The following is a 230,686-nucleotide window of genomic DNA, read 5'->3' as shown; positions in this document are numbered from 1 at the left end:
CCTTTAAGTGCTTCCTTAACCGCATCAATGTCTTGCTCTCTGGAACGGGACAAGCCAATTACAGTCACATTTTTGACCGCATTTGCTACTGCATTGACAGCTGCCAGATCACCTGGAGATGCCGCCGGGAAACCCGCTTCCATCCGGTCAATGCCAAGCCGCTCGAGCTGATGGGCAATTTCCACCTTTTCACGAGTGTTCAGATTGACTCCCGGGGATTGCTCTCCATCACGCAGCGTTGTGTCAAATACATAGATTTTACGCACGCTTCGCACCTCCTGTACTTGTTGTTATATGTTTCTCTGAACCAGCAATAGCGGCTCACGCATAAGCACGGCCGCTATTCCCAGTTAAAGCTCTAAGTTTACTTGAATACCTTTAAGTGCATGTTCTAGAAGTTAATTCTTATTTCTTGATCCAGTGCATCATCTCACGCAATTGTCCGCCAACCACTTCGATTGGGTGTTCAGCTTCGTTGCGACGAGTTGCTGTCAAGAATGCACGTCCGGATTGGTTTTCCAGAATGAAGTCACGTGCGAATTTACCTTGTTGGATATCCGTCAGCACTTCTTTCATTGCTTTCTTCGTATCTTCAGTTACAACGCGAGGTCCAGTTACATAGTCACCGTACTCAGCTGTGTTACTGATGGAATCACGCATGCTTGAAAGTCCGCCTTCATACATCATGTCAACGATCAGCTTCAGTTCGTGCAGACATTCGAAGTATGCCATTTCAGGAGCGTAACCCGCTTCTGTCAATGTTTCGAATCCAGCTTTTACCAATGCACTCACGCCACCACACAGAACAGCTTGCTCACCGAACAGATCTGTTTCTGTTTCTTCACGGAAGGAAGTTTCGATAACCCCTGCGCGTGTACAACCGATACCTTTAGCATAAGCCAAACCGATTTCTTTAGCTTTACCCGTTGCATCTTGCTCAATCGCGATCAGGCCTGGTACACCAAAACCTTCCACATAAGTACGACGTACCATGTGACCAGGGGACTTAGGAGCTACCAGCAATACATCGCTGTTTTTTGGAGCAACGATTTGACCGAAATGAACGTTGAAACCGTGTGAGAAGAGCAATGCAGCGCCTTCTTTCAGGTTTGGTTCGATTTCGTTTTTGTATACAGAAGCTTGAGTTTCGTCTGGCAGCAAGATTTGAACTACATCTGCGCGGCTTGTTGCTTCAGCCGGGGACAGAACTTCAAATCCGTCATTTTTTGCAGTGTCGAAGGATTTACCTTCACGAAGTCCGATGACTACGTTCAATCCACTATCACGAAGGTTTTGAGCTTGGGCGTGGCCCTGGCTACCATAACCGATTACCGCGATCGTTTTTCCTTTCAATACGTTAAGCTCTGCATCCTGTTCATAATAAGTAGTTACTGGCATGTTTATAAGTCCTCCTTTGTATTGTAAAGAACCCTTCATTAATGAGCGGGTGTCTCAAGGGACCGCCTCGCTTGGAGTGTCAAAAGCATCTCTGGTCTGATCCGATCCGTTCAGACACCCGCCCATTAATGCGGGAATGTAGCTATATTTTCAAGCGTTACATCACTAAAATGTTAAATTACAACTGTTAAGGGACTGACACTCACATAAGATCAACTGTATATGTTAGCTAACCGTCGTCCCTCTTCATTCATTATAACTTTATACGTTGCCGCGTACCAATGCAGTTATGCCTGTACGGGACAATTCGCGAATGCCATATGGCTTGAGCAATTCAATCATAGCATCAATTTTGTCCGTATCTCCAACTACCTGCACAATCAGGCTGCTCGGACCAACATCTACAACGGATGCGCGGAATGTTTCTACCACACCCAGAATTTCAGGACGCTCGGAAGGCTCTGCTTTCACTTTAATCAAAGCGAGTTCACGGGCTACCATCGGTTTCAGGCTGAAATCAACCACTTTAATAACATCGATGATTTTGTACAATTGTTTCTCAATCTGCTCCAGCGTTTTATCGTCACCAATGGTGACAATAACCATCCGGGAGAGTCCAGGTTCTTCCGATTGACCTACGGTAATACTCTCAATGTTAAATCCGCGTCGACCGAACAACCCTGATACACGCTGAAGGACGCCTGGCTGATCGTTTACCAATATTGAAATCGTATGTCTAATCATTCGTCAGCATCCCCCATCAGCATTTGATCAATTGTTGCTCCCTGCGGAACCATTGGATACACATTTTCATCCTTGCGTACTACGAATTCTACAACGACTGGTCCTGGTGTATCCAAAGCTTCCTGCCAAGCACGCTCTGCTTCTTCTTTATTCGTTGCACGCAATCCTTTCACGCCATATGCTTCAGCCAGTTTTACAAAATCCGGGCTTCCTGCCAGATCAATGTGGCTGTAACGGTTCTCATAGATGAGTTCCTGCCATTGGCGAACCATTCCAAGTACCTGATTGTTAATGATCACAATTTTTACCGGTATATTGTTAATAGCACAGATTGCGAGTTCTTGGGAACACATCTGCATTCCGCCGTCACCGTTAATGGAGATAACGAGTCTGTCCGGATTGGCCATCTGAGCACCAATTGCAGAAGGGAATCCGAAGCCCATCGTTCCGAGACCACCCGAAGTTACCCATGAACGTGGTTGATTAAACTTGTAATATTGTGCCGCCCACATCTGATGTTGTCCCACATCCGTAGTCACAATCGCTTCACCTTTGGTTGTATCATTCAACATTTCAACAACCCACTGCGGTTTCAGCACTTCGTCTGAATCCGTATAGCTGTATGGCTTCTCTTGTTTCCACTGTTTGATCTGGTCTCTCCATGCATCTGCACGCTCTGCACGTCCAACTTCTTTGTTCGCTATTTCAAGTACGGTCTTCACATCACCAACGATTGGAATATCGGTTGCAATGTTTTTACCAATCTCAGCCGGATCAATATCGATATGAACGATTTTGGCATGTGGAGCGAATCCGTCCAGCTTACCTGTTACCCGATCATCGAATCGTGCGCCGATATTAATCAGCAGATCCGACTGTTGGATGGCCAGGTTGGATGTGTATGTTCCGTGCATTCCTGGCATCCCTGTCCATAGTTCATGCCCACTTGGGAATGCACCAAGCCCCAGAAGGGTTGTCGTAATCGGAATGCCTGTCTTCTCAACAAACTCGAACAGTTCTTCATGTCCTCCCGAGTATACCACACCGCCACCGGCCAGAATCATTGGACGTTCTGCTTCCTGAATGGCCTGAGCCAAACGGTCAACCTGTAGTTTGTTTGGTACTGTCCGTGGATTGTACCCTCTTAATGTAACAGGTTCAGTACTCGGTTCAAACAAGGTTTTGTTGGCTGAGACATCTTTCGGAATGTCGATCAGTACAGGACCTTTACGGCCGGTGTTGGCAATATGGAACGCCTCATGAATGATACTCGACAAATCCTTAACATCTTTTACCAGATAGCTGTGTTTGGTGATCGGCATTGTAATCCCGGTAATATCCGCTTCCTGGAAAGCATCCGAGCCGATCAGGCTGGAATTAACATTTCCCGTAATGACAACCAGCGGCACTGAATCCATATATGCCGTGGCTATTCCAGTAACCAGATTGGTTGCTCCCGGCCCGGAGGTAGCGATACAAACACCAACTTTGCCGCTTGCACGTGCATATCCGTCAGCTGCATGAATTGCACCTTGTTCGTGACGGGTTAAGACGTGTTTGAAATCCTCGAAACCATACATTGCATCGTAAATGTACAACACTGCGCCACCCGGGTAACCAAATACGCAATCCACACCTTCAAGCAACAAGCTTCTCAGCAGAATCTCGGAACCGCTAATGACCTCCGGCTTCATCCATTTTTCACGTAATTCATCTGTCGATCGTACTTCTGGAATTTGAGCTCCCATTAGTCATCCTCCTCTCGGAATTTACACCATTCTGACATTTAAAGTTACAAAAAAAACCTTCCATCCCCTGCAAACAGTTCATGCTTGCGAGGGACGAAAGGTTATCGCTTCCGTGGTACCACCCAACTTTGCCCGAAATTTCGCAATAACGGACCTTACCAGGTACAACAAAACGAATAGCTCAAACGAACATAGTCGTTTCCCATACCTGTTGTCTGTAACGCAGACATACGATTTTCCCTAATACGCGAAAGGAGTGACATCCAGTGCTTTTCAGGAAAACAGCTCCGAGGTGAGCTCGTATATAAGGGATAATGGTGGTGGTTTCAGCAATTCCAGCCACTCTCTGAGCAAAAGAGCCCTTAAAACTTCGTCCTCTTCATAGCCGATGAAATATTCTCGTTAAATGTTAGGAACATTATATGATTCCTCCAACCGATAAGTCAATACCTGTTTTGCATAAAAATTCAGAGAACCTTCCTTCCTCCCTCTTCAGCCTATAAGGTTGCCCTAATCCCAGCGCTTCATTCAGTCACCTTTTATCTTGCTTCGGGCATAGGATATACGAGCAGCACGACTGGTCCTGAAAGGAGGCTCCGCATGGTGATTCGGCAACGCACATCCAAGCTGGATGATGGCGCCATCATGAAGCTGATTGACACTCAACTTGTTCCTTTATCCCATATGAGCGAAAAGGAAATTAATAAAATCCGCAAAGAAATACCCCTGCGAATGAACAGGGGCATGACCTTTGTTGTCTCGCCGGAGCCAGACAAAGCTGCTGTGGCATTCATCCATTTTCTCATGCATGGGGAATTGCTCTATGTCGATATGATGGCCGTTAGTCCGAAAGAACAACGCAAACGTTACGGGCAAACTTTGTTGCTCAAAGCAGAGAGCTTTGCGGTATCTCGGGGTTGTCGAAGATCTAAAGTGATGGTGGATGAGGGCAATACCAAAGGACTTCAGTTTTATCAAAAAAATGGATACAGTGCGATTCGATACATCATGATAAGCCGCTGCTACGAATTGGAAAAAACATTATAGAATGTCCTAGAAAAATCCTGGTGGGCGTGGACCTGGACCATAAGGGCCGAATCCAGGACCAGGTCCATATCCGCCACCAGGTCCTCCAGGTCCATACCCCGGTCCGTAGCCTGGACCATATCCAGGGCCTGGTTTTGGTCCAGGTCCATATCCGGAACCAAAGCCGGGACCACCTCCATAAGCATAAGGCAGTGTAGCAATAGCAAGCAGATCAAACAATACCAGTGGCAGAATCGCTTTTGTACGTACTTTTTTGCCATTCAAACGCTTGAGTACCAGTTTGTTGCCCGATACTTTCAACAGCTTTCCCGTAACCCGAGTGCCGTCTTTTTTTATTGCAACAATATTTTTGCCTATTAATTTCATCGCTTCATCACGCGTAACTTGTTGTTTCATACTTTCCCCTCCTCCTCGGATCGTTCAAAACAGTGTATTCGTCCATCACTGAATTCGCCTGTTTCTTTGTCCCTACCTGAAAATATGGGTATCTGCACGAGAACCAAGTTAAGCATGTAAAAGTCGATGGGCGTTCAAGAAAACAAAAAAAGGCCCGCACAAGGCGGACCCTTTATCAGAACTCTGAATAGCTAAGCTGATATGGAAAAGGTTGTTACCTTTTACCCGGATCATATGCTTCACCGAGTGCAGACGGAGCCGAAGAACGTCCAACCGCTGCAACGAGAACGATGATGGTAAGCAGGTAAGGTAGCATAAAAATAATTTCCTGGGGAATATTTTGTGACCATTCAAACAACTGTACATAGTTTCGGATCGCTTGTGAGAATCCAAAGAAGACAGCCGCCCCAAAGGCACCAATCGGATTCCACTTACCAAAGATCATAGCTGCAATGGCAATATAACCTTGGCCGGAAACCGTATTGTGTGAGAATGTACCCGTAGTCGTCAACGTAATCGCAGCTCCACCAATAGCCGCAAGCGCACCACTGATCATAACGCCAATATAGCGATAACGAAGCACTTTAACACCAACCGTGTCAGCCGCACTTGGATGTTCACCTACAGAACGAAGGCGCAGACCAAATGGCGTTTTGAACATGATGTAATACGTCAGGAATACGAACAGAATGGCCAGATATGTCGTTGGATATACGTTCTTAAAGAAGGCTTCTCCAAGCAAAGGAATGTCTTTCAACAATGGCACATCAAACTTGCTGAAGCCTTGAACCAACGGTGAATCACCAGAACCTTCAAACAACAGTTTAACCAAGTACAACGTACTTCCTGCTGCCAAAAAGTTAATGACGATACCACTGATAATCTGGTCTGCCTTAAATGTGATAGACGCAACGGCATGAATCAGAGATACCATTACGCCCAATACAATCGCGAGCAAAACCCCCATCCAGGCCGATGTCGTTCCGCCCATGCCCGCTTCTTGAGCATAATGCGCCCCGATTCCAGCTGCAAAGGCACCAAAGACCATAAAACCTTCAAGTCCAAGGTTGGTTACACCTGATTTTTCCGAAAAAATTCCGCCGAGTGATGCAAAAATCAATGCCGTAGCAAAGACAAGCGTCGTATTGATAATTTGCCCAATTGTCAACAAGTCCATCTACAACACCTTCTCTTTCTTACGCTTCGAATAGAACGGTTTAAGTATCCAGCGCACGATGCCTTGTGCCGCAATGAAGAAGATAATCGAACCGATCACAATCCGAATAATCTCAGGCGGAACATCCGCAGCAAAACTCATACCTGCAGATCCGTACGTGAGGGTACCAAACAACACTGCCCCCAATAACACCCCAAACGGATGATTCAAACCAATCAGGGCAACCGCAATTCCGTCAAAGCCTGTTCCCGGTGAACCCGACATTACGGTTTGGTATTGGAACACACCAAGAACCTGGAATGCACCACCAAGACCTGCAAGCATACCACTGATGAACATCGCTTTTACGATATTCCGGTTAACATGCATACCTGCATATTCAGCCGCATTAGGGTTGTAACCTACTGCACGGATTTCATAACCCTGTTTTGTTTTCCACATATAGATATAAAAGAGCACAGCCATCACAATGGCAATCAATGTCCCCATGTGTACACGGGAGTTGCCCATCAGTTCAGAGAGCCATGTCAAACTAATCGAAGCCGATTCGCTGATATCCACGGAACGATTCTCGCCCTTCAACAGCAAGAATTGGCGAACGATAAGGTTGGCCAGATACAGACCAATCCAGTTCAACATGATACTACTGATAACTTCATTAACCCCACGTGCCGCCTTCAGATAACCAGCAATCGCGGCCCACAGACCACCAAACAATGCACCCGCAATCAAAGCCAGTGGCGCATGAAGGTAGATCGGCAAACCTGCAAACTTAACACCAACAAATGTTGCAGCGGTCATACCAACGAGAAATTGACCTTCTCCCCCGATATTAAACAACCCTGCACGTGATGCAAATGCAAATGCGAGTCCAGTCATGATTAGTGGTGTCATTTCCCGTACTGCTTCACCAAAGTTGTACATGTCGCCAAATACCTTGGTGAACAATGCACCATAGGCTTCAATTGGATTGTAGCCACCAATCAGCATGACAACTCCACCGAGAATAAGACCCATAATAATAGCTACTACAGGTAAAATAAATGAATCTCGGGTAAACCATTTCAATACGTTATTCATGCGCAGTACCTCTCTTTTGGGTGCTGCCCGCCATCATCAAGCCGAGCTCCCTGTCATTGGTTTCTTCCGGCAGCACCTCGCCAACGATCTGGCCTTCATAAATAACAGCAATTCGGTCAGATACATTGATAATCTCATCAAGCTCAAATGAAATCAGCAGAACAGCCTTCCCTTGATCGCGCTGTGCAATCAGTTGCTTTTGCACGAACTCAATAGCCCCTACATCCAAACCACGTGTTGGTTGCGCAGCGATAAGCAGTTCAGGGTTTTTATCTACCTCACGGGCGATAATGACCTTTTGCTGGTTTCCTCCGGACAAGGACCGAGCTTTGGTCTCGATGCTTGGTGTACGCACGTCAAATGCCTCAACAAGCCGCTTCGCCTGCTGTTTGATGGCATCGAAGTTAAGGAACCCTTTACGGGTGTATGGTGCTTTATAATACGATTCCAGAACGATATTTTCACTCACTGAAAAATCAAGTACAAGTCCGTGTTTATGGCGATCTTCCGGAATGTGGGCTACACCCGACTCCGAGATATGGCGCGGAGAATGATTGGACAGCTCCTTGCCCTCCAAAAGAATCGAACCACTCTCTACTTTACGAAGTCCGGTAAGAGCTTCAATCAGTTCACTTTGACCATTACCATCCACACCTGCGATTCCGACAATCTCTCCTGCACGTACGTTCAGGTTAAGTTGGTTCAGAACCGAAATACCTTCTTTATTCTTCGCCGTTAATTTACTGACTTCGAGCACATTGGCTCCAGGTGTAGCCGGTTTTTTGTCCACTTTGAATGTGACATTCCGCCCCACCATTTTCTCTGCCAGCTCATTCGGATTCGTTTCCGAAGTTTTGACCGAATCAATCACTTTACCCCGACGAATAATCGTTACCGTATCGGAGATTTCCATGATTTCTTTCAGTTTGTGCGTGATCAAAATAATGGACTTTCCTTCAGCTACAAGCTTCTTCATGATGATCATCAGTTCTTTGATCTCTTGAGGAGTCAATACGGCTGTAGGCTCGTCAAAAATAAGAATGTCTGCACCGCGATACAACGTTTTAACAATCTCTACACGTTGCTGCATTCCGACAGAAATATCATGAATTTTGGCATGAGGATTCACCTTAAGTCCATACTGTTCGGAAAGACGCTGAACTTCAGCGGCTGCTTTTTTATAGTTAATATTGAGACCCTTCGTTGGTTCAGATCCCAAAATAATGTTCTCTGTTACCGTGAACGGCTGTACAAGTTTAAAATGCTGATGCACCATGCCTATGCCAAGATCGATCGCTCGGTTAGGGCTGTCGATGATGACAGGCTTGCCATTCACTTCAATGGAACCTTCATCTGGCTGATAGAGACCAAATACAATATTCATCAACGTTGACTTACCAGCGCCGTTTTCGCCCAGTAGCGCATGGATCTCGCCTTTACGAAGCTGAAGGCTGATGGCGTCGTTGGCAACAATGCCTGGGAAACGCTTCGTAATTTGTTTTAACTCAACGACGGGGGTTGCTGCACCCATGTAATCACCCTTATACCTGATATAGTGTGGTTCCGCAAACGTAAAAAAAAACGTCTATCGACGTACTTTCAAAAAAGACAGACCGCGCTTAGCTGAAGTTTTTCTTGCGATAATCGAATGGTTCAGCTCATTAAGAACATATCAATTCCATTATCTTAAGAAAAGCTCCTACCGGAGCGTTGGTGCACAGTGACCTTGTACAATTGTTATGATGACTTGATCAAATGTTCCTGTTCTTGCAATCATAAGGCCGGTCAAGACCGGCCCCAATGATTATTCATTTGCGACTAAGATCAAAATTACTCCGTAGGAACTTTGATTTCGCCGCTGATGATTTTTTCTTTGTACTCTTCCACTTTTGCAAGTGTATCAGCAGATACATTGGCAGTAGAAGTATCAGCAATACCTACGCCGTTTTCTTTCAAAGTGAGGTTCTCGGAACCACCAGCGAATGTACCATCAACTACTTCTTTGTTAACGCGCTTAACTGCTTCGTCAACTTTTTTGATCATAGAAGTCAAAGTGATCTCATCACCAAACTCAAGAGATTGGTCTTTGTCAACACCGATAACCCATACATCTTGACCTTGTTTCTTACGAGCACTTGCTTCGTTAAACACACCGTTACCTGTTGCGCCAGAAGCGTGGAAGATAATATCTACGCCTTCATTGTAAAGTGTTGCTGCTGCTGCTTTACCCAAGTCAGGTTTATCAAATGCACCTGTGTAGTTAGAAATGAATTGAGCATCAGGGTTAACTGCTTTAACGCCTTCTCTGAATCCTACTTCAAACTTTTTGATCAGTGGGCTTTCCATACCGCCTACAAAACCAATTTTGTTGGATTTTGTTGTCAGACCAGCCACAACACCAACTAGGTAAGATCCTTCTTCTTCAGCAAATGTTACAGATTTAACGTTAGGAGCATCAACAACACTGTCGATGATCGCGAGTTTAGCATCAGGGTTTTGCTCAGCTACAGTTTTGATTGCATCAGCCAATTGGAAACCGATACCCCAAGTCAGATCATATCCGCCTTTAACAAATTCGTTTAGGTTAGGAATGTACTCTTCATCGGATTTACTTTGCAGGTATTTAACAGCAGTACCTGTTTCTGTTTCAGTCGCTTGCAGAGCTTCCCAAGCGGATTGGTTAAAGGATTTGTCATTAACTCCACCTACGTCAGTAACCATACCGATTTTGAGATCGGATTTCTCTTCAGTGGGTGTGCCACCTTTATCTCCTCCGGCATTTGTTTCTTCTTTCGGTTTGCTACCGCAACCTGCGAGCATAACCGATACCGCCAGCAACATTACCAATGACAAGCTGAGCATCTTTTTCATTTCTCTTTTTCCCCCTTAATGATATATCCCTCATTCCAATCCAGCCTACAATTGAACGGTTAACAGATAGCAGGAATGACTTTTATGCAGAATGTATGGTTTCTTCGACATTAAAAGCGCATTCTCACCCTTGTAACATCCTATCATCTGTCGAAAAACCGAACATTATGACATGGAGAGAAAAATCTAGGACTAGCCTACTAGAGGTGATTATACAATCAACCAGTGTTAAAATCCAGATGTTTCATCACCAAATATCACATATTTTTGTTCTTTTTTTATTGAAAACGCTTAATAATTTAGCGTTTTAACACACTAACGTTACAACGATGTGATGTTATATAACAAAAACATATCGCGAACTTTAGTGATGAGAGGGATTTACCTGTTTTTATTTGTATTATTTCACCGTTCGTATTTTATGTATTCCCATGGAACGTTATTCACCAGTTATCTGGTTTCATTGTTCCCTTCCAGACTACAGCCTATTCGCTCTACTCATTCAGAGATTCATCCTCGAATTTCTTCCCAAGCCGTAAAAAAAGCCGCCATATAGGTACGGCGGCTTGTATCATACATTTTAAGCGTTGATTTTGCCTTTAGCTACAGTAGCCAAAGAGTTGAACGCATTGATGTCGTTAACGGCCAGATCAGCCAACATTTTGCGGTTCATGTCTACTCCAGCAAGTTTCAAACCATGGATCAGTTTGTTGTAAGACAAACCATTCATACGTGCTGCAGCATTGATACGAACGATCCACAGTCTGCGGAAGTTACGTTTCGTGTTGCGACGGTCACGGTATGCGTATACCAGGGATTTCATTACTTGCTCGTTAGCTGTTTTAAAAATACGGTGTTTGGAACCGAAATAACCTCTTGCCAGTTTCAAAACCTTTTTATGACGACGACGTACTACAAAACCGCCTTTTACTCTTGCCATATTAAAGAACCTCCCAAATAAATATAAATGTATCCGTGGTATGTGTACGGCCGTAGCCGATCCCCCATACGGAATGTACTAATTAAAATTAGCCTTTCAAGTTAGCCAAGCCTTGTTTCAAACGTCTAACATCCCCGGCAGCCATAACTGGGTTACCGTTCAGAACGCGCTTAGCACGTTTGGATTTGTGGGAAAGCAAGTGGTTTTTGTGAGCTTTGTAACGAAGGACCTTACCGGAACCGGTAATTTTGAAGCGTCCTTTCAAACTGCTGTGTGTTTTCATTTTAGGCATTTTGTGTTTCCTCCTCCAATGTTATCAGGCTTTAGGAGCCAAAATCATGATCATACTGCGGCCTTCCAATTTCGGTTGACGTTCAACAGTACAAAGTTCTGCAACTTCTACCTTAACGCGCTCCAAAATCCGTTGACCAATCGCGGCATGTGCAATTTCACGTCCGCGATAACGAACAGAACATTTCACTTTGTCGCCTTCGTTCAAAAACTTAACTACATTACGAAGCTTCGTTTGATAATCGTGCTCCTCAATATTGGAACGGAACCATACTTCTTTAATATCAACAATTTTCTGGTTCTTACGGGCTTCTTTATCTTTCTTTTGTTGCTCATAGCGGAATTTGCCATAGTCCATAATACGACACACCGGCGGTTTAGCCTGTGGTGCCACATTGACCAGATCCAAATTCAGGTCAATCGCCATTTGCAGTGCTTCGCGAATGGGCGTAATCCCAATTTGTTCTCCTTCAGCTCCGACAAGGCGTACTTCCTTCGCCCGAATCTCATCATTAATCATGTGATCTTTACTAATAATCGTCCACCTCCAGGTCATTTTGAATATCCAGTTACACAAAAATAAAAGGGATGCCGGTCAAGCTACCGACATCCCTGTAATCAACACAATTCTTCATGAGTATACACTTCATAAATTATTGGGATCGTTGACCAGCCAACATGTTCGTTGATCAGGTGAGAAGTCGGACTTCTGCTTGTGATTCCATTGCTATTCGCTTTAAGGCACTTGAATACTATATCACCCATGAAATACATTGTCAACATTCTCACAACTTTTTTTTCGTGAATTACACATTTGTGATATCAGATGTAAACAAAGTATCAAATGTAGGTTCCTTACCCTTGTTTGCTTTGCACCTCATCCAACCGTACAACACGTGTATGTTGAGTGTGGCTCCACTGTTTGTTGTTCTGCGTAAAGAAAGCGTAGAACGTAATTGGGTACCAAGACAGCAGGTAGATCGGGAACAAAATCAGATATAGATAAACTTTGGCAAAGGTAACCTTCTCCAGCGCCATGGACAACAGGAACGTCAGAATGTTCAAACCAATAGCCACGAACCCAACCCATAACGGGAAGTATCCATAAATATTAGCAATGTGCGGACCACTGAATATCGCCATGTCTACCCACATCACAGCCGTCATCAGGAACGTAAGCAACACCACATAGACATTGGCTCCATAGATAGCAAGGTCGAATTTCACCAAGCTTCTTTCCTTAATGGACTGCCATAGCAGCGGGAAGAAGTATCTACGCGCAACTGTAAAGTGACCTTGCATCCAGCGCAGACGTTGTCTCGCGGAAGCTTTGAATGTTAATGGCTTCTCATCAAATACTTTGGCGTCATAGTTGAAAACAGGATACACATTACGTTGCACACTGCGCATCGTAAACTCCAGATCCTCAACCAGACTTGTTGCACCCCAACCAATTTCCTTCAACAGGTTGGTCTCAAAGCACATTCCGGTTCCTCCGAGGAAATTCGCCATATTCAAGTTATGACGAGACAACTGCCACAAACGGTTGATGTACCAGTAAGATACACCGTAAGCTGCAGTAATCCAGGAATCCTCCGGATTTTTCGTATCAATGTATCCTTGGATAACACGCGAACCATTGTTCAAGTCATCATTCATCTCAAGCAAGAAGTTGCGGTCAACCAGGTTATCCGCGTCAAACATAACAACTGCGTCATACTGACGTGGCAATTTCCACAGGTACTTAAGCATCCATTCGATGGCGTACCCTTTACCTCTTAAATCGGCATTGGTACGTACACAGGCGTTTAATCCATGCTCTCTGACAATTTGAGCCGTTCCATCCGTACAGTTGTCACAGATGACAAACACATCGTACAGATCTTCCGGATAATCAAGTTGTTTCAAGTTCTCCATCAAGGCACCAATGACTTGTTCCTCATTGTGTGCTGCGACGAGTACAGCGAATGATTTTGTCGCCGGATAATGTTTCTTTTTCTTTTTCTTAATCAGACCGAACAGCGAAAACGTGAATTGGTACACGGCTAGCAGTGCCAGAATGACCTGCATCGTGACGAATATAGCGTCCAACATCGTTCTCTGTTACCCCCTTTTTTTCAAAACCCAGTTTACTCAAGCATTTCTCTTCCTGATTCTGCAATTTATTTTTTTTTGATCTGCAGAATATGACCCTGTTCTTTTGTGTACTACGTGAATATATCAGGCAATGTTTCAAAGCTTGGTTGCTATCAGTTGGCTGCTTTATCGATTCTGTATCCTTTTCAGTCATTTGTCAAAACCCCAATTCCACTTTTTGAAGCAGAAATGTGATCTTTAAACGCTGAATAGACACTTCGTGATACCACAACCTCGCATTCATGCCTGTTATATCTTATTTTCAGCCGTTTACTTGATTTTTATTTCTAAAGTCCCTGCTTTTTTCATCAGCATGTTATTCTTCGTCAGAGGCTCTATAACAAATAACGCAAACAGACCTCAAAAAGTTTGAAACAGAACTCACATTTTTTTACCTCATTTCAGCCATGTTGAATCATTGTATCTTTTTTGGCTGACCCAAGTCAAAAAGTTAAGATGGGTATATATCCACTCTTTAACATGAATTTCACGTTCTTTACATGGGTTCTCCTTGAAAAGGACAACATTTAAAAATATGATAAACATATACCTGAAATAACCTCAAGTTCATGAAAAACGGTTATATACTAATCAGGACGAAACCGGATGCAGAAAATCACCGGAAATAATGCCGCCATTACGGGCGGCCTGACTGGCAGGAGGCCAATATGAGCCGTTTATTCTTAAAGTTTCAAGATTATGATCGAAATGTTTTTATGTGGATCAACGGCCGACTTCATAATCGTTTTATGAATTTTTGGCTGTATTATTTCACCCATCTGGGTGGAGCAACTTCATCTATTGCAATATCGTTGTTAATCTGGCTGCTTGCTCCAGCTCCATGGAGCACAACAGGACTCCAGGCATGTATCGCCCTTGCGGTCAGCCACATCCCTGTAGCCATCGCGAAAAAATTGTATCCCCGCATTCGACCTTATCTGGCCTTGCCGGATACAATTACGTTCCGTAATCCACTGACGGATCACTCGTTTCCTTCAGGGCACACAACTGCCATTTTTTCGGTCACAGTTCCCTTTATGACCACTGATCCGATCTTATTGCTAATCTTGTTGCCTGTGGCCCTTATTGTCGGATTCTCTCGAATTTATCTGGGGTTACACTATCCTTCCGATGTTCTGGCGGGTGCCACAATAGGTACTTTAGTCGCACTTGTAACAGTTGCATTCTGGTCTTAAAGCCGATATGTTAGACTCAGAAAAACCTAGCAGGAACAGGTGAAGTAAGCGTGGAGAAAAAAAGAGTATTACTATTATCTGAAGGCTTTGGTACGGGTCATACTCAAGCCGCCTATGCACTGTCCAGCAATTTGCGAAAGCTCTCGCCAGACGTGCAGACAAAAGTGCTTGAACTGGGAAGTTTCTTAAATCCAAAGGTTGCACCTCTGATTATAACAGCATACAAAAAAACGGTTACCAACCAACCCAAACTTTTCGGATACGTATACAGACACCAATATAAAAAATCATTGAACAGGCTGACAACACTGGCGTTGCATAAACTGTTCTATACACACACACGTAGCGTTGTGCGCCAGTTACGTCCCGATGCGATCGTCTGTACACATCCGATTCCAAGTGCTGTCATATCCAGACTGAAGCGTCTGGGTGTACAGGTTCCGCTATGCACAGTCATCACCGACTATGATGCACATGGGACGTGGATTAACCGTGAAGTAGACCTTTATCTGGTTTCTTCAGATGAGGTTAAGTCCAAACTAATGCTACGAGGCGTACCTACAGAAAACATTCGAGTCACGGGCATTCCGGTGCATCCAAATTTCTGGGAACATCCCGGGCGAGAAGAGATCCGAAGCAGATTTAACCTCAAGAACATGCCTACTGTACTGGTGATGGGCGGCGGTTGGGGAATGCTCAGCGACAAGCTGGTCCATCCGCTGCTGACACGCTGGCATGAAGATATTCAAATCATTTTTTGTCTCGGTCGCAACGATAAAACACGGATCAGCATGGAACAGAACCCCATGTATCGCAAAGAAAACATTCACATTATGGGATACACCAACGAAGTGGACAAATTAATGGAAGTATCCGACCTTCTGATTACCAAACCTGGGGGAATGACATGCAGTGAAGGCTTGGCCAAAGGAATTCCCATGTTGTTCCACAATCCTATACCTGGTCAGGAAGAAGAAAACGTCCATTATTTTACGGCAAGAGGGTTGGGAGAACCCATAACTTCGCCCGACGTAGTGGTTAAATGGATGAACAAGCTGTTGCATCACTACCCGGATGTTGTACGTAAACGCAAACGTCATCTGGCTGAAATCGCCAAGGTTCATCCAATGCAGAGCGCTCAAAGTATTATCGATCTGCTGGAGGACGTTCGTCCTTCATCCGCAGAAGAGGCCCGTTTATGAATTTATCCCATTAGGATGTCGCTTCCCGTATTCTTCGTCCAATCATGCCTCTAACCAACGGCTTCAAACAAGCCTGCAACCACATTGAAAAGGTGCCTTCGAATCAGAAGGCACCTTTTCTTTATGAAGGAAAGTACAAACTATTGTATGCCTGTAGACTTCAAATACTCCTGCCACTGCTTGGTGTATTCTGCCTGAATTTTTTCCAATCCTGCTTGTTTAGCCTTCTCCATAAATGTGTTCAATCCAGCCTCTACGTCTGCCACCAAACCTACATTAAGCGGATACAGATATTGTTTTTCCACTTGTTCCAATGCAGCCTTCTCGGCTTGATACGGTGTCCAGTCTTCAGCAAATCCGGTATAAATATCCGGCTTCTTGATTTTGTCGAGATCTTCAAACATGGTCAGGACATCATCAAAGGTTTTATCATAGAGCATGAATTCCGGATTACGCCAAGCCCAGCCATTCATGCCTTCACGCGGGAAGCCGTTGGTTTGTGCATCTCCGACCATTTTGTAGTATCCATTATCTACCTCGAAGTTTTTGCCTTCAACGCCGTATTCAGTCAACCAGTTATATCGTTTGTCTGTCACAAGTTTCTCATAAAATGCCAATGCTTTTTCCGGATTTTTACTGCTACGCGGAATCGCAAAACCATTGTGGATCGGGTGAACCGGTTGTGCAAACCCTTTCGCATTCGGGTACGGGAAATAAGCCAGTTTCCAATCTGGATGAGTAGACTGCACCTTGATGACATCTGCATTAAATTTGTTCGGGTTCTCCCCGGACAGAACAACAGCCGCTTTTCCATTTTGCAACAATGAGTTGGATGTATCTTTTACATTCAGTACGTTTTTCGGGAAAAAGCCTTTATCCATCCAGCGTTTGTATGTTTTCAGGTCTTCCAGGTGTTGCTCCGATCCCCAGTAGGACGTCACGGTCGATGGTGTGTCATACATAATATCCAGTCCATATGGAAGTTGACCTGCTGTATTAACCAGCTTGGATGTCAATTGACGAATACCATGGGTATGGTTGGCATTACTATCCGCAATCGGAATCATATTGGGTTCGTTGGCTTTGATGCCCTCCAGATACGCTTCGAGCGTCTCCAAGGATTCCGGTTTCGGAAGATTGTACTTCTCGCGCAAGTCCTCACGGTACGCAATTCCCTCGGTTACATACTCAATCCAAGTGGAAGGAACAGTATAGATTTTGTCATTGATCTTGACAGCATTCCACATGTCATCAGGTACATGAGCTTTCAGTGCTGGCGCTGCTGTAGGCAGCATTTCATCCAGTGGCAGGAACGCACCCTTCTTGGCATAGGACTGGTAGAATGTCCAATCCGCTGTGAAGATCAGATCGATCGGCTGTCCGGAAGACAGCAGCAGTTTATATTTTTGATCCCAGTCGGTCCATGAGGTGTAGTTGAATTTCACATTGACGTTCAGATCAGCCTCCGCCAGCTTATTGATCTCGGATTCAATAACAGGTAGATCTTTCGGAGCATCTCCAAGCATGTAAAATTGGAGCGTGACTTTCTCTCCTTTGTTCCCGGATGTTCCTCCCTGCTCACTTCCTTGCGTCGATCCCCCCGAACCGTTATTACATGCGGCAAGTACCCCGGCGAACAACATCAGGGCAAGTACCAGAGACAGGTGCCGAATTGTTTTGTTACGCATACGCATCCTCCCTTTTTGTGGTGAACCTTTATATGTTAGCGCAGACTCGCCATTTGTCAGACCGGAGATGATCTCAATGGCCTGACACCCACAGCGTGTTCACATTCTAACCTTTCACTGCACCAATGGTGAGTCCTTTCACAAAATAACGTTGTACAAACGGATACAGGAACAAAATCGGTCCCGTTACAACGATCGCCATTGCCATCTTGGTTGATTCGGTAGGCACATCCTGACTGAGCGTGATCCCTGTGCCAATCGCCATCTGGTCAATGAATGTAATCGTGTTCATCGTGTTGTAGAGATAAAATTGCAGTTGGTACATATCCGGGTTGTTAATGAAGAGGGATGAGGTAAACCAGTCATTCCAGTACCCTAGTGCCAGAAACAGACCTACGGTTGCGATACCAGGCATCGCCAGTTTCAACACAATGCTGAAATAGATGCGGAAGTCATTCGCTCCATCAATTTTGGCGGACTCAATCAATTCATCCGGCACTGCCGAGCGAATGAAGTTTTTCATCAGGATAATGAGGAATGGCGTCATCAACCCCGGGAAAATCAGTACGGTGTACGTATCTGTGAGATTGAAGTAGTTCGCCAGCATAATGTACCAAGGTACAAGTCCCCCACCAAACAGGGTTGTGAAGTAGATAAAAAACGAGAACGTGTTCCGATATTTAAAATCCTTACGCTGGAGCACAAATCCAGCCATCGTGATGAGGAACAGCCCTAGCGTAGTCCCCACCACCGTTGTAAAGACCGTTACCCCATAAGCCTTGAGTACCTGAGTCGGGAATTTGAACACCATTTTGTAACCTTCCAGGGAAAAGTCCGTTGGAAAAAGGTGATAACCATCCCTCACAATGGACTCGTTGCTGCTGAATGAACCGGATAAAATCAGCAGAAACGGTAGCAAGCACATGATTGATAAAATGATGATGAAGCTGTAGGAAATCAGTTGAAACATGAAAGTGAATTCCGAATCTCTGAGACGCGTATTCGTACGAGTGTGAGTATTCATTGGCGTGTTCATGATCGTTCTCCCTCCTGCCCTACGGGCGTTCTAGAACAAGGCGTAGTCCTCATTTACTTTGCGGATAATATAGTTGACGGTCATGATCAAAATGAATCCAAACAAGGACTGATACAGACCAGCAGCCGTTGCCATCCCGATATCAAACGTTACTTTCAGTGAACGGTACACATACGTATCAATAATATCTGTTGCGTTGTACAACACCCCGTTGTTGCCGATCAGTTGATAAAACAGATCAAACTGCCCCTTCATAATGCTGCCAAGCGAGAACAGGAGCAGGATGACAAAGGTTGGCTTCAGCATGGGTACCGTAATGTACCAGATCCGCTGAAATATATTGGCCCCGTCGATTCGGGCGGCTTCATAATACTCGTCACTGATACCCGTTATGGCGGCCAGATAAATGACCATGCTGTATCCGAGATTTTTCCACAGATAAAAGATGATGATCAGGAACACCCAGATCCAGGGTGTGTTATAAATGTCGACCGGGCCGGCCTCAAAACGTTTGAGCACCGTGTTCACAAAACCCGACTCGTAGTTAAACATGTTGTAAGCGATTACACTTAATAGTACAAATGAGATGAAATACGGCAAAAACATGACGGATTGCGTGATTTTTTTGAATAACCTGCCCCGGATCTCGCTAAGCATGATCGCGCAGAAGATCGCCAGACCGTTTCCTAATATAATGAAGGCGAGATTGTAACCCACAGTGTTGGTTGTGAGCTTCAGCAGCATTCCGGATTGCCACAGGAACTTAAAGTTCTCCAGGCCGACAAATGGACTGCCAAATAATCCGCCTTCAAAATCATACCGGGTGAACGCATAATAGATGCCGACCATCGGAAAATAGGAGTTAATCAGAAAAAAGATCAGCGTGGGCAACAGCATCAGAAACATGATTTTGTTTTTGTTCAATTCTTTGAGCATGGCTCGATCCCTCCCGAATTTCTTGCGGTGCTGCGTGGTGGAGCTCTCTTTTTATTGTAGATGCTCTCTTCACTCACGGATACTGAAGCTTCCCTTCAGAAAATGAACGATTCTGCGAAATGAACTATGAACAACATGAACGAACTATGAAATGAACAGACATCCACACACATCCGTTCACAAATGTTGATATCGTGCATAGGCTACACCTAGTGAACAATCCAGCGAAAGTTGAACTTTATGTAGAGAAAACAGGCAAAATGGCCTGTCCAGCATTGATGTAAACGCATACATAATATATAATTCAAGTTACTCTTGCTCTTCTGTACATCGATATATGAAGCCTCACATATGTATATGAAATTCTATGTTGTTCACCCAAAATAGGAGGTCTGAGGGGGAAACAGAATGCGTAAACGTTCAGAGGACAGTCAGAAGGTCTTCACACGGATTCTGATCGGCATTATTATCAGTACCGTCGCTACCTTACTTGTGGCTTCTACTATTTTGTACGTCAACTATAATCGGATTGCTCTTCGCCAGGTGTATCGTACAGATATGAACAGTCTTACACAAACCAGCCGTGAAGTGGCGAAAATGACCGAGACTGCAAAATCATTGTCATATCAGATCTATCAGGACTACACCATCTCTTCATTACTGCTTTATTCCAAACCAAATATCTATGAGATCACATCGGCGATGGAGCAGCTAGACAACTACCGTATGTCCCTTCCCTTTATCGAATCCATCTATGTATATAACTCCAAAAGCAATGAATTCTTTATCAGTTCCGACGTGCGCAATGGGCAGCAGTCCATCTCGGAGATCGACGATCAGGGGATTAAAAGTATCCTCCAGAACTTCCATGACTATAAACCTTTTGTTCCCATCCCGCGTACATATCAGGTCGGTTCTACCGAAGCGACAGAGGTTAACAGCTACACCTATCTCTGTTATGACACGATCAATGACAATGCCAAACTAAACTACGCTGTCATCGTTAATATCAAGGATGATTGGCTCAGTCCAAATATGAATGCTGTGGATCAACCAGGCAAGACCTTTATCGTGAATGAGAAGGGAGACCTTTTATCTGACTTTGGCGACCGTGCATTGATGAAAAATCTCTCCAGCGAAGCTTTTATGAAGCCAATTATGCAGGATACGGAGCAATCAGCTTACTTTACCGAGAAGGTCGACGGAGAAAAATCGCTCATCACCTATACCGCTCCCGATGATCTGGGTTGGCGTTATGTGAGAATAACACCTTATGATCTGATTACCTCAGATATACGGAGTATGCGCACACATACCGTTCTGTTTTGTGTTGGACTTCTCTTCGCAGGGTTACTGCTCTCTTACCTTGTGTCCCGAAAACTATATCACCCTATTGATAAGGTACTTGTTCGTTTACGTGTGATGGAAGCAGAGCGACGTGGCAGTCTTCATTTGTTACGGCAGGATTTTCTACGAGGGGCCCTGCAAGGCCGCGAAACAGTAACTGGAGGGATGCTGGAAGAACGGATGAAGTTCTATGGTTCCTCCATTGATGTTCAGCGTGCATCCAGACTGGTATTGCTGCGTATTGACCATTTTACCGAATTTAGCGAAACGTATCGTGATGAGACCCAGCTTGTAAAATACGCCATGATGAACATATGCACCGAGACAGCCGATCTCCACTACAATGCGGAAGCTGTGGACATGGGCGGTGATCTGATCACACTCATCTTCAATGAAAAAGAGGAAAGCGATGAACTTGGGCAACCTGCCCCTAATCGAATCGAAGAGCTGCTGCGCATGATGCAGGCTGCTGTAATGACCCATTTGAAATGCTCCATCTCCTGTACGATCGGCACGGAAGAAGATTCATTGGAAGACAGTATTGCATCCTACACCAGATCAGCCGAAGCCTCACTGCATCGTTTGTTCATGGGACCAGGCTGTCTGATCTATACCTCTGACATCATGGCTTATCACGCCAAGGAGTACGCATTCCCAGCAGGTAAGGAAAGACAACTTGTCGATCATCTAATGACAGGTAAGACGCAAGAAGCAAAACAAGTCTATGCAGATATCGTGGGCGAAACAGCTGCATATCCATTTACCGTCTTCCAGCTAGCCTTATCCCATCTGACGATGACACTGAACCATGTACGAAATACCCTCAAGAAGAATAATCAACTCACGCTTAATTCAGTCTCGGATGGTCTAATGTTGCCTGTCAAAGACGCGGAAGACATCAGTGAAGTACATGAACACTTCTATCGGATGTTTGATGAGCTTGGTTCCAAAGTGGAGGAGAAACGTACGCTGAAGCACGAAGAGTTGATTCGTAAAATCAATGGCATTATTGAGCGGGACTATGCGGACCCCAATCTATGTCTAACTTCTATCGCAGATGAGTTGGGCATGTCGCCCATCTATGTAAGCAGGCTCTACAAACAGCTTACCCTGAAAGGGCTCACGGACGTGATTAACGAAACCCGCATAGCCAAGGCACAGCATCTGCTGGTAGAGACCGAGAACTCCGTTGCCGACATTGCCGAGAGAACCGGGTTCACCAACAGTTCATACTTCTATCGCATGTTCAAAAAGTTTAACGGGGTTACACCAAACGATTATCGCCGCAAAGAATTTCATTCAGAAAACTTCTGAAATCATCCCAGACTTGAGTTTATGGAGTAATGCACATCGATTGTTAATGCAAAAAAAGAGCGACTTATGAGAATGAATCATTCACCTCATGTGTCGCTCTACTTAATTGAGTTTAAATTAGATTTCGATTTATTCCTGTTCCTGATCTTCGCCAGACTCATCCGAAGCTTCACGAACTTTATACTTGTCCAGACGTGTCTGCTGATACTCACGCAAGGCCTCTTCACCCACAATCACTTCAACCCGGTGAATGTTCATACCTTTACCCATGAATTTCTGCTCGTACTCCGTCATCACATGTTCTTCATTCAAACCATCACGATGCAGATTCAAAGAAATATTGGTCATTTGCAGGCCGAAGTCGGCAATGGCGTTGAGTGAGAAATCAAACAGCGTCTCCGAATCGGTTTTGAAATGAATCTCACCTTTGGGATTAAGCAATTCCGTGTATTTCTTCAGGAAGCGCGGGTGCGTCAAACGACGACGTGCATGCTTTGCTTTTGGCCAAGGATCACTGAAGTTCAAATAAATGCGTTCCAGTTCTTCCGGTTCAAAAACTTCTTCGATCTGTTCAATATTCGCCAGCGCAAGCTTCAGGTTCGGAGGTGTCTCCACATCAGCCTGACTCCACGCATTACGAGCTTTCTCACTGGCACGACGCACCAGTTCATCATACATATCAATACCGATGAAATTAAATTCCGGATATTTATAACTCATTTGGCTGATAAATTGACCTTTACCCATACCAAATTCCACGAAGATCGGGTGATCATTGCCAAACAGTTCAGACCATTTTCCTTTATGTTGCTTGGGGTCCAGTACAACAAGATCAACTTGCTGCTCCAGATTTTCTCTTATCCCTTTTCTGCCACGTAAACGCATTTTATTCCTCCGTTTGTCCCATACTTGTCTCAGACTTATTTTGCCGAAGAACTGGCAAATTGTAAAGAGCAATGAAAAGGGAATCTTCGGATCTGCCACTTTGGGCAAATCTCAAAGATTCCCTCTTCGATTTATTTGGAATTGGGGTCCAACTACTTTAGTAGTTCATAGTCTACCTTATCTTGGTGTGAAAAATCAAATGTCTTTTCGAAAGCATCGCGAACTTTTTGTCTTGCAGCCGCTTTCACTTTCGGATTTCCATTAAAACGAACACCTGTTAAAGCCAGTGCTTCTTCTGCCGTCAATTCAACAGACACATGATTCAATTCATTGTTTTTAACTTGGGAATTCATTCATATCACCTCACGGTATAGTATGGTCCATGACGTCAACGTTGATTCAAATGCTATGATGAATAATACCCATTAGATGGTGTCTGACGCTGATTCAAATATAACATAAGGTGTAAACTATAGCAAGGGAAAAACCTTGATTTTACGGCCTATTTTTGCGTTTCGATTCCCTTTTTTTTTAGTTTTTTGATACAATGATAAAAGTTCATGAAGACACCTATAATCGCTATCCATCGTCTATGACGGAAATCGCATAGCGCTTCTTCTTTTGTTCACGTATGATTACGGTAATTCGACAGCCAAAGGAGTACCCTGAAGATGAATGCACCTGCATTACAGTCCCCTCTCCTGTGGGGAGATAAACGATTCCATACCTGGAATTATGAGATGCGAGATCAATTTAACAATAAGGTTTTCAAAGTAATGCTGGATGCTGGATTCACCTGTCCCAACCGCGACGGTTCCATTGCCAAAGGTGGTTGCACCTTCTGCAGTGCGCGTGGATCAGGCGATTTTGCTGGCAGCAGACGTGAAGATCTGGTCACCCAGTTTAATACAATTCGAGATAAACAGCACCTCAAGTGGCCTAAAGCCCATTATATTGGCTACTTCCAAGCCTATACGAATACGTATGCTCCGGTTGAGGAGCTGCGCGAGTATTTTGAAGAAATTCTTGAGCAACCCGGTGTCGTTGGTTTGTCCATCGCCACTCGCCCGGATTGTTTGCCAGATGACGTTGTTGATTATTTGGCTGAACTGAACGAGCGCACCTACCTGTGGGTTGAGATGGGGCTTCAAACCATCCATGATTCCACATCAACATTGATTAATCGCGCGCACGACACGAAGTGTTATGAAGAAGCGGTTGAGAAACTGCGCAAACGGAATATACGTGTGTGCACACATATCATATATGGTCTGCCTCAAGAGACACATGAGATGATGCTGGACACTGGGCGGGCAGTTGCCAATATGGATGTACAGGGAATCAAGATTCACCTGCTGCATCTGATGCGCAAAACACCAATGGTGAAGCAATACGAAGCTGGTCTTTTACGTTTTTTGGATCAGGACGAGTATATCAAGCTGATCGTAGATACACTGGAGATGCTTCCACCGGAAATGATCGTACACCGTCTTACAGGCGACGCACCGCGTGATCTGTTGATTGGACCGATGTGGTCCATGAACAAATGGGAAGTGTTGAACTCCATTGATCGTGAGCTGCGAGAGCGGGATTCATGGCAAGGTAAGTATTGGAGGCGAGCATAGATGGGCTTTCTTTCAGTTCTCAGCTGTGCACATCAGTGGATTGCTTCCCGTCTGCAGCCAGGTGATCTGGCCATAGATGCAACGGTTGGCACAGGAGCAGACACACTATTTTTGGCACAACAAGTAGGCCGGCGTGGTCAAGTCATTGGATTCGATATTCAAAGTGAAGCCCTCACGCTGGCACAGGCCCGGATTCGAAAACAAAATGATGAAGCCAAGCTTGGCTCCATCTCCATGCTTCAACTAAGCCATGATCGAATGGCAGAAGCAGTTCCTGAGTCATGGCTTGGTACGGTTGGTGCAGTTATGTTCAATCTGGGGTACCTGCCTTCAGAAAGTGCAGATTCCTCCATCATCACCGAGACAGACAGCACAATCGCTGCACTCGAAGCCGCACTCGCTTTATTACGTCCTCGCGGAATTATTACGGTTGTGCTCTACCCCGGTCATGACGGAGGGGCACAGGAAGCAGAAGCTGTATTGGACTGGTCCTCTGCCCTTCCGGTGGAACAGGCACAGGTTGTGATCTATCGCCAATTGCAGCGAGAAACTTCTCCTTTTCTGATCGGAATCGAGAAAAAATAATTTCCTTTGTTCACCAAATACAATAAACTAGACACAATCGCAAGGCGAGCTATTAACGGCTTTTTCTTACTGCGATCTGTGTTCTACATCTACATATGCAAACGTATTCACTTGTTTGCTCATGGCGACTACATGCCCATGACTGATTAAAGCGATCCACCATTTCATATACTAGAGGAGAGATTACTGATGTCTACGCCATACCCATTACAATTCCAACCTGAGTTCAAAGAACGTGTGTGGGGCGGTCGTGCGCTGGAGCAATTCGGCCTTACGCCCCCTGAAGGACATATCGGAGAAGGATGGATGATTGCGGATCATCCCAACGGTACAACCAAGGTATTAAATGGAGCACTGGCTGGCAAAGGTCTGGATGAAGTTCGTGAACAACTGGGCACCGAATGGCTTGGAACCAAAGGTGTCTCTGAAAAAGGCGGCCGTTTCCCCCTTCTGATTAAGTTGCTTGACTGCAACGATGACCTGTCCGTTCAGGTTCATCCAACTGACGAGTATGAGGCACTTCCTCCTGGCGAGCTTGGCAAAACAGAAATGTGGTATGTACTCGACGCAAAACCGGGCGCACACATCATCTATGGCTTGAACGAAGGCGTTGATCGGGCAACATTAAAAGAAGCATTGGAAAACGGCACGGTGATGGATACCCTTCGTCAGGTACCTGTAGAAGCTGGTGATACGTTCTTTATCCCTGCCGGAACAGTGCATGCGCTCTGTGCAGGTGTCGTTGTCGCTGAGATTCAGCAAAACTCGGATACGACGTACCGGATATACGATTACAATCGTCCAGGACTGGATGGCAAACCACGCGAGTTGCATGTTGAAGACTCATTAAATGTCACCGCCTATGAGGGCGCAGGTGCCTCAACGATGAAAACAAATAACGCTACTCCTGGTGAATGGCTCAAGCTTGCGGAATGCCCTTATTTTGTAGTTGAAAAAGGTATTGTGAACAAACGTTGGGAACTCTCCACCAATCCTGACAGCTTCACGATTCTCGTTGTCTGTGAAGGAGAAGGAACTTTGGAGTGGGCACATGCTGAATCAGACAGCATTGAATTGAAAGCTGGACAATGTTATCTCTTGCCAGCCAATCTGGGTTCTTATACATTGAACGGGAATACCACTGTTCTTCGCTCTTATCTGCCCTAAATCAAGCTTATATGTAACCTGTGAAGGAGGAATTACACGAGATGCAGGAATCTACCTTTGCCTTGGTCGCTAGTGAAGGTACCCGTATTCATGTGTACCGCTGGCTTCCCGATCCGGAATGCAACGTTAAAGGTGTAGTGCAAATTGCACACGGCATGGGCGAGACAGCAGCCCGATACGCCGAATTTGCTGACATCCTTACCCAAAATGGCTATGCGGTTTATGCAAATGACCATCGGGGTCATGGCAAAACTGTGGAGAATGCCAAGTTGCTTGGTAATGCTGGTATCGATGCCTTCCGCTGGATGGCGAGTGATATGATCAATCTGGGCGAAGTAGCCGCCAAGGAGAATCCTGGGGTGCCCCTATTTCTAATGGGACACAGCATGGGCTCATTCTTGGTACAACATCTCATGTACGCTGGTCATGAGCAGTACCATGCCTTTATTTTATCCGGGACAAACGGCAGACGCGGTCTGCTCCGATTTGGAGAGAAGCTGGCCTTCTTGCAGTGCGGCATTCAGGGGGCTACCCATCCCAGCATGCTGCTCAACGCGATTGTATTTGGTGGATTTAACCGCTCTTTCCGTCCTGCAACGACACCGTTTGATTGGTTGTCCCGGGACTCACAAGAGGTTCAGCGATTCATTGATGACCCCCTGTGCGGAGCCGTCTGTACAGCAGGCTTTTTCCGCGACTTCTTCAAATTGCTGCTTGAAGTCCATCTTCCACACAATATGGAGCGCATACCCAAACACAAACCCGTATACCTGTTCTCAGGTGAGAAGGACCCTGTCGGACTTCATGGCAAAGGCGTTCTTAATCTGGTCTCGCAGTATAAGAAACTTCACCTGGAGAATATTGAGTATCACCTTTATCCGGATGGACGCCATGAAATGCTGCATGAGATTAACCGAACAGAAGTGGCCCAGCACGTTGTGAACTGGGTAAAGCGGAATACCCCTGACTCGAATACACCCCCTAGTCCGTTGAACCTGACTGAGACGGCTGACTCTATATAATAGAGTCGGAGACAACATACCAAGAGCCAAAAGAAACCCCTGAATCGGATGTACAGCTCACGCTGCGCTCCAGTTCAGGGGTTTTCTTGTTAAGCGATATGAATGATAGCTATAATCAAACGTTATGGATTAACCTTCAATTAACAGGGATTCCGGGTCTTCAAGCAGTTCTTTCACGGTCACGAGGAAACGAACAGCTTCACTACCGTCGATAATCCGATGATCGTAGGACAACGCGATGTACATCATTGGACGGTTCTCCATCCGTTCTGCATCAATCGCCACTGGACGAAGCTGGATCTTATGCATCCCCAGAATACCCACTTGAGGTGTATTCAGAATTGGCGTAGACAACAAGGAACCAAATGTTCCACCATTGGTGATGGTGAACGTTCCACCTTGCAGATCAGATAACGCCAGCGTGTTGGAACGAGCTTTGGATGCCAGGTCCGCAATGCTCTTCTCGATCTCGGCAAAGCCCAGACGATCTGCATCACGCACAACCGGTACAACCAGTCCTTCCTTCGCAGATACGGCGATGCCGATATCATAATACTTTTTGAGTACAACATCTTCGCCATCAATCTCTGCGTTAATTGTAGGGAATTTTTTCAGAGCCCCCACAACCGCTTTGGTGAAGAAGGACATGAAGCCCAGGTTAATTTCATGTTTCTCTTTGAACTTGTCCTTACGGCGTTTACGTACATCCATGATCGCAGTCATATCAACTTCATTAAACGTAGTCAACATGGCTGCTGTCTGCTGAGCCTCTACCAGACGTTTCGCAATGGTTGCACGACGGCGAGACATCCGCTGACGCTCCACTGGTTTGGTATAGGTTGAATTTCCAGCTGCCGGAGCACTTGGTGCTGCTGGAGCTTTACTCGCAGGTGGAGCAGCAGGAGCAGGCGCCTGATTGTTATGACTCTTCACATCATCCTGGTATACCCGTCCAATCGGATCTTTGCTCTGAACCTGATCCAGTTCGATACCACGTTCACGTGCAAGCTTACGGGCAGACGGTGAAGCCGTCTTGGCACTATCGGATGACTCCGGTGCTGCCGCAACAGGTGCTGGTGGTGGTGTTGGAGCTTCAGGTGCAGGAGTAACGGCCTTTTTCTCTTCAGCTGCTGGTTCGGAAGCGGGTGCACCGCTTCCTCCTCCAGAACCAGCTGAGAGTGTACCGATCGTTTCACCGATCACTACCGTCTCTCCTTCCTGACGAATGATCTTCTCCAGCACGCCACTTTCTTCTGCGCTGATCTCAATATTTACTTTATCCGTTTCCAGTTCAAGAAGCACATCACCCTGATTAACGGTATCCCCTTCTTTAACCATCCATCTGGATACAGTTCCCTCAGTTATTGACTCACCCATTGCAGGTACTTTAATTTCACTCACAGCTGTTACCTCCCCAGTGGAATATTATTCTTCGTCGTTTGTTTCAACGCAGATGTAATAATCTGTTGCTGTTCCATACTATGCACAAGCTGATAACCGCTGGAAGGACTTGCGTGTTCCGGGCGACCTTCGTATCTAACGGTTGTGCCTTCCGGGGCAACTTCACGAAGACGAGGCTCCATGTATGTCCAGGCACCCATGTTTTTGTTTTCTTCCTGTACCCATACCAGTTCTTTTACATTGCTGAAACGTGCGAGTATGCGTTTAATCTCTTCTGCCGGGAACGGATATAGCTGTTCCACTCGAATGATGTGAAGCCATGACCAATCAGCTTTATCTTTTTCAAAAGCATCTTCCAAGTCAATGGCAATCTTGCCACTGCACAAAATAATGCGCTCTACGCGATCCGGCTGTGTACCCAGTCCGGCTTGCTCCAGCACAAGCTCAAACTTGCCTTCACTGAATTCGACTGCCGGTGAAGCAACACGCGGATTCCGAATGAGACTTTTCGGTGACATCATCACAAGTGGACGAGCATCTTCCGTTTCAGTCAAGGAAGCTTGACGACGCAACAAGTGGAAGTACTGAGAAGCACTCGACAAGTTGGCAACCGTCATGTTGTCTTCTGCACAAAGCTGAAGGAAGCGTTCAAGACGAGCACTTGTATGCTCAGGTCCCTGACCCTCATTCGCATGTGGAAGCAACATGACCAGACTGGATTTCTGAGACCACTTGGCACGACCCGCTGATACAAACTGATCAAAGATAACCTGTGCACAGTTGGCAAAGTCACCGAATTGAGCTTCCCAGATGACCAGTGTATCGGGTGAATATACGTTATATCCGTATTCGAATCCAACAACGGATTCTTCAGACAACGGACTGTTATAGATTGCAAAGGATGCTCTTGCCTGTGGCAAGTGATGTAATGGGCAGAACTTTGCTCCATTCTCCGAATCATGCAACACCAGATTCCGATGAGCGAATGTAGCACGCTCGGCATCCTGTCCACTAATCCGAATTGGCTTGCCATCTGCCAGAATGGTTGCAAATGCGAGTGTCTCCGCAAGGCTCCAATCCACTTTTTCCCCTTCGTTCAGGGAAGTGCTCCGGCGTTGCAAAATTCGCTGTAACTTCGGATACACATTGAAGTTCTCAGGCCATTTCAGCAGATCGGCATTAATGCTGCGAAGATTCTCAAGCGGTACCGCAGTCGGAGTAATCGTAACAGCCTCCGGCTCACTGATTTTCCGCTGATAATATTCATGCACTTCATTTTTCTTCATCTGGTCATAAGCTTCTTTTAATTTGTTCGTTACTCCATCGCGAATGCTCGTAATGGATGCATCATCGATAATCGATTCCTCTTTCAACTGATCCTGATACAAGTGGCTTACCGTTGGATGGTTTTTCACCTTGTCATAAACGATAGGTTGAGTTGTTTCGGGATCATCGGTTTCGTTATGGCCGTAGCGACGATAACCGATCAAGTCGATCAGGAAATCCTTTTTGAAGCGATTGCGATACTCGGCTGCCATACGAATGGCTGCAATACAAGCATCCGGATTGTCCGCATTCACGTGTACAATCGGAATTTCGTACCCTTTAGCAAGGTCACTTGCGTAGTACGTTGAACGGGAATCATTGCTATCTGTAGTGAAACCCAGACGATTGTTGACGATAATATGGATGGTTCCGCCATTCTGATATCCTGGCAGAGCTTTGAAGTTAAGCGTCTCTGCAACGATCCCTTCTCCAGGGAATGCTGCATCACCGTGCATCAAAATGGTAGCTGCCTTCGTCACGTCTTGCTTCGGATATCCAGGGTCACGACGGTCATCCTGAGCCGCACGAGCAAACCCTTGTACAACCGGATTAACGTATTCCAGATGGCTCGGGTTATTCGCCAGAGTAAGGCGTGCCTGCACAGTTTCCCCGTCTTTCACAAAACGGTTGGCACCCATATGATATTTGACATCCCCCGTCCAACCGTAGTTGATCCCAGTCGAACCTTCCGATGGAACCAAATCTTTGTTCGGAGCATGATGAAATTCAGAGAAAATCTTGCTGTACGGTTTGCCCAAAACATGAGCCAGTACATTTAACCGTCCACGGTGGGCCATACCCATCAGAATGTGGCTTGATCCGGCTTCTGCCATGATGCGAACAGCTTCATCCAGCATCGGCACAAGCACATCGTTACCTTCGATGGAGAAACGTTTCTGCCCAACAAATGTTTTGTGAAGATAATCTTCAAATTGCTCGACTTCAACCAAACGTTCCAGCAAAGCCTTACGTTCTTTCGGCGTAAGTGGAGCCGGTGATGTCCGAGATTCCGCACGACGATTCAGCCACTCACGCTCTTGAACTTCGTGCACATGACTGAATTCGTAGGCCATGGGTCCAGTGTATATCTGACGCAAACGTTGGATTGCATCCCATCCGGTTGCTGTCTGCCCATCTGCACCTTCCCAGATCAGGGAAGCAGGCAAAGCTTTCAGATCTTCTTCGTTTAATTCAAAATGCTGAGGTTCCAGCAAAGATGTGTCTGTATCTTCACTGATTCCAAGCGGATCTATATCTGCAGCAAGATGACCATAGGTGCGGATGTTCCATACCAGTTTACCCGCTGTAACCGCTTTCTGTAATAGTTGAATGTCTACGCTTCCGGAAGCCGATTGGGCGTTGCCGGAATTCAAGGTTGTGCGTGCATCCCTGCCAGACATCGGCGGTGCACCCCATTGTTCAAATAGTTCACGATAAGCCGGTGTAACCGAACCAGGGTCTTGAGTGAATAATTCATATTGTTCCTGTACGTATCCCATATTGGGGCCATAGTAACTTTCCCAGGGCTTCTTGTTGCCTTCCACGATCGTCATCGACGTTCCCTCCGTCTTGATTTAGTCATAAGTTTTTGACGGAAATCATTGACTAAGCCGTAATTTGCGTTCGTTCAACATTTTAAGCGAAATTTTTCATGAAGTCCAATAATCGTGCTGTTGGTGGTAGTAACGTTAGTCCGACGCTCCCGTCAAGGTTTGTCTGCGTTTTCAAAATCAAAGTAAAACAATGATTGTATATACCGTCGCACAGATGTCGAATACTGTCCTGATCCGTTCGAAGGTTACACTTTCTCCACTTCTTCAAGTGAAGTCCATGTTCTACTATCTATTCTATAAACTTTTACGCTCAGGAGCATTTCCTATTTTTAGTTCAATTGATGCATAAATTAGATGAATCGAATAAATCGATCAATTTGGGTAGAACAACGAACGCTTAATTACAACAAAATAGGCATACGATCTCCCATTTTACCTCCTTAATTGAATTGTGGTCCATTATGTGCAAAAACAAACCGTCAAGTTAAACATTAACCATTTGACGTCACATTCAACAAATAATTGGGGTTTTCTTCAGGAGACCCACAGCAAAAAGCTGGCCCAGACATAAATTATCCGAGCAGCTTCTTTGGATTCATCAAATTTAAGTTAACAATAAAGTTGAGGATGCACATCAAGATGTACTTTTGCTAATCATATACTCTGCAAACGGCGTTAGGGAAAGATCTCTAACTTGCTCCAGTGTAAACCAGTCCGCGCCCAACGAATCTTCACCATCGGGTTCTTTTTTGATATGATCCGGCTGACTGGCTGCGGTCAAAACAACATCATACAACATCCCGATATGGTGCAACTCTTCCGGCTCACCTTGATACACCCATTCCAGTACCGTAGACTCCGCAGAACGAATCATCACTTGTAGATGGGTCAGGCCCGTCTCCTCTTCAATCTCACGATGAAGAGCAGTCTCTGGCTGCTCGCCAAATTCCAGCCTTCCGCCTGGTAAATCCCATTGCCCCTGATATGCTCCGCGAGCCTTATGAATCAACAGGAATTGGCCCTCCCAAGCTACCAAGCCATATACCCCAATATGTGTATGCCGATTCACTTAAGGACTCTTCCTTTCGTTTTCATCCTCTGTAACAGCATCCAGATCTATGGCCATACGGATCATATCCACACAGCGGATACCATCCTCTATAATCTCTTCCTCATAATGCCTCACAAAGAAGTCACGATCAACCCCGATAATGCGGAAACCGCAACGTTGGTATAACTTCAATTGATGAAAGCTGGAGTTGCCCGTCCCAATCTCGAGAATTCGGCATCCCAATCTACGTGCAGCTTCCATCGCTTCCTTAATCATGTGTTTGCCTACACCTTGTCCCTGCAGTTCTTCCTGTACGGCAATATTAACAATCTCCGCAGTCTCTGGACGAGTCTTCAACAATACGAACTCCCCAACCATCTCTCCTTCGTACTCGGCAATAAAACAAACACCCCGACTCAGGTATTCATCCACAATTGCTTTTGAAGGATCAGCCATCAACAAAAGTTCGTAGGGTCTCTCTTCTTCCCAGTCCAAAATCCGGAACGACAATTTCATGCCAATCTCCACCTTTTCATCGTACAATATTCATTTACGTTCTGTTTGCAGAAGCCTATGTATGGCAAATCTACAAATATATCATTCTTCATTTCAACAAACTAGTTTACTCAAGCTATTAATCACACACTATTACCCACAGACTAGTCATCTCCTATAAAAATAGTAAACTTCATTATATCATAATATTTGGATATAAATATATAGATATGGATGATACATTATGAGGCATTATTTTATATCCTAACCCAAGCTTAAATGCTCATGGATTAATTTCCATTCCCCATCAAGCGTCGCCGCAATGTATCCTTGCAGGGCATGCTGGTATCCCATGATTTTTCCTCCTTCTGACGGTTTAACTTATCGGGTCCTACTCTGTTCAAGTACGGAATCGCTATACACCATAAATGTTTCTTGCAACGTACGTCCGGACGACTTCTCCCAGATCACACTCCGCTCAAAAGTGCCTTTTTGGAAAAAACGTGGGAAACGTTCAGCGAACCAATCCTGCATAGGCAGCTCAAAAACCCGCTTCATCGGCACCCATAACAGCTCGCCTTCGGGCGGATCTTGCAATAACCGACCCTCGAATGAAGTCGCCAAATAGTTAAATACCATGTACCGCAATCCTTGTTCGGGATCACAGAACTCATCAAGCCCTTTATACGTAATTTCATTAACTATTAGCCCCGTCTCCTCCAGAACCTCCCGCACGGCACCATCCACGATACTCTCCGGAAAATCTACCTTCCCCCCAGGAGCGATGTATCCCGGAAATCCTTTGCGGTCCGGCCGATTCATTAGCAACACTTGATCATTCATTTTGTCCCATACCATACACATCGTTAATATTTCTATTCTAGTATCCATATTCGTCCTCCTGCTAACATGCGCTTCTCTGCTGTACACTAACATTTCTGGGAATAACCTGTGTTTTCCTTCTTTATTTCCACTCTGATTCATTCGTATTTTCACCGGTCTCACAGTATAGTCTATGATGATATATGCATACGAAAGGCGGACGCCCTGTACACCTGTACATCAGAAGCCCGCCTGTTTTGTTATATTCTATGCTGCTATTTCCTCAAGCCTGGAGTTTCCAGTTCTCAGTTCAATTCCGTAATTAACACCCGGCGTTCCTTCCATTCAGCCCGGCGATAAGCCTGTTGCATACCAAATTTGCGGATACTTGCCTTTGGCACCGATTTATAAGGCAAAACGATCGTAAAGTCCTCATCAAACGGGAAAAAAGACAGGCCTACTTTTTCATTGGATAACCACTCTGCCTGAATCGGTTGTCTGGAACAGGCATCAAATGTACAACTGAGCCCTTCTGCAAAAAAATCATAACGTGCAGCAGGTGTTCCAGGTTCCTCCATACAGAGAAACAGACTGAGCTGATCACAGAAAAGCATAATCTCCACATCACTTTGCAGCCTCTGTTTCAGTGCTTCAGCATCACCACCAAGCTGTTTCTCCCAATCCAGCTGACGTTCGTGTTCTTGCTCCAGATAATCTCGGATGTCATCATCATCCTGAGCATTGGCCCCCAGATTTTTCTGAAATAGCTCCGTGTACATCAAGCTACACAATAATCCGGCGTAGAGGTTTTTCTGACGAACTTCTTCAATCCCTTTATGGTAGAATACAAAACGCGGACGCAATGGAAAGTCACGAAACGAATACGGCGATTGACTGTAATCATTCCAGAACGGAGATGAATCCAGTTCAATCCAACCACGGTCATGTTCCTTGGCCGCTAGAATCAATTCATCCCGATGCGCAGCATCGGCTAGTAATTCATTTTTCCAGTGGGAAGCCATCTCTCCGGCTACTAATCCATGCTCATGCTGTGCGGTCAAAACAAAATCATGCTCTCTCTCATATACGATCATGTGCTGTCACCCTTCCGCATGGTATACGTTGACTTTAACATAAATTGGGTTAAACTTTCCTAGTAAGTTGTTTTTCGCTCCATTTTGACGAAAGGCATTATGAAAGGCACAATGTAAAGGTGTTGTCAGTTTCCTGAAATTTGATACACTAAAGGTTGTGTCCACAATTATATTACATACAGAAAGCGGGATCTCATGAATTTATACTCTCCTTACATCGAGTTTAACCGCAAGGAATGGGCTGAACTTAAAGAACATCAGACCACTCTTCCACTGACGGAAGCCGAATTAGAACAGTTAAAGGGATTGAATGAAGAGGTATCGATTCAAGAAGTCGAAGATATATATTTGCCTCTTACCCACTTTATTGACCTATATGCAAGAGTTTCACGAGAGCTGAATCAACTGACGGCCTCCTTTATGAAAAAAGAAGCCCTCCCCACCCCCTACATCATTGGAATCGGGGGTAGTGTTGCCGTGGGCAAAAGTACAGCGGCCCGCTTGCTACAGGCACTGCTCGCCAGAGGTAAGAATAGCCCGAAGGTTGACCTTGTCACAACCGACGGTTTCTTATATCCCAATGCGGTGCTACAAGAGAAGGGCATCATGAACCGCAAGGGATTCCCGGAAAGTTATGATATCAAATCCCTGATTCAGTTCATGGGTGATGTGAAATCTGGCAAACCCGAAGTGAAAGCACCCGTCTACTCTCACCTCGCCTACGATGTCATTCAAGGAGAAGAGAAGCAGATCTGTCAACCGGATATTCTCATTATTGAAGGTATCAATGTACTTCAGATCAAAAAGGAAACGCCTTTGCTGGTTAGTGATTTCTTCGATTTTTCCATCTACATTGATGCGGAAGAAGAACATATAAGGCACTGGTACGTTGAGCGTTTCAAGCTACTCCGCAATACAGCGTTCCAGAACACAGATTCCTTTTTCCATCAACGATTCGCCAATATCGATGAAGAAGAAACCGTGCGTACGGCCAACCAGATCTGGCAAGATATCAATGCCAAAAACCTGCATGAAAACATTTTGCCAACCAAAGGACGTGCCAGACTGATTCTGAAAAAGGAAGCCGATCACTCCATTGGGCAGATTCAATTGCGCAAACTGTAGACAACACTCGTGCAGTAAACTTTGATGTTATATCTAATTACCCTTAAAAGGAGAGAAAAACACATTGCAAACCCTGATTATACTCGGCAGTATTATGATGTTCCTGGCTGTTGCATTGGGTGCTTTTGGCGCACACGCGCTCAAGCGCAAATTATCCGCTGACATGATCAAAATCTATGAAACCGGTGTTCAATATCACCTCATCCACGGACTTGGCATCATCCTGATCGGACTGCTGGCAGACCGTCTTGAATCCTCTTCACTCGTCATGCTTGCCGGATGGCTGATGTTCGCCGGGATTATCCTGTTCTCTGGCAGCCTGTACGTTTTAAGTGTGACGGGTGTTCGCAAATTGGGAGCCGTTACCCCACTTGGCGGAGTCGCATTTTTGGCTGGATGGGTTATGATCATGATTGCTGCATTGTAATATGCCCCGTGGATAAACGAAAAGAGTGTTCTGGCTGATATAATATCGCTGGAGCACTCTTTTGCTGTTTAATCTGTCCAGATTCTTCGAATGGTGGACAGCCCTGCATCCGGTCGTTGTCTCTCCAGCACATACACATCCGGGTTAGACAGTTTGGTCCACTCTTCATAACCAAAGGATGGTTCATACTCACGAATAAGCAGTGATAACAAGTTTCCATGTGTAACCACGGCCGCGTGCTGTTCCGGTCTGCTCCACAACTCTTCCAGTAGTGCCAGCCCCCTTGCAGCCGCGTTTCTCGAAGATTCCCCGCCTTCTTCCATCCAATCCACATCATCGTATGCACGTTTCAGTACATCCATCCAGTTAGGCAGATCAAGAGAGCTAAGTACCCTCTCCTGAAGACGTTCATCCGTATGTATATGTTGCATCGTTGCTATGCCCAGTGGCATAGCCGTCTGAACGGCCCTTTTCCATGGACTGGAGACAATATACGTTATGGAATGATGAGCCAAGATATCTGCAAGTTTTTCAGCCTGCCTGATCCCTTCATCAGTAAGCTCTGCATGGGGTTCCTGCCCTGTGGCCTTGGCGTGACGGATAAGATAAATGGACTGCATAGCTATCACCTCCTATGGTGTAACTTACTTGGAGTTCATCTCAAGATATTGAAGTGCACTGTACATCTTCTCCTGCTCTTCCGGTCGGCCTGATGAACTGAGGAAAGTGACCTGTTCCCCTGTTCTGTCTCCATGTTGAGCCACCAGTCCAAGCCGCTGCTTCAGATGGTTCACTGTGCCTTTACTGCCATCAATGATCTGTATATGATCGGGCAGAACCGTGCGCAGAATGGACGTATAGAATGGATAATGCGTGCAACCAAGCACCACTGTGCCATACCCATGAACATCAACATCTGCCAGCTTGAACCGGAAATAATCAGCGATTTTGCCCGGATCAAAATCCAGCTGTTCACACCACTCCACAAGTTCCGGCAACGCAATGGAATCCACACTGTGGTGATCATCAACACGTGATACCAGTTCGTTATACTTGGTTTGGCTCAAGGTGAGGGCCGTAGCAAATACAAGCACCCTCTTCCCACTGTTGCGATTCATCTCCACGGCTGGTTTCACTGCAGGCTCCATGCCAATGATCGGGATATCATACTTGGCGCGCAGATCCTTCACAGCCAGACTTGTTGCTGTATTACAAGCAATCACGATGGCTTGAACATCCTCCTGAACGATGGCTTCCACACAATCAAAAATATGTCCTCTAACCTCATCCGCAGACTTCGTTCCATAGGGGACATGCAAGGTATCTGCGTAATACAGAAATTTTTCTTCCGGAAACTGTTGTAATGCCTTATGCAAAACGGTTAAACCACCGATGCCTGAATCAAAAAAAGCAATTTTCTTTTTCAAGGATTTCACCTCTATAATGTATTCTTTCGGGTTCCAAGAACCTCTCAATGCTGCTCATGCTGACTGGAGGTGAGGTTTGTACTTCCGGCTCATCACACACTACAGTGCTTGACGGCTTGCGGGAACCATTCCGGTTACGGATCGTTCTTCTGATCGGAGACAAAGGCGAACGCTATCGCTTCTTCAGAATCGATTCCGCCCCCTCCATTACTTCCGCTAAGTCAGGTACTATAGAGAAGATGAGCCATTATTCTACGCTCATTTTATACTGTCTGAGCCAGTCCTTGCCACTATGCCACGCCTCTACAGGGTTAAGCTCTCCGAGCATTTCAGTACTTGCCTGAGCCATGATCCATTCCTTGAGACCATTATCCGGACTGGATTCGAGCTGCTGTAGCAGGAAAGGCAGTCCTGCCTCCCCCGTATTCAAGATGTCGTCGTAAGCCTCCCGGTTACCAGCAATATAATCATTCGGATTGCTGCTGGTCAGGAGGACAGGGTCGCTAACCATCTGCTGCAGGTTGCTTTCAATCGATGCTGTTAATGCTTGGTCTTCTGTCCGAATCGAACATGCTGCTACCGTCAATGCTGTGCATACGGATAACAAACCCAGAATCAGTCTTCTCCGATTCACTGTACCACTCCTTTCAACAACGAGAGTTATAGAACAAGTTCCCATTGTTCTTCGGTAAGCTCCTGACCTGACAACATCTGCTTGCGAACTTCCTTCACTTCAAAGCCCACAGATTGATATAATCTACGCGCGCCATGGGTGATAAATTCAGCAAAGCTATGATCATAATTATACTCGTTTCGATAGATTCGGATATGCGCTTCAATTACATACTGCAGATCCTTTTGTACGAAAGTGCGGATCACTCAGATATCACAGTCCTTCCTCAAATCCACAGTTGTGATACTGAAATCCACACCAAACTGAATTAAACCGAGTTTACGGGCAACTTGCTGTGAAGCGAGATTATCCCAAGATGTACTGTAGATTGGCATGCGTCCACGCTCCTTGACATAATACTGCCAGCACTTTACTGTCTCCGCTGCATATCCATGTCCTCTATAACCGGGGGCCGTATACAGACTCGCTTCCGCCCCATGATCGGAGAGCCTTGCGGAGCAGCACACTGCCACAGCAGAATCCCCAATAACATAAGCGGCAACAGGGCTTTTTTCATATAAGTGATCTGTTAATTCAGGAAAATGCTCTGCCAGCAAATAACGCTGCTCCTGACCAATCAACTGAACCTTCTGATTCCACTCGTAAGATATCTCAGGAAAAGCATAGGCGGGTCCCATCCACACACGGTTAACTAGCTCAAAGGTTTCCACCTTGCGAATTAGTTTCGGAATATCCAACGGAAGCTCGCAATCCTTCCCCAACTCATCCATTAGATCCGGCGGTAACTGCTCATGATAATAGATCAGTGAACTGGCAGAAGTCATACCGATAAAAATGGCTGGAGCCTGCCCACCACCCGGCTCGTTGATGCTTAATAGACGCTGCTGCTCGTTGATCGTATATAAAGTACTCACCTGTATTTTCAACATTTCCATAGACGACAGGTTCGATTTTGGAACCATAACTAAGAAGTTAACCTTTGCAATAATCGTTTGCCTACACTGCCTTTACCAGCTTCCTGTTGCTCCAGAAATTCGGATAATTGACGTAATTCTGCAGGACGATATCCAGCCCCGCACCCGCAATTATGATAGGTATAACCATGACGGTACAGCATCATCACTTTGGTCCATTGTTTGGTATCATTTTGCTTGGGCGCCTGGAAATCGTGTCCCATGCTAACCATAGATGTGGCACATTGCGGGCATTTATATTCAAGTTGTGCCACCACCTCAGGGCTCAGGTCATGTCTGGAAACTTGTTTAAATGATTTGCGACAAATGAAACATGCATAGATGTCTTTATATGGTCCTGACAAGGCATATCTGCACATCATCTGCACCCCCTTAATAATTTCCATTATACGGGATTTCACACACGTATACGAATGGATTTTGCACATTTGCGAAAATTCCACCACTCACTCATTGACCTTAAATCGTAGCTTGTTTCCAGGCCTCACCAAGTTCCGCAATCGATGCGTACCGCTCGGACCGATCATCGCTCACTGCACGTATCACAACCTGATACAATGCTTCTCCGGCATCCCATCTGTCATAAGAACGATCTTTCTCCCCACCAAGCAACCCAAACGCCATTGCCCCCATGTTGAATACATTGGTAACCGCATCTATGGGTGCACCCAACTCAAATTCCTCAGGGGACATAAAGCGGGAAGATCCCCACATGCGCCCCATGGTATTGGTAAAAGAGCCCTTCCGATACAAGTCGATATCACAAATTTTCATAAAGTTTCTGTCAAAATCATAGATCAGACTGCCATCATACAAATCAACAGCCACATAACCTCTTCGTTCCACCTCGATATGAAAATTCAGAATCTGCTCCATTGCCCGAATGCGTGTCTCAACAGGAAGCTGTCTGAACCGATAGTAGGGCGAACGCGGATCTTCATATTTGGCCGGAGGCGGAAAATACCAGTGGGAATGCAAACACTCCCCATCCACCCAATCGAATACACAGGCATACCCCTCATCCGTTGCAAAATGATCCGTTAGTCGAATCAACGTGTCATGCGCCAAATCTTCGTAAACGGAAACAGATGATTTCAGATTACGAATGGCTTCCGGGGGACTTCCCGTATGATTCGCATGAATTGTATGTGCTCCCGCATATTTAACGAACAATCGCTTTCCATCCTTTTGCACAATACCAAAAGAGAGATTCCCTGAATCCTGCTGATCGAATACGCGAAAGACCGTACCCAAGGGCTGTAACCAGTCGAAAGAATGAGACTCTTTTAAGACAAAGGAAACACCGTCGATCTCAAGTTCAAATTGATCTGTCATCGGACTCCTCCTGTGCTGGTATCTTCATTCAATGTTGAATGCTCCGTGTAAAAGTAATTCATATGCGCCTCATCATATCCCTGACCGTTGACTTCCAATGCGTTACGCTCGATGCCGAAAACTTCAAATCCATATCGCTCGTATAAACGTCGGGCTGATTCATTCGTTGTCACTACACTCAGATTAATCTGCTTGATGCCTTCCAGATGTCTTCCACGATCCAGCACCTCGCGGAGCAAGAGCGAAGCCAGCCCACTTCCCCGATATGGCGGAGCAACATAGACGCCCCAGATCATGCCTTTGTGCCTGAGCTTTAGGCCATATTCTCTTTTGAAACCCATCATTCCCGCCAAGGTTCCTTCTTCTGTGTATGCTCCCAGAATATAATCATCCGGTTCATTATGTATGCGCTCCTGCACTTCACTCATGGGGAGTTGAATGGACAACTCGAACGAAGCCCCGAAGGCTTCAGGATGTGTTTTCAGTGCTTCCAGTCGCAAAGGCCAGTAGATGTCTGCTTCATCCCGCTGAATATTGCGAATGATATAAGTCTCTTGCTTGCGATCTGCATTCATTCTTCGACCACTCCCTGCATCTCATAAGGATAATCGATCTGAAGTTTTACATTCGCTGCCGCTTCCTGTCCTGCAAGCAACCCAACAACATAAATCCCAAGGTCAATGGACGTGGCCACACCACCGGCAGTAATTACATTTCCATCTTTTACAATCCGCTTCTGAATCACCTCGGTGACATACGGCTCAAGCAAATTATATGCACGGGGATGTGTTGTTGCTTTTTTGCCGGATAAAAAACCAGCCGCACCCAGCAGCAGAGAGCCTGTGCACACCGAAACCTTCAAAGGCACAGACTCAGCCTGTTTCAGCCAACCTACAAAGGCCTCGTCATATCGAAGCTTGCGCGTTCCCATGCCTCCGGGGATAAACACGAGATCATATTCCGATAGGTCAGGCTTCACTCGATCCACCTTCAACGTTAGACCAGACTCATCCGTGACCTGATCTGTCATGGCACAGGTTTCCCACGTCGTTCCTTTGGTAGGTTCAAAGAAATTCAACCGATTGATCACATCATAAAACCCTGCAAAATCAAGGAAAGTCAGTCCATCAAACAAAACGAATGCCATTTTCATTGGTAACCTCCGCGTTTTAATTTGGAGCATCCTGATTATGTTTCTGATTCCGATCCCGTTCCATTGCTTCCTTCACCCAGTCACGCGCTGGCAGCTTACTATTGATATGAAAGAGCAGACCCACAATCGCAAGAGGTAAAATAATGACGATAAATTCAAATATGGCTAACCCCTCCCATTCGGAAATTACGCAATCGTGACTCGTACCTTATCTCTATTTTAATCCACGGGCGATGATCCACTCCAGCCACTTCCAGGGTAGCAGTACTTTACCTATGATGAGCACACGCGAACCTTTTCCCAAAGCATATCGAAGTCTTGGTGCACGCATCCGTGCAATTCGGCCAATCAGATCAGCTACCTCCTGTGGATCAGGTGCCGTCTCGCTCGCATGTTTGGAATAACGAAGAACCGCGTCCAGCTTATGCTTATACGGAGAGTCCTCGCTCTGGTGAATCTCACCCAAACCTTTATTCCAGATTGGCGTGCGATAAGAGCCTGGCTCAACCAATACCACCCGAACACCAAACGAAGACATCTCATGGCGCAGACTTTCCGTGAATCCTTCCACAGCGAATTTGGAGGCAGCATAAGGCGCATACCCTGGAAAACCGGACAAACCACTGACACTGGACAAGTTAACAATTAACCCCTGCTTCTGTTCACGCATCACAGGCAGGACCGCACGTGTCACGGCGATTAATCCAAATAGATTCGTTTCCATCTGGCGCCGCCAATCCTCCATCGATACTTCCTCAATGAACCCGCCCACCGCAAATCCTGCATTGTTCACCAGCATGTCGATTCGGCCATTATTATGAAGTACGGACCGCACAGCTTTCTGCACGGATTCAGCATCGGTCACGTCCAGTTGCACATATTGCAAACGATCAGCTAACCCCGCCTGTTCAGCCAGTTTCACCAATTCTTCTCTTCGACTCAGATCACGCATTGTAGCAACAACAAGGTATCCCTGCTTGGCAAGGGTGATCGCGGTAAGCATACCAAAACCACTGGAGGTACCCGTAATTAAGGCCACCGGAGCGTTAGTTCCTTCCTTCGTCTTTTTCACTACATCAGAACCTGCATTAATCCGTCCCTGTCCGGCTTCTGTTAAGTTTCCCTCTACTGTCACGGTGTGTCCTTCTTTCCTCGGTAAATTACTTACTTCCCGTTCCTACCTATACCGCACGGCCCCTGCTGCTTAATCCGCCACTCCATTATGCCGTCTCTCCACCCTGCGCAGCTTCGTAAGTCCCGGTTCAAACGTATACGGTACAAATCTGATCTCAGGTAAGGTGCATTCAAGCCGCTCTCCCAGCTTCATCAGTTCCAGCAGTACATTGGTCTCAACCTGAGCCATCACTGCGTTCCCGCCAAGTCGAAGGGATACCTCCATTGTTCCGTCCCCTTGCTGCACCACACGATAATGTTCAATATCCGGCGAAGCCGCAATGACCGAACGGGTAACGAAATCCGGAAAGACCGGTACCGCCTCACCCGTATGCATGTTTGAAAAATAAAGCGTGTCATCACAGCGGCCTTCAATCCGCTCAATGGCAGTAAACGGGGAACCACAGGCACATGGCAGCGCCGCCTCGGTCAGAATATCATTCAACCGATATCGGATGATCGGCTGTGATGTTCTGGAGAAGTCCGTAATAATGGGCACGAACCGTCGGGTGGCGGGATCAATGAACTCTTTTTCAATATGCACGATATCTTCATTCAAATGCAGTGTGCCATAACGACAGGTTGCACCCAGGAACCCTTCTGTGCACTGATAGACTTGATGAACGGTCTGTCCGAAGACCCGCTCCAACACCTTGCGATCCAGGGGGTCCAGCACCTCGGCAACAGAGATGATTTTATCCGGTACAGCAGTCAGATATCCTACCACATACGCATCCGCCAACAGACGCAGCATGGATGGAGGAGCCACCCACACGGTAGGTTGGTAGGTTTCCAGCCGCTTAACCAAGGTCTCCACACGTTCCAGCAGATCAAAGTACTGAAACTGCAATTTGCCACGTTGCACCGATTCATACAGATTACTGTTGGCCCGCAGGAAAAACGCAATCTTCGCAGGTTTCCACAGTCCACCAGGCAACAACTTGGCCAGCACCGTACCCGTCCACGCATCCTGCTCCCGATCACTCACCAGAAATATCCCCCGGTTCCCTGACGTGCCCGAAGACAGTCCAACCGTCACGCCTTGAATGGAAGGTTTGAAATCACGTGTTTCTTCACTTTCACCTGCAAGAGCCAGAGCTTTGTCCTTGGTAATACCCACCGTGTTCAGTGTATCAAAATGTTCCATCATGGTTGATTTGTCAATCAACGGAAAGCTTCTCCAGTCGGTTGCGTCCACGCCACCCCACCACTTCCGGTAAAACGGAGATCGGGCACGGATCTGATGAACATGCCGAATAATCCGGCGCTCTTGCCAGCGCTCAAGTTGTTCTCGTGTTTTCCATGTTCGCAGCCCACGTGCGAGTGCATAATGAACCACAATACGAAAGGTATTACTCATCGTTTCGGCCCTCCTGTACCCCAAGCGTCCAGTACATCTCGACAATGACTCGGCACAATCCGAATGTGGGGAAATTGCTGATGCAGCTGAACCAGCTTGTCAAAGTTACGATTGTATTCCTGTCGATTCGACATGATGATTCCAGCAAGAATATTCGGTCTGCGCTGTTCACGAAAAGCCCGACTCGACCATACCGCGTCCGCACAGAGAAAATAGTCATGTTCTTCTGTACGCAACAGGAGTCCCATCATGCCTTCCGCATGACCGGATACATCCACCCCAAGCAGACTGCCATCACCAAAGATGTCGTAGACCTCATCAAAAGGGAAAGCTTCCCCCGCTCTTATCCATCGCTCAGGCTCACACGTAACTGGCAATGATCTGACTATAAAATCCTCGGGCAACAGCCCCGCAAGAAAACCTGCTTTTACAGCCGCAATCGGACCAAGTGAGCGCACAGCATCATAGGCTCTTGGCAGATAGATGAATTGTGCCTCCGGGAAATCTCGTACACCCGCGATATGATCGCCGTGAAAATGCGAGAGGATGATATACCGAATATCCGAAGCTTTCAGTCCAATTCGAGCCAAAAAATGAACGGCACTATCCTCTTCACGATAGACCACAGGTGTAATATGACGATACAGTGCGTTAGGCAAATGAGCCGTTTCCTCGAAAAAGCGGGAACTATATCCCGTATCCAGCAGGATCGGTCCATGTACGGGATGAATGATGCAGGCAAATCCTGCCGGGAAAGGTACTGGGCTCAATCGACCACCACGCAGCGTCAGAAACTCTGGATGTGTACAATAACCCGCCGCACCCAAATATAGTTCCACAGGAATTGTTGTCAGCATGATTCAGCCCTCCACCAGTCTGCAAATTGTTGTAATCCCTCTTCAATGGACACCCGAGGGACATACCCCAATTGCTCCCTTGCATCCGTAATATCCAATGTCTGTGGAATAGATAAGGAGCCGACTGTATACCGTGTCAATGCAGGTTCACCCATCGCAGGGATAAAGCCATGAACTCGCTCTAGCAACGCTGCCACACCATATGCCATCCGATAAGGAATGTTTCGACGACGCAAGGGCATATCCAGCATGCCAAACAGGCTGCTCACCAACTCACTGAACGCCCTTGGATCGCCATTCGAGATATTGTAGGCTCTGCCGAGCGCTTCGTCAGAGGCATCGCGACACAATAATAGGGCATCCACCACATTATCCACACATGTCAGATCGATTAACGCCTGTCCACCACCGATCATGGGCACGCCTGATTTTGCGTTTGCTACGACAATTCTGGGAAATAACGTCTGATCATACGGACCAAAAATGGCTCGCGGTCGAATCATGATCGATGGAAGTCCCTTCGCATGCCCCTCCATTACAACCTGCTCAGCGAGAAGCTTCGTGGCTGCATAATGATTGGCTGGTTTGGATGGCAACGGATCATTCTCATGTACGTTATACCGCGGGTTGTAGTTAAAATATATACTCGGAGTTGAGACATGTATGAATCGCTGCACCTCATTATGCAGGCAGCCATCAATGAGGTTTTGTGTGCCTTCTACATTACTGCTATAAAAGTCACGATATCGGCCCCATGGCGAGGATAGAGCTGCACAGTGAAACACCACATCCTGTCCCGTACACGCTTTGTTCACTGCAGCCTCATCCCGTATATCTCCATTCAGGAATCGGATTCCTGCCAACTCAAGTTCTGCACCAACCTTTGGCTGTCGGCCCATGCCAGTGACTTCCCATCCCTCTTTAGCAAGTCGTATCGCGAGATGCCTGCCCAGACATCCCGTAGCTCCTGTAACCAATGCTCTATTCATTGTTGTTCACCGTTCCATTCTATGTCATGAGTCAAAGCTTCAGTCAGCGAGCACTTCTGCGATCTTGCCAGACGCCATGCAGCTAGCACCACTTCGAATTGTTCAAATACAGGCTGGATATCCTGCCCTACATAGACCACATCCCTGGCTCCACGCCACGCAGCTATCCATGCACGGAGCTTCCTTTTGCCTAAGATCTGCTGCAACCCGCTTCCCAGCATGGGAAGCATGAGCATGGCTTTGGTGCCACGTGCGGGCGTGATCATTTTTCTTTCTTTTACCAACGTCTCCGGTTCAGTTAGTGCACGCACCAAGTCATCTCCGGGGTGAAACAGATGAATCCCGCTCGTTGCCCTCGGATTACACTCAATCGCGTACACTCGCCTATCCTGACCTTCTATAAAATCAAACCCAATCTGTCCGCTAAACCCCGTTGCCTCAACAAATTGTCTCACCCACGCAAGGGCACCTTCATGTTCCACCTGTTCAAAAAAAACACTGGCTCCCACGCTTCCTGTACGATAGCGACTGTCGTAAGTGGCATGTGCAACCAGTTGCCCTTCATGCGCTATGCTGTATGTACACAACATCTGACCAGGAATGTAGGCCTGTGCAACCCAAGGTGAAATAGATGATAGTGCTACCTCGTCCGGAGGGTCGTTACGGAAATGTCGACGTTTCTTTTCACTTACGTTTCCTTCCTGATCCGTCCCTGCCCTAGCCTCATCGTTCATGAGTGTTGGCATGCGAACTTTGGCTGCAAAGCGGGAATACACCGGTTTCCATACCCAATCTCCTACTTTTCCCAGAACAGACTGAGCTTCCATCCATTCCTGCCGACTGTGGATCAGACGTGTATCCGGAACCGAAAGACCGAGTGACCCTGCAAGCTGGATAAAATCATATTTATGGTGCAGCTCATGCAGCTGCTCCAGAGTTGTAACCAGAACACGGCAATATGCACGCAATCTGTCTGCCCCTTGGGCAACATAGAAGACTTCTTCACACATCGGAATCAACAGGTCGATCTGCCAATCCTGTGCCAACCGTTCCAGCTCTGCCAGATACGCACGTGTGTCATGACGTGGCGACGGGACCACAGCGCACTGTTCCACTGCACGAGATAATCTGGTCAGATGCCGTACGGCACTCTCCGCGACATAGACCCGATGGCCTGCCCGATGAAGCATGCGTGCCAGATCCAGCGTTACGGGAGCCCTTCCTCCTGTAAGCAGCACACGGAGAGAAGCAACTGTACGATGTCTGGTTTCCCCAGATCTAGTAGTCAAAAATGAGTCCTCCCAATGATAATCCGGCAGCCGTGCCAATCATCAACACCCGATCACCACGCTGAATACGCTGTTGTCTAATCGCTTCATGCAGACCCATCGGGATCGATGCCGCAATCGTATTGCCGTGATTTCGTGTGATGTCCATAAACCGATCTTCAGCAATGCCAAGCTTCTTGCGAATCAGTCTCATCGCCATGGCACTTCCCTGATGGGGAATGACCAATTGGAAATCCTCCATTCGATTCCCGGTCGCCTGCAGCATATCACCAATGAAGCCAGGCAAAAGTCTGGATGCCATGCGGAAGATCGCCTGTCCATCCATATGAAAAAGGTAGGGTTCAGGCTGATCCGCCTTATAATTCGAAGCATGCAGCCATGTACCTCCACCTGCAATCTCCGAGAAGCGAGCACCTCGGCTGTAGGTTTGAAGGGAAGCATGTACAATCTGAGAGGATGACCCTTCAGGCGAACGCTCAATAATAACAGCGGCCGCTCCATCTCCGAACAGGGCCGCACTTTCTTTATCCGACCAATTCAGTCCGGCTGAGGCAATCTCAGTGGCTACGAGCAGTACTCGCTGGTAACGTCCAGCATCTACCATATAGGAAATCACATCCAGTCCGTTCAGGAAACTTAGGCAGGTTGCATCCATATCAAAGGCAGGTACGCCCGAATCTTGCTGCCCCATGGCCTGCTGGATAAATACCGCCGTACTTGGCAACGGTTGTTCCTTCGTGCCACTGGTACACACCAGACAGTCGATATCACTAAATTGTAATCCTGCATCCGCCAGTGCAGCTTCCGCAGCCCGTGCGCCCATGAAAGAGGAGGTTTCTTCACCCGAAGCATAATGACGTACACCTACGCCTGTAGCTTTGCTAACCCAGCCCGCAGGCACGTCCAAGCGGCGATCCAGTTCCTCATCGGTGACTTCCTGTTCAGGCAGGTACTTCCCTGTTCCCGCGATCCTTACTCTTCTAAGTTGCATTTCCCCAACCTCTTTCTGTTCATCTGACTGATATATAAGTTCGTATTCAAAAAGACCGGTTTTCAGTACCGAGAAGATGGGATGAAGCTAGAAATGGAGTAGCGGAGCGTAGGAAAACTACGTGAGCAACGGACATTTCGGCTGAATTCCATATTCGATGCTGATGATGCCGATAGGCATCCTTCGTAATCAAAAGCGGACTTTTTGAAAAACCTCTATAAGTTCAGCTAATTAGTATTTACACAGACACTGCGATGACAGAACAACTTTCCAATCGCTGTTATCCCCAGATTTTTTTGATTCCCTTCTTAAAAAGGGAAAATCCGGGGATAAGCATATGCTTCCGATGCAGCTTTCTTTCAGAAAGCTTTTAGGCGACCGCTTCGCTTCTTCAAGTTATTTCTATCCTCTCCGTTATCGTGTAAATGTTTAGTTGAACATATATAACAAAAGGGCAGATGCCTCTGCCCTTCCTGTTGTGTTTTCTTTTGTTATGAAATGTTATTTCTTCTTATTCAAAATCTCGGCAAGAGCGGTATCTAGTGTACCGTATGTGAACGTGAAGCCTTCCCTCTCCAATCGCTCGGGAATCACCCAACGGCTTTTGAGAACCAGTTCCGTCTCGGTCTGAATAAAACGTGCGCCCACTTCAAGCATCCAGCGAGGAGAAGGTAGTCCGATCCGAACACCCATCTGTTCTCTCAGACGCGCCATTAGCTCCCGATTCGTCACCGGATGCGGAGAGGACGCATTGAACACACCATTCAAGTGTGGATGCTCTTGCAGATAAATTACCATGCGGAAGAGATCCTCGATATGAATCCAGCTGAACTGCTGTGTTCCTGCGCCTTGAGATCCTCCCAGTCCAAAACGGACGAGGTTCGTCATGGGCACCATAACGCCGCCCTCGCCCAGCACAATCGCAATCCGCAGTGCAATCTGACGCGTAGACGGCAGACTGAATTCAAAGAAGGCCTGTTCCCATGCCTTGGCAACGTCGACCGAGAATCCGGAGCCAATCTCGCCCTCTTTTTCCGTCATGGGACGATCTTCAGCATGTCTGTATATGGTCGCTGTACTCGAATTAATCCATAGTTCAGGAGGATGATTACAAGCCAGGACGGCTTCGCCGAGAATGCGCGTTGTCCGGGTTCTGGATTCCAGAATGACTTTGCGATTCTCATCCGTATAACGGCAGTTCACCGATTTACCTGCCAGGTTAATCAACATTTCTGCTTCTTCCAGTGCCCCTATAATTCCTGCACGATCCTCCCAGGCAATATGACCGGGCTGACGCGAGATAATTAACACCTCATAACCTAGTTTCTTAAATCTTTGGGCAAAATCCTGTCCGACAAATCCCGTTCCACCAGCTAATACAACCTTCTTCACGGTATCCCCTCATTTCCCATACTGGGTAAAGAATTCGCAAGGTATAGATTGGAATGCTTATATACATGCAAAATGCAGATATTAGATTAACACCGCCGGTGACCCGTTGGTTTGATTTAATTCGCACCCAGGGCTGCGTACAAGCGATCCCGCTCTTCGATAGCCCATGCGTTTGCAGGGTTTTGTTCCAGCTGATATCGGAGTTCATCATAAAAATCATGGATCATGAATCCGTCCGGCAAGTTCCCTAGCATCGCTGTAAAGTTGTACTCTGGCAGTGTTCTCTTTCCTTCACTGATCTGCTTCAGCCAGTCCATCCACTTTGCAAGAGTAAGCACTTCCTCCTGCCATAACTCAGCCTGTAACCCAAGCGCATCCTGAAGTTGCTCGTACGCCAATGGATCAGCGAAGGCGCGGCAGGCCTGAACAGCCAGTTCGTACAACTCGGTCACTGCACGGCGTACCTCATGCTCAAGTTCGACCTCCAAGCCTCCCATGTAATCCTGAACCTGGATGCCCTGTCCATCATCATATAATAGTGGTGCCTGCGCCAACAGGCGTACAATCTCTTCCATCGCTTGCATTGAAATTCGCTTCTGCTCATAGAGAGCAGGTAATTGATATGCTGTAATGATCATTCACTCCTACATCGTTCTTCTATTAATGACCTATATTATAACATGGTTTGGCAATCATCTATCAGGATAACTTGACTATCCACTACAAGTTGTAGTAGTTTATACGTACTACGTAGTGTAGTAATACGATCGTTATGGACGCATAACGATGTTAAGGAGTGTTCACTGTGAACCAGATTCAAAAATTATCCGAAACAGAAATGGAGTTAATGGTTGTTATATGGTCATGCGCCCCACCGGTCACCTCCACAGAACTATTAGACATATTTGCTGAGAAGGGGAAAGCGTGGAAAGCGCAGACCATGTCTACCTTTCTGTCACGGTTGGTGGATAAAGGCGCTCTTACCGTCACGAGACGTGGACGGACCAATGATTATGAGCCTCTTCTGAAACCCGAAGATTACAAACTACAGGAAACGCAGCATGTTCTTGATGGACTGTATCAAGGTTCAGTCAAGAATTTGGTTTCGGCCATGTATGACGGTGACAAGCTTTCAGACGATGACATTTCAGAACTGAAAAAATGGCTTTCGGAAAAGTAGGTGCAGATGATGAATATCTTTTTTGAGATTCTGTGCAGCCTGACCGTGGCGGGAAGTATCGTTTCTGTTTGTATTTTGGCACTACGACTTATACCCGTATCTGTCTTTCCGACCAAGTGGCTCTACAGACTCGGTAAACTGGCTATCTTGTTTTATCTGTTCCCGGTATCTCTTGGCCTTTCATGGCTTTTGGATATTGCATTCCAAACGACATCAACTATACCAGGTACGGAGAATGCAGCAGCTTCGGATGTACTTGCAGGAACGTTTATCCCGGAACAAACCATCTCGGTAACCACAGCCTGGTTCTTGTTATGCGTCTGGGGCATTGGAGTCATTGGTTTTTCTGCATGGCAGGTGTACTGTTATCGAAGATTTCTGAATGAATTATCTCGTACACGTACCCCAGTCCTCTGTCATAGTGAAGCAGCTGTACAGCTACCATTAATCAAAGAAGCTTTGGGTCTCAAACGTAATATCACGCTTGCTCACAGCACGCTAGTACGAAGCCCTATACTGGTTGGCTTGTTTAAACCCACGATATATCTGCCACCCGAAAATACGGTGAAAATGGACATCAGTATGGTAATTCATCATGAGTTGGTACATCTAAAACATAAAGATCTGTGGGTCAAAGCTTTGACCTTGGGGGTTAGTGCCCTGCACTGGTTCAATCCCCTGATTCATATGATTCGCAGGGACATTCATACCTGGAGCGAGTTGGCCTGTGACGAAGATGTGGTGAAAGAGATGTCCCACGAAGAACGCAGACGATATGGTGAGACAATTTTAAATGTGATGGCGGGAACCAAGAAAATGCCTGCTCAATTTTGTTCGTCCCTATCGGGTGAAGGCAAACAATTAAAAAGGAGATTGATGATTATGTTTAATGTAAAGAAACTGAAAAAGAAACATTGGATGTTAAGTATGGGAGCCCTCCTGCTTATTACAGGTGTAAGTACGTCCACCGCCGTATGGGCATCAAACCACACGGTTAAAGTGGAGGCTGAGGCTTCTGAAGCTGTGACTGTTCCTTCTACGGGTGGATCTTCTGAAATCGTAGCTTCTCCCAACAAGGTTGGAATTTCCGAAGCTGTAACTGCTCCTTCTACTTCCGAAACTCCTGAGATCGTGGCTCTCCCTGAGGATGAAGTTTCCGAAGCTGTGCCAGTTCCGTCTGCTACTGTACCTTCTACTACTGTTCCATCTACTACTGAACCTTCTGAGGCTAAAGTTGTAGAATCAGCCACTGTTCCTTTTACTGGTGAATCTCCTGAAATGGTAGCTCTCCCTGGGGATAAGGTTTCAGTAACTGTACCTGCTCCTTCAGAAAAATAACCTATCGTTAAGGAGCAATAGCCATCCTTATATGCAACAGGACGAAGCATAGATCATAGATCTCCGCTTCGTCCTGTTTGCTTTTTTCTGTCATGTGCATTAGATAAATGTTTTGATCGTAGCAAAATATTCACGGATCATGTTGACGGGTTTCAGATAACCCGGTGACGGGGCCGATATGCCGTATTCTGCTGCATAACCGTTCTTGGCAGCGATGTATTTGGAACGGAACATATGATAGTCACTGGTGACAATCATGATCTCAGGGTGCTCTAACCCGGATTCAAGAATGATTCTTTTGGAAAAGGCCAAATTCTCCTGTGTACTTGTGGAGCGATCTTCCATAATGACTTGGACGGGGTTAATCCCCTGTTCAATTAGATAGTTTTTCATGGCGAGCGCTTCAGGAATGGATTCTCCAGGTCCCTGCCCACCCGATACAATGACGGGTGTCTGAGGGTGGCTGCGAATGTAGTCCAAACTTGCATCCAACCTTTGCTTCAGGGTCAATGACAATTCCGTTCCTCTGATGCCTGAACCCAGAATAATGACATAGTCCGCTTCTTCCGGATCATTCGCACCAAGCTGTGTGAATACAAGTGCTTCAATAATGACAAAAGAGACGGCAACCACGCCAAATCCGGTAAGGATAATCCGTTTCAGAATAACATGCTTCTGATAGTCAATCCGTCTTAGAACGATAAAAGCCACCGTGATCATTCCGAAAAACATGACTGGGAATCTTTGGCCCCAGAAGGCCAGGAACGCCACAAAACATGCCAACAGGACAAGATCAATGATCAGTCCATTTTTGTGTAAGAACTTTTTTATCAAATCCGTAGACACTCCTTCTTGTACCCATTATTCCGCAAATCACTTATTATTCAATAATTACGAATATATCCTGCAGCTATGTAACTTTGAGGCAAATGGAGACTACGAACTCTCCGCAGGTCATGCATTAATTGCTCGTGTTGGATGATCGTCTGAATGAATGGGGCCTCATATAACATATCTGCCTCCTGCGGTTTACCTCGTTGTCCTCTTATAGATGTTAACCTTCATTCCAATATATCATGTTTACCTGGCTGCAATAAAATGAACAACGCTTGAACATCCTCTGTACAACTTCGAATCTCTGATTAATCACAACCAAATAACCCATAAACAGCTTCGGTTATCCGAATGTTTATGGGCTACAATGATCGAGTTTGAAACGGTTAAAATTTATTTAATCGGTATCCAGATTTGTGGCGGTTGATTGGGCCCCGGGTATACTTCCAGCTCCGGCATATATGCGTGCTCATACGGGTTGGATGGAAACCATTCCGAAATAATCCGTTTCCACAGAAGCTGCATACTCTCCGGCATCGGGCCTTCTACTTCAAATACACTCCATTTGGAAGCAGGCATGGTGAAGCTTGATAATCCTTCCGGTACTTCACCATCGTAAGTCGTAGCAATCCAATATTGCATCTGTTTCTCCTGGATTTCGCTCTGATCCACAACGACACCGAGTAAACCTGGAATATCCCCATTGTTCAGTTCAAATAAACGCTCCTCTGTACCGCTCGTCCACGCTTCCTGCCACATCTTCCCGATGCCTTGCAGATGTTCTCCATCTGCATATGAGAAAGTTTGCTCTACTCCGACCAACGTAAATTCGGGATGTTCAACGATTTTATATTTCATCGGCTCTGCTCCTTTTAGACTCACATGAATCACCAGACGATTATACGATTGGACAGCGTTACTATTCTTTCGAGCCTCACTGGGTGCGATCCCATGTTGTCTACGAAATGCTTTGGAGAAAGATTCCGGTGTGTCGTAACCGTATTTAAATGCCAGATCAATGATTTTGTGATCACTTTGAAGCAGCTCATGTGCCGCCAGTGTCAATCGTCTGCGTTTTATGTACTCGGCTACAGTAACATCAGTTAATAAGGCAAAGGTACGCTGAAAATGAAAAGGAGAGATATGTGCCTGCGCTGCAATCTGCTCCATCGTCATATTTTCGAGTAAGTGGTCTTCCATATATTGAATAGCGACCTGTAATGCGTTGATCCAGTTCATGTAATAATCACTCCTTGATGTCTAATATAACGGATAAACCACCCAAAAACCTGTCATGTTGTGCTCTCATATGTCCGGTTAATGTGCAACGACGTTGTTCATATAACGCCCTGCCCAGGCTTTGAACTAACCAAAGACAAGAGGAGTCACAACATTTGACAATGTAAAAGATATATTATAGCCTACAAGTATAATGATCGTTCTATCTTATTTTGAAGGGAGAGTATTACTGATCATGAGCAGCAAAAAGGAAATGCTTTTGAACGTGGCTGAAGAATTATTCTACCTCCACGGCTTCCATTCTATCGGCTTGAAGCGGATTATCACGGATGCCGGGATTGCCATCATGACGTTATATAATCATTTTGAGTCCAAGGATGATCTCATTGTCCAGGTACTCTTGCGACGCGAACAGCGTTATTTAGAACAGCTCAGGCAATATGCAGACAATAAAGCACAACCCATGTTCCTCAATCTCGCTGAAGGACATGCAACCTGGTTGAAGGAACACGAATCAAGAGGTTGCTTATTTTTACGCGCCAAAGAAGAATTCGGAGGTCATACAGACCATATCATCGTCCAGACAGTAAATGCGCACAAAAGACATATGCGAACTTTAATCCAAACATTGGCGCCTGCTGCAAGTGATCGAGATCTATTACGATTCTCCCTGCTGCTGGAGGGTTCCACGGCACTTGCTGAGACAGAAAATGTAAATGACGTCTGCCTTGAACTGATCCATATGACGCAGACCAGTTTCAAATAAAGCTATTCCGGGTGAGTTAATATTTCAACTCACTTTTTTATTTAATAAGAAATATAATGATCGTTCTATCTAAAAGGCGGTGGATTTAATGAAAAAAATTATCTTTCCAGGCATTGCACTTATCGCTGTATGTTATGCATTCGGGCGATTCAGTTATGGATTGTTTATGCCGGAAATTTCGGAAGCCTTACAATTAAATGATGCAGCCTCTGGCGCGATTAACTCAGGAACGCATATTGCCTACTGTCTGTCCCTTCTAACTGCACCACTGTTGATTAATCGCAAGGGACATCATTATGTCATTCAATTGGCAGGGATCAGCGCAGTGCTCGGATTAACCGGCATCGCCTTGGCTCAGAATGCATGGGTTCTTACATTTAGTATATTTCTAGCAGGTTTGAGTACAGGCTGGGCCTCTCCAGCCCTCGGTAACACGGTTAATGCCGAGCTTGCTCCCGAGCTACAAGCAAGAGGCAACAGCTGGATTAACACAGGGACCAGCTTCGGAATTGTAATATCAGGTCCACTCTACTGGCTGTTCACGGATTACTGGCGTCTAACCTACATCCTGTTTGCTGTAATCGGTGTTGTGGTTCTTTTGTGGAACAGACGTGTTATTCCGGCAACCAAGACACTGCCTTGTACCAAGTCTCTCTGGACATGTATGAAACCTACCAGACCAGGGTCTGCTCTGCTCATGGCTTGTCTGTTGACAGGTTTCAGTTCTGCAATCTACTGGACCTTTGCCCGGAACTTCCTCACAGACGAGAAAGGGGCCTCCGATTCGGAAGCCGTGTTGTTCTGGATTGTGATGGGGGTTATGGGGATACTCGGTGGATGCGCTGGTCGCATTATTGAACGGTTCGAGATTGGGTGGTCCTACCGAATAGGCATACTGTTATTGGATATTTCGCTCGGGGTTATCCTTCTGCCTTCAATGACTGCCAGTCTCATCTCTGCGATCATATTTGGCAGCACGTATATTTTCCTGACCAGTGTATTTATCGTTTGGGCGACGAGACTATTCAGTCCAAATGTGTCCATCGGAATTAGCCTTGCCTTTCTCGCGCTGGGTGTTGGGCAATTTCTTGGCTCATCCATGGCAGGGTATACGATCGAAGTGTTTTCCAATACAACGGCATTTCTGGCCTTTGCTATACTCGGTCTGTTCGGAATGTTAATTCGGGTGAAATAAATGACAAAACAACCTTCTGATCCCTGTTATTTTACCCGGCGAACACTTCCGGTCACTCCATGTTGAAGCTGTACGTCTGTAAAAGTAACCGTGGTCCCTTGCCCAATGGGGGATTGGGCCACAATGCCAACTTTGATCTCTTCCGCGCAGTCGAGTCCGAAATAACGAACCAGCTTCCACTTCTCTCCATCCTGAGAATAATGGAAAGCAAAGCTGCTGCCTGCCCGGGCTACACGTAAATAAGGCTTATTAACGTCTACAGGTGCGGATACACAATCATCCGAGTTACCACGAGTAACAACACTAAGAATGGACGGCTGTTCCTCAAAATACTCAAAGCAGACTTTAGCCCAATTCGTATCGTCCACCCTCACCATCAGGCAGCCGGAGTCATACTGTTCTTTCATATCCACCTGTACTTGAGTCGTAATGCTGAAATCTCCCTTGACTATTGTATGTAAAAATGGCGCTGAAGCTTTCACCGGCTCACCTCCCGGATCAATGAAAAAGTCACTGATTGGCGAAACGGTTATCGTTACTTTGCCGTCTTCAATGGACCAATCTGCTGGCTCGTTCAGCCATCTCAGGTTGGCAGATAATGTTTGACCTGAACAATGTTCGAATAGATTCGTCATGTGGCACACCCTTTGTGTTGGAGTTGGAGTTTAAGTTTTCTAACTTCTCTATTGGTATTCGGTATGTGTCATGGTTAATCCTGTAGGTTTTACATCAAGTTCCCATCCCTGATATCAGTTGATAGAAATCGTCACTCTTTATTATTAATAAGGTAATTTTATCCAAAATATGATAAACTGGACATACGAGATTACTTCAATAATTTGAATCACAACAGGAGGTCATCCTATGTTTGGTGTTAACGTGAAAAAAGTAGAAGATCAACTGGTCATCCGGTGGCAGTTTTCCAAAATTGAAATTCCCATCACACATATCACATCGGTCACCCTGGATGATACGTACGGTGGAAGCGAACCATCCGCCATTCGGATCGGTCCAGTCAATGGCACAAGCGAGAGGATTCTGATCCGCACAGTGAATCAATCGTATATTTTATTCACTTCCAGCGTGACTTTACATACCAATATCCAAGCTATGTTACACCCGTCAAACTAAATGGTTGTTCAACTTCTAATGTTTCAGGGGTGATGGGTTCCATTAACAAATGTGCGCTACCAACAAATGAAGCATTAGTATTCGCATGAATTCTTACAGCGAATACTAACGCTTCTCTGATTCCAATTCAAGTTGGACGTGGGATTCTTATAACCAACTCCACTTCGGTAACTGATCGAGCGTAATGACCTCTTTGCTATGGTACAATTCCTTCAAAAACGTTAGTTCATTATGCGTCCCGTCTCTCAGGAATCCACCTGTCCAGGTACAGAACCAACTCCAGTGTACATCCTGTTCCTTCATCTGCTTAGGATCAGGGATGGAGCCGTTCTCGGCCAGTGCGATGATTTTACTATCCTTCACAAGCTCTCGCAGGTTGGTGTAACGTGCCGCCAGCGGGCTGTGATCTCCCGCTTCCGGGTATACATCTACACTCACAATATCCACGATATCATCCCCTGGATACCATTCCGGTTTTTCCGAGTTCCAGACCCAGATAAGATTGTGCAGCTGATGTTCTTGAACCAATCGATCATACAACAAACGATACAACTGTTTGGCAGGTTCGGGGCCTTTCGCTCCCCACCAGAACCAGCCACCCTCCGCTTCATGAAGTGGTCGAAATAATACAGGCACACCAGTATCCTTCAACTCTTGCAAATGTGTAGCAATAACATCGATATCCCGAATCAATAACTGATATGCTTCCGATTCAGGATGCGCCAGCGCTGAACCCAGATCATAGGTGGTAGCATCCGTATAGAACCCCCGCCACCACTCTTTACCCGGTTCATCGATCAGATCCGTCGGTGCGTTCCAGTGCCAGCATAGCGTCACGATCCCGCCTTGTTTGTGCCAGTCTGCCGCATCCCGAATCTCCTGGGAGACCGCACCGCGCTCTGTTCTTGATGGCGAATATTCCATGAGATCAAAGCCAATCACAACTGGTTTCCGTCCTGTATTTTCATTAATCCAGTTTAGATTGCTATAATCCTGCTGGCCTGACAACATCCCTTTTTGATAACGCTCTACCAGGAACGCCATCAGTTCTTTTGCTTCGGGAGTCGCTGCTTTATTCACCGGAACTCTGCTGATCTCACGCACTGTCATCTCTACACCTCCAATTGGATTTAACATGTTAACCCACTACACCAGAACGTTCAATACTCTCCACGAAATAACGTTGCACAAACAGATACAAAATAATCAGGGGTGCAATAGCCAGCAAAATGCCTGTATCCACAATCATCGCCACATAGTTTGGATCGGCCTTGATGCCCGAGTTCGAGCCAAAGCCCATCAGCTGCGGAATCAACTGGTTCGCCTGAGCAGGTAAGGAAGCCACTTTCAGCGAGATCAGTGGACTTTCACTCATGAATAATGCCGAATAAAAGGTATCGTTATACTGCCATACAAACGAGAACAGAATAACCGTAATCAACGGCGAGATTGCATTGGGCAGCATGATTCGAGCAAACGTTTTGAATCCACCTGCGCCGTCAATCAATGCAGCCTCCTCGATTTCCTTTGGCATGCCCTTGAAGAACTGACGGAAAATATAGATGAACAGCCCCGCCTTCAGCCCTCCCGCTGTAGCAGCCGTGATCATGGAAGGCCAATACGTATTCAGCAGATTGATGCCATTTTTTCCAGAGAACAACTGGATGATGCCCATAAAGTCAAAGCTGCGGAAATGCAGATACATTGGCACCATAAGTGTGCTTGTCGGCACCAGAATCGTCAGAATCACCAGCACAAAGAGCACATTACTACCCGGAAACGAAAACCGGGCAAAGCCATATCCGGCAAGTGCACAGGATATCGCTGTCAGAAGCGTTGTGATGGTAACAAACAATAACGTGTTCGCCAACAGAGGCAGGTAATCCATCACTTGCACCGCTAGCCGGATATTATCCAATGTAAAGTGCTGGGGAATCATATAGATCGTTGGATTGTAGATATCCTGTTTATCCTTGAACGCAACTGACACTTTGAGAAATAACGGGTACAAAATAATAAATGAAATGCCGATGACCAGTGCATATCTGAATATGGAATAGAGAAGGTCCGATGTTTTGTTTCGCACCCGATGCATGTGATAATTCTGCTTCGGAACTACCACCATGCGATCTGTCCCTGATGCAGCCATAATCTGAAGCCTCCCTTAATGTTAACCGTCAGTTGTAGTGAACCCGCCGTGACAAGACCCATCCCACTACGATCAATACAAGACCAATCACCAGTGTGTACAGCCAGGACATCGCCGAGCTTAAGCCAAAGTTCTGGGTTTTGAATGCGGTTTGGTAGATGGCCTGTGTGACTGGACTCCCGGCAAATGAATCAATGATCGTATAGATGACATTTGTCAGGATCAACGGACTGACCATGGGAAATGTAATTTTCCAGAATGATTCATAAGCTGTCGCCCCTTCGATCTTCGCAACCTCATACATCGATCCCGGTACCGATTGTAGCGCGGCGAGGAAGATCAGAATCTGAACACCTGAGCTGCTAATAATCTCATAGATCCGCATGATGGCTTCTACAATGTAATCCACATAGGCCATCGGCAATCCCACATCCGCCAGCATCCGCACAATGGATACTACGTTGAACGAAGCACCGCCATCGGCTGATGCATCCACCGCACTTGCATCCCCCATTAGATTGATTAATCCCGCAGACTCAGCTGCTGCGACTGCACTCGAAGCCAGAATAACCGGCAGGAAAAAGATTGCACGTGCCATCGTTCTGCCTCTGAACTTCTGGTTAAGCAGTGTGGCCGTAAACAGACTGAAGAACAAAATCATCGGCACATTCAGTAGCATCGCTCCAACCGAGTCGACCAGAATCCGGTTGAACGTCGCGTCAACCAGAAGCGCATCCTTGAAGTTTTTAAATCCAACGTATTCCAGAACGTATCCGCCCGGAGCAACAGACAGATTACTCAGACTGAATCGAATCGATTGCAGGAGCGGTGTGGCAAAGAGGAAGATGAATCCGACCAGCCACGGGGAAATAAATGCAAGTCCAAGCAGCGCTCTCCGTGACTTCAGCGATAATCGAATGGTTCTCATCGGTTCGCTCCTCCCACCACATAGTCCGTCCCGCCAACCGTTGTTCCATCCACGGTAACTGCATCCGCATTGTAATTCACAAGGATGGATGTACCCCCAGTATAGGTGATGCGGACCACGCCATCCTGAATGCGTTCATGCTTGAGGATCTGCTCATTCCCCAGTTCTCCCAGTACTTCATTGGCCTGCTTATACAAGGCAACAGCGTCATCCACCCAATATGCATACTCCGTTGCGTAAGCCGAATCATAATTCGTCAGCTTCAGCCGGGAAGATGGTTCATAGGTCCATTGAAAATACGGAGCGGCCCCAAGCTCCAGACTGCGCAGCAACTGTTTGTGGAGATCCTGATCCCCCGACGTGTTCATGGGAGATGCTGCGTAGTTCATGTACCCATGAATGACCATCGCATAAAAAGGAACTTCTTCATCGGTAATATTGAATCGACTCGACCCTGCGGGTACATTTACAACATGTTGTGCACTTCCCCAAGCGTAGCTATTAGCGGCAGATACCATCAAGTTCGGATAGGACTGTTCCAGCTTGCCCAGCTGCTCTTTCACAATGTTCTTCGCCGTCTCTCGATGAATCACCCGACTATCCCGATAATCTGAAGTCAGGACCTGCCCAAGATCACGAAGGGATAGTCCACCAAGGTCCAGTTGATTGAATTTGTCAGCAAACTCACTCACTACATAAGGAAGCTTGGCCGCTGAGAGCAAATAATAGCTGTCCCTACTCTGATCCATGCGATTAAGTGCAGGATTGTACGGATACAATTCTGCTGTCTCCTTTGTTACAAACCGCGCTGCATCCGAGGAAGGAGCAAAGCGCATATCATCGTGATAAATGTGCTGGAAAGCCACATCCGGGAACAGTGCTCCACCCGACTGCTCCAGCTTGGTGGACAACGCCTGCAGTTCGGAACGACTGCCCACTTCACTGTCCAACTTCACCTGGGTTGGCGTATGATGACTGATGCCACCGCCAAACCATCCTTGATACCGCATTTGTACACGTTCAACACCATCCTGCTGTAACTTTGCTGCCATTTCTGTAGCCTGTTCGTACGTGGTCATGGCTAAAGTGGTCCGATAGGGTACACTCAGGAACGAAGCCTTTTTATCCACTGCACCAAGCACATCAACATAAAACGGCATCTCCGTCTGTTCTGGGAGCGGCTTCAGTACATCCTGCTCGATCAACTGCTGCTGATACAGGCGGGCCATACCCGAGTAACTGGCATCTTCTCCATGAAGGAAATGATAACGGACCTGAATATCTCCACGGTAAGGCTCTTCGCTAAGCAGCTGAATCTCCTGCATTTTCTGCGAGGTGTACATTTCCAATTCATCCTCCCCCCGCAGGGAGAAGGTCGCATGCACGTGGTTGTAGCTATTCTGTCTGCCTCCAATATCCGCGGAGATACTGGCAATACCGTCCCCTTTTTCAATGACTGCAAACCAGGAATTTTCCCCGTTCTTCAGACCAAACACAGGCATATACGCGGATTCACTCACCTGAGGACGACTGAGCGAATTATCATTTGGGTCTGCGCCGTATACACGCTGTACATATTGCTCTTCCTGGGTTTTCCCGTTGTTCAGATGGATCAGGCTGCCGGAACCGTCAGGTACGAGCATATAACCCTCGCCCTTTGTATCCGCAGCACCAAAATAAGCGAGCAAATCAATATTCCGAATGCGGTATTGCCCACTTTCTTCTATTTGGCTTAGAGGTACAGTCACAACAAGCGCCCCTTGATCCAATCGGTATTCCACAGAAATGACAAAGCTGGGCTTATCCGATACACCTCCGCCTTCGACTCCATTCTCCTGATTGTCAAAAGCCAGATCGTCCGCAGTGTACCCCGCCGTCTCAAAGGCACCCAGCATCTTGTTCAGCACAAGTTGCTTCGAGATCTGTCCATCCAGCCGCTCCAGAATATCCGGATTGTTCTTGGTTGGATAATATCGGGCAGATGTGTATCTTGCGACAGTAGCATCCAGCTTGGAAAGAACCTTCTCCTCCAGTCGCTGTTTGCTAATCAACTTCGGCAGCGCATCAATGCCAAGTGATGTATCCCCAAGGGTATAATTCACCCGAATCCCCTGGTCAATCTGGCCCACTGTGAATTGTTTGTTGCTAATACTCGAACTGAAATTCGGAAAGTTCTCCAGTGTACCCATCGAATCCCGGAAAGACACATTCAGCTGGGAGGACAGCACCTCTTTTTCATACGCGGAAGCAAGACCGTCCTCAGCCCGTTCTTTCGGGTTGCTGTACCAGATCTCTCCGCTTTTCCCGTCACGTACTGCAATTTCCGTGGTCTCCTCGTTATAGTACAGGGCGAGTCCCTGATCTTCAGCGACCAGTTGCATACCAGGCACACCCTGCGAGGAGTCGCTAAGGAACTGCAACGGGTCCTCCGTGACGGGCATGGCTTTGGTTGTCGTATCCAGATAAGCCGCGGCTTCTACGGCAGGAACTCCCCTGTTGTTTATATACAGCAGCCCGGCTGCAATCATGATTACAGCTGTACCACCAGCCAGCACCGTATATAATCGTTGCCTTTTGTTCACGGATGCCGCCTCCTTTAGGTCCGAAAAATCAACTCGCGGTAAATGTTATAACCGAATTCGTACAGCTGTTGCAGCATGCTAAAGACCAGTGCTCCAAGGAATACAATAATGCCCATCACAATGAGTGTCAGCACCATCGTAATGATTGTTCTAATCACCGTGTACTGGTGTACCGTCATCATGCCAATGAACAGAAGCAGTACAAACCAGAAGAACGCGATACTATTGAACAGATAATAAAAAGCAGTCTCCTCCTGCACCATAAAACGGCTGATCACGATCATTGGGGCATAGATCAGAATAACCGGAATGAGCGAGTAACCTGTCGCCAGAACGATTTCCTTGAACTTGCCTTCCCCTTCCATCAAAGTTGTTACCGCCCAGTTGGCCATGCACCATAGAAAGAAAGGTACTGCAACCGTGGCGATTTCGATGATGCTATTAATCGTACGAGGATCGATGTAATTAACGAGAAATCCTGCGTACTGCTTTTGCAAAACCATCATAACAATGGTAAGCGCCAATGCTGCAAAAGCAACAAACAGCCGTCCCCGGTTATCCGACTTGAGGTCCCAGAATGCATCAATGGGGTGAAAAATGAGATGCAGCGGAAACTTAATGAAATCCTGCTTCACGATCAACCTGCCTCCTCCGTCTCCATTTAACCGCTACCCGGGTCAGGATCAGAATGACAATCAGCGCGATTGCAACGGTCAGGAATGTACCAAAATGTTCTTTCATCATCTCCCGCCGATGCCTCTTGAACGCGACAGAATAACTCTTGCGGTCCATTCCAAGTTCGAAGTAACCTAGCGCTTCCTCGTTTTTCTTCTCCATTAATAAGGACTTGCCGATACCGATATAAGCGATGTCATAGTTGGCATTCAGCTTCAGCACTTCTCTCCATATATTCACGGCCTCCGTGTCCTCGCCCCGATAGTGGAGTACCACCGCTTCATTCACACGGGCACCAAAACGGGTCGGCTCATAGACAACAAGGTTATTCTTGCCCCGATCCAGAACCAAGTGGTGCTCACCCGATTGTTCAATCGCGACAGGTGTTTTGAGCGTGCCCACCTGATTTCCTTTACCACCGTATATGTAGAGCAGATGACCTTCATCGTCGTACGTGAACACCCGATTCTGTGTCGCATCCAATACACTGTACATGCCGTCGCCCAGCACTTTCACATCGATCAGTTTGGATGGACCCGGATTGTTGCGGAACCGGATATCGCCTTTGACGTCGTAATAACCAAACCGCTTCAGTACATCTTCACCAGACGGATTCAGCCTTTTGATCGGTTCATTTGAGCCGGGATCAATATTCGTTGCATACACAAATCCTTTGTGGTCAATATCCGCATTGGAGAACTCCGTTGGAACAAAGAGAACCATCTGTGCGCGCTGGGCTTTGGTGGATAACATGCGCCAGATATATTCGCCGTAGTCCCGCTCCACTTTGTTGGTACCGACATATCCGATAAATTTCCCACTCTCGTCAAACTGCATAATCCCTTCGTAGACCCCCTGCGCCACAACATACACTCGGCCTACATGGTCCACCGTCAGCTTCAAAGGCTGGAACTGGAATTGGGTCGACAGGATATCCGACTCGGGCTTCGTGATGGTTTGAATCAGTGTCCCTTCTCCATCCAGGACAACCACACGACCGTTGCCAGTATCAGCGACGTATATGCGTTCTTGCTCATCCACGAACAATCCGCCCGGAAGGTTGAAGGTCTCCTTGCTGCCATCCATCATGAATCCATCGATGACGCGCAACAGCTTAAAGTCTGGGGCCAATACAACAATTCGGCTGTTGCCGCTATCCAAAATGTAGATCAACCCGGAGGGAGAAACGTTCACATCACCGGGGTCTTTGAACTCACTAATGCCGAGGTCACGACCTGATAGAGTACGCTCGGGCAGATAGGCATCTGGTGAAGGTACAGCCTCTTTCCAGTAGTTGTAGTTATAACTCTCATACGGCGCCGGGGAGGCCGCCGCAGGCACGGCATTCACCAGCAGCAGAGATACTGCCGCCAGGAGAACAAGCCATCTTTTCACTGTGCGTGCCATATCGTTCCCCCTTAATCCTTCATGCCCGAGCTCGCCATCGTCTCAATGATTCGGCTCTGAGAGAAAATAAATAGCGTGATCGGCACACTCATCAAAATCAGTGCTACCGCAGCACCCGCTCCTGCCCGGGATATTCCGCCCTGAATAATCTGACCTGCTGCATAATGCAGGGTCTTGAGCTGCTCGCTGTAGATGTACCCATTGCCATCACTGCCCCATAACATCTGAAACAGTAGAATGATCAATGTAAGCCAGGCTGGCTTCACATTGGGCATGACAATGGACCAGAAGATCCGGTATTCACTGGCGCCATCAATCTTGGCTGCTTCCAGCAGTGCATCCGGGATCTGCTCCATGAACTGTTTCATCAGATACAACCCGAGTGAATAGGCAAATGCCGGAATAATGACGGCCCAGTACGTGTCGATCCATCCGAGCCATGACATGATCATATAGTTCGGAATTGCCGTTACCGCAGGTGTGAACATCAGTGACAGTACGACCACTTGGAACATGAATACTTTGCCCGGAAACTTGTGTTTGGCAAGTGGGTACGCCGCTGCGGAAGCTAGCAGCACATGGCCTACGATACCGATGCCTGTTATAAACACCGTGTTGAATATATAACGTGAGAACGGCACCCACGAGTCACTCAGCAGATTCAGCAGATCTGTAAAGTTGCTGAACGTGGGATTTTTGACAAACAGCGTTGGTGGAAAGGTGAAAATCTCATCCAATGGTTTAAATGCATTGTTGATCGCATAGATCAACGGTAGCACCATGAAGGCACCAAAAACGAGCAGAAGAGCAAACAGGGAGAGGCTTCCCGATAGCGAGCGATTCACCCGCTTTTTGCCTGTCGCAATTGCAGCCATAGCTATTCTCCCACCCTTCGAAGCAGTTTCTGGACCAGCAAGTTGGTGCCCACCATAATCATGAACAGCACGGTGGCAATTGCTGATGCATACCCCATCTCAAACCGCGTAGTACCAAAGTCGATCAAATGGGTCACCACAGTCTCTGCTGCATAGTTCACACTTGGGAACCCGGCCAGCGCGATCGACACATCGGCCACGGCAAACGAGGTTGTCAGCTGAATGACTGCGCCGAACATCAACTGTGGACGCATCGAAGGCAGGGTAATGTACCATAGTTCCTGCCAGCGATTCTTGATCCCATCCACCGCTCCCGCTTCGTACAATGTCCGGTCCACCGTCTGCAAACCAGCGATAAAAGCCAGAAATCCCGTTCCGAGACTCAGCCATAGCTGCACGAGAATGAGAATAGGCATAATGTAGGCTTCCGTCTTCAGCCACTGGATTGGCTCCAGCAGAAAACCCCATTTGATCAACAGCCCATTGGCAATACCATAACGATCTCCCGAGAAAATCATCAGCCAGATAAAATACACATTGCCCGAGATGGAGGGCGCGTAGAAGATCAGCGTCATGAACGCTCTCCATTTCGGTGTTAACTCATTAATGATCCACGCGAAGACAAAACAGGCAATATAACTGATCGGCCCGGTAATGATGGCAAACAGCAACGTATTCTTGATTGCAATCAGGAATACATCATCCTCCAGAAACAGGCGAGTGTAGTTCTGCCAGCCAATAAAACGCGGGAATTCCAGCATGTTAAAGTAGGTGAAGCTGAGTATGATCGAGATGACAACCGGAATCACGGTAAACATGAGGAACAGGAGCATATAAGGTGCAAGCAGAACATAGGAATGTTTGCTGGCCTTCATTTCCTGGATCTTCCAGCTCCACCACGATTTCATGCCCATCCTTGACGCTTTCTCAGGAGGACTGTTTTGTCCGTCTCGGAGTGATATTTGTGGCACGATTAACCCTCCCTCTGCTTACGGAAGACCAAATTCATTACGTTTGACTCGAATCTCGTCCTGAATATATTGGGTATAATCCATGATGGATTCCCTGGCTTCCACTTGGCCAACAACGGTTTTGTAAAATGCATTGAACAGATGGCGGCCTGTAAAATAACCACCGGGTACTTCAGGAATGCCCTTCACCGTTTCGAATTGTGCCTTGAGATTGGCGTAATCCTCCGCAGGCCACGGCAGGGAATCCAGCGCCTTGATGTTGGCCGTTGGATAACGGGCAGCGGCACCCATCAGTCCTTCCATCTCCCGTCCGAATTCCGCCTGAATCGGTGTGCTGGTCCACCACTTCATGAACTCCCACGCCGCATCCTGATCCTTGGCATCCTCCAGCATCATGACTGCGCTGCCTCCACCCGGTACGTCCCGATTCAAGGTACCATCTGCTTGAACGGTTCCCGGGACAGGAACGAATCCCCATAGTCCGCGAATCTCCGGTGCAAATACGGACAATTGGTTGTACATGGTGTAATCCGTTAGTCCGATAGGCATCTGTCCTGTCCGGAAACGGTTGGCAAAATCATATTCCCGCTCTAACTTGTAATCGGTATAAAACTCCGTCCACTGCTTGAACGTCTCAATTCCGATCCTTGAATCCAGATCCGACTCCTTGTCATCGTTACGATAGAAGGCGCCGCCGTTCTGAAGCAGCATCGTGGCATACTGAGAGTTCGGCGGAATATTGACACCCTGCATATTCGCTTGGGTCACAATCGGCATACCAAATTCCATATGATTTTTGCTCAGAATCGCGAGCAGAGCTTCGACATCTTCCCAGTTCTGAGGCACTTCAAGTCCGAGTTCTTCGAGCACGTCTTTACGATAAAACAGCATGTTAAAAGTTTGCGTTTCCGGCAGGGCATATACGCCTGAATCATAGGCATACGGCACGATTGCACTTTCCCTGAACTCCTGTTCCACGGTGCTATAATCACTGAATTGCGTCAGATCTACAGCCGAGTTCCGCATCGCAAAGTTCACCGGCAGATCATTGCCGATCTGCATCGCTACATCCGGTCCTTCACCGGACAAAGTCGCTGGCAGCAAGGTTCCCATATTCACCAGCTTCAGATTGACATTGATACCACTGTCTGGTGTGAAGGTCTTGTCAATCATCGCTTTCATCGTATTCGCCTGATCACGTCCGCTACCAATCCAGACTGTTACCGTACGCTGATCTTCAGATGTAGCTACATTACCAATCTGGTTATAATCAATGAAGAACGAATGATAGAATATCTTCGCTTCATGACCAAGCTTGGCAAGTGGCCCCATACCTGTTCCAGGAATATCGCGGTCAATCGAAGTGACGTACAGTGCATCGATTTCAAGGGGTTGCTCTCGTGCCTGCTGCACCCATGTGCCGAGACCGCCTGTATTGGTTTTATAAGCCGCAAGCCGTCTTGGAATGGTATCTGGCTTGTCAATCATCTCGTCCAGTTGCAGCGCCATCGTCTTAATCAGTGCTTCCTGATCGCTGGACTGTCCTGACAGAAGACGAAGCTGTGCGGCCACGTCCTTGAGACGTTTACTTTCTCCGCTGAATACTTCCAGCAGGTTCGGAATCTGTTTTTCCACCCGGTAATCACGGAATTCATCAGGCTTGGTGCCTGTAATCATCAGAATACGTCGGTACATGGAGTTCAAGTTGTACAGACTGTCCTCCACATTGCGGATAAGCGGTGCGAAGTCCCCGAGGCTGTTCTCCAGCCGCAGCACATGTTTTCCTTTTTCCATGTGAAACTTGTATGCTTCCTTGCCGCCCATCACGTCAATACGATAGTCACTTTGATAACGGAAAGGTGCTTTCGCCATCTCTGCAAACGGAACTTCACCATCGATGGTCAGTTTGCGTGTAGAATAGATGCCTTTGACAAAATTCTGCTGAGCGGTAAAACCGATATGATACAGTCCACTTTCCGGCACATCCACTTCCCATTCAATCCATTGTCCTGGCAGACGCCAGTTAAAGCCGCCAATCGTATTGATGCGTACCTGGGAAGCGCTATAAGGAGATACAGCAGAACTTGACCTTTCGCTGGTCGGGTATAACGTAGGTGAAGATTTGGCAATCGCGGCTTCTCCTTCAATGCGAATCAGTACATCCTTCGGCTGTCCAGAAGAATCCGATTGTTGTGCACCCGCAGTCTCCGCGTAAGGAACAGCTGTCTTCTCATTGAAAAGACGAATGGACCGAATCACCATGGGTTCACGCGATGATTTTAGCGTTAGCGTGTGTTCCCCTTTTTCCAAATAAAACTTGAATGGAGTCTGTTCGTACCCGTCGGAGTCCTGAAACGTTTCTTCCAGCCAGCGTGGTTGCTCCACTTGTCTCGGGCGAAGGTCATTGCCTTGGTTATCCTGTTCAACGACATCTTTCTCATTCGCCCATACCCGGTCAAACTGCAAATAGGCGGCTTCCGCAAAAGGAAGTTCACCATCAATGTACAATGCACGCTCAATGGCCGAACTCTTGCCTTCTACGGGAAAATAGATTGCGGACAGGTTATACAGCCCGGTCTCCGGCACATTAATCGTCCAATCGACTTGTCCGGTCTCTCCGGTATGGAGGGATACACCATCCATTCCTTCATAATTAGTCAGTTTGCGGACGTCTTCACCTTCGGCTTTTATGTAATCTCCTGCTTCAATGGTGATGTCCACATTCGGCTGTGTAGCCTGATCCGTTCCGGATCGATACTGTTCGTATCCCTTTTTCTGCCGGGTCTGCTGCAAGACTGCATCCACTTCAATGGCAGGCAGACTGCCAGGTGGAATGTTTGCACTCTTTCCATCAGCGCCGGAAGTTATATATAGAATGATGCAGGCTGCCGCCACGATGATTACTGTGGACAATATCCATGTCTTACGTTGTAGAATTCCAGCCATCCTACGAGTCCTCCTCATCAAGGCTGATGCCAGCAATGCCGATTTGGTGGTTCAGGAAAAGGGGCTCCGTGCAACATTGCCGACACGAGCCCCCTGCCTGAATCGTTTGCTGGTGATAAGTGTTGTTATTGTTTGCCGAGTTTATCAATGGCGGCTTGTGCCTGTGCTTTGTATTTCTCGGCTGTTGCTGTCACGGAAGCATTGTTTTTGATGATATCGTTCACATAATCCCCGAATGGGTATCCCGTGTAGGCATCATCCAGCAAAATACGGCCCGTTCCGGCGATGTGCTCGCGAATGATCGCAATATCCTTCTCGTCGGTATAACGACTCTCCAGATAATCTTGACCTGGATACTCTTCAATCTGCGGGATGTCGAAGGTCTCTTCATAGATTTGGTAGACGATCTTTGGATCTTCCACACCTTTAGGAATGAACTTCGCTGATGCTGCGTTGTTTGCATACGTTACCTCTTTGCTACCCTGTGGCCCGTTCGGAATCGGCACAACACCAACCGCAAAGGTGAGATCGCCCAACTGCCATTCAGCAGCAGTGAAAAGAGCTACATCTCCATCTTTGAACGTATTGCTTTCCTCCCAATTGGTTTTGTCGCCGGTTTTGACCTTCACGACATTTTCCACGTTATACAGGCGTTTAACAAATTCGGCAGCTTCAATCGTTTTCGGATCAGACAATCCTTCTTTGCTATTGGTATCATCCACGATTGTTCCACCATTGGCTGCGGTAAAATGACGAACGACATCAAGCGCCCAGCCAGAAAATCCGTATACGTCAGTTTTGCCGTCGTTATTGGTATCTTTGGTTGCCTGTTTGGCAAGTTCCATGAATTTATCCCAATCCCATTTACCTTGGTTATAAAGTTCTTGAGGATCAGGCAAAGATAATTTTTTGAACAAGTCACGGTTATAGTGAAGTCCCAGACCAATGCTGGTTGGAGATTCGAAGGCGTATTCGTTGCCTGCAATGGCAGGAAATTTTGCAATCAGGTTAGCCTCTTGGTTGATGTTATTCTCAGGTGTAGTGAATTCGGAGATGGGCAATAGTTGCCCTTTGAGGATGGCGGGTAGTGCGGATTTGTACTCCATCTGAACGATGTCGGCGAACGGTTCGCCAGCCAGTGCAGACGTTGTGAATTTGTTCATGTATTCTTCAAAAGGTACGTTAACAAACTCCAGTTTCACGTTGTATTTCTTCTCGACCTCTGCAATTTTATCAAGTCTGGCCTTATCGGAGGCCGTCTCTCCCGCCGGTTTCAAGTCCCACCAGGCCGCGACCTTGATGACACGTCCACCCAGATCAGGAACATCAACCACCGCTTCTTCCACTGCGCCTTCTTTTTCTGTCTCAGCGACTTCGGTGCTGTTACCTGAGTTCGTTGTTCCCTCTGCTTCGGTCCCCGTCTGCGCTGTCCCCCCACCACTGCAAGCGGATACAAAAAGCATCACGGCCAATAACATCAGAGGCAGAACATTCCATCTTCTCATCATGATTTTAACAACCTCCCCGAATGTGTATACCAATCATGGTTTACCCTAAATCATTAACCCCATTCATCAACCAATCGAAAATAAAAAATCACCACCATTTGTTATTTCTTTGTTTGCTTTTGACAAACAAAATTTAACACAGCAAAATGTAAGCGTCAACATTTTTGTTGTTAACATTTTCTAATTTCTCTGATAAAATGCTGATTAAGCTCAAATTATCCTGTATTTTATCTTATTCATGAGTACGTCCACTAAGTACATGCTTATTAAGCTATGATTATAACTTTGTTTATTTTGTTATTTTTATAAAATAACAAAATAATAATTAAGCAGACAAAATTCGTCATTCTATCTGAAAATATGCTTACCGTCACGTTGAACGTTCATCCTAAAATACTGTGTATTACTAACATTTTGAATTCTCTGTCCGTTATTAGATTAAGAGAAATACATCATGCTATACTAGAATCGTTGGATATCGCTCCAAATAAGGAATACGGCAGAACTACGAGTGTAAGGATGGTATGATGAAGACAAAGGTAACAATTCAGGAGATTGCACATTTTACGGGTTTGTCGAAATTCGCGGTGTCACGAGCTTTGTCTGGAAAATCGGGAGTTAGCGATCAAACGAGGGATGTCATTCTCAAGGCCGCTGGCAAACTTGGATATTTCAAAGATAACAGCATGTTGTCTGGTGAACTGTATAACAGCCATGAACTTCAGGAACCAAAGAACACACGTTCAAGCGGAACGATCTTGATTTTGTTCCCCAATGTTCGGTACCAAAATCAAGACTCCGTATACTGGGGCCCCGTCTTTAACGGGATCTCTTCCAAGCTGAACCAAAAAGGGATTAATATTCTGACCTTAACGGAACCCTCAGCAGACCAGCTATTTACCCTGCTCAACCCGGATGCCATTCGTGGAATCATTACCGTTGGCTCTATCTCGACCCCGATTCTGCTTGAAATCAAACGTCTCAGTATTCCGGTTGTGATGGTCGATCATCTGGACCCTGTTTTTCACAGTGACAGCATATTCACCGATAACTTTGCATCCATGCGTGAGATCATGCTCTATTTGCTCCGCAAGGGTTTCAAAACATTCCAGTTTGTTGGCAATATCGGTGATGCTCATAGCTTCTATGAACGCTGGATTGCATACACTTCTGTGCTTATGGGCCATGGGATGGAAATACATCAGATTCCCGAGCTGAGTAATCAGGCATTGGATGAGTTCCGCCAGACGTTCACTTCGGTGATCAGTGAGGATAATTTACCTGAAGTGTTTGTATGTGCGAATGATTTCTATGGGCTATACACCATAGAAGCCCTTGAGAGTATGGGTATTCGTGTACCCGATCAGTGTGTTGTCACGGGATTTGATAATCTATACGACAATATCCCATTACTGGCTACAGTTAATGTGAACAAGGAGTTGCTCGGTGCGCGTGCAGTGGATCAGATGTTATGGCGCATTGCGAATCCAGAGAGCAACGTCGAGAAAAAGTTGATTCTTGCTGATGTCATTATTCGTGAACAGTTTGGCAGACATAGTGGGTAAAAGTATAATACATGTTGGTGAATATGTGTGGACATAAGCATATATGGAATAATGCTTATGTCCACACAGAACAGCACACCAAATACCCCTTTAACCGTATTCGTGCGGCTATAGGGGTATTTGTATTGTTGTATGTTGTGTAATGTTTATTGTTTATTTACAATAGGCCGTCACATCATCCCGTTCTACGTATCTGTACGCACATCATCCCACGCCAGATCCAGATAACAGATCAGCCAGTTCAATGCACGGTGACGTTCATAAGCCACTCCACCATTCAGGCCAGCTGGAGGTGTTTTGTCATTCACACGACTATCCACGCATACCCAGTTATAACGGTAGATCAGATCTGCTTCATCCAGAATCTCGCTTTTGTTACGCAGAGATGCATCGGAGAGAAAGTCGGTAAAACTATCCTTCTGCTGCAAATAACCGACATCCTTCCCTACGTTACATAACTCCGTTGGTGCACCTAGTTCCTTCACATAACCAAGCGCCCACAACATTACGTGGTACGCTTCATATCCCCAGGAGAAGGAAATAATCTCCTGCTGCTCTGCTCCGTGCTGGTCGATAAACCTCTTCTCTACGGGTGAGAAAAAGGAGTCAGCCTCATACTTGTCGATCACTTCCTGAACCAACGCTGCGGTATCATCCGCACTTTCGCCTGCTCCCAGACACTCACCTTTAAGCGCGGCAAGACATAGGGCAACCGCACGGCGCGCGACTTCCTCTTTACTCCGAATCGTGGTGTGCTCATCTCCGGCCCTTGCGGGCAAGTTCGCATTATACGGAATGCCTTGTTCAGTCAACAATTGCTCTGAACGTGCTTTACGTTGAATGCCAGACTCCGACTGCGGTCTGTTACCGTCAAGGAAACTGGTGTGCGCTGTCACCGTGTAATCCTCCACCTCAGATTCTCCATTCACATCCAGCAATAGCTGACCTTGTGCATTCAGCAGAGATCCACCTCCCCAGAAGATAACGGCATCCAGCGCATCAGCCAACCGCAATAACTCGCCGAAGAATTCCTCCGAGATATCCTCTTCCGTCTCAATACCAACCACCATGTTCAATGTGGAACATTTGATCAATACCTTTTCCTGGAGCGAAGCATTGCGCCCCTCAATCTGACTCAAAAATCCAAGCATCCCCTGAATCATTGTCGTAAATTCCTCAGGATGTGTCTGGCTGGTCATGATATTAAAGCCTTTGGTTTTCTTACTGAGCCATTTTTTCTGAGTCACTTGAATATGGGTCTTGTCTTCCCGGCGTTCAATCGTACCCTCAGGATAAATGGATTGAATCAATTCAAACAGCTGATCCAGGTCAAACTGAGAGCTATATATCGCACAATTCCTCATGAAGTTCACCCTCTTTTCTAACTAATCCTTGTATGGATCGAATTCATTACCTCCGGCCATGGCGACACCAACGGGACGCAGCACATGGTTGATCTTCAACGTATTCGCATGTGCGTTCAGTACGTCTTGCAGTTTCTTGTACACAAACGGACTTTCGTCTGTGCCCGCTCCCCGCAGCTCAACACCATAGGCACGAATCGCCTCATGCATCTGTGCTTCGCTAATCTCGCCACCCATACGTGTGCGCAGCTTGTAATTCATTTTGCCAGCCGCCTGGGTTCGGCTCATCGTTCGCCCTGCCCCATGTACGGTGCTGCGGAATGACTCGGTATTCTCCCCGCTGTGGATCCCCTCCACAATTACCGAGATATCACCCATACTGCCTCCGACAAAACCGAGTTGCCCGGGTGCAAGTGGCGTTGCACCTTTGCGGACCACAACTACCTCTTCACCCATGTGTTGTTCCTTCCAGGCAAAGTTGTGATGGTTATGTACGGCGTATTCAGCACTTGCCCCCAGAATACCGAGTACCTGTTCAATAACATAGTCGCGTCCTGCATAGGCGTATCGGCCCGCCAAAGTCATTCCATCCCAATACATATCACCCATTTCGCTGTTCAGGTCAAACAACGTAGGCGGTTGATCCATCGATTCGCCAGGAGCTTTGCCACTGAACTGACGTCCTGCAGCAAGGTTAAGGAATCCACTCGCCACTTTATGACCGAACCCGCGGCTGCCAAAATGATTGGCGATCCACACCTTCCCCGTTGCTTCTTCTACAAAAATATCCACGAAATGATTGCCACTGCCTACGGTTCCAAGTTGGTTGCGTGCAAGTGTTATCAGCTTATGTTGTAATCCCGGTTCAATGGTATCAAACAGCTTCCAGCTCGCGTCGTCGAACAGCTCATGATCCACGGGTGTTGGATTGTTACGACCCACGCCGAAAGATATGGTCGAATTGATGTCATCCATAATCGTTACAATCCGATCCCGAATATCTTCCCACATCAGATTTGTACGCACAGCCTTATTGCCACAGGCAATATCATATCCGACACCTGACGGGCTGATCATATTCCGATAAGCGACAACACCACCGATGGGTTGCGAGTAACCTTTGTGATGGTCGGCCATCAGAGCCACACCCAATACATCTCCATATTGCGAGCAAGTCACCGCCTGACTTACGGCGTTCTCCAGCGGCTCCCCCCAGACTTTAATGTTATCTACGATACGCATAATTGTGTTAACCTCCTATGTACTTTTTTTGAAAATACATCTTTTATTTCAATACTGTTGTTCTTATTAGTTTAACAAAGATCAGCGTGGCTCGAAATGCTCTCTTTCTTTAGATCACCAATTATCTACGCATTAAAAAAAGAGAGCTAGGCTCCCTTTTCTCACGGTTGGTTCCTATTCACTTCTTGCTAATCTTAAACTTGAACGCCCAAGTCGCTGTGTTACCAGAATATCGGCCTCTGTTCTCGGTCACCACCACGGAAAGTGTCTTGTTGGTTGATTTGGAGAACGAAGATAGTTTGACGTTGGTGCTTTTATCCCCGTAATCGGGAATTTTGTCCTGTTCTTCGGCGATGGCCTCCAGTTTCAATGTACCCGTGGATTTCAGGTTTAAAGTGACTGACGAACCCTCCTCCAGATCTTTGCCGTTCACACTTGCTCCGATGGCCCACTCATTACCGACAGAGTTATTCTCGACAAGCTCTGCGCTCACCAGCGTAACGGTTACCTTAACCGTTTTGGCGGCAGCATAGGAGGTTGGGGAACATACGGCGAATACCAGGCTCAGAACCATGAAAACATTAGCCCATTTTTTGAACACGAGAGTGCCTCCCTCTTATTTGTTTCTTTTGTTAAGACTATGCCTTATTCGCCGTGTTCCTTAAGTAATCCTTCAACTTGTGCAAGAAAATTTTCTCTTAAAGTACCTGTTAAAGGTGCTTCCGGTAACCCTGAACCTTCTCATCCTTGAAACCTAACTTCTCATAAAATATATGTGCTTCCTTACGCTGATCGCCAGACACCAGAATCATGTAACCACAACCCATATCTTTTGCAATCCGTTCAATCTGGAGCATTAACCTCTGCCCAATGCCCTGCCTGCGTACCTGATCCGATACAATCACATTCTCCACAACCATGAACGGTTTGCATGCCCCTACCAGATCCATACACTCAATCCCCATAACGGACCCGACCAGCCTGCCATTGTAAAATGCCCCAAGCACATGATAATGGCCATTCTGCTGTATGTAATGAAACATCTTTTTCATCTGCTGTTCATTGGTAGGCATTCCCATCAACTCATTGTATAGCTGGCTTAGTGCCGGTAAATCTTCAAGTTCGATTCCTTTAATGGTAACCATGATAACCCTCCTGATTTTGTCCTATTTCGCACGCTTTGTCTTACATGAGGTCCTTTTTAAAATAATAATGACTGTGTCCAGTCGGTGCATTCTCGATCGTTGTGATCAATTGGTAGCCATGTTTCTTGTGAAATTCAGGTGCTTGATAGGAGAAGGTGTTCAACATGACAAAATCACAAGATTTCTCTCGCGCAATTCGCTCAACTTCAAGCAACAACTGGGAACCATATCCCCGATCCCGTTGTTCAGAATCCACCCAAAGAATATCAACCTCCAGCCAGTTCCAGCAAAGTGTACTAAGCACACCTGCAACAATCTCACCAGTCTCATTTTTAATATTGAAATTCAATTCTTCGTAACGATGCCTTAATTCCTCGCTCACATGGGTCGCATTATATTCGATAAGTTGCTGGCGAACATACTCTGAATCCTCTGAAGTACTTGGATTGATATTTATTTCGGACATCTCCTAATTACTCCTTTTATCTCAACAGTTTATAATTTACGATAATGTAATTCATTCCGGATAAGAGAGTAACGCCTGTTGCAACCCATAGTAATGCCACATCCACTCTGATATCAGTCAACAAACTAAACGGAACATTATTCAACAAAATGGCAATGATCGCTGCCACCTGAAGCACCATTTTGATTTTTCCATACTGGTCGGCTGCAAGAGCAATGCCCTGTTCTGTGGCTACCATTCGTAATGCAGTAATGACAATTTCACGTCCTATAATGATTACAGCAATCCATGAACTGATCATATTCTCCTGCACCATCATGATCAGCGCAACCGCAATCAACAGTTTATCCGCCAGTGGATCAAGCAACTTTCCCAGATTCGTGATCTGATTATATTTTCTCGCCACATATCCATCCAATTTATCCGTACCAGCTGCTACTGCAAAAATAATTAGTGCAATCATCACGCTTTGCTGATTGAGAAAACAGATCATAAACAATGGAATCAACGCGATTCTAGCCAACGTGATTTTATTTGCCAGATTCATTAGACACCCATTCTCCCCTCATCCATGTTGGCTAAGTGACCTTTTTTCCATTTACGTAATCGGGTCCGAAAGGATTTAAAAGGAGCTACCGAATTAATCTGGATCCATTTCACCATAGCCCACCTGGGCTTTGTTCCCGTCCACTGTCTCATCCCTTGTACAAATAAGTCCTCTTCACTAAGGGAGTCAATCCAGTTCTGCCATTGTTGTTCTGTCTCCCGAAACAATGAGCGTAACTCCTCCAGCGTACAACCTGAATACTTTTCGTAAAATGATTCATTTAATGACCCTAGTTGGTTCCATTTATACCCTGGTGCAGGCATATGACATTCATGTCCCAACTGTTCATTTCTCTCCCACTCCATCACCAGGTTCATCCATCCTAACTGGTAGGCGATCATCTGGGCAGGCGTCTTGTCCACACCTTCAACCCACTTATCTTTGTCGCTGTTATGGATGTCATTGAATTCACCCTCAAACAATTCATAGGTGCGTCGAATCGTCTCACTTAACTCTTTCTTCGAGGCATATAGAACTCCAGGCACGCTACTCCACTCCTCTCGTTTCACCGTTATACATGAATCAGAAGCATGGACTCTATCATCATTTCGACTCAATTCCATAATCATCCTTTTTTTCATAAAGCTATATTTATTTCTGCAAGAAAAAAGGGCAGTCTGTAAACAATACAGCTGCCCTTTACTCAACCTATTTTGCTATTTCAGCATACTCGTGATCCCAATTCTACAAAGCTTCCTTAATCACCCGTTTATAGTACCACACAGACAACAGACCAAAGATCGAATATAACAATGTATAGACTATCATGACAATGACCGTAGGTGTCGCCAGCTCCGTACCAAAGAAAAACCAACCTGATTTCACGGCAAAGTAACTATGACTCAACCCCACCATAAGCGGAATACCAAAGTTAAACAACTGCTTGATCTGAATTCCACGCAACAGATTGCCTTGCGTAAATCCGAGTTTTCGCAGAATGGTATAATTGTCCTTCTCCTCTTCACTCTCGTTCATTTGTTTAAAGTACAGGATACATCCCGATGTAATCAAGAACGTCAAACCAAGGAAACCAACAATGAACATAATTAAGCCCATATTATTACGTTGGTTATTTCTGAACTCAATCTGGGAGAAGCTCGGTGCTTCCAACTGTAGCTCCTTATATACGGCATATGCCTCTTCAGCCTGCCCCTCATTCAGAATACGTACACCATAGTAATCCGCCCACTCGGATTTTTGCAGCTCGGGATCGAGATCCTGCCGCAACTGCTGGTATACCATTTCATCTACTACCGCTACAGGCGTGCCCCCAGAATAGTATCCAGGAAGAACACCCTTTTGGGTGGTTCCGATCAGTTGTTGGTCTAGCGTTCGCTTCAATCCTTGCAAGACAATTGGACCTGTCTCCTGAATGGAAATCAACTGCTGAACGGCATTTCCGTATCCCATGAAGACCGCTTCGCCTGGTTGCAGATCAATGTTATCTACCATCTTGTCACTCAACACACTACTGAATAGGTACTTTTCCGTCATGGACTCATCCATCACTTTATGAGCATCAATTTCAATATAAATGGGCTGTCTATGCTTCTCTTCATATGGTATCTGTTTGTGTTTCAACTCGGCTACAAAGCGATCTTTCACATTTACCTGAGCAAAAGAGAAATCCTCTGGCAAGCTTTCCTTCGCCTGAGCCTCTGCCGAATAATACGAAATGTAACTGAGTGACAGCATGCCAATAGCAAGTGCCGATACGGTTGTAATAATCGTGAGCAGCAATGCATTGGATTTCATGCGGAACATGATTGAAGATAACGATAACACCTCATGAATGGATAGGTATCCGTTTTTACTTTTGCGAATCAGATTAAAGATGAAACTTACCGAACCCTTATAGAACAGGTATGTCCCCAGTATGACCGAGAAGAGAATCAGGATCATCGTATACATCAACTGTTGCATATCCATTGCTTCACCGCTGAACAGCCGTGCAGACATGAAGTATCCATACACAATCAGAGCAATGCCCAAGACGCCAACAATCATCTGTCCAAACGACATCTTCTGCACCTGCTGCTCCGAAGTGGCAGACACCCGAAAGAGTGAGAGAATACTCTGTCTCTTGATAAAAGTGTAGTTCATCAGCATGATGAGCAGATACATGATCGTAAAGACAATCACCGTTTGCATCAGTGCCATCGGAGAGAAGTACAGTTTCGTAATCGCATCCACACCGAGAATTTTGAACAATATCATCAATACCAGCTTGGACGCAAGAAACCCAATTAACACACCGATAGCCATGGAGCCAAAATAAAGAATACTATTCTCCGCACTCAAAATACCAAAAATTCTGCCTTTTGTCAGTCCGATCAATTGAAATAATCCAATCTCTTTGCTACGCTGCTTGATAAAGATCGTATTGGCATAGAGCAAAAAGATACCAACAATGACGATCAACAGTACCGAAGATGCGCCTATAGCCGCCGCACCTTTTGTTGAAGCAGCTACCTCATCCATGGAAGGATCATACTGTAACGTCACAAAGGAAAAATACAATGCCACACTGAACACAAGCGCAAATACATAGAGATAATAATTCTTCAGATTTTTTCTGAGATTGCGGAAGATAATATAATTCAAGCTCATTGCTGCACACCACCCAATACGCCCTGGGTTTTGATAATATCGTTGAAGAACGATTGCCGTGACTCGTCTCCTTTATTCAACTGGGTGTAGATCTGACCATCTCGAATAAAGATCACTCTGCTGCAATAACTTGCGGCAACCGGATCATGGGTAACCATAATAATAGTCGCTTTTCGTGCGCTGTTCATATCACTTAACTTGCCGAGCAGATCCGAAGCGGACTTGGAATCCAGCGCTCCTGTCGGCTCATCCGCAAAAATGATACTCGGCTCGTGGACAAATGCTCGTGCTGCCGAAGTCCGCTGCTTCTGACCCCCTGAAATCTCAGATGGATACTTGTCTTTCAACTCGTAGATTCCCAGTTCACGTGCGATCTGTTCAAACTTGTGGTGTGCCTCCTGTTTTGGAATGCTCGTAATCGAGAGCGGTAATAATACATTTTCCTTCACCGTAAGGGTATCCAGAAGATTGTATTCCTGAAAAATAAAGCCCAGATGATGTTTGCGGAACTCAGCCAGCTGTTTCTCCTTCATTCCGGTGAATTCCTTGCCCTCAATATCAATCGTGCCCTGGCTCACCCGATCAATGGAGGAAAGTACATTAAGCAGCGTTGTTTTACCCGAACCCGAAGGCCCCATAATACCAACAAACTCTCCCTTGCTTACCCCAAGATCAATCCCCTTCAGCACTTCCTGTTTATTTAATTTATTACCATAGACTTTATGAATTTTTTTGGCTTCCAGTATCCACATATCCCACTCACTCCTCTTAGATCTTCTGCAAAATGCTCATGTCTATATCATAGGCGGAATGTGCAGTGTTATCGTGTGATTCACCAAACAAAACCAAAAAGCATGTGACATTGTTGTCACACGCCTGCAAGATGCACCATGTCGTTTTTTCGCGGAAAAGTAAGTGTGACGGTTGTGCCCTCGCCAAGAGAAGATTCTACATGAATGTTCACATGAAGCGTCTGGACCACCTGACGAACCAGGTACAGCCCCATCCCGGTAGCCGCCCCATCCATTCTGCCTCGGGTGGACGTGAATCCTTTATCAAATATACGCGGCAGATCTTGAGTCTCAATCCCTCGCCCGTGATCCTGAATCATGAGTATGATGTGTCCATCCTGTTCCCAACTTTCAATGAGGATGTCCGATGAATCGCTATATTTCACCGCATTGCTCAACAACTGCCGGAGGATGAAGCCTAACCATTTGCTGTCTGTGAGCACGCGCGATACCATTAAAGACACATCAAAGCCAATGCCTTTGGAAATGCACCACGATTTCAGTGCTCGTATCTCGCTATTCAATACCGGTTCAAGTTCCGTCTCTTCGATGAACAGATCATTATGCATAAACGGAATACGCTTCTGGTGAAGCTGCTGATCCAGCAACTGATGAATTCGTAACCATTCATATGTCATTTGGCTCTGTAACTTGTCATCTGGTAAGCGCTCGATCATCAGTTGCAACGCTGTCAGTGGGGTCTTCACCTCATGAATCCAGGACAACATCTCGTCCTTCTCCTGTTCCAGAGCGATAAAATGATGTGACGACTCCTTACGATACCGCTGTGTCTGGGAACTGACGGCCTCATGTACAATCCGCTCATATGGACTTTCGGCGATATCAAGTTCTCCCAGATCATAGGTATGTTCCCAGATGCTCAACTTTTTATAGAAACGGGTCTCTTTCAGGTATCTCGCCCAGATAAAAACAAGGCATACCACTACATTCAGTCCTACGATATACACCACAGATTGGAATGGAATGGACGAGTCCAGGTAGGCCACCAATAAAATAATAAGTTGCATGCTTACCAGTAGCCATAACCAACTAGCCCTTTCTCGTATGTACTTTCCGATCATGCTTCTGCCTCTTCCGTTGCCATGTACCCCTGACCTACTTTGGTTTCAATGTACCGCTCCAAGCCGATGGGTTCAAGCTTCTTCCGTAACCGATTAACGTTAACTGTTAGCGTATTGTCACTCACGAAATGCTCATGATCCCACAAGCTCCGGATGAGATCCTCACGGGTAACAATCTGATTTTTGTGCTCGACCAGCACTTTAAGGATGAACATTTCGTTTTTGGTCAACAGGACAGATTCATCCCCGCAGGTCAGTGTATTTTTCACATATTCAATAGCCGCACCGCGCCAAGTTCGGAGTTCAATATGCTCTGTATTATAGTTATACACCCTCCGCAAAGTCGCTTGGATCTTGGCAATCAATACATCGAAGTGAAAAGGCTTCTGGATAAAATCGTCTGCACCCAAATGCATGGACATGACCATATCCGCAGGATGATCCCGTGAGGACAAAAAGATAATCGGCACATTGGAGTGCGAACGAATGATCCGGCACCAATGGAACCCGTCATATTGGGGTAATTGAATATCAATAATGACCAGTTGCGGCTGAATTACGCTGTACTCCTGCAATACCTTTCCAAAATCCTGCACACCATACACATCATACGACCATTGGGACAAACGTTCCTTGATTTCACTGAATAACGATTCGTCGTCTTCAATGAGCATAATTTTAAACAAGAGATTCACCACATTTCTGATCTTCTAAGGTTGAATAAGGTAAATAGACTCCGTTGTTGCAGGATCACCTTTACCGTTACGAATCGTTCTTCCGATCGCTGATTCCAGTGTACAGGGAAGTTGGGCTTATATCAAAAGGTATCCATACTTCGTAAGAAAACGAGCTGAAATACGTATATCCTATTAGCTCTCAATAGTGTGTATAACATGGCTTGCATCACTGTTTTCGTCCAACCGCTCGATCAACTGCATCGCTACGTCTCGTGGCGATCTTAATTGTCCTGCTTCATATACTTGATTGAACATACCCGCAAGGGCGAACTCCTCTGCACTTTTGCCTCGTGCAACAGCCTGCAATTCCGTATCGACCATCCCCGGATCAAAAGCAATAATCTCAACAGGGTTCTGTTGGCCCGTTTGTTCCAAAGATACGCATTGGGTGAACATGTTCATCCCTGCCTTCGATGTACAGTACACTGCCATTGAAGGCGCGGGATAACTTCCCGAACCCGATGAGAGATTGACAATTTTACGTCTGGCGGACAGATGATTTGTTTGTTGAATAAAAGAGGAACTTAATATCATTGGTGCTGCGAGGCTGATGTTAAGACTCTGACTTATCTCTGCCGCACTGCATTGATTGATAGGTTTTAGAGGCTCCAGCATCGCTGCATTATTAATGAGTCCAATGAATTCAGCTTCTTGAGAAGGTATTTGGTCCAATATGCGTGTAATCAAATCATCGATCCCATTCAGGTCGGCAAGATCATACTGAACATGGCGGTAACGCCCGCTCCATTCCTCGCTTGATTCTGACAGATCCGAACCCCCGCGTGAAATACCGTAAACGTAATCCCCCTTAGCCAATAATAACTCTGCAAGTTGTAAACCGATCCCTTTGGATGTGCCTGTAATGATAAAGTGTCTTTTTCCTGTTTCTGTTCCCATTCCGATACCACTCCTCCTCTATTTTCAATGCATGTTTATTTCACTATTCTTACGAGTTTTTCTTTCTCCACAACGTGGCCCAGAGAAAAGGTACACCAAAATACGGTTCATGTTGCTCCAGCGACTTCATTGCACGGAACTCCACACATTCAAAGCCATCTTCCAGCATGTAGCGAAGCTTCTCCTCCGTGAACGCAAGACCACCGCGCATCGACTTCTCTTGATACACCTGCCAATCATTCATAACGATCTCAGGCCCACCAATATCGCCAAAACCAGGAGCAAAACAAGTCATTCCAAAGTATCCTTCAGGCCGGAGTGCATTGTGGATCATCTCTATGTAGGGAATGCGCTGATGTGGCAACAGATGGTGCAGACAACCCGAGTCGTAGACAAGATCATATTCTTGCTCTGGGGACAATTCGAACACAGATCGGCATTCAAAATGCACGTCCAGTTGCTCCTCTGCCGCCCTCTCTTTAGCCCAAGCAATAGCTGTCTCCGAAAGATCATAAGCATCTACCTGATATCCTTGGCGGGTTAAATACAACGCATTTCTGCCCGGGCCACACCCCAGTTCCAGTGCCTTGCCGCCGCTCAGTACACCTTCGCTCACATGCGCTACCAGATTCTCATCCGGTTTGTTTGGGAAAAAGGGGATTGGTCTGTTCCGATCCTCATAGAAAGGTTCCCAAAACTGCTTGGCAGATCTGAAATCCGCATCGAGCATATCATATAGATCCTGTACACTTTTAATCGTCTTTTCCACAACCACATTCCTCCTTAACTGCTCCATTCAAACCTTCATTTCCGACTTCATTCCTCATCATTTTCAATAAATCAGCCACACTCTATTATAACATTTTTACCCAGTAGTTCTCTATTTTTCTTGTGTTTTTCTACTCCAAAACAGAAGCTTTTTCCCAACAAAAAAACGACCGACATGAATGTCGATCGCTTACAATCGTTGGGGTTTTGTGTTGTAACTTACTTCGCCCGTTCCAAAACTGCAAAGTAATTTCCTTCGTTATCAGCAAAGTTGAAGACACGCCCCGTTGGCATCTCGACAATCTCTCCAACCGTTACATGTTTACCAGCCAAGTCGGCATATAACTGATCCAGATTTTCGGTGAAGAACATTAACGAAGGTGTGCCCAGATTTACACCCGCCGACATCCGCTCCACAAACTCCTTGTCATGAAGAATAATGCTCGTCTGCGAGTCTGCGGTAGGCGCAATCTCAATCCATCTCATACCCTCGTCAAGGTTTACTTCATCCACAATGTGGAACCCCGCAACTTCCGTCCAAAATGCCAGTGATTCATCTTGATTGTTGACATACAACATAATCTGGCCGACTTTGCTAAACATGCATCATTCACTCCTCTGATCATCTAATCTCTCAACATCCTGCTTATCATTCCTCAAATTCCAATAGAGTATAACATGCAGGACAGCTTTTTGATCATCTTTCTTTGCAAGTACTAACTACACATTAGACTTATTGCGTGGCTTTTAACTTCTTCGTAAGATAAAGTACAACATCGTCGTCCATAATCGTTTCTTCACCCGGCTGAATGTAATGATCATGTTTGTGTACACCGTGACCGTCTGGTATGTAACCGCGATGGGCATATAGAACTTGCGCTTTGCCATAATCGGAAAACACACCTACACCAATGCCTGCTAAATCCGTTCGTTCCAGAATAACTTCCTCTGCTCGGTCCATCAACCGTGAACCAATACCTTGGCGCTGGAACTTCATTAGTACATTAAAATCGTTAATTTCGGGAATGCCTTGTTCCCTGAAAGACGGGTAGCTGGAATTCCACAATACATTCACGTATCCGGCAAATTCTCCATTCAACTCGGCTACCAAGGTTACGCGTTCCCCATTCTGTTGTTCAGCCAAGTAATGAAGATACTGCTCAGGGGATCTCCCCCAACCCTGCTCCTGAAACGCCTTTGATATGATTACAGGATCGTTCTCATTTAATAGTCTGATATGTACACTCATTGATGAATCCTCCTTAAAAGATATTTCTAATAGCTATATTCCCAATCTATCCCGAAGCGATGTGATGTGAGCAACATGGTGTTTGCCATGCCAAGCATACATGCCCAGATTGTAATCCAGTCTTGTCGTTTCTTCCGATGAGGGATGATAAAATTGTTTGGCATAATCTGCATCTGTCAGCGCGTTTAACAGAAACACCCAACGACGATGGAGGGCATCCAGAATCTGAAGCGAGAATTCGACATCCAGGTCTCTTGAATCACTCAGTTCAGCCCAGCGCTCTTCATAATAAGGCCGAATCGTTGGTGTATCCTCTGTCAGCGCCAACTTGAAACGAATCATACTGTTCATATGGCTATCTGCCATGTGGTGAATAACCTGTTTGAGCATCCATCCACCTTCTCGATACGGTAGACTTAATTGCTCTTCACTCAATCCCTTTACCGCTTCTCGTGCGCGTTCAGGCAACTCAGCAATGTCCTGAATCCACTTCTCCCGTTGTGCCAAAGTAACTTCACCCGTGTGTACAAATGGTCCTATCGGAAATCTTTCATCCATCCATTATTCCTCCTTGTTTATATGATTCAAATAACTTTAAACAGGATCTACAGGGCATATTCCATAAGCCAACAGTCTCGCATCTGTCCTTCATGCTGCTCATGTTTCTCCAACAGCTTAATCTTTTGGAAACCACATTTCTCGTAACAGGATATCGCTCTTAAGTTCCAGGATTGAGGGTCCATAACCACTTTACGGGCTTGTTTTTCATTAATCAGATAAGCCAGCATGGACTGCATCAACTGTGTACCAATGCCTTTATTCCAGTATTCTACCTCACCAATAAACTGATCCGTTCCATAGATGATCTCATCCGTGTCTCCATAACCATACTCCGTTCGTTCTTCTTCCTCAAGCTCATAGAACTGAATGTATCCAATCGGATGTCCTCCATACTCAACGATACAACGAGTAGCATCATCTTTTTGATTGTAAAAATGCTCTCTCACCTGTTCCAGGTCATGCGGCCGATCACGCCCTTCATAGTATTGAAGAACTTCCGGGTCTGACAGCCACTTCACCAGATGTTGTTCATCTTCTGTGTCCAAGAAACGTACAGTGATTTCATTCGATTCATATACATTCATCATTCTGATTACTCCTTATTGATCTCCAGATTCTCACTCGTAACCCAACTCAGATCCTTCCCTAACAAATGCTCGTTGTGAACATAATACACCACGGGATTCTCAAGCGGCTGAGTCGTTCCATCCAAAGATCTGAGCGTTAACCGCAACTTGTAGCTCCCTATCTCATCAGGTATCGCAAATCCTATCAGATTATCAGCTGATTTCATGGTCTTCCCCTGCGCCTTTAGATACTTTTCCAAAATGACTTGATCAAGATAGGAGCTGCCAACAGACGAAGGCATGTACCACGCTTCATCTTGTTCTTCAGTGAATGTGACCCCTTCCCATCCAGGGACAACGGGATACACCATATGTTGATCCTTGTCTTCTCTTTTTCGCGTTATCTCTAACTCTACCTCAACTACATCCGTATCAATCTGCCTGATTGTGCCTGCCATCACAACATCCTGGGCACTCACACTTGGAATAACATAGCTGTATATGAGCAGAGTCACCAAGAGAATTATCGCTATTCCCGTAATCCAAAATATTGTACTTTTACGCATCTGTCTGATCCTCCCCTCTGGTTAATCATACTTCTGGAGTAGCTTCTTCTCAGTTAAAGATTGAGTTAACCTATCCAACTCAGGGGATGCCGTCCAATCACTGGATGTATTCAATCCATGCTTGATGGTATGTATCGCGCTATGTGCAGACATGTATATATTATGGTGGATTCCAGGTTGGACAATGATGTGCTCTCCTGCACGCATCACTCGAATCGAAAACATCTGACCGTCTCCATAACTGGCATACGCAATCCATCCGGTTTGCACCACATAAAACTCCGTTAGATTGATATGTACATGACTGTTTTGCCATGCTCCGTGGGAAGAAGCAACGGTTCTACAATAATAACTGCCATCTTCTGCTATCATTTTATATTTTTGTTCCCCGTTCGCCATCTGCTCGAAGCTGGTTTTGACACCCGATTCACCATATTTCTGTTCTGAAAATTCTGTGTTCAATCGGCTTCACCTCCTTATGGCCTGCCAAATATACTTGCATTCTCTTACAGCAATTCTACCATCAACCTGGTTCTCCTTCAGCTTAACTTCCAGCTGTTCCCGGTACTCAGGCTGTGTATAATCCGGGTTTCCGGGGATATCGGAGAGAAAGATGGCAAACTCTTTTTCATCTGAGAAAATCATAAGTGCCTCGTTATATTCCTCAATCTTGATCTCCTTAAAAGCATTTCTTTCCAAACGCTCACGTACCTTTGTTATATCCGTATGAATACCAATCATAACTCCACCCTTTTGTAGCAATCTCCCATGCTCAATAATGGAAGTTGGACCTCTGCGATCATAGATCAGACCAAATTGCTTATCTTCAAATGGCATCTTTTCTTTTGTGCTTACACAGACAAATTTCACATTTGTTTTCGTGCTTGAATGAAGACTGTTTTGGGCTATCTTTATCATCTCTTCCGAATTATCAAACCCTATAATGTGATCGGTATATTCCGACATTTTCAACGTAAACTCCCCATGTCCACAGCCTGCATCGAGCACGGATGTATACTGAGGCAGAAGCTTAATCAACCGCTCTTCAAAAATATCTTCAGCAGAGTTACCTTCCAACGTATACAAAGCTCTACCCTTGTATCCCCCATTACGTTGTGCAATCATATCGTACCATTCCATGCTCATAGAGTTCCTCCTGACAAAAAATCCCTTTATTTAAACATTCGACATAGGTAAGTCGATTCTCCTGTTTGGATATACGATATATCTTTGCTAAAATATGAAACGCTTCTCTTCCAGCTTCCGTATTAAGGTCGAAGCCGTATGTATCCCATATAATAAACCATCTGATCTGGAGGTAGAGCGCATGTCATTTTTCAAGAAAATGTTAGCCAGTGTAGGTGTTGGAGCAGCCAAAGTAAATACGGAATTGCATACACCAGAGGTCACGCCTGGAGGAATCATCTCGGGGGTTGTGTACATTGAAGGTGGAGATGTGGAACAGAACGTAGATCGAATCTATCTTTCAATCAAAACCCATTACATACGGGAGCACGATGATCGTAAAGTAAAAGAAACAGCCGTTATAGCCAAATATCTGCTCACCGAAGGTTTCACCTTACAGCCTGGAGCCAAATTGGAGAAAGACTTTTCATTTGACCTCCCAGAAAATCTGCCAATTACACTGCATCGTGCAGAGGTATGGGTGGAGACGGGCCTCGATATTTCAAGTGCTGTAGACCCCTCAGACCGGGACAGACTGCATGTTGTTCCTAGCAAAGACATGAACACCGTGCTCGATGCAATTGATATCCTTGGTTTCAAACTGCGTGAAGTGACCAATGACTATGCACCAAAGCTGGGTGGCAATCTGCCATTTGTGCAGGAATTTGAATTTGTACCAACAAACAAATTCCGTGGGCATCTGGATGAGTTGGAAGTGCTGTTCTATCCGATGGGCGATTCGCTGGAGCTGCTATTACAGATCGACCGCCGCGCTCGTGGACTCAGTGGAATATTCTCCGAAGCGATGGGAACGGATGAGAGCTTCGTCCGCCTGCATCTGTATGAAAGACATCTGGAGCGGGGTGCGCATTCTGTCGCTCAAGGACTGGAAGAAGTCATATCCAAACATATTTAATCAATAGTTTGTGTAAACGAATAAAAACCGTCCTTTATCAGACAAATCTGATGAAGGACGGTTTTTCCCTTTCGAAAAGGGGATCAGAAAAATCTGGGGTTAACAGCGATCGGAAGGTTATTCTGTCATCGGAGTGTCAGTCGAATTATCCTTAGTGAACTTATATATTAATACGCTTCGGTACTTTTTAGACTCAACGTTTCGCATACAAGTTGGGCAAAGGCATCGAAGCTGCCGCAGGATCGCAGGCTTTCCAGCTGCTCCTCCTGTCGGATCAACTCTACAAACAGATCATAGATCCCCATCGCCTGTTCGTAATCCTCTTTGCAGATGGATAACATAAATACAGCATGTACTTCATTCTCCTCATCCCACGGAATCGGCTTCTCGAGCAGACATACCGATACGGTTGTACGAGTTGAACTCAGCTCCATGGGGTGCGGAATCGCCATACCTCTTCCAAGCGCCGTTGAAGCCATCTTTTCCCGTTCCTGCACAGCGGGCCAGAACTGCTCCGTCACAACTCCCTTTTCCAACAGTGCTCCGCTCATCTCAGCCATAAGTGTCATTTTGTCAGGCTGATCGGACCGAAACATGAACAACGCTGGATCAAAGTAACGTAGCAGCGTCATTTCCTCCTGCTCATCACTGGTTCGCACCAGATGAGTGATCGTTGCCATGTCGCGTTCCGATGGAATCGCAGCAATGACAGCCGACGGTTTGCCTTTGGACTCGCGTAACCGGATCGTGGAAATGACCAAATCTTCAGGCACACTCCTCATCTCCTCGTACTCTCTTAGCGAAACTACACGAGAGACCTCCAGCTCGGCAAATAAAGAGCGCAATCTGGATTCAAGAATACGAGCTGTGCCGTATCCTGACCCACAAACCAGCAATACGGATTTCCGTTTGCGATGAGGAATCTGGTATTTACGTTCCAAAGCTGCACCAATGTGAAGAGCCAAGTAACCGATCTCGCTGTCATTGATTTCATGAGGTACATATGTCTGTAGCTGTTTCACTGCACTTATCGTAATCTCATAGGCGAGTGGATAATATTTACGTATATGTCCCAGCAGTGGATTCCGCATATTCATGCCATGTTCCAATCTAGTAATCATGGGCTTCAGATGGGCATAGAGATCATTCGGCAAGCGTTCATCATCACGCAGATCATAGGTGTACCGATCATAGATATGATCCAGCATCTGCTGTACAGCAACATATAACGGGTCACTTCGAAGTCCATTCCAATCGGTAGCGGTCATTTTTTTGCTAACAATGTGCAGCAGCAGATAATCTCGCTCTCCAACTGGACAATGAATGGAATATAACAACTCCAGATCCTGAATAATCTGCTGCGCAAGTTGCTGATCCTGAACATTCGCCTCCACTTTCTCGAATTGCTCTAGTTCATGTCCCTGCTTAATACGTAATACCATAACAGCCAGATGCGTAATCAGATCTTTCAGTGCCACATCTGCAATACGAACATCCTGTTGGCCTACATGGCGAATGACGATTTCGCGGATGTGTGCGGGTTCGATTGGGTACAACAAACGTTCCTGTGCAGCAGTCACGCCTTCCGGCCCCAGTTCTTCATCTCGCGCATCAGCGTATTCGGCAAGGCAATAACGGAACCTTTGCTCGTCTCCGACAACCTTTACCCCATGTCCTGGCTTGATCTGAAGCTGAAGCTGGTAGTTCTCCAAAATCTGACGAATGATTTTCAGATCATTGTTCATCGTTGCACGGCTTATATACAGCTGATCAGCGAGGTCTTCCATCTTGATATGACCCGGTTCACCAAGCAGCTTGAACAATTCATACCGGATACGCTCATCAGGCGATCCAGGTACTGGCGCACCTTTTTGCCGATCATCCTTCCGTTCCTCCAACAGCTCAGTATACCGCTTCGCATCACGCACACGAATGGAATAACCCCGCCCACGCTTGGATTCCAGGCTCCCACCATGCCCAGCAAGGATATGATCCAACTTTTTCAGATCATCCCTAATGGTACGCACCGTAACCTCTAGTCTGTCTGCAAGTGCTTGGCTCGTCCAAGCCTGTTCCTGCCCTTCACCATGAATGAGGTGGAACAGCTTTTTCAACCGTTTAGTTGGAAAAATCATACCGATATCCGACCTCCCTTCTGATCAGGATTGTGTCAAACTAAAGTTCAGCTTATATGGATACAAGTACCGTCATTAATTTGCAATGTTCGAGTTCCGGCAAACGAACGACCTTTTCTCCATCGGTTAACCTCTGCTGAGGCTCCAGGGGTTGTTCACCAAGAGATACACGCTCTGCATGTACAGGTTGATTAAAGTGTATGTTCACGTTTGCAGACTGCGCCAAATATGGATTGAAGACACGTACAATGTAACCCTCACTCTGCTCTGCTTTCTTAAAACTGCTTAACACCACGTTGGAATCGTCGCTGAACGACATCAGGCTGTAGTCTGTATCAAGAACACGTTCCTCATCGCGGAAAGCAAAGATCAGACGTCCATTCAAAAAGTCGCATAGCTGATAACTGCTGATGGGTGTCAAATATTCACGCGCAGCACGGGCCACATTCGCTTCGTCGAATCCAGAAGTCTGGATATGCAGGCCAAAGGTAAAGGAGAGCTCGCCGAGCAATTGCGCGTCAGGTGTTGTCACAATTTTCTCACCGGAGGCCCGTCCGGGACGATACAAGAGATTTTCCTTACCCATGAAACCGAATGTGCGGAACAAGGTCAGGGCAATGGTATCCATTTGCTCGCCAACAATCTCGTACTCACGTACACCTTCCGTCATCACAGCCATACCATGCGAACCATTGTTCAATCCGGCATAACTCTGCATCGCTTCAATAGTGATCGGTTTCTCCTGCCATTGTTCGCGCTCCCATACGTCCACTTCTGGCAATGAGGTTGGACGAGCAATGACTCCAAACGGTTGATCTGCAATGGATAGGGATGAAGCAATTCCTGTATCAAAAAGGACACGCAGACGGTGGCTAAACACCTCATTCTGCACCTGAACCTGGAAACGGATCAGATTCTCTCCTTTGCGAAGAGATATCTCCACTTGCATTGGCAATGCTCCCGACGTGATGCCTGCGGCGCGCTCTTCCAAATCGTAGGGGACATCCAGCGTGAAACGCAGGGATAGTGTCTGAGATACAGACGTTTGGGTGGTCGTTGCACTCATCTGGCTACCTGCCGAAGAAACAATCAGATCCCGCTCGGGAGGAGAATAATTGTAGGAATCTCCGTCATCCCCGTTATCTTCGAAGACCATTTGATCCGCATACACTTGGCCAGATCGCTTATCTGTAATTTGCAAGGTGCCGTTTGCTTGTAGCGCAATGCTGAAATGTTCATTTTCAATCGTGTCTCCGTTACGCCGCTCAATAACAGGTGCAGCGCCCTGACTGAAATCAAAAACAATCTGGGTGTAACCCATCGCCGGGACCTCTTGCAGTTCCACCAGCAATTTGGCGCGATATACGCGTTCTGGCAGATGCACTTTGCGACTTGGATTCAGGTCAATGTGTTGTCCAAGCACATAATCGGTCTGATCTGCTTTTTCTACAATGGTGTAGGCCAGCTCGCGTCCCTTCGTATCCCGAATCACAAAGGATTCTTCCGGAATATAAGCTTCGATCTCGGTAACCCCACCTCGCACATACGGTAGCGTGTTGAACAGGGTGAACGCACATGTCTCCTTCTGCTGTATCGTTGAAGCAATCATCCGCATATGCAGGTCGAGCAGATTGAGTGCGATATCATAGGCCTGTTTGTAACGGAACGCAACGTCCTGATTGGTTGTATCACTGTTACAACCACCGATGCTGTCATGTGCCGCATTCTCAAACAACAGCTTCCAGATATCCTCCACAATACGGTGCGGGTAGTCATGTCCGAGAGAATGGCTAATCGCAAGTACAGGTTCTAGCGTGTTAGCAATCAGATTCTCAATTCGGTTATTCTGTTGCTTGAGATCCGCACGGGTGGAAAAAATGGACTTGTGAATCCGCATGTGCTTGGCTTCCATTAATTCACCCCGAAGTACAGGCAGATCCTGACTATCAGCTTCGATCTCCGCCAGAAAACGTTCCGGTTCATTCATCACATATTCGCGTTCTGTATCCAGTGCATTGAACCGTTTAATCAACTCCGGCAGATTCAATCGCACAGGCGCCTGATCAAACCCATTGGGGAAATAGATATGTTTGGTGGAGGCTTTGCGTTCCAGCGCACCAATCTGTTTCTCCAAATAAGGGATCAGATCTTCTTCATTTTCCGGAATGTTACCACCGTAGTAATACCCGAATGGCATCTGTACAGCAAATACACGGCTGCCGTCCGATCCTTCCCACGTAAACTCGGTATGTGGATTCGTATTATCTGATACGCCTCTCCAGAACAGGAAACGTTCAATGCCAAACTCGCGATAGATCTGCGGCATCTGTGCTGATTGTCCAAACGCATCCGGGACATAACCAACCTTCATCGCATGTCCGTACTTTTGTGCTGTTTTCATACCATAATACAGGTTTCGGACCATGGATTCACTGGAAATAACCAATTGATCCGTCTGTGTATACCAAGGTCCAGTCATCAGTCGTTTGGCTGAAACCAGTTGGCGGATCCGTTCCTCATCTTCGGGACACCAGCGGATGTAATCATCCAGCAGAGAGCCTTGTGCATCCAGCAGGTAATAATGGAATCCATCGATATTCTCCAGTGCATCCAATACTTCCTTGACGTGTTTGACGAGATACACTTTGGAACGGGAGGTCGTAAAATACCATTCCCGATCCCAGTGTGTATGTGGAATCACATGTACTTTGGTACGCTTGCTCTCACTCATATCTCTATATCCCTCCAGGTGCTTTTTAAAGGTTGTTCAAGATACTGAAAACCGATCTTTTTGAACATGTACTTTTAGTCAAAAACGAGTTCGATTTCTTCCCCGTTTTTCTTCACTGAAGCTTCCTGAGTCTTGGCAGGCTGTTTCTCTTCTTCATCGCGGAAGTTCACCAACATGGTGCCACCCGCCACGATCAGTGCGCCGACAATGCCTCCGGCAAGGTACGCGATTGGGGTACCTACTGACACAGCTCCATATAAGCCGCCAATTGGTGGCATGATGATATGTGCTCCCAGCAGTGCAGTCAAGGCAGCGCCCGTTGCACAGGCAAACATGTTGACCAGAATCATTTTGGCAGGGTTACGCAGTGTGAACGGAATTGCACCCTCCGTGATGCCGATCACACCCATAATCACTGCACCTTTTCCCGCTTCCTGATAGGTTTTGGAAAAACGTTTCTTCATCAGTAATGTCGCCAAACCATAACCGAGCGGTGGGATGCAGATCGCAATGTTGATAAATACATTCGGCAGATACACACCGGACAGGAACAGGGCATTGCCTGCCATCCATGCCGCTTTGTTTACAGGTCCACCGAGATCGAACCCGATCATCGCTCCCAGAATAATCGCAAGTAGAACGGTATTCGTTCCGCTCTGGCTCATGTTTTGAACCCAAGCAATGAGATACTCATTCAGCGCGCCCAGCGGGCCACCCAGAATGACTGCCATCAGAAATCCGGTTAAACCGACGGTAATCAGCGGTAAAATGATTAACGGTACCGAGCCAGCGGCTGGACCTGTAATCTTGACTTTGTTTTTGACCCACAAGGTGATGTATCCGGCAAAGAAGCCTGAGATTAATGCGCCCAAGAAACCGGCGTTGGTCTGCTGTGCCAGCACCCCGCCGATCAGACCTGCGGCCAGGGCAGGTTTGTCGGCAATCGAGTAGGCAATGTAACCGGACAGGACAATCGTCAATAGTCCGATGCCGCTCCATCCTACATTTTGCACGAGATATAAAATATGCAAGAATCCGCTTCCATCCTTGTACGGATCAAGATCGGTAATGCCCATCGATAGTGCGATAATTTTACAGATGGCAACGACCAGGGAACCCGCGATAATGACCGGCAGCAGATAGGAGATACCTGTCATTAGATGTGTTTTTGCTTCACCAAACCATTTTCTCATCGTACTCTCTCCTCATGTGGAAGGTGGGGTTAAGCTTGTGCGTTCACAGCCTCGACGGCTTTGGTTAATACCGCTTCTGCCTGACTTACGGCATGACCAATTTTGACACGTACGACTTTTTTGTCACCAAACCGATCCATGTCCTTCACCGTTTGATCCGCTGCAATCAGTACAAAATTCGCTGCAGCAATATCTTCTTCCGTCAGCTTATTGACTTGTCCCATGGCTCCCTGCTGTTCCACTTTGATCTCATAACCCAGTTGCTGAGCTGCTTTCTCCAATGCTTTGGCCGCCATCGGGGTATGGGCGAGACCTGCGATACATGACGTTACACCTACGATTTTCATTATGACACCAGTCCTTCCGTATATTGATGAAGCAACGCATATACATCTTCCGGCTGCACCGCTTCCGCGATGGCCTCTTTGAATGAATCTTCCAGCAATAAGGTGGCAAGTGAAGAGATAATTTGTAGATGGGATACGTCTACATGACCTTTAGGCACAAGGATGGCAAAAATATATTTTACCGGCTTGCCGTCATGAGATTCCCAATCAATGGGCTCACGCAATCGAATGACCATCACTGCCGGACGTGTTACAACTTCACTCTGGGTATGGGGAATTGCAAAGTGATCCTGAAGTCCGGTGGAGTAGACACGTTCGCGTTCCCACAGATCAGCCGCAAGTTGTACACGGTTTGTAGTGATGCTGTAACGCTCTGCCTCCGCAGATATAAAATCAAATACATCCTCTTTGCTATGCAATGTCTGATCGAGATAAATCTGATTGGTTGTAATCATGATCTCTGTCTCTCCTCCTCTCTCTATCCAAAACGATAAGCGCTTACAAGATCATTGTAACGGATTCTTCCTTGACCTTGGATCTAGAAAATTTCCCCTTCGAAGCGGAAAAACATTAGCCATAGCAAAAACCCTGAGTCTAATGGACTCAGGGCAATTGCAAATGAATTTCAATGGTGCGCTGCAAAGGCAGCTTAAGTAAGTACAGAACCTGGACTCTAAGCGGATAAAACATCAGGAACGCTGTGTCCAACGCTGCATTCCTGATCGAAGACCGTAATATGCTGCAGCGAGCAAAACGAATCCGGCAACAGCCATGATCATGGATGTTGTATCCCACTGAACCATAGTTCCAAAAGCAACCTTGGATTGCAATAGAGTACCCGAAGAAGCGGTGTTCATGAGATCAGGTACATAATTCATGGTCATGATCATGCCTTGAACGACATTCCAAGCTACAAAACCGATGATGAATAACAAGGTAACCAAAAAGGATTCCAGCGCTAATCGTTTGTTCATGATTGTCATTTTGCCTCCTCTTCCCACTCAATTAGACAAAACGTGTTGCATCTCCTGTTTCAAACGTTCTTTATTTTCGTCCACATATTGATACAGCAGGTCAAAGCTTTCTTCGTTATCCGATTGCATGCTCAAATTCGCGGCTTCCAGTTCAATCTGCTGTAATACCTCATGAATCTGTTCCCCGTGTGTTTGCAGGCTTGTCGTGATGTCATCTTCGGACAGGCCATTCACATTATCTCGTAATTGCCCGTGCGTTACACCGCTTTCGGACAACATCTGCTCTATCTTCTTCAGGATCACGGCATCTGCATCATTGCCGATCCGCTCCATAGCTGTTATCGTCTCACCGAGATACTGTCCGCTGGAATTCTCAAGGAAACCGGTCATCCCGTTCATGGACAGCTCGGTATCCAGATCAATGATTAGAATGATATCTCGCAATACTTGCGGAAGTTCCGACCCACTCTCTCGAATCGTCGAAAATTCAGCCCGATAAAGGTCCATGGCAACACTCCCCACCACTTCTTCACCTGACATCTCTTCAAGCTGATCAAGTGGTAACAACTCCTGCAATTCTTCTTGTAACTTGTTCATCTTTCTCTGCCTCCTGTATCTCTCTTTCTATATATACGCCGACACGTTATTACATCATATCAGAATACGCTATATAAGTTGAACTTATGGAAGTTTACATGTTCGTGCCGAAGTCATTTTACAGGGAATATCGTCAAGTTAACATGCACTTGACCTCTGGAAAATGTTCCGCTGTTATGATCTTGGCATCACAAGTCTTGGGAGGGGTAATGATGCGCCTGGCCTTGTTCACAGACACCTATCTTCCGGAAACCAATGGTGTTGCTGGCACGCTCCACCGCTTGAGTAACCATCTGAACCGCAGAAGAATTGAACATCTGCTGTTTACTCCGAACTCCGTCATTGAAGGAAGCCATGAGACTCAAGTCCGATCGGTTGCCAACATCCCTTTTTTTCTGTATCCCGAATGCCGCATTGCTCTACCCAACAGAGCAGACACGCACAAGCAGCTACAAACCTTTCAACCCGATCTGCTGCATATCGCCACACCTTTTAATATGGGGTTGCTTGGTCTGAGGTATGCCCTCAAACACCATCTTCCCCATGTTGTCTCCTACCATACCCACTTCGATCGTTATCTCGAATACTACCGGTTGAAAAGTATGATTCCTCTCTACTGGAAGTATATCCAGTGGTTCCACCGTGCCTGTGATGCAACCCTAACTCCATCGCAGGAAACGTTAAACACCCTGCAAACCCAAGGCATTCAGCGTCTGAAACTTTGGTCTCGCGGGATTGATTGCAACCTGTACTCCCCTGATAAACGCAGCTCGGATATCCGTGAACGATACCACATCACCGCTCCCCTTATTCTACTCTACGTTGGACGCATTGCCCCGGAAAAAGATATCGCTACTCTCACGACTACCATGCAGCAGTTGCCCCAGGAAATGCAGTCCCGTGTACACTGGATCATCGTTGGCGACGGCCCATCTCTCCCGAAAATGCGTCTGCAATCCCCACCCAATGTCACCTTTACAGGTTATATGCATGGCGAAGAACTTGCTGTTATGTATGCTTCGGCAGATCTGTTTGTGTTTCCTTCCTCTACGGAGACATTTGGCAATGTGGTACTGGAAGCGATGGCTTCAGGACTCCCTGTGGTGGCGGCCAATGCTGGAGGTGTAAAGGATCTGGTATCCCACCATCGCAATGGTGTGTTATTCGAGCCAGGTCAGGCTGATGCACTGATTCGGGAGATATGTCTCTGGGGAAATCACGTGAACCAATTGAGGATGATGGGACTGGAAGGCAGAAAGCTGGCTGAGCAGCGGTCGTGGGAGCATATTTTTGATACACTGATCGGGGATTATGAGGAAGCGATAGAACATCGGAACAGACAAACGAAAGATCGAATTATTACAGCGTAGTTTTATGAAATCATCTTCTTCCAAAAACCCATAACTACCACCTCTGCCCTATGCAAAATTAAACCGGTTCGCTCGTTCAGGCTGCCATAGTATTTACACTCTGCTACGGTCAGCCTGAAACATGTTTCCAATATGCTTCATAACAAACCCTGCATCTTGGATCGGGTTGAGCTATTTACACGGTATGTAGAAACATAGAAGCCGAAGTTATTGAAATTATTTAGAGTATTTTGAATGATTGTATATATAGAAAAAGACATGACCTCATTGAACTGGATCATGCCTTTTATTGCAAACAATCTATTGGTTGAATTTACTGAACGGGACTTTGATATCTACAAACCCTTTAGCGTAGGGTGCAACCTCATAAGGGTGGAATCGGATGACGATACCTTTGTCATATAAAAAGAATTCAGATGTTTGATCAAGCTGAAAATCATAAATATTTTCTTCAAAAATAGAAACTCCTGCATTATACATGGCTAATAGACTGTTGGAGATTGATTTCTCTACCTTCTCCATCTGAGTATCGTCTTTAACATACTCGCTTAGCTTCAGTTCTTTCCCCGTTCTTATGTCATAGTTATATGATTTTGTTGCATCCATTCCATGTGCTCCGCCAGTGTACACATGATCTTCATATACCACAGATAACTTTTCTTTTGCATTGTATTTTACACTGGCCATGGTGATGTAGAAATATTTTTTGTTTGATTTCTTTTCTTCTTTGTCCAGGCGAGCTGCTTTCACTGCGTGGAGTTTAAATGTCTTGTTCAGTTTATCCGTCACAGATTTATTTCCACCTGTTAGATGTATGTATGGCTGTCCTTTATAATATTGGACCTTCGTTTTCACTGTAATCGTGCTGCCTGCCTCTACATGACTACTCGGAAGAATGATAGCAATCAGTACAGTGATCAACAGGTAATTTATCCATCTCAATTTTTTTCTTTCCATTCTATATTTCAACATTATCGATTAACCCCCTTTGGCTCAAATGATATCGTTTCCTGCATTCTGTTCCATATTACCTGTGGAGTGTTCTTTAGGTCTGTTCCCCTCTGAACGTTTCCAATCCAGATGTCCTCTGCTCCTGGGTGTTGTAAATAGTGCCTAAGCGTTGCTTTGATCAGAATAGACGAATGTAAGTCCAACACCTCATCCAGTGGTATCCAGAATAACTCGCCTTCATCCGAGGGCACAAAATGTCGATGCGTGGTCTCTCCGAAATATACAAACTGCTGCCAAATCTCACCACCGTTAACTTCCAACAGAATATATCGAAGCCGAAAGTGTTCGACATCCTCTTGCTTGAACCCGGTCTCTTCTTCAATCTCCCGATAGCTGGCGCTCATGGGTACGTTCAGTTCCCCTTGTTCCAGATGTCCGCCAATGCCACCCCAGAATTCAAACTCAAACAATCTGCTACCCGCCTTCTTCATCATCAGCATCTCTGAGCCATTGCTCAAAAACGCTGTAGCCATCTGTCTAATCTCCATATGTTCCTCGCTTTCCAAACTTTGTTTATAGTAATCTTTATCTATATAAACTTAACTAAAGAATATTTACACTAGCCACTCCGATGACAGAACAACCTTCCGATCGCTGTTATCCCCAGATTTTTTGATTCCTTTCCTAAAGGGTAAATCCGGGGATAAAGGCGACCGCTCCGCTTCTTCAGGTTATTTCTGTCCTCTACGTTTTGTGTAAATGTTATATTCAATTTATATAACCGTCTTCTAAAGCAATTTCTTCAGCTCACTTAGATGCTCAATCGTATGTAAAGGACTAGTCGTAATCCTGTCCTGCCACGGCTGGTTGACCTTCATCCAGATGGTGCTCATGCCTACGCTTGCCGCTCCCTCAATATCGTTCACCGGATGATCGCCAATGTAGATGCATTGCTCTGGGCTTAGACCGAAATGATCGAGCGCAAGCTGAAATATGCGTGGATCGGGCTTTTTGACTCCCGCCTCTTCTGAAACAATAATATGGTCGTAATCATCCCGGATACCGAGTTGATCGATCTTCCCATACTGAATATCGGTCTGCCCATTGGTAATTAACCCGGTTTGGTATTTCCCCCGAAGATGCTGAACGACTTCTCGCGCCTGTTCCATCAGAACTGAACTTCGCACATACTCTCTGCCATAGAACTCCATCAGTTCTGCATGTGGCGGATGCTCTGCCCAGGGCAGTTCATGCAACAACTCGTTGAACAGAAAGGGTTTGTCCTTATAACCATCCTGGTCGAGTTCAATAATTCGTTTGCTTATATCTTCGGTTGACTCAAGGTGACCAAAATAGGTTTTAATCAAACTCTGCGTGAAGCCGTCAAAGGTCATCGTTCTGTTCAGAATTGTATTGTCCAAATCAAAAATAACCGCTTTAATATGATCCATCACTCTTCTCCCCCAATTCCAATACATGAGTTATCTTCTCCATACTCGTCACTTCTCTAAATCCCAAGTTGTGATAAAAAGATCCAGCAACCGGTTGATCTGTGTACAGAACCAGTCGAGCGTAATGTTTTTCCGCTTTATGAATAATCGCATCCATCAGCCTGCGCCCAACCCCATGTCTTCGAAATTCTCTCATCACATAAAGCCTGCGAATTCTTCCGGTATCAGTCACTTCAGAATAAGGATCTCTGTTCAGACCGCAGATCCCAACCACCTTATCGTGCACTCTGCATTCAAAAAGCGCTTCATCTTCTTGCTCGAATGTATTGATTCCTGTCTCATATTCATGGATTAATCGCTCGATATGTCTAAACCCCTCACTGGAGCTTTCGACCAGCATCGCCACTAAATCGTCATGATTCCATACCGATATCTCCTGTATCTGCATGGTGTAACCGCCTCCATCATTTTAAATCAATGGTACACATGCAAACCCAACCATACATTGAACGATGGCCAGGTTTATCTTGTACAGCTCATTCTCATTTTTTCTTTTTGTGATAGTGATAACCCGTGCACAGACCCTTTTGTTTGGATTTGGCTGAACAGTTATGTCCACCGTTCTTATCCAGTCTGCCTGGATGAGCATAAGCGGAAGAGGATACACCAACAAGTACGACAAGAGACAGGATTACGATAACAACCTTTTTCATAAGTCACCCTTCGATCAACACCCTATGCTTTAGGGCTTAATACGTGCTATATCATTCTACATGAAAATCCACAATTTGGATATCCTTCATCTTTTTAGCCGATCCATTCTCATAAAACCTTAAATTGCTTCAATGCATGGAAGACCCCATCTTCACTTGCCCGCAGGGTGACATAATCAGCGCTTTGTTTAATCCGTTCTCCGCCATTTCCCATCGCAATTCCGATTCCCGCATACACTAGCAGATCCACGTCATTCTCCCCATCGCCAAAGGCCATTGTTTCCTCTCTGGATATCTTCAGGTAGTCGAGAACTTTCTCTGCGGCTATAGATTTGCTGACTTCGCTCGCTTCCAGCACATTCACTACATACGGATGGAATCTCACGAATCGTAAGGAAGGAAATCTGGACTGGAATTTCTCCGTCTCCGCTTCATCCGCATATAAGCAAATGCAATATACGTCCTGTTCCAACGTGCTGATTTTCTGTGGGGAATCCATAAGTCCAAGCGTATCTCTTAAAGCGTCAGTAACACGACCATCTGTTGTACACAACCCGTTCGTCTCAAATGACTCTGTAAAATATGAAATACTGTGCCCATGCAACTCGGCAAACTCACTAAATGCTCTAACCATCTGTGCTGAAAGTACAGACTTATGTATCACTTCATCACCTGCTTTGATCAATGCCCCATTAGCCGAAATGATTGTATCGATTCCGAGATTTCTGAATTCTTCGCATAAATTATAGGGCCTGCCTGTGACGAGTACGACTTGAACGCCTTTACGAATCAATTCCCGGATCGACTCAGCAGTACGCGGTGATAAACTCCGATCTATTTCGCTCAGCAATGTACCGTCCACATCAAAGAACACAGCTTTAATCAAAATGTACTTCCTCCTCTGTCTTCAATTAAAAAGAGCAAGCACAGAATAACCTTGTTTGGTCTTCCTGCACTTGCTCTTGTGATTAACGGGTCTGAACATCTTGGGTACGTCCCATGTACCATGATTGAAATGATTTCGCCGTATCCAGGGAAATGTCATGTGCCCGATGATGCAGTACTGGTTTGGCGCGGTTTACCGTATGAATGGAAGCCACACCGAACCAACGCTGTAACACATTACGGGTGATCTGCACTTCGATGACTTTCTCACGTTTGGAGATGAAGAGGGTTGACGTGAGCGCACCGGTTCGAAGTTGAATGAAATTCTGATGCAGAATGTATCGGGTATGGAAAAAGTCCATCACTCTGCATGTTGCAATCCACACGAGCAGAATCGCGGAAATCATCCACCAGGCATGTTTCTGCCCAAACACCAATGGTTTGAAATACCACAATAAACCCGTAATTATGATCCACCCCCAGCTTGGTTTGAGCAGGCGCAGCCATAGTGATATTCGTGGAAGTTTTTCCATCTCCTGCGTAACCCGATAGGATGGCAGGATCTCCTCAATCAGGGTATAGGCTTGCTTCACAGGCAAGAAAGGATAGAGCGAGTTCACCTCCTGCTCGGATTCCCCCAGACTACCTGCAGTGGTCAGTTCTACTTCCGCTAATCCAAGCAGCCTTTTCATCGGTGACTGTGTAATTTTCACGGCCTGGACTCGCTCTTTCAAGATTGAAAATGACGTTTGCTCCATCATGCCCTTCGAGATATAGATCCGTTTGGCATCCGAGGTGATCTGGAAATTTCCATATTTTACGAAGGTTCTGACTATGCCCAGAGCAATAGATATGATCAATAAAACTAAAATCATCAAACCGGCAATCCACCAGGAATCAAGCCAGGTTAATAACAAACTTTCCGTTACTTCTTCATCAGGGAAGAAGTCCTTCACCCAGGAATAGAGCGTAGCCAGAACCGGAATCAGTACGAGAAAACTAAGCGAGGTAAAGGATGCTTTGAATATGTCCTTGCGGGTGGAATGATAATGAACAACCCGTTCCTGTTTTTCTTTTGCAGGTAGAGACATGACTTCATCAGTTATAAAAGGTTTGGATTGCGCCTCTCTCTCTTCCATAATCTGAACTGCATCCAACGTATCATGTTCCTCTGTTGCTCCTGCTGTTTCTGCTTCTTCAGCCATATGACCTGCTACAATTTTCTCCAGCTGTTCCGCTTCGGAAAGTGAAACAACGTGTAGCTGAAAGGTAGCATCTTCTCCCTTAATTCCGGTCTCGAATCGAATCGACGTCACCCTGAACAAACGATGAAACAGCGTTGTATGACGATTCACATTCTGGACCTTCGTATAAGGTATCGTTCTTCGGGTACGATTAAACACACCACTGTAGATATGAAAGGCTGTATCGTCTGCTGCATAACGCGAGGTGAACCACTTCAGGATCATGGACAGGATGCTAATGGAGACACCTACATAAAAAGCGATTCTTCCATAGAATATCCATTGGGACTCCGAGCCCTGACGGAAAACAAACAAAAAAAGGACGATAGCGAACCAATTCTTTACCCGTTTCCACAAGCTCCACAGCATGGTTAATGGATGATGTCGCTTCATATCGATCATTCATCCACCTCATTAATCCGCGCATAGGACGCAATCTGATGACGGAGTGCAAGCGCGACTTCCTCTGGCAATGCCGGGATTTCATGCGATGAACCCATCGTGCCAACCGATACGGAATAGAGTCCATATTTTCGCATTAAAGGTCCCTGATTTGTTGTAACCGATTGCACTTTCGCCATGGGGATGATCTGATGTACCTTGGTTAGCGCCCCACGCTTCAGTTGCAGGAACTCCTCATTCACATCATAGAACCAATGCTTGTATAACCATGAAGGCTGGATGAAAATATCCCACACCGCATAAAGCACTGATATGGCCGTAACGCCCCACAAAACCCAACCAATCCACGTCTTCCATCCATAGATGGAGTCGAGTATTAACAGTACGGCAAGGATCAGGAAACCTATTACATTCCATATGATGGCGCTAATTCTCCACAGGTTTACTGCATTAGGAGATAACCGTTGCTCGGGTGTATTCCACTGGATTGACATATGTTCACTCCTTTTTTCCTCGGGTACATAAAAACACACATGATACAATGTACGAACAATCGTCCACGATCGATGCAAAAAGATAAAGAGATGACCCCTATACAATACAGGTCGTCATCTCTTTTGTTCATTTCATTTTACTTTAGTGCATGTTCAAAAAGACTGGTTTTCAGTACCGAGAAGATGGGATGAAGCTAGAAATGGAGTAGCGGAGCGTAGGGAAAACTACGTGAGCAACGGACATTTCGGCTGAATTCCATATTCGATGCTGATGATGCCACTAGGCATCCTTCGTAATCAAAAGCGGGCTTTTTGAACAACCTCTATAAAATCCTGTACTTCACACAGCCATACCATATGATCTGTTCCTTCGCCCCAATAGTTGTTCGCCACCACATAGGGTTCACCGAATTTGCGTTGCCACTTCTTCTGTGCGATCTGGTAACCGCTATCCAGACAAAATTGCTGAATTCCCAGCCGTTGCAGTTCAGTAACCAGTGCAAAAATGAGCGCCGAACCAACCCCCTGTCCTTGAACCTCGGGCACCACATACAGGCTACCCAGTTCTCCGATACCGTTCAGCCGGCCCTCTGTACATTCTCGAATCTCCTTACCACACGGTCCATACGAGATTGTGCCTACAATAACATCTCCCATTTTGGCGACGAGGAAAAACACACTTGCTTTGATGTTGTCCTTTGCTTGCAATGCCTTGTGAATCATCGCTTTTTTCTGTGTTATTTCATCCTGAATATCATCCAGAAGCGAGCCTATTCCCTCCTGATCAAATGCTGCGGGAATGGTTGTCTCGAACACCTGATACACTCCATCTGCATCCGATTGTTTCAAAGGTTCAATGGTGATTTTGTCATCCACAGGTTCTTCTCCGTTCCATATACCTTCTTAATCTATACGTCGCTGAATCAGTCTTCTTAGTTGATTCGCATCCTCAAGAGGAATGCTATATCCAGTATGCGTGTCTTCCTCGTTTACTAACAAGCCTTGCATCTTGGGATCCATTCCTAGTGAAAAATCATACCTTGTTATGGAGCTGTCCGCATTTGTTATGCTCATCTTGTACTGCGTACCATAATCAATAATACCTGGCATACGCTCTGCCTTATGTATGGCCTCCATCATGATTCGAATCTCGTCAGATCGATCAAACACAACATCTTGGCATGGTTCCAAGGCAAGGTTGGGATTACACGTTAAAGTGATCAGTACAGGAAGCCCTTCTTCCGCGTTCGATTCATTCGGTTTGCTACACCCTGCAATGAACGTGGCAATGACGACTATGAGCAACACGCCTACATATCTCACCATACTGTGTTCCTCCCGACTTCGTGTTAATTAGACAAGTAATGAACAGAGAAGTAATAGATACAGTATCTAATAACTCAATTGCACTAAACTTTCTGTAGTCATATTCAGTTACGTAACTCCGGGTCCCATGAAAACAACAAAGCGATCAGTCGCTCTACGGTCTCTTCCACAAATACCTGAACTCTCTCACCCGTGATGAACTCAGGAGTAATTCCTGGTTCTTCCCCATTAAGAAAAGAAAACGTGTGGTCCCGCCAGCGTACAATCTCATCGGCAGTTAACCGATCCGTCATGTCATAACCCGGTGAACTGTTGAGCACCTGCCATACCTCTTCGCTCCAACTTGAACCTTGATAGAGATTAAAATCGATCTGGTCCGTCTCCTGGTAATATAAACGCGCCAGTTCATCCTTCGATCTGCTACTGCCTGTATGTTGGTCTACCTTGTTGACCCGTTCGACGAATTCGGGATGCACACTACGGAACCAGTAATAGTCTGTTAGCACATGCATAAAGTATCCTCGCACAAACCACTTCCATCCTTCGTCGGTAAGTTGTTGCATATAGAATGAGTAAAGATCCTTCAATTCACCAACGTGATCTCCATCATCTTTCGGGTTAAAATGGGTGTATTCCTTATCATCTCTAGTTGTACCTTCGCGCATATGTATGGAATCCGGGGCGATATTCCCCAGATAGAATGAACCTCGATCAGCCTGCATTTGCAGCGAGTCTGCAATCAGATTAGCAATATTGAGATGAACCATAGGTAACGGCATAGAGTTGATCTCCTTTTATCGGGAAGTATTCTACTATACTTAGTAAAAAGAAACGATATAACCTACTGGTGCAACGCAGATCACTGGAATAGTGAGAATTCGCTAGGTACCACCTTTTTTTCACCGTAGATGCGTGATTAAGCCTGAATTCTCTCCACTTGCATGCGGTCAAACAGCTGCTCCAGATCGGTATGGTACTCCGGATGCTCCTTCACAAGTAGACTAATGTATTCCGATCCACATTCATAGAATACTAGACGATTAAACGGAGCAGTATCTCCAAAATGATTACTTTCCTGCCCAAATTTCGCTCGAATCAGATTCTCAATATAACGCGCGTAACCTTCGTTCCACTCCAACCAGCTCCAGTACTCGGCTTGTTCTTCATTTAATGAAGTAAATAACGCCTTTCTAGCTGTGTGTACTTGTGTCAGGTCTTTACTCTTCAAAGCAGACAACAATGAGTTAATCCCTTCCACAACGACTTCATCTTCATACGGAAACTCATAATCCAGTTCCCATGTTACACGCTTCAGTTGGTCCATTTTATGCTTAATCTGAAGACGGTTGACGATCCGTTCATCATATTTCTCATATACATAACAATGAACATATTCGTGGAACAGATAAACTTTCTGCTCCAGATCTTTGAACGCTGTATCCGTTACAATCGCACACATTCGTCCGTTCATATGATGCACCGGCATCGCAGCAAGGCATTCATCTGGAATATATAAATCGTCCGGTACCGTCTTCACCCACTCATATTGCTGCGTTTTGGACGAATAATCATAGATATATAATAAAGCTTCATAGGCTACAACCACTGGATAATGTTCTGCAAACAAAGGATGTAGGCTAACCAAGTCTTTCTGAAGCTCGTTTAACTCGTTAATTTGCTCTAAAAAAGCATCCATGTCATTAACCCTCTCTTTACTGGATTGATGCGTTAATCATACTAGATCAGGAAAGATAAAACACTGAGAGAAAAATGATAATTCTGTTCGAGTGTGAGATGGTGAACGTTAGAACCGCTCTCCGCGTTTCTCATACAAGTAGATATCCAGTGCCTGAATCCCACGCCGGGCCAGCTTAATAAACAGGATCAGTGCATACACACCCAGTCCGTATAACAACACATTAATCAACATTAGAAATATCGTAATCATAATTGTTATTCCTCCTAATGAACCTATTAAAATACCACTCCCTATTCTAGCATATTTTTCCTCATTTAACTTTTCTGGTGGATGTAAAAGTCATTCGGTGTTCGTATTGGTTCAAAACGAAAAAACTTCCACATCCGTATGTGAAAGGTGGAAGTTTTGTAATACGGTATACAGTTTCCTAAGTTCGCTCACCACTGACTATATGCCAATGCTGATGCTTCGAGTCTTGATAACTGCCCAAGTTAGTTATAATCTTCGACGAGCCTGTCTGAGCTAACAAGTCAGCGGCAATCTTTTTAATGACACGCATCATTTCTAAGAGTAGTTCATCATTATTCTCTTCCTCTTCTGAAATGAAGGACTGAATATGAATCTTGGGAATCACCAAGATATGGTGTTCGTAGTATGGTCGGGTATGGTGATAAGCCATAACGTTATTTGTTTCCATGACAACTTTGACTTGCGTTTTACCACTCAGCACCTCATCACAATAGAAGTCCTGCGTCATAACATACCCTCCTCTTACTAGTTAGTTCTAATATATCCTGCCTTCTTCAACACATATTCCGTAAACGGATTGATCTCAGGGATCGGCTGATTCAGATCAAAATATCGGAGTTCCAGCCCTTCATCATCCAAAATGGTTGGGCTGCCCTTGATACCTGAAGCTTCATAAACAGCCATGACGTTGTAAACTTCATCACCATGTGGGTACTGATAGTACATGTCCTCACCTGAAAAAATGCTAATGAGTTTGAACGATTCCGCTCTCAGTCCGGCCTCTTCATACAATTCCCGCGCAGCTGTTTCCTCCAAAGACTCCCCGGGTTCCATGGATCCCCCAAGTGTCCCCCAATCCAAGCTATCTGTACGTTTTTGTAGCAACAGGTGACCTTCCTCGTTGAACACGAGTACACATGAGCCCGCCATAATTAGAGGACGCGGGCCCACCAGTTTTCTTAGCTCCATGATATACCCCATTCGTGCTTCTCCCCCATCTTCAGAGTGCATACGTTAAAACGTATCCTTATGATTTGGTCAAGATTCCCTCATCCACAGATTTCTGAATAAGCTGCTGTGCATACTCCCACAATATTTCGGAACCGTTCGCAATCTCACGGTTTCTGTTTAATACCTGATCACTGGTAATGTTATATTTCTGCCACGTATCTCCCTCATTCTGATGATTATGGATCAGAGGCTGCAACCGATCCAGAGATGAGGCAAATTGTGCTTCAGGCGTCTGCTTTGCTTCAAACTCTAACCATAAGTAGAGTAGTTCTTCCGCCTGTTCCTTAGGCAATATACCAAACAGCCGATGAGCTGCTTTGAGTTCACGATTATATTTATCCGTGTGTCCCACCGTATCATAAGCGAACGTATCTCCGGCATCAATCTCGACCAGATCATGAACGAGAAGCATCTTAATGACTTTGAGGATATCCACATCCTTGTTGGCATGACTCTGCAAAACCAAGGCCATCATCGCCAGATGCCAAGAATGCTCCGCATCATTTTCAAGTCTCTCACCGTGCATAATTCTCGTCTTTCGTTCAATCGTTTTGAGTTTATCAATCTCAATGAGAAAGTGAATCTGATCCTGTAATGATTCGCTCACAGCACATCCTCCTTCATACCCATCTATGTGGATAGATCATACCAGTAAACTCTATAGTTAAAATCGAGTGACATCCCCACATCTTGTGCCAGACGAATTGAGCCTGCATTGTCCGGTGAACAATCCCAATACGGATGTATACCTACACGACTGCATTCTTCCACAAAAGCTTTTGCCACCATCGCACCATAATTCCTTCTTCTGTAGACTTCAACCGTTTCAATATCAACCGCATGTGTCTGATCTTCGATAAATGCCGAAAAGCAAACACTCGCGATATCATCGTTATGCACTGCAATATAGCCAAAGCCATGTTGTAAAAAATCATCTATTGTCGTCCAGAAGTAAGAGATTTTATCCTTCAAGAATTGAGAATTGTTATATCTTCTCTCTCCTAATAGTACTTCATCTATCCTGAGAATTCTGACTTTCTCGTCCTGTGAAGCACATATGTCGAGAGGTGCTTGCTGACTTATCAGATTTGGATTCAACTTGAATACATGCTGAATATCACTGGAGATATCTCTTTTCCCGGAGATGTGCCGAAGAACATCTTCCCAGGCTTCGTCCACCACACCAATTTCAACAGCATGAATATGTAAGTTTAATAATTCAGGTTCAATACGTTCCCGCATGTACTCTTTCAATTCATTCAAAAAGGGTTCACTTCGAGAATCTCCGATCAACTGAAAACCAGATTGTCCATGTACCCAAATTAGAGCTGCTGTGATATTCTCTGCATCATCTACATAGATCCGTCCCGGGTTCAAGCCATACGCCACCGCTTTGACTTCAATATTCTTACACGAGTCCGTGAGATGTTTTACTTTGTGGAAATCATGTTTATTAATCTCGGTAATCATAGGTTCATTCCTCTCGAATTCAAGACAAAGCCATAAAGCGTGTGTAACCTCTATTAAATCTTATATTCATAGATTCTTGTCTCTTCATCATCAAGCAAATATCCTTTACCGATATAGGCCCAGTTATTTTTTTCATAATAATCAGTCAGATCAGTACACAAATACAGCTTGTCATACCCTTTTGCTTTCACCTCATTCATCGCATGGGTCTGAAGTTGTCCACCCAGATTCTGGCCCCGATATTCTGGATCAACATGAAGACACGCAAACCAGGGAAAAAGATCCTGCCTGCTATTCAGATCACTTCGCAACAAAGCGCACCCACCGATAATTCGGTCTCCGTCCAACATCACATAAAATCTTGGTACATCACTCTCTGTATCCACAGAACGCTCTATACAATCCCGATAGAAATGGAAGCTTGATTCCGAGCCCCATTGTTTCCAGAAATACTGTACTGCTTCTTGCAGCACCTCCGGCTTCTGCCGAATATCAAAAATTTGCAAAATGTTAATCTCCCTTCAATTGGATCTGATTCAACATATATTCCGCATACTCCCGAAGTAAGGCTTCACTCAAATTCACATTCTCCAAATCACCATTGTACTTTGCAAGACATTGTGAGATGACTTCCTTGTATTTAGTGGGAAGGTTTGTAAGTGCCCATTCTCCTGCTTCTCGCTTGGAATGAATGACTGAATCTTTCACGTACAAAAGAACCCGGGATAGACTCAATACATAGTAGACTGGGTTGTCCGCAATTTCTTCCATAGCTGAACTCACGTCCGATGTAATTGAGGCAATCATATGTTCACGATTTTCCGGTTGGAACATATCCTTAATGGGTTTACCATCCAGCACAATACCTCGATCATAGATGACAGCCATATGTGCTACCAGATCCGGATCTTCATATCCACCACAGAGATATTGCTCATCCGTTCGATATTTCTCCCGGTGATAGGCAGAATAATGAAATTCGAAAGGAGTAGGGTATGCCATACTTACAATCGTAGATTCCAGTACAATACTGAGTTCAAAACCTTTCGTAATGTGCATCTCATCTTCAATATGCATTAGCTTTTTTGCTATCCTTCGATAGGTGTCAGCAGACCGCTTTTCCCGGCTAACAACCAATATATCGATATCACTCTGATTTGGATGAAAGCATCCCATGGCCATAGAACCGTGTAAATATATTCCCACCAAGGCATCCGTTAATTCTTCTTTCAAGACACGAGTAACGCTATCTAAAACAGTCTTTTCATTCAATAACAGTCTCTCCTTTATGTAGAAGATCAGGTGTCCAATTCAACGTTCAGTTCACGCACAAAAACAGCTGTCCCCTTCATTCTGACATCCATATCCTCACCATCCCGAATCACACTCACTTGAACCTTTCCATCTCTACCAATCTCATGCCCTTGCTCTACCACAAACTGTACCTCATCAATCTCCGGTTTCACATAGGTTAAATAATAAGCACCCATCACCCCGGAGGCTGTTCCAGTCACTGGATCTTCCGTCGTACCAGAGTATGGTGATGAAAAATGTCTGGCATGCATCATCGCATCGAAATCACGGGTTTCGAAACAAAAGGGATGCAGGGAAGCTTTGGGATTCTCAATTAAAATTCCTGGGAACAGGGAAGAATCCGGTTTCATTTTCATAAAGGAGTTCAGTTCACGAATCGGGATTAATAACGTCCAGGCTCCTGTACTTCCATAAACGATTGGCGTAGAAAGGTCAACATCATCCAGAGTGAGATTGATGGCGCTTACCAGCTTCTCGATATCCCCCTGGAATGGTATAAACTGCGGCTGATCCTGTTTCATTTCCATGTAAATGGTGTCGGCATTGCGCTCAAATCGTATGGGTAATGTACCTACATTGGTTTCAATTGTGATCAACTCTTTGTCACTTAACATCCCACGCGTCTTCAAACCATACAGTGATGCCATTGTGGCATGACCACACAGATTAATCTCATGCCCCGGTGTAAAATAACGTAGTCTGACGTCAGCTACTTCAGAGTTCAACACAAATACCGTCTCATTAAAACCAACCTTATAAGCGATCTGCTGCATCTCCGTCTCACTGAAATGATCAGCATCAAAAACCACTCCTGCCGGGTTACCTTGACCGGGAACGGTAGAGAAAGCATCATAATGATAGACCGTAATATTACTCATGACCAGACCCACTCTCTCTGTAATCTAAGAGACGCACATGTCCATACAACTCTATGCTTTTACCATCCATTACAAGCCCGCCACCATCTTGGCACGCATAAACCGCCGTACGGTTAACGCGCGTATACTCTCTTAATGAATTCAGGGTATCTTCCGAACCGTCCCAATGCGGTGCAAACTCAAAATCAACGAGTCCCAGTGCTTGCATATCTTTCAGATCTAAATTGTTTTCATCAGCATCTTCCCCATATCCCGCTATATCTATGGTAGGTGTAGTCAGAATACTTCCTGCGCTGACCCCGATCAGAATGCCGCCACTCTTCACATAGGAACGCAACAAACCAAGCACATTTCTCTTCTGTAATAAACTTAGAAAATAAAACGTATTTCCGCCGGATAGATGAATCGCATCACATTCGAAAATAGAGCCAAATGTGCTCTCCTCATACTCCAGATCAAGATCATAATATTGCAGGTTATCTATTCCTATTTGATTATAATAACGTTTAGTATGTTCATAATATTTCCGCTCCGGGTCAGAGCACGAAGGGATATATCCGATGGAAGGCTGTTCACTGTTGAATAAGCTTCGTATTCTCTGATCCAATTTATCGTTAGATTTGAATACCAAATCACTTAGCAAAACCAACGTAGTCATCTTATTTCCTCCCGTACCTATTAGACTGACTTAAATTCTCTATCCAAAATCGAGAAAAAGTACTGGTCTGTCCACTGATTGTTCCACCATAGTTCTTCCTGGAAAACGGCCTCCCGTGTCATGCCCACATGTTGCATCAGTGCAGCTGAGCGAACGTTTTGTGAATTGCACATGCCGACGACCTTATGAGCTTGTAACTCTTGAAATGCAAATTGTAACAAAAGTCGGGTAGCTTCACTCCCGTATCCTCTACCTACATAACCCGAAAGTACGGCGAATCCAAGTTCCCAGCTTTTTCGGTAATCCACATAACTCCACATCTGAACTATACCAATGGGGGTATCAGCCGGATCATTTATGCGGCGTATAACGAAATCATAGGCATATGGTTTATCATCTGCGACAACAAAATGACTGCGATATTTCTCACGGACCTTTTCCTCATCCGTCTCAACAGTTTCCTCAAAGCTCCAGATGTTTGTGTCACATTCAAGTTGACATATGAAGTCGAGGTCCTGTTCTGTGACTGTTGTTATTCTGACCTTCTCTCCCACAAATTCCATGTGAATTCATCCCCTTTCTGTAAGGATCATTCCTTTTCCCCATAGTCCTTTAACAATATCGACCTGATAGTTTGACTTAATCACTTTGCCCTCAGTGACTGCTGACCACAATCTCTTACTATCTTCATGAACCATACTAGAGTTCTTATAAAATAATTTAACCGTGTTAATGGCATATCTTTTATTTAACGAGTTCTCTCTATGATTATATCTCCCTTGGGGAATACCTCTGACATAACCATCCTCACACAGACCTAGAAAAGCAGTTCTGGGACAGCCTTTCCGTTGTCCCCAACTTCCCTCACCGAATAACTCTCCAGTTGCAAAACTCCAAGCCTCAACTGGGTTACCAAATTTCTTGGTCTCTACGTAATGAACTGCATTAATAGCGGCTTGAACATATTTGTTTTGAGACATACGAACATCCCCTTTATAAAAAGATCATTGCTTAGGAATCTCCCATTCTGTATTAAGCAATCCTCTACCAATATTCCATTTGGCAAGCAAAGCCCTCTGTCTGTTTTCCAGATCAAGATAGGGTGCTGCAACACAGGATAACGTGTCGAACATATGGATAAAATGAGGCCCTTCCTTGAAACGTCGAAGCCCTCCATATTCTTCATCATTTGCTGCCCATACAATCTTCTTAATCCCCGACATTAATATGGTGCACGAACACATGGGACAAGGCTCACAGGTAGTATAAAGCGTCAATTCTTTCTTCTTCGAGAATTTCTTCTTCTCTACATCCAGCAAATGTTTTCCTGCCCGACGAATGGCATCCACCTCAGCATGTGCGGTGGGGTCGCAATCTGAGAAGACTCGGTTCCGGCCTTTACTCACGACAATCCCATCCACATCCACGATTATCGCACCAATCGGATACGTTCCTTCAGTAAATGATTGTTCTGCTTCTTCCAGAGCCAAAGTCAGATACTCATAATCCGATAACTTCATTGAAAATCCCCCTAAGTGCAGTTATAGTCGCTTATAAAGCAGATTCCTTGTCTAATGTGTAGTAAAAGAGATTGACGGAATCTCCTTAGATCGTTAAAAGTTCCTGATCGTGTACTGCCCTGCTTCACCAAGAAAATCACTTTTGGTTAACCCTTTTTCTCCGAGTACCATCCTGTAGTTCGATATCGTACCATCATGGGAAATGATAAACGTATTGCCGCTCTGTTGCCTGCACCATTCAAGAAGCTGTTCAGCTAATTTCTTGAATCGACGTGCATCCATCTGATTAATACTTTCTTCCCAATAATCGAACCCCAATTCAACGATTCTTATGTCAGTATACTGATGACTGAGCTCTTCCTTGGAATAGATCTGATCACAGACGAAAGGAACAAACTCTGGATTCTGAGGAAACATTCTTGGGCCAACCAGCGGGCTGAAGAACACAAGATTTTTGTTAGGGGTTAGGAGTTGTGCTGTTTCAATAGTACGTTTCGTTGGACTAATCAAAATGACGTCTTCAGGCGCAAAAACCACTTGTTTACGTAACGCTATAACCTGACTTTTCCCCAATTCAGTGAGGCCCGGATGCTGACAATTTAATTGATTTGGGTAATCCATCAAGTGTTCGCCATGACCATGACGAATAAATGTAATGTCCATAGGCACCTATTCCTCTATTTCTGAATGAAGTGTTTGATGCCTTTTGCATCAAGAAGGTTAGTCAGTTCCTTTTTCAAAAACACAGGATATACTTCCATCCGCTCCAGTTCGTCCAAGGAAAACCATTGGAAAGTTAACTTACCGTTATCTTCTAAACCTTTGAATTCAGTTTCACTATATAGCTTATGGGCTTCCGGCAATTTGATGAGATAATAAAAGCCAACTTCATGATACTTCAGGCCATCATATTCAAAGAAATCTTCACTAACATATGCGAGCCTTTCCGCTTCTACATGAACACCCAGTTCCTCCATCATTTCTCGTACAATAGCCGCTTCTGTTGTCTCGTTTAATTTCACCCGACCTCCGGGCAGATTCCAGAAATCATCCTGTTCAGTCGTATGCAAAAGAACTCTTCCCGCATCCATCACAATACCTGCCACACGGAAGTTGAATTTGTTGTTATTTTGTTCATACGATACATTATTGTTATCTGCAGTGGTCATCTCGCTGACCATCCATCAGCAAATCCGTCCATGAATCCCATGATGAATGAGGGAATGATGAGTACGAGCAATAAAATTAAACTGGCTATGCCCCATCTAAGAATTACTTTCCGTTTGCTTCGAACACCTATAATAATTAAGATTGCGGTTGTTGCAATTAGAGCTACTTCATAAAATGTCATAAAACTGACCTCCGGTATGTATTCGTATTTCATTAAGGTTACTGCAGAATCTTTTCTAGTTTGTGCCTACAAGCCTCGCGGTCATAATCCGAATTATCCAGCCATACCTTATCCATTTGAAGTAACCTATAGATTTTGGACTCTAAATTCTTTCTTTCCTGCAAAACCTGTACCGTACCTTCAATACCCTTATAACCCTGTGCTTGCCCAAGACCCTGATTCGTATAGTAGTCAATAAAACCTTCTGACCATTCTTTTGGTCTTTCACTAACTGCCTTATCAAATGTATAGGATATATCTTTCTGGTCGATATAGATGAGAAGCGGATTCAGATCATGAATGATACGCCCCAGTTCCAATACATACTGCACGTTCTGCTCTTTGGATTGATTGCATTTTACAAGACCCATAGTTAGTGGATTCTGGATAAAACAACACTCAAATATCGTGATGCAGTCATCATTCGTGCTTAACACGTTTTGGGCGAAATCTTGCCACTTCTCGGTGATCAGCTTAACATTTTGCTCAAAAGGAATTTCGTAAATATCTCGGCTGAAAATATCCTGTACAATGTGATCGGGCAAATCTATTCCCCACTGTTCTTTCATCTTACGATAAGGAATCAGGAAACCTTGATCATGGACAATCGCATTGCTTTCCAAAATCTCTCTGTATTCTTCATGTGTTTTCAATAAAGCCTCGAAGTCTCCAGCATAATAAAAAGATACGCCTTCGTAATCAGCAGGGTGATCCAAGTCCCCTTCTTGAAATAGTTGTACCGTCTTGCCTTGTTCTATCAAAATTTCGGATACCATATTGGCAACCGTCGACTTGCCTGAACCCGGTAACCCTTCAATGAGTATTAATCGCCTATCCATCATTACATCATCCTTTAGGTTGTATAAAATTTTCAGCTCCATGATCAAGACAGTGTTCTACTGTGCTTAATCAATGTCTGCAAAAATCCATTGCGCGTTATCGCCATCTTCTTTCTTTTTCCAAAACACCATCGTATTGCTATACTCTTCGTGGTTCTCATTTAACTCATTAACTATCACCACTGCCTGATAGAGTTTCCTTTGCTCCTGTATAGTGATATCGCTCATGGAAGTAACCTTGAGAACTTTGTATCTTCCCATACCTGATATAGGAGATTCAGGATCAATCAAACTCATATATGCTATTTCATCCTTTTCGTATAAATAACGTATACGGGCATTCATAAGTTTGACGATTTCCAATTTGTCACCGGTATAGTTTGTTTCATCGAGATACTCTGGTGGGATGTCTTCCTTCTCATGGGATGTCGATATTTCTTCATCCTGTTGTGTCTCTTTTGCTGTGACACTTTGAGCCAAGGAATCTATTGATTGTTGTGCATCTTCAGTGTTTTCCTGGTTCTGACAGGCCACCAGAAGTAGTAATAATAATGAAACTACGTTTAACTTTTTCATAGTCAGCCCTCCATTCAATCATGGATAATACTCCCCTCGTAAAGACCTTAAATGCCTTTAATTTAAAATAGAGACTTCCTATGTATGTAAAATTCTCTCTCAAGGTACATCATAACCCATAATGTGGAATTTGCGAATAAACGAAGTTAACCATCTCTGTTTCTATAGCATTTCGCGCAAAAAACCACGCTTCTCTGCACGAGTTATATCATGCAAAGCGCGTGGTTATCAGCAGAACTTTCATTCAACTTTTGTAACTGTCCACAATCAATCTAGCTACCTACTAAATAGCATATTCATTATGCCGACCGCTTCAATCTGGATCTCTTTTTTTTCATTATCCAAGAAAAGGTAACTATATGTTGAAAAAATCCCTATATGCCCTATATGTCCGCCTTTATAGTGAAGCTTCTTTTCCTCACCGTCGATCGTCTGCGTAAACGTCCTGCCATCATTCACATCATACGAAGCATGGATGTCATGTTCACTTGCGAGCCACGCAACAAAATCTTCTTCGTTTGGATTGGTCATTACTAGAATAACGAGCAGAACAACAAGAACAACAATGCCCTTTCTTAGTCCTGCGCCCTTCTTGCCACCATGCTGTGTGTATTCACGCTCCATCCCGTTCACCCCGTTTCTTGAACAGAAATCTCTACGTTCTTTGCCAAAACCCAACCACTCAATCCATACGAGGATGAGATCACCATATACTTGTATTTCTCCTCGATCAGCCGGATTTGCAATTCGTCATAGGAATCATAACTGACAGGCCAAGCTTGACCCTTCCCTGACTCTAACAACTCTCGATTATAAGGGATAAAATGCTCTATTTCCCACTCATCCAGATCCAAAATAACGCTGCCATGCAGCGGTGTATCAAACGCATGGGCCATTACACCAGAGAATAAAACATCCATATTTTTCGGCACATCATGACTTGAACGAGTACGCATCCTAATTCTTTTGTTCTCTAAATCAACTTCGTAACTTAATATGATGTTGTCATGCAAACTTGGCATAGTCCCCCTCCTTCCATACCTTATAAATCCGAATCAAACACCATAATATTGTTTATAGTGTGAGACCCATTCCGCGTTGGAGAAATCAACAAAGTCATACGGCTCGCACTGTTTAAGGTAAAGCAACTCCTTGTGCGCCTGTTCCCCGTCCATATTTTCCAGATAAAATAAAGTCTGCTCATGTCCCGCACCACATAATAACTGCACATCAATATAACTGCCCGTATCCTGATTCTTTCGTTTGGCTTGCCAGATCAGCGTGGTGTCCTCCACATTTCCAATACAGAATAACATGATGCACAACAGTCTCAGAACCTCGTTATCCTCTGACTTCCGGTTCTCAATCTCTTGCTGAAGCAGCTGTCGGATGGCCTCCCGGTGTACCTCATCAGGTTCCAATCCGTACAACTGCAACAGTTCTTCCTCGTTCATACGTGTACTCCCTACCTACTTGAGAATGTTATTTAACTCTTCCGCTTTTTTCCTGCTATCCATTCTAGCATAAAAATAAAAAGCGATGACGTGTAGCACGATAGATAATAACCACATGCCGGGGAACCAGGGAGCGATGAATTGGAACATGTCTACCGAGAATAACCATACCATCGCCATACCTCCTGCAATATTGAATGTGGAAGAAATGACGATATTCCATACCGGTTTTAACGTAAAATAGTTCCACAGTATGTTATACATCATTCCAAACAACAAAGCTGCAATAAAAGCAATACCCGCTATGTTCCATAAATAGGACATCTGAATGGGCAGATCACCAAAGAATATTGTAGCCAAGAGTGTGATCCATAGCGTCATTATAGTGAATACTTGAAAAAAAGAATTTCTAAGTTGAGTAATCATGATAATTTCCCCCTAAAGTTTTTAATATAAAATCGGCTGACGAAGTAACTGGAGCTATCGCTCAGGTCTACCTTAATTCGAGCTTGGTCTGTTGCAGAGAATGCGGTGATGTACCTCGTATTGATGATCGTTTGGTTATTTATTTTTACAAAATGAAGGTCATCCAGATCCTCTTCTACAAATTTCAGACGTTTTTGAAGCAAGTACCTCTCACCTGAGATCACCCGGACACAGCACATCCGATCCTCTGATTCAAAGGCAACCACCGAGCTCAACTGGATCTGTATATTGCGATTATTCTTGGCATGGATGACCGTTAATTGAGTTTCCGATTCACAGATTGCCTTCTGAATACGGTCCCACTTCGACTTCTCCGCAGGATGGGTTATGACCTTGGCTAACCTTTTTTCAACTGTCGTGTCCTCTTCAAAAATGACTTTCATGTGTTTGCCCCTCCTCTCACAACTCATATTACAAGCATAGTTACGGCAATCCCACTGTATTGCGTTTTGTTGCATGATTTTGCAAGTTTGTTGCATCGGTACTGCATAAATACTAAAAAGAACCACTCCATGGGAGCAGTTCTTTTATTATAAGGAGGTGCTACGTTAACCTTACTCAATCTCCAGATACATATCCCGATTTTGCAGGATCATCTCATTCATATGTGTAATAGCTGCTTGCGCCACGGTCTGATAGGTGTCATATAACACCTCTGTTCTCTGAAGCAAGATTGGGTCCTTATCCAGATCTGTTGCCAGCACCTCAAGCCACTCTTCACCCACTTTATTTTTGTCCGTAATGAGACTTTCAATCTGTTCAAGTACATTAACCATCTCATCTAAATGAAAAAAGTGCATCCCATTTTTTATTCCATTCCAGCTTTTGATCTCAATGATGTTATATGCCGAAAACCAATAAAATTCTGCCAGACTTTTCGTGTGATTGTGATAGGAATAGAACAGAAATAAAGCTTGTTGCCCTTCGTGTAACATTCGGTATATCTCTGTTTTGGCTGCCATATCTCTGCCCCGTACCGAAACAAGCATTGGTTCAATACACAGCCAGCTCAGTTGCTTTGAATATATATCTTCTGGTCGAAGTTTAGCCTTCATAACATGCCCCTTTCTTTTTACCTATTTAAGGATTCTCTGGTACTTCCACGGCCGGGTCATTCTCTCCGCCCATTCTGCGTCTGGATGTCTCCATTTTCCCTGTCGAAGGCACATGGTCAGAAGCTTTAGCTAATCCGAATTTGGGCATGTTGGCGTATATGGTCTCGAAGGAACCCGACTGAGCCTTGTATGTTTCATGATATATCCCTACTGTTCCGTCAGTACCAATAGATCGGTTGAATTTTTTCCAAGCTTCCAAGTGTAATCCGCCTCGTGCGTATTTCTCCAATTCATCGTAAGAGCGCCAGTATTGTAGTAGCGTCACCCCACGCCTGCTTATAAAATACTCTGTACTCAGAAATCCGGTCTCCGGATTCATATACAGCTCTTTAATCATCGGGCCCATGGACTTAAAGACAGGCAACCATTTGTGTATAGCCCACAGACGATTAATCCTCATTCCGATGATAAAAACAACAAATTCTCCCTCAATCTCAGCGGAGTATCTTCCCTTATGTATGTTCGCCACGTAATCTCTCCTTCTCTCAAAACATTCGATTTCATCGGATCTGGACGACCCTGCCTATCCGCTCATAGGCATTCAAGGGAAACTCAAAACTCCACCGTTTGTGATATTCCTCCAGTCCCATTTCCTTCAATTTGCTTAATTCTCTGTAAAATAGCTTAGTCAACTTGACCAAGGATAACTCCTCAGACATAAGCAATCGCCCCTCTGTAACGGCTTCCGTGCTAAAGTTATCACTCATCTCATACATCATGAATTGAACGATTACCTGCGAACGTTTCTTGATCCAGAAGCGATATTCTCCAGGTTCGGTCTGCATGGTCATGGTTACCTCCGTGGCTCCTTTGTGCAATGCAACGAATTGACGTGTTATCTCATCCACCGCATCCGACAAAAAAGAAACCGGAATCTCAATCTGTTCTCCCTGATCAGGTTGAACCAGGATATCCAGCCATCCGTGCGGTTCAAGCGTCATAACGATGTCCATAGTCATCCTCCTTTATGCAATTCTGTGAAGCAGAATAACTGGAAACCCATTTTCAGATATAACCGCTGTGCCGCAATATTCCCTTCATTTACAGCTAAAATAATCTCATTAATCTTGGGATGCAACTCACAAACGCATTTGTGCAGTGCCTTCATTGCTGCGTAAATCTTCATACACATTCCAACTTGTATACAATTCTTTTAGCGCTAACGCCGTTTTATGTATGAACTCTTCCATAGCTTCCATGGATAACATATTTAAATCACCCAAAGGTTCGTTGTCAGGGTTAACTAAAAACTCAAGTTTCTCTTCTCTATACTGGTACACCTCAGATTCCAGCAATCCGCCTAGATCAAATGCTCTTCCCACATTCAGCTCATTTAACCAATCGTTGGCCCTGTTCCAATTCCGTAAAATCATAAACTCCAGCTTTGTGACATCCTGTGTATACACACTTCTTCCGTTGGGATGGACTTCATATGCAGGATAGATATCGAATGTCCACGCGCGATCCGTATAGATATGGGCGATGTAACCGCACAGATATTGCAGGAATTTGGGATCACTATAAGCTAACTTCTTGTTGGATTCAAAAAATCCTTTAAGTTCTTCGTCTGTTGCGAATCTTCCTGCCTCTGGCATGAGGTGGGTTTTTGCCTTTTCTGTACGAAGATTAGTTCTTACATGGATCGAATCAGGAGCAAGGCTCCCCAATAACAATTCAGGGAATGGCTCGGATATCAACTCGGATGCAATTGCAAAATGTACAATCGGCCAAGGCAATACAAAAACTCCCTTCTTTAGTCAATTGGTCTTAAAAGAGTTAAATTTCATATCCCAAAATGCACAATGCAATTCCCATTTATCTCAGCATACTTTGCCATGTTCGCAAGCTTATGTAATTCGTTGATTAATTCAACTTTGTTGTACACGAGTTTCTCGTAGTAGCCCTTCCGTTCTTCTCCATCAACACAGTAACTCCCTGTCAGAACAATCGGATCCGCCGCATGGCTGAATAGATCAATCCAGGCCTGAATCAGTTAATGAAACTTCAACAAAACATCCTGCTCTTTAATCACGGTTATTCCATAGTTGTTCAGTCCACTACATCTCATACACGTAGATGGATTCCATGTATCCAACCAGCAAAGGGAATCATAGATGTACGCAATGAATTCGTCTTCCAAGGTCGCATGATTCTTTGTGGTTAATCCACTTCCATGTATTCTCCCTTGTGAATCCCATGAGTAGGAGGTATGAATATTCCCGTCTACTTGCGATTTGTTTTCAATAACAAAATGATGCTTTGGCATGCCTACATTTGTCCCCTTTACACGCTCACTTTCATTCAATCCTCTTAATTCATCATAACCCATGTATTGGCAAATGCGAAGTTGTTTTGAATCTAAAAATCAAAAAGCCTCCACAGTCTTATTCGACAGTGGAGACTCTATTTGCTTCTACACTTTCATCAGAAAAGTCACTAATGAAAATGGTCTTCAAACATAAACATCATGGTGTAGCAGTAATCTCCCCTGTACCAACTATCTGCGTTGCTGGGGCAACATAATTTCCTGCATCATTTCCTGTAAGAGTGTAATTAATCGTTATTACTTTATTGGTTCCTACAGCTGCATTGTTGTAAGTGGCTACGGCGATTACCTGTACGTCATCCCCAGGGATAATGTTAGATAATGCACCTGGTGTTACATTTGCAATAAGAGTTCCGTCATACACTTTGGAGAGTATTAATGTCGGAGACGTGATCATCAATTGCTTTCTAGTTATTACACCATTCACTGCAATTTCATCTGGTGCAGTATAGTTTGTTGCATCATTACCAGATAAAATATACGATACGGTTATCTTTTTATTTGTTCCTACATTTTCATTATCATAGACTCCTGAAGCACTTACCCTTGCGTCATCCCCAGGACAAATGCCTTTTTCATCTACTCCACAAGATCCAACTCTAGAACCTGCTATTGCAGTTGTTCCTGTTGTTCCATCATACACTTTGGAAGTTGTTATCAAATCTATGATAACGCCTGTATCTGCACTAGATTGCACATAAACAGTGTAGTTCGTATTACTTACAGGAAGAATATATTTGCCACTATCCGCACCAGCTATTTTGTATACCACAGTTAATGGCCTAACTTCCTGAGTAGATAATGTATCATATACCGCCTCTGCACTCACGGTCACATCCTCACCTGGAACAACCCCAACTAAGGAACCTGCAGATACGACTACGGATGAATCTCCATCTACCTTTTCAATAACATTCAACATCGGCTCGCTGATCGTCAACTGTGCGGCTGTAATGGCCCCTGTCTGGATTGTATAGTTTGAAGGCGCAATATACTTTGCTGCATCTGTTCCGCCCAACGTATAAACTACAGTGATTGTTTTACCTGTACCTATTGTTGCATCACTGTAGGTGGCAGCTGCACTTACAGTTACATGGTCTCCAGCAGCAACTCCGGTTAGTGAATCCGCTATTACGGTTGCCGAGGACGTTCCATCGTACATTTTCTCGGTTGAGAGTACTGGATTCGAAACGGTTAACTGATTTGTGCCAATAACGATCTCTGCCGAAGCCATCGATATATTGTTCGCGAGATCAACGGCATATACGACATACGTACCTGACGCTAATCCCACTGTATTAATTGTGGCATCTACGTTTGCTGTCACCGACTGTTTCTTGCCAAACAACCCTGCAACAGATTGGTTTAGACTCGTGATTGTTTTTGGTGTTGCGGAAGGAACCAGATACACATATCCACTTTCATTGCTTCTACCTACCACAGGATCTCCACCTGCAATATGACCACTCGTTACATTGGACAGTGTAGGAGCGGTTGTATCCGTTCCACCAGTGGATGGTGAAGTCACAGGTACAGTTGGAGGAATTGTAGTTATGACTTTATCCAACAGTCGAATTGTAGTTTCAAAAGTCGTACCACTTTTAGCAACGGAACTTAGTGTCACTTTTTCAATAGTACCCGTGCCTAGAATCTTAGCTACCGCATCTAAGAAAAGGTTTACAATCGTTGCATCCGTGCCTAAGTTAAGTGTCGTCCCCGTTGCTGTAACTGCTACGATAACGTCCTTAATACGGCCTTCAGGAATATGCACCTGAATTCCACTGCCTTTAACCGTTAATGAATCAAATGTTCCTTTTAAACCCACTTTCGAACCCACAGGTAATCGCTCAGATAACGTAATCTTGCCGAAACCATTACCCGTAGTATCCGATTCTTGTAGCGTAGCAGGGGATTGAATGGTTACTTCTCCTACTGTCGTTGAACCTTCTGTAATAATGAGAACAGGTCCTTTTTTCTTATCAACGATAAGGGTAGATGTTACGGTATTTTTTAAATAGATGGTACTAACGCCCCCACCTTCTACCCGAGTCACACCTTTGATCGTAACATTCGTAAGGTGTACATCTCCTTCTTCGATACCTTCACTAAATAATAGATTCCCGTTAATGATCATATTCTTCAATGTAACCCCAGCCGTGCTAATGAGCACATCCCCATCAATGGTCTGCGTCCCCGCCTCAGGGCCATATGTTCCAGCTAAGCTGTAATCCGTTGCTCTTGCATTCACTGAACGATCCAGCGCAACGACTGCTTCAGCACGAGTGATCGGTTTATTCGGATTGAAGTTATTATCGTAGCCCTGTAAAATCCCTTTAGCCACTATAGCATCTACCGAATTTTTAGCCCATAAGGCTATCATATTGGAATCCGTAAAGTGATTTCCAGTACTAGCTTCATTCGATAGATCCAGAAGATCATTGATAATAACTGCAACTTCTTGTCTAGTAATGGGTTTATTGGCACCGATTGTACCGTCCCTATAACCCTTTATGTATCCAGCTTTTACAGCTTTGGAAACCTCAGCATATGCCCAGTTAGATGAAGTAACATCCTTGAAGGATACAGATGCTGTTTCAGTAAATCCATATGAACGATTAACCAATGAGAAAAACTCTGCTCTTGTTATGGTATTGTTCGGTTTAAAGCTGCCATCTTCATAACCATGAATAAAACCTTTGTCGATCCATTTCGTAATTTGGCTTTCTGCCCAGTTTCCCTCGATGTCTGATGCCGAAGATTCGGCGGCACCCAATACTAAATTAAACGATGAAAACAACATAACTGTAATCAATAGAGTGGTCACAAGCTTTTTAGCACAATTCATGATATTAGTCCTCTCACTCATAGTATGATTACTGGATCTTATTCGTCTCAACTTATCACAAAGATCAGCAATAGTATACATAAAATACTGCCCATGAAATATGGCTGTAAAACCCAGTCTGTTAAAGAGTTTAGAGCCCAACTTTCGGTGCATACAGTATACATTTTTCCCACTCCTCCCTAACACAATCAGAACTGAAATATAACAAAAAAAAGGACACCTCATTGTCGTATCCATAGGTATCCTCGTTTATTAAATTAGGTCGTAAACTAAAGTGCTGAATCGCTAGTTTCCTCAATGCTCACATTCATAAAATCCTTCGTCTACTCAGAAATGCTGTTCCTTCTTCTCGGTACATCTCTATAGATTCATTGGTCACATGATCATGCCTCAGTGCTCCCATATAATCTGTTCCGGGTTTGTTCGATCTATAATCTGAATCAATCGTGTAGATATTGAAGTGCACCTCATCTTCATCCTCTGACACATCTGTTTTATCAAAAAGTGAAATCACTTCATCTTTACCAAGAAACCTAAATGGAGAATCCTGACGCTCTATAATATAAAATGGATATGTGATATTCTCTATCTGAATGAATTTCTGGTATGCCTTAAGCTCATCAGGTATTAGATCCATGTACTGTCTAGCTACATCTTCTGCCTGGAATACACCCGAAACCCACTTCAAACTCCCCTTGGTTGCTACGATAATGAACATACTAATCACCTTCTAATTTAAATATTATTTCTCTCTTCCACGTACAAAAGTCTGGGACAAAATCGGGTGGCTACCAGCGATGTTGTCAATCTCAATGTTATATTCAGACTCAGTGTATTCAATCTGATGTTGCTCATAATATTTTTTCCAGAATGAAACTGCTGTCGCATTGTTAGCGAACTGTTCTACTTTGAATGTACCCTCAAATTGAGCAAAAACCAAGTCAACCGTTTGTGTTGCCAGCCCCTGTCCGCGATACTTTTTGACCAGGAACAGCTCTTGCACGGTATAATCCACACCTTCCGGCACATATGGAGGTGAGCAGACCAGTACGAATCCAATAACCTTTCCTTCATACTGAATCAAAAACGGATGTAATTCATCGCGTTCCAGATATAGATAGGTGTTCGTTGGATCATATTTCCCCTCTTCAAGTAGATCCTCGCCAGAAAATTCGGACAGATCATATAAGTACAAGTTGTACAGGTTGAGGAACAATTCCTTTTGTTCTGCCAAAATACTCGTAATTTGTACATTCATCTTCATTGCATATCTCCCTTAGTTAATGAGTTGGTTAGTGGTCCATACATGACATTACCGATGTCCACAACGAGTTTGCTGTGCCCTGTTCTCAATATATTCTTTCAACCACAGCAGATATAGGCAAAGTTTGGTTTAAACCATGGAGTAACCTTACTTTCACAGTGGACATGAACATTTGGACAAAAAAAGACTCCCTAAAGAGTCCGATTATTGGTCTTGTCTTTATTTTTCACCAAATATCCATTAGCACTTAGCTAATAATTATCGAATTATATAGGTTCAACTAAACTTTTTACACAAAAACGGAGAAGACAGAAATAACCTGAAGAAGCGGAGCGTTCGCCTTTATCACCGGATTTCCCCTTTAAAAAGGGAATCAAAAAAATCTGGGGATAACAGCGATCGGAAGGTTGTTCTGTCATTGGAGTGCTCAGTGTAAACCTCTTTAGTTGAACTTATATAGATAATCAACCACAGGATATGAGATCACATTGCGATCTCTGTACGTTGAAGTCACTGCTTCGGGATGTGTGCTAAGAATTCCATTTTGCAACATCACCGGCCGGAAACCTCGCTCCATCGCTCCGTTGTAGGTGAATAGAACACATTCCTCTGCGGCAAAACCGGCGATGATCACCAATTCAACTCCATGACTCTTCAACACCTGCTCCAAATCGGTCTGCCAGAAGGCATTGGAGGCTTCCTTGGTAACGGTGAGATCCTTCTCATTCACATCCACCTCGGGTATGATGCGATACTCATCTGACACTGCCTCCTCCATGCCCTCCACATCCTGCACGTGAACGACCGTATGATCATTCGAGCGCAGCACATTAGCCACATGGTTAATGTACTCACAGGCATGGTCTATCGAAGTCTGGTCCATCTTTTTCGACACAATACTCTCCTGCATATCAACAATAAGCAAACCTACTTTCATCCAATCTCTCCTCATAAATAAATTTCACGCCCATGGTTGAGTAACTTCCCTTGTTAAACTGAGAACTTAATCTTTAAATAATTCATTCAGCATCCGGTCGCGGTTCTCCAGAAAGCTGCGAGTAATCTGATAATGATCGGTCTCCTCATAGGCTACCTCTTGAATATGGCTATCGTCAAAACTTAAAATCTCTGCCCCCGGATACCCCAGTAAAATGGGTGAGTGCGTCGCAATAATAAATTGTGAAGTGCCCGACAAATCATGAAGGATACGCAATAAGGAGAGCTGCCTAGCTGGAGATAAAGCGGCTTCGGGCTCGTCAAGCAGATAGATGCCTTTGGAACTGAAGCGATTGACGAACAGACTGAGAAAAGACTCCCCATGTGATTGTTCATGTAATGAACGCCCGCCATAATATTGAAGCGACGCCGGCATCTCATCGACATGTGATGCGAATTGATAGAACGATTCAGAGCGCATGAAGAAGCCATTCGTTATTTTGGGTAACCATGCCAGCCTGAGATAATTCCCGAGCGAGGATTCTGAAGCATGTGTCTCATAGGTATTATTCCTGCCGCCCCCTGCGGTATTGAATCCACATTGATGAGCGATGCCTTCCAGCAGCGTAGATTTCCCTGAACCATTTTCACCTACAAAAAAAGTAACGTTATTCGTGAATTCCAATCGTTCCAAGGACCGGATCGCGGGGATGTCAAAAGGATATTGGTTCCGATTCTCGATCTTGGCCGACAGGAGTTCCACACTTCGAAGATACATAATCATCCTCCCACATTTATTTTATATAAATTCAACTAAAGCATATTTACACTCGAACTTCGCACACTTATCTTCAAATTAACATTAAGTTTACTCTGATTGGTCCAGCCATGGACGAATGATGTCCTTGCGGGTTATGTTCTCCATCGTAACCTATTTCGGGGTAGATATGAAACCGTTTCAACCAAAAAAGAGCAAGCCATAGGCTTACTCTCTCTTCAGGGTTAATAAACAAATCTGCGCTGTGCCCAATAGCTGAACAGGAAGATGGATACCTCGGTCAACAGCTTGGCTGCGAGTAGCGGAATAATCAGTTTTTCATTATAAAAATACAGTAAACCGTAGTTTAATAACAGCACCAGTAGGACAAGTGAGAAATATTTGGGCAATGACTGCCGAACCTTAGAGGTTCGTCCAGCGGAAAATACGTACTTTCGATTAATCGTATAGTTGAAGATGGAGCTGCACAGTCTTGCTGCGACAACCGACAGAAACAGATTATGCGTAAAATAAAAATACTGGATGACGAATAGTAATCCAAAATCAATCAGAGCGGATAGCACCGATGATGTGCTGAACATCAGGATTGGCATATAGATTCGGAATGAATCAACCAGCGGGCGGAAATGGGAGGACTCATTGTGATCCAGATACACCGTATCAATAAACTCCTCCGTAATCTCATACCCTTCCTTGTGTGCCGTTAACAACATGTTCATCTCGTATTCAAACCGATCCCCAGGAATCTGGTTCAGCCAATCCAGCATGGAGTAAGGAAAACCACGTAGACCCGTCTGTGTATCATATACCTGGGTACCTGTTGTGAGGGAAAAGACCGCCCTTGTGACTGTATTGCCAAACCGGCTACGTGCTGGAATTTTACCACTGAAGCGACGGCTGCCGAGTACAATTCCTGGTGTGGTTTGTGCGAGTAGCACTTCGAAGATACGCTTAATATCATGTGGCAGATGCTGTCCGTCACTATCTGCGCACACTATACCGCCCTGAGGTCCATACTCCTTAATATACTGAAAGCCAGTCTTCAAGGCCCTGCCCTTACCCAGATTGACGGGATGTGTCAGGACCGTACAGCCATACGCTTCTGCCGTTTCAAAAATTCCACGGTAACCGGGGCCACTGCCATCATCCACAATCACAATGGGTCCAAGTTTAAAGGTTTGCAGTTGCAAAACGAGATTCAGTAAACGCACATCGGGTTCATATGATGGAATTAATATCGTCATGATCCTTGTCCCTCCGTCAGATATAAAATGTCACTTACGCCACGTTCCTGATTACGCCCCAGCGGATTATTGACAACTCTGCCCATAAAATACATCGTGGATGAACCCCCGCCGTCCAAGTTGTAGGCTTCGGTTGCTCCCAGACCTTTCATGACATCCGCCAGTTCTGCCAAGGTCATGCCACGGCTGTTGTCCTGCCGTCCGTCCACCACCACAAAGACGTAATGATTCGGAGCAATCATGCCAATCGCAGTTCTTGGATTTGCATCCTGAATGGAGCGGTTGCCGAAGTTATTATCGATTTTCACACTGCTAAAATCACTGACGATCTCGCCATCCTGAATCAGAATTGGCCCAAAAGATAGTGTGTTGGTTGCACCTTCGGCCAGCAGTTCCGAGGAAGAAATCTCGTTCTCGTTATATGTTTTCATCGTACCGTCGTTGAACAGGGCAAGTGCATCCCGCGTGGGGCTGTCTCGGTACAGTGTTCCATTTCGGATAATGACACCATCGTCGCGGAATCCGTAATAATCACCGTTAATGGCAAAGATCGCATTGTTGGCTGCGGCAATCTCTGACGTATTCTCGGTGATGTTCGTTCCAAAACTGTTGTCCGCTAGCGCAGTTCGCAGGCTGCTTGCATCCGTTAGCTGAACATCGGCGACATAATACGTAATCTGATCCGAGCCTGAACCAGTCTGTACCTTTTCAATACTGACTTTCATATCATCACTCGAATAATTCCAATCATCTGATGTTGCATTCACCTCAGTCGCTGTGGTTGAAGTGTTGGTGGAATCATTCGCGTTGTTCGTTGTTGCCGTTGCCGTGTTCTCATCCGCCACAACCACCTGCACATGCCGGATCAGGTAACGGTCAGCCAGACTGTATAGGATTCCACCTACCGCAAGCACGATGACAAGTGTGATGATAAGCCATCTGCGCTTTCTTGGAGAGATCGGCCTTTTATGTGGTTCTTTCCGGGTTGGTTTCTCATCAATCTTCATCATGTGAAGCTCACCTCTTCATCTAAGTCTTAAGGCCATATTAGGCCGGGTAGCTTAAATGAATCTGAAACCATATCAATTGAACTAAAGAATATTCACACTGACACTAAGATGACAGAACCACCTTCCAATCGCTGATATTGTGTAAATGAATAGTTTAATAAAAAAAGGTGATCCGTTTTCCCATTGAGGAAATCAGATCACCTTGATTTATAATCTATACAATCCTAAGGCCACTAATATCGTGTACATATTTCGTTCAACATTCATATCACATATCTTCATCAGGTCTTCCTGTTATGCGTCTGCAAAAAGAGCATCGTACGCGGGACAAGGCCGCTTTTCCAAAAACTCCGTTAACGCCGGTGGCTGTTGGGCATAAATATCCTTCAACGACGTTCCAGTGTAGATGTTGCCAATCACAACAGGATGGCATAACTCACAGATGAGAATATCCCCATTGCCGTGCAGGTGCAGCTGTTTCGTGCCATCCACACAATTAGAGAAATACACACCGGGTTGTTCGCGCAAATTTAACTGTTCAGCGAACCGATCCATACAGGTGAAATAGAGCGTTGTATCTGGCTTTTTATGTTTAATTAATTCCGTAACAGATCGAACAAGGGACTCTTTGGATACAATCTGGGTCCAGTCGGTATGCGGCATCTTAATACTGTTCTGGATCTCATGGATGCGCACCCCCAGGTCATACACCTTATCGCTAATGGCCTGCATGTTCGCTTGGTTCCCTTCAAACAGTAAGGTTTCCAATACCGTCTCCAGACCGACTTCTGTACACAAACGGATATTCTGCTCCAACCTTTCATACATGCGAGGATGCACACGGTAGTACGCAGCATAGGCCTCCGCATCCGTATAATTAAACGAGATATGAATGTTGGACAAGCCTGCATCTCGCAACGCGATGATTCGTTCTTCAGTCAGCAGACTGGCATTACTGTTCAATTGTGTATCGATGCCATGTGCCGCACAGTACGTCACAACCTCCAGGCAATCCTGATATTTCAGAGTAACTTCTCCCCCTGACAATCGCACTCTCTTGAGACGAGGAAGCTCACTAATAATACGGATGACTTCCTGACTATTGATGCACGCTCCATCATCCCGATTGTAGGCGCAGCAGTAGTCACATTTATAATTGCAGTTCGATGTCACTCCCACTTCAAGCCCTTCTAGCTCATATACGCCGGGGGTTTCCAGTTCGAGTGATTTATATCTGTTTTTGGTCGTCAATTCGTTGTACCTCCTGGTTCCTTCATTCAATCCATGTTTTAATAACTTGAAGATTATAGCGGAAGGCATCCAGTTCACGATATGACATTATGTACGTTGCTTGCTGAAAACAAAAATAAAACCATTTCCTCAACGATCGGGATTGATGTTAGGTAATACCATAATCCTCTATTGTATGTCATCCATGTTGAACTCAGGATTATAGGCAAACTCATAGCTCGCTAGCATGATGAATGACACACGCCCCTTTTGATCAAAATTCATGGACAACCCCTTCATGTTCTCAAATCCTCCTTCCAATATTGCATGATCAAAGGAAGGTATGACATGGTAATTGCCTTGTTTATTTTTCTCCATGACATATGTAATACTTTTTACTTTTCCTTTTCTAGTATCTATAAAAGCTTTTTTGCCGTATTGTTGGAAAACCTCCTGGACTGTACTTGCATAACCTATCCCTCTTGGCGTTTTATACTTTTTGAACTTTGCCGGATCATCAATCATGATGCCATCCACAATGCCATCTTTGTAATGAATTCTCATATCTTTGTACTGGTAGACATTCGTATAGTAGTAGTAATCCACGTGGAGTCCAAGTTGCTGCTCAACCTCTTCACGAGTACTTCCTAATTTAATCGTAATATCTTTGGATTTAATCTGAAATTGGAATTCATCCTCAGTAAATATCTTAGTTGCATGAGATGCAGGAGGTTCTTTTGAAACGGCATTACGATTGTAAGTCACTTCTGAGCTACTTAAAAAAGTCATGAATAACATAAGATACAGAATTCCTTTGTTCAACCTCGATCGCCCTTTCAATAACACGTTCTTTATTTAACACGAGTAGAAGTCTTCTTTTACGATAGCATACATCTTCAGATCTTGAAGCTCATTTTTTACCTTCATGTATTTCCTCAGCACACCTTCGAATTGCATGCCTGCCTTCTCCATGACCTTGGCAGAACCTGTGTTTTCCACTAAACATCTGGCCTGGATTCGCTCGAGCCCCACTTCATCAAATCCAAATTGGATGATTCGTTTCACTACCTCGGTCATGTAGCCCTGATTCCAAAATTGATCAGATAACACATATCCCAGTTCAACTCTCCTGTTATCGCTGTCACACCCTAGATAGTTACAACTACCAATCAGCCCCTTGGTGTGTTTATCTTCGATCCCCCACGGGCCTATTAGATCCGTCTCATAGCGACTCATGACAAAATCTAAAAAAGCTTTGGTGTCTTCTTTACTCTGATGCGCGTCCCAGGTCGTGAACTCCGATACAGCAGGTACAACGCAGTAACTGTATATATCCTCCAGATCATCATAGGTAAGAGGTCGGAGTAACGTCCGTTCGGTTTCCAACATGGGAAATGGTTCGAAGAAACTTTCAATCGTTTTCATAGATTTATCCTCCCTCAGATTGTTAGGAAAAAGAAACACACAGCAGCTCGCTTCATATTGCCTGACTCATCTGTTCTAAAATCAAGGCCATAATCTGAGTGTCTTCCACTGCCCATCTTGCTTTACATATTGGACTCGTACATGCTTGCGCTCCGAATCTCCCTGCCAAAACTCCACCTCTTGTGCATTCACGGCATATAAACGCCAATTAGGTGTAACGACACCGGGGTCACGAATTATCTTTTCCTTCTGAGCTTCAATGGAACTATCCAACACTTCCTCGCTATCCAAAACCTCACTCTGATGTCCTGTCATGGCAACTGCTCTCGCTCCAGCTGAACGTTTGCGAAAATCATCAGCGCCCGCTTGATCTCCCTGATCCTCGGCAACTCCCCTTATCCGAATCTGTCTTCCAAGGGAAGGCCAGTAAAAGGTAAGAGCCACATGAGGGTTCTCCTTCAATTGATGTCCTTTTCGACTCTCCGAACTGGAGGCAAAATAAAACGTTTCATCAATTATGTTTTTCAAAATCAACACCCGCGCATCAGGATAACCGTCTTGATCCACGGTGGAGATTGTCATAGCGTGAGGTTCTTTCACTTTGTTCTCAACCGCCAATCTCAACCACTCCAAAAATAGCTTCCCGGGCCGCTCCGGCAACTGCCCCGTATCCCACGTTGGAAATGGGCCGGATAAAGATTTTAAACGTTGCAATAGTTCAATTGGTTGATCGCTCATGTCATCGCCTCCATCTTCTCTTTAATCTATCATGAAAACAACTAATCTAGATGACTTAACACATTTGCGTTGCTAAGTTTCCAACCATGCCTTCCCTTTTCAACGGTATGTACACTGGTGTTGTCCATGGGATAAAAGCTGGATTTATTGCTCCATTCCCTCTTCTCAAGCAGATAATACAGGATGTTAATCACTCCGCCGTGAGTAATTAACAGAACATTGGACTTGACTGTTTGTTCCTCTATATCTCTAAGAAGACTTTCGAAAGATGTGCTTATCCGGTTATAAAAATCCCTTGGACTTTCTCCTCCCGGAAAAGGCGAAGCCATCTTAAGAGTGTTGAAATAAACCCCTGGGTAATGTTCTTCAGCATCCTTATGGAGCATGCCTGCCAAATCTCCGTTATTCATCTCCCGCCAATCTTTCACTAAGCTAGCTTGCATGTTTAATTTCTTCTCAATTTCCCGTGTTGTCTGTACTGCACGAGGAAGATCACTGCTAACGATCGTATGTATGTTGTACTCCTCAGCATGATGATGCAAATGCTCTCCCAGTTTCCTGGATTGATTGATCCCCTGTTCCGTAAGTCCACGATCACTCCATCCGCCTCGATACCCTTCCTCATCCACCCCATGCCTTACCAGATAAATTTTCAAGATCTCTCCTCCTTTTCATTTCTATAATGAACAATATACCTTTACACTGTATGACTAGCCCGGCATATACAATAAACCCGACCTCAGATAGCTTCTATCCAAGATCGGGCATTTCCTGCTTACCATTTATCTTACAAATGTGTTATGAACTCGCTCGGATTTGATAAAATAAGGAATCCAGATGGCACAAGTGATGACAGATTTAGCAATTTCTCTGATCGAGCTTCCATCTTCCAATTCTTTTGCTAACGGAATCTGGAGCAATAATAGGTAATCAATAATACCTACAATCAGACTGAGACCATAGAAGATGATCATCAGACGGGGTAATATTGCTTTCTTGCTATAAAACACAAAAATTGTATATACACTGAATAATAAAAACAGCGTATTGTACACCATCTCAAAAATAAGTACTGGACCCCATAATGGGTGATAATAGTCTGATTGTTTGGAAGTTAGCATTTCCCAAGTCTCAGTTGTGAATGTGGGTATTATCTGCTGAAATAATTGCACTGCAAGTAGAATTACCGTAACAAATAATCCAATCTGGATGAGAATCAGCCAACCACCCAATCCCGACACACCTAGTGGACGGTAGTCTGTTTTTTGCTCTTCAATATGTGGTTCCACCTCGTAACACTTCCTTATGCAGTTTTGTTTTTCTGAGATGAGTCTTCCTCGTAATAGTCATAAAGCAAATCGAATCTACGGGTGCTTCTATCCCTTTACTTCACGTGCGTTGTATGTATTTTCACACTCTTCTTATAGCGATCTCTCCGTCCTCCTCTCATATAGAATTTTACACAACTTCCTTATTGTACTACGAGTGTCAAGGACGAAGCAGCATTTTCAAAAGATCTTACTCATACGCTGCAAAAGCCATAGAAGACCTTCGCTATACTTCCGCCATGTTCAGTTTAGTACGTGTACGTCATAATCCTCTTATACAGATGCAGATGGTGACTCTGCATTTGACAACAAAGGAGGATATGGATATGCCCAATCCTAAAGTAAAACTTTTGCCTTTTGCCGACATTTCAAATTATGTCGAGGACTTCGATATCGTTTCCACCCAGTGGGGCGGTGATGGCCTTGTCTATGTGTTGTTGATGAATCAGATTCCCGAGAGAGAGCGAGGTATGTTCGTCCAAAGTAAATTGAAGCAAAGCTATACGTACAAAGTGCTTATTGTGACAGATCAAACTATTGAGGAAGTTGTCATCTGGGGGCAGACGTTCAATTATCATTACGTACAACCATTACATGATCATCTGCTGCTCGTCGGAGCACGCTGTACGAATTACGGAAATCAACAGTTTGATTTGAACGCCAAAGTGTGTGATCTGGAAGGAAATACGATCCGCGAGTTTCTGTTGGGAGACGGTATCCAAAGTGTGCAGGTCACAGAGAAAGGAACGATCTGGACCAGTTACTTTGATGAAGGGGTTTTTGGTAACTACGGATGGAGCGACCCGATTGGATCAAGCGGTCTGCTGGCCTGGGATGAACATGGCAATAAACTGTATGAAAATCGTGAAGCTGATATTGCGGATTGTTACGCACTCAATGTGGTGACTGAGAAGCAGGTCTGGTTCTACTTCTATACCGATTTTGAACTCGGTTGTATCTCAGGGGGCACCACTGAACCCAAAGTTACATTTATGAATCCAAACATCTCCGGTTCCTCTGGCTTCAGTACGGATGGTTATCATTTCTTGTTTGATGCCGGGTATGGTAAACATGGGTCGTTTGTGCTTAAAAAAATGGAGAAACCCGGTAGATTGAACAAGGGGCAAAAGATTGTTTTGTTAAATGAGGAAGATCAGCCCTTCAAGAAGGCACGGCAGGATTTTCGCCAATATCGTCTGCTACTCAGTGAAGGTAACTTCTTGTATCGGGTAACGATGGAGGAGATTACTTCCGCTTCTGGTTTGGATTAGTGGAACAGCGTGAAGAGGGTTATTTCTTAAAAGACAATCCCTCTTCTTCCAAAGCGCTTCGCAGTTTGGGCATGGCAGATGGCCCGATTCCGTGAAGTTTCAGGATCTCTTTCTCCGTGTACTCCGCAAGTTGCAGTAGTGTTGTGATGCCTTCATTCTCCAAGGCCCGTCTGGCGGGAGCTGACAATAAGGCTAGAAATCCCTCTGTCGGTTTACGTTCAGCTTCGCACGTCGGACAGGTTGGGCAATCACTTTTTTTATAATACAAATGTCCTTGTTCGCATGTTCTGAGTGTTCCTTTATCGTTTGCCATGTGGGCATCACTCCTTATAAATTGTATAATATAACCAAGGCAACCTGAATGATAGTTTACTCATAGGAGTGTGTAGAATGGAATTAAAAGACAAGTTGTTATTAATAAAAGAGAATGACTACCAAGCACCTTCAGATATATTTCCATTAGTACAAGAAATGATACATAACATCGGTTCTTTGGATGCCCAGCTACGTGATGAATTAATTTACACAACCTTATCGAATTGGATTCCTGGTCATGCTCTGACTGTGTACGAACTAGAGCAAATCTTACCCATAGTCTTGGATGAAAACCATTTGCATTTTAGACTTGGAGAAACAAATTCAGACGCTGTATTCACTCGATCTTTCTCTATGTTGGTTATATCGCTCTTTTTATCCAGGCATAGAGAATCACCATTTCTCTCAAAAGAACACATTCATCAGATCAAAGAGAACGTATTCTACAATGTACAAAAAGAGCGTGATTACCGTGGACATGACGAAGTAAAAGGCTGGGCTCATGCCATAGCACACGCAGCAGATGTTTTGGATGATTTAGCTCAATGTAGCGAACTAGATGAGACCGATCTCTTAACTATCCTCGACCTAGTTTATCAAAAGATAACCGTCACAGATCGCGTGTACTCCGATGGGGAAGATGAAAGAATGGTGAAATCCATCATTAGTGTCTTAAATAGAAAGATACTTAGTGAGACTTACATAAAGCAATGGATTCAACGTTTTGGTGATGTAGAGAAAGATGCAGAATTTCTTCCCGCGTTTAGGCAAAAGAATAACATAAAAAACTTTCTAAAGAGTCTATACTTCAGGATTAAATTTCACCAATTGGATGCTGATCTCGGTCCAACTATTGAGCACACGTTATATAAAGTAGAACCCGTATATTACTCATGATTATCAGTCCTTCCAAATTAACACCCTTATCTCAGACATATTATTGGAAGGAATCGCAATTTTAATTATTGTTAAATTCAGCTCCAAACAAATTGAAATTAGGTTATGAATTCGGCTTGTTTTCTTACCATATAACTTATAATCCGTACTCGGCAAAAACGGCTGCATATTTCTTTTCTAATATCGTCCAGCGCTTTTCGGCTCCGTATTTGGCGTGCAGTTGCTGTAAATAATGCTTGGCTTCTTCCGTATCGCCGGCTTTTAGCAGAAAACGGAAGGTTACTTCGCTTAAATGTAGCGCTGTCTTGTCCATATAATAATGGACTATATCTCTGGCCCCTGTTAGCGAGTGTAAGAATGACATACCCTCTTCCAAATGTGACACCAGTTCTTTCGATAAAGCGTCTGGATCGATATCAGGCGTTAAGGTATAGTGGGCCGGAGCGGAAGGGGCTATTTCTCTGATTCGGCAGGTAAAATGAGATGTGAACTCCAATATGTCTCCATTCAATCCAACGGAATGCAACTCCGCAAGTTCGGTGGAATGAACACCACAATTAACATAAAACTGGACTTGTCTACTGGTGTTATACTTTGCTCTTTGAATGTTGAACTTATATGCGAGGTTTCCATCCGCTTTGTAGAAATTCAGATTTTTCTTCGAATAGCCGTGTTTGGCAAATACGGGTTTGACGTCTGTTTTGATGATCTTCTTAAAAAGTTCCTGCATTGATATCACTCCCAAGGCAAAGTTTATTTAATTCGTTGTTACCCTTTTTTGTTCAGAATCATGCTTGTTCTATTTTATAAAAATAAGGGCCGCACATGGATTCGTGCGTATACACGTACGTCCATGTAAACGCTCGGTCGAAGATATAGATATCCTGCTCCGAATCAAAATCCGCTGCAATGACCCGATTCGCGTTTTCGTATAAAAGCACCCAACCACCACTTTCATACATCACATATACTTCATCTTTCGGCTCGGCATCGAAAGCATCTCGTGCTTCATCATGTGTCAGACATTTCTGTTGTTCATAACTGAACAAATGCCACTTGTACTGGCTATAATGGATAGACTCTTTGACCACATCATCGATATTATGGGCAAATACGCTGTCCCATTGCTGTACAATCCCTTCGGATTCCTCATACAGTTCGGATACGACAACCCCTTTATCCTGCAATTTCTTCTTGAACATATATTCCTGATGGATACGCTCAATCCCCCAATATGCTCGGTTCAGTTCCATTTCGGGTAACGCATCCAGCAGCTCGTTAATTTTATCTCGAATCATCATTACCTCCGTAAGTTATCTGGAATTATAATACCTGGCCCTTGCCTGACTGTTTAGCTTCATTTCGCAGTACATAAGCCAGTTTGTACATCTCCGCAATGTCATGTCTGTTCTGTTTCTGGAATCTTTGGATCGCTTCATCAATCTCTACCACTTCCACTGCAACCACCTGCTCACCATCCTCCGGATTCAGCGGATCACCGACAAGTTCAACATCTCCATAACCGATGATTCGTACGAAATGGGGATGCGGGATATACGGTCGATACGGTTCCAACGCACTGGATGTGCAATAGAATTGACCAAAGATCTGATAGGACCGCATGTCTGCCCCAAGTTCCTCCATCAGTTCGCGCTTCAGTCCATCCATATACTGCTCACCTGCTTCAAGCGTCCCTCCAGGCAGCTCCCAATCTCCATTATCCAGTTGAAAGACGACACATTGATCCCCGACAAACGGAATGATGCTAATATTACTCACCAGCTTTTCATCCACGATGTCGTTCAATCTGAACTCCGCCTCAATAATTCCCCAATGAATTGACGTACTCAGCGCCGGAAATAGTTCCGCACTCAAGCTACTCATCCGCACCCGATCCTCTCTATCTAATTCCACTATTCTTCCAATTATAGTCGAAAACACAGAAAGAAGGCCACCTTCCCACCGGGGAATACGTGACCCTCTTCTTACGCTCTCTGCCCTTAAGCCTTGAATCAGTGTTCTCTCCAGACTCTCAGACCATTCTCCTTCTAATGCTGCACCAGCTTTCCATTTTCCAAAAAAAGAACCCGGCTACAGAGCGGCAAAATCCGCTCATCATGCGTAACCATCACTGCACTCTTGCTCTGCTCCTTTACGAGCCGTGCAATCATGCCGACAATATCCAGTCCACGTTCCGCATCCAGACTGGCTGTCGGTTCATCCGCGAGCAGGACAGCTGGATCGTTCATCAACGCCCGTGCAATGGCGACCCGCTGACGTTCCCCGCCTGACAGTTTCTCCGCATATGCCTTCCGCCGATGGGTCAAGCCTACCGTATCCAACAGCTCATTCACTCGCTTCTCCGCCTTGTTTTTATCCGTTCCGGCGAGCTTCGCGACCACCATCAGTTGTTCTTCTACTTTCAGATACGGAATGAGGTTGGCACTTTGAAAGATAAAACCGAGTTGCTGGAGCCGTACATCGGATATCTCCTGTTTGCCTTTACCCATAATCGAGGCCCCATCCAGTAGAACCTGCCCCTCCGTAGGTTCAAGAAGTGCGCCAGCAATGGACAGGAATGTACTTTTGCCCGAGCCGGAAGGCCCCATCACAGCTACAAGTTCCCCTTCGGCAACCTCAAGGTCCAGTTTGTCCAGAATCGTGCGTTTGCTGCCGCCATCTTCAAAGGTCTGTGTAATTCCCTGTAATACCAATCGGTTTCTCATGCTGCTGTCCTCCCAATCGCATCAAGTGCATCAATTTTGGTAACCTTCCACACCGAGAATAACGAACCCGCCACAGACATGAGTATGAATAACACACAGGTCAGAGCAAGGGTGGACAAGCCTAATTGAAACGGCATCGATGCAGGAAGAATGGACTCGAACAGTCGAACCAATAGTACGCTAATGACCAGACTGCCAACCGACAGAACCAAGACTTGTAACGAAACACTACCCGCCAGATAAGCATTCCGCGTTCCTATGGCTTTTAATATCCCGAACTGACTCGTTTTCTGAATTGTGATGACATAGAAGAATACCGCAAGCACAAACGCCGAGATGACATATAGAAAAGCGATCATCATGAGCAACGATCCCTGCTCTTCCTTATAACCAGGAATGGCCGATACGGCATCCGACTTTGTGATGACTTCCGTATTAGGCATTGCAGCACTCAGGCGGTCTACCTGATCGCCCCCACCCTTAATCGCAATGGCATTGTACACCGGAGCATGAGCATTGGTGTCTGCTGAACCTTGCGAAGTTCGTGAACTTCCCTGAAGTGCGAGCCATTCCTGTGCATTCAAGAACACTACTGGGGAGTGACTGAAAGACTCATTTTGTACAAATCCACCAACGGTCCACTCCGTTCCCGAAGCTTGATCGACCAAGACGGTGCCAATTGTGACACCAGATTCAGACAACTTATGGTCCACCACAACTTGCCCGTTCGTCTGATCCGTAATCAGAGACCCTTCAGTCACCGTTGGAGCAAGCCAGCCCTCCGGATTAACCATGAACAGCGTGACATCGATCTTTTTTGTGTCGCCGGTTGGACTGACGGTTGTCATTTTCACACCGAGTGGCTCAGCGTTCTCTTGCCCCACCACGGAGCGAGCTTGATTAAGTTGATCCTGATCCACTTGTGACCGGGTGAACCGATGATTCGAATCCTGCTCCAGCACAAAGTGGGTTGCTGCCATATTTTTGACCGAAGCTGCGTTATCATACGCCAGCCCCTGTGCAAGACCTGTAACAAACAGTACCAGAAATGAAACCAGTACCATGATTGTAGCAATTAAGGCATAGCGCCCTTTGGCATACCTCATTTCCCGAATAGCCATGTACATGTTCTGTGACCTCCCTCTTGATAACCCAAGTATAGGAGGCGAAAATGAACGGCAAATGAATAACAGATTACATCTGCGGAAGTGTCACGGTAAAGATCGTACCCTCAGGTGAACTGGAAACCTCGATTGTACCGTCATGAATTCGGATAATTTTCTGTACGATGGCAAGTCCAAGTCCGGTTCGTCCAGAAGAACGTTCCCTCGCACGATCCACCCGATAGAATCGATCGAACAGGAAAGGCAGATGCTCTGCAGCAATCCCGTCTCCTGTATCCCGAATCTGAATCACACACTGGTTATCCGTCTGCTCTGCGTGAATCTCGATGCTTCTTCCCTGTGGTAGATGGTTCACCGCATTGCCCAATAGATTCATCCAAACTTGCATGAGCAGCACTTCATTGCCAACCAGCTGGATAGATTCGGGCACCGAAATCCGAAGCAACAGTTCTTTTTCTTCCAATTGCCATTGCAGCACCTGAACTGCTTGCCGGAATTGATCTCGCAGAGAGAACTTTACTTTGCTCAGATCTTCATTGCCTTGTTCTAGGGAGGACAGGAGTAGCAGTTGTTTGCTGAGCAAAGAGAGATGACGGCTCTCCTCCTCAATGATCGATGCATAGTGCTCTCTTTCCTGTTCAGGCAGATCCCGATCCGCCACCAATTGGGCAAACCCCTGAATTGAGGTCAACGGTGATTGAATCTCATGCGATACATTCGATACAAACTGCTGCCGCGCCTGATCTACCCTCTCCAATTCACGACTCATGGTCATGAAATGCTGGGCCAGCTGTCCAATCTCATCCCGCCTTGCGGTAGGCAATTTCAGATTATATTTTCCTTGCGCAATCCGTTTGGTTGCCTCGGACAGACGTTCAATCGGATTGACCAGATAGCGGGTACTGATCAGAAAGATCAGGATACTAATACCTATCGTAAATGCTCCAATCAGCGCAAAAAAGATCCGTAGCTCACCGAATTGCAGAATTACATCCGGACGCATAAAGAGAGCGTAATTCGCATTGTCCAGCTGTAGATGAACACCCACGGTATTGCTTAATTGATTATCGAAGAATCCGGTAATGAACGGTTTGCTTGGAAACTGGGCGACGCCATGGTATACCTCACCCCGCAGCACCAGATCTACAGCTTGCTTATTCAGATCTTTCTCACGGAATTCGCGGCCGTAGAATTGGTCGTTGCCTTTTCCATCCGTCACATAGATTTCGTACCCAAGTGCGGCGGCATTGTTCAAATACTGCTCCATCGTGCCGGGTTGCTGTTCCACAAATTGCTTCATATGCGTCGCGATGCCCACCAGCTTCTCATCATTAAAATCCTTGAGCTTTGTATGATAGTAGATGTTGGACAAAAGAAAACCAAGCATGCCGCTGACCATAATCACGGCAATTGTAATGAGGAATACCCGGACGTACAAGGTCCTCAAGGTGCTTTCACCTCCATCTTGTAACCAATACCCCGCACAGTCTGAATGACAAAATCGTCCGTATAATCGGTAAAACGATCACGTAACCGCTTGATGTGTACATCAACGGTACGGTCATCTCCTTCGTAGTCTGCTCCCCATACAAGCCGAATGAGCTCATCCCGTGAGAACAAACGTCCCGGAAACTGGGCAAGCTGTGAGAGTAATTCAAACTCCTTCATTGGCAAAAAGAGAATGGATTGCCCATCGGTAACCTCCACATTGTTTCGGTCAATGACGATCCGGTTCATACGGATAATATCGCTGGATGTGCGATGGTACCGACGAAACAATGCCTTTACCCGATAGACCAGTTCTTCCGGTTCAAATGGCTTGGTCACATATTCATCCGTTCCTTTCAGATAACCGTCTCTCTTGTCAGATAGCTGATCTCGTGCCGTCAGCAACATGATTGGAATGTCGTAATGCTGCCGAATGTAATCACATAACTCCAGTCCGTCCATGCCTGGCATCATCACATCTAAGATCGCCAGATCGATCGGAGTTTCTTGCATTAGTTTGACCGCTTCCAGTCCATCCTGCGCTTCATGAACCCGATAGCCTTCCTTGGTCATGACATGCCGCAGGAGTGCTCGAATATTGGCATCATCGTCTGCCAGCAGCAGATGTTTCATAAGGTTGTCCGCCCTTCTATGTAACGAGTACATCTCACTTTGATCCTGCACAGATGGTAGCATAAAAGCAATCTCATTCGCCAGCAACATTCCCGGAAACACCGCGGCCATGTTTACATTTCCATGAATCTGGTTGACACTATTATGAGGCGCAACTATAATAAAATCATAACATATGAACAAGTGCTCATATATTCATTTGTAGACGATCAAACATTGCCAAGAATCATCTATATTCCACACTAGAAATCATATTACATAACGGAGCAAGGCTCCAAAGGAGAGGATTTATATGTCCGGACATCATCACGATCAGAACCATGGGCACGATCATGGACACAACCACGCTCACACCACCAATAACAAGAAAGTCCTGTTGTTTTCCTTCATTATTATTACCATCTATATGATCGTTGAAGCCATTGGTGGATTCATCACCAACAGTCTCGCGCTCATCTCGGATGCAGGTCATATGTTGTCCGATTCCATTGCGCTCGGGATCGCTTTACTGGCGTTCACCTTTGGTGAAAAAGCAGTAAATACCGGCAAAACCTACGGCTACAGAAGATTTGAAATTTTGGCCGCTACGTTAAACGGAATTACGTTAATCGCCATTGCACTCTACATTTTCTACGAAGCCATTGGTCGATTCATCAACCCGCCAGAAGTCGCAACCGTAGGCATGTTAATCATCAGCGTCATTGGATTGCTCGTCAATATTCTGGTAGCCTGGATCATGATGCGTGGTAGCGATACTGAGAATAACCTGAACATGCGCGGTGCTTATCTGCATGTCATCAGCGACATGTTGGGATCGGTTGGGGCCATTGCGGCAGCACTGCTCATGATGTTCTTTGGCTGGGGTTGGGCCGATCCACTTGCAAGTGTAATTGTCGCGGCGTTGGTATTACGAAGTGGGTTCTATGTCACCAAGTCCTCCCTGCACATCTTGATGGAAGGTACTCCGGCCAATGTGGATGTGAATGAACTGGTGCAGACCATCAAACAAGTTGATGGCGTCAAAGGCGTACACGATGTGCATGTCTGGTCCATTACCAGTAACCTGAATGCGCTGACCGCTCATATTGTGGTAGATGGAACGATGGATGTTTATGCATCCGAGATCCTGGTTCAGAAGATTGAACACATGCTGGAGCATAAAGAAATCAAACATGTGACGCTCCAAGTGGAGTCTGAGAAACATCTGCATGATACCTCGGTATTATGTACGGTCAAAGGCGACGCACCAGATGCTCATGCGCATCATCACCATTGAGATGAGTAACAAAATTTAGTTATAACAAAAACAGGGCATATTCCCCGATGAAGGGAACGCCCTGTTTTTATTTTCCTAAGTTCAGCTTTTTGGTATGAGTAGAAAATAGAATAGCCTTTACCTAACCGTAGCGGGCTCTGGATTACTTGTATCTGGAGAGTAACTTCTCTTTCTTTTGATCGAATTCATATTCTGATATGATATTTTTCTCTTTTAATTCACCTAACTGTAGCAGTTGTTCATGCACATTCACAGGGGTCTTTTTTTTCTTGCTAGATATGATTAGAGCTAGAATTGAGAAAAGCAGACCATACAGTCCACCCAGAAGTCCCAAAACTGCCGCTACCTCCGCACCTTCTTGCGAACCATCTAAAAAAACTGCTATTAATAAAAAATTGAGTAAGAACCCAATAAGGCTAACGATTGATAATGCTTTCAATGAATATTCCTCCTAAATGTTATGTATGTTCTATTCAAAATCAGGAAAGGTCGGTCAGAAGTCTAAACATTAACCTCGTCCCAGTTTATAATGACGTATCCAAGCTGAAACAGCAGGATAACAATATAACTAATGTTGATTCCCAAACTGGTCTTAACTTTCTTGATCTGATCCAAGTAGTCTTCTTTGTTTATTTTTCCGCGTTCCAGCTTGGACTTCATCCAAGCCTTTCTCAATTCCTAGCTTAAAGCTTACATTCACGCTTAAGGTTAGAATGACTAATCCAAAACCTATAAAACTTAAATACGGTGTGAATTTGTTGCTTCGTATGTGCTCTTCCCTTCCGGCAATCTCCATTTGTCTAGTGACTGTTTCATTCAAGATTGCAGATTCACTGTAGCCCAGATACTCAACTTCATTAATCTCCGCCACCACCACAAGATGAACAGCTGGATGAGCTGCAAGAAGAGTCAGAAGATGATCCCGAGGATGATCCAGATCCTCCCGAGGAACTACTATTGTCTGTACATTGGTCCGCATAACAGCTGGAACTGCTCGTGCAACCACTGCTTGACGAGGAACCATAGGCTGCCTTTTCCTGTGGAAGAATTTCCTGTTCCAACCGCCCCATGTGTAACCCATATGTCGCCTCGTTATGCATGGAGTAATACACCATGGCGCTAGCCATGACGAGAGCTAAATCACTACTTCCGGAAGATGCTGGAGATAGCTCTTCTTCACTTAGAGTTGCCGATCTACGTAGTTGATCAATCAAGTAGATAATCACCTGAGCAGCTTCAGGATCCTCCTGCATGCGTCTGGCATGAAACAGTTCATTTACCAGTTCGAATTGATCTCCCTGTGCGATCAGCTTCTGTACATCACTGGATAATGGGTAAGTGAAAAAATCACCCCAGATTGCAGCACTGTAGGGGGTGAACTCAAATAATTGACAGTACACCCAGTCAAACCATGCACGTGCTCCTGGCGTTTCGCGGCGGGTGATTGCCGGCTCATGGTGTACCGTGGAACCCATTAATTCTGCACAAAAATCAGCGTAAGATTTCGTAAACATCAGCATCTCATGCCACAAATCATCAACTTCATCACTGAACATGGGCACCTGCTTAAGTAATGAAGCCATAATGAAATATCGCTTAAGCTCTATCAATTTCCACCGATACTCCAGCGTTTTCATGTGAGGATATTCCTTTTGAATTCGGATCTTGAGTTTGTTGGCAAAATGCTTATTGTAACTCTTCTCCAATTGAAGAATGGTTTGCTGATAGGAGACTTCTTCTCGAAGTCCAAGATTCAATGGTGCTTTTTTTCGTTTGTACGTAACTTTCGTCTGTTTTCTGCGTCTTCCTGCTGGACGGAAAATCTTGAACTTACGTCGAACCAAATAGGCTGTTACAACTAATAAAACTGCTGCAAGGTAGTAGTAGATCGGCATAATATAACCGCTCCTCTCCGTTGATCTTCTCTATGTAGGGTTAAACTATCATTAGTATAAATGAGGAACGGCAGTTATTAATAGAGCCCTTTGGCATACATGCCAGGGCTCTAGTTTAGTATATTCCATTGTTGCTCATTGTTATGAAATGGCAATGATTATTGGAGATAGGGTATTTCCCGGGAAACTTCCCACCCATAGCATACTCACCCCACGGTACACCTACCACTAAAGCAACTTGAAAGAGAATAACGATTAGGATCAGGAAGGTGAATACGATTGCTGACGTTAATACGATCATGACCACACTCCTAAATCATAGGTGATTATAATGGTTTATCATAAAGTACCCGAGCTTGATCACAGTTCAACGGTTCGGTAAAAGATACTTTCAAGAAGTATTCCAGCTGCCATTGCTGCGTTTTTACAGCCTGTTTACTTATTGGCTTGTCCCAAGGCGGATATAAACGAATTGCACGCTTGCCACCTTTGCCTTGATCCGATATGATATCTCGCTGTAACAATACATTCTTCGGAAATACAAATTGCCCAAAGTGGCTACCTGCGCGCGTACTAATGACATACATATCTGCTGGATCTGATACATCATATGGCTGTGTCGTTCCATCCTCACTCCGCTGCCATAGGGTAACAAATTGTCCGATCTTGGTTGGCGTGGTTTTGGCGACGCGAAATCGAATGGAGAGAGCATTTAAGGTGAACACATATGCACCATATTCAGCATTTTGTGCTTCTTCATATGGTTGTGAGCAGATAAAGCCACACTTGTCATAGATAAGTTCTTTACTGGCAAGTAAGTCGCCATGAAGCATCTCGGAGGTCGTCCAAGAATTCGGACGATTCAAAAACCTTTTGTTATCCAACTTGTGATATCTCTCCTTTCTTGTATAGTCTGAACTAAGGCATTTGCGATAGCTGTAAAAAGTTTGTTAGTTCAAAGTTCCTGACATAATCGCTTCCATTCCTGCCATGCCTTCAAATACTCAGGCAGATCATCAGGGTGATGCTTATTGCTCAGCCCAATTCGGCAATATAGATGGACCAGAGCTTCCTCTATCAATCTGGATTTATCCATATCTACTTGCTCTAAAAGTTCGAACGTAGCAAATAATGTTTCGGTGTTGATATCATCCGGCGAAGAGCTAAAAGCATACAAGAAATCATAGAGGATAGGTCCAACCATTGGAGATGGGTCAATAACGCCGATGAGTTCATTTTGATCATATACAAAATTATGAACCCCCGTATCGCCATGTAAAAGAAACTTCTCTCCTACCTCATGAAACAGGTGATCCACTTTGGATTGAACCAGATTATAATCATCTGTTGTTAAAACACTTCCGATATTCATCTTTGCTTCATGAATACTAATCTGATTGAATTCTTTCCATGTCCTCTGTGGGAACTCTATTCTGCCCCATGATTTGGTATCTGTAGAACGCACATATGTATTGAATAACTCTTTCACCAGACGAGTTAACCAGTCTCTTTTCTGGCCCCGGTTGAAATAGGTCGTACCTTCCATATACGTATAAATGAAATAAGTGTTATCCGGATCAGTCAACAAAACTTCAGGCAGTAACGAAGAATTCTTATACGTATCCAAAAACTGCTGGGCGATGTGAATCTGTTCGGGTTCATCTGATTTCAAAATATAGTGCTTATTCAGACTTGTACTCAACCGATAAACACGTCCAGCTGTGGTACCTGACAAACTTTGAATTCCAGATATTTCTTCGTTGATATGATGCATCTTGAATAAGTTATTGATCTCATTAATCGTTGGATTAATTAACATATGGTTCTCCTCATAATAACTAGGATCTGAATTCATTTGTCGAAGATAAGGTGAGTATAAATTCCAGCTGCACAGTGGGTTGGGTTATCTTTCAAAATGGGCCCGTTCTTCTTGATTGGAACTAAAAATATAATCTGGATACTGGTTTGCCATGGGTGGAAGCTGATCCTCGGGGAAAAACTGCAGATCCTTCATCTCTTCATTATCGGGCGTGAGTTGCCCGTATTTGATCCTGCATTCAAATACGATAGTCAAATATTCAACCTGATGACCATTACTGTATGTAAACCGTCTTGCTTCACCCCCGTATACCCCGATAATCTTCTCGGGTTCAACAACTAGACCTGTCTCTTCCAGTGCCTCTCTTACCATCGCTTGCGCCGGTATTTCACCAAGCTCAATTGCTCCAGCAATCAGCCCCCAGGTTGATTCGTTATGTTTACGACCGAACAGAATCTCCCCTTGTTCATTTCGGATAATCCCAGCTACACCCGGCATAAAAACAAGCTCGTTGCCGATCTTTTCCCTCAGGTTTTTGTAATAGTCTGACATGCCCATACACAGTTACCTCCTGTCTTTTAATTACTGAATTCTCTTCCATGAATGATCCATTGTACGGCATCCCAAATATCTTCTGCGATATAATCAGGTTCGGTCTCCATCCATTTGTCTCTGAATTTGGTTAATGAAGATTCCCCCCAGCCTGTTCGCACCATGATCTTGGTCGCTCCTACGGCATGGGCAGCAAGCATGTCTGTATCTCCTACATCTCCAATTACTATGCATTTGGATAAATCCAGACCGTGTTCCTCTGATGCCTGTAATAACATTCCGGGTTTAGGCTTTCTACAACTGCATTCTTGCTCATGCGGACATATATAGGAGTGATCGAATCCATACTCACGAAATTGCTCTTCAAAATCCTCAACACTTGCTTCTCCACGTGAGATTCGATATTGATTCGTAAAAGCCAGTACCATAATTCCTTCTCGTTTCAAAAGCATAATTGCTTCTTGAGCATTGGGGTATAATCTGAAATCTCTCGGATGAATAAAATGACCTGTACCACCGATAGTTCCATCTCTGTCTATAAAAACAGCTTGTACGTTCCCCTGTGGTTTCATCATGGTCTGTTCCTTTCTCAGAAAAATTTCAAGGTGTTCATCTATACTTTCTCATCGATAATATGCTTGCTACCATCTTGCTGCTTATGGTGTTGCAATTTTTTAATTTCAGTTTTCAGATAGTGCACTTCTTTGATTAATACATCCAGCTTTTTCGATGTCTTGGATGAATCTATCGCATAACGTACAATTGCTGCAAAGACAAGAACGACAATTAAACTTATAATTGAGATCACTAAAGTCCAGATAAATTCAAAAATGGTGTTCAACTCCTTGCTGTCAAAATAATATGTTATAAAACTCTTCTGAAAACCAAAACCATATCATCCCTAATATAACCATTATGGTGCCTAGTACTTTTAATATTATTTCGATATGTTTAGGGATATCACTATTAGGTGGGTTATCTTCAAACTCGTAATTCGGTTTAATTTCTCGATATCTCATCAGGACAAATATTTTGTATAGAAAATCAGGAAAGAAGTAACATGCAAAGCCCACGACAAATACGGGAGTAGATAAATAACCAAACGTACTGGTGGTCCATTCCATCTCTATTTTCTCCATCCCCCTTTTTTTCCTTACTGAATTCCTGCCGTACCAAAAGTATTTTCGATGGCCTGTTTATAATTTTCCCAACCAAAATAAAACGGGCCTACCTGTAGTTTCTTGTCGTTCAATATGAAATCTCTCCAGATCACAACATCATCTTCCCTATCAATCTTTACAGAAATAAATCCACACTCCTCATCCCCACACCAGGGACACACTAAAATGGGATATCTATAATACATGGCTTCATGTGGTTTCTTAAGTAAAAAATAATCAATAAGAAGCCTTTGATATTCATCGCTTCCCCATCCGAGACAAGGTACCAAATCATGTTTTTTCAGCCTTTGATAGAGCGATGTACCATCAATCATAATGTCAGCAAATTTCGTATTTTTATTCCCATCCTGTTCAGGATCGAACTCGTCGTATCTTGAAGCTAACTTGGTTTCTATCGTGCTAATTTTCACTATATTTCCTCCGTAATCATCCTCTTGGTCTCTCTTGGTCTCTCTCATTCTTCCTCTACGAGAATATCAGCACAGCGAACAATCAACTCAGGCATATTCTCTCCATCAAATAGAACATGAAGCTCATATCCGTTATCGATCCGATACAGCTCTTGATACAGCCAGTAACTGCCTACAATCTCACCATCTTGCTTAAGGATTTCCGGCGCAACGAGCGTGAGTTTATTTATATTGGTGAAGCCCCCACGGGTGTCAAAACGAATGACCACTTCATCTCCCGTCAGTAGTTCCATCACTGTACAATCATGAAATTGAACCCGACTACGGATTTCATCGGGAATATCCTGCGCTAGAATGGCTTCCCTGTATTCATTCGATACACGCTCCATCTCTCTCCTATTTTCTGCACTCTGTTTCTTCAGCTGGAGCATAACTTCTCTCGTGCAATAACCCAACGTAAATACACGGATATCCGCAATTTGCTCATATATTTCCTTTGGTAATCGTTCTTTCTGGTGTTTGTAATCCCATTCCTGCATCTCTTTAAATGCAATTCTATGCTGTAGCTCGTCAAAAGGAGGCCTCACATCATAATCCGCGATTAATTTCTCGATCCGCTCTCTTTCTTCAGCAGGCATCTGGTATACTCTTTTATCGTCTTCCGATATCTCATTCCCACTAAGAAACTTTTCGGCAGGTACAAAAACATGGCCATTTTGCTTCAGCAAAAAACGAGGATCTATATTGTACATTTCACGCTGAAACTCTACATACTCTTTTTCTTTTCTTTTATAACGTCGCAGGAAAAGTGCTTCGTCCAATTCGTAAGTTCCTCTATGTACCCTCATCCCAAAATGAAGCCCTGTCCGCTGACACAGCTCATACCATTCTTTCGTTCGATATCTCATATGCATCTCTCCTGCTAATTTTTAGGAATCTAAATCTACTTTGCTATTGAAGCGTAGAACGCTTTAATTAGTGACGATACGAACTCCTGCATCAGACTCCTCTGTTTCCGGGAATTCCCCATCTGGATCATCACATAAGTGCTCACCACTCGTTAGAAACTGCTCTATTGTTTGCATCGCTACTCCTCCAAAATCTTCAGCCCTAACGATTCCTTATATTCACAAACACTGTTCTACCCCACGGTTTGAAACAATTTATGTTTGATCTCTTTGTTGTTTCGCGCCGCCCATTCATGCACAGCTTCTACGCCTGCGGATTCCTGACCTCGTTGAAAGTAAAAACATAGATCCATCGGTACTAACCGTTTACCATAGAGTTTGATGCCAATCCGTCTGTAATTCATATAAATACACTCAATCTGAGATGCATCATATCTCTGATGTTTCATAGAAATCACATGATCGCTTTCCAGCGTAATACTGGGTTTAGTGAAAAACAAACGCCAGAGCAGAAAAACGATATAACCGAGAATAAAGGTCAATATAACGATCAGGAAGTACTTCATAATACCATTTTCATCATAAATAATATTTCTGAAAAACATAGCTTCAATGACCAACATACATAATAGGCTCAACCATGCTCTTGGATAAATCGTCTTGTATGTGATGAGTTCCACCTCCTAATTATTCTCTTCATTAATCCGAAGCCACTCGGAAGGGGCTTTTCTGGCAAAATGCTTTTCAACAAAATCCAAAATGTTATCAATCCCAGGCAATGCCGCATTTTCTTTAGCTTCGTCAAACGTCATCCATTGGTACTCGGTATGTTCATGATTTAACCGGACAACCTGGCTTTCATCCACATATCCTACGAATACGGGAGCAATATAGATATACTCCCCCATGGGTGAATAATATTGTTCGAATTGATTGGCAGAATACAACCGGACTTCCGTAATACCTGTTTCCTCATGAACTTCTCTGAGTGCAGCTTCCCATGCCTTCTCGCCCTTTTCTATCCCGCCGCCAACATAACACCACTCGTTATGCAACATACGACCAGCCCGCTTTAGCATCAGTACACGGTATTGATCGAGGCTTTTCTTCAACAGAACTACAGCCACGCCTTCACAACGAATAGGGACTACCTGTTTCACGTGCTCCGCACCATTCAATTTCTCGCCCCCTTCTCTTCAGAATCGAAGTCCTCCAAAACTTTAAACTTATCTCCGTGGATTTTATCCAGATGCTCTTCTCCCCAATAACACAAATGGTCCAGGGCAGGCTTGAGTCCCCAGCCGTAGTCCGTCAACTCATATTCCACTTTGGGAGGCACCTCCGAATATACCTTGCGCTGTATGATCTCATCCTTTTCAAGTCCTCTGAGCTGCGTTGTCAGCATCTTCTGCGTAATGTCCGGTATTAACCGCCGAAGCTCCGACGTGCGTTTCCGTCCGGTCATCAAATGATAAATAATCAACGGCTTCCACTTCCCACCCATTACTTCCAAGGCCGCTTCCACGCCTACTTTATATTTTTTTGGAGCACTCGTTTCTCTATGTTCTGTCATTCTGAACCCCTCCATAAATAGGCTGTATCCCAAGTGAAAATATAAACTTTTTGCTACTCTTCTTTCTATTATTCAAGCCCATTTCGAACCATCCATTTAGGGTACTTTAATGTTCCTATGGCACTTCATTCTTCCTATAGAACATCAAAGTGCGTACTTCCAGATGTTTTCATACCTGTTTATAATAGCATCAGCCACTGATTTATGGCTACAAGACTGCAATCCAGAAAGGTAGTGAAAGATAAGATGAACGTACTCGTTGTAGTATCCCACCCAAGAAAAGACTCCTTGACCTTTCAGGTAGCTCAACGTTTTGCACAGGGTCTTACCGATGCTGGTCACGGTTATGAGATATTGGATTTGCATGGGATTGGCTTCGACCCAATTCTCCGAGAGATGGATGAACCAGACTATACCCAAGAAAATCAGGTGTTCTCGCCTGAGGTTGAGACGGAGATGGAGCGGTTGAAGAAACACGATGCTGTGGCTTTTGTGTTTCCTCTCTGGTGGTGGCATCTGCCAGCCATGTTGAAAGGTTATGTGGATCGTGTCATGAACAACGGATTTGCCTACGGCGCGAACAAGCTCTCTCATAAGCAAATCTTGTGGATCTCTCTTTCGGGTGTGACGGAAGAACAGATGTATAAGCGCAACTATGGTCAATCGATCGCCAACCTGCTCAATGTGGGGATTGCCGATTACTGCGGCGTGTCCCAATCGAGGGTTGAGTTTTTATATGAAACGTTGGAATCCAAGCCTGAGCATTATGAGGCACTGCTGAACCATGCACATCACTTGGGACTGAACTATGTCAACGATATTCCGACTCCATGATCGTATGAGAAAAAAGGTGTGACCCTAATATGAATTCTGAAGTTTAGTGGTACGTTCAATAGCGGATTACTATACTTGAACACGGCAAAAAGTCGCTCCGAAGAGCGACCCTGCCTGTGTGTCTTGCATTATTTTACTGTCGAGAGAAGAAACTTCTCCAGCATAGTGATATCGGTAATACTATGGTTGCAAGCTGTGTTATCCATGCATACGTACTGGGCAATGGAAGAAAAGTTATCCGGCGAATGAGCCTTGGTCTTCACGTTGAAGAATCCGAGCTCCTGATGACGATGACAGAACATGCAGTACCCCTTTTTGTTCGTGGGTGTAATCCGTCCCTCAATACCGAGGAATCTGCCTTCGTACGGGTACACGATGAACAAACGGCTCGTCGCAATGTCAGTCCATCTCAGATAGGTAGTACGTGCGTAATCGATGGATTCGAGATCGGGCACTTTAAGCTTCTTGGCCTTTGGAAACAACTTCTGAATCTGCTTCGCTGATATTTGCGGATATGGAATCAAATATGATTCCAGCCCGTTCAGATACGTCTGCAATTCATGTGTTGTCTCATACGTGGATAACTGCTCCAGCAGTTGCTTCTGCTCCGAAGTGAGTTCATCGAAGATGCTCACCGCATTTGTGCCGACCGTATAACGGACGGTTTCCAATACTTTGGGATCCACAACCGAGCGTAGCGTTTTAAGCAGGAAATCAGCTTGTTTTTGAATATAATTGAATTGATGATTCTGAATAAATGGTGTTTGCATGGCGTTCAGCCCCTTATTTTTATTGGAAGAACAAATAAGGTGCAAAGCCTGCGGGATGTAACATTATGTTGATATTGATTCCAGGGCAACAATCTCATTTTGTCGCGCCCTACACAAAGTCCGCCCCTATTCAGGCTTTGCGTAAGGCTTTCTAGCGAACGAGCAATCCGGCATCATCCATATTGCCACGTCATAACCCCCAATACGATAGATATATCGAAATTATAACAGGGCATCATAGTGTAGGCAACGGGCTTCGTTCCAATTTCCTCTGTTCAAGAAATATGATTACATATCAGGCTTCCTTCCCATTTTCCACGAAATGATCTACTGCTGACTGCTCAATGGCCAGTCCTTCCGTGTAACGCTCCATGAACAAGGCAAATCCATTCACATCCGTGCTATTTGGAGAAACCTCTTGTCCTTCTGCATCAATAAACACCTTGGTAGTAAGGTACTCCGCCAAACCCTCGTGCTGCTGCTTATTAACCATGTAGGAAGCCAAAATAGCCATTCCCCATGCGCCACCTTCACCAGCGGTAGACATGACCGACACGGGAATATTCAGTGCGGATGCGCACATTTTTTGAGCGACTCGTGGGGTTTTGAACAATCCGCCATGCGCCCAAATGTGCTCAATCGTTACGTGCTCCTTCTGTGTGAGAATATCCAGCCCGAGCCTTAGTGCAGCAAACGCAGCAAACAGATGGACTCTCATAAAGTTTGCCAGGTTGAAGCGGCTCTCTGGAGAACGTACGAACAACGGACGACCTTTTGCAATTCCTGTAATGTTCTCGCCTGAATAGTAGCCATAGCTCAGTAAACCACCGCCATCAGCGTCAGCTTTCAGTGCTTCATTGAACAACACACTGAATAACTGGTTCATATCGGGCTTCTGTCCCATCGCCTCATAAAACTCACGGAACAAGTCGACCCAGGCATTAATATCGCTGGAGCAGTTATTCGCAAGAACCATAGCCACAGGATTGCCATCAGGTGTAGTCACGATGTCAATCTCAGGGTATACCGTAGATAGGTTTTTATCTAATACAATCATGGCAAAAATCGATGTACCTACGGAAATGTTACCCGTACGTTTTTGGACGCTATTCGTAGCAACCATGCCTGTTCCAGCATCGCCTTCCGGAGGGCAAAGTGGAATATTGGATTCCAGATTACCTGATGGATCTAACAGTCGGGCACCAGCTTCACTAAGATATCCGGCATGTTCACCGGCAGTGTACACTTTAGGTAAAATATCTTTAAGATTCCACGTGTAGCCTTTGTCGGCAATTATATCGTCAAACTTCTTCAACATATCTTCATGGTATTCCAGTCTGGATTCATCAATTGGGAACATACCTGAGGCATCCCCTATACCAATAGCTTTACTGCCAGTTAACAGCCGATGTATGTAACCCGATAACGTCGTAATATAATTGATGTTCGTAACATGCTCTTCTCCGTTCAAAATCGCTTGATACAAATGTGCGATGCTCCAGCGCTCTGGAATTTTAAACTGGAATTTCTCGGTTAGCTCTGATGCAGCCTTACCCGTTGTGGCATTACGCCATGTACGAAACGGAACCAATAACTCCCCTGTTTGATCAAGTGCAATGTAACCCTGCATCATAGCAGAACATCCGATTGAGCCAATTTTTTGTATCGTTACACCATAATTTGTTTCAATCACTTGCTTTAATTGATGATAGGTTTGTTGCAACCCATGAATCATTTCATCCATAGGGTAAGTCCAGTAACCGCCAATCAATTGATTTTCCCACTCATAACTGCTGGAACAGATGGTATTAAAATGGTGATCAATAAGTACAGCTTTGATTCGTGTGGATCCAAATTCAATGCCTAGCGAAGTTTCTCCCCTGACTATTGCTTGTTTCAAGTTTTGATCCATCATCGTATTCATCCTCTCTCAATTTGGAATTCGCCCGATTCGGAAATAGGTGATTTGAATAGCCCAAATCAAGGTGTAAATTTCATGAAGAAAGAGCAGGATTGAAGCTGTAACGGACAATTACAAAGTTAATACCGCCTGCACTTCACCACATGCCAACATTTCACCTGTTTGAATAAAACCAAGAGAGTCATAAATTTTCTTCGCAACTACATTTTCAGGTTTGTAGGTGAGTTCTACAACTTTGGCTTTTCCACGTGGAAATGTCCTCGCATACTCAATTGCTTTTACTACCATTTCTTTACCATATCCCTTACCTTGGTATCGCTGGTCAATCATCATCTTGAAGATGCCATAACTGCTATATTCAAAATTGCCATCCCCGTCATCATAGTACATCGAAATAAAACCTACCATATTGTCTTCCTTATAGACTGCAAAAGTAATAATAATCTGCCCCTCATCTGAGGCAACGTACGCTTCAGCAAGTGCATGTTGGTTCGAGGATATGAATCTTTGTTGGTCTGGAGTGACTTTAAGTTCAATACATTCGATAAAATTATCCCAAGTTATTCCTCTAAATTCCATTTTGAATTCCCTCCCGCACTCATCATCATTACTATTTTCATTCTATTTTGTTGCACTAATATAGCTCAATTTAAAAATACGATCATACATATATGTGTAAGAATCGTAATACTCAAGCGCCTTTTTTCTCTCTTCGTGGAAAGACTTTAATCTTTCCTTGTCCCCGGTATGAACATAGGCTATTAACTCAATACTTGCTTTTTTATATGCCTCCACACTATAACCCGCATCAGAAAAATCAAAGGAATTATAGTCTTGTACTGGAGTAAACACCTCTGGACGGATCCAGCCCTTAAATTCGGCTTCCTTTATTAACTGTTGTAATCTGGAGATGTCAACTTGCTCTTCTAATATCACTTTACTAAGAACATCAACCACTTCTTGCTCGATCTTGTTGAATTTGCTTGTAAATTCATGATTGGAAAGATGCATCTCTATTAAATTTTTAGTGTAATGAGAATAACTATTCACTAGATTAAGCTTGGAATTCTTATACTCTACCGCAAATCTTGCATCACGAAGAACACTGGCCGGGATATAAGCATGATTGTCAATTATTTTGACTTCTGTCCCTGCCCTGGTCTTTAGTTCTTTTCCATTCAAAAATATACTTATCTTCTGTGGTGCGCTTGTCGCTGCAAAAGCAAGAGAAGCGCTTACTAACGACAAAGCAAGAGTAACGATTATCATTTTTTTCACTTCGTACACACCCTCTTATATGAATAATAAAAATAACTTTCAATCAGCTATCATCGTACCATTTTATTCAAATAAAGGTAATACACTACATATATGCAACGTTCTTTATCCATACACAAAAAGAAGCCCCCTCCCTGGCCTTCCCCAGTTCAGTGACTCCTTTTTCAAAACCCTATTCATTCCCTACATTCAACTACTCCTTAACAGCACCAACCACGATCCCAGTAACAAAGTACCGTTGCAGGAACGGGTACACGAGCAGGATCGGCAGCGCGCTGATAAAGATCTGCGAAGCACGAATCGTCCGTTGGGACAGGTTCTTCACCGCTTCTGGATCAAGCTTCGACATATCAGCCTGCACGATGATTGTCTGCATGAATGTCGCGAGTGGCAGTTTTTCCGCATCACGGATGTAGATGATCCCGTCAAAGTATGCGTTCCAATGCCCAACCATCATGAAGAGAGAAACCGTTGCAATAACGGGTACCGAGACAGGCAGATAGATTTTGATAAACGTCTTAAAGTGACCTGCGCCATCGATAAATGCAGCTTCCTCCAGATCCTTCGGAACGGTACGGAAGAAATTCAGCAGCAAGATAATGTTAAACACCGCAACCAATCCTGGCAGGATCAAGGCCAGCAATGTATTCATCAGTCCCAGCTTCAGAATCAGGATGTACCCCGGAATGAGGCCACCGCTGAACAGCATCGTGATGACAAAATACCATAGATAGATGTTACGTGCGCGGAACACCCGCGTCTCTTTGGAAAGTGCATAGGCTGCAATCGTATTAACGATTAACGCAAGTCCAGTACCAAGTACCGTCCGCTCCACAGATACCCATAAGGAAGAGAGGAAGTTGGTATTGGCAAACGTCTTGGCATACGCCTCCAGTGTAAATCCAATCGGCCAGAACGTTACGAGACCAGCATTTGCAGGTGCAGATGCGCTAAGTGATACCATGAGCAAGTGATACAAAGGCAGCAAGCAGAGCAGTGAAAGGATGGTCAGTAACACATTGTTGAATATGCTGAATATGCGGTAAGGCATCGTTTTATGGTACATTCGTTTGTCATCCTTTCTAGAAAATTCGATATCCGGCGAATCGGTAAGCCAGTCGGTACGAGATCACAATCAGGATCAGGCTGATGACCGATTTGAACAGATTCACAGCGGTAGCGAAACTGAACTGCCCACTAAGCAGACCTTCTCTGTACACAAACGTATCGATAATATCTCCTTGTTGATAAATCAACGGACTATATAAGTTAAAGATCTGGTCAAAGTTGGCGTTAAGCACATTACCCAGTGCCAAGGTTGCGATTACGATCCCAATGGGAATCAGTGCCGGGATGGTAATATACATCGTTTGCTTCCAGCGTCCTGCCCCATCTACTTCAGCTGCTTCATAAAGTGCAGGGTTAATGCCAGACAGTGCCGCGAGGAAGATGATTGTGTTGAATCCAAACTCTTTCCAGACATCACTCGCAATAATTGTGAATCGGAACCAGCTGCCATCCCCCAGGAAGAAGATCGGTTTGATGCCGAATACCGAAACCAGGAACTGATTGACAATACCCGTCTGGGCCAGAATGTCGATCAGAATGCCTGATAGCGTAACCCAGGACAGAAAGTGAGGAAGATACACGAGCGTTTGAATCGTTCTTTTCAGCGCCATCTTCCGTACCTCGTTTAGCAATAAGGCGAAGACAAACGGAATGATCAGATTCATGACAATCTTCGTGCAGGCAAAAAATAACGTGTTCCACGTAATTTGCAGGAAATAATCATTTTCCCACATGTACCTGAAGTGTTTCAGTCCTACCCATTCGGAATTGAAAAATCCCAGTGCAGGTTTATAATCTTGAAATGCCATCAAAATCCCGGACATCGGAATGTATGAAAATATAAAGACCATAATGGCCGCCGGCAACACCATAAAGTGCAGAATCCATGGCTGTTTGTAGCGTTTTTTTCTCTTTTTATCCAGCTTGTTCCCAACGTTTGCCTGCGGGATCCGCTTACCCTCCAATTTAGCCTCCATAGCGCTTCTCCTGTTCCCAAAAAAAGTTTTTGTGTGTGATCGGGTTCTCTGATATAAATAGTATCAAGCCATTCTGAGGTCTGCTATATAACATTGTTAGGGTTGATAGTGTTTTGTTAGGGTATCATCAGAAGAGGTTGTTTACACACGAATTAGAAGGAGACTTTTCATGTATATATGGAAGCGCTTAATGCCTTTTCAAGGTAAAACCAGATCCCCATTCAGTCTTTTTGCCAAAATAAACTTGTTAATTGTGGTCTTGTTCATCCCCATTCTAATCATGTACACCTACTCGAATAACGTCACCTATGATGTCGTCAGCAAAGAACTGCAGATCTCCAACACGAAACAACTTACGTTTCTGTCCAGTCAGATCGACTCCCGCATCAACCAGATGATGGATTTCAGCCTGATTCTCTCCCGAGACCCCAATGTCAGAGCATTCAACGGCCTCAACATGTGGGATGATCGGTATGACCGGATGCAGACCCGTTATGTGATACAAGAGAAGATGACGCTGCAAACCGGCGTTACGGATATATGGCCCACCCGATATGCGGTGCATTCACAGCAGAATAAGGATGTCATCGCCAACTACAATCAAACGACAGGGTATGATGAAGAGTATTTGAAAAAAAATATGAGTGGACGATGGACCTATGGGGATCAGGGAGCCGCATCAGAGGATGAACTAAATTCCTTCTATTGGTTCTATACCGATTCCTTGGCGCAGCCGGGGATGCTCACGGGAAGTAATCTGGTGATTGAAGCCAGCTTCAGTTATGAGAACATTCAAAATATGCTGGATACGTATAAAGCGGGCGGACAAGGCGATCCTTTCTTGTATCACAAAGGAAATTCACCCATTCTCAATCGCAGCGCGGACAAGCAATTATCCGCAGAACTCATTCAGTATCTGGACGCGCATTCTCCGGAAGATACTACACAGGATGTCGTAGAGCTGAACGGTAAGAACTATCTGGTTAGTTCCGTGAAGTCCACTTATCTGGATTGGCATCTGGTTGACGTGATTCCACTGTATCAGATTTTGAAACCTATCTCGCTGAGTCAGAATCTGTTCTACACCTGTATGATTTTGCTGCTGGTGGTGGGTATCTCGGCGTCAATCCTGCTGTACCGGAATGTGCAATATCCGATCAAAAAGCTGATCAAAGGCTTACGCCGTGTAGAGCAAGGAGATTATTCTGTCCGACTGTATAGCAAAAACCAGAATGAGTTCTCATTCCTGTTCCGCCGATTCAACGATATGTCCCATCAGATTCAGGATCTGATCGAAAATGTATTCCATGAGAAAATTAGAGCCAAGGAAGCTACGCTGAAACAATTACAAGCGCAGATCAATCCGCATTTCCTATATAATTGTCTAGGTTATATCATCAACATGGCCCAGATGAAGGACGAGCAAGCCGTGGTCTCCATGGCGCATAACCTAAGTGCGTATTATCGCTACACCACCCGTATGGAACGGGAGACGTCGTCGCTACAAGAAGAGATCAAGCTGCTGATCAACTATCTGGATATCCAGAAGCTGCGCAATGGTCGTATTGAGTATCACATCGATATCCCTGAGGATATGCTCTCCCAGTCGGTGCCACGATTAATGCTTCAACCGATGGTTGAGAATTCCGTGATTCACGGCGTGGCGAAGTCCTATTCATCCGGGGAAATCCGAATTACCGGGGAGCGCTTGAACGGTTTTGGCAGAATATACATCGACGACGATGGTCCGGGCTTAAGCCCAGAAAAATACGAAGCACTGAACTTGAAGATGCAGGAACCTTTACAAGAAGAAATGGGCTGCGGCCTTTGGAATACGCACCAACGAATCACGCACCTGTTCGGCAGTCACTCCTACCTCCTATTCGGCCCATCCCCACTTGGCGGATTCCGAACCGAAATCATCTGGGAGATACCAAAAGAGGATACAGATTCCGATAAAGGTAATACCGATACGAATTTAAGTTAATACAAACAATAAATTGACGATTTAATTTTGAACAAGATCACGTACACGATAACGCAGAGGGCAGAAATAACCTGAAGAAACGGAGTGCTCGCCTGAAAGCTTTCTGAAAGAAAGCTACATCGGAAGCATAAGCTATCACCAGATTTACACATTATTAAATTCATTCAATAAATCTGGGGGTAACAGCGATCGGAAGGTTGTTCTGTCATCGAAGTGGCAAGTGTAAATATGCCTTAGTTCAACCACCAAGGGAGACATTATAATGCAAATGATGATCGTAGACGATGAAGCACATTGGGTCGATAACCTGTCCATGACCAAGCCCTGGCACACGCTGGGGATCGAACATGTGCATAAAGCATACTCAGCACACGAAGCACTACAAATGATCGACACCCACCCCATCGATATCGTGATCTCGGACATTCAGATGCCTGAAATGACAGGCATAGAACTGATTGAACGCATCCGCATCCGGGACAAAAAAATAAAATGTATCCTGTTATCCGGGTATTCCGAATTTGATTACGCCAAAAAAGCCATCCAGTTTGAAGCCGTAGACTATCTGCTCAAGCCCCCGACAGACGAGGAATTAATGGGCGCTGTCCAGAAAGCCATTGATCAATTGAACAACGAATGGGAAATGGTCAGTTCACTGACACGAACCCAGTTTACGTTGCGAGAGAATCTCCCCCATTTGCGGGGAAGACTGCTCCTAGGGGCTTTGCAGGGACAGCGAATCGCCGCTGCCGAATGGGATCGGAAGCTCGCTAATTACGCTCTGCCCTTTCATACCGGGGATGCCGCATTAATGTTGGTTCGTTTGGAAGAAGAATTCGGACACTATGACAGCAATGATCAGACACTGATCGAATATGCAATCATCAATATGGCGGAAGAGATTATGGGTGAGTTTATTGAAGTGTGGGGCGTCAAGGAGGAGCACGGATATCTCGTGTTTTTGCTTCAGTTGAAAGATCGGAAAGGCGATATTGGCAAAGAAACCATGCTGGAGAAGCTATCGATTCAGCTCCAATCCAAAGTAAAACAGTTTCTGAAAGGCTCCCTCTCCATCGTTATCACCGAGTGGTTCACCTTTCCGGATCAGCTTTACGATCGCTTCCGTCAGGCTTCCGCCTATTTCCGGCAGATCGTCGGCGACGAACGCGAATTTGTCATGCGTGTCAGCGATGTCGAGACACCTGCGGCACAAGGTCCCTTGGATGTACTGTACACCCCGCCCACTTTCATTAGTTTGCTAGAGAGCGGACAATGGGATGCAGCGGAAGAGAAAATACGCGCGGTCTGCGCTGAGCTTGATGAGAAATGGTCGGAATCATGGGAGCATTGCATGGAGGCTGGTTTTCTCATTACGGCTTCGTTCACTAACATCGCCCACCGGAACAAGCTGACTCTGACCACTTTAATGGGCAATGATGTCGAGGATTTGCAAAGTGGGGAAGTTTTCGCTACCATCAGCAAACTGCGAAGATGGTCACTTAGTGTGCTTGGCAAACTCAAGGAAGGCGCGTCCAACGAGATCAAGGACATCCGTTCCGAGTATGTGAAGAAGATTCAGGATTTTACAGATAAAAACCTGCATCTGGATGTATCTTTGCGTGTACTAGCCGACCATGTCAATCTGCACCCGACCCATTTGTCCAAGATCTATAAGATCGAAACGGGCGAAGGCATCAGTGATTATATCTCGCGCCTGCGTATGGATCGGGCCTGCCACAAGCTGGTCACGACCACCAAAAAAGTGTACGAAATCAGCATGGAGATTGGCTATATGGACCCGGCTTATTTTATCAAAGTGTTCAAGCGCCAGTTCGGCGTTACACCGCAGGAGTATCGCGACCAGCATAAATAACATGACTGAAAATCGATCTTTTTGAACATTCACTAATAGAGTCCTATGGAAACTAACAAACTCATATAGATGCACTCCCGCACAAATTGGTACAGTTACAATGTAAAGATCATACACCGTAGGGGGATTGAACAATGATCAAATTCAAAAAAACATGGTGGTCGCTGCTCATGGTTATCGCGCTCATCACGATCACTGCGTGCGGCAGTGGCGAGACAGGCAGTGACAATGGAAATAATACGCCGGGAACTGTCGGCTCAGCTGAAGCAGAAGCTGCTTTTGCTAAAGGAAAATATGACCCACCCATCGAGTTCAGTTCGGTATTAATGCCGAAGAAATACGTGCAAGGAGATACCAAAGAAAATAACGTGCACGATCGCTGGATGCTCGAAACGCTGGGTATGAAGCATAAAGATACCTGGTATCCGGCCAATGACGATCAATACAGACAAAAGCTTCAATTGGCTATCGCCTCTGGCGAGAAGCTGCCTGATTTTGTAACCGTGCCGACCAATGCGGTATTGACCAATCAGCTGATCGACTCCGGTCAATTCATCGCGATCGATGAGTTGTTCGACAAGTACGCGAGTCAGACCCTGAAAGATCACGCAGCAGCACATCCTGAACTGTGGTATCCGTTCACCAAGGACGGCAAGAAATACAACATGCCGATCATGGAGTACACCGATAACGACGATACGCTGCTCTGGCTCCGCGAGGACTGGATGGAGAAGCTGAACCTGGAAGCTCCGAAAACCATAGCAGACCTTGAGAACATCATGGACAAATTCAAAAACGAGAACCCGGACGGTCTGTCTCCAGACAAAGTATTCCCGCTGGCGATCTCGCTGAAAAATAACACCAACACCTGGATGGGTCAGCTCGACTGGTTGTTCGGTGCATACGGCACAATCGAGGAACAATGGAACAAAGACGCAAACGGCAACCTTGAGTACGGCTCCGTTAACCCGGGTGCGAAACAAGCCCTTGCCAAGCTGGCTGAATGGATGGATAAAGGTTATATCCACGCTGACTCCGCTCTGTGGGATGAAGGTAAATCCGCTGAAAGCTGGACAGCTGGCAAAGCGGGCATTCTGCCTGGCGCAAACTGGGTACCAGACTGGCCTGCACCTGACCTGCTGAAGAACGTACCTGGCTCAAAGTATAAAGCTTACCCTGTTCCAGCTGGCCCAGACGGCAAGATCGGTACGAAGTGGCAGAACTCTGGTGTCAACGCAAGTATCATGATTAACAAGGATGCGAAGCATCCAGAAGCCATCTTCCTGTACTACAACTACCTGCTGGATAACCTTGCGAACCCGAAAGCGGGCAGTGAGTATGAATACGGCTTCGCCAAAGGTTACGACTGGGATATCATTGACGGACAACCGACCAGTGACAAAGAGAAGATCAAAGACTTCTCCAACGAATTCCCTTTCCTGACCGGCCCAGCACGTATCCCGGATCTGTACATGAAAACACTCGTGAAGCTGGCCAACGGCGAGAAGCCTGAAACACCTTACGAGAAACAAATGGCCGAATTCCGTAAACCGGAAAACTGGTATGCAGGTAAAGTCGTGATGTCCCAGATCGACGTCCGTAAACAAAACTACTTTACTGGCGCTGCAACACCAACCATGGTATCCAAATGGAACCTGCTCCGCCAGTCCGAGATGGAAACCTTCAACAAAATCATCTACGGCAATCTGCCAATTGATGCCTTTGACCAATTCGTCGCCAACTGGAAATCCAATGGCGGAGACCAGATCACGCAAGAAGTGAATGATTGGTTTAAGTCGGTAAGTGGGAAGTAAGAGACAAAATAAAACAAGCAGAAGCGTTTAATTCTATCGCTTCTGCTTGTTTTCGTTTCGTTCAAAATCACTAAACTTTTTTGTATTCGGCCTTCGCCTTCTGACCACATCGAATGGCTCAGCAAGGATAAGGTGAGCTGAGTGCTTTCCCGCAAACCTCGCAATGACAGCCTCTTATTCTGTATTTTCTTGTTTAAAGCTCCTTATTCAAAGCAACAGGCTCATCCTTCATTTATAAGATCAAAATTTCAGCCTCCGGTTCATCTGTTTTAACATGATTCAATTACCCACTGGGAACATACTCCTTTGGTTTTCATTCTGGGGAAAACAATCCTTGAATTATCCGCAATTGTCTCTCTTGAATTTTGAAACATGCACTCATTTTATATAATCACCTATGTATTACCTTAATCAATTTGAAGATACATCTTTGTTACATAAAAGCACCCAAGATTATTTTCAAGGTTGCAAAAGCACCTATCGCAGAGTATATTTAAACAGATATAGATATTTTTACAATTTTATTAAAGGAGCTTAATTAATGAATAGAAGAGCGGCTGGAGTTTCATTTTGTTTTATAGCCACTATATTATATGTGTCAAGATATTTTATTGTAACAAGTGGTGTAGTAAATTATGCAGATTCGCCATTAAATATAGCATTAAGTCGGTTGAACGGGCATGATGTTCTCTTAGTGCTAAGTATACTTTCTTTAATCATCGGAGTTATATACATCATTATTAGTGAGGTTAGAAAAGAAAAGTAAATACTCTAATTTTTTCAGTAGAGTTAAAGATTCGATTTTATTTCCTTACTTAATTCTATACCCCAAAATAAAGGAAGAAGGTTATCCGATCTAACAGGATAACCTTTCTTCTTTATTTTTTAATATGGGGCGGTTTTGAATACTAAGATTCCGTCAGCTTGACCACTTCCTAGCTCTCTTGCTGTGTATATCTCAGTGTATTTACTTGTTCTTACTGATCCATTAAATGAATAAATTTCGTTTAAGTAACCAAAAGATTTATCCATAATCGGCGTAAATTCTGCCCAACTCTTATGCTTAGGTCTTACTGTAGTTTTTGTGACGTCAGAAAAATTAGTGGTTTTGGACCAGCTACCACCTAGAGTTGTTGTCACAGCTTTCTTATGCTGGAACGATAGTCCGAAATTTGCTGACCATGTCTGACTGGTAGAAGAAGAAATTGTTCTATCAGCATTATCTAGAGTTTCGTTGTACACATATGTGGAAATACGTTTTGTAAGAGAAGTCATAGGCACGGCAGGTTTGAATGTAGATTGTGTATATCTCCAATAGTATTCATTAATCGCATTTGGTGTCACAATTTCATTGTTACCCGAAGAGGCATACTCAAGAGATTTATCTGTATTCAATTGAGCGTTACCATTTGCTTCTTCCAAAGCTTTATAAGCTTGAATTTCTTCTTTATTAAGCTCAACCAGCCCATTCTCAGTTACGCGATAGGCTTGAACAATTTCGCCTTCTACTTCTGGTTTTTCTGCAATAGAATCATTACTAGATGAGGCATATGCACCGGTAGGTAAAATTAATGCCCCAATAAGAAGTAGACTTGAAAATCGCGATAATATTTTTTTCATTTTTTCCCTCCTAATTCAATATATTATAATTATATGTATTATTTTTCCTAAAGTCAACCTAATATAAGGAATATTTTCCTATTAGGTATATAGTATTAATCCAATCGAACTATCATTTGTTAATAATCAATACAACTGTATAGATGTATTTACCGAAAAAATTCATATATTTGTAAGTTAAAAAAGCTAACAATATCCCTATTCGAATCTAAACATCATTTTTAATTTGGTCTACTGTCGCCCCTCGCTGACCTTGGTTCTAGTATATATTCAATCACGAGGGGCTTTTTCTAAATGCGGTAGTCATACATTCCCTCGATCAAGATTCTGTGGCTACGACTCGCACAATACAGCGCAGTAAACAAAAAAGCAGGGTCAAGTAATAGCCTGAGCCGAGCGACCTGGTAACAATCCATGGCAACCTGAACTTTCCCTTACTATAATAGTTTCAATAGCCTGACGTTGGTTAGAACAGCTCAATATTTCTTCATTACTCAGGAAATCTCTGTACTCAGAAAAGCGTACATATGCTTGAGATCGAAACCTTCTCCCTCTGGCCAACACAGGAGCAAAACGGCTTTCTCTAGCAGATTAAGCTTGCCCTCATAGCAATAACTAGGTAAGCGTGACAAAGAGAAGATCAAAGACTTCTCCAATGAATTCCCGTTCCTGACGAGCCCGGCGTGTATTCCAGATTTGTACATAAAAAAACTCGTGAAGCTAGCGAACGGCGAGAAGCCTGAAACGCCTTATGAGAAACAAGTGGCCGAATTCCGTAAACCGGAAAACTGGTATGCAGGTAAAGTCGTTATGTCCCAGATCGACGTCCGTAAACAAAACTACTCTACTGGCGCTGCAACACCAACCATGGTATCCAAATGGAACCTGCTCCGCCAGTCCGAGATGGAAACCTTCAACAAAATCATCTACGGCAATTTGCCAATTGATGCCTTTGACCAATTCGTCGCCAACTGGAAATCCAATGGCGGAGATCAGATCACACAAGAAGTGAATGAATGGTTTAAATCGGTAAGTGCGAAGTAAGGATTGAAGAAGTAACAAGGGCCACAATAAAAGAATAAAAAAACAAGCCGAAGCGTGCATTGCCACCGCTTCGGCTTGTTTTCTATATCTAGTTAACCCGGCACTTTAAAATACATGAACTTCAACAGAATCTGTACCCATAACTCTTTTTCCAGCTTTATCTTCTGACCCGACCTCAATACCAACTTTTAATGACTCAGAGGGGGACTCACCCTTTTTATCTGGACTTAATTCGATCACAATCGTTCCAGTACCTCCGCCATTTGCTATGTAATTTCGTTCTCTCCCAATTTCAATCATTGTGCGCCATGAAGAGTCATCAGAAGAATCCATCCAGGTGGATACAAACTCAGCAGGCTTCAACTTCGATTGATGTTCAGGATAACTGCTGGTAATGCAGGAGACACTCCATTGATCAGGGATATAGAATGCAACACCACCCCAGTCAGCGGGGTCAATCTCTACATGTGCTACTATTTTGATATGATCAATATGCTGCTTCTCACTCTCAACGAATATCGATCCTTGTGTCATTGTCTTTAAATTCGTTGATTTGGCATCCAGATCAAAGTTTTTGACGTGAATGATATTGCCATTAACCACTGGCTCATTGGCTTCATTTTTGTTGGTATTTAAAAAAAGAAAAATTAACACAATCGCAATAAACAAAAAAAGCACGATTAAGTATTTAGATCTTTTTTTCATAATAACCATACCTCGCTTCTACCCTTGTTTCTTTAAGCTTAACACATCATTAACGCCTTCCTTTCCTTAATTTAGAATTTGGAAAAGTAGAGCATTAAAACTGGAGCGGAAGCGCTAGATTCACGCTTCCGCTCCAGTTTTTAAGTTAAGATCTAGGTAGCTTCCCCTGACTTATAGGTTCGCATTAATCGATCAAGCCTCTCTATCGGTCCCCTCTGACATCGACTGACCCAGCAAGGATACTGTGAGCTGAATACCATCTCGTAGTCCCTGCATATACAACCTCTCATTTTCTTTGCCTTTGCTGACAATATAACGATTCTCCCACTCAGTATATTCAGGTGTTTACTCGACATCCTTACCTGCAAACAAAACTTCAAATGCTTCGTCTGTTCCCCCACGTACTCGACTCAGTTCAGGATCATGTTCAATCCGGGCAGTCACCTCATCCAGCCTTGCTTGAATCGCTCGTTGCATCCACCGTGGAAAATCCATAGCTTCTCCTCCCCTACGCATTATGTACCTCACATCATCGTGCAACTCGGCTATATCTTGCCTTCATCTCACTAACTCGTGCCACCAGTTCGTCCACCCTTCGGCTCTGTTCCTGAACCTCAGGGTTCTCCCACAACGGAATCGCTTGCTTCAAGGATGCCTCACCAAGCTGATTAAGCTTGCGCCGTTCCTCTTCCAATACATCAAGCAACCGGCTCATACATCCACCTCTCTGTTGGGTCTAAACTGCGTCATGTCTTGTTAATGCTAGACATGAGCAGTCGCTTTTAATGCGATTATCGGTGCCCCGATGCTGTATACTAATAATTTCATCTAATCCAAATTGTAAGATAAAAAATAATCCATTTAATGCGAGGATCGAATTAAAATAAAAAACACCGATATAAACCTATGTGGTTAAAAAATATTATTCGTAAATAAATAGCCTGGTTGTAAACATTGAGTTTGGACATCAGCCAAATCAGTCTTTCATGTATGTTTAGAAGGTCAATATAATCTTGTTCAAAATTATGAAGTGGTTGTAATACGAAGTCGTTAGAGGTTTCTTTGTGATATCTGCTTGGGGAAGCAACTGATTAACTAAAAGAGATTACATTATTTTGTAGAAAAACTTAGAAACTCATATCAATTATAATGAATTAACTATGTTGATTGGCTGATTGCTTCCCCTTAGACCGCTTCTTCCTAAAAATAGGGAATACAAAATTCTTACTTTAATTATTCTGATAGCCTTATTGCGCCTCCGTCCGTGAAGAAGTTTTGTCTCCCCACCTCCACCTTTCTGATTTCTAAAAGTATTTGCTTTTTCTCATAACTATGACTTAATTTTGCATAAAAAAATGAGTAATACTGAAATAACAAAATCAAATAATTTTTATCGTTTCATAAAGGGCTAGCGAGAAGCCTACCTTTCCTATCTCTCATATAATTATAAAAAAAGAACATTTATAGTATGTTCTTTTTTATATAATCTACTAGTGCTGTGCTCCGTAATTGTTGTTTCGCTCCATCGTTTTTTATCCACGCTTTATTACTACCAGTAAAATATAGCTGCTTCTCATAAGAAGGAGGGACTATAATTTCTACTACATATTGATCTTCTAACTGAATATAATTGCGATCCTCGACATTATGGAAATAAAATACAACCGAAGTAGGGTCAATATGTGGCTCGATTTGGGCTACTTTGACATTAATTTGTTGTCTGAGTGAATCTTTATCTTCCTTTGTTAAATAAACACCGCTCACTTTACCATTATCATCGATCCCGTAAAAAAGTTTACCACCGTTGCTGTTTAAATAAGCGCATATGTAATCTTCTGCTGAATCAGATATTGCTTTTACAGGATTTTTTGAAGTTACGCTTTTAAACTCGTATATTCTGTTTTCTTCCATTTCAACGTTTTTACCTTTCACCATTTTTTTTCTGTAAGGAACAAAACCCACTATTTCCTTTTGACTAGTATTAAGTGTTTTCCAAAAATTCATTACTTCGTTCAGCTTTCGTTTAGAAATCAAACCGATTTCCTCTTTAAAGAATTGTTGATTCACATTTCTTAACTTATCAAATCTAAAAATAAAATTAGCTTTAATTCCGTATTGATTCTCTCCAATTTCAATCAACGGAAATACATTTCTCATACTACTCTCAGGGTAATAATATATTGGAACTACAATTGATTGGTTTACTTCTTTATAGCATTCAATAACAAGCACATATACAAAATTACCAAGGGTAGGGAAATCACTTAAAGACAATTCTGCTTTATATATTTTTCCTACAACCGTAGATACCTCTACTTTACTATTACTATAGTAACCGCTATAGATTTTCCAGGATGGACTATGATACCTTCTTGATTTTTCATCCCATTCCATTTTGACATCCATCCAGTCATCACTTGGAAACAACGATGGAGAGTATTCTCTTGAATGGAACTGAAGCCATCTAATATTATGCAAAATAGAATTTGTCTTCTCATTCATTTTTTCATGAAAGATAACGTCAAAAAAAGATAAACGAACTTTAGTTGCAATCGATTCAAAAAAATTAGTAATTCCTATACCTCCATTATCCGCACAAATTACTACAGTTGCAATATAGCCTTCCTTCAAATCAATTTCTTGACCAATATATAATTCAATTTGACATGTATGTATAGAAACATACCCATTATCATCGGGCGCATTATAAAATGATGCATAAGGAAAGAAAAATTTATAAATTCCAGGATGATAATACAATGAAACTCTTTTCCTTCTTGTAATTTTATTTAGCATGATGTTTATTAGCTTCCTCAATAAATACACCTCTATCGATTCTATTTTATTATTTGGCTGGTCACACTCGAAGAGAAGATGATATGCCTCATAATTAAACTTTCTTACAAGGAGTTCACTGGTACAATTGGTTCATCATTAGTAACTTCCTCTAATAACTTCATGCAATGCTTCATCACATAAAGCCCTTTGTGAAGGCTAGTTTAATATTTTACAGATTTTTCAACCGCCATTAACCAGAAACGAAAGAAAACCAAATATGTCGCTTTCGAACAGGTCAAAAAGTTCGCTCTGCGACATATAGCTCCACTTTATAATCTTCTATGATACAATAAATAAAAAAAGCACTCTCGACAGACTAAGCAAACGATTCAAGATGCCACGTTTTAGCATTCTCATCCTAAGTGTACAATGTCTAAGTACATATCGTGTTTGAAACATTACTCCGTTGGGAATTCGAAGATGGATTAGCCTGCTGAGTTATTTCCTAAAAAGCATTCTAGCATAACCAGTATTAATACAATGGTATTCAGAAGAATGTATCTGAACGGGCTATTTAAATCGCTATTGCATTGTAGAGAACTATTCCTAGGCTACTGATAAATGCCTTCCTTTTAGAATCAATCCAAGTCATCCCTTCAAAACCTACAAACCCAAATGATTTTAATCTCTCAACAGAAGCAAAGAGCATATATTTATCAAATAAAACAACATCTATATTCTCAATTTCATCAGATTCTTTATCAAATAAATACCTAAGAACATCTATGTCAATAGGTTGCATTGAATCTAAACATTCCGAGAAGTAGCAAAACGTCTCCCAATCATATTTTTCTTGTATGTGGCCTATAAACAACTTAGCAAACAAAACAGACCGTTTTTCAGTCCTTAATCTATCTATAATCAATATTATTTGTTCTGTTACCTTGTATTTAAACTTATCGTCAGTTTTAAGCTTATTTTTAAATTCACAAAAATTATCTGTCAAATTTCTCGAATGGAACTCTCTCAAAAAACAAAGTACTTTTTTAGTAAAGTGAAGTTGTTTTGTTGAACTTCCTAATTTACCTAGAGATACTATAGTCTTCACTATTGGAATTTCACTGGTGATGTTATCACTTAATAATGCGTCAAGTGCTACTTCACTATAATCAATAGTTAAATCTAAGCTAGTATTTATCAATTCTTTTGAAAACGATTCGTTTATATTTACATTTTGTAGTTCGTTCTCATTCATTTTATGACTCCTCTCTTCAAGTTTTATGAATAAGTTTTAAACATACCAATGGAATTACTCTGCTGGATCGTAACACTCGCACCGTGAATATTATGTTATATGAGGTCAGCACTTTACAAGGAAAGTCCACGTTTTAAAGATTTCTTTTTGACTTTCATTCATGAATTATATTAATTTTAGCTTTTCTACGAATATATCCATTGTCAAATCATTAACATCGAATATTTTTCTCAGTAGTACTAATCCAATCTCATTAGCCTCTTTCTCATATTCGTTATCTATGTATCTGGTTGCAAAATACTCTTCAAAAGTCATGCCATTTTTGATTTGTTTGATATGAACTAACTCATGAATAAAAGCGAATTCAACAAAAGTATCAGCTAGTTCATAAAACAAATCTGATTCTTGAATTGAAGAAAATAAAGAATTTATAGTGACACATATGGCTTCCGTAAAAAATATTCAGCCTCAATCTTGTCAGTTAATATAGGAGTTGCTCTATTAGGTATACAACTTGCTTTCACGGTTTCATCAGGATAATCCTCTTTGATTTTAACTGATTCCTTTTTAATCTCGTATTTCATATCCTCTATATCCAACTCTTTTATTATCTTTGTTTTATAATCCTCTACTACTTTATCTATTGTATTTTCGATATTAATTTTCTTCACTTCATTTTTCCATAATGCCATAAAATCACTCCTCAGTATTCTCGATAGTCGGTTATTAAAGATTAATTCTGGTGCTGATTTACTATAACGTGCTTGCACTACTGACGTTCAAGCGGCTTAAGGTGCATAGCACCGAGTCTTTAGACTTAGCCAGTTGAATGTGTAGCAATCCACTTCTACGAAAACCCACTTGGCGACTGAGGAGCGTTAGTGATGAAACAGGAATATTCTTTCTCCATCCTCTTCGATAGACTAATTTAACTCTTTTTACCACACTAAACAATAGTCCTTAATACAGTCTTTAAATGTAATGACATTATAATCCATGCTTTTTGATCTGGCTCTCCTTTTTCTCACCTTATTCTCATTTCACCATTTATTGATTCTATTAATTTTTTGTGAAAAATAGCCGCCCCGCCGAAGGAGGTCATCCAGTTCTTCTGATTCACTCGCTACTATCTGTCTCTTTGTTTTTTAATATGTAGATTTACCAGTATTATTTATGTACTTTTCCCTAGATTTTAAAACAATCGGTGATTTCAGTTAACGTTATCATATTCACGACACGACATGACCCGACTTAAAATAGCTCCTATCTTAGGACGGGTCGTGTGTTGTCTGAATTATCATTCAAGAATATACAACTGACAATTAGCTATTTCTTTAATTTTTTCTTTATTAGCCTTCAAGCCTTTTAATGTGTATTTTCCTACTCAATTTATTCATCATTAAATCTCTAAAGGAGCAATTAAATAAATCACAAGGTTTAATTTAATATAAATACTACATCGTCTTCATTTATCCTCCATTTAGATAATTGATTGTTTGTTCAATGTAATCATCATCAAAATTATTATAATCACTTAAAAATGCTCTTTCACTGTTAGAATCCCCTATACAAATCAATGTTGCTTCATTATAAAAGTAATTTTTATTATACCCTTTTATAACTTCTCTTTCATTTTTTGTATCTGCTATTGAAATTATTGTTTGAGTGTCACTTGGTTTATGCTTTTCGATAAATTTCAATATTTTATCTTTATTATCTATGTCGATATCTTCCTTGAATATCGCATCGAGCATAAATGGAATTCGATGAATATAACTTGTTGCTTTAATGTATTTATTGAAAGCAAAATGATAAGCCATAACTGTCTTGTGTAGTTCAACCCCTTGTAAGGGGAATGCTGTAATCTCAAACAAGTGATTGTATCTCCGTTCAAAAAGATTACTTATCCCCATTTCTCTCAAATAATCTACGAATAAACTTGCAAACTCACTGCCTTTTTTGTTGCGTTCTTTTAGAACCTCTTCTTCTGTACTAAACTTCTTTAGGTCCTCTTCAATTTTCTTTTTTTCCAATATAAGTTGTCCAATTTTTCTCTCACAATTCTCAATTAATTTTACATTTGCTTTGTTATCAATCCAACTGTTTAACGTAATACCAGACTCGTTTCGATTATTCAAGATATTATAACGTCTTATAAGTTCTAACTTTTCTGTCTCAATTGATTTTCTTAAGGAATTTATTTTCGACTTCACCTTTTTAGACTCTTCTTTACACTTTTTGACTTCATTAATAGTATCATTTTCTTCTTGGTAGTACTTATACCAATCTATAATATCATCAGATAATGTTTGCTCACAGGTTGGACAAGTTCCATCTTGAGGAGCTTGTTTTTTATGATTCGATAAAACTCTCCTTAGAATACTTTCTCGTTTATTTAAGTAACTGAGTTCATTACATTTTAAAGTATAATCTTTTTCCAAATTACTCAAATATAACTGCCTCGAACTGTATTCTTCTAAATATTGAATTGAAATAATTAAATATTTCTCATCAACTAATTTTGAGATGGCTAACTCTTCATTATTTTGCTCCATATTAGAAAAAAATTCTATCTCACTTTCCTTACTTCTAAGACGCTTCTCAAGTTCTAATTTCTCCTCTCGATCAACAAAATTTGTGATTCCAGTATAATAATCTAAATAATCTTCTTTAAAATTCCTAAAAAAATCTAGGTTATTAAATGACTTTCTAAGGTATACCCAACCAACTGACTGAGATACATAATATGGTAAAACTAATGCCTCTAGTGGAGCACTTTTTATTACACCTTTTTGTTCCAACTTTAAAGAAAATCCAAAAATGTTATTTATGTATTCTTTCAACCTTACATGTTCTGTTGATGTATTAGCACTTATACCTATAAATTTCTTGGTTGGTGCATTGTCCGAGACGATTACTAATGTTTCGGCTTCTCTTATAAATGAAATTCTTTCAACTTTATCATCACGGACTAAGCTACAATCAAGTCTAAAAAAAACATCGTATTCTAAAATTTCGCTTAGAAGTTTGTTATTTTCATTAATCCCCATAGCATATAAGATTGAATGGAATAGAGTACTCTTCCCCGATGTGTTTTTTCCATATATTACATTTAATTTATCACCAAAAAAACAATTAAAAAACTTTCCTTTGTCTTCTGAGTATACAAATAATCGGTTGAATTGTAGTTTAATATTCATCCATATCCCCCATCTCTACATATGCAGCGTATATTGCAGCTTTAATTTCAATCTCACTCAATTGCGAGTCAATTGATTCAAAAAACTTTTCACATAAATGTCTAACACACTCAATATGTGTTCTATATTCCTTAGTTACATTCATATTTTTAGTTACAAACTTTAAAATACGTTGGTGTTCACCTTGTTCAAGATCTTTAAATAAGTCAAAACTATTCTCAAAATAAGATACAAACGATTTTCGCTCATTGACAACCAAATTTAAATCATTACAAATCGTCTCTGCTTTTGTACGCCAAAAGCTAAAGGCCATTTTCTTTTTAGTTACAATATTAAATACATCATTAATCGTAGTAGACTCTATTCTTTTTGACTCATCTAGAATCTTAGCCTGGTTTCCTTGGTTAAATGTATTCTCAATTTTTCTAAACATCTTAAGTAATGTATCTATAACCGCCTTAGAATCACTAATTTTGTCACCTAACAAATCTTCACATCGCCCTATAAGAACTGCTAATTGACTTTTAGTAGTCTTTGGTAGATCCACAAAAGATAAGTAAACATTAGAAAGCTGTTTCTTTGTTTTAAATCCATTTAGTTCAATTTGTGAAATAATCCTATCTCTAATTTCCTGGTCAATCAGTGCGAAATGCTGCTCATTGTTTGCCTCATTAATAGTTAAATTCTTTGTCTCACCTTTTTTTCTCTTTCCGTTACTCAGCTTAATCGCATGATTAGTAGCAAAATAGAGCTTATGTGAGTAAGAATGTGATCTTGGGAAATCTTCATTGATTAATTTGTCCCCAACAATGGTAATTTTCTTGATTATTTCAAACAGATCTTCACTCATCGTCCACTCTGAAGAAGCCTTTTTTACTTGGTATGAATTCACAAAATTAATATCATTATTTTCATCTTTAAAACAGAATATAATATCATCATGATGTTCAATTGATAAAAAATAATTTTTATCTTTTAGATTTTCATAATCTTCTATTATGAACAATAACGCGCAATGCTTCTGAAATTCAAGACCTGTAGAATTATGCACCCCTGCATTAACTGCTACATCCGTTTTACACATGGTTTTCCCCCCTTAATTTTTTAATAAAATGACTTCGGGACATCCATTCCCCGTTAGATAGTTATTATCTCGGGGAATGGATGTATCTGTCTGTTCAAACATACCGTTGGCAAATCAAGAGCAGACAGGCTCGCAGTTTGAATATTCTAAATCAGCTCTTAATATCATTTTTAAACATGCCTATGAGAAAAATCATAAATGGTATTATACCCCATACTTATTGAAATTAGCTCTCCCATTTTTATATTTCTCATATCTTCGTGTATTGATTCTATTGATTTTATTATGGGAATAGGAGTGGAAGGGATCACCCTTTTCTTTGGATTCACTAGCTACTACCTATCTCTCTCTTTATGTTAAGATTTACTAGTACTTATATATGTATTCTCCAAGGTTTTAAATTAATCGATGATTTCAGTTACCGTCCCTGTATTCACGACCTCAGCATAGGCTGAGGTGTCCGGCTGCATACTACTTCGCCCGAAATTCTTCTGCTGGAACCGAGAGCGTATGCCCGATGCTTGAATATTATGTTATGCGAGGTTCTATTTGAAGTTGCATTTACTCAATCCTTTTAGGGATTTTTTTCATTATTTCCTCCCTGATTTTTAACAATATTCTCTCTGATGGATATATCTTTTTATCAGGAAAATCAATTAAATTAGTACTCCATTGATATGCGTAAAAATCAGGAGATCGTTCAATAAATTCTGAGAGTATAGGATCCACTTGAGGATAGCTAGAAGCTTGAATATGCATGACAACCTTATCAAATATTTGTATCAAAGCAATTCCATGCTGCTGTGCATATTCCACCGCTCCGCTTTGAAAACCAGAAGTAGAAATTAATATTCCTTTGTGTGCTCCTAAACTTCGTACCTTATCCGCTAAAACTACGATTTTTTCACGTTCTACAGGTCTTGTATAACGCTTGCATTCAACAATAACCTTAAAACTTACAGACAAGGCCATAAATTCAGCCATAATATCTATTTGATATTCTCCATCACTGGTCTGAACTTTTTGATTATGGAGTATTGAAAAATCCTTAAGCTCTTCAGTCTCAGCATATGCCTTCAATACTTCAAAACAATATTTTTCAAAATCTGTAGCTGAAATGCTGGCGACAAATCCACGGTACAGGTTTATTTCCAACACCTACTTTCATTTCTATGAAGGTATCTACTTGAATTTAACTTTATTTTTCAGTCTTTAAAAAGCACTTAATATAATTTCAAATAACGTTCCTGTATTCACGCCATAGCGCATGCTTGGTGTCCGGCGAATGCCGGGCCAAGGGCATACGCCCTCAGCGTGAATATTTTGTTAGACGAAGTTATTTTCTTCTCTGAATAGTCTCACATCACTCTTTTATTTGTTTTATTAGGTTTGGTATTTCTTTATATGAGTCGTACCACACAATGTTAAGACCCAGTTCTTTATAGTAGTCTTCTTGCAACTTTTGATTAACAACATCGAACTTCTCTATACTCGTATTATTAATATTAGTTTGATCGTATTCTTCTCTTACATATGACTCACGCTTCATAAAAACGAAGTGCTTATATAAATTTTCTTCCTGCTTTCTTACTGCTATATCCAGTAATCTTCTTAAATTCGGATCAGTCATAGATAAGCCGATGAATAAGCACGTATTTTCTCTTAAATAATTAAGTTGCACCAAATTCGACCAATTGTACGGATCAAGCATTAAATCATGGTACCCTTCTTCAGAAAATACAAGCAAAGATTTAGATAAGCTATTGTATTCATCAGAATTTCTTGGCAAGAATCCATGAACATGATAAATGCCAAGTTCGTGTGACAATGGCAGGTCAGCTTCTCTATAAATTGACCTAAACTTTATTTTATATTCTTTTAAATTGTACTCTAACAAATCATCAAAGTTATAATTAACAACTCCTCTAATGCCAACTCTATTCCTCACAGGTAAACATAACTGGGCAATTCCGTCAAGCAAATCGGAGGTATCTATACAATTTTTATATAATATTTCTACAAGTATTTTACTGAATACATCTTCTAAACCTTTTCTGATATACCTAGCCATCAATAATGGAGAATTCCCATTAGAATTTTTTAGTTTTTCTACAATAAAAGCTTTTTCCGCTTCGCTTAAATTTACATTATGTTCACTTAATTTGCTTCCTATCAAATTGACCAAAAGATCATTAACTAAATTGTCCCATGATGCAATCTTTGTATCTATTGAGACGCCAGCCCCTAAAAATAATACTAAATCATCATCCGTATATGCTTTTTTTAATTGTTCGATACTAGTTCTTTGTTTGCTTTTCCAATCACTCGTGCTTTCTTTTATACTTGTAGATATTTTAGTGTTTATCAAAAGTTTGGATATATTTTCATATGTTTCATTAACTGTTTGGGGGTATAATTCAAATATTTTTGTTAAGTCATTAAGATCCCACACTTCGATATTAATATTTTCTTGTTTATTGAATTGCTCTTTTAATTTCTCTTTTTCTTCTTCATTAAGCTCTAGCGTAATGATAAATACAATATTTCTAACCTCCAACCCACTTTTTATTATTCTATTATTTATTTTTTCTAAATTTTTCTCCGCAAATAATTTAATAGTCGAACTTTTACTTCTATAAAATTTGACTTCAAAAATTGTAGAACCTTCAAGATTCTCAGTTCCGTCTGGTGCAAACCCATCAAACTCTCCATAATAGAAATCATTTTTTATAATATAACTAGGAATTAACTCCTTACCTTTTTCATGAAAGTGTTGTTGCAAAACTTTCATTATAAGTGTTTCTAACATTTCGTATGATTTGTTTGTTTTATTCTCTTCCAATAAAGATTCTATTATTTTATTCAATTCCATGTTTATCAATCCTCTACTATAATTTCGTCTAACATCCAATCTATGTATTTCGTAAATACCACAAATCCTGCCTGATTTCTGAACTACGTATATGATAACCTATGCAATGATATTTGCGAAGAAAAATCTGGTGAAAAAGGGAGATATATCAGGATACTCAATCTCCCATGTCCATACGATCCAATGGACTTTGAATGCGTTGAATATTTTTCTTACTAATATGCGTATATCGCTGAGTTGTTCGTGCACTCGTATGACCGAGTAGTAGCTCCTGAAAGTATCGTAGATCTATCCCGTTTTCCAGCAACTGAGTGGCGAAGGAGTGTCTCAGGGTATGGCCCGGAAAAATAGGTCAGAAACAATACGGCCTTATGTTTAGGGTTGGTTACCTTACTACCATTTCAGCGGGGAGGAAACAATCTGCTTACAGATAACGAAAATACTGTTAGAATATAACGATTGATGAAGTTGTTTTCACACAGTGATATTGTTAGTAGTACACACATAAGGATGGGGTATATTTTGAATAACAAGAAGTTAATATTTAGCGTCTTTACACTTTGTATTCTAATCATATTGGGTTTTCTCAGGTGGGACAATCTTGAGTCCAGCGCAGACTTTCATTATAAGTATGATCGATGGGCAGGTCAGAAATGGGTAGAGTTCTATCCGCCCCTAGCTGCTTCTTCCAATAGCATGGAGTTTCCACTTATATATATGGATGAAATCCATCCGAATGATATAAATAAATATTTAGAAAAACAAGCTCTCTCTGGAGAGTTAGTGAACAAGTGGATTGAACGAACAAAGTTAACGGATGGATATATAGGTCTATTATTATTGAATATTCTAGTGGTCATTTACAGTTTCATTAAAATATTTATATTGAGAGACAAAAAATAGGATGATCTTGATCCCCCTTCAATTTGCCAAGGCACAAGTTACCAAAGGGCATACTAACACAAAGACAGCAGTCCCCAATAAGGAACTGCTGCCTTTACTCCTTTTAATTGACCCCACTTAATATTTCACTTATCTATAGAAGTCATCCACGAGCCATTGTAATGTTTGAAATATCTACACTCAGCGTTTACCTCTCTAAACATACAAATTCCATCCCACAATAAAAGCAGCCAAGATGAGCGCCGAGATGCCAGACATGATGTACATCACCTTTTGCTTTTTGCTATAACTGTTCTTCCGCAGTTTGTAGATAAGCAAGCCAAGATACGCCATTGCTAGAACCACATAAAGTAGGTTAAACATTAAATTGATGCGTATCGAAGAATAAGCAGGATAATTGGGAAACCTCAACTTCGTTTGTAGGATGAAAAGATTAAGAAGGAGTGCCACACCTGCAAAGTTAATTACAAGATGATATTTATTAAAATTGGTATTAGGATTTCCTCGTTTATATAGCTTGTTAAGAAGCATCCGGATCAAATAGCCGATCAAAGCAATTAAACTGAAAATGATGGCTAGTGCAACAGGAATAAGAGATATCTTAATTAAGTTCACCTTTACATTCGATACAGGCAAATAATCAATGTAAGGAGTGACTGAAATTTTCTCAACAATACCATTATGCTCGACAACATTATAAGACTTTGCTAAATCAGCTTTTGTATATTTCGTTATATCAAGAAACGTAAATAAATTAGTAAATCTAGCGGCTGCCCGTCTTGCGGGTTGATAATATCCTCCCCCCTCCGAAGTAACTCTATTAGAATTGACATTATCACCGAAAATCTCTTTAGTAAGCCCATAATAATAAATCTCTTCAAAAGACTGGTTTGTCATGACGACCATCCCAAATTTAGATTCGGGATCAAAGACAAGTTTACTGGAGAATGCTTTCAAATTCCCCTCGTGCATCAGTGTAGGCACCCAGTATTCCATCTCAACGAACCCATGCGCAAATCGCGGAGTAGAAGTGCCTTCATAATATAGACTTGTTGACAACATTTCGTTCAACGTATCCCTGTTCTTAAATAATACATTGCTATCATCTACAGGCATCAATGCTGCAAGGAATTTTCCTAAATCTTCTGCTGTCCCAATCGCTGCCCCTGTAGGATAAAACGTTACGTATACTCTGTTCTCAGGGATCAGTTTTAAATCTTTTGTATACCCTTCAATCTCATTTCTTCTTTGTACTAGGTCTGGATGATCTTGCCCCGTTGGATGAATTGAAGTGTCGTTCATATGAAGTGGTTCGAAAATATGTTGATCAACATATTCATAAAAAGGTTGGCCACTTATCTCTTCCACGATGTAACCAGCTAGACCAACGCCGTAGTTCGAATAACCCACTATGCTATTCGGTTTATATATCTGTTTCGGCTCATTTCTACGCAACGTTTCTCCTGATTCTAACGTTTCATCCTCGGAGTAATAAAACACTTCGGCCGCTGTTTGATCTTCCCAACCCGCATTGTGATGCATCAGGTTCATTAGGGTAATCGGTTCATCGTATCTCAGCTTTTTGAAAAATCCCTCTGGCAGATACTCTTGGATATCCGTCTCCAAATCAAGCTTTCCTTGTTCGACAAGCTGCATCACACTCGTATAGACCAACAGTTTCGAGATGGAAGCCCATTCAAAAACCGTAGAGGTATCCGCCTTTCGCTGATTCTCAATATCTGCGTAACCATATGCTTTATTCACAATGGTTTCACCATCTTTGATAGCCACAACCGAAACGGCAGCGGTATACTTCTCATACGAGGCTACATAAGCATCAATCGTTTCCTCTAACTTGGATAAAGGAATCCTGGATGGTGTAGTCTCAACCTGTTTCTCTTCAGCGTGGGCAGGTACCCCTATTGCCATAATGATAAATATGAATGACAGAACACAAGCGATTACTTTGTTAACCGTGTGATATCCACGATTCATCTGCATTAGCTTCTCTCCTTTTATATTAAATGTTAATTACATCTCTTGTTTTCGAGTATGCGTTTTCAAAAGAGTCCATATGACTCCAAATTATTTTCAAATGCAATTACAATCCATCTAGGAGAGAGGCCGAAGAATCTCACTTTTCCAATTAACGATGTTTATTTCTTTATCTTTCAAGAGGCACCAATCAATGATTTCACCTATCAATTTTGGCGTGATGATCTCATCGCTCCATTTCGGTGTTAGTACTCTTCTGTATCCTATATATTCTGTTGTCCATCCTTCGAATTCTTCTCCGATGATGACTATAAATGGGATCTTGTTCTTAATACTGTGTTGTCCAACTTCATAAGTGACGATTAACTTCTTATCCTCAGAAACGATATGTAATTTGATTATCCCTTCATCGTCAATATCCGGTTCAACATACCAATAAAATAATCGATTGGAGCGAACGATTTTACGTTTATATTTTTTTCTTACGCCCATAACTCACCTCACATATTTCTTTTTCCTTTGATCGCAGTATTTGGTATGTTATCCAAGACACAGCTTAAGGAGTAGTACTTTTATAGAAATCAATTACTTTATCAAGGATTTCGATCTCTCGTTTTTTTATGTGCGGTAATGTTTCGCAATGCTTTACAATATGATGTATATTATCTGCTACAGTCTCTGCTTTATGAATCCCTACATATCCTGGTACCAGTTCATTAAGGTAATGGAAGTATCTCATTTGAGGTTCAATCATGCACAGATGTTTGTCAAAATTTCTTCTGGATCTTGTCTGATCCATCTCCTTTCGCTTGCGCAGCTCATCTTCTTCAGCCCAGAATAGTACATAAGCATCCGGTAATGATATTTCATTCTTCAATAACTTCTCTCTAAAAAAGTTCGCTGTTTCATCTAAAGATAGGTGCTCATAACCATATATCCAGCTGTACCAAATCTTAAATACATCGCCATCCAAATTCACTTACTCATGTTGTTGATTCTTCTCATATGCTATATGCCATCTATCGATTTGTCTCTCCAGCAACCACATCATAAGTTCCTTACCTTCAAGTTGAGGAGCTTCAAAAAGGAACCCTGTTTCTGGGACAATAAATGCATCATATTGTGTAGCGAACTGCTGACAAGTGGTACTTTTACCTACGGAACTGGCACCTCCGAGACAAATTATCGTCATTCAATTACCTCCAGGTATTACTCACCAAATGATTAATCAACCTTCACTGGCTCTTAAGCGATCATGTTGAATTTCATTAGACTATGTACTGTAGATTTCTTTGATCTTTAGCCAAGTTTCATACCAGAATGTTTTTCGTTTAAGAGGTTTTATTACCTTAATCTCGACTTCTTTTCGTTTCAAATAAACCGTGCCATCCACTTCAATGAGTCTATCGCCAAATGAAAATACAATATCCTTGCAGTCTTTGTGATAATGGGTCTCTCTTGTTTCTGACCACTCCGCTTTTTCAATAGAATGTCGTTTTCTCATTATTTAAATCCTCCTTTAAGAAAAACACCACTATTTTCAACAAAAAGGATACTTGTCCCACATCATAAACACTTTGTTATCCGATATTGATGAGCCTTAAGGTTCGTTTATTCCTACATAATGTTATCTGATGTCCATTCCTTCAAAGCGTGTCTTACAAACTTTATTTTCTTATTCCAATTTTTCATCATTATATGGATTTGCATACAAATCAACATCAATTTCAGCATGAATCATATTAACAAATTCAATAAAATCAGAATCGAAATAAAGAGCAGGCGTTTTCCCCTCTTCTATTCTTATTACAATGAAAAATTTTGTTCTTAATTGATGTTCAATTCGAATCGAGTTGATCTCTTTTACTTTGTTTCTTAACATATCGACTACTTTTATTAATTGGTGATTTACATCTAATGATTCTTCATAATCCGTACCTAATGTCCATGATGTTTCTTTTATTCGATGCTTTTTGTTAATTATGTCGCCTTTGTAAGCCGTATTGGTAGGTTCGATTCTAAGTATTGAAGTTACATGATTCGGATCGAATTCATCCCCAAATAAACAAAAATAGGCCATCACTTTGGTTTTGTCTTTCAGGAGTTTCACCTCTTTAAGAATTGATGTATGGATTTTTTAGAAATAATAATTAATCAGAAAATATATACCAAGCGAATTCCTCATTTACTCCATAAACTCTTAATATCTTCTACTATAGTTTTTGAAATATGTTTGGATGAATCCTGCGGATACAACCATACTGTTACGATAAGAGTTGAACATATCGTTAATCCTAGAATAACTCGCCCAACAACTCTAAATCTGGTGTATCTAAGCAAATAATAAACTAAACTGGATAAGATCAGAATAATCATACCATTCACCAAAAAGGTCATGGGTAAGCTTATAATCCTGCCTAACCCGGTGTTAGGATATTTTAATAAAAGTAAAATCTCTAATACTACAAATGGAACTGACAGTAAAACAATATAAAAAAAATGACTTTTGAATTTTCTCTCCACCACTGAACTCACCTACTCCAACTCTTTTAATACAATTGCACATAACCTTTGGTGTTTACGAGCCCGAGAACCCTGACTGACCAGTAATTATTCTTGTTTCCATTGATGTAATTCGTGTAGTTTACCAGTTTCATAAAAATACTTTAGTACTTCAACCATGGGTATTAATTCTATACAAATGTTATCGCAATAATTTCCTAACTGACCACCAATCACTAGAGAAATTTCACTATTTCCCCGCTTATCGTTCATAAGCGTATATATATGTTCATCCATTGTAATAGACACTACAAAATATTCCGGTCCGCCTCCAACTAATGCTGAACCTGTGTCAGATACCTCAAAAAAAACTAATGTAAATTTATCTCCATCGAGTTTTCTCAAAAAACGTAAACTGTCTGCCCATGTAGGTTTCATAACGATCTCTTCATTAAATGTGGTCCCATTCCGTTCATCAATGCTAATAGAGGTTATCATTTTTTTCTTTTTATCCTTTTTAGATCATTTTATTGGTTTAGATCCTCCAACATAAATGTTTCACTATAGATTTTACGCAGCTCAGTTGAGTTATCATGCCACTGAATGAGCTTACCATTGATGATCTGCAACAATACCTCCAGACACCTATGTCACCCAGCGTGGGTATTCACTGCCCATGATTCTTACAACTTCGTTCATTCATCACACATATCCATCTTCAGGTTCACCAACATCAAAACCCAACACTTTTGACGCTTCCAACTTAAATGTTTCTATCCAAGATATCCATACATCGCTATTCATCTGTGCATAAAATGATAATCCACTAGGCTCAACGGATGCTTCAATGAAAACATCATCCTCTTCAGTTCCAAACCAATATGGAATTCCACTTTTATAACCAATCCACCCTGGCATACTCTCATATACTTTAGAAACTTTATCCCATACCTCAACAGGCAGGTCATACCTTATATTTAGGTTGCAATTATGAGAGTTTATGTTGTTCATTACACGCTCTCCTTCTACCTTAGACGTATATCAAAATTCATCCTCTATTTTTATGTAAAGTACTACAACTCTTCCACCACTTGCTCAAAGTTGTATCTCTTGGTCCTTATAGACTTTTTTCGTTTATCGTTTACCAAATATCTTCTCCCTTTAAGATTTCTTTCGTAGGCTGGTCTACAGCTAACCAAGTAGAAATATCCTCTTCTATTTTTCTCTTCCATGCTATTAAAAAATGTACTTGGCATATCTGGTGGGAATTAATCTCTGTCATAGATACTTCAATGCCTTGATCAGAATGTAAGACAAAACTACACTTCTCAAAAGCAGAGTTCAAAGCAAGAGATTTAGGAGTCCTATCACCTTGGTTTCTTTTTCCCATTATCAGTGGTTCTTCTTGGGTTCCTATGTGTAAGCGGTACTGTTCATTCTCATATTCGACAGCTTCAAGATTTTCTCCCGTGTCAGATCCGTAATCTTCCCAGCTGTATCCCTCTTTCCACAAAGCAGAAAAGCTACAAGTGCTTATCTGATGATATGCATTGGGTTTGATTCTAAATACGGCTCCCCAGCATTCGTCTACTTCCTGAGGTGAAGAAAGATTGTGGTTCAGATTACAGAGCACTAACTCGCAATCAAACGAGTCGTAGTAATATTGGTAGAGCAATCCGCCATGTTTGAGCTGAGTACAGTGAGTAGGAAAATAACATTCGCCAGAGGCAGCAAGTGAAAGTTCAATTGTTCCAAGAGGCGTATATATTGAAGGTTTTATAAGATCAGTATCTTGAATTAAAGCTTCTTTTCCACGAAAAAGCTTCATTATGTCCCTCCTTATAGTCTTTCACTTAAGCGTCCAGAACTAAACATAAGCGGTTTTAGGAAAAAACCTCTTTTCAAATTTTGATTTATTAATTTCTGGAATGTTCCAGCATCACGACGCCCCCCTTTAGATAGCCCTTATCTTAGGGAATGGATGTACCTGCTAATCCATTCCACAGAAATATTACGGGCAGATCAAAGGGCGCAAGCCCCTACGCGGGAATATGATATTATACGAAACCAATTTTAATTTAATTTGAACTTGTATATTCTGAAATTTTGTCAAGTGGCCCTCTTGCTATCGCATAAGACTACAGAGGTCTCAATTTGTCTTTCTGGAACATTCCAATAGGTATTTAATAGCTTTTTCTTCTCATCAGGTGCTACCAGTTTAAAACCATTCTTTAAGTAAAATTTCTTAGCCCATTCAGCTGAGTCCCATGTCCCTATTAAGATCGGTTTATTTGTTAAAGCCACCATATGAGTTAAAAGCTTCGTACCTATTCCGCTATTCCGTTGGTTTGTTCGTACATATGCGTGTCTAATTAAACATACATCACCCTTATCTTGAATTCCCATAACTCCTAATAATTGATTTTTTTCTTCAAACCCCCAAAATACTACACCATCGTTCATTTCGCACTTTAGCTCTTCCAATGTCATATAAGGCTCATGATACCTATCGTCAGGAATTACTCCTTTGTATGCCTTTGCTGCATCATTAATAATCTGATACATTACATCCGTATCCATGCTTTTACACAATCTAATCACGTAATTGGCCTCCTTATGGTTTGATGTCGTTTCGTAGATGCTAACCCACCACCGGCTTAAAAGCACCCGAAAGGGTGCTGCTACATGAGCACAGTTAGTTGGTGCGGGGTTATCCGCCTATATCATAGTCTCTCACGAACTCATTATAGATTGTATTTCATTTTCATTCTTTCATATAACTTATAATCCGTATTTCGATTTACAATCTCTCCAATTAACTCTTTCCATCTGTTTTCAATCCACTTAGGACTTTGTTCTTTCAGAATATCCTCGTTAAATTGACTATCGATATACTCCAAATCTTGTTTAAGCACTCCAATATCCTTAATCAGTTGATTTCTCGATTCTTTTTCTAGCGATATCTTATTCGATAAAATTTCGCCTATGATTTCTACTCTTATATGCGTATACATATCTCTAAACACATTATAGATTAAATAAGTTGATGATAATTGATCTTCCCTGAAGTCGGATTTCAGAAAGACAAATGATTCTTCACCAACTTTCAAAGATACCGCCACATTTCCTAAGGCATGTATGACTGTTTCCTTCGAAGAGCCGTCCTCTAAGCTTTTTATCACATTATCTAAATTAAAGATTGATTCTTTTATACCCATTTGAGTTCCATGATTTAGTTTAACCGTGTATTCAACTTCTTGATTATCTTTGTACGCTTTGAATTGATAGTTGAAGTACATGCTTATTACCAATCCAACCATTAGTATGATTATTGCAATATTTTTTCTCATTAAGTCACCTCCTACTTGTGCCTGAACTACGTATATGATAACCCATATTGTTACAATTGCGAAGGTGAATTGGCTAATAAGGGAGATTTATTAGTTTTCTCAACCCCTTATCCAATCGATCCAATAGGCTTTGAATACGCTGAATATATGCAGGGTTGTACAGGACGCGAGTATGCAGTGGAACCTTCCGTATAGTAATAAAACAAAAAGGCCCTTCTTTATCCCATGGGGAATCCGACGACCTTCCGATGCATTTGGAACATATCAACTTTAAAAAAGGTAGAGCGTACCAACTTTCGCTGCAAGCGGGCTAGCGCCAGCAACTACCTATCAAGCCAACAACGCCTGTTCAATCTGATCCACTATCCCATTAATACCTGTCGGCCCATAACAACCGATCCATGTTGCGGCATCGACCGAGTGTATGTGCTGGCCTTCATCCGTATCCAGCATCCCCCAGACACGTTGCTCGGTCGCAGATATCCCATCCTGCATAAACTCATTACTCAGCAAAAAGTAGTGGCTAGCCTGTACTGCAGGTAATCTCTCAACCGAGATATGATAGGCCGTGTCGGTGGTATCTGCCACAAATAACGGAACGGGCAGACCCAGATCCCGGTACAACACAGCGCCTGTGCGATGAGCAGCAGAATGGACGCGCACGAGGGAATCGAGTGGACGAATCAATGCCACACTTTTTCCTGCCAGTACGGAGGACAATTCCTCGGATAGCAAAGCTGTTCGGCGATGATAATCCGCGATAATCTGCTTGGCCTCTGCTCGCTTGCCTGTCAGTTCACCGAACAGACTTAGAATGGTCTGCCAGTTTTCGTTACGCTTGAACATGAGTACTGGAGCGATTCCACTTAACAGTTCATGGTGCTGATCATGCACCTCGGTGCAAATAATCAGATCCGGCGCAAGTCGCTCTACCGCCTGGAGATCGGGGTATTCATACGTACCAAGTAATGCTGTATGCTGGAGTCCTGACCGGAGTGATTGAGGGAACGTTAACACGCTACTTCCAAGTCCGACACTTCCTACCGGAGACAAGCCCAGTGCAAGCAAATGATCAGCATATTGCACATCGAGGACAGCTATACGCTGTGCTATTTCGGTGACGGTGTACTCCCCGCGCATATGGCAGATGACCGGGCCTTCGGCTGATTCATAGGAAGAAGCTGTGCGATGTTGCAGCAAAGCATTCGCATAGTCTGCATCTCTTCTCGAAGCGGCGGCATGCCGGTAATGTAGCGGTGGGACGCCATTATATTTTTTAAATGCCCTACTGAAATAATACATGTCGCGGTAGCCCATTTTTTCAGCAATTTCCCCAATGGACGCATCCGTATGACGCAGCATGCGTGAGGCACTTTCCATACGCAGCTGAATGACGTATTCCATCGGTCCAAGCTGCTTCTCTTGTTTGAATCGTCGCTGCAGCTGTCTTACACTACAGCCCGCCAGGGCTGCCAGCTCTTTTAGCTCCAAGTTTTGACGATAGTGCGATGTGATATAAGAAGCGACTACATCCACCATGTCGGACTCCGCTCCCCCTTGACCCCGTTCATACTCCATGATCAGCTCGTAGATCATTCCTTGAAGCAAAGCGTTGGCATAGAAACGTTCCAGTCCTTCACCGCGGCGCCATTTGACAACGATTTTTTCGGCGTTTTCGATCCATTCCGCATGGGTTGCCGAGTTTTGAACAAATGACCTGCGCAGCGGGTGCTTGCGATATGAAGGCACAACAAGAGAGGCACCCTCTATGGAAGAAGCCTTGTACATAATGACAATATAATGAATGTCCTCTGATCTGGCCGTCAGCGTAAAGGATGATCCCTTCACCACATGACAGGCAAAAGAAGCTCCAATGTGGCTACCCTCGCCATCCATTGCAAGCTCCCCTTCCCCTCCATATGCCAGCAGCAGCACATTTGAAGTTAATTCAGTTTCGCTAAGAACACTGCCTGTCTGCAAAGTACCGCTATACCCGTCAAGCATCTTGATCGTTGTATCACTCCATAGACTTGTCTGTTCTTGCAGCGGCATTTTTCTCATCTCCTGACAATCACATAGGCATAATCATTGCTGTTGTTATTGTAGTTGAGATTCTTTCTCATTGTCAATTTTCGGACTCGGCACACCTCTTCGTCATGCAGCTCAGGCAAAGCAATGGTCAGAACACTATGAGGGAAACGAATATTCAGTTGTTAGGCGAAGATTCAGCAATGTTGATCAAAGTCTCGTTAATCCCCAGCAGTATCCAATCATTTAATAGGTTTCACATATTTTTAACTTGTCTGTATAACAATTACATGTATAATGGTGGTAATTAGAAGGAGGTGAATACATATGAAAAAATTAGAGATTAAAGAATTGATTTCTAAATCGGAGAAACTGGCTAAAGTTAATGATATGTGGTATTTTGTCAGATCTGGAGAGGGTGCTTGGATTGTAGGTTCAGGAGGCGGAAGCAAGTAAAATGTCTTTTCTGAATCTGTGAATTCCATAAAAGCTAAAACTCAAATTAGTGGTTGAGTCATCTAAAGCTCCAAGCTTCTTCATCAATTTTGATACATACGGGAATTACTCATGTGAGCTCTGGCACAATTTGCGCCTGAAGACTGCCAACCACTAATTATGGGGTCTGGCTACTTTATTAGGAATTATTTAGTAGGAATTTCGAGCGACTGTGTATGAAATAACGCTTTTACATCTCACTTCATTTAAGAACGGTAGAAAGGAAATGTTCATGTATAACAATGCGGTCATAAACCTGGGAGCGAAATGTAACGCAGCCTGCGCTCATTGCTGCTTTTCTTGTTCTCCAGCCTCGACTCAGTCTATGGAGCCAAATTACATAAGACAACTTGCCCATGAATTGGCTGAAAATAAAAAAGTAAACTTGATTTCATTCACAGGTGGAGAAATTTTTTTGAACTATCCATTTTTACAAGAGCTATTAGAAATTATAAAACCTCATCAGAAGAGAATCACCCTTATTAGTAACGGCTTTTGGGGTATGAGTAGAAAAAAAACAGAACAGTATTTTAACGACATGGAGTATTACAATGTGACCAATCTAACAATAAGTTATGATGAATTTCATGAACCATACGTTAAAGCAGACGCCATTAAAAATATACTGGAATGTAGCAGAGACTTCTCTAATACGAGCGTGGCGCTAAATATGGCTGTAACAAAAAGTAAAATGTCTAATCGTATATTAGAATATATGGGAGAATCTTTGCTTGGGATCAGAGTGACAAAGTTCCCACTCATGCCAGTTGGAGAAGCAAAACATGAAGAACCGGACAGCTTTCAACATATTTATAAACTCAGTAACGAAAGGAGTTTGCATTGTCCTGGATTTGAAGTCGTGTATCATTTTGATGGTCAAATATATCCTTGTTGCTCGCCAGCGGTATTTGATACCAAATTGCATTTGAGAGAAAGTATGGATCAAACGTTTGACAGAACCATTGAAAAATTAAACGCCAATCTTCTATTTTACATTATGAGAAAGGAAGGGTTTAAATGGTTTATTGATATAGTTCAGAGCAACCCTGAATTTAATCATATTAAAATTCCGGAACAATTTTCATCAATATGTAACATTTGCAATATTTTATTTAAAACGGAAGAGAATATTGATTTGTTAACACCATATATGATGAATTACTACGAGAATATGGTATGAAGCAGTGTTTTACGTTTGAAAACGAAGAATATGAAATTTTTGTAGAAAACGAAGTCTTTGTTAAAGATAAGTGCAAAAAAGAATTTTATAAGACAAGTATTATCCATTTAAATGAAACTTTAAAGGAGCAGTTGACCGAATATAAGAGTAAAATTAATTCTGTGAATTTCACCATTTATATCACAATTTTTTTAATACTACTTGTGTCTAATCTTTATTTTATTCATTTTTTCGGTTATAAATTCCCTGGGTTTGAACATAACCTGAAAAACTATTTCATTTTTGCTTCTTACATGATTTTTAATGTCTTTATTCATGAGCTAGGCCACATAAAATCCATGAATTTTTTTGGGCGGAAGCATAATAAAGTTGGATTCAAAATGAACTTTTATGTTTTTCCTTCTTTTTATGTTCAACTAAACGATATTTATATGTTATCCAAAAAAGAAAAGCTCATTGTTCATTCAGCAGGTATTTACATAAATTTATTCATTATTTTAACGTTCCAGATCATCAATACGTTATTCTTGAAAATGGATATGTTGTCGGTATCATATATTTTCTTCTTTTTAGCATTATTATGGAATGTGATCCCCGTGTTGAACTCTGATGGATATAAAATTTTACTTACACTCCTAAATAAAGATGAATTTGAAAACTCTAAGAAAAATCATTTGATTATTAAAATAATTCAGATTATTGGAGTTTTACTAGCTATACGTTCAGTATTATTGTGGTTTTGAAAGAGGAGGAATTCATGCCATGGTTTTAGATATAAGTGGCTATACGTTAAGAATCAAAAATAATCTCTTGCTTGATCACGCACATTTACATTTTCAACCAGGGAGTGTCAACCATATTGTAGGGAAGAACGGTGTGGGGAAATCCAGATTGGCGAAAGACTTTATTCTAAATAAGAGCGGTTTTTTCCCGAAACAACTATCCTCAAATCTAACCGTAATCTCAAGTTATTCTAATATACCTGAAGATATTTCCGCAAAATTGCTTTTTAAGATATTAATTAAAAGATATGATCGGATGATGTTGGATCAGCTTAGTGATTTATTGAATATTGAAAATATACCATCCAACATTCTCATTAAAAATTTAAGTGATGGACAGAAACAGAAGCTTAAGCTGGTATCATTTCTTTTAGAAAATAAAGAGATTATCATTCTGGACGAGATCACTAATTCTCTTGATAAAAAAACAGTCAATGAGATTCACCAATTTCTTAATATCTATAGCAAGCAGTATTCAAACAAAATCATATTAAACATCACTCACAATTTATCAGATCTCAAAAACATCGAGGGAAGGTACTTCCTCTTTCAAGACAAAAAACTAGTGCAATACGAGGACAAAGATCAACTAATAAAAATATATATTGAGGACTAGTGACTATGATTGAATTTGCAAAAAGCCTATTTAATAAAGTATTTATGTTTCTGGCACTTATTTTTGTATTGTCGTTCTTAATCGGTTGGTTCCTTCCTATTGGAATTGATAAAGTTACATCTCTAAGTTATCGAGAGTATCTCTTCAGTACGTATACTGTGTTTACTCAATTTGGATTTTTAATGTTCTCGTTTATCATTGCATTCTTCGTTAATAAAGAATACTCTAATAAAACCATTCTGTTTTATAGATTATTATCGTATGACAGTCTTAGATTTTTTTTGAATAAAGTTGCTGTACTTTTTATGGAATCGCTTATTTTAATTACAATATTACTTTCATTTGTATCTATGATGTACAAGGATTTTAGCCTGTTTTTTCTTATGGTGTTTTTGTTGACGTCTGTAGTCACACAATATATCCTCATTATTGGGACAATCAGTTTGCTTTCATCTAACATCTTGATGAGTATTGGTTTAAGCATCTTATACTGGATATTAGGTGTCGTTTTAGTAGCTAGTTCTGATAAATTAACATATGTTGCTGTATTCGACGCTTCGAATCTCCTTTATTCCCATATTGACCAAGTGTTTGTACAAGGGAGCAATTTCATTTCTCTAAGTAATGTATTAACGGTTATTGTCTATAATGGTATCTTATTTGTAATGAGTGTTCTGATAAGTAAACTGATGAACAAACGTTGGTTAAAGCTTGGAATTGACTAAAAAGTTGATGTACAAGCTGGATTTTGGGGCAATCTGATATCAACTCTTTTTACACCATTATATGGATAGTCCCATCAAAACATAAAGGTTGCGTATTTCTGAACCCGAACAGTTTTCTGCTGTGATTCCTCTCCGAAACTGATCTGGCCGTCAGCGTGTACGATGATCCCTTCACCACATGACAGGCAAAAGAAGCTCCAATGTGGCAACCCTCGCCATCCATTGCAAGCTCCCCTTCCCCTCCATATGCCAGCAGCACATTTGAAGTTAAATCCGTTTCGTGTAAAACGCTGCCTGTCTGCAAAGTACCGCTATCCCCGTCAAGCATCTTGATCGCCGTATCACTCCATAGACTTGTCTGTTCTTGCAGCGGCATTTTTCTCATCTCCTGACAATAGCAAAGGTAAAGTTGTTGCTGTTGTCATTTTAGTTGAGATTCTTTCTCATTGTCAATTTTCGGACATTTGAGACAATATTCGCCTGACATCTGGTAATAGAAACAGCAGGTAATTCGCTCGCTTTTGGCAACATGCACATTGTCCTTACAATCGGTGAAGCGGGTTAACGGATTCTTCCTCTCACCAAACACTTCCCCGGATGCCACCTGCGTCAGATATGAAAAGTCCTCTCGAATGATCTTACTTTCCTGCTCAGTCTCGGCTTCATCAGGAGCGAATAGTCGGCCGATACGTACCATGATATTCTCCCAGAGAATACTCATCGAAAGTGGCGCAATCGCAGCAAGCGTCTTTAACAGCGGTGTAAGTTGTACTGCAAACATCTCCTCGACCACCTTTTCCCGCCACACTGCCCTGTCTCCCGTTAGTCCTTCAGCCTGAAGTCCATTCACCGCTAGAAAAGGAAATCGTGTGCCGCCCTCATGATCTGAGAGCGCCGGATGATAGAGAAAGCTGTTCTCCAGCTGAAACGAAACATGCTGATGATGAAAAGTCATCGCGGTCACCAGCGGAGCCGTCCACAGATAGCCAATTCGCTTGGCTAACATGGAAGCGGCAACCTTCATGTCAGGAGCATCGATATACTCCTGAAACCAGCTGATGTACTCTCGGCATGCCGCTTCGTCATGCAACTCACTTAGAGCAATGGTACGGACACTATGTTCAGGTGGCTCACCGAGCAAGATCGAATAATCCTCCACTGTCTCTTTCCATAAGTCTGTCGAGAGATATGGGTTCATATTAATTCGATCCGAGCAGGGCTTCCGATGCCTGATCTACAATAAGATTAATCGCAAGAGGTCCGTAATATGCAATCCACAATGTTGAGTTAACGTCATACGTGCGGTTATTTTTCACAGCATCAAGGGACTTCCACACGGGATTACTCACCATCGCCTCTGCCTCTGCCGCAAACAGCTCATCCGACAGCACAAAATAACGATCTGCCCCAATGTCAGGAACCTTCTCCATCGAGATTTCAACGGAGGTATCATCCTTGATCTCTTTAACGAGTTCAGGCATGTTTAAGCCCAAATCATTATACAAAATGCCGCCTGTGCGGTGCTCGATGCCATGGACACGGATACCTTCTTTACGCGGACGAATCAGAGCGACTGTCTCATCTCCCATTTTCTCTGTCAGCTGTGCCTTCAGACCAGCGACTTTCTCCTCATAGGCTATGCGCACTTTCTCTGCCTCGTCCTGCTTGTCTGTAAGTTTAGCCACCGTAGCTAACGTATCACGCCAGTCTTCGTAGAAATCGAGTACCAGGGTAGGTGCAATTTTGCTTACACTCTCATACTGTTTCTCCTGGAAATCCGTCATGATAATCAGATCAGGATCTAGGGCTACAATCGCTTCCAGATTAGGCTCATCCCGTGTACCCAGTACCTGTACGTCACTCGGTTGATCGCCTAAGTATTCTGGAAAATCAGTATTACCTCCAGCGATAACACTGCCTGCCGGCTTCTCGCCAACGGCTAACATTTGATCCAGGAACTTAACATCAAGCACTGCAATTTTCTGTGGTTTTTCGTTTAGAGTGATGTCACCCTTCATACCCTTGATCGTTACGGGAAAAGCTCCGTCCGACTGCGTTTCCGCATTCGCAGGTGTCTCCGCTGGCGTTGCCGCAGATTGTTTACCGCTATCTGTACCTGTTCCGGCACCACAAGCCGTCAGGACAAGAATAAGGGCTAACATCAAGCCCATGAATAATCGTGATTTGTGAGCAGCATATGCCTTGCTTCCGGCAGCCTGCCTCTTTGTTCCTTGATTCATGATGAATCCCCCTTATGTATAATACTGATAATGATTTTCATTATCGAAACATAAAGAGAGTATAAACGATCTCTGCATTGCGTTACCATGTACTTTTGCGACATTTGAGCCGGACTAATGCGACATCGTAAGCCGCTTATCCGCCCTTTAATGTTTCAGTGATATATGCTTGCAGTAGGTAAATGTCTGAAAGAAGCTTTTCTTCTTCCGGTGTATTTCCATACTCCCCTAGCCAGCGCGGTGTGCGGATATGCCACTCGTTAGACATGTATTGTTGTTCATTCCGATACGCTATAATGTGCTCCAAGAAATATTCCAAAGAGCCAAAGGATTGTTTATGACTATCTTTGATAATGGATTGTGTTTTTTCAATGATTGCCTTTAACATGTGTTGGATATGATCTTCTGAATTCTTAGCGTTAATTTCCATCGTGACCTCCCCCTATCTCTACAAAAAAATGAATTAGTATATTATTTAAATGAGCCTAATATTTCTAAACGTTGAATTCTGTTCTGATTAAATACAATAAATCGATGCCCAATGAGTATTGAGACATCGATTCATATCATCTAATTATGAGGTGAATCATGAGTATGCGACCAAACATGAAGTTTAGCATCATTGTTAGCGCAGTTATTATTGTCGTTGTTCCTATTATCATTGGATTTTATATGTTGAACAAGGTTGTCGATCCTGACGAGACAATGGTTACGAGAACTGAAGTTTCTCCTGAGCTTATTACTATAAAAGGTGGATTTGCAGACAGTATTAGCAGATATCACGGCTACTACCTCTCACTTGACAACAATTCACTTTTCATTCAGATTAAAGGCAGTAAACTTCCTATCGGTGGTAGTAAAGACTTCACAATTTCATTTTCTAATACTTATGGGAATGTTGATGATATCTACTTATTAGGTCCTGGCAACGCTAAGAAAAAGATTTGGCCAAATCCCTAACTTTCATTTGAAATATATATCATATGATCTGACGCAATCAGCTGCAGTCTCTTAGTCTCTTCTGCTTAGCTTCCTAAATGCCAAGTATTCCTGATCAGACTTCATATAACTTAATATCTTTTCCGCACATGCAGCTGAGCTAAGCTCTTCCGTATTTACTTCCAGGTCATATTCATCATAGGAGTAGATGTAGTCGAACTGGGAATGGGCAAGTCCAATCTCTCGATCTCCCCTGCTCTGCTCTCTTCTGGTGAGTTCTTCTTTTGAGCACTGCACACCTACAAACAATATCGGATAATCCGATAGTAACTCATAAAAATCATTAAACCACTTGTCATTGCTGATGACTGTATCCACGATGAAATTCAAACCCATCTCCGAAAACAGTTTAATGGTTGCACAGTACAACGAATTGATCGGGTCGAACAGGATATCTGTCATGACATGGTGCTCTACTTCTCTTGTTGGTATCATATCTGGATATGTAGTATCGATAAATTGATCATAATTATGAAGAAATTGATCTACAGATAGATGATGAAACGGAATGTCTCCCTGATTTTTCATTTCCATCGCAATGCTTGTCTTCCCCGAACTTGACGTTCCGTTCAAAAATATAATAATTCCTCGTTCCATATTGATCACCCTTATCATTCAAAATTGGAAAACACTGTTCTGCTGAATTACCACTCTCTCCATTCTTCCGTAATATCTTCATCCTCATGGATGTCTAATCCAGCCAACCTAGCCGCCTTGTCTATAAAATCAGCCAATTCTTCACGTTCCATCGTTTCAATAAAGTAACCATTGGCCTCATTCATTTCATTAAAGGCAACCACCACTTCTTCTACAGCCTTCATCATGCGCTCAGAATCTTGTGTTTCTTGTAATGCTATTAATTGGTGCAAATATGTATCCAGGGCTTGATCAGACTTGAGTAATCTTTCTTCTGTGAAGAGCTCATCTCCGCCTTCAATCATTCTTTCATTCCATAACTTCGTTGGTTTTTGATGAAACAAGTTTTGTAACGTCATTGGAGTCACCCCTCTAAAATTCAATTATATCTATACTTTATCTGTAACCAAAATTATGAACAAGCGTTCTCGCCTATTCACTTTCACCCTATTCGCCCCATAGTCTTGTCACGTTCTCTAATTCCATCTCGTCAAATTGTAATCGATAAATGTCCGGTTTCTTGGTTTGATTCATAAAATCCAATCCGTAACTCGAATCAAAGTAGTTCATCATCAACGTCATTACATGTCCGTGTGTGCCGATCGCCACTTTTTTGCCCTTGTATTCTTCTAAAATCTGTTTCAACATGCCCACTGCTCTATTCTGGCAAACCGTGTTCGACTCGCCTCCTGGCAATGCATAATCAGGGTCATCAAACATTTTCTTCGAAGCAGGCTCAAATTCTTCGTCTGCAATCATATCATCTGAAAAATGCCTTTCCCGCAGATCCTCCATGATCTGAATATCTAATCCTAACGCTGCTGCCACACCTTCTAAGGTTAGAATCGCCCTAGCATAAGGACTTGAGACGATGGAATGTATTCCTTCATTCGTTAAAATTTCCGTTATTCGTTCTGCATTCATCTTGCCCTCCAGGGTAAGCCCCCTCGTTCTTTCCGTTCCTTCCGTATACGGTGACTCCCCATGCCTTACCATATAAACGATGGTCTTCATAGGACCCTCCTTGAATTTCTTCTATCAAAATTTACTGCCCTCTTTAATCTATTTCACTTCTTTATCAAGACTAACGTCAAATGTTGAAGTTATCGATTTTTGTCTAAAATCATTGGGTATCACTTTAATCTCCACGTTTAGATGTATAGATTCAGGCAGATTCATTTCAGTTATATTCTCATAACCAATGAAGTAATAATGCTTTTCGTCCAGTTCTATCAAACCTCCACCTGTTGAGCCAGAAGTTGAAATCAAATGTCCGTCACGATAAAGCTCACAAGCAATATTATATTCCTCCAAACTAAACCCTTTCACTTCATATCCAATCTTGATTTGATTTTCCGTGTAATCAGCATTTCGTAAACTGATCGCACCACCATCCACCATTTGGGTCTGAATTGCAATATTTGCTTCGGGCATCTCCGGTTTCTTTAATAGATAGCCTACTTTTAGGTACCATATAACTCCTAATACAACTACAGCAAGTACAATTATAGCAATAATAATCTTCTTCTCTTTTTTATCCATAATCCATACTCCTTACATCGGAACACTCTTATAGTTTTTTCCAAACCTGTATTTCAAATAATACATAATCCCTGCTCAATCAACATCCGAGAACTGTCTTGGAACATCCACCCCATTATCCTAGAAATACATTGTTAATTCTGTCTCGATCATAATCTAAAATCCAATCGTTATATTCTGTATAGATATCCGTTAGTGCTTGTCTTGATGCTGAAATAACATCGCAACCTCTATCATCATAGATATGAAATATCGTTTTCTGACTTATATTAATGATGTACACCCTATGATAAATCTTTGGCTTAATTCCAACATCATGATTACATATAGCTTTGATTAACTGATTATATTTCAAGTCCTCAACTCTACATTTAGTCCAGTACCTATACATGTTGTTCCTTGGGTCTAGGATGTCATCCGGTTCACAATCCAAACCTGGAAATATCTCAAGTCTTAAGGCTCTAATCGGCCCTTTCTTCTTGATATATTTTCTGTACAGGTTCAATTTCTTCACTTTGTGTTTAGCCTTATCTGCAAAATAAGCTTGAGTTATTAATAGGATTTCATCTTCTTGATCATGAAGAGCCTTAAATAGTTCAACTGATCGATGATACACTTGTTCCATGTAATGCTCCGTATTCGTTCCAAACATCAGAAGATTACCAAGTTCGAATCGTATTGCAACATCCCAATTATAAAAAAGAGGCGGTTCTAAGGTCAGGTTTGGAAAATGCTCTGCGAGATACGTCTTCAGGTCCATTCTGTGGCCTCCAAATTCACTTTAAAGATGAGCGCCAGCTTAAAGAAGGTATCCGTCTCTTCAAAGGTTTGCGGTTTGATATTCAGATCTTTTAATATTAATTGGGTTACTTCCCCCCCCCAACGCCTTTTCAGAAAAATTAACCCCAGAACATTCCGTTATGACCTTCGTCCACGATCTTGAGCTGTGTTTCAAAATCTTCGTTCGGATCGATATCATCGATGTAATGCCACTTTCCTTTACTGTCCTGCCAATACACTTTCCATACCTTCTCATCCATTCTGAATTGTGCTACCGGCAATTGTACCCATTTATCGCTTTGAAAGGCTTGTCTTTCTTCAATCAATGTCACATGGTTACCTCTGATTTTATAACTAATCTTCATCTGACTTTTCACATGCTCGGGTACAGCATTCTCGGTGTAATGGTCCATAATCTTTTGAATGCGTTTCTTCGTAAAATCATCCATGTTTTCTAACTATCCTTCCTTGATCCATTTTGTTTTGATTATATCATGTTGATTTCTCCGATTTAAATGATGCTTTACTTGTAAAAGGTAAACCGGAGCGCGGCTTGTGCAATAGCAAGCCACGTGAGGGTGAGGTGCTGCGCCCAATGGGGTTGCACCGCGTCAATGATCGCGGTGCCCACCTTGGTAGCATCACGAGCACAAAGCCGCGATGCACGAAAAAAAGCGCCACGACCGCATAGTCGTGGCGCTTCCTCTTGCTACATGGCACCAATTAGCCATGTAGCTTATCTCAGGCCGCTGCACCTACATGGCAGCGGCTTCTTCTCCCAGCGGCAGCGTGTAATACTGCGCCTGCTGCCCTTCATGCTGCTGGTACACAACGACCAGCAGCGTCCGGCCTTTCGCGGCAAGCGGGCTGGCGCCAGCTAGCACACGCTCAAGCCGGAACGGAAGCACATCCAATACGGTGTGCTTCTGCAGTTCCTTTTCGCCGAGACCAAGGTCGGCGAAAGCACGGGCACCCATGACCGTCTGTGCGGTCATGGCCGAGGTCATCGGCAACGCACGCGAAGCGTTGCCGTCCACCATGTCCGCCGCTCCATCCGCGGCGGACCCTGTTGCGTCGCCCGAAGTGAGCGACGCTGCATCCCCGACTTCGCTGCCGATCACACCCGCCGCATCTGCGGCAGAGTCTTCTCCGGCAGCAGCCGAACTTCCCGCAGCGACACTCGCACCCGTGCCGCTGCTTTCCAACCAAGCCGTGCCTGCGGCGCCGGCAACACGTGGCAGTCGAACGTCTTCTGGACGTTCAGCCAACGTTTTCATATAACCCGCCCACTGGTCTTTCTGAAGCGGATCTTCCCACCAGATTTTGCGTGGTTTGTATTTGTGACCGAGGAAATAGTCCAGCTTCATCAGGCCAAGCACGATATCCATATGCGGCGTATTCCGCGACTCCAGGAAGCTGTGCAGACGAGTGAACAAATCCTCCAGTTGGTGACCAATCTTCTGCCAACCCTGACCTTCCCAGTAATCCCCGAACGCCTGGAAGAAATCAAACGGCGAGTTGAACTCCTGCTCCATCAGATACTTCAGCGTATGGTCCATCCGGTGTGCGTTCCAGTATTTCTCCAACACATCCTCCAGCCGCTTCAGGCGTACGATGTCACTGAACGGCAACACGTCACTGCCCAGAATCTCATACGGCGCGTGATCCATGTATGTGTAGTTATACTTCTCCGCATCCAGACGCAGACCTGTACCACGTAGCATTTTGAGGAATCCGAGTTGAAGCTCTTCCGGCCCCAGTGCAAACACATCGTTAAACGTTTTGCGGAACGTATTGTAATCTTCCTCCGGCAGTCCGGCGATGAGATCCAAATGCTGGTCGATTTTCCCGCTGGCTTTTACCTTGTTCACGGTCCGGCTCAGCTTGGTAAAGTTCTGGCGACGTTTCACCAGTTCATTGGTCGGATCATTCGTGGACTGAACCCCGATCTCGAACCGGAATGTGCCCGGCGGCGCATTCTCTGCAAGATAGTCCAGTACTTCGGGACGCATAATATCCGCCGTAATTTCAAACTGGAACACCGTCCCCTGATGATTCTCGATCAGGAATTTGAACATTTCGAGCGCATAATCCCGCTTGATGTTGAACGTCCGGTCCACAAACTTAATCAGCTTTGCGCCCTTCTCAATCAGGTACAGAATGTCCGACTTCGTCCGCTCAATATCGTAATAGCGCACGCCGACCTCTATACTGGACAGACAGAACTGACAACTGAACGGACAGCCCCGACTGGTCTCAAAATAAACAACCCGTTTCCCAAGCTCCGGGATATCCTCATCAAAACGGTGCGGTGATGGCAGATCGTTCAGATCCGCTTTCGGGCGTCCTGGCATGAGTATGACCTCTTCCCCTTTGCGATATGCCAGTCCATAGACAAAGTGGAACTTCTTGCTTCCTTCCAGCTCCATCAAAAGCTGATGCAGCGTCTCTTCCCCTTCACCCATCACGATGAAATCCACATTGGGAATCCGGTTCATCCAATATTCCGTGTCGTAGGACACTTCCGGCCCGCCCAGCAGAATTTTCACGTTCGGCATAACCTTTTTCAGGTTATCAATGACCTTGATCGTCTCTTCAATGTTCCAGATGTAACAAGAGAAACCAATCACGTCCGCGCCGCGCTGGTACAGATCAGACACAATATTCATCACCGGGTCCTTGATCGTATACTCCGCCAGGTCAATATCAAAATCCTTCTCACTGTACGCCTTCAGACATCGCAAGGCCAAAGAGGTATGGATGTACTTTGCATTTAATGTAGAAAGAATAACCTTCATGGTTCACAACCTTTGCCTGGACACCCAGACCATATTTTTTTGATAAAAGGAAAGCTGCACAGCCATCCTGCCCCGGATGCTGTTCATCTAAACCTCTTTTGAACTAGCCATTCCATGTCTCAAGGACATATCCAACTTTTGTCTTTCAAAGAGTGGACACTCTTTTCAAAAAGACATATACACCCCGCCAAACCCAAACCACAACATACAGTATGAAACACACATGATAATACTACATGATGTATACGATAAGGTTAGCCATTTCTAACGCCAATGTCCACCCTTTGAAAGACAATTCGCCACCATTTGTCCACTCTACAGAGACAAGACAACCAACTTCAACCTGTAAAAGACCTCATTCGCATTCCATCCACAATTCGATATCCACATTTTACTGCCTTGAGCCTTTAGGCTTTAGCCTCGAACCTCCTGCCGAACGCTTCCCCCGTATCATGGACGAACCATCGACTTGTATGAAGCATATCCATCAACTTTTTGATCAATTAAGCTTTACGTGTCATGAACTTCAAGACTTGAAATGGCGAATGCAAAAAAATTCTCACTCCATAACGCCAGCTAAACTCGCTCATAATTGATCATACTCACTCATACTCGTAAAACGCATCATCATCTGTATCCACTTCTTCGCCCGATTGCTTCTGGAAAAACTCCAGGAACGGCAGTCCGTACTTGCGGTACTTGACCTCACCGACCCCTTTGATATCCAGCATGTCACGTTCTGTCTGTGGACATACCACACTCATCTCACGAAGGGTCGCATCATTGAAGATAATGTACGATGGCACATGCTCTTTCGCCGCCAGATCTCGCCGGATCAGACGAAGCTGTTCAAATACGGTCTCGTTGACCGCAGATGGCATGGCATCGCGACCACGACGTCCGCCGTAGTTCGTACCCGAAGCCGTTGCCGCTGTCTTGCGGACAACACGCTGCATCACTTCACGCTGGCCTTTGAGCACTTCCACCGCAAGTGGTTGCAGACGAACGACCGGATACTGTCCCTCGGACAGCATCAGATATCCTTCGGATACCATCACGTTGATGATCTCCGAAATCTCACGTTCTGTCCGATTACCCATCACGCCGTAGGTTGGCAGAGAGTTGAATCCATAATCAAGCACCTTTTTGGCACGGGAGCCTTTGAGCACCGAAGCGACCAGCGATACACCATACCGTTCACGCATCCGGTGAATGCAGCTGAATATTTTCTGTGCATCAATCGTCATGTCTACCAACTCGCGGTCGTCCGTACAGGAACTGCAAGTACCGCAAGGTGTATCGTCATGCACCTCACCGAAATAATCCAGCTGCGCACTGCGCAGACAACGCGTTGTGTAACAGTAATCCACCATCTGTTGCAGCTTCCGGTAATCATTTTGTTTGCGGTCGCCGTCCATCGGATTCTGCTCAATCAGGAACTTTTGGGTGATAATGTCTTGTGCCCCGAATAACAGAATACACTGGCTTGGCTCTCCATCCCGGCCTGCACGTCCGGCTTCCTGCACGTATGCCTCCATATTTTTCGGCATGCTGTTATGAATAACGTAACGCACGTTCGACTTATCAATCCCCATCCCAAACGCATTGGTCGCCACCATCACTCGGATATCATCGTACAAAAAAGCTTCTTGGCTCTGGGACCGTTCATCGTCCGTCATGCCAGCATGGTAGCGTCCTGCGGGTAATCCCGCCTGCAACAAACGCTGATGCAGATCGTCCACGTCCTTACGAGTCGCGGCGTACACAATGCCCGGCTCGCTAGCATGCTCGCGCGCATAATTCAGGACAAAGTCCTTCTTGCTCTCGCCGCGCAGCACGCTAAACGCCAGATTATCCCGCCCAAGTCCGGTCACATATGTCTGCGGGTCCTGCAAACGCAGCAACCGCAGAATATCGCCCATGACCTCGGGCGTCGCTGTCGCCGTAAAGGCCGCAACTACCGGCCGCTCCGGCAAACTGTCCACAAACGGCGCTACCGCCAGGTAGCTTGTCCGAAAATCATGCCCCCACTGCGATACACAGTGGGCCTCATCCACGGCAACGCAAGAGATCGGCAAATAGCCCATCTCCTCGCGGAACCAATCCAGCTCCAGTCGCTCAGGCGCGACATAAAGCAACTTCAGCTCACCGCGCTGCGCCGCGCGGATGCGATCATTCACTTCTTTGCCGCTAAGTGTACTATTAATATACGCGGCAGCAATTCCGGCGGTCGTCAACGCATCGACCTGGTCCTTCATCAATGAGATCAACGGGGAGACAACAAGCGTCAGACCCGAATATAACAGAGCGGGGATCTGATAACAGATCGACTTACCGCCCCCAGTTGGCATAATACCCAACGTATCTTCACGTTCCAGCAGACTGGCTACGATCTTTTTCTGTCCCTCACGGAAGTCGGGGTAGCCATAATATTTTTGCAGGAGACCCTGCGCTTCTTCTAATGTAGGTGTTTGCACACTCATGTAAAGACTCCTTACTTATCACCGGTGTTTTTCCACCAGCTTGGTCCGATCCGATTCTGACATCCGAAAGCGGCTCATATCCCGCATCCTTGACAACAAAATGGCGTTCTCATGACTTGTCCGTCAAGCAAACGCCGCTCCCTTTAGTTTAACGGCCCAGCCCCGAATGAGCAACCGCGTTTTACTGTAAAACGTTTGAAGCTTCTTCATTAAAATAAAAACAACCGTCCTGCCCTAGTTGGACAAAACGATTGTTGTAAACTTTTATTCACAACCGACACACTCATATCACGTTAGTGTACCCGTACCCATTCATCTGTTGAAGCTACTATACCTCACAACTTTACAACTTCACTTTAATCTTTCAACGCCTCAACTTCAGACACAGTTATACCACTTGTTTTGGCAATAACTGAAACTTCAATCCCAAATGAGAGCATGTTTTTTGCAATCTCAATTGCCTTTCTTTTTTCCCCTTCTACTAATCCCTTTTCTATCCCCTTAGCTATGCCTTTTTCCGTTGCCCATTCAATCATGGAAGCTTCGTCATGCAAATACTTCTGCCGCTCTTCATACAAACGACGTGCTTCACGATCCTGACTCAAGAACTCCAGCGTATCCATTACTATCTTAACCCCAGATTCATTCATGTTGTATCACCGCCTTTTGCATTCATGCGATAATACAATCCTTTCCTCTGCATCAGTTGTTCATGCGTCCCATCCTCGGCAATTCGGCCATGTTCCATCACAAGGATGCGAGAGCACTGACGAGCTACCTCCATTCGATGTGTGACAAGCAACCCTATGCTGCCTTTCATAAAATTCAGCAAGTGATTCATCACGTTCTGTTCTGTCTGAATATCCAGGGATGACGTTGGTTCGTCCAGAATATTCAGATCAGATGACCTCGTAAAGAGCCTAGCAAGCGACAGTCGCTGTTGCTGGCCTCCAGATAGATTGGCCCCTTTCTCATGCAACATTGCTGCGTATTGTCCTTCCTGTGCCTCAATATATTCATGCAAACCTGCCTGCTCTGCCGCAAACTTCACTCTGTCCAATGTAACGTCTGAACTCAGACGAATATTGTCTTCAATCGTTCCTGTGAAAAAAGTTGGTCTCTGTGGCATATACGTCAGTCTGGATTGGTTATCCATCTCTACATACTCTGCAACATGTTTATCACCCAGTAATACGCTTCCGTTTATTGGCTCGATCAACCCTGCACACACTTGGCACAGTGTAGATTTGCCAGCACCGCTGGCGCCAACTACCGCAACCAGTTCACCAGGAACCAGATTAAGCGTAATTTGATCCAAAATCGTCCGACCACTGTTTTCATCTATTACCGTAACCTGTTGAAGACGTAGCATAGCAATTTCGTTCTCTTTATGTGCCCCTTTTTGTGTACTCCCTTGATCTTGGGTACAAATTCCCTGTGCAAGCTCCTCGTGCTTAGTATTGGATGTGTCTGCCTTCTTGTTCTCCGCCAATTTCAACCATGCAGAGATACGTCCAAATGCACCCACGCTGGCTTGCATCTGACTCCACTGGCTGGACAAGCCGAGTACTGGCCACACCACCAGTTCAAACAGCAGACTACTTGCAACAACCATGCCCGGAGACAAAGTTCCCCTAGCCGCTGACAAAGCAATAAGGAACAAAGCTGCCAATTGAGCCAGACCAAACACCGCCATCGCCACATTATCCGACATGCTCAGGGTCATCTGTAACTTAGCCTGAACACGATTCAGTGATTGCTGTTGTGTCCGAAAACGAGCGAGAAACCACGGTGAAGCATTATAAATCTGAATCACCGGTATCCCTTCAACATACTGTTGAATCTGTTCTTGGGACTCGCCTTCCCTGGATTCGACCTCATCGGACAGATGTAGAATTCGCTGATCATACAACCTCGCCGTGAACCAGATTGCCCCTGCACTTACCAAGGCAATAACCGCAACCCATGCATCTGCTCTGTACAAGTATCCCAGCGATAGAGCAATGATGAATACAACCGTAACACCCTCTGCAATAGCCTCCACAACTTCTGCACCATGCTTCGTGTCTTCCTTGATACGAAGCATCACATCCCCGGACTTCTCTCTGCGCACCCAGGAATAGGGCATCCGGTTTAACAGTTTCAACAGATCCATGGACATATCCCGTTGCATCGATTCCTTGAGCCATACCAGCACATAACGATGCATCGCGAGTAAAACGATAAACCCTGACAGAATGGCGATGAAGATCAACGCTGTAGCGTTTAACTGCTCCTGTCCCCCATCATGAATAGCATCCACGAAGAATCCCTGTACAAAGGCAAGTCCCCAATCAAATACCGCATCTGCTGCGATAAAAATGAGCAAGATCGCTACAGCTAATCCATAAGGCTTCATCCAGCGAAAAATAACGGGCCATACCGTTGCCAATGATACAGCTTGTTTTGGGTCATCTGGAACATCACTTTCGTTCATCTGATGATGAGCTTCTATTTCAGACTTTTCATTTATCTCATATGCTCCACTTTTCTCATGACTGCTTTTCATTTCAACGTCATCGGCATATGCTGCATCTTCGATCTTGTTACTCATGCTGTTCCTCCACTCCCGTATCCTGCTCCGCAATATAACTTCGATATCCGTTTGGACGATCCAGCAATTCACGATGAGTTCCCGTATCTTCGACGCGTCCCTTCTGAATATAGATGACCTGATCTGCCCGTTCTATCAGCGATAATCGATGAGTAACAGCAATAACCGTTGTGCCTTCGTCAGCAGTGATTCGGGCAAAGAGATCATTCAACCGTTGCTCATGCCACGGGTCTTGAGATGACGTCGGTTCATCCAACAGAAGAATATCCGGGTTCCTCAGCATCGCTCTGGCTAAACTAATACGCTGAAGCTCACCACCCGACATCGTCCCGCCTTGTGGCTGAAGCTCTGTCCCATAGCCGAGCGATTGACGCATAATCGCGTCATGTGCATACGTCATGTGGGCCGCAACCTTTACTTGATCGGCAGATATCTCCTCTTGTCCAAAAATAATATTCTCTTCCACTGTTCCTGTGAAAATAAAGGCTTGTTGCGGAACATACACCTGATTGACATTCGCTGTCTGAACTTCGTGCATATCCTTCAGTGAATTCTTCTGATTCATGACCTGGATCGAACCAGTAACAGGTGTATCTAATCCGGCTATTAATTTCAATAACGTGGTCTTCCCGCACCCACTTGGCCCCGTGATTACAGTAAGCTTTCCTTTCTTAGCCTCAAAAGAAATATCTGTTAACACTTCTTCTTGCTCCGCATACCTGTAAGACACATGCTGCACGTTGATGCCAGCCGGTTTAGATTGTTTTTCAAGCTGGCCTAAATGCGTATCGGACCGTACATATGTATTTGTACCGGTATTAGCAACCGTGTTCTTTCTCTCCAAATCCAGCACCTCAAAGATTCTGGACGCATGAGAAGCCGAACCAATAAAATCATTCCACAACCCAGATAACGATTCAATCGGACGTGTTAACTGACTGCTTGCTACCAGAAAAGCTGCCAGTCCGCCTACATCCATATGTCCATTCAGGACCTGCATGCCGCCTAGATAGAGAATCAGAATCATGCCACCATACGTGGAGACCCGTCCGGCTGCTTCCGAAAGTCGTTGTAACACAGATACGGACATCGTATATCTGAACACTTGATCCATTCGACCTTTAAATTGATGGTGTACATAACCCGCGAGTCCGTAACTTCGGATCTCAACCGGGGCTTGGATGATTTCAGTCAGTATCTCATCTCTTGACGCTGCGCTGGCATTCAACTGATCATGCTGTCTTTGTAGACGTTTACCAAGTCCTACCGTTACAAGAGGATAGATCAATGTGAATGCAATGATAGCCAACGACAGCGGCAAGTTCACCCAGCTGAAGTAAGCAAAGGCAAGAATCAGCTGAATGATATTTTTGGCGAGTTCAATGCCATGTTGGTTGATCCCCTTCTGTGCTTCCTTGGCTGAAGTCCAGACCCTAGAGGTTAGGTCACCCGTATGATAATGCGCCAGATCACGTGTCTCTGTGTTGCTAAAGGATGAGAGCAGTAGAGACTGCACAGACAATAATGTCTTTTGCTGGAATAACGTCTCGACCCTCGTCATGAATGCGGTTACAATCAATCGTAATACTACAATGCTAACGCCTATGATCAACCCTGAGTAGAGTAACGAAAACTGTGCTTCAGTCGCGCCTTTGACCAGTCTTCGGATCGATTCCAAATAACCGACCTCAATCAGGGAGACCACACATGCGGCGAAAAGTAACAGAATGATGAACATACGGTACTTGCCCGTTAGTGTCCATAATCGAGTTAACATGCCTAACGTTGTATAATTTTTTTTGTCAGCAAACATGGATGCTTTCTCCAATCTTGTCATTAAATTATGTACTTGGTTATGATATCATCGGTGATAAGGAAAAAATGAACATTTATTGCTGTAAGTACTATTAGAAGTAGGGAGATTGATATGCAACATGATCTGCTAGACACATTGGATAAGCTATTCGACTACATAGAAGACCATATTCAAGACAAATTAACGCTGGATCATCTGGCATCTGTGACTCATATATCCAAATTCCACCTGCATCGCATGTTCAAACATGTCAGCGGACAATTGCCTGGAGAATACATTCGCTCACGCAAATTGGCACGCAGCCTGGAGCAATTGGTGAACCTGAATTGGAAAATCATCGATATCAGCGGACATTACGCTTTTGAACATGAACAATCCTACATACGTGCTTTCAAACAAGCCTTCGGCATTACCCCCCTGCAGTATCGCAAACAGGGAGCTGGAGACCTTGAATTTACAGCCCGCATGACTTCGTCCATGATCACAACGCTTCCATATGGATACATTTTCAAACCAACGTATGTACGAAAACCGGCTATGAAACTCATTGGGCAACGGTCCCACATTCGGTATGCAGATAACGAAGAGCACTATGAAGCCAATTCAGCAGGCAACGACTTTTTTGACAAACACTTTCATTCGATTCCTAACGTGCTGCAACCCAACGTATATATCGGATTTACCAATGAAATTAACGAGGATTACAGTACATATCAGCCGTCTGTAGAGGTCACCAGTCTGGATCATATCCCTGAAGAACTGGACGGAATTGAGGTCCCGGCCAACCAGTATGCCGTATTCAAATTTGTCTGTGATTTCCACCCAAGTCTGATCAACATTGATCATCTGGACAGTGTCTGGACATTTATCGATGAATATTGGCAGAGCCATTCGGGGTATGAGAAGAGTGATCCCTACTATTTTGAAAGAATTGATGGCAGTCTGGCTCAGGACCACTACGGAGAGTTGGACATTTATATTCCTGCAAAGCAAATTTCACTGTAAGCTGCATATGGAGGTTCAACCTTATGGACTCAAATACTCAAGCTAATTCAAGTTCATCCAATACAAATTCTCGCAAATCTTGGATACGTAGACACCCTATTCTCACTACATTTACAATATTGATTCTTATACTGTTCGTTGCCGTATTCCTGTATTTCTGGCTCCGTCCATACTTCTCTACGTTTGACCGTTCTGAGAAAGGAGAATTAAGCTATTCCATGCCTTCACGTAATGGTGAGTATACTGCTGAAATTTACGGTGTACCTTACGGTGGTGCGACAGGCGGCGTTACAATCTGGGTCGATGTTAAGAAGACAAATGCACCTGAGGACGCCACAGTAAAAACGATCTATCGTGCCAAGCACCACGGAAATAACCATCTCGAATGGGACAGTGAAAACACACTTCGGATTGAAAACTGGAATGAATATACGGATGAGACCATGACCCTCAATATCGATGACGAAATATATGATGGCTGGGGCTGGGCTTGCAAAAGCTTACGAATGAAGGACAAGTCTGTGCGATGCCCGGCACCCGAAAAGTAAAACATCTTAGCAACATAGTGTAAGTCTAAAACGCGCGAAGTTCCATCATGATGCGTAATCTTCACTGCACCGCATGTCAAAAGTCCCAATGCTCTGTATGCCTTGTGAAAATTTCACCAAATGCTACTTTCATTACACCATGGCAGGAGATACACGCAGCACGAGAAGCATTAAAAGCCCCTCTCACCGACTCTTTCGGCTGAGCGGGGCTGCTCTTGTTCTGCATTTTATCGTTTATTTACTTATACTTTATTGTGATCTAATATGCTTGTTCACTAACAACTTCGTAGCTATCGGACTTTAAACATATGGCAGCATCATATTTATCTATTATATCTATTCTACCTCTTAATCCTCTTCTGCTTCTGCTTCTGCTTCTGCTTCTGCTTCTGCTTCTGCTTCTGCTTCTGCTTCTGCTTCTGCTTCTGCTTCTGCTTCTGCTTCTGCTTCTGCTTCTGCTTCTGCTTCTGCTTCTGCTTCTGCTTCTGCTTCTGCTTCTGCTTCTGCTTCTGCTTCTGCTTCTGCTTCTGCTTCTGCTTCTGCTTCTGCTTCTGCTTCTGCTTCTGCTTCTGCTTCTGCTTCTGCTTCTGCTTCTGCTTCTGCTTCTGCTTCTGCTTCTGCTTCTGCTTCTGCTTCTGCTTCTGCTTCTGCTCGCAATTGTGCCTTACACTCTATCTCCACTCAACCCTTATTTTCACTGATCCGCCCTATCGCATCCTACCAGCAACGGATTAGTTTTTGTGTTATTTCACTTCTACTTCAATCTATTTTCTCTATCTCTACTCCCGCTTCAAACCCTTCTGTCCTCATCTGTCCCAGTTCGTCTCCCTACTTACGCGGTGACACTTCACCACGTTCTTCCCGCTCCTTCATCTCCTTGCGTACCACCACTTCGAGCTTCTGCCGATTAGCAAGCAACCCGGGATCGTTGGGCAAGTACTCACGGGCTTTGGTGTTATGCATGAGTGCCTGCTCCCAGTTGCCCAGATGGGCATAACAAAGGGATAAACGAGCATGTGGCAGCCATGTACGGCAAGCCCTAGGCACCGGGCGCAGACCCGGATCGCGGCTGCTCACGTCCACCGCCTGCATATACCAGTAGATCGCCGAGACGGGTTCCTGCCGTTCATGGAAACAGGCCGCAATAGCGCAGCAGAAATCGGCATGTGGCAGATCATACTGGAACGACTGCAGCAATGCTCCGAGCTTACGGCCCGGCTCACCCAGTCGTTCATAACATTCCGCCAGCCGCGCGCAGGCAATCAGGCGATCCTCGCGGTAACCGCTTGGCTGCTCCAGAAGCTTCGTGTATCCGCGTGCCGCCGCCGCATAACGCTGGCGGTCATAACACTCGCCTGCATAATAGAACAGCAGGCGACCTTGGGCTACGCCCTCTTCGACGATCCATTTGCGCAGAATGCGCACGTTTCGCGCCGAATGATGTCCCGCTTCGCGGCGATGCGTGACGGCAATATCTGCCGTAATGACCTCGCCCCGCGGAAAGCTAAGCTGCTCGTGCAGCCGGCCATGCCAGCGGCACCCGGCATCCCGCTTGACCAGGCGAAGGCGTCGGTCCGTCACAAGTGGACTCCCCTCCGCTCCCTCGGCCAGCGTGTAGTTCAAGATCACAGCTTCCGTCTTCCCCCCTGACGGAAGCTGCTGCTTCAACACCTCCAGCTTCGCCCGTTCCGCGGGCAGCAACACATCATCCGCATCCAGCCATAGGATATACTCCTGCGTGGCCTTGGCGAATGACTCATTCCGCGCTGCGGCAAAGTCTTCCTTCCATTCATACGTGTAGACATGGTCGGTATACTGCGCAGCGATGTCCATCGTGCGATCCGATGAACCGGTATCCACAATGACGATCTCGTCCGCGATGCCGGCAACCGAGTCCAGACAGCGCGCCAGCGTGCGTTCCTCGTTCTTCACAATCATGCACAGACTGATGGTGATCACGTTTTGAGCCCCTTCCTGTCGTACGCGTATTACGAAATGTCATAACGATTTGCTTTTGTTGGTTAAATACTCCGAACAAAGTACTATCATAAGTTGAACTAAAAGAGATTTGCACTGGACACTCCGATGACAGAAACTTTCCGATCGTTGTTAGTCCCATTTTTTTGATTCCTTTTATAAAGGGTAAATCCGGGGATAAAGGCGAAGCATATGCTTCCGGTGCATCTTTCATTCAGAACGCTTTTAGCTCAGCTTCTTGATATTCTTTTTGTCTTCTCCGTTTCGTGTAAATGTTTAATCCAATTTATTTGGTATTGGTATTGATCACGGAATTCATTTCATCTTCACTGTGGCTAACGAACTGAGGTGACGCTATTTGGTGTATTTCAGCCACCTGGTAAATGTAACGAATCTGAGACCCGCTATTCTCGCATTATAGGCATCCATTCGTCGTTTATCGCAGCTTTCAGATGAAATAGCGCCGCTGAGATTCGTTACATTTCTCATCTCGTCTAATTCATCAAAATAAGACGTGTGAGATTCGTTAGAATACCCCTGCCCTTGCCGCTGTTGCTACCCTTCCCCACTCTCCTGACGGCGAAGGCGTTTCACCTGCTCCACCGCACTGTCCAGTGCCTTCTTGCGCTGCTTCATTACGCGGAGGTGCTGATGTTCCACCTCGGCAAAATGGACATGATCCAGCTCCATCCACTCCAGCAGTTGGTCCAAAGTCGGCGACATATGCAGTTGTGAACTCCGCCGTTTGCGGGCCACGCAACATAGATATTTATGATGAACTTCGAGTTTCAAGACTTCAAAATACGGCATTAGGGTCATCGCCAGACTTCCCGCATAGAAGGTCTGCTTGTGGTCATAGAACGGGTGATGCCCATACGGCACAGTCACAACCAACGTCCCATCTTCTTGCAACAGCCGATGAATCTGGATCAACAACGTCTCCGGATGAGCAAAATGCTCCAGCACTTCTCCAAGCAGCACAGTATCAAAGGTAGTCCTTACTTTCCATTGCGTAATATCCAGCATTCTAAAATCCACATTGTTCCTAACTGGCCGAGACTCTTTGGCAAGCTCAGCTTGCGCATATCGAACACTTTCTTCTTCCAGATCAATCCCTGTCACACGAAATCCTTCACGTGCCAGCAGAATGGATGTAATGCCCTGACTGCACCCGACATCCAGAATGCGTCTGCCTGTCGCCTCACGGCACATCCAGTGGATACGCGTTCTCGTCGCTTCATGAGAATCTTCCGAATTAATCTCGCCGTAGTAGCGTTCACTCACTCGATCATGATTCGCCATAGGTTTCTCCCGTTTTCACTCGGTGAACCGGCTGACCCAGCACCACAATATTCCCCCCGTGGCATCCGGCCGTTGCATTGCGTGTATCGAAGATCAGCTTTGCATGGTCTGCCATCTCCTGATAATCGAATGCCGAATGATCCGTGGTGATGATCACCAGATCAGCTCCTGTCCACAATTCCGGCACCGCTGGACAAGAGTGCAACACTGTACCGTCATCCTTACGGAAGACAGGCACCATTGGATCGGTGAAAACTACATCTGCACCCGCTGCGCTTAGCAGCCGATAAACGTCCAGCGCTGGCGATTCACGCAGGTCGTCAATGTCTTTTTTATAAGCCATACCCGCGAGTACAACACGTGCTCCTCGCACAGATACACCATTCTGCTCCAGCAGCTCCGCGGCACGTTTCACCACTCTCTCTGGCATTTGCCGATTGGTTGCATCCGCCAGCTGGATGAATTGCAGCTCCGATCCCTGACGGTTCGCAGCCCAGGACAGATAGATCGGATCGATTGGGATACAGTGCCCGCCGATGCCGGGACCGGGATAGAATGGCATATAACCAAACGGCTTGGTCGCCGCCGCATTCAGCACCTCCCAGATGTTTACACCCATCTGTTCACAGGCCGGAGTCAGCTCATTCACGAGTGCAATGTTGACACTGCGAAATGTATTTTCGAACAGCTTTGCCGTCTCCGCTACCGTTGTTGAACTAACCGGAACAACTTCGTTGAGGAACGAGCCGTAGAACTGTTTACCATAATTCAGACAAGCGGGTGTGGAGCCACCAATAATCTTCGGGGTATTTTTCACACCATAATGCACACTGCCCGGATCTACCCGCTCTGGAGAATAACAGACGTAGAACTGTTCTCCAGCTCGCCAGCCGTTTGCCGCTTCAATCGGTTGTTTCACACGTTCCTCCGTTGTGCCCGGATAGGTCGTGCTTTCCAATATAACCAGGCTGCCCTCCTGCAAATAAGGACTCATGCCATCCACCGCCGCCGAAATATACGAGATATCCGGTTGATGCTCGGCAGTCAGCGGAGTGGGCACACAGATTACAATGACATTGGCCTGTGCCACCGCTGCATAATCGGTGCTTGCCGTGAATAATCCAGCCTGCATAAGCGACTGCACAACATCATCTTCTATACCTATGACATACGAATTCCCGGCGTTCAGCTTGGCTACCTTGGAAGTATCGATGTCAATCCCGTGGACTTGATAACCTGCCTGTGCCATCTCTACAGCCATGGGTAAACCAACATAACCGAGACCAATGACAACAGCTTTTAGGGAGCGGTCATTAATATGTTGTATTAGGGTACGTTGCTGTAACTCTTCATTACCTTCGTGCTGGTTGTGTTGATGATTTTCTTCCATTCCTTCCACCTCCAAACGCTCCGCCTCCCCTCGGTGGGTGTGTCTGAAAACTCCGAACGAGTTTTGAGACACACCCTAATCGATATAGCCACCTGCACGCAAAAACCGGGCAATCGCTGGTTTGTTCATCATGGCACTGTCCGAGCGATACTCGGAGAAGTTCACACGTGGCAGACTGCTGTACTGATCCGTCAGGCTCTTGTCCTTGTGCTCCGGCAGGATGACATAATACTGTGCATCGTATTGGTACGTACGCGGCGCTTCAAAGGGCGAGATCAACACTTCATGCAATTTCTCGCCTGGACGTATTCCCGTCACCTTATAATCGAAGGATGGACGACCTGCCTGTTCCAACATGACGGATGCAAGTTCCGTCATCTTGCAAGCTTTCATTTTCATCACAAAAGTCTCTCCGCCCACAGCCGCCTCAGCCGCCTTAAGAAGTAAATGTATAGCTTCGGTACGCGTCAGGAAAAAACGGGTCATGCCTTTGTCCGTAATCGTCGGGCTTTTGCCTTCATTGATCTGACGACGGAACAAGGGCACGACACTGCCGCTGGTTCCAAGCACATTGCCCCCGCGGATGCAGACAAACCGGGTACCTTCACTTAGCCAGTTGGCACGGATCATCATTTTTTCACCCAAAGCCTTTGTCATGCCATATACGTTAATCGGATCTACCGCCTTATCGGTGGACACATCGATGACTTTGGCAACCTGCATACGTATCGCAGCCCGAATAATATTCTGGGTACCGATCACATTGGTCTTGAACGCTTCATCAGGCTGGTCCTCGCAGACCGGAACATGCTTCAGCGCAGCCAAATGGAAGAGCACATCCACACCTCTGCATGCATCTTCCACTGCCCGATAATCGCGGATATCCCCAATGATGAATCGCAGACGCGGATCATGGTTGAACTCTCGCTGCATCGCAATCTGGGCGTATTCATTACGTGACAGAAGGCGAATCTCAGCCGGGTCCTGCTCCAGCAGTACCTCAGTCAGCTTTTGACCCCAGGAGCCCGTGCCTCCAGTGATCAGAATCGTTTGTCCTTGAATCATGGATGAGTCCCTCCCTGATCAGATCATGAATTCGCGTAGTACCTGTGCCATCTCATCCCGGCTTAACCGGTCTTTGGGCGGTACCTTTTTGGTTGAAGTATTGCTCGAATGCACGATGTTGACATAATTGCGCGGAGCAAGCAGCTCATGCGGAAGTTCAATGACATTGCCATGTGTACCTCTGCCCGGAAGCTTGACCCGGTATCCTGCTGCGTATTCGGCTGTCTTATATAAGTAGACATAGAACTGTGGAGAACGGTGAAACGCTGGGGCCATCTCGTTATTCACACTGTCCCACAGATATCCGTTCTGGTTAATCAATGCCATCGTCTGTTGCTGTGGTTGAATATCGTAGAGCTGTTGAACAAAGGTTTTATGGTATAAATCATCCGAATCCAGACGGGCAATATAGAGTTGCTCCGAACCATTGGCAAACGCCAAAATAGCACGTACACTCTCCATATTGGTTCCAAAACGAATATTGGAAGGAAGCGGCTCCTGACCCGCCAGAATCTCCTGCATTAATTCCCCGGATTCCTTGGACAACTTCACCACTGTGAGGAAATCCTGATTCGTCTGCGCCTTCAGGCAATGCAATGTGAACGTGCGGAAGATGCTCATCCGACGCTCCAGCCATTCCCGCGTTAATCGCTGCGGGTCCATCCCATAATTGTTGAAGTTAATCTCAATCACAACTTTCCTGGACATAACATTCCTCCTCATGAACGCTGCAAGTTCCGTTTGTCGGATACAGACTGTTTTCATAGTTTTGATGCCGTCTTCCTATGAAAATCATCTTCTATCTATCTGATCGCTTACAAGCGATATCTCGCTTGTGAATCCAGCACTCTATATCGTATGAAACGTTGATAGAAGCGGTACCGACAGATGTACTAACTTTCATATAAATAGATTGATATTCAACCAAGGATGGCGCCCTTTGGGTCGAACGTACATATCGTTACGGTAGTCGCAACATAGAATAGAACAGTTCAATTTTCAAAGGAGGCAACCCATCACATGAATTCGATCTATCTTGAAATGGAAGGTGTGCTTGATCAGCTCGAAGCGGCACTTCGGGAACACCGACCGCTGTCTCTTGTAAGAGTCGGTGATGGCGAGAATATCGTCATGTCTCAAGAAACCGTATGGCCCACGGAACAGGTCCTTCAGGAGCGTTGGGCCAAGAAAGCCAACCTAGGGCAAAAGGGACTTCGTCTTCCCAACCCGAAACTACGGGATGAAGTCGCCGCTTCCTTGCAACGTGCCGATATCGTGGGCATTCTTCCTCGTGGTGACAGCACCATTAATGCTCCCGATTATCTCAAAAGACCCCTGACCGACATGGTATTTGCACACTTTGGCATCTCTCCTCCGATGACTTGTCATGCCTGTGTTAATCGGGAACTGGCGCAGAACCCGCGTTTCTGGCAGATGCTTGCAGGCAAGCGTGTGTTACTCGTTACTCGTGAGATTGAGGCACTGCGTGTCATGCTCGAACGTGATCCGTATAATCTGAACATTGTGACTGCCCTGCCCTTTGACAGCTATGATCAAATGGATGCAACGCTGCACTGGATTCAGAATAATCAACATACCTTCGATGTCGCTCTCTTCTCCTGTGGCGTCAATGCGGTTATCCTTGCGGAGCGAACAGCTGCACTCGCAGGCAAAGTTGCTATCGACTTTGGCAAAGCCAACAACATCATTCTGAAAGGCCGTGCCAACTGATCATGGACAGTTTCAAACTTTAGATTCGTGATTTGTATTGAAACGTGCAGATGCTTGTACGGCAAAAACCCCCGACTTCTTAAGCCGGGGGGTTCTTGCTGAGCGCTAGTCGAAACCTATCGCTGCATTGTCTTGCGTCTCTGGGGTATGAAGCGAACTCTGCCGTCAACAGAAGTGATGACGAAGCACTCTGCCTGTTATATTTCGCCTTTCACTACTAACCGGTGGCTGCAATACCGTATAACATCTCCGGCCCGGTTCTTACTGCTGTGGACACCCCCGAGATGAACGAAGTATACACACTTTCCAATGCTGGTGGTGCAGACAGATCCTGAGCTGTGAACGAATGGAATTCGGCACCTCCGTTCTGTCCAATCGTACCTTCAGCACGGTAGATGATATAGAAAGGATCATATAAAAAACCTCGCACAAGCTCCACAACAAAGGTATCTCCCAGTTCCCCCGTAACACCTACTGTCCCGTTCAACGTAATAATGGGATTCACCACACCCTGCGTCTGTAGACCAATGGTGCCAAAAGCTGTCGGGGAATCTGACAGTGACAAACCGGGCTGTCCTACGGTTGCCGAGTTCATCGAAGTTCTCATATCGAGAAACACGCCCATGAGTAACACCTCCAATGCTATGGGATACCCTATCCTATGAATCTCACTACTCTTATGATTGGATGTATAGCAGATTGTATGAACCTATTTTTATTTGTCGACTGTTAATGGTATATTGAACTGCATAACGAAAATGAACGGATCGTATGCACACAAGCGGTACAGGCTGTTCAGAAGGAGATTATTATTCATGAATAAACGCAAACGTCCAACCAGCAAGACATCGGCCTCGGCCAAGGGGAAATCTTATACAGGTTCATCTTCAGCACGTTCCGGCAAGTCCAACTTCTCATCTGCCAAAACATCAGGTGCTTCCGCATCACGCAATACAGAGGAGAATAAGAAGCCAATAACCGCGAAATCATCGGGTGCACCCAAGAAACCTGGAGGCAACAAACCCAAAAATGCCAGCGCATCCAAACGACCAGGCAATTCCTACTATCGCAAGCAGGAACCACCACGCCAGTACAAAGTAACTGAACCGGATGAACTGTTGAACTTCCTGTTGCAGCATTTGAAATCAGGACGGAACGCAGTGAAGTCCATTCTGGGTCGTGGACAGGTATCCGTGGATCAGAAGGTCGTGACCAAGTTTAATGAAGCGCTGACGCCAGGTCAGATTGTCTACATCCGAAAAGAAGGTGCAGTCGCTGCTCCATCCTTGACGGGAATTAACATTTTGCATGAAGACGATGATATCATTGTGATCCGCAAGGAAGCCGGACTATTGTCCATTGCCGCTGACAAGACAGATGACCTGACGGCTTATCGCCAACTGACAGAGCATGTACGCCGCACCAATCCGCTCAACCGGATCTTTGTTGTCCATCGTCTGGATCGGGATACATCGGGTGTGATGATGTTTGCCAAAAGTGAAGAGGTACAGCAGAAGCTGCAAAACAACTGGAAGGAAAATGTGCAGGACCGCGTCTACGTTGCCCTTGTTGAAGGTTCGGTAGCCAAAGAAGAAGGCACCATCTCTTCCTGGTTGAAGGAAACCAAAACGCTGAAAATGTACTCCAGCTCTCGTCCGAATGATGGACAACATGCCATTACACATTACAAACGTCTGAAATCGAACCGTGAGTTCTCCTTGCTGGAAGTGCGTCTGGAGACAGGGCGTAAAAATCAGATTCGTGTGCATATGGAAGATCTCGGACATCCGATTGCCGGTGACAGAAAATATGGTGCACGCACAAGAGACCTTGGCCGTCTTGGACTTCATGCACGTATACTCTCGTTTATCCATCCCACAACGGATGAGTTAATGTCATTCGAAACGGATATTCCAAAGCCATTCTTGTATCCGTTCCGTGCAGAAACTCCACCCGCGAAATAACTGCACCTCTAATGTGTGCATATATAGAAAATTCACTGATCGATTGATCATGCCTGAAAGGAGGAACGGACACTGAAAAACCTGTTAATCACCGGTTACCGGGCACATGAATTGCAGATTTTTGGACAGAAACATGAAGGTATTCCTTTTATCAAAAAAGCCATCTCCTCCCGTCTCACACCCCTTGTCGAGGATGGTCTGGAATGGGTGCTGACGCCGGGACAATACGGTGTGGACCTGTGGGCCTGCGAAGTGGTGATTGATCTAAAAAAGACGTATCCACATCTGAAGCTGTCGATCATCACTGCCTTTCAGAACCCGGAGGAGCAATGGAAAGAAGACAAGCAGGAGTATTACCGTTCCATCCTCTCGGGTGTGGACTATTACGGTGCGATTAGCAATCAACCTTATATCGGGCCGTGGCAGTTCACTGCACGGGATGACCTGTTGCTACGTAAAAGTGACGGTCTTCTACTCGTCTATGACGAAGATGCCGGTGAAGGCAGTCCCCGTTTTGTGAAGGAAAAAGCCGTGAAGAAACAGCAGAACGAGGACTATACAATCATCAGTGTCACTTCAGAGGATATTCAATCTGTAGCTGAGGATGAGCGCATGAACGATATTGCGGACTTCGACGATTCTTCATTCTGAAAAAATGCAGATTATCTGAAGTCCTTTCATGCATAGCTGTGATCAGAGGAAAATCGTATTTTGAATGACGTACATATGTTTTTTTTCGAGGCAGGTTGGGTATAAGTAGTATTATAACTGCGATGATATGTCGTATGGGATAAGGGGAACTGCAACCATGACAATTACGCCAGAGCAGCGCATTCAACTGCATGGATTTAACAACCTGACCAAGTCGCTCAGCTTTAATATGTACGATATCTGTTATACCAAAACCAAAGACGAACGCGAAGCTTACATTGAATATATTGATGAACAGTATAACGCCGCCCGGCTGAGCAAAATTCTGAACAACGTCTCTGATATCATCGGGGCTCATGTTCTTAATGTTGCCCAGCAGGATTACGTGCCTCAAGGTGCGAGTGTTACGATGCTTGTCTCGGAGGGTCCGATTGTGGAGATCCCCGAAGAATCACTCGATGAATCTCCCGGCCCTCTGCCCGATAACGTTGTCATGCAGCTGGATAAAAGCCATATCACTGTGCACACCTACCCTGAATTTCATCCTAGTGAAGGTATCAGTACTTTCCGTGCGGACATTGATGTCTCCACCTGTGGTGAGATTTCACCGCTTAAGGCACTGAATTATCTGATCCACTCCTTTGATACGGACATTATGACGATGGATTACCGGGTGCGTGGTTTTACGCGGGATACGAGCGGGCGCAAGCTGTTCATTGACCATGAGATCGGCTCGATTCAGAATTATATTCCGGATGAGATCAAGAGCAGCTTTGACATGATTGACGTGAACGTCTATCAGGAGAACATTTTTCATACCAAATGTAAACTGAGGGAATTCGATCTCGACAATTATCTGTTTGGGTACACCAAGGATAAGCTCAGCAAGAAGGAACAACAGGAGATTACAGAATGGCTGAAGCTGGAGATGGACGAGATCTATTACGGCAAAAATATTAATCGTCCCTCTTAAAGAGGTTGTTCAACGCTGATCCATGAGGGCAAAATCTAAGACAAGATTTCATGAAGGCAGGGTTCTTCTTATCGAGGAACCTCCGGCATGTGCTTGTCTTTTTCTTTGTTATGTTGACAGTGTGCAACTTAATTTCTTATTATAGAAGTAACTGTACAATCTACAGTGAAGGAGACTGAGCCCGTGATCGAAACGAATACGACAAGACGTAACGAATCACTGTTACAAGCGCTTACTGCACAGCACAATGCCATTACCAACAACATAGCCAATGCAGACACGCCCAACTACAAAAAGAAAACGGTAGAGTTTCAGGAAGAGTTGAGACGTATCGTTGAAAATGGCAAAACAGATCAGCTCGCCATGAAGCGGACTCATGACAAACACTTTCCTATCAGTGATCCCAATTCTTCGATCGTACAGTACCGAATTGTCGAGAACAACGAAACAGCCATGAACAATAACAACAATAACGTTGACATTGACAAGGAAATGGCGAATCTTTCGGAGAATCAGCTCATGTATAACTACATGGTTGATCGGGTCAGTGGACATTACAAAAAAATGAAGAATTTATTGAATGATCTGAAATAATGAATGTACAAGCAGCCCGAAACGGCTGCTTTTTTTTGTTATTTTTCCCTGAGTGTAGCTCGTTTGGTGCCATTTTTCGGTATCCTCTCCTGTTCGTAGTATAATGGGGAGAAACGATTGATTTCATATCGAATAAAAGAGGTGCAACATGTCTCCACGTCATTTAAATGGTTTTCAAGGTTCCAAAGTCAGATTAGCGGCCCCATGCCCGGAAGATTGCATGCGTCTCTCCCGCTTCACAGACGATTATGAATATTTGCGCAACATGGATACTGATATCGCGATCCCTTTAACGCCGGATGAAACGGGTTCTTCGTCTGTCCGCCGCGACAACGGATTTGAATTTGCATTGCGTACACTGGAGGGTAACCGATTCATTGGATTCACAGCCCTATACCGAATTGAATGGAACAATCGCTCCGCTCGTCTGGCCATTGGCATCGGCGAAGAAAATGATCGAGGTAAAGGTTACGGAAGCGACGCTCTGGCTCTGATTCTTCGATATGGCTTCCACGAATTGAACCTGAACCGGATTGCGCTGGAAGTCATTGAATACAATGAAGCCGCGAGACGTGCGTACCTAAAAGCCGGATTCCGGGAAGAGGGTCGCCAGCGTTCAGCAGTTTTGCGGGATGGCATGCATTATGACCTGATCTCAATGAGTATTCTTGCTGAAGAATGGTCCGCACAGGCTGGGCTTCCCTTGTCATTCCAGTCTACTCGTACTCCTGAATCTGGGGATATGGTAGCGGGTGGTTTTTCACAACCTAATGGGAACGAACAAGCTACGCTGTCTCTGTCGGAATTAAGTTCTGTTCCGGAAGGTGAATCTGAAATTTCACCTCGCATCGGCGTAGGTGCGATCATCCTGAATGAACGGGGTGAAGTGCTTCTCGCCTGGCGGAATCGTCAGCCCGAGCAGCACACCTGGAGTATTCCCGGCGGGAAAGTCGATCCCTACGAATCACTCGAAACTGCCGTCATCCGTGAAATCAAGGAGGAAGTGAATCTGGATATCGCCATCGACAGTCTGCTCTGCACGGCGGAGACGATCCAGCCACAACAGAAGGAACATTGGATATCCGTGCTCTATTCCACCAAAGTGATTGGCGGTCATGCTCGTAATCTGGAAGAAGGCGGAGCAATCGGTGAGATCGGTTGGTTCCCATTGAATGATCTGCCCTCTCCACTCGCTTGCTTTGCGGTACCTGGGCTGGAAGCTGTGAAGAAGCTGTATAATGAATCCCTGTAAATTCTAATATCTCATCAGATGGAGGTATTCCTTTATGAATCATGCAGAACAGATTAATCAATTATTTCAGGCTGCACAGGCGGGAGATGTGGACAACCTGCAATTATTGCTCAATTCTCACCCGGAACTCACCAATACTGAAAATCAGGATGGGTTAACTTCGCTGGGATATGCCTCTCATTATGGACAAGCAGAAGTAGTTCGTCTTCTTCTGGAGCATGGAGCAGATGTTAACACCCTTTCTCATTCCAAGATTTCCTTTATCCCGTCCAATACTGCACTGCATGCCACACTTGCCGGAGAACGCTCACCAGAAGTTATCCAACTTTTACTCGAACATGGGGCATCCACGAATATTCTGGACAGCGATGGACAATATGCGTTGCACTCCGCTGCATTTCATACGGATCAGATCGAACTTATCGAGATGTTACTTCAGCATGGAGCTGATCCAAACGCGCTGAACTCAGCAGGCCAGACCCCACTGGAGATTTCACTTGAACGTGGTAACACGTCTACAGCTTCATGTCTGCGAGCAGCAGTTACAGCGCATCAGCAATAATGATTAGATAACGTGAGTAATACGCGAATAACCGTCAGGACTCTTTTTGGAGTACAAAGAGAAGGTCTGACGGTTATTTGTTGTCCGATTACATACCTCTATCGGTGAGAGGCTATATAAGTTGAGCTAAGAATATTTACACTTGCCACTCCGATGACAGAACAACCTTCCGATCGCTGTTATCCCCAGATTTTTTAATTCACTTTTACAAAGGTGAAAATCTGGCGATAAAGGCGAAGTGTATGCTTCCGAAGGAGCTTTCTTTCAGAAAGCTTTTAGCTCCGCTTCTTCACGTTATTTCTGTCCTCTACGTTCTCATGTAAATACTTCGTTCAACTTCTATAGAAATCCCGATACATTATATTTTTTTAGAAAATAAGAACCGTTTGGAGCCTTACGCGGTCTAATACTCAACATATCCAGGAAAGGAGGAGCCATGTGACCCCTACTCAGCTCACCATCGCCGCACAAAAAGGGGATGCCGAGGCTTTTGCAGCCTTAATGGAATTACATCAGAGCCAACTGTACCGTATCGCCTATGCCTACCTGCATAACGAAGGTGATGCGCTCGAAGCGATTCAGGAATCAACGTTCAGGGCGTTCCGTAAACTCAAAAAATTAAAAGAACCATCCTACTTCGGCACTTGGCTCATCCGCATTCTGCTCAACTACTGTGCGGACGAACGCAAACGCAAAAGTCGATTCAGTCCCGTCACCGAGATTCATGAATCCAGCAGCTGGGATCGTCCTGCGGACCCCGATCTTGCTGCTGCCGTATCCACTCTTGACCGGGATTGCAAACAGATTATTATTCTGAGTTATTTCGAAGGTTTCTCCTTAACTGAAGTTGCCGATATTCTCGAAATCCCGACCGGAACCGTAAAATCTCGATTACATCGGGCGCTCGGACAGCTCCGTGATCAACTTGAAACGAAGGGAGATGTATCCTCATGACGAATGAACAAAATTCATTCGACACATTGGAAGAACGTCTGAATGCTCGAAAGACGGAGTACGAAAACATGCCTGTACCGGATGCTGCCTATCAGGCTGTGCAGTCCGGAATCCGCCAGGCTGCCCGTAAGCGAAAGTCCCGGCTGCGCTGGTATATGAGCTCCATCTCGGCAGCTGCCCTCATCCTGTTGTTTACCGGTTGTATCCGCGTCTCTCCCGCCTTTGCGTCCTTTGTGGAGCAATTGCCCGGAATGGAGGGCATTGTGAGTATGATTCGCCAGGACAAAGGATTAATGATGGCGATCGATCAGTCTCTCTTGCAGAAGATCGGTGTCACCGACGAGCATGATGGTACTTCCTTGACCGTTGATGGCATTATCACAGACGAGTCACGTATGGTTATTTTTTACACGATGAAAGGCATGAAAGATCCCGAGAAATTCAACTATGATATTGATCTGCTCGATGAGAACGGTAAAGATCTTCCAGTTGCGTTTACTCACGCTTATCCAACACCTTCACCAGACGAGAATGTGAATGAGAATATGATAGACGTGATCTTCACGGATGGAACCTCTCCTCCTGAAGAGCTGAGCGTCGTGTTTAAGGCCAGAGATACAACGCGTGCAGAAAAGTGGAAAATAACGTTCCCGGTAGACAAGAATCTTACCAAAGGTATGAAAAAGGTCATTCCTGTGAATCAGACGTTAACAGTGGATGGACAGCGTATTGATGTGAAACAGGCTACTATGTATCCAACACGTCTTGTGCTTGATGTGAATTTTGATCCCAAAAATACCAAGAAGGTATTTGGCCTCAGCGATCTTCAACTGGTTGATGAGCAAGGCCTCGCGTGGAGAACAGATACCTCAACCGGTGAGGATGAACGTTCCATATACTTCGAAAGCATGTACTTCTCCATACCGAAAAAGCTGACGTTACAGGGATCTGGCTTCTCCGGATTGGATAAAGATGAGTTGGATCTTACCCTTGATCTGAAGTCACACCGGATTACAGGTGGACCTCCTGGATTGAAGATGGTAGGCAGCAAGGTCGAAGGCAAAGATCTAATTATTGACTTCTCCGTTGCTGGCAGGATGGACGGTGGGTTCGTTCTAACTTTCAGGAAAGTTACAGACAGTACAGGGAAGTCATATGAAGTCCCTGGCTCCAGTTGGAGTAGTGGAGAGGGAACGGATGACAGTCATACGATTGTTTCTTCTACTATCAAAAATGGAGCCAAATTAAAAGGGGAAGTGAAAATGAACATCTCCACCTATCCGATGAAAGTAAAGTCTCCCTTCTCATTGGACATCCCTGTTAATCCTTAATTTTCTACCAGTAGGCTGTGATTATCGCAAATATTCTATATAATGGAAACATTCATTATTACGAGCAATGATGTTCATAGGGAAGGTGTGTTTAGATATGAATCAACGTTCCATCCGTTATCCGCAGCCACTCGCTCCGGGAAATACCATCGGTGTGGCAGCCCCCTCCAGCGGTGTAGGCGAATCCCTATACCATTATCTTGAGGAGAGCAAACGCAATATGGAGCGCCTTGGTTTTGACGTGCTGGAAAGCCCATCGCTCCGCCACAACATCAAATGTGTGAGTGCCTCCAAAGAGGAACGCGCTGCAGAGATGAATGAATTTTTCCACAATCCAAATATTCAAGCTATTATCCCTCCATGGGGCGGGGAATTTCTGATGGATATCCTCCCCCTGCTGGATTGGGAAGCTTTGAAAACATTACCGCCCAAATGGGTCA

At 44.1% G+C, this 230,686-nt stretch carries 247 protein-coding genes and 2 pseudogenes (2 of these 249 only partly in view); 45 read left to right on the top strand and 204 right to left on the bottom strand.

Annotated elements, in window-relative coordinates:
- The 4 genes from MHI48_RS08950 to ilvB all read right to left on the bottom strand — a co-directional run.
- Window positions 1–266 carry the 5' portion of a 2-isopropylmalate synthase gene (locus MHI48_RS08950; protein WP_036610154.1) on the bottom strand. It extends 1,276 nt beyond the left edge of the window, so 266 of the gene's 1,542 nt are visible here — the first part of the coding sequence; its start codon is at window positions 264–266; the stop codon falls past the left edge of the window.
- 139 nt (window positions 267–405) lie between these two features.
- Window positions 406–1,398 carry a ketol-acid reductoisomerase gene (gene ilvC / locus MHI48_RS08945; RefSeq protein WP_036669754.1) on the bottom strand — a complete coding sequence of 331 codons (993 nt, stop codon included), beginning with the start codon at window positions 1,396–1,398 and terminating at the stop codon, window positions 406–408.
- 261 nt (window positions 1,399–1,659) lie between these two features.
- Window positions 1,660–2,142: an acetolactate synthase small subunit gene (ilvN, locus tag MHI48_RS08940; RefSeq protein ID WP_127544450.1), complete on the bottom strand. Its 483-nt coding sequence runs from the start codon at window positions 2,140–2,142 to the stop codon at window positions 1,660–1,662.
- Window positions 2,139–3,890, bottom strand: coding sequence for a biosynthetic-type acetolactate synthase large subunit (ilvB, locus tag MHI48_RS08935; RefSeq protein WP_127544452.1), 1,752 nt, complete (start codon window positions 3,888–3,890; stop codon window positions 2,139–2,141). Before ilvB ends, ilvN begins: the two co-directional genes overlap by 4 nt.
- Window positions 3,891–4,493: 603 nt before the next feature.
- Here ilvB and MHI48_RS08930 point away from each other — a divergent pair.
- A complete protein-coding gene (locus MHI48_RS08930) occupies window positions 4,494–4,937 on the top strand; it encodes a GNAT family N-acetyltransferase (RefSeq protein WP_036611020.1) in 444 nt (147 codons plus the stop codon).
- Window positions 4,938–4,943: 6 nt separating this feature from the next.
- Here MHI48_RS08930 and MHI48_RS08925 read toward each other — a convergent pair whose 3' ends face one another.
- The 9 genes from MHI48_RS08925 to MHI48_RS08885 all read right to left on the bottom strand — a co-directional run bounded on the left by MHI48_RS08925 (window position 4,944) and on the right by MHI48_RS08885 (window position 13,786).
- A complete protein-coding gene (locus tag MHI48_RS08925) occupies window positions 4,944–5,333 on the bottom strand; it encodes a hypothetical protein (protein WP_405143732.1) in 390 nt (129 codons plus the stop codon).
- 214 nt (window positions 5,334–5,547) lie between these two features.
- Window positions 5,548–6,510 (bottom strand): ABC transporter permease, encoded by a 963-nt coding sequence (locus MHI48_RS08920; RefSeq protein WP_127544454.1) that lies wholly within the window; start codon window positions 6,508–6,510, stop codon window positions 5,548–5,550.
- Window positions 6,511–7,590: an ABC transporter permease gene (locus MHI48_RS08915; RefSeq protein WP_036669750.1), complete on the bottom strand. Its 1,080-nt coding sequence runs from the start codon at window positions 7,588–7,590 to the stop codon at window positions 6,511–6,513.
- Window positions 7,583–9,121, bottom strand: a complete 1,539-nt coding sequence (locus tag MHI48_RS08910; protein ID WP_036669749.1) for an ABC transporter ATP-binding protein — start codon at window positions 9,119–9,121, stop codon at window positions 7,583–7,585. The genes MHI48_RS08915 and MHI48_RS08910 overlap by 8 nt, the downstream gene beginning before the upstream one ends.
- A 299-nt stretch (window positions 9,122–9,420) precedes the next feature.
- Window positions 9,421–10,461 carry a BMP family protein gene (locus MHI48_RS08905; RefSeq protein WP_076327056.1) on the bottom strand — a complete coding sequence of 347 codons (1,041 nt, stop codon included), beginning with the start codon at window positions 10,459–10,461 and terminating at the stop codon, window positions 9,421–9,423.
- A gap of 580 nt (window positions 10,462–11,041) precedes the next feature.
- Window positions 11,042–11,401: a 50S ribosomal protein L20 gene (rplT, locus tag MHI48_RS08900; RefSeq protein ID WP_017689664.1), complete on the bottom strand. Its 360-nt coding sequence runs from the start codon at window positions 11,399–11,401 to the stop codon at window positions 11,042–11,044.
- 88 nt (window positions 11,402–11,489) lie between these two features.
- Complete coding sequence (gene rpmI / locus MHI48_RS08895) at window positions 11,490–11,693, bottom strand: 50S ribosomal protein L35 (RefSeq protein ID WP_017689665.1); 204 nt, start codon at window positions 11,691–11,693, stop codon at window positions 11,490–11,492.
- Between the two features lie 24 nt (window positions 11,694–11,717).
- On the bottom strand, window positions 11,718–12,212 hold the full coding sequence (infC, locus tag MHI48_RS08890) for a translation initiation factor IF-3 (RefSeq protein WP_017689666.1): 495 nt from the start codon (window positions 12,210–12,212) through the stop codon (window positions 11,718–11,720).
- Window positions 12,213–12,547: 335 nt separating this feature from the next.
- Window positions 12,548–13,786 (bottom strand): glycosyltransferase family 2 protein, encoded by a 1,239-nt coding sequence (locus MHI48_RS08885; RefSeq protein ID WP_036610177.1) that lies wholly within the window; start codon window positions 13,784–13,786, stop codon window positions 12,548–12,550.
- Window positions 13,787–14,496: 710 nt separating this feature from the next.
- Between MHI48_RS08885 and MHI48_RS08880 the strand changes: the two genes are divergently transcribed.
- Window positions 14,497–15,024: a phosphatase PAP2 family protein gene (locus tag MHI48_RS08880; protein ID WP_405143729.1), complete on the top strand. Its 528-nt coding sequence runs from the start codon at window positions 14,497–14,499 to the stop codon at window positions 15,022–15,024.
- Window positions 15,025–15,074: 50 nt separating this feature from the next.
- Entirely contained in the window at window positions 15,075–16,226 is a 1,152-nt protein-coding gene (locus MHI48_RS08875; RefSeq protein ID WP_405143727.1) for an MGDG synthase family glycosyltransferase, read from the top strand.
- 140 nt (window positions 16,227–16,366) lie between these two features.
- On the opposite strand, the gene MHI48_RS08870 is transcribed toward MHI48_RS08875, so the two are convergent.
- The 3 genes from MHI48_RS08870 to MHI48_RS08860 form a co-directional block, all read right to left on the bottom strand.
- The gene (locus MHI48_RS08870; RefSeq protein WP_405143725.1) at window positions 16,367–17,920 is read right to left on the bottom strand and encodes an ABC transporter substrate-binding protein; all 1,554 of its coding nucleotides are present in this window, start codon (window positions 17,918–17,920) and stop codon (window positions 16,367–16,369) included.
- Between the two features lie 100 nt (window positions 17,921–18,020).
- Window positions 18,021–18,884, bottom strand: coding sequence for a carbohydrate ABC transporter permease (locus MHI48_RS08865; protein WP_370511436.1), 864 nt, complete (start codon window positions 18,882–18,884; stop codon window positions 18,021–18,023).
- 96 nt (window positions 18,885–18,980) lie between these two features.
- Window positions 18,981–19,886, bottom strand: a complete 906-nt coding sequence (locus MHI48_RS08860) for a sugar ABC transporter permease (RefSeq protein ID WP_017689672.1) — start codon at window positions 19,884–19,886, stop codon at window positions 18,981–18,983.
- 408 nt (window positions 19,887–20,294) lie between these two features.
- Between MHI48_RS08860 and MHI48_RS08855 the strand changes: the two genes are divergently transcribed.
- Window positions 20,295–22,547 (top strand): AraC family transcriptional regulator, encoded by a 2,253-nt coding sequence (locus MHI48_RS08855; RefSeq protein WP_405143723.1) that lies wholly within the window; start codon window positions 20,295–20,297, stop codon window positions 22,545–22,547.
- A 129-nt stretch (window positions 22,548–22,676) separates the two neighbouring features.
- Here the strand turns inward: MHI48_RS08855 and trmB are convergent, their stop codons facing one another.
- Complete coding sequence (gene trmB / locus MHI48_RS08850) at window positions 22,677–23,432, bottom strand: tRNA (guanosine(46)-N7)-methyltransferase TrmB (protein ID WP_036610187.1); 756 nt, start codon at window positions 23,430–23,432, stop codon at window positions 22,677–22,679.
- A 152-nt stretch (window positions 23,433–23,584) separates the two neighbouring features.
- Window positions 23,585–23,785, bottom strand: coding sequence for a hypothetical protein (locus MHI48_RS08845; protein ID WP_036610190.1), 201 nt, complete (start codon window positions 23,783–23,785; stop codon window positions 23,585–23,587).
- Window positions 23,786–24,103: 318 nt separating this feature from the next.
- Here MHI48_RS08845 and MHI48_RS08840 point away from each other — a divergent pair, with 318 nt between their 5' ends.
- From MHI48_RS08840 to MHI48_RS08825, 4 genes are all read left to right on the top strand, one after another.
- A complete protein-coding gene (locus MHI48_RS08840; protein WP_036669734.1) occupies window positions 24,104–25,057 on the top strand; it encodes a TIGR01212 family radical SAM protein in 954 nt (317 codons plus the stop codon).
- Window positions 25,058–25,642 (top strand): class I SAM-dependent methyltransferase, encoded by a 585-nt coding sequence (locus MHI48_RS08835; RefSeq protein ID WP_036610195.1) that lies wholly within the window; start codon window positions 25,058–25,060, stop codon window positions 25,640–25,642. It abuts the gene before it with no gap.
- A gap of 189 nt (window positions 25,643–25,831) precedes the next feature.
- The gene (locus MHI48_RS08830) at window positions 25,832–26,809 is read left to right on the top strand and encodes a type I phosphomannose isomerase catalytic subunit (protein ID WP_047842239.1); all 978 of its coding nucleotides are present in this window, start codon (window positions 25,832–25,834) and stop codon (window positions 26,807–26,809) included.
- 41 nt (window positions 26,810–26,850) lie between these two features.
- On the top strand, window positions 26,851–27,831 hold the full coding sequence (locus MHI48_RS08825; RefSeq protein WP_405143719.1) for an alpha/beta fold hydrolase: 981 nt from the start codon (window positions 26,851–26,853) through the stop codon (window positions 27,829–27,831).
- 129 nt (window positions 27,832–27,960) lie between these two features.
- Here MHI48_RS08825 and odhB read toward each other — a convergent pair whose 3' ends face one another.
- The 6 genes from odhB to MHI48_RS08795 all read right to left on the bottom strand — a co-directional run bounded on the left by odhB (window position 27,961) and on the right by MHI48_RS08795 (window position 35,573).
- The gene (gene odhB, locus MHI48_RS08820) at window positions 27,961–29,232 is read right to left on the bottom strand and encodes a 2-oxoglutarate dehydrogenase complex dihydrolipoyllysine-residue succinyltransferase (RefSeq protein ID WP_074094281.1); all 1,272 of its coding nucleotides are present in this window, start codon (window positions 29,230–29,232) and stop codon (window positions 27,961–27,963) included.
- 5 nt (window positions 29,233–29,237) lie between these two features.
- Complete coding sequence (locus MHI48_RS08815; protein WP_405143717.1) at window positions 29,238–32,111, bottom strand: 2-oxoglutarate dehydrogenase E1 component; 2,874 nt, start codon at window positions 32,109–32,111, stop codon at window positions 29,238–29,240.
- Between the two features lie 634 nt (window positions 32,112–32,745).
- On the bottom strand, window positions 32,746–33,180 hold the full coding sequence (locus MHI48_RS08810) for an NUDIX domain-containing protein (RefSeq protein ID WP_036610206.1): 435 nt from the start codon (window positions 33,178–33,180) through the stop codon (window positions 32,746–32,748).
- Entirely contained in the window at window positions 33,181–33,678 is a 498-nt protein-coding gene (locus MHI48_RS08805) for a GNAT family N-acetyltransferase (RefSeq protein WP_036610208.1), read from the bottom strand.
- A 360-nt stretch (window positions 33,679–34,038) separates the two neighbouring features.
- Window positions 34,039–34,548, bottom strand: coding sequence for an 8-oxo-dGTP diphosphatase (locus tag MHI48_RS08800; protein ID WP_076327065.1), 510 nt, complete (start codon window positions 34,546–34,548; stop codon window positions 34,039–34,041).
- Window positions 34,549–34,784: 236 nt separating this feature from the next.
- Window positions 34,785–35,573, bottom strand: coding sequence for a DUF3891 family protein (locus MHI48_RS08795; protein WP_076327066.1), 789 nt, complete (start codon window positions 35,571–35,573; stop codon window positions 34,785–34,787).
- 195 nt (window positions 35,574–35,768) lie between these two features.
- Here MHI48_RS08795 and coaA point away from each other — a divergent pair, with 195 nt between their 5' ends.
- A complete protein-coding gene (coaA, locus tag MHI48_RS08790) occupies window positions 35,769–36,698 on the top strand; it encodes a type I pantothenate kinase (RefSeq protein ID WP_036610217.1) in 930 nt (309 codons plus the stop codon).
- A gap of 64 nt (window positions 36,699–36,762) precedes the next feature.
- Complete coding sequence (locus MHI48_RS08785) at window positions 36,763–37,125, top strand: DUF423 domain-containing protein (RefSeq protein WP_036610220.1); 363 nt, start codon at window positions 36,763–36,765, stop codon at window positions 37,123–37,125.
- Window positions 37,126–37,193: 68 nt separating this feature from the next.
- Here the strand turns inward: MHI48_RS08785 and MHI48_RS08780 are convergent, their stop codons facing one another.
- The 17 genes from MHI48_RS08780 to MHI48_RS08700 all read right to left on the bottom strand — a co-directional run bounded on the left by MHI48_RS08780 (window position 37,194) and on the right by MHI48_RS08700 (window position 51,337).
- Window positions 37,194–37,745, bottom strand: coding sequence for a histidine phosphatase family protein (locus MHI48_RS08780; RefSeq protein ID WP_076327067.1), 552 nt, complete (start codon window positions 37,743–37,745; stop codon window positions 37,194–37,196).
- Between the two features lie 24 nt (window positions 37,746–37,769).
- Window positions 37,770–38,552, bottom strand: coding sequence for a glutamate racemase (gene murI, locus MHI48_RS08775; RefSeq protein WP_076327068.1), 783 nt, complete (start codon window positions 38,550–38,552; stop codon window positions 37,770–37,772).
- A 247-nt stretch (window positions 38,553–38,799) separates the two neighbouring features.
- Complete coding sequence (locus MHI48_RS08770) at window positions 38,800–39,186, bottom strand: hypothetical protein (protein ID WP_076327069.1); 387 nt, start codon at window positions 39,184–39,186, stop codon at window positions 38,800–38,802.
- A gap of 26 nt (window positions 39,187–39,212) precedes the next feature.
- Window positions 39,213–39,431 carry a hypothetical protein gene (locus MHI48_RS08765; protein WP_076327070.1) on the bottom strand — a complete coding sequence of 73 codons (219 nt, stop codon included), beginning with the start codon at window positions 39,429–39,431 and terminating at the stop codon, window positions 39,213–39,215.
- A complete protein-coding gene (locus MHI48_RS08760) occupies window positions 39,432–40,121 on the bottom strand; it encodes a GNAT family N-acetyltransferase (protein WP_179086426.1) in 690 nt (229 codons plus the stop codon).
- 29 nt (window positions 40,122–40,150) lie between these two features.
- Window positions 40,151–40,546, bottom strand: a complete 396-nt coding sequence (locus MHI48_RS08755) for a hypothetical protein (RefSeq protein WP_374048429.1) — start codon at window positions 40,544–40,546, stop codon at window positions 40,151–40,153.
- A 73-nt stretch (window positions 40,547–40,619) separates the two neighbouring features.
- A complete protein-coding gene (locus MHI48_RS08750) occupies window positions 40,620–41,495 on the bottom strand; it encodes a serine/threonine-protein kinase (RefSeq protein ID WP_076327073.1) in 876 nt (291 codons plus the stop codon).
- Window positions 41,492–42,070 carry a GNAT family N-acetyltransferase gene (locus MHI48_RS08745; RefSeq protein ID WP_076252494.1) on the bottom strand — a complete coding sequence of 193 codons (579 nt, stop codon included), beginning with the start codon at window positions 42,068–42,070 and terminating at the stop codon, window positions 41,492–41,494. Before MHI48_RS08745 ends, MHI48_RS08750 begins: the two co-directional genes overlap by 4 nt.
- The gene (locus MHI48_RS08740) at window positions 42,067–42,648 is read right to left on the bottom strand and encodes a DJ-1/PfpI family protein (protein ID WP_017689696.1); all 582 of its coding nucleotides are present in this window, start codon (window positions 42,646–42,648) and stop codon (window positions 42,067–42,069) included. The genes MHI48_RS08745 and MHI48_RS08740 overlap by 4 nt, the downstream gene beginning before the upstream one ends.
- 214 nt (window positions 42,649–42,862) lie before the next feature.
- Entirely contained in the window at window positions 42,863–43,783 is a 921-nt protein-coding gene (locus MHI48_RS08735) for an SDR family oxidoreductase (RefSeq protein ID WP_245837962.1), read from the bottom strand.
- A 69-nt stretch (window positions 43,784–43,852) separates the two neighbouring features.
- Complete coding sequence (locus tag MHI48_RS08730; protein WP_076327074.1) at window positions 43,853–45,181, bottom strand: F390 synthetase-related protein; 1,329 nt, start codon at window positions 45,179–45,181, stop codon at window positions 43,853–43,855.
- The gene (locus tag MHI48_RS08725; protein WP_076327075.1) at window positions 45,178–46,038 is read right to left on the bottom strand and encodes an MBL fold metallo-hydrolase; all 861 of its coding nucleotides are present in this window, start codon (window positions 46,036–46,038) and stop codon (window positions 45,178–45,180) included. Before MHI48_RS08725 ends, MHI48_RS08730 begins: the two co-directional genes overlap by 4 nt.
- Window positions 46,032–47,027 carry an NAD(P)-dependent oxidoreductase gene (locus MHI48_RS08720; RefSeq protein WP_076327076.1) on the bottom strand — a complete coding sequence of 332 codons (996 nt, stop codon included), beginning with the start codon at window positions 47,025–47,027 and terminating at the stop codon, window positions 46,032–46,034. The genes MHI48_RS08725 and MHI48_RS08720 overlap by 7 nt, the downstream gene beginning before the upstream one ends.
- Window positions 47,024–48,316: an ATP-grasp domain-containing protein gene (locus MHI48_RS08715; protein WP_083677297.1), complete on the bottom strand. Its 1,293-nt coding sequence runs from the start codon at window positions 48,314–48,316 to the stop codon at window positions 47,024–47,026. Before MHI48_RS08715 ends, MHI48_RS08720 begins: the two co-directional genes overlap by 4 nt.
- On the bottom strand, window positions 48,306–49,307 hold the full coding sequence (locus MHI48_RS08710) for a beta-ketoacyl-ACP synthase III (protein ID WP_076327077.1): 1,002 nt from the start codon (window positions 49,305–49,307) through the stop codon (window positions 48,306–48,308). Before MHI48_RS08710 ends, MHI48_RS08715 begins: the two co-directional genes overlap by 11 nt.
- A gap of 501 nt (window positions 49,308–49,808) precedes the next feature.
- Entirely contained in the window at window positions 49,809–50,699 is an 891-nt protein-coding gene (locus tag MHI48_RS08705) for a TIGR01777 family oxidoreductase (protein WP_076327078.1), read from the bottom strand.
- 116 nt (window positions 50,700–50,815) lie between these two features.
- Window positions 50,816–51,337 carry a hypothetical protein gene (locus MHI48_RS08700; RefSeq protein WP_076327079.1) on the bottom strand — a complete coding sequence of 174 codons (522 nt, stop codon included), beginning with the start codon at window positions 51,335–51,337 and terminating at the stop codon, window positions 50,816–50,818.
- Window positions 51,338–51,504: 167 nt separating this feature from the next.
- On the opposite strand from MHI48_RS08700, the gene MHI48_RS08695 reads away from it, so the two are divergent.
- Together MHI48_RS08695 and MHI48_RS08690 are read left to right on the top strand one after the other, a co-directional pair.
- Window positions 51,505–51,879 carry a BlaI/MecI/CopY family transcriptional regulator gene (locus MHI48_RS08695; protein WP_017689706.1) on the top strand — a complete coding sequence of 125 codons (375 nt, stop codon included), beginning with the start codon at window positions 51,505–51,507 and terminating at the stop codon, window positions 51,877–51,879.
- Between the two features lie 6 nt (window positions 51,880–51,885).
- A complete protein-coding gene (locus MHI48_RS08690) occupies window positions 51,886–53,217 on the top strand; it encodes a M56 family metallopeptidase (RefSeq protein ID WP_245838013.1) in 1,332 nt (443 codons plus the stop codon).
- Window positions 53,218–53,316: 99 nt separating this feature from the next.
- On the opposite strand, the gene MHI48_RS08685 is transcribed toward MHI48_RS08690, so the two are convergent.
- On the bottom strand, window positions 53,317–54,051 hold the full coding sequence (locus tag MHI48_RS08685; RefSeq protein WP_083677298.1) for a YdcF family protein: 735 nt from the start codon (window positions 54,049–54,051) through the stop codon (window positions 53,317–53,319).
- Window positions 54,052–54,444: 393 nt separating this feature from the next.
- The gene (locus tag MHI48_RS08680; protein WP_076327081.1) at window positions 54,445–55,290 is read right to left on the bottom strand and encodes an AraC family transcriptional regulator; all 846 of its coding nucleotides are present in this window, start codon (window positions 55,288–55,290) and stop codon (window positions 54,445–54,447) included.
- A 235-nt stretch (window positions 55,291–55,525) separates the two neighbouring features.
- On the opposite strand from MHI48_RS08680, the gene MHI48_RS08675 reads away from it, so the two are divergent.
- Window positions 55,526–56,056 (top strand): TetR/AcrR family transcriptional regulator, encoded by a 531-nt coding sequence (locus tag MHI48_RS08675; protein WP_076327082.1) that lies wholly within the window; start codon window positions 55,526–55,528, stop codon window positions 56,054–56,056.
- Between the two features lie 88 nt (window positions 56,057–56,144).
- Window positions 56,145–57,251 carry an MFS transporter gene (locus MHI48_RS08670; protein ID WP_076327083.1) on the top strand — a complete coding sequence of 369 codons (1,107 nt, stop codon included), beginning with the start codon at window positions 56,145–56,147 and terminating at the stop codon, window positions 57,249–57,251.
- A gap of 26 nt (window positions 57,252–57,277) precedes the next feature.
- Here MHI48_RS08670 and MHI48_RS08665 read toward each other — a convergent pair whose 3' ends face one another.
- Complete coding sequence (locus MHI48_RS08665; RefSeq protein WP_076327084.1) at window positions 57,278–57,886, bottom strand: DUF1349 domain-containing protein; 609 nt, start codon at window positions 57,884–57,886, stop codon at window positions 57,278–57,280.
- A 229-nt stretch (window positions 57,887–58,115) separates the two neighbouring features.
- Between MHI48_RS08665 and MHI48_RS08660 the strand changes: the two genes are divergently transcribed.
- Window positions 58,116–58,382, top strand: coding sequence for a hypothetical protein (locus MHI48_RS08660; protein ID WP_017689713.1), 267 nt, complete (start codon window positions 58,116–58,118; stop codon window positions 58,380–58,382).
- 147 nt (window positions 58,383–58,529) lie between these two features.
- Here MHI48_RS08660 and MHI48_RS08655 read toward each other — a convergent pair whose 3' ends face one another.
- The 10 genes from MHI48_RS08655 to MHI48_RS08610 all read right to left on the bottom strand — a co-directional run bounded on the left by MHI48_RS08655 (window position 58,530) and on the right by MHI48_RS08610 (window position 72,420).
- Window positions 58,530–59,492 carry a glycosyl hydrolase gene (locus tag MHI48_RS08655; protein ID WP_076327085.1) on the bottom strand — a complete coding sequence of 321 codons (963 nt, stop codon included), beginning with the start codon at window positions 59,490–59,492 and terminating at the stop codon, window positions 58,530–58,532.
- A 28-nt stretch (window positions 59,493–59,520) separates the two neighbouring features.
- Window positions 59,521–60,531 (bottom strand): carbohydrate ABC transporter permease, encoded by a 1,011-nt coding sequence (locus MHI48_RS08650; protein WP_083677300.1) that lies wholly within the window; start codon window positions 60,529–60,531, stop codon window positions 59,521–59,523.
- 28 nt (window positions 60,532–60,559) lie between these two features.
- Complete coding sequence (locus MHI48_RS08645) at window positions 60,560–61,459, bottom strand: carbohydrate ABC transporter permease (RefSeq protein ID WP_076327086.1); 900 nt, start codon at window positions 61,457–61,459, stop codon at window positions 60,560–60,562.
- On the bottom strand, window positions 61,456–64,041 hold the full coding sequence (locus MHI48_RS08640; RefSeq protein ID WP_076327087.1) for a DUF5696 domain-containing protein: 2,586 nt from the start codon (window positions 64,039–64,041) through the stop codon (window positions 61,456–61,458). Before MHI48_RS08640 ends, MHI48_RS08645 begins: the two co-directional genes overlap by 4 nt.
- Window positions 64,042–64,055: 14 nt before the next feature.
- On the bottom strand, window positions 64,056–64,676 hold the full coding sequence (locus MHI48_RS08635; RefSeq protein ID WP_074094245.1) for a YIP1 family protein: 621 nt from the start codon (window positions 64,674–64,676) through the stop codon (window positions 64,056–64,058).
- Window positions 64,657–66,123, bottom strand: a complete 1,467-nt coding sequence (locus MHI48_RS08630; protein ID WP_076327088.1) for an NHL repeat-containing protein — start codon at window positions 66,121–66,123, stop codon at window positions 64,657–64,659. Before MHI48_RS08630 ends, MHI48_RS08635 begins: the two co-directional genes overlap by 20 nt.
- Window positions 66,124–66,134: 11 nt before the next feature.
- On the bottom strand, window positions 66,135–66,998 hold the full coding sequence (locus tag MHI48_RS08625) for a carbohydrate ABC transporter permease (protein WP_017689719.1): 864 nt from the start codon (window positions 66,996–66,998) through the stop codon (window positions 66,135–66,137).
- Window positions 66,999–67,000: 2 nt separating this feature from the next.
- Window positions 67,001–67,912: a carbohydrate ABC transporter permease gene (locus tag MHI48_RS08620; protein ID WP_076327396.1), complete on the bottom strand. Its 912-nt coding sequence runs from the start codon at window positions 67,910–67,912 to the stop codon at window positions 67,001–67,003.
- A 75-nt stretch (window positions 67,913–67,987) separates the two neighbouring features.
- Window positions 67,988–70,915, bottom strand: coding sequence for an extracellular solute-binding protein (locus tag MHI48_RS08615; protein ID WP_076327089.1), 2,928 nt, complete (start codon window positions 70,913–70,915; stop codon window positions 67,988–67,990).
- Between the two features lie 125 nt (window positions 70,916–71,040).
- Window positions 71,041–72,420 (bottom strand): ABC transporter substrate-binding protein, encoded by a 1,380-nt coding sequence (locus MHI48_RS08610; protein WP_076327397.1) that lies wholly within the window; start codon window positions 72,418–72,420, stop codon window positions 71,041–71,043.
- A gap of 527 nt (window positions 72,421–72,947) precedes the next feature.
- Between MHI48_RS08610 and MHI48_RS08605 the strand changes: the two genes are divergently transcribed.
- Window positions 72,948–73,988, top strand: coding sequence for a LacI family DNA-binding transcriptional regulator (locus MHI48_RS08605; RefSeq protein WP_235193769.1), 1,041 nt, complete (start codon window positions 72,948–72,950; stop codon window positions 73,986–73,988).
- Between the two features lie 185 nt (window positions 73,989–74,173).
- Here MHI48_RS08605 and MHI48_RS08600 read toward each other — a convergent pair whose 3' ends face one another.
- The 20 genes from MHI48_RS08600 to MHI48_RS08505 all read right to left on the bottom strand — a co-directional run bounded on the left by MHI48_RS08600 (window position 74,174) and on the right by MHI48_RS08505 (window position 89,785).
- Window positions 74,174–75,352 (bottom strand): DUF4272 domain-containing protein, encoded by a 1,179-nt coding sequence (locus MHI48_RS08600; protein WP_076327090.1) that lies wholly within the window; start codon window positions 75,350–75,352, stop codon window positions 74,174–74,176.
- Between the two features lie 21 nt (window positions 75,353–75,373).
- Window positions 75,374–76,594 carry an RtcB family protein gene (locus tag MHI48_RS08595; RefSeq protein ID WP_076327091.1) on the bottom strand — a complete coding sequence of 407 codons (1,221 nt, stop codon included), beginning with the start codon at window positions 76,592–76,594 and terminating at the stop codon, window positions 75,374–75,376.
- Window positions 76,595–76,772: 178 nt separating this feature from the next.
- Entirely contained in the window at window positions 76,773–77,195 is a 423-nt protein-coding gene (locus tag MHI48_RS08590) for a hypothetical protein (RefSeq protein ID WP_076318269.1), read from the bottom strand.
- A gap of 109 nt (window positions 77,196–77,304) precedes the next feature.
- Window positions 77,305–77,739, bottom strand: a complete 435-nt coding sequence (locus tag MHI48_RS08585; protein WP_076327092.1) for a GNAT family N-acetyltransferase — start codon at window positions 77,737–77,739, stop codon at window positions 77,305–77,307.
- 40 nt (window positions 77,740–77,779) lie between these two features.
- Window positions 77,780–78,205, bottom strand: coding sequence for a GNAT family N-acetyltransferase (locus tag MHI48_RS08580; RefSeq protein WP_076327093.1), 426 nt, complete (start codon window positions 78,203–78,205; stop codon window positions 77,780–77,782).
- A 16-nt stretch (window positions 78,206–78,221) separates the two neighbouring features.
- Window positions 78,222–78,752: a CDP-diacylglycerol--glycerol-3-phosphate 3-phosphatidyltransferase gene (pgsA, locus tag MHI48_RS08575; RefSeq protein WP_076327094.1), complete on the bottom strand. Its 531-nt coding sequence runs from the start codon at window positions 78,750–78,752 to the stop codon at window positions 78,222–78,224.
- Entirely contained in the window at window positions 78,752–79,297 is a 546-nt protein-coding gene (locus tag MHI48_RS08570) for a ClbS/DfsB family four-helix bundle protein (RefSeq protein WP_076327095.1), read from the bottom strand. Before MHI48_RS08570 ends, pgsA begins: the two co-directional genes overlap by 1 nt.
- Before the next feature lie 199 nt (window positions 79,298–79,496).
- Complete coding sequence (locus tag MHI48_RS08565; RefSeq protein ID WP_076327096.1) at window positions 79,497–81,422, bottom strand: ABC transporter permease; 1,926 nt, start codon at window positions 81,420–81,422, stop codon at window positions 79,497–79,499.
- Window positions 81,419–82,174 carry an ABC transporter ATP-binding protein gene (locus MHI48_RS08560; RefSeq protein WP_076327097.1) on the bottom strand — a complete coding sequence of 252 codons (756 nt, stop codon included), beginning with the start codon at window positions 82,172–82,174 and terminating at the stop codon, window positions 81,419–81,421. Before MHI48_RS08560 ends, MHI48_RS08565 begins: the two co-directional genes overlap by 4 nt.
- Before the next feature lie 116 nt (window positions 82,175–82,290).
- Window positions 82,291–83,295, bottom strand: coding sequence for a HAMP domain-containing sensor histidine kinase (locus tag MHI48_RS08555; protein ID WP_076327098.1), 1,005 nt, complete (start codon window positions 83,293–83,295; stop codon window positions 82,291–82,293).
- A complete protein-coding gene (locus MHI48_RS08550) occupies window positions 83,292–83,981 on the bottom strand; it encodes a response regulator transcription factor (protein WP_017689733.1) in 690 nt (229 codons plus the stop codon). Before MHI48_RS08550 ends, MHI48_RS08555 begins: the two co-directional genes overlap by 4 nt.
- A gap of 183 nt (window positions 83,982–84,164) precedes the next feature.
- Window positions 84,165–84,929, bottom strand: a complete 765-nt coding sequence (locus tag MHI48_RS08545) for an SDR family NAD(P)-dependent oxidoreductase (RefSeq protein WP_076327099.1) — start codon at window positions 84,927–84,929, stop codon at window positions 84,165–84,167.
- A 49-nt stretch (window positions 84,930–84,978) separates the two neighbouring features.
- Window positions 84,979–85,725, bottom strand: a complete 747-nt coding sequence (locus MHI48_RS08540) for a class I SAM-dependent methyltransferase (protein WP_076327100.1) — start codon at window positions 85,723–85,725, stop codon at window positions 84,979–84,981.
- Between the two features lie 191 nt (window positions 85,726–85,916).
- Window positions 85,917–86,300: a VOC family protein gene (locus MHI48_RS08535; protein ID WP_076327101.1), complete on the bottom strand. Its 384-nt coding sequence runs from the start codon at window positions 86,298–86,300 to the stop codon at window positions 85,917–85,919.
- Window positions 86,301–86,430: 130 nt separating this feature from the next.
- Window positions 86,431–86,946, bottom strand: coding sequence for a GNAT family N-acetyltransferase (locus MHI48_RS08530; RefSeq protein ID WP_405143696.1), 516 nt, complete (start codon window positions 86,944–86,946; stop codon window positions 86,431–86,433).
- Between the two features lie 33 nt (window positions 86,947–86,979).
- Window positions 86,980–87,504 (bottom strand): YfiT family bacillithiol transferase, encoded by a 525-nt coding sequence (locus MHI48_RS08525; protein ID WP_036610311.1) that lies wholly within the window; start codon window positions 87,502–87,504, stop codon window positions 86,980–86,982.
- Window positions 87,505–87,551: 47 nt separating this feature from the next.
- Window positions 87,552–88,091, bottom strand: a complete 540-nt coding sequence (locus tag MHI48_RS08520) for a GNAT family N-acetyltransferase (RefSeq protein ID WP_076327398.1) — start codon at window positions 88,089–88,091, stop codon at window positions 87,552–87,554.
- An 8-nt stretch (window positions 88,092–88,099) separates the two neighbouring features.
- A complete protein-coding gene (locus MHI48_RS08515) occupies window positions 88,100–88,639 on the bottom strand; it encodes a hypothetical protein (protein WP_076327102.1) in 540 nt (179 codons plus the stop codon).
- 21 nt (window positions 88,640–88,660) lie between these two features.
- Window positions 88,661–89,101 carry a hypothetical protein gene (locus MHI48_RS08510; RefSeq protein WP_076327103.1) on the bottom strand — a complete coding sequence of 147 codons (441 nt, stop codon included), beginning with the start codon at window positions 89,099–89,101 and terminating at the stop codon, window positions 88,661–88,663.
- 6 nt (window positions 89,102–89,107) lie between these two features.
- Window positions 89,108–89,785 (bottom strand): class I SAM-dependent methyltransferase, encoded by a 678-nt coding sequence (locus MHI48_RS08505; protein WP_036669601.1) that lies wholly within the window; start codon window positions 89,783–89,785, stop codon window positions 89,108–89,110.
- Between the two features lie 181 nt (window positions 89,786–89,966).
- Here MHI48_RS08505 and MHI48_RS08500 point away from each other — a divergent pair, with 181 nt between their 5' ends.
- A complete protein-coding gene (locus tag MHI48_RS08500) occupies window positions 89,967–90,740 on the top strand; it encodes a sporulation protein (protein WP_036669599.1) in 774 nt (257 codons plus the stop codon).
- 167 nt (window positions 90,741–90,907) lie between these two features.
- On the opposite strand, the gene MHI48_RS08495 is transcribed toward MHI48_RS08500, so the two are convergent.
- The 7 genes from MHI48_RS08495 to MHI48_RS08465 form a co-directional block, all read right to left on the bottom strand.
- A complete protein-coding gene (locus MHI48_RS08495; RefSeq protein WP_036669597.1) occupies window positions 90,908–92,875 on the bottom strand; it encodes a BglG family transcription antiterminator in 1,968 nt (655 codons plus the stop codon).
- Between the two features lie 52 nt (window positions 92,876–92,927).
- Window positions 92,928–95,606 carry a mannosylglycerate hydrolase gene (gene mngB / locus MHI48_RS08490; RefSeq protein WP_405143692.1) on the bottom strand — a complete coding sequence of 893 codons (2,679 nt, stop codon included), beginning with the start codon at window positions 95,604–95,606 and terminating at the stop codon, window positions 92,928–92,930.
- A 74-nt stretch (window positions 95,607–95,680) separates the two neighbouring features.
- The gene (locus MHI48_RS08485) at window positions 95,681–96,799 is read right to left on the bottom strand and encodes a PTS fructose transporter subunit IIC (RefSeq protein ID WP_036669590.1); all 1,119 of its coding nucleotides are present in this window, start codon (window positions 96,797–96,799) and stop codon (window positions 95,681–95,683) included.
- Between the two features lie 29 nt (window positions 96,800–96,828).
- On the bottom strand, window positions 96,829–97,146 hold the full coding sequence (locus tag MHI48_RS08480) for a PTS fructose transporter subunit IIB (protein WP_017689749.1): 318 nt from the start codon (window positions 97,144–97,146) through the stop codon (window positions 96,829–96,831).
- Window positions 97,146–97,601: a PTS sugar transporter subunit IIA gene (locus tag MHI48_RS08475; RefSeq protein WP_036669587.1), complete on the bottom strand. Its 456-nt coding sequence runs from the start codon at window positions 97,599–97,601 to the stop codon at window positions 97,146–97,148. Before MHI48_RS08475 ends, MHI48_RS08480 begins: the two co-directional genes overlap by 1 nt.
- A 234-nt stretch (window positions 97,602–97,835) precedes the next feature.
- Window positions 97,836–98,120, bottom strand: a complete 285-nt coding sequence (locus MHI48_RS08470) for a hypothetical protein (protein WP_156946094.1) — start codon at window positions 98,118–98,120, stop codon at window positions 97,836–97,838.
- A 27-nt stretch (window positions 98,121–98,147) separates the two neighbouring features.
- Window positions 98,148–98,717 carry a DUF4375 domain-containing protein gene (locus MHI48_RS08465; protein WP_036669526.1) on the bottom strand — a complete coding sequence of 190 codons (570 nt, stop codon included), beginning with the start codon at window positions 98,715–98,717 and terminating at the stop codon, window positions 98,148–98,150.
- 182 nt (window positions 98,718–98,899) lie between these two features.
- Between MHI48_RS08465 and MHI48_RS08460 the strand changes: the two genes are divergently transcribed.
- Window positions 98,900–100,087, top strand: coding sequence for a glycosyltransferase family 4 protein (locus tag MHI48_RS08460; RefSeq protein ID WP_405143688.1), 1,188 nt, complete (start codon window positions 98,900–98,902; stop codon window positions 100,085–100,087).
- A 300-nt stretch (window positions 100,088–100,387) separates the two neighbouring features.
- Here the strand turns inward: MHI48_RS08460 and MHI48_RS08455 are convergent, their stop codons facing one another.
- The 50 genes from MHI48_RS08455 to MHI48_RS08210 form a co-directional block, all read right to left on the bottom strand.
- Window positions 100,388–101,059 carry a DUF3298 and DUF4163 domain-containing protein gene (locus tag MHI48_RS08455; RefSeq protein ID WP_051449654.1) on the bottom strand — a complete coding sequence of 224 codons (672 nt, stop codon included), beginning with the start codon at window positions 101,057–101,059 and terminating at the stop codon, window positions 100,388–100,390.
- Complete coding sequence (locus MHI48_RS08450) at window positions 101,059–101,571, bottom strand: NUDIX domain-containing protein (RefSeq protein ID WP_051449653.1); 513 nt, start codon at window positions 101,569–101,571, stop codon at window positions 101,059–101,061. The genes MHI48_RS08455 and MHI48_RS08450 overlap by 1 nt, the downstream gene beginning before the upstream one ends.
- A 255-nt stretch (window positions 101,572–101,826) precedes the next feature.
- Complete coding sequence (locus MHI48_RS08445; RefSeq protein ID WP_036669520.1) at window positions 101,827–102,489, bottom strand: HAD family hydrolase; 663 nt, start codon at window positions 102,487–102,489, stop codon at window positions 101,827–101,829.
- A complete protein-coding gene (locus MHI48_RS08440) occupies window positions 102,476–102,937 on the bottom strand; it encodes a GNAT family N-acetyltransferase (protein WP_036669518.1) in 462 nt (153 codons plus the stop codon). The genes MHI48_RS08445 and MHI48_RS08440 overlap by 14 nt, the downstream gene beginning before the upstream one ends.
- Before the next feature lie 94 nt (window positions 102,938–103,031).
- The gene (locus tag MHI48_RS08435) at window positions 103,032–103,202 is read right to left on the bottom strand and encodes a YHYH domain-containing protein (protein ID WP_094030640.1); all 171 of its coding nucleotides are present in this window, start codon (window positions 103,200–103,202) and stop codon (window positions 103,032–103,034) included.
- Between the two features lie 109 nt (window positions 103,203–103,311).
- On the bottom strand, window positions 103,312–104,088 hold the full coding sequence (locus tag MHI48_RS08430) for a Cof-type HAD-IIB family hydrolase (RefSeq protein ID WP_036669516.1): 777 nt from the start codon (window positions 104,086–104,088) through the stop codon (window positions 103,312–103,314).
- A gap of 82 nt (window positions 104,089–104,170) precedes the next feature.
- Window positions 104,171–105,733: a PH domain-containing protein gene (locus MHI48_RS08425; RefSeq protein WP_036669514.1), complete on the bottom strand. Its 1,563-nt coding sequence runs from the start codon at window positions 105,731–105,733 to the stop codon at window positions 104,171–104,173.
- A complete protein-coding gene (locus tag MHI48_RS08420) occupies window positions 105,730–106,227 on the bottom strand; it encodes a PH domain-containing protein (protein WP_036669512.1) in 498 nt (165 codons plus the stop codon). The genes MHI48_RS08425 and MHI48_RS08420 overlap by 4 nt, the downstream gene beginning before the upstream one ends.
- A gap of 297 nt (window positions 106,228–106,524) precedes the next feature.
- A complete protein-coding gene (locus tag MHI48_RS08415) occupies window positions 106,525–107,103 on the bottom strand; it encodes a GNAT family N-acetyltransferase (protein ID WP_076318244.1) in 579 nt (192 codons plus the stop codon).
- 27 nt (window positions 107,104–107,130) lie between these two features.
- Window positions 107,131–107,553: a hypothetical protein gene (locus MHI48_RS08410; protein ID WP_036669510.1), complete on the bottom strand. Its 423-nt coding sequence runs from the start codon at window positions 107,551–107,553 to the stop codon at window positions 107,131–107,133.
- 104 nt (window positions 107,554–107,657) lie between these two features.
- On the bottom strand, window positions 107,658–108,332 hold the full coding sequence (locus MHI48_RS08405) for a zinc dependent phospholipase C family protein (RefSeq protein WP_405143683.1): 675 nt from the start codon (window positions 108,330–108,332) through the stop codon (window positions 107,658–107,660).
- A gap of 137 nt (window positions 108,333–108,469) precedes the next feature.
- Complete coding sequence (locus MHI48_RS08400; RefSeq protein WP_076327119.1) at window positions 108,470–109,249, bottom strand: hypothetical protein; 780 nt, start codon at window positions 109,247–109,249, stop codon at window positions 108,470–108,472.
- 108 nt (window positions 109,250–109,357) lie between these two features.
- On the bottom strand, window positions 109,358–109,501 hold the full coding sequence (locus MHI48_RS08395) for a hypothetical protein (RefSeq protein ID WP_165790066.1): 144 nt from the start codon (window positions 109,499–109,501) through the stop codon (window positions 109,358–109,360).
- A gap of 178 nt (window positions 109,502–109,679) precedes the next feature.
- On the bottom strand, window positions 109,680–110,009 hold the full coding sequence (locus MHI48_RS08390) for an HIT domain-containing protein (protein WP_076327120.1): 330 nt from the start codon (window positions 110,007–110,009) through the stop codon (window positions 109,680–109,682).
- Between the two features lie 17 nt (window positions 110,010–110,026).
- A complete protein-coding gene (locus MHI48_RS08385) occupies window positions 110,027–110,470 on the bottom strand; it encodes an NUDIX domain-containing protein (protein ID WP_390925994.1) in 444 nt (147 codons plus the stop codon).
- A gap of 58 nt (window positions 110,471–110,528) precedes the next feature.
- On the bottom strand, window positions 110,529–111,119 hold the full coding sequence (locus MHI48_RS08380; protein ID WP_076327122.1) for an HD family hydrolase: 591 nt from the start codon (window positions 111,117–111,119) through the stop codon (window positions 110,529–110,531).
- A 23-nt stretch (window positions 111,120–111,142) separates the two neighbouring features.
- Window positions 111,143–111,982, bottom strand: coding sequence for a GNAT family N-acetyltransferase (locus tag MHI48_RS08375; protein WP_076327123.1), 840 nt, complete (start codon window positions 111,980–111,982; stop codon window positions 111,143–111,145).
- A gap of 53 nt (window positions 111,983–112,035) precedes the next feature.
- Complete coding sequence (locus MHI48_RS08370; RefSeq protein WP_076327124.1) at window positions 112,036–112,488, bottom strand: GNAT family N-acetyltransferase; 453 nt, start codon at window positions 112,486–112,488, stop codon at window positions 112,036–112,038.
- 4 nt (window positions 112,489–112,492) lie between these two features.
- Window positions 112,493–113,254 carry an aminoglycoside adenylyltransferase domain-containing protein gene (locus tag MHI48_RS08365; RefSeq protein ID WP_076327125.1) on the bottom strand — a complete coding sequence of 254 codons (762 nt, stop codon included), beginning with the start codon at window positions 113,252–113,254 and terminating at the stop codon, window positions 112,493–112,495.
- Between the two features lie 26 nt (window positions 113,255–113,280).
- Window positions 113,281–114,174 (bottom strand): PhzF family phenazine biosynthesis protein, encoded by an 894-nt coding sequence (locus MHI48_RS08360; protein WP_076327126.1) that lies wholly within the window; start codon window positions 114,172–114,174, stop codon window positions 113,281–113,283.
- Entirely contained in the window at window positions 114,167–114,832 is a 666-nt protein-coding gene (locus MHI48_RS08355; RefSeq protein WP_076327127.1) for a Type 1 glutamine amidotransferase-like domain-containing protein, read from the bottom strand. Before MHI48_RS08355 ends, MHI48_RS08360 begins: the two co-directional genes overlap by 8 nt.
- 20 nt (window positions 114,833–114,852) lie before the next feature.
- On the bottom strand, window positions 114,853–115,395 hold the full coding sequence (locus tag MHI48_RS08350) for a GNAT family N-acetyltransferase (protein WP_076327128.1): 543 nt from the start codon (window positions 115,393–115,395) through the stop codon (window positions 114,853–114,855).
- Window positions 115,396–115,401: 6 nt separating this feature from the next.
- The gene (locus MHI48_RS08345) at window positions 115,402–115,812 is read right to left on the bottom strand and encodes a DUF6979 family protein (protein WP_076327129.1); all 411 of its coding nucleotides are present in this window, start codon (window positions 115,810–115,812) and stop codon (window positions 115,402–115,404) included.
- Between the two features lie 24 nt (window positions 115,813–115,836).
- Complete coding sequence (locus tag MHI48_RS08340) at window positions 115,837–116,352, bottom strand: nucleoside deaminase (RefSeq protein ID WP_076327130.1); 516 nt, start codon at window positions 116,350–116,352, stop codon at window positions 115,837–115,839.
- Between the two features lie 93 nt (window positions 116,353–116,445).
- Window positions 116,446–117,015 carry a phosphoglycerate mutase family protein gene (locus MHI48_RS08335; RefSeq protein ID WP_076327131.1) on the bottom strand — a complete coding sequence of 190 codons (570 nt, stop codon included), beginning with the start codon at window positions 117,013–117,015 and terminating at the stop codon, window positions 116,446–116,448.
- Window positions 117,016–117,029: 14 nt separating this feature from the next.
- Complete coding sequence (locus MHI48_RS08330; RefSeq protein ID WP_076327132.1) at window positions 117,030–117,521, bottom strand: NUDIX hydrolase; 492 nt, start codon at window positions 117,519–117,521, stop codon at window positions 117,030–117,032.
- Window positions 117,522–117,741: 220 nt separating this feature from the next.
- Complete coding sequence (locus MHI48_RS08325; RefSeq protein WP_245837968.1) at window positions 117,742–118,584, bottom strand: adenylyl-sulfate kinase; 843 nt, start codon at window positions 118,582–118,584, stop codon at window positions 117,742–117,744.
- A 63-nt stretch (window positions 118,585–118,647) separates the two neighbouring features.
- On the bottom strand, window positions 118,648–119,157 hold the full coding sequence (locus MHI48_RS08320; RefSeq protein WP_076327135.1) for a hypothetical protein: 510 nt from the start codon (window positions 119,155–119,157) through the stop codon (window positions 118,648–118,650).
- A 276-nt stretch (window positions 119,158–119,433) separates the two neighbouring features.
- The gene (locus MHI48_RS08315; protein WP_076327136.1) at window positions 119,434–119,781 is read right to left on the bottom strand and encodes a hypothetical protein; all 348 of its coding nucleotides are present in this window, start codon (window positions 119,779–119,781) and stop codon (window positions 119,434–119,436) included.
- 5 nt (window positions 119,782–119,786) lie between these two features.
- Window positions 119,787–120,179, bottom strand: a complete 393-nt coding sequence (locus MHI48_RS08310) for a hypothetical protein (protein ID WP_076327137.1) — start codon at window positions 120,177–120,179, stop codon at window positions 119,787–119,789.
- Between the two features lie 33 nt (window positions 120,180–120,212).
- Window positions 120,213–120,611: a hypothetical protein gene (locus tag MHI48_RS08305; protein WP_076327138.1), complete on the bottom strand. Its 399-nt coding sequence runs from the start codon at window positions 120,609–120,611 to the stop codon at window positions 120,213–120,215.
- Window positions 120,612–120,626: 15 nt separating this feature from the next.
- Window positions 120,627–121,037 (bottom strand): hypothetical protein, encoded by a 411-nt coding sequence (locus tag MHI48_RS08300; protein WP_036610403.1) that lies wholly within the window; start codon window positions 121,035–121,037, stop codon window positions 120,627–120,629.
- Window positions 121,034–121,480, bottom strand: a complete 447-nt coding sequence (locus MHI48_RS08295; protein ID WP_076327139.1) for a LytTR family DNA-binding domain-containing protein — start codon at window positions 121,478–121,480, stop codon at window positions 121,034–121,036. The genes MHI48_RS08300 and MHI48_RS08295 overlap by 4 nt, the downstream gene beginning before the upstream one ends.
- A 171-nt stretch (window positions 121,481–121,651) precedes the next feature.
- Entirely contained in the window at window positions 121,652–122,152 is a 501-nt protein-coding gene (locus tag MHI48_RS08290; RefSeq protein WP_076252611.1) for a hypothetical protein, read from the bottom strand.
- Between the two features lie 25 nt (window positions 122,153–122,177).
- Entirely contained in the window at window positions 122,178–122,681 is a 504-nt protein-coding gene (locus tag MHI48_RS08285) for a DUF4188 domain-containing protein (RefSeq protein ID WP_076327140.1), read from the bottom strand.
- Window positions 122,682–122,712: 31 nt separating this feature from the next.
- A complete protein-coding gene (locus MHI48_RS08280; protein WP_076327141.1) occupies window positions 122,713–123,165 on the bottom strand; it encodes a hypothetical protein in 453 nt (150 codons plus the stop codon).
- Between the two features lie 126 nt (window positions 123,166–123,291).
- Window positions 123,292–123,948 (bottom strand): hypothetical protein, encoded by a 657-nt coding sequence (locus MHI48_RS08275; RefSeq protein ID WP_076327142.1) that lies wholly within the window; start codon window positions 123,946–123,948, stop codon window positions 123,292–123,294.
- A gap of 729 nt (window positions 123,949–124,677) precedes the next feature.
- Complete coding sequence (locus tag MHI48_RS08270) at window positions 124,678–127,383, bottom strand: YDG domain-containing protein (protein ID WP_076327144.1); 2,706 nt, start codon at window positions 127,381–127,383, stop codon at window positions 124,678–124,680.
- 307 nt (window positions 127,384–127,690) lie between these two features.
- Window positions 127,691–128,101 carry a hypothetical protein gene (locus MHI48_RS08265; RefSeq protein WP_076327145.1) on the bottom strand — a complete coding sequence of 137 codons (411 nt, stop codon included), beginning with the start codon at window positions 128,099–128,101 and terminating at the stop codon, window positions 127,691–127,693.
- Window positions 128,102–128,125: 24 nt separating this feature from the next.
- Window positions 128,126–128,647 carry a GNAT family N-acetyltransferase gene (locus MHI48_RS08260; RefSeq protein WP_245837970.1) on the bottom strand — a complete coding sequence of 174 codons (522 nt, stop codon included), beginning with the start codon at window positions 128,645–128,647 and terminating at the stop codon, window positions 128,126–128,128.
- A 442-nt stretch (window positions 128,648–129,089) separates the two neighbouring features.
- Window positions 129,090–129,584 carry a cysteine hydrolase family protein gene (locus tag MHI48_RS08255; RefSeq protein ID WP_076327146.1) on the bottom strand — a complete coding sequence of 165 codons (495 nt, stop codon included), beginning with the start codon at window positions 129,582–129,584 and terminating at the stop codon, window positions 129,090–129,092.
- A 66-nt stretch (window positions 129,585–129,650) separates the two neighbouring features.
- Window positions 129,651–130,361 carry an AAA family ATPase gene (locus MHI48_RS08250; RefSeq protein WP_076327147.1) on the bottom strand — a complete coding sequence of 237 codons (711 nt, stop codon included), beginning with the start codon at window positions 130,359–130,361 and terminating at the stop codon, window positions 129,651–129,653.
- A gap of 224 nt (window positions 130,362–130,585) precedes the next feature.
- Window positions 130,586–131,605 (bottom strand): bifunctional glycosyltransferase family 2/GtrA family protein, encoded by a 1,020-nt coding sequence (locus MHI48_RS08245; protein ID WP_076327148.1) that lies wholly within the window; start codon window positions 131,603–131,605, stop codon window positions 130,586–130,588.
- Window positions 131,602–132,615: a phosphodiester glycosidase family protein gene (locus MHI48_RS08240; protein ID WP_076327149.1), complete on the bottom strand. Its 1,014-nt coding sequence runs from the start codon at window positions 132,613–132,615 to the stop codon at window positions 131,602–131,604. The genes MHI48_RS08245 and MHI48_RS08240 overlap by 4 nt, the downstream gene beginning before the upstream one ends.
- A 294-nt stretch (window positions 132,616–132,909) precedes the next feature.
- Window positions 132,910–133,866: a radical SAM protein gene (locus tag MHI48_RS08235; RefSeq protein WP_076327150.1), complete on the bottom strand. Its 957-nt coding sequence runs from the start codon at window positions 133,864–133,866 to the stop codon at window positions 132,910–132,912.
- A 168-nt stretch (window positions 133,867–134,034) separates the two neighbouring features.
- Complete coding sequence (locus tag MHI48_RS08230) at window positions 134,035–134,667, bottom strand: hypothetical protein (protein ID WP_076327151.1); 633 nt, start codon at window positions 134,665–134,667, stop codon at window positions 134,035–134,037.
- Between the two features lie 33 nt (window positions 134,668–134,700).
- Complete coding sequence (locus MHI48_RS08225) at window positions 134,701–135,270, bottom strand: GNAT family N-acetyltransferase (protein WP_076327152.1); 570 nt, start codon at window positions 135,268–135,270, stop codon at window positions 134,701–134,703.
- An 81-nt stretch (window positions 135,271–135,351) separates the two neighbouring features.
- Window positions 135,352–136,008, bottom strand: a complete 657-nt coding sequence (locus MHI48_RS08220; protein WP_076327153.1) for a pyridoxal 5'-phosphate synthase — start codon at window positions 136,006–136,008, stop codon at window positions 135,352–135,354.
- 41 nt (window positions 136,009–136,049) lie between these two features.
- On the bottom strand, window positions 136,050–136,664 hold the full coding sequence (locus MHI48_RS08215) for a histidine phosphatase family protein (RefSeq protein ID WP_076327154.1): 615 nt from the start codon (window positions 136,662–136,664) through the stop codon (window positions 136,050–136,052).
- 126 nt (window positions 136,665–136,790) lie between these two features.
- Complete coding sequence (locus MHI48_RS08210; protein WP_036610454.1) at window positions 136,791–137,297, bottom strand: DUF2569 domain-containing protein; 507 nt, start codon at window positions 137,295–137,297, stop codon at window positions 136,791–136,793.
- A 365-nt stretch (window positions 137,298–137,662) separates the two neighbouring features.
- Between MHI48_RS08210 and MHI48_RS08205 the strand changes: the two genes are divergently transcribed.
- Entirely contained in the window at window positions 137,663–138,607 is a 945-nt protein-coding gene (locus MHI48_RS08205; RefSeq protein WP_076327155.1) for a hypothetical protein, read from the top strand.
- A gap of 19 nt (window positions 138,608–138,626) precedes the next feature.
- Here the strand turns inward: MHI48_RS08205 and MHI48_RS08200 are convergent, their stop codons facing one another.
- The gene (locus tag MHI48_RS08200; protein WP_036610457.1) at window positions 138,627–138,920 is read right to left on the bottom strand and encodes an RNA polymerase alpha subunit C-terminal domain-containing protein; all 294 of its coding nucleotides are present in this window, start codon (window positions 138,918–138,920) and stop codon (window positions 138,627–138,629) included.
- A 77-nt stretch (window positions 138,921–138,997) separates the two neighbouring features.
- On the opposite strand from MHI48_RS08200, the gene MHI48_RS08195 reads away from it, so the two are divergent.
- Window positions 138,998–139,819: a DUF2785 domain-containing protein gene (locus MHI48_RS08195; protein ID WP_076327156.1), complete on the top strand. Its 822-nt coding sequence runs from the start codon at window positions 138,998–139,000 to the stop codon at window positions 139,817–139,819.
- A 136-nt stretch (window positions 139,820–139,955) separates the two neighbouring features.
- On the opposite strand, the gene MHI48_RS08190 is transcribed toward MHI48_RS08195, so the two are convergent.
- The 7 genes from MHI48_RS08190 to MHI48_RS08160 all read right to left on the bottom strand — a co-directional run bounded on the left by MHI48_RS08190 (window position 139,956) and on the right by MHI48_RS08160 (window position 145,790).
- Complete coding sequence (locus MHI48_RS08190; RefSeq protein WP_076327157.1) at window positions 139,956–140,549, bottom strand: DUF4304 domain-containing protein; 594 nt, start codon at window positions 140,547–140,549, stop codon at window positions 139,956–139,958.
- Window positions 140,550–140,607: 58 nt separating this feature from the next.
- The gene (locus MHI48_RS08185) at window positions 140,608–141,120 is read right to left on the bottom strand and encodes a DUF4275 family protein (RefSeq protein ID WP_245837972.1); all 513 of its coding nucleotides are present in this window, start codon (window positions 141,118–141,120) and stop codon (window positions 140,608–140,610) included.
- 22 nt (window positions 141,121–141,142) lie between these two features.
- A complete protein-coding gene (locus MHI48_RS08180; protein ID WP_405143667.1) occupies window positions 141,143–141,733 on the bottom strand; it encodes an NUDIX hydrolase in 591 nt (196 codons plus the stop codon).
- Window positions 141,734–141,867: 134 nt separating this feature from the next.
- Window positions 141,868–142,545, bottom strand: coding sequence for an ABC transporter ATP-binding protein (locus MHI48_RS08175; RefSeq protein WP_076327159.1), 678 nt, complete (start codon window positions 142,543–142,545; stop codon window positions 141,868–141,870).
- Entirely contained in the window at window positions 142,542–143,672 is a 1,131-nt protein-coding gene (locus MHI48_RS08170; RefSeq protein ID WP_076327160.1) for an ABC transporter permease, read from the bottom strand. The genes MHI48_RS08175 and MHI48_RS08170 overlap by 4 nt, the downstream gene beginning before the upstream one ends.
- Window positions 143,673–143,739: 67 nt before the next feature.
- Window positions 143,740–145,116 carry a cell wall metabolism sensor histidine kinase WalK gene (locus MHI48_RS08165; RefSeq protein ID WP_076327161.1) on the bottom strand — a complete coding sequence of 459 codons (1,377 nt, stop codon included), beginning with the start codon at window positions 145,114–145,116 and terminating at the stop codon, window positions 143,740–143,742.
- Window positions 145,113–145,790: a response regulator transcription factor gene (locus MHI48_RS08160; protein ID WP_076318700.1), complete on the bottom strand. Its 678-nt coding sequence runs from the start codon at window positions 145,788–145,790 to the stop codon at window positions 145,113–145,115. Before MHI48_RS08160 ends, MHI48_RS08165 begins: the two co-directional genes overlap by 4 nt.
- 292 nt (window positions 145,791–146,082) lie before the next feature.
- Here MHI48_RS08160 and MHI48_RS08155 point away from each other — a divergent pair, with 292 nt between their 5' ends.
- The gene (locus MHI48_RS08155) at window positions 146,083–147,066 is read left to right on the top strand and encodes a cation diffusion facilitator family transporter (RefSeq protein ID WP_076318206.1); all 984 of its coding nucleotides are present in this window, start codon (window positions 146,083–146,085) and stop codon (window positions 147,064–147,066) included.
- 142 nt (window positions 147,067–147,208) lie between these two features.
- Here MHI48_RS08155 and MHI48_RS08150 read toward each other — a convergent pair whose 3' ends face one another.
- The 13 genes from MHI48_RS08150 to MHI48_RS08090 form a co-directional block, all read right to left on the bottom strand.
- Window positions 147,209–147,505 (bottom strand): SHOCT domain-containing protein, encoded by a 297-nt coding sequence (locus MHI48_RS08150; protein ID WP_076327162.1) that lies wholly within the window; start codon window positions 147,503–147,505, stop codon window positions 147,209–147,211.
- 153 nt (window positions 147,506–147,658) lie between these two features.
- Entirely contained in the window at window positions 147,659–147,943 is a 285-nt protein-coding gene (locus MHI48_RS08145; RefSeq protein WP_405143664.1) for a hypothetical protein, read from the bottom strand.
- Window positions 147,924–148,961: a hypothetical protein gene (locus tag MHI48_RS08140; RefSeq protein ID WP_076327163.1), complete on the bottom strand. Its 1,038-nt coding sequence runs from the start codon at window positions 148,959–148,961 to the stop codon at window positions 147,924–147,926. Before MHI48_RS08140 ends, MHI48_RS08145 begins: the two co-directional genes overlap by 20 nt.
- Window positions 148,962–149,287: 326 nt before the next feature.
- Window positions 149,288–149,845, bottom strand: a complete 558-nt coding sequence (locus MHI48_RS08135) for a MepB family protein (RefSeq protein WP_245837974.1) — start codon at window positions 149,843–149,845, stop codon at window positions 149,288–149,290.
- A 71-nt stretch (window positions 149,846–149,916) separates the two neighbouring features.
- Entirely contained in the window at window positions 149,917–150,816 is a 900-nt protein-coding gene (locus MHI48_RS08130; RefSeq protein WP_405143661.1) for a phosphotransferase, read from the bottom strand.
- 48 nt (window positions 150,817–150,864) lie between these two features.
- Window positions 150,865–151,338, bottom strand: a complete 474-nt coding sequence (locus MHI48_RS08125) for an NUDIX domain-containing protein (protein WP_076327166.1) — start codon at window positions 151,336–151,338, stop codon at window positions 150,865–150,867.
- Window positions 151,339–151,358: 20 nt separating this feature from the next.
- Window positions 151,359–151,907 (bottom strand): HAD-IIIA family hydrolase, encoded by a 549-nt coding sequence (locus MHI48_RS08120; protein ID WP_076327167.1) that lies wholly within the window; start codon window positions 151,905–151,907, stop codon window positions 151,359–151,361.
- A gap of 276 nt (window positions 151,908–152,183) precedes the next feature.
- Complete coding sequence (locus tag MHI48_RS08115) at window positions 152,184–152,471, bottom strand: hypothetical protein (protein WP_076327169.1); 288 nt, start codon at window positions 152,469–152,471, stop codon at window positions 152,184–152,186.
- A gap of 14 nt (window positions 152,472–152,485) precedes the next feature.
- Complete coding sequence (locus tag MHI48_RS08110; RefSeq protein WP_143781394.1) at window positions 152,486–152,926, bottom strand: oxidoreductase; 441 nt, start codon at window positions 152,924–152,926, stop codon at window positions 152,486–152,488.
- A 41-nt stretch (window positions 152,927–152,967) separates the two neighbouring features.
- Complete coding sequence (locus MHI48_RS08105; RefSeq protein WP_076327171.1) at window positions 152,968–153,831, bottom strand: DUF4085 family protein; 864 nt, start codon at window positions 153,829–153,831, stop codon at window positions 152,968–152,970.
- 233 nt (window positions 153,832–154,064) lie between these two features.
- On the bottom strand, window positions 154,065–154,454 hold the full coding sequence (locus MHI48_RS08100; protein WP_143781377.1) for a hypothetical protein: 390 nt from the start codon (window positions 154,452–154,454) through the stop codon (window positions 154,065–154,067).
- Between the two features lie 60 nt (window positions 154,455–154,514).
- A complete protein-coding gene (locus MHI48_RS08095; RefSeq protein WP_083677306.1) occupies window positions 154,515–155,009 on the bottom strand; it encodes an NUDIX pyrophosphatase in 495 nt (164 codons plus the stop codon).
- Window positions 155,006–155,404 (bottom strand): helix-turn-helix domain-containing protein, encoded by a 399-nt coding sequence (locus MHI48_RS08090; RefSeq protein ID WP_076318203.1) that lies wholly within the window; start codon window positions 155,402–155,404, stop codon window positions 155,006–155,008. Before MHI48_RS08090 ends, MHI48_RS08095 begins: the two co-directional genes overlap by 4 nt.
- A 246-nt stretch (window positions 155,405–155,650) precedes the next feature.
- Between MHI48_RS08090 and MHI48_RS08085 the strand changes: the two genes are divergently transcribed.
- Complete coding sequence (locus tag MHI48_RS08085; protein WP_076327173.1) at window positions 155,651–156,238, top strand: NAD(P)H oxidoreductase; 588 nt, start codon at window positions 155,651–155,653, stop codon at window positions 156,236–156,238.
- A gap of 128 nt (window positions 156,239–156,366) precedes the next feature.
- Here MHI48_RS08085 and MHI48_RS08080 read toward each other — a convergent pair whose 3' ends face one another.
- The 6 genes from MHI48_RS08080 to MHI48_RS08055 form a co-directional block, all read right to left on the bottom strand.
- Window positions 156,367–157,008: a FusB/FusC family EF-G-binding protein gene (locus MHI48_RS08080; protein ID WP_076327174.1), complete on the bottom strand. Its 642-nt coding sequence runs from the start codon at window positions 157,006–157,008 to the stop codon at window positions 156,367–156,369.
- A 295-nt stretch (window positions 157,009–157,303) separates the two neighbouring features.
- Window positions 157,304–158,920: a xylulokinase gene (locus tag MHI48_RS08075; protein ID WP_076327403.1), complete on the bottom strand. Its 1,617-nt coding sequence runs from the start codon at window positions 158,918–158,920 to the stop codon at window positions 157,304–157,306.
- 120 nt (window positions 158,921–159,040) lie between these two features.
- Window positions 159,041–159,508, bottom strand: a complete 468-nt coding sequence (locus MHI48_RS08070; protein WP_076327175.1) for a GNAT family N-acetyltransferase — start codon at window positions 159,506–159,508, stop codon at window positions 159,041–159,043.
- Between the two features lie 42 nt (window positions 159,509–159,550).
- On the bottom strand, window positions 159,551–160,207 hold the full coding sequence (locus MHI48_RS08065) for a hypothetical protein (RefSeq protein WP_076327176.1): 657 nt from the start codon (window positions 160,205–160,207) through the stop codon (window positions 159,551–159,553).
- A 193-nt stretch (window positions 160,208–160,400) separates the two neighbouring features.
- Window positions 160,401–161,273 carry a carbohydrate ABC transporter permease gene (locus tag MHI48_RS08060; protein WP_017689839.1) on the bottom strand — a complete coding sequence of 291 codons (873 nt, stop codon included), beginning with the start codon at window positions 161,271–161,273 and terminating at the stop codon, window positions 160,401–160,403.
- A gap of 16 nt (window positions 161,274–161,289) precedes the next feature.
- Window positions 161,290–162,252 (bottom strand): ABC transporter permease, encoded by a 963-nt coding sequence (locus MHI48_RS08055; protein WP_370739087.1) that lies wholly within the window; start codon window positions 162,250–162,252, stop codon window positions 161,290–161,292.
- Between the two features lie 169 nt (window positions 162,253–162,421).
- On the opposite strand from MHI48_RS08055, the gene MHI48_RS08050 reads away from it, so the two are divergent.
- The 4 genes from MHI48_RS08050 to MHI48_RS08035 all read left to right on the top strand — a co-directional run bounded on the left by MHI48_RS08050 (window position 162,422) and on the right by MHI48_RS08035 (window position 168,692).
- Window positions 162,422–164,239: a sensor histidine kinase gene (locus MHI48_RS08050; protein ID WP_076327177.1), complete on the top strand. Its 1,818-nt coding sequence runs from the start codon at window positions 162,422–162,424 to the stop codon at window positions 164,237–164,239.
- 262 nt (window positions 164,240–164,501) lie between these two features.
- On the top strand, window positions 164,502–166,112 hold the full coding sequence (locus MHI48_RS08045; protein ID WP_076327178.1) for a response regulator: 1,611 nt from the start codon (window positions 164,502–164,504) through the stop codon (window positions 166,110–166,112).
- A 134-nt stretch (window positions 166,113–166,246) separates the two neighbouring features.
- Complete coding sequence (locus MHI48_RS08040) at window positions 166,247–167,926, top strand: ABC transporter substrate-binding protein (RefSeq protein ID WP_076327179.1); 1,680 nt, start codon at window positions 166,247–166,249, stop codon at window positions 167,924–167,926.
- Between the two features lie 541 nt (window positions 167,927–168,467).
- Window positions 168,468–168,692, top strand: a complete 225-nt coding sequence (locus MHI48_RS08035; RefSeq protein ID WP_076327180.1) for a hypothetical protein — start codon at window positions 168,468–168,470, stop codon at window positions 168,690–168,692.
- Between the two features lie 119 nt (window positions 168,693–168,811).
- Here MHI48_RS08035 and MHI48_RS08030 read toward each other — a convergent pair whose 3' ends face one another.
- On the bottom strand, window positions 168,812–169,546 hold the full coding sequence (locus MHI48_RS08030; RefSeq protein WP_076327181.1) for a hypothetical protein: 735 nt from the start codon (window positions 169,544–169,546) through the stop codon (window positions 168,812–168,814).
- Window positions 169,547–170,260: 714 nt separating this feature from the next.
- Between MHI48_RS08030 and MHI48_RS08025 the strand changes: the two genes are divergently transcribed.
- On the top strand, window positions 170,261–170,590 hold the full coding sequence (locus MHI48_RS08025) for a hypothetical protein (RefSeq protein ID WP_405143653.1): 330 nt from the start codon (window positions 170,261–170,263) through the stop codon (window positions 170,588–170,590).
- A gap of 105 nt (window positions 170,591–170,695) precedes the next feature.
- Here the strand turns inward: MHI48_RS08025 and MHI48_RS08020 are convergent, their stop codons facing one another.
- The 23 genes and pseudogenes from MHI48_RS08020 to MHI48_RS07910 all read right to left on the bottom strand — a co-directional run bounded on the left by MHI48_RS08020 (window position 170,696) and on the right by MHI48_RS07910 (window position 193,286).
- Entirely contained in the window at window positions 170,696–171,295 is a 600-nt protein-coding gene (locus tag MHI48_RS08020; RefSeq protein ID WP_076327183.1) for a hypothetical protein, read from the bottom strand.
- Between the two features lie 345 nt (window positions 171,296–171,640).
- Window positions 171,641–171,790, bottom strand: coding sequence for a hypothetical protein (locus MHI48_RS08015; RefSeq protein ID WP_179086429.1), 150 nt, complete (start codon window positions 171,788–171,790; stop codon window positions 171,641–171,643).
- 34 nt (window positions 171,791–171,824) lie between these two features.
- Entirely contained in the window at window positions 171,825–172,010 is a 186-nt protein-coding gene (locus MHI48_RS08010) for a hypothetical protein (protein ID WP_076327184.1), read from the bottom strand.
- 746 nt (window positions 172,011–172,756) lie between these two features.
- Window positions 172,757–174,091, bottom strand: a complete 1,335-nt coding sequence (locus MHI48_RS08005; RefSeq protein WP_076327185.1) for a helix-turn-helix domain-containing protein — start codon at window positions 174,089–174,091, stop codon at window positions 172,757–172,759.
- Between the two features lie 556 nt (window positions 174,092–174,647).
- On the bottom strand, window positions 174,648–175,328 hold the full coding sequence (locus MHI48_RS08000) for a hypothetical protein (RefSeq protein WP_076327186.1): 681 nt from the start codon (window positions 175,326–175,328) through the stop codon (window positions 174,648–174,650).
- Between the two features lie 428 nt (window positions 175,329–175,756).
- Window positions 175,757–176,020: a hypothetical protein gene (locus MHI48_RS07995; RefSeq protein ID WP_076327188.1), complete on the bottom strand. Its 264-nt coding sequence runs from the start codon at window positions 176,018–176,020 to the stop codon at window positions 175,757–175,759.
- Window positions 176,021–176,797: 777 nt separating this feature from the next.
- A complete protein-coding gene (locus MHI48_RS07990) occupies window positions 176,798–178,528 on the bottom strand; it encodes a hypothetical protein (RefSeq protein ID WP_076327189.1) in 1,731 nt (576 codons plus the stop codon).
- Window positions 178,518–179,612 (bottom strand): hypothetical protein, encoded by a 1,095-nt coding sequence (locus tag MHI48_RS07985; RefSeq protein ID WP_076327190.1) that lies wholly within the window; start codon window positions 179,610–179,612, stop codon window positions 178,518–178,520. The genes MHI48_RS07990 and MHI48_RS07985 overlap by 11 nt, the downstream gene beginning before the upstream one ends.
- A 561-nt stretch (window positions 179,613–180,173) precedes the next feature.
- Window positions 180,174–180,767, bottom strand: coding sequence for a restriction endonuclease (locus MHI48_RS07980; protein WP_076327191.1), 594 nt, complete (start codon window positions 180,765–180,767; stop codon window positions 180,174–180,176).
- A gap of 208 nt (window positions 180,768–180,975) precedes the next feature.
- The gene (locus MHI48_RS07975) at window positions 180,976–182,484 is read right to left on the bottom strand and encodes an SIR2 family protein (protein WP_405143649.1); all 1,509 of its coding nucleotides are present in this window, start codon (window positions 182,482–182,484) and stop codon (window positions 180,976–180,978) included.
- Window positions 182,485–182,641: 157 nt separating this feature from the next.
- Window positions 182,642–182,821 (bottom strand): annotated as a pseudogene (locus tag MHI48_RS07970) (tyrosine-type recombinase/integrase); the annotation flags it as partial.
- Window positions 182,822–183,582: 761 nt separating this feature from the next.
- On the bottom strand, window positions 183,583–185,388 hold the full coding sequence (locus MHI48_RS07965) for a serine hydrolase domain-containing protein (RefSeq protein ID WP_405143647.1): 1,806 nt from the start codon (window positions 185,386–185,388) through the stop codon (window positions 183,583–183,585).
- Between the two features lie 111 nt (window positions 185,389–185,499).
- Window positions 185,500–185,874 carry a hypothetical protein gene (locus MHI48_RS07960; protein ID WP_036669364.1) on the bottom strand — a complete coding sequence of 125 codons (375 nt, stop codon included), beginning with the start codon at window positions 185,872–185,874 and terminating at the stop codon, window positions 185,500–185,502.
- Window positions 185,875–185,938: 64 nt separating this feature from the next.
- Window positions 185,939–186,361 (bottom strand): hypothetical protein, encoded by a 423-nt coding sequence (locus MHI48_RS07955; protein ID WP_405143645.1) that lies wholly within the window; start codon window positions 186,359–186,361, stop codon window positions 185,939–185,941.
- Entirely contained in the window at window positions 186,362–186,574 is a 213-nt protein-coding gene (locus tag MHI48_RS07950; protein WP_405143643.1) for a hypothetical protein, read from the bottom strand.
- 81 nt (window positions 186,575–186,655) lie between these two features.
- Window positions 186,656–186,886 carry a hypothetical protein gene (locus MHI48_RS07945; protein WP_036610572.1) on the bottom strand — a complete coding sequence of 77 codons (231 nt, stop codon included), beginning with the start codon at window positions 186,884–186,886 and terminating at the stop codon, window positions 186,656–186,658.
- A gap of 171 nt (window positions 186,887–187,057) precedes the next feature.
- A complete protein-coding gene (locus MHI48_RS07940) occupies window positions 187,058–187,492 on the bottom strand; it encodes a DUF4279 domain-containing protein (RefSeq protein ID WP_235193760.1) in 435 nt (144 codons plus the stop codon).
- 500 nt (window positions 187,493–187,992) lie between these two features.
- Window positions 187,993–188,322: a hypothetical protein gene (locus MHI48_RS07935; protein WP_405143641.1), complete on the bottom strand. Its 330-nt coding sequence runs from the start codon at window positions 188,320–188,322 to the stop codon at window positions 187,993–187,995.
- Window positions 188,323–188,586: 264 nt separating this feature from the next.
- Window positions 188,587–188,895: a hypothetical protein gene (locus tag MHI48_RS07930; protein ID WP_036669359.1), complete on the bottom strand. Its 309-nt coding sequence runs from the start codon at window positions 188,893–188,895 to the stop codon at window positions 188,587–188,589.
- A 130-nt stretch (window positions 188,896–189,025) separates the two neighbouring features.
- A complete protein-coding gene (locus tag MHI48_RS07925; protein WP_036669357.1) occupies window positions 189,026–189,712 on the bottom strand; it encodes a hypothetical protein in 687 nt (228 codons plus the stop codon).
- A gap of 281 nt (window positions 189,713–189,993) precedes the next feature.
- Window positions 189,994–190,464, bottom strand: a complete 471-nt coding sequence (locus tag MHI48_RS07920; protein WP_338708090.1) for a GNAT family N-acetyltransferase — start codon at window positions 190,462–190,464, stop codon at window positions 189,994–189,996.
- A gap of 164 nt (window positions 190,465–190,628) precedes the next feature.
- Window positions 190,629–191,234: a hypothetical protein gene (locus tag MHI48_RS07915; RefSeq protein ID WP_036669352.1), complete on the bottom strand. Its 606-nt coding sequence runs from the start codon at window positions 191,232–191,234 to the stop codon at window positions 190,629–190,631.
- Between the two features lie 330 nt (window positions 191,235–191,564).
- On the bottom strand, window positions 191,565–193,286 hold the full coding sequence (locus MHI48_RS07910) for a helix-turn-helix domain-containing protein (protein WP_036669350.1): 1,722 nt from the start codon (window positions 193,284–193,286) through the stop codon (window positions 191,565–191,567).
- 303 nt (window positions 193,287–193,589) lie between these two features.
- On the opposite strand from MHI48_RS07910, the gene MHI48_RS07905 reads away from it, so the two are divergent.
- The 4 genes from MHI48_RS07905 (at window position 193,590) to MHI48_RS07890 (ending at window position 196,335) form a co-directional block, all read left to right on the top strand.
- Complete coding sequence (locus tag MHI48_RS07905; RefSeq protein ID WP_036669347.1) at window positions 193,590–193,718, top strand: epipeptide YydF family RiPP; 129 nt, start codon at window positions 193,590–193,592, stop codon at window positions 193,716–193,718.
- A 271-nt stretch (window positions 193,719–193,989) separates the two neighbouring features.
- Window positions 193,990–194,937: a YydG family radical SAM peptide epimerase gene (locus MHI48_RS07900; RefSeq protein ID WP_036611077.1), complete on the top strand. Its 948-nt coding sequence runs from the start codon at window positions 193,990–193,992 to the stop codon at window positions 194,935–194,937.
- On the top strand, window positions 194,934–195,680 hold the full coding sequence (locus MHI48_RS07895; RefSeq protein WP_036610592.1) for a hypothetical protein: 747 nt from the start codon (window positions 194,934–194,936) through the stop codon (window positions 195,678–195,680). Before MHI48_RS07900 ends, MHI48_RS07895 begins: the two co-directional genes overlap by 4 nt.
- Before the next feature lie 19 nt (window positions 195,681–195,699).
- The gene (locus tag MHI48_RS07890) at window positions 195,700–196,335 is read left to right on the top strand and encodes an ATP-binding cassette domain-containing protein (protein WP_036610595.1); all 636 of its coding nucleotides are present in this window, start codon (window positions 195,700–195,702) and stop codon (window positions 196,333–196,335) included.
- Between the two features lie 774 nt (window positions 196,336–197,109).
- Here the strand turns inward: MHI48_RS07890 and MHI48_RS07885 are convergent.
- The 4 genes from MHI48_RS07885 to MHI48_RS07870 all read right to left on the bottom strand — a co-directional run bounded on the left by MHI48_RS07885 (window position 197,110) and on the right by MHI48_RS07870 (window position 199,730).
- Window positions 197,110–197,436 carry a hypothetical protein gene (locus tag MHI48_RS07885; RefSeq protein ID WP_036610600.1) on the bottom strand — a complete coding sequence of 109 codons (327 nt, stop codon included), beginning with the start codon at window positions 197,434–197,436 and terminating at the stop codon, window positions 197,110–197,112.
- 45 nt (window positions 197,437–197,481) lie between these two features.
- Window positions 197,482–198,258, bottom strand: coding sequence for an IucA/IucC family C-terminal-domain containing protein (locus MHI48_RS07880; RefSeq protein ID WP_036610604.1), 777 nt, complete (start codon window positions 198,256–198,258; stop codon window positions 197,482–197,484).
- A 1-nt stretch (window position 198,259) separates the two neighbouring features.
- The gene (locus MHI48_RS07875; protein ID WP_036610608.1) at window positions 198,260–199,300 is read right to left on the bottom strand and encodes an ABC transporter substrate-binding protein; all 1,041 of its coding nucleotides are present in this window, start codon (window positions 199,298–199,300) and stop codon (window positions 198,260–198,262) included.
- A gap of 136 nt (window positions 199,301–199,436) precedes the next feature.
- Window positions 199,437–199,730, bottom strand: a complete 294-nt coding sequence (locus MHI48_RS07870; protein WP_036610612.1) for a hypothetical protein — start codon at window positions 199,728–199,730, stop codon at window positions 199,437–199,439.
- A 158-nt stretch (window positions 199,731–199,888) separates the two neighbouring features.
- On the opposite strand from MHI48_RS07870, the gene MHI48_RS07865 reads away from it, so the two are divergent.
- On the top strand, window positions 199,889–200,260 hold the full coding sequence (locus MHI48_RS07865; protein WP_036610614.1) for a hypothetical protein: 372 nt from the start codon (window positions 199,889–199,891) through the stop codon (window positions 200,258–200,260).
- Window positions 200,261–200,311: 51 nt separating this feature from the next.
- Here the strand turns inward: MHI48_RS07865 and MHI48_RS07860 are convergent, their stop codons facing one another.
- From MHI48_RS07860 to MHI48_RS07810, 11 genes are all read right to left on the bottom strand, one after another.
- A complete protein-coding gene (locus MHI48_RS07860; protein WP_036610616.1) occupies window positions 200,312–200,896 on the bottom strand; it encodes a chloramphenicol phosphotransferase CPT family protein in 585 nt (194 codons plus the stop codon).
- A 47-nt stretch (window positions 200,897–200,943) separates the two neighbouring features.
- Entirely contained in the window at window positions 200,944–201,294 is a 351-nt protein-coding gene (locus MHI48_RS07855) for a hypothetical protein (RefSeq protein WP_036610618.1), read from the bottom strand.
- 88 nt (window positions 201,295–201,382) lie between these two features.
- A complete protein-coding gene (locus tag MHI48_RS07850; RefSeq protein ID WP_036610621.1) occupies window positions 201,383–201,949 on the bottom strand; it encodes a histidine phosphatase family protein in 567 nt (188 codons plus the stop codon).
- A gap of 48 nt (window positions 201,950–201,997) precedes the next feature.
- Window positions 201,998–202,477, bottom strand: a complete 480-nt coding sequence (locus tag MHI48_RS07845) for a hypothetical protein (protein WP_036610624.1) — start codon at window positions 202,475–202,477, stop codon at window positions 201,998–202,000.
- Between the two features lie 115 nt (window positions 202,478–202,592).
- Window positions 202,593–203,237 carry a DUF3885 domain-containing protein gene (locus tag MHI48_RS07840; protein WP_036610627.1) on the bottom strand — a complete coding sequence of 215 codons (645 nt, stop codon included), beginning with the start codon at window positions 203,235–203,237 and terminating at the stop codon, window positions 202,593–202,595.
- A 139-nt stretch (window positions 203,238–203,376) separates the two neighbouring features.
- Window positions 203,377–203,706 carry a DUF3024 domain-containing protein gene (locus tag MHI48_RS07835; RefSeq protein WP_051447171.1) on the bottom strand — a complete coding sequence of 110 codons (330 nt, stop codon included), beginning with the start codon at window positions 203,704–203,706 and terminating at the stop codon, window positions 203,377–203,379.
- Window positions 203,707–204,012: 306 nt separating this feature from the next.
- Window positions 204,013–206,055: a B12-binding domain-containing radical SAM protein gene (locus MHI48_RS07830; RefSeq protein WP_036610630.1), complete on the bottom strand. Its 2,043-nt coding sequence runs from the start codon at window positions 206,053–206,055 to the stop codon at window positions 204,013–204,015.
- 602 nt (window positions 206,056–206,657) lie between these two features.
- Window positions 206,658–208,538 (bottom strand): DNA helicase RecQ, encoded by a 1,881-nt coding sequence (gene recQ, locus MHI48_RS07825; protein WP_036610632.1) that lies wholly within the window; start codon window positions 208,536–208,538, stop codon window positions 206,658–206,660.
- Between the two features lie 356 nt (window positions 208,539–208,894).
- Window positions 208,895–209,188 (bottom strand): hypothetical protein, encoded by a 294-nt coding sequence (locus tag MHI48_RS07820; RefSeq protein WP_036610634.1) that lies wholly within the window; start codon window positions 209,186–209,188, stop codon window positions 208,895–208,897.
- Window positions 209,185–211,131 (bottom strand): ABC transporter ATP-binding protein, encoded by a 1,947-nt coding sequence (locus MHI48_RS07815; protein ID WP_405143632.1) that lies wholly within the window; start codon window positions 211,129–211,131, stop codon window positions 209,185–209,187. The genes MHI48_RS07820 and MHI48_RS07815 overlap by 4 nt, the downstream gene beginning before the upstream one ends.
- Window positions 211,124–212,968 (bottom strand): ABC transporter ATP-binding protein, encoded by a 1,845-nt coding sequence (locus MHI48_RS07810; protein ID WP_081745935.1) that lies wholly within the window; start codon window positions 212,966–212,968, stop codon window positions 211,124–211,126. The genes MHI48_RS07815 and MHI48_RS07810 overlap by 8 nt, the downstream gene beginning before the upstream one ends.
- A gap of 90 nt (window positions 212,969–213,058) precedes the next feature.
- On the opposite strand from MHI48_RS07810, the gene MHI48_RS07805 reads away from it, so the two are divergent.
- Together MHI48_RS07805 and MHI48_RS07800 are read left to right on the top strand one after the other, a co-directional pair.
- Window positions 213,059–213,952 (top strand): helix-turn-helix domain-containing protein, encoded by an 894-nt coding sequence (locus MHI48_RS07805; RefSeq protein ID WP_036610642.1) that lies wholly within the window; start codon window positions 213,059–213,061, stop codon window positions 213,950–213,952.
- A gap of 119 nt (window positions 213,953–214,071) precedes the next feature.
- On the top strand, window positions 214,072–214,500 hold the full coding sequence (locus MHI48_RS07800) for a DUF5412 family protein (protein ID WP_405143630.1): 429 nt from the start codon (window positions 214,072–214,074) through the stop codon (window positions 214,498–214,500).
- 348 nt (window positions 214,501–214,848) lie between these two features.
- On the opposite strand, the gene MHI48_RS07795 is transcribed toward MHI48_RS07800, so the two are convergent.
- The 6 genes from MHI48_RS07795 to MHI48_RS07770 all read right to left on the bottom strand — a co-directional run bounded on the left by MHI48_RS07795 (window position 214,849) and on the right by MHI48_RS07770 (window position 220,942).
- On the bottom strand, window positions 214,849–215,157 hold the full coding sequence (locus tag MHI48_RS07795) for a hypothetical protein (protein WP_405143628.1): 309 nt from the start codon (window positions 215,155–215,157) through the stop codon (window positions 214,849–214,851).
- 171 nt (window positions 215,158–215,328) lie between these two features.
- Window positions 215,329–216,459 (bottom strand): glycosyltransferase family 2 protein, encoded by a 1,131-nt coding sequence (locus MHI48_RS07790; RefSeq protein WP_036669310.1) that lies wholly within the window; start codon window positions 216,457–216,459, stop codon window positions 215,329–215,331.
- A gap of 573 nt (window positions 216,460–217,032) precedes the next feature.
- Window positions 217,033–217,779 (bottom strand): bifunctional 2-polyprenyl-6-hydroxyphenol methylase/3-demethylubiquinol 3-O-methyltransferase UbiG, encoded by a 747-nt coding sequence (locus tag MHI48_RS07785; protein WP_076327221.1) that lies wholly within the window; start codon window positions 217,777–217,779, stop codon window positions 217,033–217,035.
- Entirely contained in the window at window positions 217,766–219,169 is a 1,404-nt protein-coding gene (locus tag MHI48_RS07780) for a nucleotide sugar dehydrogenase (RefSeq protein WP_076327407.1), read from the bottom strand. The genes MHI48_RS07785 and MHI48_RS07780 overlap by 14 nt, the downstream gene beginning before the upstream one ends.
- A gap of 75 nt (window positions 219,170–219,244) precedes the next feature.
- On the bottom strand, window positions 219,245–220,234 hold the full coding sequence (locus tag MHI48_RS07775; RefSeq protein ID WP_076327222.1) for an SDR family NAD(P)-dependent oxidoreductase: 990 nt from the start codon (window positions 220,232–220,234) through the stop codon (window positions 219,245–219,247).
- Window positions 220,235–220,252: 18 nt separating this feature from the next.
- The gene (locus MHI48_RS07770) at window positions 220,253–220,942 is read right to left on the bottom strand and encodes a glycosyltransferase (protein ID WP_076327223.1); all 690 of its coding nucleotides are present in this window, start codon (window positions 220,940–220,942) and stop codon (window positions 220,253–220,255) included.
- 312 nt (window positions 220,943–221,254) lie between these two features.
- Here MHI48_RS07770 and MHI48_RS07765 point away from each other — a divergent pair, with 312 nt between their 5' ends.
- Window positions 221,255–221,965, top strand: coding sequence for a GT-D fold domain-containing glycosyltransferase (locus MHI48_RS07765; RefSeq protein ID WP_076327224.1), 711 nt, complete (start codon window positions 221,255–221,257; stop codon window positions 221,963–221,965).
- A gap of 217 nt (window positions 221,966–222,182) precedes the next feature.
- Here the strand turns inward: MHI48_RS07765 and MHI48_RS07760 are convergent, their stop codons facing one another.
- Window positions 222,183–222,590 (bottom strand): hypothetical protein, encoded by a 408-nt coding sequence (locus tag MHI48_RS07760; protein ID WP_076327225.1) that lies wholly within the window; start codon window positions 222,588–222,590, stop codon window positions 222,183–222,185.
- Between the two features lie 190 nt (window positions 222,591–222,780).
- Here MHI48_RS07760 and MHI48_RS07755 point away from each other — a divergent pair, with 190 nt between their 5' ends.
- From MHI48_RS07755 to MHI48_RS07710, 10 genes and pseudogenes are all read left to right on the top strand, one after another.
- Window positions 222,781–223,929: an RluA family pseudouridine synthase gene (locus MHI48_RS07755; RefSeq protein WP_143781381.1), complete on the top strand. Its 1,149-nt coding sequence runs from the start codon at window positions 222,781–222,783 to the stop codon at window positions 223,927–223,929.
- A gap of 72 nt (window positions 223,930–224,001) precedes the next feature.
- Window positions 224,002–224,580, top strand: a complete 579-nt coding sequence (locus MHI48_RS07750; protein ID WP_026081201.1) for a DUF1273 domain-containing protein — start codon at window positions 224,002–224,004, stop codon at window positions 224,578–224,580.
- A 157-nt stretch (window positions 224,581–224,737) separates the two neighbouring features.
- Entirely contained in the window at window positions 224,738–225,553 is an 816-nt protein-coding gene (gene speD / locus MHI48_RS07745) for an adenosylmethionine decarboxylase (RefSeq protein ID WP_036610662.1), read from the top strand.
- Between the two features lie 183 nt (window positions 225,554–225,736).
- A complete protein-coding gene (gene flgB, locus MHI48_RS07740) occupies window positions 225,737–226,147 on the top strand; it encodes a flagellar basal body rod protein FlgB (protein ID WP_036610664.1) in 411 nt (136 codons plus the stop codon).
- 148 nt (window positions 226,148–226,295) lie between these two features.
- Window positions 226,296–226,784: pseudogene (locus tag MHI48_RS07735) on the top strand (GNAT family N-acetyltransferase); the annotation flags it as partial.
- A gap of 210 nt (window positions 226,785–226,994) precedes the next feature.
- Window positions 226,995–227,399, top strand: a complete 405-nt coding sequence (locus MHI48_RS07730) for an NUDIX domain-containing protein (protein ID WP_245838015.1) — start codon at window positions 226,995–226,997, stop codon at window positions 227,397–227,399.
- A 34-nt stretch (window positions 227,400–227,433) separates the two neighbouring features.
- On the top strand, window positions 227,434–227,961 hold the full coding sequence (locus MHI48_RS07725; protein WP_076327226.1) for an ankyrin repeat domain-containing protein: 528 nt from the start codon (window positions 227,434–227,436) through the stop codon (window positions 227,959–227,961).
- Between the two features lie 438 nt (window positions 227,962–228,399).
- A complete protein-coding gene (locus MHI48_RS07720; RefSeq protein WP_076327227.1) occupies window positions 228,400–228,915 on the top strand; it encodes a sigma-70 family RNA polymerase sigma factor in 516 nt (171 codons plus the stop codon).
- The gene (locus MHI48_RS07715) at window positions 228,912–230,246 is read left to right on the top strand and encodes a DUF4179 domain-containing protein (protein WP_076327228.1); all 1,335 of its coding nucleotides are present in this window, start codon (window positions 228,912–228,914) and stop codon (window positions 230,244–230,246) included. The genes MHI48_RS07720 and MHI48_RS07715 overlap by 4 nt, the downstream gene beginning before the upstream one ends.
- Window positions 230,247–230,343: 97 nt before the next feature.
- A protein-coding gene (locus tag MHI48_RS07710; RefSeq protein ID WP_076327229.1) for a S66 peptidase family protein crosses the window boundary here: on the top strand, window positions 230,344–230,686 show its 5' portion. 701 nt of this gene lie beyond the right edge of the window; 343 of the gene's 1,044 nt are visible here — the first part of the coding sequence; its start codon is at window positions 230,344–230,346; the stop codon falls past the right edge of the window.

The organism is Paenibacillus sp. FSL H7-0942 (assembly GCF_045040715.1).
Taxonomy (GTDB): Bacteria; Bacillota; Bacilli; order Paenibacillales; family Paenibacillaceae; genus Paenibacillus; species Paenibacillus amylolyticus.
This window is presented reverse-complemented; position numbering and strand designations above follow the sequence as displayed.

Bases quoted from the DNA above. Each gene is read 5' to 3' on its own strand.
- ilvC (WP_036669754.1), bottom strand. From the start codon at position 1,398: ATGCCAGTAACTACTTATTATGAACAGGATGCAGAGCTTAACGTATTG.
- ilvN (WP_127544450.1), bottom strand. From the start codon at position 2,142: ATGATTAGACATACGATTTCAATATTGGTAAACGATCAGCCAGGCGTC.
- ilvB (WP_127544452.1), bottom strand. From the start codon at position 3,890: ATGGGAGCTCAAATTCCAGAAGTACGATCGACAGATGAATTACGTGAA.
- MHI48_RS08925 (WP_405143732.1), bottom strand. From the start codon at position 5,333: ATGAAACAACAAGTTACGCGTGATGAAGCGATGAAATTAATAGGCAAA.
- MHI48_RS08920 (WP_127544454.1), bottom strand. From the start codon at position 6,510: ATGGACTTGTTGACAATTGGGCAAATTATCAATACGACGCTTGTCTTT.
- MHI48_RS08915 (WP_036669750.1), bottom strand. From the start codon at position 7,590: ATGAATAACGTATTGAAATGGTTTACCCGAGATTCATTTATTTTACCT.
- MHI48_RS08910 (WP_036669749.1), bottom strand. From the start codon at position 9,121: ATGGGTGCAGCAACCCCCGTCGTTGAGTTAAAACAAATTACGAAGCGT.
- MHI48_RS08905 (WP_076327056.1), bottom strand. From the start codon at position 10,461: ATGAAAAAGATGCTCAGCTTGTCATTGGTAATGTTGCTGGCGGTATCG.
- rplT (WP_017689664.1), bottom strand. From the start codon at position 11,401: ATGGCAAGAGTAAAAGGCGGTTTTGTAGTACGTCGTCGTCATAAAAAG.
- rpmI (WP_017689665.1), bottom strand. From the start codon at position 11,693: ATGCCTAAAATGAAAACACACAGCAGTTTGAAAGGACGCTTCAAAATT.
- infC (WP_017689666.1), bottom strand. From the start codon at position 12,212: ATGATTAATGATGAGATTCGGGCGAAGGAAGTACGCCTTGTCGGAGCT.
- MHI48_RS08885 (WP_036610177.1), bottom strand. From the start codon at position 13,786: ATGTTGGACGCTATATTCGTCACGATGCAGGTCATTCTGGCACTGCTA.
- MHI48_RS08880 (WP_405143729.1), top strand. From the start codon at position 14,497: ATGAGCCGTTTATTCTTAAAGTTTCAAGATTATGATCGAAATGTTTTT.
- MHI48_RS08870 (WP_405143725.1), bottom strand. From the start codon at position 17,920: ATGCGTATGCGTAACAAAACAATTCGGCACCTGTCTCTGGTACTTGCC.
- MHI48_RS08865 (WP_370511436.1), bottom strand. From the start codon at position 18,884: ATGTTTCAACTGATTTCCTACAGCTTCATCATCATTTTATCAATCATG.
- MHI48_RS08860 (WP_017689672.1), bottom strand. From the start codon at position 19,886: ATGCTCAAAGAATTGAACAAAAACAAAATCATGTTTCTGATGCTGTTG.
- MHI48_RS08855 (WP_405143723.1), top strand. From the start codon at position 20,295: ATGCGTAAACGTTCAGAGGACAGTCAGAAGGTCTTCACACGGATTCTG.
- trmB (WP_036610187.1), bottom strand. From the start codon at position 23,432: ATGCGTTTACGTGGCAGAAAAGGGATAAGAGAAAATCTGGAGCAGCAA.
- MHI48_RS08845 (WP_036610190.1), bottom strand. From the start codon at position 23,785: ATGAATTCCCAAGTTAAAAACAATGAATTGAATCATGTGTCTGTTGAA.
- MHI48_RS08840 (WP_036669734.1), top strand. From the start codon at position 24,104: ATGAATGCACCTGCATTACAGTCCCCTCTCCTGTGGGGAGATAAACGA.
- MHI48_RS08835 (WP_036610195.1), top strand. From the start codon at position 25,058: ATGGGCTTTCTTTCAGTTCTCAGCTGTGCACATCAGTGGATTGCTTCC.
- MHI48_RS08830 (WP_047842239.1), top strand. From the start codon at position 25,832: ATGTCTACGCCATACCCATTACAATTCCAACCTGAGTTCAAAGAACGT.
- MHI48_RS08825 (WP_405143719.1), top strand. From the start codon at position 26,851: ATGCAGGAATCTACCTTTGCCTTGGTCGCTAGTGAAGGTACCCGTATT.
- MHI48_RS08815 (WP_405143717.1), bottom strand. From the start codon at position 32,111: ATGACGATCGTGGAAGGCAACAAGAAGCCCTGGGAAAGTTACTATGGC.
- MHI48_RS08805 (WP_036610208.1), bottom strand. From the start codon at position 33,678: ATGAAATTGTCGTTCCGGATTTTGGACTGGGAAGAAGAGAGACCCTAC.
- MHI48_RS08800 (WP_076327065.1), bottom strand. From the start codon at position 34,548: ATGGATACTAGAATAGAAATATTAACGATGTGTATGGTATGGGACAAA.
- MHI48_RS08795 (WP_076327066.1), bottom strand. From the start codon at position 35,573: ATGATCGTATATGAGAGAGAGCATGATTTTGTTTTGACCGCACAGCAT.
- coaA (WP_036610217.1), top strand. From the start codon at position 35,769: ATGAATTTATACTCTCCTTACATCGAGTTTAACCGCAAGGAATGGGCT.
- MHI48_RS08780 (WP_076327067.1), bottom strand. From the start codon at position 37,745: ATGCAGTCCATTTATCTTATCCGTCACGCCAAGGCCACAGGGCAGGAA.
- MHI48_RS08760 (WP_179086426.1), bottom strand. From the start codon at position 40,121: ATGGAAATGTTGAAAATACAGGTGAGTACTTTATATACGATCAACGAG.
- MHI48_RS08755 (WP_374048429.1), bottom strand. From the start codon at position 40,546: ATGGAAATTATTAAGGGGGTGCAGATGATGTGCAGATATGCCTTGTCA.
- MHI48_RS08750 (WP_076327073.1), bottom strand. From the start codon at position 41,495: ATGACAGATCAATTTGAACTTGAGATCGACGGTGTTTCCTTTGTCTTA.
- MHI48_RS08745 (WP_076252494.1), bottom strand. From the start codon at position 42,070: ATGAATGCAGATCGCAAGCAAGAGACTTATATCATTCGCAATATTCAG.
- MHI48_RS08740 (WP_017689696.1), bottom strand. From the start codon at position 42,648: ATGAAAATGGCATTCGTTTTGTTTGATGGACTGACTTTCCTTGATTTT.
- MHI48_RS08730 (WP_076327074.1), bottom strand. From the start codon at position 45,181: ATGAGTAATACCTTTCGTATTGTGGTTCATTATGCACTCGCACGTGGG.
- MHI48_RS08725 (WP_076327075.1), bottom strand. From the start codon at position 46,038: ATGCTGACAACAATTCCTGTGGAACTATATTTGGGTGCGGCGGGTTAT.
- MHI48_RS08720 (WP_076327076.1), bottom strand. From the start codon at position 47,027: ATGAATAGAGCATTGGTTACAGGAGCTACGGGATGTCTGGGCAGGCAT.
- MHI48_RS08710 (WP_076327077.1), bottom strand. From the start codon at position 49,307: ATGCAACTTAGAAGAGTAAGGATCGCGGGAACAGGGAAGTACCTGCCT.
- MHI48_RS08700 (WP_076327079.1), bottom strand. From the start codon at position 51,337: ATGATCATTACAGCATATCAATTACCTGCTCTCTATGAGCAGAAGCGA.
- MHI48_RS08690 (WP_245838013.1), top strand. From the start codon at position 51,886: ATGATGAATATCTTTTTTGAGATTCTGTGCAGCCTGACCGTGGCGGGA.
- MHI48_RS08680 (WP_076327081.1), bottom strand. From the start codon at position 55,290: ATGAACTGGATCAACGCATTACAGGTCGCTATTCAATATATGGAAGAC.
- MHI48_RS08675 (WP_076327082.1), top strand. From the start codon at position 55,526: ATGAGCAGCAAAAAGGAAATGCTTTTGAACGTGGCTGAAGAATTATTC.
- MHI48_RS08670 (WP_076327083.1), top strand. From the start codon at position 56,145: ATGAAAAAAATTATCTTTCCAGGCATTGCACTTATCGCTGTATGTTAT.
- MHI48_RS08665 (WP_076327084.1), bottom strand. From the start codon at position 57,886: ATGACGAATCTATTCGAACATTGTTCAGGTCAAACATTATCTGCCAAC.
- MHI48_RS08660 (WP_017689713.1), top strand. From the start codon at position 58,116: ATGTTTGGTGTTAACGTGAAAAAAGTAGAAGATCAACTGGTCATCCGG.
- MHI48_RS08655 (WP_076327085.1), bottom strand. From the start codon at position 59,492: ATGACAGTGCGTGAGATCAGCAGAGTTCCGGTGAATAAAGCAGCGACT.
- MHI48_RS08650 (WP_083677300.1), bottom strand. From the start codon at position 60,531: ATGGCTGCATCAGGGACAGATCGCATGGTGGTAGTTCCGAAGCAGAAT.
- MHI48_RS08645 (WP_076327086.1), bottom strand. From the start codon at position 61,459: ATGAGAACCATTCGATTATCGCTGAAGTCACGGAGAGCGCTGCTTGGA.
- MHI48_RS08630 (WP_076327088.1), bottom strand. From the start codon at position 66,123: ATGGCACGCACAGTGAAAAGATGGCTTGTTCTCCTGGCGGCAGTATCT.
- MHI48_RS08625 (WP_017689719.1), bottom strand. From the start codon at position 66,998: ATGGCTGCAATTGCGACAGGCAAAAAGCGGGTGAATCGCTCGCTATCG.
- MHI48_RS08620 (WP_076327396.1), bottom strand. From the start codon at position 67,912: ATGGGCATGAAATCGTGGTGGAGCTGGAAGATCCAGGAAATGAAGGCC.
- MHI48_RS08615 (WP_076327089.1), bottom strand. From the start codon at position 70,915: ATGGCTGGAATTCTACAACGTAAGACATGGATATTGTCCACAGTAATC.
- MHI48_RS08610 (WP_076327397.1), bottom strand. From the start codon at position 72,420: ATGAGAAGATGGAATGTTCTGCCTCTGATGTTATTGGCCGTGATGCTT.
- MHI48_RS08605 (WP_235193769.1), top strand. From the start codon at position 72,948: ATGATGAAGACAAAGGTAACAATTCAGGAGATTGCACATTTTACGGGT.
- MHI48_RS08600 (WP_076327090.1), bottom strand. From the start codon at position 75,352: ATGAGGAATTGTGCGATATATAGCTCTCAGTTTGACCTGGATCAGCTG.
- MHI48_RS08595 (WP_076327091.1), bottom strand. From the start codon at position 76,594: ATGCGTATCGTAGATAACATTAAAGTCTGGGGGGAGCCGCTGGAGAAC.
- MHI48_RS08585 (WP_076327092.1), bottom strand. From the start codon at position 77,739: ATGGTTACCATTAAAGGAATCGAACTTGAAGATTTACCGGCACTAAGC.
- MHI48_RS08580 (WP_076327093.1), bottom strand. From the start codon at position 78,205: ATGTCCGAAATAAATATCAATCCAAGTACTTCAGAGGATTCAGAGTAT.
- pgsA (WP_076327094.1), bottom strand. From the start codon at position 78,752: ATGAATCTGGCAAATAAAATCACGTTGGCTAGAATCGCGTTGATTCCA.
- MHI48_RS08565 (WP_076327096.1), bottom strand. From the start codon at position 81,422: ATGAGCTTGAATTATATTATCTTCCGCAATCTCAGAAAAAATCTGAAG.
- MHI48_RS08560 (WP_076327097.1), bottom strand. From the start codon at position 82,174: ATGTGGATACTGGAAGCCAAAAAAATTCATAAAGTCTATGGTAATAAA.
- MHI48_RS08555 (WP_076327098.1), bottom strand. From the start codon at position 83,295: ATGATCGGAAAGTACATACGAGAAAGGGCTAGTTGGTTATGGCTACTG.
- MHI48_RS08545 (WP_076327099.1), bottom strand. From the start codon at position 84,929: ATGGGAACAGAAACAGGAAAAAGACACTTTATCATTACAGGCACATCC.
- MHI48_RS08540 (WP_076327100.1), bottom strand. From the start codon at position 85,725: ATGGAGCAGTTAAGGAGGAATGTGGTTGTGGAAAAGACGATTAAAAGT.
- MHI48_RS08535 (WP_076327101.1), bottom strand. From the start codon at position 86,300: ATGTTTAGCAAAGTCGGCCAGATTATGTTGTATGTCAACAATCAAGAT.
- MHI48_RS08530 (WP_405143696.1), bottom strand. From the start codon at position 86,946: ATGAGTGTACATATCAGACTATTAAATGAGAACGATCCTGTAATCATA.
- MHI48_RS08525 (WP_036610311.1), bottom strand. From the start codon at position 87,504: ATGGATGAAAGATTTCCGATAGGACCATTTGTACACACGGGTGAAGTT.
- MHI48_RS08520 (WP_076327398.1), bottom strand. From the start codon at position 88,091: ATGAATGTATATGAATCGAATGAAATCACTGTACGTTTCTTGGACACA.
- MHI48_RS08515 (WP_076327102.1), bottom strand. From the start codon at position 88,639: ATGCGTAAAAGTACAATATTTTGGATTACGGGAATAGCGATAATTCTC.
- MHI48_RS08505 (WP_036669601.1), bottom strand. From the start codon at position 89,785: ATGAGCATGGAATGGTACGATATGATTGCACAACGTAATGGGGGATAC.
- MHI48_RS08500 (WP_036669599.1), top strand. From the start codon at position 89,967: ATGTCATTTTTCAAGAAAATGTTAGCCAGTGTAGGTGTTGGAGCAGCC.
- MHI48_RS08495 (WP_036669597.1), bottom strand. From the start codon at position 92,875: ATGATTTTTCCAACTAAACGGTTGAAAAAGCTGTTCCACCTCATTCAT.
- mngB (WP_405143692.1), bottom strand. From the start codon at position 95,606: ATGAGTGAGAGCAAGCGTACCAAAGTACATGTGATTCCACATACACAC.
- MHI48_RS08485 (WP_036669590.1), bottom strand. From the start codon at position 96,799: ATGAGAAAATGGTTTGGTGAAGCAAAAACACATCTAATGACAGGTATC.
- MHI48_RS08480 (WP_017689749.1), bottom strand. From the start codon at position 97,146: ATGAAAATCGTAGGTGTAACGTCATGTATCGCAGGTCTCGCCCATACC.
- MHI48_RS08475 (WP_036669587.1), bottom strand. From the start codon at position 97,601: ATGATTACAACCAATCAGATTTATCTCGATCAGACATTGCATAGCAAA.
- MHI48_RS08470 (WP_156946094.1), bottom strand. From the start codon at position 98,120: ATGAACAAACGATTAGCGCTGGAATCCTTTTTGGTTACCTTGTTATTC.
- MHI48_RS08465 (WP_036669526.1), bottom strand. From the start codon at position 98,717: ATGAACAAGTTACAAGAAGAATTGCAGGAGTTGTTACCACTTGATCAG.
- MHI48_RS08455 (WP_051449654.1), bottom strand. From the start codon at position 101,059: ATGTTGAAATATAGAATGGAAAGAAAAAAATTGAGATGGATAAATTAC.
- MHI48_RS08450 (WP_051449653.1), bottom strand. From the start codon at position 101,571: ATGGCTACAGCGTTTTTGAGCAATGGCTCAGAGATGCTGATGATGAAG.
- MHI48_RS08445 (WP_036669520.1), bottom strand. From the start codon at position 102,489: ATGGATCATATTAAAGCGGTTATTTTTGATTTGGACAATACAATTCTG.
- MHI48_RS08440 (WP_036669518.1), bottom strand. From the start codon at position 102,937: ATGCAGATACAGGAGATATCGGTATGGAATCATGACGATTTAGTGGCG.
- MHI48_RS08435 (WP_094030640.1), bottom strand. From the start codon at position 103,202: ATGAAAAAGGTTGTTATCGTAATCCTGTCTCTTGTCGTACTTGTTGGT.
- MHI48_RS08425 (WP_036669514.1), bottom strand. From the start codon at position 105,733: ATGATCGATATGAAGCGACATCATCCATTAACCATGCTGTGGAGCTTG.
- MHI48_RS08420 (WP_036669512.1), bottom strand. From the start codon at position 106,227: ATGTCAATCCAGTGGAATACACCCGAGCAACGGTTATCTCCTAATGCA.
- MHI48_RS08410 (WP_036669510.1), bottom strand. From the start codon at position 107,553: ATGGTGAGATATGTAGGCGTGTTGCTCATAGTCGTCATTGCCACGTTC.
- MHI48_RS08405 (WP_405143683.1), bottom strand. From the start codon at position 108,332: ATGCCGTTACCTATGGTTCATCTCAATATTGCTAATCTGATTGCAGAC.
- MHI48_RS08400 (WP_076327119.1), bottom strand. From the start codon at position 109,249: ATGGATGCTTTTTTAGAGCAAATTAACGAGTTAAACGAGCTTCAGAAA.
- MHI48_RS08395 (WP_165790066.1), bottom strand. From the start codon at position 109,501: ATGATTACGATATTTCTAATGTTGATTAATGTGTTGTTATACGGACTG.
- MHI48_RS08390 (WP_076327120.1), bottom strand. From the start codon at position 110,009: ATGACGCAGGACTTCTATTGTGATGAGGTGCTGAGTGGTAAAACGCAA.
- MHI48_RS08385 (WP_390925994.1), bottom strand. From the start codon at position 110,470: ATGGAGCTAAGAAAACTGGTGGGCCCGCGTCCTCTAATTATGGCGGGC.
- MHI48_RS08375 (WP_076327123.1), bottom strand. From the start codon at position 111,982: ATGATTACCGAGATTAATAAACATGATTTCCACAAAGTAAAACATCTC.
- MHI48_RS08360 (WP_076327126.1), bottom strand. From the start codon at position 114,174: ATGAGTAATATTACGGTCTATCATTATGATGCTTTCTCTACCGTTCCC.
- MHI48_RS08355 (WP_076327127.1), bottom strand. From the start codon at position 114,832: ATGACTACGTTGGTTTTGCTAAGTGATTTGGTATTCAAATCTAACGAT.
- MHI48_RS08350 (WP_076327128.1), bottom strand. From the start codon at position 115,395: ATGGAATTTGTGGGAGAGAAGGTCAGAATAACAACAGTCACAGAACAG.
- MHI48_RS08345 (WP_076327129.1), bottom strand. From the start codon at position 115,812: ATGTCTCAAAACAAATATGTTCAAGCCGCTATTAATGCAGTTCATTAC.
- MHI48_RS08340 (WP_076327130.1), bottom strand. From the start codon at position 116,352: ATGAAGTTATCGGATTATGAGTATCTGACTTTGGCTCTGGAAGAAGCA.
- MHI48_RS08335 (WP_076327131.1), bottom strand. From the start codon at position 117,015: ATGGACATTACATTTATTCGTCATGGTCATGGCGAACACTTGATGGAT.
- MHI48_RS08330 (WP_076327132.1), bottom strand. From the start codon at position 117,521: ATGACCACTGCAGATAACAATAATGTATCGTATGAACAAAATAACAAC.
- MHI48_RS08325 (WP_245837968.1), bottom strand. From the start codon at position 118,584: ATGATGGATAGGCGATTAATACTCATTGAAGGGTTACCGGGTTCAGGC.
- MHI48_RS08320 (WP_076327135.1), bottom strand. From the start codon at position 119,157: ATGAAAAAGTTAAACGTAGTTTCATTATTATTACTACTTCTGGTGGCC.
- MHI48_RS08315 (WP_076327136.1), bottom strand. From the start codon at position 119,781: ATGGAGCGTGAATACACACAGCATGGTGGCAAGAAGGGCGCAGGACTA.
- MHI48_RS08310 (WP_076327137.1), bottom strand. From the start codon at position 120,179: ATGCCAAGTTTGCATGACAACATCATATTAAGTTACGAAGTTGATTTA.
- MHI48_RS08305 (WP_076327138.1), bottom strand. From the start codon at position 120,611: ATGAACGAGGAAGAACTGTTGCAGTTGTACGGATTGGAACCTGATGAG.
- MHI48_RS08300 (WP_036610403.1), bottom strand. From the start codon at position 121,037: ATGATTACTCAACTTAGAAATTCTTTTTTTCAAGTATTCACTATAATG.
- MHI48_RS08295 (WP_076327139.1), bottom strand. From the start codon at position 121,480: ATGAAAGTCATTTTTGAAGAGGACACGACAGTTGAAAAAAGGTTAGCC.
- MHI48_RS08290 (WP_076252611.1), bottom strand. From the start codon at position 122,152: ATGAAGGCTAAACTTCGACCAGAAGATATATATTCAAAGCAACTGAGC.
- MHI48_RS08280 (WP_076327141.1), bottom strand. From the start codon at position 123,165: ATGGACATCGTTATGACGCTTGAACCGCACGGATGGCTGGATATCCTG.
- MHI48_RS08270 (WP_076327144.1), bottom strand. From the start codon at position 127,383: ATGAATTGTGCTAAAAAGCTTGTGACCACTCTATTGATTACAGTTATG.
- MHI48_RS08265 (WP_076327145.1), bottom strand. From the start codon at position 128,101: ATGTTCATTATCGTAGCAACCAAGGGGAGTTTGAAGTGGGTTTCGGGT.
- MHI48_RS08260 (WP_245837970.1), bottom strand. From the start codon at position 128,647: ATGAAGATGAATGTACAAATTACGAGTATTTTGGCAGAACAAAAGGAA.
- MHI48_RS08255 (WP_076327146.1), bottom strand. From the start codon at position 129,584: ATGAAAGTAGGTTTGCTTATTGTTGATATGCAGGAGAGTATTGTGTCG.
- MHI48_RS08250 (WP_076327147.1), bottom strand. From the start codon at position 130,361: ATGTATCTTCGAAGTGTGGAACTCCTGTCGGCCAAGATCGAGAATCGG.
- MHI48_RS08245 (WP_076327148.1), bottom strand. From the start codon at position 131,605: ATGACGATATTAATTCCATCATATGAACCCGATGTGCGTTTACTGAAT.
- MHI48_RS08240 (WP_076327149.1), bottom strand. From the start codon at position 132,615: ATGATGAAGATTGATGAGAAACCAACCCGGAAAGAACCACATAAAAGG.
- MHI48_RS08225 (WP_076327152.1), bottom strand. From the start codon at position 135,270: ATGAAAACGATTGAAAGTTTCTTCGAACCATTTCCCATGTTGGAAACC.
- MHI48_RS08220 (WP_076327153.1), bottom strand. From the start codon at position 136,008: ATGAGCGATCAACCAATTGAACTATTGCAACGTTTAAAATCTTTATCC.
- MHI48_RS08205 (WP_076327155.1), top strand. From the start codon at position 137,663: ATGCCCAATCCTAAAGTAAAACTTTTGCCTTTTGCCGACATTTCAAAT.
- MHI48_RS08200 (WP_036610457.1), bottom strand. From the start codon at position 138,920: ATGGCAAACGATAAAGGAACACTCAGAACATGCGAACAAGGACATTTG.
- MHI48_RS08195 (WP_076327156.1), top strand. From the start codon at position 138,998: ATGGAATTAAAAGACAAGTTGTTATTAATAAAAGAGAATGACTACCAA.
- MHI48_RS08190 (WP_076327157.1), bottom strand. From the start codon at position 140,549: ATGCAGGAACTTTTTAAGAAGATCATCAAAACAGACGTCAAACCCGTA.
- MHI48_RS08185 (WP_245837972.1), bottom strand. From the start codon at position 141,120: ATGATGATTCGAGATAAAATTAACGAGCTGCTGGATGCGTTACCCGAA.
- MHI48_RS08175 (WP_076327159.1), bottom strand. From the start codon at position 142,545: ATGAGAAACCGATTGGTATTACAGGGAATTACACAGACCTTTGAAGAT.
- MHI48_RS08170 (WP_076327160.1), bottom strand. From the start codon at position 143,672: ATGTACATGGCTATTCGGGAAATGAGGTATGCCAAAGGGCGCTATGCC.
- MHI48_RS08160 (WP_076318700.1), bottom strand. From the start codon at position 145,790: ATGAAACATCTGCTGCTGGCAGACGATGATGCCAATATTCGAGCACTC.
- MHI48_RS08155 (WP_076318206.1), top strand. From the start codon at position 146,083: ATGTCCGGACATCATCACGATCAGAACCATGGGCACGATCATGGACAC.
- MHI48_RS08140 (WP_076327163.1), bottom strand. From the start codon at position 148,961: ATGCCGATCTACTACTACCTTGCAGCAGTTTTATTAGTTGTAACAGCC.
- MHI48_RS08130 (WP_405143661.1), bottom strand. From the start codon at position 150,816: ATGAATTCAGATCCTAGTTATTATGAGGAGAACCATATGTTAATTAAT.
- MHI48_RS08125 (WP_076327166.1), bottom strand. From the start codon at position 151,338: ATGGGCATGTCAGACTATTACAAAAACCTGAGGGAAAAGATCGGCAAC.
- MHI48_RS08120 (WP_076327167.1), bottom strand. From the start codon at position 151,907: ATGATGAAACCACAGGGGAACGTACAAGCTGTTTTTATAGACAGAGAT.
- MHI48_RS08115 (WP_076327169.1), bottom strand. From the start codon at position 152,471: ATGGAGAAAATAGAGATGGAATGGACCACCAGTACGTTTGGTTATTTA.
- MHI48_RS08105 (WP_076327171.1), bottom strand. From the start codon at position 153,831: ATGAGATATCGAACGAAAGAATGGTATGAGCTGTGTCAGCGGACAGGG.
- MHI48_RS08100 (WP_143781377.1), bottom strand. From the start codon at position 154,454: ATGTTGGTCATTGAAGCTATGTTTTTCAGAAATATTATTTATGATGAA.
- MHI48_RS08090 (WP_076318203.1), bottom strand. From the start codon at position 155,404: ATGACAGAACATAGAGAAACGAGTGCTCCAAAAAAATATAAAGTAGGC.
- MHI48_RS08085 (WP_076327173.1), top strand. From the start codon at position 155,651: ATGAACGTACTCGTTGTAGTATCCCACCCAAGAAAAGACTCCTTGACC.
- MHI48_RS08080 (WP_076327174.1), bottom strand. From the start codon at position 157,008: ATGCAAACACCATTTATTCAGAATCATCAATTCAATTATATTCAAAAA.
- MHI48_RS08075 (WP_076327403.1), bottom strand. From the start codon at position 158,920: ATGGATCAAAACTTGAAACAAGCAATAGTCAGGGGAGAAACTTCGCTA.
- MHI48_RS08070 (WP_076327175.1), bottom strand. From the start codon at position 159,508: ATGGAATTTAGAGGAATAACTTGGGATAATTTTATCGAATGTATTGAA.
- MHI48_RS08060 (WP_017689839.1), bottom strand. From the start codon at position 161,273: ATGTACCATAAAACGATGCCTTACCGCATATTCAGCATATTCAACAAT.
- MHI48_RS08055 (WP_370739087.1), bottom strand. From the start codon at position 162,252: ATGGAGGCTAAATTGGAGGGTAAGCGGATCCCGCAGGCAAACGTTGGG.
- MHI48_RS08050 (WP_076327177.1), top strand. From the start codon at position 162,422: ATGTATATATGGAAGCGCTTAATGCCTTTTCAAGGTAAAACCAGATCC.
- MHI48_RS08045 (WP_076327178.1), top strand. From the start codon at position 164,502: ATGCAAATGATGATCGTAGACGATGAAGCACATTGGGTCGATAACCTG.
- MHI48_RS08040 (WP_076327179.1), top strand. From the start codon at position 166,247: ATGATCAAATTCAAAAAAACATGGTGGTCGCTGCTCATGGTTATCGCG.
- MHI48_RS08035 (WP_076327180.1), top strand. From the start codon at position 168,468: ATGAATAGAAGAGCGGCTGGAGTTTCATTTTGTTTTATAGCCACTATA.
- MHI48_RS08030 (WP_076327181.1), bottom strand. From the start codon at position 169,546: ATGAAAAAAATATTATCGCGATTTTCAAGTCTACTTCTTATTGGGGCA.
- MHI48_RS08020 (WP_076327183.1), bottom strand. From the start codon at position 171,295: ATGAAAAAAAGATCTAAATACTTAATCGTGCTTTTTTTGTTTATTGCG.
- MHI48_RS08015 (WP_179086429.1), bottom strand. From the start codon at position 171,790: ATGGATTTTCCACGGTGGATGCAACGAGCGATTCAAGCAAGGCTGGAT.
- MHI48_RS08010 (WP_076327184.1), bottom strand. From the start codon at position 172,010: ATGAGCCGGTTGCTTGATGTATTGGAAGAGGAACGGCGCAAGCTTAAT.
- MHI48_RS08005 (WP_076327185.1), bottom strand. From the start codon at position 174,091: ATGCTAAATAAAATTACAAGAAGGAAAAGAGTTTCATTGTATTATCAT.
- MHI48_RS08000 (WP_076327186.1), bottom strand. From the start codon at position 175,328: ATGAATGAGAACGAACTACAAAATGTAAATATAAACGAATCGTTTTCA.
- MHI48_RS07995 (WP_076327188.1), bottom strand. From the start codon at position 176,020: ATGGCATTATGGAAAAATGAAGTGAAGAAAATTAATATCGAAAATACA.
- MHI48_RS07990 (WP_076327189.1), bottom strand. From the start codon at position 178,528: ATGAATATTAAACTACAATTCAACCGATTATTTGTATACTCAGAAGAC.
- MHI48_RS07985 (WP_076327190.1), bottom strand. From the start codon at position 179,612: ATGTGTAAAACGGATGTAGCAGTTAATGCAGGGGTGCATAATTCTACA.
- MHI48_RS07975 (WP_405143649.1), bottom strand. From the start codon at position 182,484: ATGGAATTGAATAAAATAATAGAATCTTTATTGGAAGAGAATAAAACA.
- MHI48_RS07965 (WP_405143647.1), bottom strand. From the start codon at position 185,388: ATGCAGATGAATCGTGGATATCACACGGTTAACAAAGTAATCGCTTGT.
- MHI48_RS07960 (WP_036669364.1), bottom strand. From the start codon at position 185,874: ATGGGCGTAAGAAAAAAATATAAACGTAAAATCGTTCGCTCCAATCGA.
- MHI48_RS07950 (WP_405143643.1), bottom strand. From the start codon at position 186,574: ATGACGATAATTTGTCTCGGAGGTGCCAGTTCCGTAGGTAAAAGTACC.
- MHI48_RS07945 (WP_036610572.1), bottom strand. From the start codon at position 186,886: ATGAGAAAACGACATTCTATTGAAAAAGCGGAGTGGTCAGAAACAAGA.
- MHI48_RS07935 (WP_405143641.1), bottom strand. From the start codon at position 188,322: ATGAAACCTACATGGGCAGACAGTTTACGTTTTTTGAGAAAACTCGAT.
- MHI48_RS07930 (WP_036669359.1), bottom strand. From the start codon at position 188,895: ATGAACAACATAAACTCTCATAATTGCAACCTAAATATAAGGTATGAC.
- MHI48_RS07925 (WP_036669357.1), bottom strand. From the start codon at position 189,712: ATGAAGCTTTTTCGTGGAAAAGAAGCTTTAATTCAAGATACTGATCTT.
- MHI48_RS07920 (WP_338708090.1), bottom strand. From the start codon at position 190,464: ATGGATACGGATGTAATGTATCAGATTATTAATGATGCAGCAAAGGCA.
- MHI48_RS07915 (WP_036669352.1), bottom strand. From the start codon at position 191,234: ATGAGAAAAAATATTGCAATAATCATACTAATGGTTGGATTGGTAATA.
- MHI48_RS07910 (WP_036669350.1), bottom strand. From the start codon at position 193,286: ATGCCGCTGCAAGAACAGACAAGTCTATGGAGTGATACAACGATCAAG.
- MHI48_RS07905 (WP_036669347.1), top strand. From the start codon at position 193,590: ATGAAAAAATTAGAGATTAAAGAATTGATTTCTAAATCGGAGAAACTG.
- MHI48_RS07900 (WP_036611077.1), top strand. From the start codon at position 193,990: ATGTATAACAATGCGGTCATAAACCTGGGAGCGAAATGTAACGCAGCC.
- MHI48_RS07895 (WP_036610592.1), top strand. From the start codon at position 194,934: ATGAAGCAGTGTTTTACGTTTGAAAACGAAGAATATGAAATTTTTGTA.
- MHI48_RS07890 (WP_036610595.1), top strand. From the start codon at position 195,700: ATGGTTTTAGATATAAGTGGCTATACGTTAAGAATCAAAAATAATCTC.
- MHI48_RS07885 (WP_036610600.1), bottom strand. From the start codon at position 197,436: ATGCCGCTGCAAGAACAGACAAGTCTATGGAGTGATACGGCGATCAAG.
- MHI48_RS07880 (WP_036610604.1), bottom strand. From the start codon at position 198,258: ATGAACCCATATCTCTCGACAGACTTATGGAAAGAGACAGTGGAGGAT.
- MHI48_RS07875 (WP_036610608.1), bottom strand. From the start codon at position 199,300: ATGAATCAAGGAACAAAGAGGCAGGCTGCCGGAAGCAAGGCATATGCT.
- MHI48_RS07870 (WP_036610612.1), bottom strand. From the start codon at position 199,730: ATGGAAATTAACGCTAAGAATTCAGAAGATCATATCCAACACATGTTA.
- MHI48_RS07865 (WP_036610614.1), top strand. From the start codon at position 199,889: ATGAGTATGCGACCAAACATGAAGTTTAGCATCATTGTTAGCGCAGTT.
- MHI48_RS07860 (WP_036610616.1), bottom strand. From the start codon at position 200,896: ATGGAACGAGGAATTATTATATTTTTGAACGGAACGTCAAGTTCGGGG.
- MHI48_RS07855 (WP_036610618.1), bottom strand. From the start codon at position 201,294: ATGACGTTACAAAACTTGTTTCATCAAAAACCAACGAAGTTATGGAAT.
- MHI48_RS07850 (WP_036610621.1), bottom strand. From the start codon at position 201,949: ATGAAGACCATCGTTTATATGGTAAGGCATGGGGAGTCACCGTATACG.
- MHI48_RS07845 (WP_036610624.1), bottom strand. From the start codon at position 202,477: ATGGATAAAAAAGAGAAGAAGATTATTATTGCTATAATTGTACTTGCT.
- MHI48_RS07840 (WP_036610627.1), bottom strand. From the start codon at position 203,237: ATGGACCTGAAGACGTATCTCGCAGAGCATTTTCCAAACCTGACCTTA.
- MHI48_RS07835 (WP_051447171.1), bottom strand. From the start codon at position 203,706: ATGGATGATTTTACGAAGAAACGCATTCAAAAGATTATGGACCATTAC.
- MHI48_RS07830 (WP_036610630.1), bottom strand. From the start codon at position 206,055: ATGAAGGTTATTCTTTCTACATTAAATGCAAAGTACATCCATACCTCT.
- recQ (WP_036610632.1), bottom strand. From the start codon at position 208,538: ATGAGTGTGCAAACACCTACATTAGAAGAAGCGCAGGGTCTCCTGCAA.
- MHI48_RS07820 (WP_036610634.1), bottom strand. From the start codon at position 209,188: ATGAATGAATCTGGGGTTAAGATAGTAATGGATACGCTGGAGTTCTTG.
- MHI48_RS07815 (WP_405143632.1), bottom strand. From the start codon at position 211,131: ATGAGTAACAAGATCGAAGATGCAGCATATGCCGATGACGTTGAAATG.
- MHI48_RS07810 (WP_081745935.1), bottom strand. From the start codon at position 212,968: ATGACAAGATTGGAGAAAGCATCCATGTTTGCTGACAAAAAAAATTAT.
- MHI48_RS07805 (WP_036610642.1), top strand. From the start codon at position 213,059: ATGCAACATGATCTGCTAGACACATTGGATAAGCTATTCGACTACATA.
- MHI48_RS07785 (WP_076327221.1), bottom strand. From the start codon at position 217,779: ATGGCGAATCATGATCGAGTGAGTGAACGCTACTACGGCGAGATTAAT.
- MHI48_RS07780 (WP_076327407.1), bottom strand. From the start codon at position 219,169: ATGGAAGAAAATCATCAACACAACCAGCACGAAGGTAATGAAGAGTTA.
- MHI48_RS07775 (WP_076327222.1), bottom strand. From the start codon at position 220,234: ATGATTCAAGGACAAACGATTCTGATCACTGGAGGCACGGGCTCCTGG.
- MHI48_RS07770 (WP_076327223.1), bottom strand. From the start codon at position 220,942: ATGTCCAGGAAAGTTGTGATTGAGATTAACTTCAACAATTATGGGATG.
- MHI48_RS07765 (WP_076327224.1), top strand. From the start codon at position 221,255: ATGAATTCGATCTATCTTGAAATGGAAGGTGTGCTTGATCAGCTCGAA.
- MHI48_RS07760 (WP_076327225.1), bottom strand. From the start codon at position 222,590: ATGGGCGTGTTTCTCGATATGAGAACTTCGATGAACTCGGCAACCGTA.
- MHI48_RS07755 (WP_143781381.1), top strand. From the start codon at position 222,781: ATGAATAAACGCAAACGTCCAACCAGCAAGACATCGGCCTCGGCCAAG.
- speD (WP_036610662.1), top strand. From the start codon at position 224,738: ATGACAATTACGCCAGAGCAGCGCATTCAACTGCATGGATTTAACAAC.
- MHI48_RS07725 (WP_076327226.1), top strand. From the start codon at position 227,434: ATGAATCATGCAGAACAGATTAATCAATTATTTCAGGCTGCACAGGCG.
- MHI48_RS07715 (WP_076327228.1), top strand. From the start codon at position 228,912: ATGACGAATGAACAAAATTCATTCGACACATTGGAAGAACGTCTGAAT.